Source organism: Halostella pelagica (assembly GCF_004762015.1).
Taxonomy (GTDB): domain Archaea; phylum Halobacteriota; class Halobacteria; order Halobacteriales; family Natronoarchaeaceae; genus Halostella; species Halostella pelagica.
In genome coordinates, this window is sequence record NZ_SJES01000006.1 from 1 (window position 1) to 227,914 (window position 227,914).

A 227,914-nucleotide genomic window follows, 5' to 3' on the forward strand; every position below is an offset into this window, starting at 1 on the left:
CGAACCGCTCGTACACCCCGTACAGGAACACCAGAATCGCGACCGCCGCGAGGTAGTAAAACAGGACCTCTCCGACCTCGCTGATCGTCCAGAACGTCTCGCGCGTGACCGCGCCCTCCGCCTGGGCTACGTAAGTCATGTGCAACCACCGGAGGACCGAGCGCTTAAATCTTATCACTTCGCGGGGCCTGTCGTCGATACTGGCGTTAGATAGACACAAAAAGATACACGGTACCATGCCCCAAGTAAAGATAGATTTAACAAGTAAGGCGAGATACTGGCGTTCAATGTCGTTCGTTTGCCCGAGGTGCGAAGAGGATCGTATAGAACTACAGGGCCGCTCTTTGACATGCAGCAACTGCGATTACACCCCGCCACACAGTGCCGATTGAGAAATCGTCCGGGAGCAGACGGAGCAGATCCGACAGGGAATGGAGAGAGGATTCGATCGAGCGGGTATCAAACTTCATTACGCTTTAATCATTCCGGATAAATCCGAGATTCGGAAAGCATTAGTCATCGTAGTACACTGATATGGACCATGCAGACAGGAACCAAAGCACGACTCGACCGCATCGGACGGGACGGAAAGTACGTCAATATCCCGATGGACCACGGAATTACGATCGGAGCGACACGCGGGCTTACAAATATCGAAGAGACGATCGACGCGGTCACACGCGGTGGCGCTGACAGTGTTCTCACGCAGAAAGGGCTTGCCCCCCGAGTTCATCCGAACAAAAACGGTAAAGGGTACATCATCCACCTCAACGCCTCGACAACGCGAGGACCGGACCCGAACGATAAACGGGTCACAGGAACCGTCAAAGAGGCCGTCCGCGCGGGCGCAGACGCTGTCTCGATCCACCTCAATGTCGGCAGCAATTACGAGCCCAGACAGATCGAACAGCTCGCAACGGTGACGAAGGACGCACACGAGTTCGGTCTCCCAGTGCTTGCCATGACCTACGCGCGGGGGCCGGATGTCGACGAACACGACGCCGAGAACCTGGCTCACGCGGCTCGCCTCGGGGAAGAGGTCGGTGCGGATATCGTCAAGACGGCTTACAGCGGATCCGTCGAGAGCTACGAATCCGTCACCGAGGCAGTGGGAGTGCCAGTCATTATGGCCGGTGGGAGCCCGCAATCGACCGAGGAGATGTTGAGCAACGTCCGCGGCGCGATGGACGCAGGTGCCGCAGGGGTTTCGATGGGTCGGTCCGTCTTCCAGCACTCGTCCCCCGGGGCGATGGCAACTGCGGTCGCAGATATAGTCCACGACGACGCCGGCGTAGAGTCGGCGCTCCGCTCTTCCGACCTCTGAGTGCCTCTATAGAAGGAATTCGACTATCCTTGCAGAAGTGAAAACAGATGGGAGACCGAGAAAAGCTCGGAACTGTTCGAAGAGAAATTCGGGGGATCTCAGTTTCCAATGCGACGGATTTTGTTCCTCTCTCCGGAACTACTGGGAGAATCGGGACGCTGAGGGACTGAGCCGTGGATGATGAATCAAAACCCAGTCCCGTGAGTTTCCGAACGGTGATGTAGAAACTCATATATTACGGCACTATTAGTGTAATATATGTGCCGTTCAATGAGTCATCCGGCTGTTTTTTCGGAAGATAGCGCAACGAACCGAACAAACATTCCGCAAGGAGGAAAGAGCCCCGGGAGAATAGGCTAGATAGCCTAGTAGTCAGTGTGTACAAATAGCTCAGTCCGTCGAAGAACCATATACGCTGATCTCGGTCTCGTTCCTCTCTGAGTAAAGACTATATTTGTGATATGAAGAACTAGCACCCTTTCCGTGAAAGTTCGCTCCGAGTATAATATAAGCAACATACCGAAGTAACAGGTAGCGTTATATAGACCGACTCGTAATACGTCACTATGGATGCTGTTATCATAGGTGGTGGAATAGTCGGCGTTTCGTGCGGCTATTATCTTGCAAAGCGCGGAGCGGACGTAACGATACTAGAGAAGTCAAACCTTGGATCCGGAAGCACGGACAGAGCAAACGGCGGGATACGGGCGCAGTTTTCGTCTCCGGTAAGCGCGAAGCTCTCACAGGAGAGTATCAAGGTGTGGGAAACGTTCGAAGATGAGTTCGGCGTCGACATCAGATATCGGCGACCCGGATATCTGTTTCTCGCCCGTGAAGACGCGACGGCGGAGCAGTTCCGGGAAAACGTGAAACGGCAGAACGAGGTCGGCGTGGAGAGCGAGTTCATCAGCCCGGACGAGGCGGCGGAAATCTGTCCGGCTTTGGATGCTGACGACTTCGCGGGCGCGGCGTACTCGCCAACGGACGGGTTCGCGGACCCTCATCTGGGACTACAGGGGTTCGCCACCGCTGCGAGCGATGAGGGCGTAGATATCCGAACGAAAGAAGAGGTAACGGACGTCCTGCAGGAAAACGGGAGAGTCACCGGTGTCAAGACGGAGGAGACGACGATCACGGCCGATTACGTAGTCAACGCGGCAGGCCCCTGGGCGGCCCGGATAGCGGAAATGGCAAACGTTTCACTTCCCGTTTCGCCCCGTCGGCGGCAGTTAGTTATCCTCGACCCGGAAACTTCGGTACCGGATTCAGTTCCGTTTACGATCGACGCCGATAGGAGCGTTCACTTCCGGCCGGAGCGAAACGGCAACGTCGTCGCGGGCGGACATTTCGACGAGACGGATCCCGAGATGGATCCGGACGACTTCTCACAGCGTGTCTCGCTCGACTGGTCTGCACAGGTGATCGAACAAGCGGCGGAGTGTGCGGGATATTTCGGACCGAGGTCGGAGATTCGAGATTCCTGGGCGGGGCTGTACGCTGTGACACCGGACCACCATCCGATAATCGAGGAAATCCGACCCGGGTTCGTAAACGCCGTCGGCTTTTCGGGACACGGGTTCATGCAGGCACCGGCGACGGGAAAGCTAGTAGCTGAAATCATAGTCGACGGAAAGCCGTCGATGGTCGACATCTCGATGTTGACGCTAGATCGGTTCGATGACGGATCGACGCTCGAAGAAGGAACGGTCATAGATTGAACGTAACGGACAGACGAAATGGACGGTCCTGCAGAGAAACCGTCGCGTAGTTACTTCGTGTGAGCGGTGACAGAAGCCATCATCTAATCTAGATTTTCAGTGGCAGTGGGGCGGAACGAACCATCGAACTGCCGGCAATACTGGGCGGGCCGGGAACGGTCCCGTCCGGTAGAATCGCACGGTCGTTGACTATCCGGCTCCGTGGGTCTGTGAAAACCATCGCATGAACAGGCATGCGGCTAATCGAGTGATTCACCGCCGGACGAGTTTTCGTCTCGATACCTATTCGCAGATCGTCTCTCGTCGACTACTCGTCATCTCGATCGGTCCAGAAGTCGAATCCGCGCCCGGGAGCAAAGACGTCGACCGCTACGGCGGTTTCGTCCCCGGTGTTTTCGACGCGATGACGTTCCCACGATTCCAGAAGGACAGAATCGAACCGTGAGAGCGTAACGTCGTCGTTCTCGGTGAAAATGGTGAGTTCACCCTCTAGAACGAGACAGACCTGTTCGTTTTCGTGGTCGTGCATGGGTGAGGAATGCCCCGGTGGCTTCTCAAACCACTCAAACGTGAACTGGTCGCTACCAGCAAGCGAAACTCGCCGCCATCCATCATCGGGCTCATACGTTTCGGCGTTGTCGAAGTTAACAGGCTTCATTGGTCGCGTATGTAGAATTGGCGACTAGTTATATAATATTTTGGGTCATGCGTAGAGGACTCACGTGCATTAGTGCCACCGCTCCGTAACCAGCTATCGAAACGGAGGAACAGAACACAATATCGACCCGGGCGGGTTGTTCTGAACCGCACCGGAGCAGTCCGGAACGAGTCGTTTACTCGTCAGCCAACCACGCCTCGATGCGGTCGAACGCCTCGTCGATCCGCTCGACCGAGTTCGAGTACGCGATACGGAGCCGTCCGTTGCCGTTCGATCCGAACACGGACCCGGGCACCATTGCCACGTTTTTCTCTCGGAGGAGCGACCAGACGAATTCGTTCTCGTCCTCGTACCCCTCAGGGAGCGTCGGGAACGCGTAGAACGCGCCGCTGGGGACGGGACAGTCCATCCCGGGAATCCGGTCCAGACGTTCGAGGAGACGGTCACGGCGGTCGGCAAACGCCTCCACCATCGGTTCGTGGAGGCCGCTCCCGATGGCGCGAACGGCCGCGTGTTGCGAGAGCGATGGCGCGCAAGTCGTCGTATACTGTCGGACTCGAATGATGGGATCGATAAGCTCCTCCGGCGCTCCGAGGTATCCGAGTCGCCATCCGGTCATCGAATAGGCTTTGGAAACGCCGTTAACGGAGATCGTTCTGTCGTATAGCTCGGGATGCGCGGCTAAGCTGTGGTGTTCCGAATCGTCGTAGAGGATCTTCTCGTAGATTTCGTCGGACAGGACGACGAGGTCGTTCTCGACGGCGAACTCAGCCAGGGCGTCGATCCGGTCCTCGTCGACGACGCCACCCGTCGGATTCTGCGGACTGTTAACGATTAGAAGCTCGGTTCGGTCAGAGACGTTTTCGCGGAGTTCGCTTAGGTCGGGCTGGAACCCGGTCTCGGGGTCGAGGCTATAGGAAACAGGTGTCCCACCGGCCATCCGAACACTGGGCGCATACGTCCAACTCGGGTTCGGAACGAGTACTTCGTCCCCCTGGCCGACGAACGCGAAGACGCTCACGAGGATCGCTTCTGTGGCCCCCGTCGTTACGATCACTTCCTGGTCCGGGTCGTATGCGATGTCGTTATCGCGGTCGAACTTCGCCGCGACCGTCTCTCGAAGTTCGCTGATCCCGTAGTTGGACGTGTAGTGGACGTGACCCGAGTCGAGCGCCGAAACGGCCGCATCCTTGATCGGTTTCGGGGTGTCGAAATCGGGACGGCCTATCTCGAGATGGACAACGTCTTCACCAGCAGCCTCGAGGCGGTCGCACTCTTCGAAGATCTCTCGGATGCCCGAAAACGGGATATGGTCCATTCTGTCCGCTGCAGTCTGTTGACCGAGCATAGTCGACTCTCATTTTACACATGTATAAAATTACCCCAATACGTCAGTAGACCAGTACACGATCACGTGCAGTCGGCAGGAGGGGCGCTCGTTTCTTTGTGTCTGAACACGGGGTACGGCCGTGGTTTCCGTAGAGCGGAATACTGTCAGTAGTTCCACCGAGGACGGCTTTGGCGCAAGCGTTGGTTTTCGAGGAAATGTGTACAGCAGGCCAGTTAGCTGGATCCACGGGATTCTTCCGGTACGTGGGAGCTATCGGTTAATCAGCCCACGTTACGGACGTTCTCGAACTTCGGTTCCCGAGAAGAGAATACTTGCGATTTCCAACCAAGGCCCGCTACACCGGCGATATCAGACTGTAGGGAAGGACGGCCCGAAGCGGAAGCCGATATGCGTTACACACCTATGTCCGTAAAGGAAGTGGTGAACGAGACCGCAAAGCAACGATCTGTTCGGTTATTCGGAACCGGGAGCAGAGCAAGCACGTAAACGGGTTCAACTCATGTCGTGTGGAAAGGGCTACTCTCGTTTCCGGATGTTACGCAGAGTCCGGGAGAGGTAGACGATACTGTTCAGAGAACAACTGAAAGAATACCTGAAGAGTTCAACTGTGACCGGAATAACGGGAGGGCGTAGAGGGTTATCAGGAATACGTTACGTTTATCTCGATAACGTTCGCTGCCTGAAGAACGAGTTCCGGGATCTCCTCCTCGAACCGCTCCCCTTTCATCCGTGTCGTCGGAGCTGCGACGCTTATCGCACCGAGTACCTCGTTGTTCGAACTCAGAAACGGGGCGGCAACGCACTTCAGTCCGTTCACTCTCTCCTGGCGGCAGTATGCGATGTCTTCGTCTCGTATCTTCTCTAACTCGTCGAAGAGTTTCTCTCGGTCGGTGATAGTGTTCTCAGTCGCTTGCGGGAGCCCGTGCTGGTCCAGTATTTCGTTAACCCGATCCTCGGGGAGGTGTGCGAGAATAGCCTTCCCGAGAGCGGTACGGTGTAAGTATCGTCTCTTTCCAGTGTACGTGTCCAACGTGACAGCGTTATCCCCGCGTTCTCGGTGGAGATAGACGCCTCTGCCGTGCTCTTCGACCATGAGGTTCGCCAGTTCACCCGTCTCTTTCGCTAGTTCTTTGATCTCGGGACGGGCGGTCTGATACACTTTCAGACGTCGTCGAGCGTATTCACCGATCTCGAAAAACCCGAGCCCGACGTTGTATTCGTCGTCTTCTTTCACGACGTAGTTGTGATACTGAAGGGTAGAGAGGTGGTCGTGGACGGTACTTTTCGCTAAGCCGGTATGTCTCGCGATCTCAGTTAGATTTGCACCGTCTAATTCCTTGAGTGATTCGACTATCTGAAACGAGTTTTCAGGGGTTTCAAGGATAGTTGGATCTTTTTTGCTCATGGCGATTTGATACCTCTTTGCTCCTATCGTGTAATATAGTTATGGAACAGGGGATTATTGCTGTCGGACTGTATTGTGAAACCCGCACTCCGATACGGTAGTCGCGAGTGAATGGCCGTGCGACAATGAACGAAGAGAGTTCCGGAGAAAGGAACACCCAGTCCGAGTTATTCCCAGGCGTAATATGGGGACTTAAATATGGCCACCCACTGAATAGGGGGTATGGGATCAGTTTTCGAACGCCGAACGTCACGTTGCCAAGCGGAGTTGCGCCGGCGGGAAGCAGACGCGCTGGTGATAGGACCGGGTTCGAACATGTACTATTTAACGGGGTTCGATGACGAACCGAGCGAGCGCCATCTCCTGTTTGTGCTTCCGGACGAGGGCAACCCGACGTTTATCGCTCCGGAAATGTACTATGAGCAGATAAACACCGCAAGCTGGGTAGAGGATATCCGAACCTGGGACGATACGACAGGGCCGGATTCGATCATCGACTCGACTCTCAGCCGTCACAACGTTAAGGAGGGGGACGTGCTGGTCAATGAATCGCTGTGGGCGAAGTTCCTGCTCGACCTACAGTCTAAACTCCCCGAAACGGAATTCGAACGTGCCACGCTCGTGCTGGACGACCTGCGCATGATCAAGGACGATGACGAACTGGACTCGTTGAGCTCTGCCGCATCCGCGTCAGATGAGGTGAGCAGGGAGATCCGTTCCCTAGGAGACGAGGTTATCGGGATGACCGAGTCGGCACTCGTAGAAGATATCAATCGGCGATTGACAGAGGGAGGGACCGGCCCGGCCTTTGCTACCATCGTCGGGTCGGGCCCGAACGGGGCACGCCCGCATCATCGCAGCAGCGACCGCGAGATTCGGAGCGGTGACCCGGTCGTACTCGATTTCGGAACGACTGTCGATCGCTACCCCGGCGATCAGACGAGAACTGTCGTATTCGACGGAGAGCCCCCGGACGAGTTCGAAACCGTTCACGCCACTGTCCATGCAGCGCTCGACGCGGGTGTAGACGTCGTCGAACCGGGTATCACTGCGGCTGAAGTCGATAGAACAGTTCGTAGCGTCATCGAAGAAGCCGGCTACGGGGAATGGTTCACACATCGTACCGGCCACGGCGTCGGGCTAGATGTCCACGAAGCGCCGTACATCGTCGCCGGTAATAACCGGGAACTTGAACCGGGTATGGTGTTCAGCATCGAACCGGGGATCTACTTCAACGACGAGTTCGGCGTTCGGATCGAGGACCTGGTAAGGGTGACTGAGAACGGCTGTGAACGCCTCAACGACTCGCCCCGGACCTGGAAACCGCTCTAAGCATCCGGGTCATTGCAGCCGGATAGGATAGACCGGTCGCGTCGGTCCCAGATAAATTGCATCAGTCACTCTGCATTCTGTGCCACATATATCGTTATTCGTAGTATATATAGATAATTATCATAGAACCCAAACAGAGCTATCGGATAGCACACCATTCCCACTCACGTTTAGGAGTAAAACAGCAGTACATTCTAGTACGGTGACGCTGACAGGTACTAGACGATGGACCCACGCCAGACCGAGATGCCGGAGGAACGCAGTGAAACCGCGCTCGCCGATCCGCTGGAAGACTTTCTCGACGACAAAGCGACCGCGATTCACGAGGACGGGTCGCGGTCCGGGTCGTACGCCGCCCAGCTCGAACGGGTCCTGCCCACGTGGGTCGATTGGATGGAAGAACGCGACATCAGGTACCTGGAAGACGTAGACGAACAGACCCTCGCACGGTGGACGAAGTATCTCTCACGCCGCGTCAAAGCGAACGACGGGGATTCAGACGGGGGGATCACTCGGGCGACCGCGTGGACGTACTTCAACACCGTCCGAACGTACCTCGGCTGGTGTGAGACGTGGCGAGAGATCGAAGAAAACCCCGCCGACGGCCCGAGAGTCATCGACGCGATGCCCGACCGGCCGTCGCGGTCGTCCGGGAACCAGCAGTTCTGGAGTCCGGAACAGCGACAGAGGCTCCTCCGCCATCTTGACGAGCGAGCACACGAGGCGATAGACGCAGACGGACACGACGCGCTCGCGCCGGTCCGAGACCGCGCGCTCGCGTACCTGATCGGTTACTCCGGGGTCCGAGGAGCCGAGGTACTATCGAAAAGCGACGACGACCGCGACGGGCGTAACGGTGCGACGTGGGCGGATCTGAATCTGGAAGCGGGTACCATCGAGGTGCTCGGCAAGAGCCAAAACGACGAGCAAGCACCGCTCACCGATAAGCCGCTTCCGGCGATCCGACGATGGCGACAGGTTCTCGACCCCGACGACGACTGGCCGCTGTTTCCGACGTTTCACAGCCCGAGCCTCTGGAACGAATCACGGGACGAACTGCGGAATCGGGGCCATAGCGAAGACGATATCGACGACCGTCTGGACTCGTTCGATGACCCGCTCGCCGCGATACGCGAGTTCGACTGCACGCCCCCTGCACTGTCAACGTCGGGCGGCAGACGCCTGTTCAAGCGGCTGAGCGACGCAGTGGGGGTCGACACCAGCGACGATCCGAAGGACTACCTGACGCTGCACGGCGGCCGTCGCGGCGCGGGCGAGATGTACTACCGTGAAGCCGGACACTCGGCGGCCCAGCGGGCGCTTCGCCACGCCGACCCGTCGACGACGTCGGAGATGTACTCGCACATCGAGGCGAGCGAACTCTCCGACATCGGGTCGGACGTGTTCAGCGACGAGGGGTAGCGATACGCTCGCGAGACTCCACGATATGTCCTACCGTGTAGCAACCGCTCGCTCTCCAGTATCGTCGTGTGGTGTTGCTTCCACATACTATGATATCCCTTATACTTGTTCTACAGTCGCTAATAGAGGTGGATTATAAGTAATATATCTGTCGAAAACGACCATAAATAGCTACCATTATTTTTATAGTTAGTGAATATCCTATGTTATCGTTCATATTAGGCAGTAATGGTACGGTGCAATCTGGTGCGGTCCTGTATGGTTTTACATAGCGAGCGGAGCGGGTTTCGGTCGCTCCAGATGTAAAATTCGAGATTTGCCCGACTAGCACAGCAGTAGTCTCGTTCTCCGAAAGCGACTGACTCGTACCTGAACCTATCGTTTAGTCGAGTTCGTGAAACTACACGCGATACCTTCAGTTACCCAATGCTATTAGTTCTCTCCGGTCAACAGGAAGACGAGTACTATACAGATGACGACGGACATCATTCTGGACTGCGATCCCGGTCACGATGACGCGATCGCGACGCTGCTCGCGCTGACTGCGCCCGAACTGTCGGTTCGCGCGATCACGACCGTCGCGGGGAACCAGACGCTGTCGAAGACTACGCGGAACGCAAGACAGGTGTTGACACTCGCGGACCGTACGGACGTTCCGGTTGCGAGCGGCATGGCCGAACCGATGGTACGTGACCTGATGGTCGCGGACGACGTCCACGGCGAGTCCGGCCTCGACGGGCCCGCCCTCCCCGAACCGACGGTAGACACAGTCGACGAGGACGGCGTCGACCTCATCGCGAGGACGGCCGAGCAGGCCGGGAGCGTCACGCTGGTGCCGACCGGCCCCCTCACCAACGTCGGCATGCTGCTCAAACGCCATCCTGAGGTCGAATCACACCTCGACGAGATAGTGTTGATGGGCGGAGCTGTAGGAACGGGGAACTACACGCCGGCGGCGGAGTACAACATCCTGGTCGACCCGGAGGCCGCTGACATCGTCTTTCGGTCGGACGTCCCCGTCACCATGATCGGTCTCGACGTGACGCGCGCTGCGCGGGTGCGCGCCGAGACCTTCGACCGTTTCCGGCAACTCGGCTCCGATGTCGGTGAAACCGTCGCGGAGTGGCTCGACTTCTTCCTCCGGTTCCACGAGGACCGGTTCGGCTGGGAGGGCGTTCCCATCCACGACGCGTGTGCAGTCGCAGAAGTGATGGACAGAGATGTCATCGAAACGGAGCCGATGCACGTCGCGGTGGAGACGGACGGCGAACACACAGTCGGCCGTACCGTCTGTGACCGGTACGGCGTTCTCGACGCCGAGCCGAACGCGTCCGTCGGCGTCGACATCGACCGCGAGGCGTTCGTCGACCTCCTCCTCGACTCGGTCGCGAAATACTGATAGGGTCTGTTGTAACCCCGGCACCGAACCAGGCGGTTGGCTCCGGAAAACGTGGTCTTATGTGCCTGCTAAAGCGAAATCATGTACTAGATGCTGCAACTCTCCGACGCCCTCCTCGGAACCATCCTTGCGACGGTCGCATCGCTCATGTTCGCGTTCCAGTACCTGTTCGTTCGACTGGGAACGCAGAAGGGTTCGGTCACGGACGTCGTCTTCGTGACCCTGCTCAGCAACGTCGTCTTGCTCATCCCGCCGGCGGTGCTTTTGTACGACATCTCGGCGATGTCGACCGAGGCGATAGCCGCGTTCGCCGCTGCGGGGTTGAGCGGATCGCTGTTCGCTCGCATCTTCTCGTTCAGTAGCATCCAGCGTATCGGCGCGAACCGAACGTCGCCCATCGTCTCGGCGAACGCGCTGTTCGCGACGCTCCTTGCCGTTCTCGTCCTTGGCGAATCGCTGACACCGTTCCACCTGGTCGGCGTCGTCCTGATCGTCGCGGGGATCGCCGTCATCTCCTACCAGACCGAGGAGAGCATGGCGCTCGAGGTTTCACGCCGTGACCTGGCACTGTTGATGACGCTCCCGATCCTCGCGGCAGTGTTTCTCGGCATCGAACCGATCTTCGTCTCCATCGCCCTCGCAGAGGGCGGGTCGATCCTTCCCGGATCCGCGATAGTCGTCACCACAGCCTTTGCCGGCTTCGCGGTGTACACCGGCGTCACGTCGGGGCTCCCCTCCCCCTCGATAGCCCGCGAACCGTACGCCAAGTGGTATCTCGGTGCCGGCGTTGCGACCACGCTCGGCCTCGTCGCCGCGTTCTCGGCGCTCGAAACGGCACCAGTCGTCATCGCAGTCCCACTCATTCAGACGTCACCGCTCATCGTCGTCGGGCTCTCCTCTGTCTTTCTCTCCTCGAAACTGGAGGAGGTAACCCCGCTCATCGTCGTCTCGACCGTAATGATCATCGTCGGTGCGACAGTCGTCTCTCTCTCCGGATAGCGCCGGCGTCAACGCGTTTCAAGCGTTGCGGTGTAACAGACTATTCCGTTTTCCTCGAGAGCGACGAGTCGTCGTTCTCGACCGAGACGGCTCGCTCCGCGCTCGATTGGGCACCGAAACGAGGATGTCGATCCGCGGAGGACAGATTTGTCGCGCCGCCGTCGTTCGTTCGATCGAGAGGCAGACGGAAGCGGTAGTTCGGCGGAGAAAGACGAAACGGCAGCACGCGGGCCGAGGTCCGCTAGTCGTCGCCGCTTTCGTAGTTCTCCCCGGCGCGGTCGGGGATCCGCGTGTAGCCGAAGAAGACGAGCACGACGATGACGGCCATGTAGGGGATCGCTCCGAACAGTTCCGGTGCGATGTCGAAGCCGATCTGCTGGAGGCGGACCTGCAGCGCGTCGAGTCCGGCGAACAGCGCCGCCGCCCCGAACGTTCCGATCGGGTTGTAGTTCCCCATGAGGTACGCGACGATACCGATGAAGCCGCGACCGTTGACAATGGTCTGGCCCTGCCCGATGAACTGGCCGACGGTCGAGAGCGTCATGGCCGCACCGCCGATACCCGAGAGCGCTCCCGAGATCATGATGCTCGCGTATCTGACCCGGTTTACGCTGATGCCGGCGGTGTCGAGCGCCTCCGGGTGTTCGCCGCTCGCACGGACCCACATCCCGAACGAGGTAAACTTCAGCACGTACCACGCGACCGGGACGATGATCAACATCAGATACGTGGTGGGATAGTTGGTGAACAGCAACGTACCGAGCCAGGGGATCTCCGAGAGGACCGGGATCGCTATCTGGTCGAACGTCGCCACGGTCGGACTGTTGATCTGACCCCAGTAGACGCGGCTGAAGAACGGTGCGAGGCCGAGGAACACGAACCAGATGGCCAGCCCCGCGATGATCTGGTCGGCTTTGTATCTGATGCAGATAACGCCGAACAGCAGCGCGCCGAGCGTACTCACGACGACTGCGGCCAGCAACCCGAGCCACACCGCGTTATCCGCGCCGACCGTACTCACGGTCGTCCCAGTGACGAGAACGCTCGTGAACGCGGCCGCGATCAAGAGCCCCTCGATACCGATGTTGATGACGCCGCTTTTCTCGGAGTAGAGGCCGCCGACCCCCGCGAGCGTGATCGGGACGGCAAGCGTAAGCGCGGTGTTGAAGAAGCCGACGGTGAAGAGGTCCCGGATATCGGTCCTGTACGGTGACGCGACCACGCCCAGAACCACGACTGCAGCGATCACTAGCAGGCCGATGCGCCGACGGGTTAATCGGGTGTTCTCAATCATCGTTTTCCTCCGTTACCCTCTCCTGCGCTGGAGTCGCCGAGGTCTCTCCGAGTCCGAACTTTCGCCCGATCATGCGCATGAACTCGGGCATCGCCACGAACAGGATGATGATGCCTCGCAGAACGCCGGCTAGCTGGCGCGGCACGCCGAGTTGCAGGTCGAGCGCTATCGCGCCGCTTTTGATGACGCCGAACAGCGCTGCCGCCGGAATGACACCGAGTGGGTTGTTCGCCGCCAGCACCGAGACGGTGATGCCGTCGAATCCGACCTGCGGAACGCTCGGCTGCCAGTAGCCGAGTACCATGAAGACGAACACGCCGCCCGTAAGACCGCCGATGAGTCCCGACAGGGTGAACGTCCGGACGATCACGCCTTTGGCGTCGACACCGCTGTACTTCGCCGCAGCGGGCTGTTCCCCGCTTAGACGGATGTTGTATCCCAGCGGGGAGTTTTTCAACATGTAGTGCGCGCCGAACGCGATAAGCAGCGTCGGGATGAAGATGAGCACCGAAAACGAGGACGCCTCCGGGAAGACGATACTGGGCGGGACGGCGTAGTCCGGGACCAGTGCCGTCTGGACGGCAGCCCCCTCTCGAAGGAACGACCTGACGGTCGTGAACGCGACTGCGGTCGCGATGAAGTTCAACATGATCGTCGTGATGACCTCGTTGGCGTCGTAGTAGGCAAGCAAGACGCCGGGGAGCGCACCGTACAGCGCACCGGCAACTCCCGCGGCGGCGAGACCGAGGACGAACAGCAGGATCCCGCCGATGGCGTTGGCCGGAAGTATATCGGCCGTGTACTGCACGAGTGCCGCACCCGCCAGGCCGCCGACGACGAACTGGCCCTGCGTCCCGATGTTGAAGATGCCGGCCTGGAATGTCACGGCGACCGCTACGCCGGCCAGGATCAACAGCGTGGTCTCCCGGAGCGTCAAGCCGATGCTGTACGGCGAACCGATCGCGCCGTTCAACATCACCCGATACACCTCGATGGGGTTGTAACAGAACTCGATCCCGCCGAACACGAGAAACGGCGAGCCACACGTCGCGAACGCACCCGACGCGAGAAGCAGGATCGCACCGACGACGAGCGCCAGAGCGAGCGAGGCGAAGCTGATGAGGATTCGCTCTCTAGCCGACGCGTCGACGAGACGGCCGAGGATCCGTTTCGCTCTGTCGGGGAGTTTCGGTCCGGCGTCGCTCATTCGCTCTCACCGTCGATACCCGCTGTCTGTGACGTTCCCTCTCCGCGATCGGAGTTCGGGGAAACGTCCGTTAGTTCCTGTCCAGCCATCAGTAGTCCCAGTTCGCGTTCGGTCACGGTTTCGGGGTCGACCGTGTCGATGATCTCCCCTTCGTACATCACTGCGATCCGGTCCGAGAGCTGCTGGAGTTCGTCCAGTTTCGAGGAGATGAGCAGCACGGCCCTGTCGTCGCGTCTGACGGAGAGCAGTTGCTCGTGAATGAACTCGATGCTCCCGACGTCGAGCCCCCGCGTCGGGTTACTCGCGATGACCAGTTTCGGGTCCCGCTCGAGCTCCCGGCCGACGAGCAGCTTCTGTTGATTTCCGCCGGAAAGCGACTTCGCGGGCGCTCCCGTGCCTGAGGTCCGAACGTCGTACTCCTCGATTATCTTCTCGGCCAGTTCGTCGTCCCGCATCCGGCGTCCGATCGGGAAGGTGTGTTGTTCGCCCAGGATGACGTTCTCGCCGTGGTCGAAGTTCATCACGAGCCCCTGTTCCTGCCGGTCCGGCGGGATGTACGCGAGTCCGGCGTCGTTCAGTCGCTTGCGGTCCCAGTCGGTGACGTCCTCGCCGTCGAACGTAACCGATCCGCCGTCGGCGTCGAGCAGACCTGCGATCGCGTCCGACAACTCCGACTGTCCGTTCCCGTCGACGCCGGCGATGCCGAGCGTTTCGCCCTCTCGGACGGTCAGGTCGACGCCCTCGACCAGCGTCGTGTCGTCGTTTGCCACCTGAAGGTCGTCCACGGTGAGCAGTACGTCACCTTTCGGATGCGGCTCGCGGTTCAGTTCGAGCAGAACCTCGTCCCCGACCATCAGCTCCGCGAGGTGATTGTTCGTCGCCTCCTCGACCGGGAGAGTCGTGACGTTTCGACCCTCACGCAACACCGTGATGTCGTCGGCGACAGTCATCGCCTCGTCGAGTTTGTGCGTGATGAAGATGATAGTTTTGCCTTGGTCGATCAGCTCCTCGAACACCTCAAACAGCGACTCGATCTCGTCGGGCGTGAGCACGGCCGTCGGCTCGTCGAGGATGAGAATGTCCGCGCCCCGATACAGCGCCTTCAGGATCTCCACGCGCTGTCTGACGCCGACGCTCACATCCTCGACGACGGCGTCGGGGTCTATGTCGAACCCGTACCGCTCGCTGATCTCCCGTACCTCTCGTCTGGCGGTCTTCATGTCGACGCCGATCCCGAAGGAGTCTGTCGGTTCGGAGCCGAGAACGATGTTCTCGGTTACCGTCATCGGGCCGACCAGTTTGAAGTGCTGGTGGATCATCCCGATGCCCTCGTCGATCGCGTCCTGTGGGGAGTCGAAACGTTTCTCTTCGCCGTTGATCCGGATCGTTCCGCTATCGGGCTGATACAGCCCGTACAGAACGTTCATCAACGTGGATTTTCCCGCGCCGTTTTCCCCGAGAATGACGTGGATATCGCCGTCACCGACGCTCAGACTGACATCGTCGTTGGCGACGACCCCAGGGAAGGTCTTTCGTATGTCCGTTAGTTCGACTGAGTGACTCATATGTCCACGGTTTTTTGGAACATTTGATAATGATATTTAAATAGTCTTCGAGTCTCAGTTTCTCATTCCTGACTGGACAGTTCGTATCAGTCCACCGTTTCCGGAGGTGATATCTCGCCATCGATGATCTGTTGGCGAGCGGTGTCGACCATCTCTCTGGCCGAATCGGGGACGGCGTCGCCGATCGAGTCCCCGTACACGAGTTCGTGAGCGTCGTCATCGAGGCCCAACTGCACGTTCGAGGACCCGTCCCACTCGTCGTTCACGATGTTTTCGATGGTCGTGTACACGGCCGAGTCCATTCGCTTGAGCATGCTCGCAACGATGACGTCGGAGTAGTCACTCGCCGTCACGGATTGGTCAGTGTCGACCCCCAACGCGGGCCGTCCAGCCTCCTGAGCGGCTTCGAACATCCCGATTCCAGTCCCGCCCGCGGCGTGGTACACGATGTCGGCGCCTTCGTTGTACATCGACTGTGCGATCGACTGGCCCTGGTCCGGCGCGTTGAATGCACCCGCGTACGCGGACCGGAACTCGATGCTGTCGTCAACATCCTTGACGCCGGCGCGGTAGCCGGCCTCGAAGCGCTCGATGACCGGGTTACGGTTGCCACCGACGAATCCGACGACGCCCTCGCCGGGCGCAGATGCGGTCTCCGACTCGAACCCTTCAGTGGCGATGTGGCCCGCCAGCGTTCCGGCGAGATAGGACCCCTCGTGTTCCGTGAACGAGATGTTGGAAACGTTGTCCCGGTCCTGTACCGCGGCGTCGATCAGCGTCCAGTTCTGGTCCGAGAAGTCGCTGGACACGTTCTTGATCGGCGTGACCTGGTCGAACGTGAGTCCGATAATGAGGTCGTAGTCGGGGTCTTGCGAGGCGGCGAACTGGTTGTGGAAATCCTGATACTCCGAGTTACTACTCGGTTCACCTTGCGAGTAGTTGATATCGAGTTCCTCCTCGGCCTGCTTTAGCCCCACCTGAGCGTTGTCGCTGAATCCCTGGTCACCGAGTCCCGCGACCGGGTACACGATCGCGATATTGACCGAATCGTCGGAGCCGCTGTCGTTCCCGCCGAGGCAGCCAGCAATGCTAACGACTGAACCCGCTCCGAGAGCTTTTACGTACGCCCTTCGTCCTAGGCTAGTCTGTGGCATAGGTCAACGAAACGCCTACGTTATTTATAATTAAGGGTCGGAACCGGCCATATCTTTATACTGGCTCGGAGGTAATCATCAACCGTATGACAGCTGAGTACGATCCGGGGATGATAGAGGTCGAGATAGAGGACGCGCTCCCGTCACCCCTGTTTCTTGACCCGAACAAACGCGAAGTACAGTACGAGCGCCGCCAGTGCAGAGACGAGGGCAGGGACGTTTCGCAACACGAAGAGCGGTTCGACGCTCTCCTCGACGCGGACGTGGTCACGCAGGAGGAACTACACCAACTCCTCGATGCGAGCCGCGAACTCCCCGTCCGGCCGGATTTCCCGTACCACGAACCGTCTTCGCTCGACGGGATCCGCGATGCCCGCCCGGAGGGGCCGCGACAGATCGAGGGGGGATTCGAGGTCCTCGACGACCCGTACGACGTGATCTACGGCGGCTGGCTGGGTGCGGTGGCCGGCTGCTTTCTGGGCAAACCGGTACAGGGGTGGTCCCGCGACAAGATCCACACGTACCTGAAAGCGAGCAACCAGTTCCCCCTCAGCGGCTACATGCGCTCGGACGACGAACTCGCCGAGGAGTACGACATCTACAACACGGTCGAGTCGTCGGACGCGGAGGGAAGCATGTTCGTCAACGACGTGCCCCACATGCCCGTCGACGACGATATCGACTACGTCGCCGTCGGGCTGGGTATCCTCGACGAGTACGGGGTCGACTTCGAGCCGGTCGACGTGGCGAACTACTGGCTCCAGAACCTCCCGGTGTTCAACACGTACACCGCCGAGCGGGTCGCTTACCGAAACCTGCTGAACCTCGTGCTGCCCCCGGAATCCGCGACACTCCGGAACCCGTACCGCGAGCACGTCGGCGCGCTGATCCGCGCGGACATGTGGGGGTTCGTCGCCCTAGGAGACCCCGAGCAGGCCGCGGAGTACGCGTGGCAGGACGCCTCTGTCAGCCACGTCAAAAACGGCATCTACGGGGAGATGTTCGCGGCCGCGATGATGGCCGCCGCGCCCTTCGAGTCGGACCCCCGACGGCTGCTTGAGATCGGGCTGTCCGAGATCCCCGCCGAGTGCCGGCTGGCGGAGGCTGTTTCGGACGTGGTCGAGTGGCGGGAGAACGGCCTCGACTACGAGGAGGCCGTGGAGCGGGTCCACGAGCGGTGGGACGAATCGAACCAGTTCGACTGGGTCCACACGATCAGTAACGTGGAGGTACTCGCCATCGGACTCCTCTGGGGAGAAGGCGACTTCGGCGAGTCGCTCTGTCTGGCCGTCCAGGCCGGGTTCGACACCGATTCGCACGCGGCGACTCTCGGGTCGATCCTCGGGCTACTCCACGGTGCCGAGGCGCTCCCGAACGACTGGACAGACCCGCTCGACGACACAGTGGAGACGTCGCTCGTCTCCTACCAGCGACAGCCTATCTCGGACCTCGCCGCCGAGACGCTCTCTCTCGTTCGCGAGACGGGCGAATAGCGAACCACTCTCAGGAATTGGTGGACCTGTGTCCCGGCGTTCGCCGACCCCGCGTCGACGAACTACCGAACTGACGTACAACAGCTCCTATCACCCTTCGAGGAGTCCGTCGATGGCCTCCTCGAACACGCTTCTGAACCGCTCCGTGTCGGCCGCGACCGCGACCTCAGCGTTCGGGGCGTTGTCGGTCACCCTCCGTTCGTCGCAGACGACCGCTCCCCGGCAGAGCCCGCTGGTAGTCTCGACGTCGAGGTAGTATGACCCGAAGGTCAGGACTGCCGGATCGATCAGGTGGGCCACGACTGCCGCGTCGTGGATCGCAGGGTCCATCCCCCCGCCGAGTCTCTTGATCTCGTCGGGGTAGTCGAGCCACGGACCGACAATGTCGTACGGTTCATCGAGTCCGGAGTACTCGTCTATCATCTCCCCCGAAACGGTCGCGTCGTGGGTCGCGTCCAAGCCGGCCATGAACGGCCGCCCGGATTGGATCACTCGACTTGCGGCGACCGGGTCGTTGTGGAAGTTCGCCTCGGCCATCGGCGTCTTGTTCCCCGCGACCGTCGCAGCGCCGCCCATCAGATAGATGCCGTCGACCATGTCGGGGAGCGACGGCTCTAGCTGGAGCGCCATTGCGAGGTTCGTCATCGGGCCGACCGCGACGATTGTGATGTCGTCGCCGTGCTCGCGGGCCTGCCGAACGATCAATTCCGCGCCGTGGGCCTCGACCGGTTCCGTCGACGGCTCCGACAGATCGCCGCGGATCCCGTTCTCGCCGTGGATCCACTCCGCCGTGTCGTACGTCCCTTCCATCGGCTCGCTCGCCCCGCGCGCGACCGGAACGTCGGTCCGGTCGAACCGTTCGAGTATGGCGAGTGCGTTCCGCGTGGTGTTGTCGACGGTGGAGTTACCGCCGACGGTGCTCATGCTCGCGACCTCGATCGACGGGTGGCCGAGCGCCATCGCGATCATTACGGCGTCGTCGCTCCCGGGGTCTACGTCGAGATGTACTCGTGTTACCATGTGACTACGATCCTCTGGGCAAGGGTTATAATTATACCGTATGGCGGCGGCCGCGCCACCGGTCAGTCCAGAAACGACTCGACATCGGCCAGCGTAGGTGAACCGGAGTGGGCACCGGTCTCGGTACAGTTGAGCGCCGCAACGGCGCTGGCGAACCGGCCGGCGTCCTCGATCCCGACGCCGTCGAGCACCCAGGCGTGGATAAGCCCCGCGGTGAACGCGTCGCCGGCACCCGTCGTGTCCGTCACGGAGACCTCGAACACCGGTATCTCCCGGACTGCGTCCCCTTCGAACAGGTAGACGCCGTCGGACCCGCACGTGACCGCCCCCGCATCGAAGCCCCGCGCGCGGAGTTGAGCACAGCAGTCACGCGGCCCGGCGTCCGTTCGGAGATACGACCGCACCGAGGTGAGGTTGGCGACGAACCGGTCGATATCGGGCGCGAGGCCGTCGAGCGCCGCCCGGGTGAGACCGCGGTCGGTCAGGTCGGTGAACTCGCCCGCGAGGTCGTAGACGAGCGGAGTGTCGACGGCAGCGAGCGTCTCGACCACGTCAAGCGGTGCGTAGGCGGACGTGAACGTGGCGTTCGCGTCAGCGACGGTCTCCACGTCGGCCTCGGTGAGCGAGAGTTCGAGGGCGGACTCCCCACCGCCGATGATCGCCCGCTGGCCTTCCGGGTCCGTGAGGACGAGGCAGTACGACGTCCGACCGCCCGAGAGGCGATGAACCGTCACGTGGTCGATCGGCGACGAGTCGAGGCGGTCGAGGACGTCGTCCCCGTCCTCGTCGTCTGCGACGCAGGAGACGAGCCCGGTCTCGTGCCCGAACCGGGCGAGGATCGTCGCGACGTTCGTCGCCACGCCGCCGAGTCGCCGCTCGTAGTTCCGGACGAACGCCCCCTCGTCCGGACCCGGGAGGTTCGTCAGGTGGTAGGTGTGGTCGATGAGCGTGTTCCCCACGGCGACGACGCTGGAGTCGGTCACGGCGACTCGCCGGCCGTTCGGGCGGCCTGCGCGAACTCGCGAACCTTCTCCGGATCCTTCTGTCGTTCGCTCCGCGAGGTGTGAGTGTACGAGTCGACGCCCGCCGGGTCAACCGCCCGGACCGCGTCGGCGACGTTCTCCGGCGAGAGCCCCCCGGCGAGGATCGTCAGGGTCTCGGTCTCCTCGACTATCTCTCGGCTTATCGACCAGTCGTGGGTCTCGCCGGACGCACCGATCCCCTCGACGGCGTCCGTGGCCGTGTCGAGGAGGAACCAGTCGCAGACGGGGTCGAGACGCGTCGCCACGTCGACTGACTCGTCGTCGACGACGTCGAGCGCGCGCATCACGTCCATCGACGCCGGGATCGCCTCCCGAACCTCGCGTACCTCGTTGACCGTCAGGGCGTCGACGTCCGGGCAGAGATGCAGTATGTCCGGTCGGACGTCCTCGGCGTAGGAGCGTATCTCGTCGATGTCCGTCTCGACGGTAAGCGCGACCGTGGACATTTCGTCGGGGGCCTCCTCGAAGAGCGTCCGTGCGTGGTCGTTTGAGATGGACGCAGGGAGGTCCTGGTCGCCAGCGGCGACACCGATGTGGTCGACGCCGGCGTCGGCACAGGCTCGCACGTCGTCGACGGACGTCAGTGAATAGATCTGAACTATCACGAAAACAGGATTCGAAGGCCACTACAATAAGCTTCACGGGGTCCGCTACCGGCCCTCACGGGACTGCGGGCGAACCCGCCGTCCGCTCACTCGTACGTGTGAACGTCGCCGGTCGTGTTCTCCTCGATGTACTCCCAGTCGTACTCCACGCCGAGGCCCGGTCCGTCCGGCACGGCGACAGTGCCGTCGTCGGCGACGGCGCCCATCATATCCGAGTAGCCCCCCTCGTAGACGGGCGGTTGGGTGTTCTGGCAGTGCGGGTGGACCAGCGCCATCTCGTAGTAGTTGGAGTTGCGACACGCCGCGATGCAGTGGCGCTGGGCGGGGCCGGGCGCGTGGAACTCCACGTCCAGGCCGTACGCCTCGGCCATGTGGGCGACCTTCATCGCCCCGGTGATGCCCGCGTCGTACTCTGGATCCGCTCGCAGGAAGTCCGTGGCGTCGTTGGCCGCGAAGTCGGATTTGATCTCGAGGCCCCGGATGTGCTCGGTCTGGAGGATCGGCGTGTCGAGTTTCCGGGCGAGTTTCCGGTGGGCGTGCTGAGAGATACCGCCGTCGCGGAACGGGTCCTCGTACCAGAAGAAGTCCTGCTCGTCCACTGCGCGGCCGAGTTCGAGCGCGTCGGCGAACGTCTCCAGTTCGCAGGCCGGGTCGTGCATCAGGTCCATCTCGTCGCCGACTCGCTCGCCGACGGCGCGGACGGCCTCGACTTCCCGGGAGAGGTCCCGGGACTCGTCACCGCCGCCCCAGCCGTGGATCTTGAACCCGCTGAACCCCTCGTCGCGACACTCCTCGGCGAAGTCGGCGAACGCCTCGGGGGAGTCCAGTCCGCCGGCGTCGTCGCCGTGATACGTCGAGGCATAGGCGGGGATACGCTCGCGGTACGTGCCCAGCAGTTCGTGGATCGGCGCGTCGTAGTACTTCCCGGCGAAGTCCCAGAGCGCGATGTCGATGGGACCGATCCCCATCCGGTCGTACTTGCGGAGTGCGCGCTTGATCTCGGACCAGTGTTTCTCGCGCTTGAGGGGGTCTTTCCCGATCAGGTACTTCGCGATGATGTTGTACTGGGCCGCGGCCGGCGAGTTCCCGCCGACGTACTCGCCAGTGATCCCCTCATCGGTGTGGATCTTCACGCCGAACAGTTTCCGATAGGTCGTCTCACCCGGCTCGTACACGAGGTTGAACCCGTGTTCGTCGGTGCCGACGTCCTCCAGCGGATATTCGAACTCGCGGCTCACTATCTTCGTAATCGTCGGTGCCATGCTGTAGCTTTCCGAGGTCCGGCTAATAAAACTGTCCACCCCGGACGGGACCCGACTTCGGCGTGTTTTACTCCCCGCCCAACGCGCCTATCCGTCGGATACCGGGCGTCGAAAGCCGGAACGAACAGCCGACGTGGGGCGGTTCGATGACTCGTGGGTACTCGTGAGACGCCGCGTGTTCGTGCAGTACCTTCGGGTCCGCGCCGACGCCCTGCCACATGTCGTGATGGGAAGGGACGAGCCTATCGAGCCCGAGCTGGTTGGCGGCCTCGATCACCTGGTTCTCGTCCATGTACCAGCGGGTCCGCTCGCCGCGTCCGAGTTCGGGTTTGTATATCTCCCCGACGGAGCCGAACGCGAGCGCGCCGACGTCGAGGTCGAACTCCGCTCCGACCGCCTCGAACGCCTCGGCGGGCCGGCTGTCGCCGCCGTGGAAGAACGTGCCTGCGTCGTGTTCGACGACGTAGCTCACCGGTTCTATCGCGTCGGGGTCGTTCGCGCCCCGAACGTGGACGGTGAAGTCGCCGACCTCGAAGTCGTCGCCCGCCGCGATCTCGTTGCGCCGCTCGTCGGGCACTTCCAGGTCGCCGTCGTAATCCGGCGACTCGTAGGACGCGGCCGGCGCGTGGAGATCCGCGCTGAGGTCGTTCACCAGCGGACTGTACGACGGCGGATGCATGTGGTCGATGTGTTCGTGCGTGACGAGGACGGCCTCGCAGTCCGTCGCGTCCGCCGGGGAGAGCGGCACCGGGATCATCCGGATGATGTTCGGCGGGTCGCCCGCCCCGAAGTACGGGTCGATGTACAGCGTCGTCGACTGCGACCGGAGGACGAACCCGTTGCAGCCGAGATACCAGACAATCACTCCGTCGCCGGGGTCGGCCCCCTCGATCTCTTCCCGGACGAACCAGTCGCCCCAGGTCGAACGTATCATATCTCGGACGTTCGTCGGCACGGACCAAAAACGTTGGTACAAGGGGCAGGCCGAACCGGCCGTCGTCGTGGCCAATTACCGGACGTACCCCGGAATACTCAGTCCAGTTCGACCGTGGTTCCAGTCTCCGACGCCTCGTACACCGCCTTGATCGCCTCGATGTCGACCAGTCCGTGGTCGCCGTCCGGATACGGCTCCTCGCCGGCCAGCAGGCAGTGCGAGAAGTACTCGAACTCCTCTTCCATCTGGTCTATCCCCTCGAAATCCACGTCGAACGTCGTCCCGCTGCGCGAGACGGTGAGCGCCCGGTCATCCCACGGGTAGAAGGCGGGTTCGACGCGGACTCGTCCCTCCGTCCCGATAACCGAGATGTGACTCGCCATGTAGGCGTTCTGGCTGGCCGTACAGACGGCGTACACGTGGTTCGGGAAATCGAGCTGGAACGCGCCGTGCTCGTCCGGTACGTCATCGAACTCCTCCTGCACCGACGCGACCGTGCCGCGTACTCTCACGGGGTCCTCGTCGAGCAGGAACCGGCTGGTGTTCAGCGGGTACAGGCCGATGTCCATGACCGCACACCCGCCCGATAGCTCGCCGTCGAGTCGCCACTGGTCGGGGTCGGGAACCAGTTCGAGTATCGGCTCGGTCATGTTACCGTTGACGAAGACGGGGTCGCCGATCAGCCCCTCGTCGATGAATTTTTTCGCGCGCCGGACCGCGGGTTCGGTGTGCATCCGGTAGGCGATCATCAGCGTCGCGTCGTGCTCGTCGCAGACCTCGACCATCCGCTCGGCACGCTCTATCGTCGCCTCCATCGGCTTCTCACAAAGGATCGCTTTGTCGAGTTCCGCGGCCGTCTCGACGAAGGGGAGGTGGAGCGCGTTCGGCGTAACGACGTAGATGGCGTCGTAAGCGTCGCTCGCCGCGTCCTCGTGGAACTCGTCGTAGGTGATCGAACGTTCGACAGTCGGAGATTCCTCGGCGGCCTCCGAGACCTTCTCGCGGTCGCCGCTGACCAGCACGGTCGTCTCACAGAGGTCCGCGTTCGCAACGGCGGGCATCGCCTGCTCCCGTGTCCACCAGCCGACCCCGATCATGGCAAAGCGGATAGGGTCGTCCGTCTCGGTGATCTCCTGCCAGTCCCGCCGCTCGAAGTCGTCGGCAAGCGCTTCTATCTCCATGCAGTGATCCTCTCACCCGGACGTAATATGCGTTGCGTTGGCAGGGGCGACGACGACCGAAGCGTTCGGGTCAGGCCGTCTGCTGTTCGCTCTCTTCCACGCCCGACCGGCCGCTCACCATCCGCGAGACGACCTCGTCGCGAGTAACCGACTCGGCGTCCAACACGCCGGCGTCGTGGCCCTGATGGAGCACCTTGATCCGGTCAGCGACACGCTGGAGGTACTCCAGGTTGTGCGAGATGAGCAACACGGAGATTCCCCGGTCGCGCATCTGCTCGATGAGTTCCAGCACCCGGTCTGCGCCCTCAACTGAGAGCGCACTCGTCGGCTCGTCCATGATGACGATGTCAGGATCCGAAAGCAACATTCGGGAAACCGCGACGAGCTGACGCTGACCCCCGGAGAGGCCGCCGACCGTCTGGTCCGGGGAGACTTCGATGTTCAGGTCGCCGAGCAGTTGGCCGGCGCGCTCACGCATCGCCGATTTGTTCAGCAGGCCGAACACGCGGTCCGGGCCGACCATCTCCTCGCGGCCGAGAAACACGTTCTGAGCGACGGTGAGGTTCGGCGCGAGTGCGAGGTCCTGAAACGTCGTTTCGATCCCGTATGCCTTCGCGGCCCGGGGGCTATCGATGGTAACGTCCTCCTCGCGGATCCGGATCGAGCCACTCGTCGGCTCGTGAGCCCCGGCGAGACATTTGATTAGCGTCGACTTGCCCGCGCCGTTATCGCCGACGAGACCGAGAACTTCCCCTTCCCGTAGCGTCAGGTCGACGCCGTCGAGTGCGATGATCTCGCCGAACTGCTTGCGGATGTCCTGCATCTCCACGACAGTACCTTGGGCAGACATGAGTGTTCGGTTCGCTTGAACCGAGTAAACAGTTACGGTCGTACGGTCGCTGATGTCGTGATCCGAATATATATGAACGATTGGTAAGCATATCCGACTATGGCAACCGAGTCTACGGCGACGCCTAACTCGATATCCGACTATCTCTCGATCCGAATGCTCGGACAGTACGGGCCGATCCTCGGCTTGATCGGCCTGTATCTGTTTTTCGCGTTCAACACACAGAACTTCCTCTCGTACCCGAATCAACTGAACCTACTCCGGCAGGTATCGATCATCGGGATCCTCGCCATCGGCAGCACGTTCGTGATCCTCTGTGCAGAGATCGACCTGAGTATTGCCGAAATGATGGAGTTCACCGGCCTGCTCATCGCCTCGCTGGCGACCGGCGGACTGCTGTCCAGCGCGGTCCCGATCCCGGTTGCGATCCTCGCCGGGCTGGGCGCGGCCATCGTTCTCGGCGGCCTTTCCGGGTACGTTACGAGTCGATTCGGCGTCCCCTCGTTCATGACGACGTTAGCGATGCTGTTCCTGGCGGACGGGTTCGGCCAGATAGTCTCCTCGAACCGGCCGATCATCGGCTTGCCGGACGCACTGCTCTGGCTGGGGAGCGGTGACACCTTCGGCTTCCCAAACATCGTCATCACCTTCTTCGTCCTGCTCGCGCTGTCCCAAGTTATCCTCTCGTACACCCGTTTCGGGCTCTACCTCTATGCGGTTGGGGGCGACGCGGACGCCGCCGAACTGATGGGGATCGACGTGAAATTCGTTCGGATGGGCGTTCTCGTCCTGTCGGCCGTGTTCACCGTCATCGCGGGGATCGTGATGATGGGCCGCATCGGCAGTGCGACACCGAACATGGGGTCGAACCTGCTGTTGCCACCGATCGCCGCAGTCATTCTCGGTGGCACTGACCTATTCGGTGGCAAGGGTAACATGATCGGCACGCTCATCGGGGTCCTCATCCTCGGGTCGCTGTCGAACGGACTCAACCTCATGGGTATCGATCCCGCCGGCCAGCTCGTCGCACAGGGTATCGTCCTCATGATCGCAGTTCTCGCCAACGTCGCGGGCGACCGGTAAACACGCCCCGGCGAGATTCCTGAATCCGGGCGCAGCTGTTGGATCTACCGGTAGGATTATAAAATATCGTCGGTAATCCCATTATGTATGCAATCAGAGACCAGCAGACGGACTGTCTTGAGAGGAGCCGCAGCGGCCGGTGTCGTCGGCGTTGCGGGCTGTCTCAACCTCGGCAGCGGCGACAGCGACGCTGAAAACGAGACGGCGCTTTCGGTGCCGTCGCTCGAGTTAACGTTCTTCGCCCGAATGGAAAACGCGTTCAACAATATCACGGACGAGCGCGACGAACTCGGCGGTTCGTTCTACGCCGCCGGGAACTCACAGGAACAACAGGTTTCGGACCTCGAAACGCCGATCTCACAGGGAGTCGACTTCATACTGGTCGCTCCGATCACCTCCGAGGGGATCAGTCCGGTCGTCCAGCAGGCAAACGACGCGGACATCCCGGTCGTTACCATCGACCGGAACATCTCCGAGGGTGACATCGCAACCTACGTCGCCTCGGACAACGTCGCCCTGGGACGCCGTTCGATGGAACTGTGTCACGGGTTCATGAGCGACCTCTCGGACAAGGACGAGTACAACGTCGTCGAACTGCAGGGAACGCAGGGAGCGAGCACCACGAACGACCGAGCCAAGGGCGGTTCCGAGGCGATCGAGTCGGCGAACGACCTCAACCTTCTGGACAGTCAGGGTGCCGGCTTCTCCACCGAGGAAGCTGTGAGCGTAATGGAGGACTTCATCACAAGCTACGGCGACGACATCGACGGCGTCTACGCACACAACGACCTGATGGCGCTCGGTGCGCATCAGGCCGTCGACAACGCCGACGTCGGTGACATCGCGATCACCGGGATCGACGGTAGCGAGGCGTGGGTTGATGAAGTGCAAAACGTCGATCATTACGGCACGCTCGCGCAGTTGCCGGAAGAAATGGTTCGTCAGGGCGTCGACTACGGCCTGCAGGCCGTCGACGGCGATGACCTCGACGACTACTACCAGATCGAGGGGCTGGAAGTCACGTCCGAAAACGCCGGCGAGTATCTCGACGACTACTTCTGACCGCGGGTCACGTTCTCTCGGTCGCGTACGTTCCGTTCGAAAAACTCCGGCGGACCGACGCGCTCAGTAGTTGTCGTACACCGTCTTGCTGATGGTGTAGAAATCCAGACCTGCGTCGCCCTGCTCGCGGTAGGTTTCGCTGGAAGACGCTTTCATCCCGCCGAACGGGACGTGCAGTTCCAGTCCGGTCGTCTTCTCGTTGACCTTCACGACACCCGATTCGGCCTCCTCGACGAAGCGGTTTGCCTCGGTGTGGTCGTCAGTGACGATGCTGGCCGAGAGACCGAAGTCGACGCCGTTGGCCACGTCGAGCGCCTCCTCGTAGCCGCTCACGGGAATGACCGAAAGCACCGGACCGAAGATCTCCTCCTGGGCGATCCGGAAGTCCGGTTCGACGTCGGAGAAGACGGCCGGTTCGACGAAGTACCCGTCGCCCTCTATCGCGTTACCACCAGTCTCCAGAGTGGCACCCTCGTCCTGGCCCACCTCGACGTATTCGGCCGTGCTCTCCAGTTCGGACTCACTCACGTGAGGACCCATGTCCGGGTCGTCGAGGCCGTGTCCCGGTTCGATCGCCGCCGCGCGGTCGACGACCGCGTCGACGAACTCGTCGTACACCTCCTCGTAGACGATGGCCCGGGAGCAGGCGGTACAGGCCTGACCGGTCACGCCGAACGCTCCCGCCGCCACGATATCGGCGGCTTCCTCGACGTCAGCGGAGTCGGAGACGACCGTCGGGTTCTTGCCGCCCATCTCTAGCTGGACGCGCTTGCCGTCGTCCGTCGCGGTGTCGTAGACGCCGTTCCCGACTTGCGTGCTGCCGGTGAAGGAGATGGCGTCCACGTCGGGATGGCTGGCGATAGTACCACCGACTTCACTGCCGGGGCCGGTAACGACGTTGAGAGCGCCGTCCGGGAGTCCAGCTTCGTCAAGTGCTTTGGCCATCTCGTGGACGACACCGGGCGCGAGCGACGCGGGCTTGATGGCTGCGGCGTTGCCGGCCGCCAGCGCGGGCGCGATCTTCCAGGCAGGGATGGCAATGGGGTAGTTCCACGGCGTGATCAGGCCGGCGACGCCCACCGGCTCGTTTTTCGTGTAGAGGTTCGTGTTTCTGGAACTGGACCCCTTGACCGTGCCGCCCAGGTCGCTCGCCTTCGCGCCGTAGTAATCGAAGATGTCGATGGCGCGCTGAACCTCGCCGCCGGCTTCGCTGCGGGTCTTACCCTCCTCGCGTACGAGGAGTTCTGTCAGTTCCTCCTTCCGCTCGGCGAGCAACGCGCCGGTCCGCGAGAGGATCCGGCCGCGTTCGGGGCCGGGGGTCGCCCCCCACTCGTCGCTGGCAGCGACGGCCGCCTCAACGGCCGCCGCGGCGTCCTCCGCGTCCGACTGCGGATAAGTTGCGACGGTCTCGTCGGGGTTCGCTGGGTCCCGCGTTTCGAATGTTTCGCCGCTGTTCGAGGCCGTCCACTCGCCGTCGACGTAGTTCGAGTACTCTGTCGCCATACCCAGCGTTTGTGTCCGTTCGCCCATAACGCTTTACCCTCGTATCCGTCCTGACGGCGACGGGAGATTTATCACAAACGAGGCACTCAGTCCAGCCATGCGATACTATCGTCTTGCCAGCGGTAACGACATCAGTCTGCTTGCCGCCGACGGTGACGCCACGTATGACCTCACGGCGGTCAAACCCCGTCTCGATGGGTTCACCGACCTCGCGGCGGCCGCAAACGTCGCCGGCACAGGCGTCGACGCGCTCGCGTCCGACCTCACCTCCGACGCTCCCGTCGTCGACGTTCACCCGGACGAGACAGCGCTTCCGCTGGTTCCCGACGAGGTGTGGGCCGCAGGCGTCACCTACGAGATCAGCGAGGAGGCCCGCGAGACCGAGAGCGGCATGCCGGAGATGTATCTCGACGCCTACGAGGCCGAACGCCCCGAGATATTCTTCAAGGCGACACCGAGTCGGACTGTCGGCCCCGGCGAGGCGATCGGCGTCCGCGGTGACTCCTCGTGGAACGTCCCCGAACCGGAACTCGGGATCGTCCTGTACGACGGGGAGGTCGTCGGCTACACGGTCGGCAACGACGTGAGCAGTCGCGAGATCGAGGGCGAAAACCCGCTGCATCTCCCGCAAGCCAAGGTGTACGACCGCTGTTGTGCGCTCGGACCCTGCATCGCCTCCGCCGAAGCGATCGGCGACCCGCACGACCTGACCATCTCAATGTCCATCGTCCGCGATGGCGAGACGCTGTACGACGACGAGACCTCGACCGGGAAGATGGCACGGACCTGCGAGGAACTCGTCGACTACTGGCGCGCACACAACGCGGTTCCAGAGACCGGCGTCCTGCTTACCGGGACGTCGCTCGTCCCGGAAGAAGGGTTCACTCTCATGCCTGACGACGAGGTCACAATCACTATCGAGGGCGTCGGGGAACTGTTCAATCCCGTTATCGAAGTCTGAAACGCCGTTCTGCCGGCAATAACTCCGTACGACGAGTCGGGGAACGTCAGTTCGCCCATAGTGAACGCAGCTTCGCGTAGCCGAACGCCGTTACACGAATCGGGAAATTACGAGTAGGTAAGGTTCAGTTTGACGACGTTCGCCGCGCTCTCTAACAGTTCAGGAAGTTTCGATTCCAGACGTTCGCCTTTCATCCGGCTCTTGGGACCGGAGACACTGATCGCGGCGATCGGTCGCCCATCGTCACCCAGAATGGGCACCGCGACACAGCAGAGACCGGCGATCCGCTCCTCCCGGTCGAACGCGACGCCTCGTTCACGAATTTCGTCGAGTTGATCCTTTAGTTCGGCCGGATCGGTCGTCGTCCGTTCAGTCTCGGTCGGCATTCCGTGCCTGTTCAGAACCTCGTCGACCCGCGATTCCGAGCTGTGTGCGAGGACTGCCTTTCCGAGCGCGGTGCTGTGCAGATAGACGCGGTTCCCCGTACTCGCCGCGACGTTGACTGCCTTGTCGCCGCGGACCCGACAGAGGTAGACGCCCTGTCCGTGTTCCTCGACGAGAAGGTTGACGAGTTCGCCGGTTTCGTCGGCGAGAGACTCCAGTTCGGGACGCGCAGTCTCGTAGAGGTCGTCGCGTTGACGGGCGTACCGGCCGAGATCGAGAAAGCGCAGACCGACGTAGTACTCGGACCCCTGTTTCACGACGTACTCCTCCTGTTCGAGCGTTTCGAGGTGGTTGTAAACGCTGCTTTTCGGCAGGTCGAGTTCGTTCGCGACGGCGGTGACGCCCGCCCCGTCAAGGCGACGGAGCGTTTCCAGAACTTCGAACGCCGTCTCGACGGACCGGACCGGGTTGGACGCTTGCTTTCCCATACATAGTACAATGTTGTTTTCCATAAGTATCTATCCGTTCAGCTGTGGCGAACGTGCTGATCGGCTAAGGTCGACATTGCACGACTCAGTATCAGTATTTTCGGTTGCTGGCAGATTACGGGGCAGCGATAGTCGATCCATAGTCATCGCCGGCCGATGCAATCGGTAGTGAACCGACCGGCGTTCGTCGGTGGTGAACAGACTGCGGCGATACCTATTACAGTCATATCAGTGTAAAACCTTCCCGCTTCTCACACCTATGTAATAATTACAATAATAATCTACGACGATCCGATCTTCTGTATACCACGTCTAATAGGCGATTATTGAGGTGTTCATCCGGTCGTCAGCGGCTTTGGTAATTCTCAATATATACCATATTATGATAACATTCCTGTCGAGTATTCCTACCATCTCAGGGGAGAGGTAGTGACCTGCTTCGCGTATAAAATGGGTTTTCGGCAAATCTTCGGACAGAGTAGGATTTCACCACTTCACACGTTTTCGGCCAATATAGCCCATTAATCATCCATACAAACGATGGCCCAGGATCGTCGTCCATTCCGTTTCGCCGTGAGTCGGGTCGGTCCCAGAACCATCGGAGCAATCCCATTGTGACCGAAGACACCCCCTGCAACGGACTAGCGTTGTCCCAGGAGTATTTTACAGATTATACAATATTACTTCGTAGTGATCCTGCACTCTCTACAGCGATCTCTTCGTACATCGCCGTGGGAACTTCGCCACAAATATAATTATTTTGTTAATTATACTGCACAGATCTCTGATGACACTGTCCAACCGGAGGTAGAACAAGCGGAACGAGATCATCACGCAGGTGCGAGTGAACACTGGACATTGTCGAGTACCGGTAGACTCATTACGATATTCTCGGTTGCCCCATGAAGAGACCGATGGAAGACTCAGACGACCTCCTCTGCCTATTCAGCGCGCGGGTCGACAACCGACAGGGCTCTGCGGTGATCGAGATCCCGCGACAAGAGATCACAGTCGGTGCTGCACAAGACGGAGAGGTATACCGTGTAGCACTCTTGCCAAGTGACTCGGCAGACGGAGGGTCCGAAAAGGAGACGAGTAGCGGGCGATCTCTTCGGGAGAGTGACCCCAAAGAGAGGCGAACCGACCCAGACCTCCCTGTCGAGGAAGGCGACCAACGCACAGTTACCATCGAAGATATCGGTGAACAGGGAGACGGGATCGCTCGCGTGAAACGGGGCTACGTTGTCATCGTCCCCGATACAGAGGTTGGGGAACGCGTTGTCGCGGAGATCACGGACGTGACGCCGAACGTCGCCTTCGGACGGGTTTCCGAGCGAAAGGACTACTACGAATAACGCGCCACGAACTCTCTCGGGCGGAAAGCATCGAAAACCGCCGTTTCAAAGCCGTATTCTCGGAGAGCTTAGAAAGAGCACTCGAAGAACGTCGCCTCATCAATGGTTCGGGGGACTCAACTCCTCCGTCATCGGAATCGGCAAGATTGGTCTGTCACACCCACCATAATAACGCAGGGGCCAGTTCGTCTGTCTATGAGCGACGATCCCGACAACCGTTCGTTCGCGACCGACTCGTTACACGCCGGCCAGGAGCCGGACCCGGCCACCGGGGCACGGGCTCCGCCGCTCTATCAAACCACGTCGTACGTGTTCGACGACGCCGACGATGCGGCGGCCCAGTTCGCACTCGAAGAACCGGGATACATCTACTCGCGGCTGATGAACCCGACTCTCGAAACGCTGCAGGAGCGACTTGCCGCACTCGAAGGAGGTGTCGGGGCAGCCGTCACCGCCTCGGGGATGGCGTCACTCGACCTCACCACCTTCCTGCTCGCGGAGGCCGGGGACAATATCGTCACCTCATCCTCGCTGTACGGTGGGACCTACACCTACTTCACGCACTCCGTCGAACGGCGCGGGATTTCCACCCGGTTCGTCGACACGCTAAGCTACGACGAGTACGAGGAGGCTATCGACGAGGACACTGCGTACGTCCACGTCGAAACCATCGGGAACCCGGCGCTCGACACGCCGGACATCCAGCGGATCGCCGATATCGCCCACGACAACGGTGTTCCCCTGCTCGTCGACAACACGTTTGCGACGCCCTATCTCTGCCGTCCGCTCGAACACGGGGCCGACCTCGTGTGGAACTCGACGACGAAATGGCTCCACGGCTCCGGGACGACTATCGGCGGGGTAGTCGTCGACGGCGGGTCCTTCCCGTGGGACGAACACGCCGAGAAGTACTCCGAAATCGCTCAAGACAACCCGGCGTACCACGGCGTCAACTTCTCGGAGACGTTCGGTGAAGCGGCGTTTACCTACGCCGCCATCGCCCGCGGACTGCGCGACCTCGGTAATCAGCAGGCCCCCTTCGACGCGTGGCAGACCCTTCAGGGACTTGAAACGCTTCCGCTTCGGATGGAGCGCCACTCCGAAAACGCGATGGCGGTCGCCGAGTTCCTCGAGGCCCACGAGGACGTGTCGTGGGTGAACTACCCTGGCCTCGAATCCCACGCGACCCACGAGAACGCCAGCGAGTACCTCGACGGCGGCTACGGCGGGATGATAACGTTCGGATTAGCCGGTGGGTATGACGCCGCCCGGAAAACCGTCGAATCGACGGAACTCGCGAGTATGCTCGCGAACGTCGGTGACGCAAAGACGCTGATCATCCATCCGGCCAGTACGACCCACCAGCAACTCAGCGACGCTGAAAAGGATGCCTCCGGCGTGACTGACGACCTCGTTCGCCTCTCAGTCGGAATCGAGGACCCCGGCCGTATCATCGCCGATCTGGAAGCGGCTATCGACGCAGCGACCTGAAGGAAAGTTCGATTCCTGCCCGATTCTTTGGTGTTCTAACTCAAGCCGTGTCCGCGAACCCATAAACTGGAAGTATGATACATAACTTGGTGAAGTACTTGCGAAACCCATGAAGTCCTCGTGGAACCCGGGCCAGGTGCAGCCCACTATTGGTCAATACTCAGGATGAGGAGCCAACACGGGAACGTGGCCCGCGATACGGACGAGGCAGTGGTCATCAACAGGTCGCGCCAGACGCTGAATCCCCACGTCCGTCGTAGAGTGGACGGATCGGCACACAGCCTTTCGTGACCAGACAGTCACCGGCGGGCGGCCCTGAGTACGGCTGGGGTGCCGGTTCCAGCCCATCGTCGTCCTGACGCTGCGACGGAGTCCCTATCACTACGCATTTCCGGGTCGCTCGTGAACGCGAAGGTATGCGCGACGAGTCCGACGACAGCGTTCAGGTGTGGTTGGTCGAACGAACGTACTCCGACGACGAACAGAACATGATCATCCTCACCTACGCAACCACCGACGGCGAGCGGTACTTCCGCAAGGAACGAGCGCTCACCAGTTTCGGCGACGTGCGCGAAACGACCGCCGCCGTCGACGCCGACCTCGACAATCTCGGCTCGGTCAACGACCCGGACCTGCAGGAACAGTACGCCGCCGAAGCTCAACGGATGGCCGACATCCACGACCCCGACGACGTTATCTGACCACCTGCGGCGGGTCATACGAGCAGTCCCATCCTGTTTAGCAAGTTCCACCAAACGGCGAAGGCGTGCAACGACGTTTCGACAGTCACTGGCTTACGTGATTGAAACTATTGCTAAACGAGGATATTCATCGTTTTGTCTCTTTGAATACGTTAGCCAACATTCTGGTTTCCCTGCCGAACCGTCTGAAATCGGAAGCCAGATCGGTGAAGTGCAGCCAGTAGATTCTATGCGTGAGCGACGAAAAACACTGCGTCTTCGACATCGTGTTTCTCCTGGATCTCTCTCGGAGAAATTTCGCGTTGATGCTTTCGTAGCCGTCGTAAAGAGCCTTAGATATGGGAACTCGTTCGTTACGGGATCGACGGCGTCGTACAGGTAGAACTGCTGGCTGTTAGTTCAGATCACGGCCTCATCGAGCGCAACGTGTTCGGACTGGCGTCGCTGGCGGGGTGTATATCGACCTTCTGCACCAGGTCGTGGACCCTTCTTGGGACCGTTCTGAATCAGATATTCCGGATTCTAAGATTGTATCTTTAATTTATAATACAGGCATTCTGAGACGAATGCTAAGCGCTATCAGCCGGAGATATAACCAACCACATATTCTACAGGTATAAATAACCACATATGTGATAAGTTATACCCTTTTCTGCAATCCGGAACGCCCGTGGCCGACCCGTCGTTGTCACAATCCGCGGGACAGGAACCATGCGACGGCGATAGCCGACAGTGAACCAAAGAGGTTCGCCGCAGCGTACCCGACAGATAAGAGGCGGTCGTCGTCCCAGAGTCGGACAACATCGACCGAAAACGAGGAGAAGGTCGTGAAGGAACCGCAGGCTCCGGTTCCGACGAGCAGAAACGCCTCGTTTCCGAACTCCTGAAAGACTGTCAGACCGAGAACGAAACTCCCGAGGACGTTCACGGTGAACGTTCCCAGCGGAAACGCTTCGCTCGGGACGGCCCGACTGACGAAGTGACGCAGTAGCGCTCCGAGGACGCCGCCGGCGGCGACCAGATACGTCGGATCTATCACGCGTCACACTCACCCGTGCGGCCCGCCGCTGACGGGTCGGGCGTGATGTGCAGTGCCGTCGAGCGGCCTACCAAGACGGCGGTGAATCCGACTGCGTAGCTGGCGACGACATAGCCGACGCCGATCACCGGTTCCGACTGCGCTGTTTCGAGAGCGAACGTGCTGTACGTGGTAAACGAGGAGAGAAACCCGGTCCCAAGGAGCAGTTTCGCCCGTTCGGCGATTAGGTCCGTGCGCTGGGACCCGTACACGAGCAGACCGAGCGAGAAACAGCCGAGAACGTTCGCCACGAACGTCCCGCCGAGTCCCGATACGGCCGTCCCGACGAGATACCGCGCGTTCGCGCCCAGCGCCCCGCCGATCGCTACGAGAATGACGAGAGCAACTGTGCCGGGCGAGTCCGGTCGTGACATGTCTATTCTGAATAGGCAGGTAGTATTGCGTATATACGGTAGGCACTTAAAAGAACAGTAGTCACGCCGGTGGCAAACGAGTTCGTTCGTTGTGTCACAGTGCGGAAATGCGGCCGGCGACGAAAGTTCTCGATACTGTCAGTACTGTCTCACGGACGGTTACGTTCCGAGGAGGCAGTGTTCGACCGTGGACGACCGACGGGTTAAGGTGACTTGGGACCCTTTGAATCCAACACGATGATGCTTCCAACACACGCCCTGGCGGGCATGCTACTCGCGCTGCCGTACGCACTCGCCGTGCCTGAGTTCGCCGGGGTCGCACTCGTGGCGGGATTTCTCGGCGGCGTCGTTCCGGACCTCGATATGTACATCGGACATCGGAAGACGCTCCACTATCCGGTGTACTACAGCGTACTCGCAGTCGCGGCAGTTCCGGTCACTGTTTTGCACCCCTCGGCCGAACCGATAGCCGCCCTGTTTTTCCTGATCGGCGCTGCCGTCCACAGCGTCGCGGATATCTTCGGTGGCGGGCTAGAGCTACGTCCGTGGGAAGCGACTTCGAATCGGGCCGTATTCGACCACCGCCGCAGTCGATGGATCGCGCCCCGTCACTGGGTTCGGTACGACGGAGCACCCGAGGACCTCCTCTTGTCTGTGGCGCTCGCCGGCCCATTGCTGATCGCTCTCGGCGGCGTTCCACGGTTGTTGGCGATCGGATCCCTGGCGGTCGCCGCCGTCTACTCCGTCGTGCGACGTGCTCTCCCCGCGATTGCCGACCGACTGGTTGGCCTCCTTCTCGACTTCGACTCCGCGAAGCGTATCGTCGCGCTCGTTCCTGCGCGTTATCTTGATGGTTCAGGAGAACAGCTATCCTCGAATACGGTGGACGAATAACGGTTTCGAGCGTCCGTCTCGCTCCCAGATTGGTCTTTCGTTGCCACGTTCCCGCCCGTCGGAGAACCGTAATCGCCACGTACTAGCCTCGTGTACGGGCAGTGTGGACGAATGGAAGAACTAGCCGCGGCCGGCGTAGTGCTGTTCCAAGCCGGTATCGTTGTGATTCTACTCGAAGCGATTCGTCGGCGGAACGCCGCCGCCGTCGTGAACGCGCTCGTTTCGTTCGGAGCCACGCTACTTCCAGCGGTCGTGGAGTTCGTCGTTCAGTTCCTCGTCACCCAGAAAGTCAGTTTCGGACCGGAGTTACCTCTGTGGATCGCGGCGGCCGGCTGTTTGCACTCGTTCGGAATGCTGGGTCCGTACGATTCGATCCCGTGGTGGGACTCTCTCACCCATACGGTTTCGGCGGCGCTTATTGCAGCGCTTCTCTACGACAGTCTGATCGTCGTGGCCGGAAGTGGGGGCGGTTTCGGTCTCCCGTTCGGGCTGATAGCGGTGCTGACGGTTCTCTTTACGTTTGCCGGCGGGGTGTTCTGGGAGTTGATCGAACTCGTCGCGCGTGACATCGGTGACCGGTATAACGTCGAACCAGTTCTCGTACACTACGGGTGGCGTGATACCGCGATTGACCTCGTATTCGACATCTTAGGAGCACTATTAGTCGTCGCTCTGGACGTTCGAGTCTTCGTTCCGGTCGCCGAGCAGTTCCCGCGAGTAACTAGATCGCTGGTACTGGGAAGCGGCGTCGTAATCGCCGTGGGTTCCGTACTGATGGCGCTGACCGTTTCGTATGGACGCAGACACTGACCGTTCGAACGCAGAGTACTGAACGTTCGGGCGCGGGACTGACCGTTCGAACGCGAACTACTGAATGGGCGAGCGCGGGACTGACCACCGGTCAGCGTCAACGTAGTTCGAACTGACTCGACGACGACGGAACTCATGGCAGTCGGCACCGATCGTCGGGCGAAAGGCGAGACTCAGGGCGAGTCCCGACCGACAAGATGTCCCCCGGTTAGTCTCATTGTCCGGGAATAACGGCCTTGTTTTAAGAGAAGCTGGATCGAATGGTTACGTAACACATGTACGACACCATTCTCGTTCCGACCGACGGGAGCGAACACGCGGTTCGGGCGTGCGAACACGGACTGGCACTCTCACGCCGGTTTGACGCGACAGTCCATCTGCTCAACGTGATCGACGTTACGGCGGCAGGCGGAATGTTCGATGCGGGAGGAGTCAGTCGTGAGTTCGTCGAACGACTCGAAGAGGAAGGGACGAACGCGATCGAGACAGTCGAGGCTGTCGCAGAAGAGACGGACGACATCCGAACGGACATCATCGAGGGAAAACCGTCCGAGGCGATACTCGAATACGTCGACGAGAACGGGATCGATCTTCTTTCGATGGGGACACACGGTCGGTCGGGTATTAACCGTTACATCACGGGTAGTGTAACTGAACGCGTCGTTCGTCTCTCAGACGTTCCCGTACTGACCGTTCGTGCGACCGAACAGAACACACCCGCGGGCAGTTACGACGAAATACTCGTTCCGACAGACGGGAGCGAACCCGCGACTGCGGCGATCGACCACGGGATCGCGATCGCACAGGAAGCGGGCGCACGCATCCACGCAGTTAACGTCGTAGACGTGAGTTCGCTCGCAGCCAACCCGAACGTTACCCCACCAACCGACCTGCTAGACCAGTTCCGGTCACAGGGTGAATCAGCGACGGAAGCGATCGCGACACGCGCCAGAGAGGCCGGCCTCGACGCAGTTACCAGCGTTCGAGAAGGGATCCCGTCGAGCGATCTGCTCCAGTATGCACGCGAGAACGAGATCGATCTGATAGCAATGGGAACGCACGGTCGAACAGGTCTCGAACGATATGTTCTCGGTAGTACGACCGAACGGATCGTCAGAGAGTCGGAGACTCCTGTACTCTCAGTTTCCCCACAACAGTCCAAAGACTGACACAGCTTCCGAACTTCCCGGCAAACAGAACCGCACGTACAGATCGGTCGGCACGGGTGAGGATTCGAAAGAGACAGACAGCAGGGACAGAAGAAAAACTACCCCCTCGTTAGACACGCGGATCGGACACGGCGGACTAGCCGCTGAACTGTCGCTCGAACCGAGTGACAGCCTCGTCAGTACCGGCGATGATGACTTCGTCATCGGCCTCGAACGCGAACGTCGACGGATCGAACTCGGTGACCGTGTCTCCGTCTCTGATTACCGCGACGACAGTACAACCGGTTACCGTTCGGACCGCCTCATCCACGAGCGTGCTTCCCGCTAGTTTACCGGCAGGGAGGCGCACGACGCTGACCTGCTTGTCGAACGCCAGCACCTCCTCGTCTTCGAACACCGTCGAGGCAAGCATACGTCCGCTGACCGTGGCTAACGATTGCACGTAGTCCGCGCCCGCTCGATACAGTTTCTTCACGTCCGCTTCCTCGTTTGCCCGGACGACGATGTGGAGGTCCGGGTTCAGCTCTCGCGCGATGAGCGTCGCGAAAACCGCGGTCGTGTCGTCTGCGACCGTGAGGATCAGTGCCGATATGTCCTTGATACCCGCCGCTTCTAACACGTCCGGATCGCGGGCATCACCGACAGTATCGACGCGTTCCTCGTCTTCTATATCGAGGACGGAAATCCTGGTGGTAGACCCCACTAAGGCCTCGTAGGCGGCCCGCCCGGAGTCACCGAACCCGGCGATGACGACGTGTTGTGGGGAAAACTCCCGGACGGTCGAGGACGTCGCCTCCTGCAGGTCGGCTATCTGGTCGGACTTACCTGCTACGAGGAGTCTCGTTCTGGCCACCAGTTCGTCGTCCGGGTCGACGGGCGTCTCGAAGTCGCCGTTGAACCACGCGCCGATCACGTTCACGCCGAAGCGGTTCCGGAGTTTCGCCTCCGCGAACGTCCGATGACAGAGGTCGCTGTCTTCCACGACTGTGAGTTCGACAAGTTCGAGATCATCGCTGATCTCGACACCGTCCTCGATATCCGTCGTGACAGCAGTGGGGGCTTGCTCTGCCAGACTCTCGCCGAGTAACTGCCGTGGAGAGAGGGCCTCGCTCGCGCCGGCCGCTCGATGGTACTGGGCGAGTTCTGCGTCTTGTACGAGCGTTATCACGCGCACGTCGGGGTAGGCGTCGCGGACCGCGAGAGCGATACTCGCGTTCGTATCGTCGGCGGCGTCGGCGACGACGGCTATCGCCGAAGCCGTCCGTGCGTTCGCTAGCGTTTCTGTCGACTCCGGCTCTCCGTGAATGACGTTATACCCCGCTTCGTGGAGGTCGCGTGCCGCGTCCTGATCGGATTCGATGAGAACGTACTCGCGTCCCCGAGCGTCTAGCTCCGCGATGAAGGCGTCGGTTCTGGGGGTGTGGTCGCAGATGATGACGTGTCCCCGAGCATCCGAGACTGCCGTGGGAGCCGTCGGAGTAAGCGCGTCCCGGAGCCACGGGACGGCGAACACGTCCACGGCGGTGAGGATCAGCCCGATACCGGCGAGTTGCATCGTGATCGCGAGGACGTTCATCTGCGGCGTTTGCCACGGCGCGTCTTCGCCATACCCGGTTGTGGTAAAGCTCTGGATGACCACTTCGAGAGAGCGGTACAGCGGTTGCGGACGGTTCTCCCAGACCGCCATACCTGTGTTGTACGCCCCGGTGAAAACCAGAGTCGTTACGAGGACTAATGCCAGGTAGAAGCCGGTCCGGCGGGAGCGCAGTGACATACGGGAGGGTGTTTTTTGTCTGTATTTATACTGTCGGCTGTAACCGTTTGCGCGTGAGTCGTTGGAGCAGTCCAGCGAACGCGGACGACAATGCAGCGAAGAACATCAGGATTCGGTACGTCCACCGAGGCCAACAGTCGTCTCCGCGGACGGGCAACAGTCAACGTGCCCTGAAATCTAGAACGGTGACGCCAAGTCGTCGATGACGGACAGAGAATAGTGGATGAAATAGAGTTCAGCGGTCTGGGCCGGTTCGTACCCCGGAGTACGGCGTTCGGGTCCGCGCCGAACAGTTTCGAGCGCTACCCGAGAACGTATCTGAGAGCGGGGAAGCGTTCGGTGAGCGTCTGTCCACCGATGTCGTAGTTCTCAATCCAGGCGTCTACGCCGAGGATGCGACCGGCTCCGAAGGCCGCGACGGCGAGGAACACGAGCATGTACGCGAAGTCGCCGTTGATGACGCCGTGAGCGATATCCCAGTTCCCGAAGTAGAACATGAGCATCATGAGCGCGCCGAAAAACGCGGCGAGGCGGACCATCGCTCCGACGAGCAGGCCGAGGCCGATGAGCAGTTCGCCCCACGGGACCGCGACGTTCGCGAACTCCACGAACCACGGGGTCGATCCCATCCAGGCGAACACGTCAGCCAGCGGGTTCCCGTTAGTCGCCGCGACGTGTGTGAGGTAGCCGCCCGCACTGAACGGTTCGGCAGCCGTGATCTTCGTGAATCCGGAGGACGCGAACGCCCAGCCCATCATTAGACGGAGCGAGAGTACGAACCACGCGGAGAGGCTGTGGGCGCGACCGCTGACGGTGTAACCGCCGATGGTGCTTTCGAACGTGTTGCGGGTTTCTGGCGAGAGAGTGGATGTAGTCATGGTGACGGAAGGAAACTTCCTATTTCTATATACGCAGAGCGAGTATATATATCTATTTAGGTAATTATTAGCACGGTTTTCTATAAGTTATTAGAATAATATGAGAGGAACCGGTCAGCGTTACGACTAACCAGCAAACGGAGCAAGAGTAGGCGATCAGACCCGCCGCCTGAACCAAGGGAAGCCAATACCGATAGTCGGTACAGTCACCGCGTCAGCACCGCGTTCTCAGTGTTTCATGGAGTCGCAACTCGTTGGGGCGAGAGCGGGATCCGACAAGAGTTCGGTCCAAACGGGTTGCACGTACCGGAAATAGTTCGTACGCGGCCCGTTATGGACAAACAGTCAAATCTCGGAACCGACGTAGCAGATCGCGGTTATGGCCAGAGACCGCGGGCTTCCTTCGCTGCGCCGATCCGGTTCAGCGCGACGATGTAAGCCGCGTCCCGCCAACTCGTGTCGCTCGCCTCGACCTCCGCTTTGACGTTGTCCCACGCCGACATAATCTCCGATTCGAGTTCGTTTTGGACCCGTTCTTTCGACCACTTGCGGCGGTTGATGTCCTGTAGCCACTCGAAGTACGACACGGTCACACCGCCCGCGTTAGCCAGGATGTCGGGGACGACCGGGATATCGCGTTCGTCGAGGATGGAATCCGCACCGGAGGTCGTCGGACCGTTTGCCCCCTCGACGACGATGTCGGCCTTGATATCGTCGGCGTTGTCGATCGTGATCACGTTCCCGATCGCGGCGGGAATGAGGACGTCGACGTCGAGTTCCAGGAGTTCCTCGTTCGTTACCGTGTTCGGGGCCTCTTGACTCATGACACCTTCCGGTTCCTCCTTGTGCGACGGAACCGACTGAGTATCGAGACCGCTGGTATCGTAAATTCCGCCGTTAACGTCGCTAACAGCGACGACATCTGCGCCCCACTCGTCAAGGAGGCGGGCGGCGTTCGCTCCGACGCTGCCGTACCCCTGAATTGCGACGGTGGTGTCCCGGATGTCATTGTCGTAGTAGTCGATAGCCTCGCGAGCGATGATGGCGACGCTTCGGCCGGGTGCCTCCTCGCGGCCGTAGCTCCCGCCGATGACCGGCGGCTTACCGGTTACGACCCCGGGGATGGTTTCGCCTTCCTGCATACTGTAGGCGTCCATGAACCAGGCCATCGTCTTCGCGTCTGTCCCCATGTCCGGTGCGGGGATGTCCTGGTTCGGACCGACCTCGTCGCGGATCTCCTCGGCGAACCGGCGGGTGAGTCGCTCCTTTTCGTCCGTACTGAGCTCTTTCGGGTTGACGATAATCCCACCCTTCGCTCCGCCGTACGGGATGTCCATGACGGCGCACTTCCACGTCATCCACATCGCAAGTCCGACGCACTCCTGTGACGATACGTCAGGGTGGTATCTGAGCCCTCCCTTGTAGGGGCCTCTGACGTCGTCATGCTGTGCTCGATAGCCGGTAAATACCTCGACGCTACCGTCGTCGCGCTTGAGCGGCACGGCGACTTCGACGACCCGGGTCGGGTGTTTGAGACGTTCGATAACGCCAGGATCGACGTCTACGTGCGTGGCCGCCTCGCGGAGCTGTCGGCGGGCCGTCTCTAGAGCGGATTCGTGTTCCGGTTCGTCGTCTGATTCAGAGTCTGTAACTGTGTTAGCGGGCATGTATCGTGTTCGTTGTTATTCGAACGGTGTACCGCGGTTTCGCATCGTATCTCCGCACTCAGGACAGTCAGTGGGGTGGTTCGTCTCCGTGGCCATGTGCCCACAGCCCAAGCATTCGTACGTCGATTCTGCCTCAGGGTCGGACTCCACGTCTCGGTCCATAGTAACAGCTCTACCTTATTGGTATCGGATTAAAGATGAGGGAGTTGAATAGTAAACCCCGGTGCGGCGTTCGGAGGGTTACTATTCAACCGTAATGTACTGTTGCTGGCGATCGAACAGCGCAGCGAAGAACTTCTGCTCGATTCGGCGAATGTGGTCGTAGAAGGCGGTGTGTGAGATGTCGAGTGTCGTCGCGATGTCCCGGCCGGACACGTTTCGCTGCATGTCGAAGTAGCCGCTATGATACGCGACCTGAGCTATCTCTTCTTGGCGCTCTGTCATCAGCGACCCGAGTTCCTGTTGAGGTTCAGACGGACGCGTCTGTTTCTGCTGTGACGTCAGTTCTACATCCGTGAACTGACCGGAGAGCATCTCGTCGACGGTCCGGATCGTCGCAGAATCGGGGACTTCGACGACGAGACGAACTCCTGTCGGCGATGCTTCGAGCGTCCTGCGCGTCGCGCCGTGAGTCGCAAGCGACGACGTGACAAACGGATCGCGTACTTTGAGGCTCACGAGACCGCCGTTTTCCGTCTCCCGTATCACCTCACCGGCAGTGACATCGACGAGCGACGTGGCTTCGGAGACGACCGTCGCGGCCGACGCGTTCTCTACAGCGACGAAGATGAGCGTCGTCTCGTCCGCCTGTGTGACCTCACTTTTCACCTCGAGAGTACAATCGAGCGATTTGGCGAGACGGAAGAGAACGAAGGATGGATCGCGGATCCCATACGCCAGTCTGAAAACGGAGTCGCTGCGGAGCGCCTCTTTGCGCTGGATCCCGTTTATTGCGGCGCCGATAGTGCTACCGAGTTCACTGAACACCGTTCGAATCGTCTCGCTGAAGGAGTTCGGGTCGTTGTGGTAAACCGTAAGCGTCCCGAAGAGTACGTCGTCGTAGACCAGCGGGATCGAGAGAATGGAGTTGAAGTTCCGCGAGACAGCCTCCTTACACCACGTCGCCTCGTGGAGTTGATTGGCCACGTTATCCATAACCGTCAGAGACCGGTCCTGCATGGTCTGGAGGGATGGCTCGGAGAGGGTCTGGTCGTCCATCGTCGAGAGGGAGACACTATCCAGATACCCCTGATTGTCGCCAGCCCACTCGCGCGGATGGAGTCGGCGGTTGCGCGCGGCACTCTCACCGATCCAGGCGAATGCGAAGCGGTCACTGGCGGAGAGGCGCTCACAGACAGTGGTTTCGATCTCCTCTCTGGTTTCAGCGTGAACCATCGCCTGGTCGATCTCTCGGATAATCTCGTTTATCTGGTTTATCTCGGACAGTTGACGGTTCTGCTGTTGCAGTCTCTCGTCGCGTTCTCGGAGTTCCGACTCCCGGTCGAGACGGTCAAACGCGGCCTCCGTCGTCGCCGCGAGTAACTCGGCGATTTCCTTGTTTACACCGTCGAACGGCCCGTCGACCGTCGCTGCCAGCAACACGCCATGTTTCCCCAACGACATCGCAGCGAAGTCGTCTATGTTCGTAAACAGGGGTTGCAGATCGTCCGATACGTCGGTCTCGTCGGGCTGTATCACCCGCTCTTCGACGAAGGCCCTGTTGATAGATGTCCGCTGGTCGAGACTCACCTCGGGCAACGAACCGAGCATCTTCCGAAGCGGATCCGAAACTGCCATCGGATAGAGCGTGTTCTCCGCTCCATCGAAGTGATACAGTGCGATCCCGCCGTTTGGGAGCGCGGTAGTCGCATCCGCGGTGACCCTGTTTGCGACCTCAGCCTTGGTCTCCGCATACAACAGGTTTCGGCTCGTCTGTTGAAGTTGTGTCAGCGCCCGCTCCCGTTGTTTCCGCTTGGTTATGTCTCGACAGCTGTAAAGTCTGGTTCCGCCCTGGATAGACACTTCTCGGACGTTAACGAGCAGCGTGTGCTCCGTGCCGCTCTTATCAGTCGCCGTACACTCGATGTTGGTGAGAACGCCTTCGGATTCGAGGCGGTCGGGGTCAATCAGTTCCTCACCGAGGAGTGCGTCGATAGTCCCGAATTCGTGTATCTCCTCGGCGGCGTAACCGAAAATGAAGTGAACGTTCGGGCACACGTACGTGAACTCCCCTTCGTCGTCCGTAACGAGGACCGTGTCGGTCATGTTGTTCAGGGTGACGCGATGGAGTTCCTCCGACGCGCGAAGTTCGGCTTCGAGGCGTTCCCGTTCGGTCAGCATCTCACCCTGAACGAGTAGCCTGTCGCCTCCGTCACCCGCGGCCGGTTGGATGCGAAACCTGAGTCTGACTTCGTTGTCGACGCTGGCCGTACCGTTCGACGGTGAAAGAACGCCTTCAAATTCGGTGTAGGATCCGTCAGCAGCACCGCGGAGAGCCTTCTGAACCGTCCGCCGTTGGGGCTTCCCGTCCTTCCACGGAAGGGCCCATATCCGCTTGCCAGTGACCGTTTTTTCGGACGCGTTCAAAAGGGTGGCCGCCGCTTCGTTGAGCGACAGTATGGTCCCGTCCGTCGCTAGGACTGCGACGAACTGGTCCGGGTTGTCGAAGACACCGCGGAACTGAGCCGCTTGCTGTCTGTCGCGGCTGTACTTGCGCTCCCGTGAAAGAACGGTGCGGAGTCCGTCAACCCCGGTTGGGCCCGCATCGTCAGCGTATAACGGCACCACCCAGGTCACGTGTTCGGACTCGGTTCCCGAGTTCGGAGGCATATCATCCGTTAGAGGTGCCAGAACGAACGCAGATGCGGCGTTTTGCACGATAGATTCCGCAGAGAACCGAATCCCTGTCGTCCCTTCCAGGTTGTAGGCGCTGACGACACAGTCGACCGGGTCGTCCGAAACCAGCGTCTTCCTGGCCTGTTCCGCAGTCGTGACGGCTGTCACTCGGATTCCGTTCAGTCGGGCGGTAGCCGGTCCGGCCTTGTCCTGCCATTCGTCCGGACCGACGAGCAGAATACGATAGTCAGGGTGAGATCCGCACGTATCCCCGTTCGGTACCATACGGTCATCTGAGTACCTTGGCGGCGAAAAGTCTGACTCATACGAGAGATACGTTGTCGATCTAGTGCTCGGGTTTTCGAACGCGGTTGTAGAACATTTATATTAATACATAAGATGCCGGATCTATGCATGGTCGATGCCATTCTCTCCAAACGGCGCGTCGATCCGGAAAAAGTGGACCAGCTTCGCGATTACTTCGACTCGCTTGATGACAGACAGGAACTGTTCGAGCGTGGCCTGGACTTAGAGGAGGTCTACACGGAAGCCGCGTTCCTCCAGGATGACGGCGAGGGGCCCGTCCTCTACTACTACATAGAACAGAGCGACGATTTCCCGCCCGAGTTGGACCGAGAGGATATCGACGATCAGGACCTGTTAGAGCTGAGCGCGGAACACGAGGCGGTACTGAACGAGGTCTGTCTGGAACCGGCCCGCAACGGAGACGAGGAGCGAAACCGATTCGAGACGCTGTTTTTCGCCTCGACGATTGACCGCCGGGCGTGATCTAAGCTCGCGCTCTGAGCCGTCCCACCACAATGATATATCGAGAACGCGATCGAAGGTGTGCCGCCGGTCGGAGGTGTTCCGATGACTGGAGGACGCTGTTTCGAGGATTACCACTGCTCGTGATGCGACTTATCTTCTCCGACCGAGGTTTTCGGAAGCCACGTCCAACATCTGCGCCGTCGGGAGAGTCCAGCCAAAGTTTACCGCAGCCAACCGTACTCCGACCGTAACGGCAGCACATACCATCGCAGCGGCGCTCGCGGACGCATCGATAGCGACCAGTGTCCAATAGGTACTTCCACCGAGCACTGCACAGCTCGCGTAGAAGTCGTCAAACAGGATAAAGGGAGACCGGTCCAGCAGGATGTCGGCGAACGCGCCCCCACCGACTGCGTTTATCGTCGCGATGGCGACGACACCGAAACCCGAGACACCGGCGTCGGTCGCTACGATGGCACCAGCCGTGGTGAACGCAGCGAGCCCGATCGCATCGGATATCAACGTTCCCGCGTGGTCGTCCGGCGAGTCGAACACGACACTTAGACCGACTGCCAGGCCCACGCCCAGCATCCCGAGACTGATCTCGCCTAACGACCTGAGGGCCAACGGAATCCGGTTCACGAGGACGTCCCGCGTCGCCCCGCCAGCAAACGCCGTTACGAGTCCAACGACGGTCACGCCGAACAGGTCGAACTCCTCGCGTATCGCCTTGGACGCACCTACCAACGCGAACGCGACCAGTCCGACCGTGTTCATCACGGCGAACGGGTCAAGCAGCAACCCTTTGACGAAGTCCAGAACCACTGGTTTCCCTCAAGGCAGCGAGTGTATTGAGCGCTACGCATTTATCGTCGACGGGTAGGAGCGCTGAGCATTTGCTGCCGATAGGATGGCACAAACCGAGCGTACAGATAACGACGGTATCGTCAGATATCGGGGCCGACGTGAACAAGACTTATGGCTAACTAACTGGTTAGTCAACGTATGAGCCAGTCAGCTTCAGAAAAACGTCCGTGGCTCGCGGCACTGCTCGCAGCGCTCGCCACAGGGCTCGGCCATATATATCTCCAACGATGGCGGCGTGCGCTGGGATGGCTCGCTGTCCTGTTCGGCGTCACTACCCTCTTCGTCGACCCGGCGGCATTAGACGCGCTTGCGAACGGTAACGCGGTCGATCCCCTAGCGGTCGCACCGACCCTCGTCGTGGGCGGAATGAGCGTCCTCGACGCGTATTTCCTCGCTCACGCCCAGAACGCGCTCGATAGGTTGACACCCACCGAAGATGGAGAACTGACGCACTGTCCTCACTGCGGGAAGGAACTCGATAGCGACATCGAGTTCTGTCACTGGTGTACGACAGAACTAGGCGAGCGAGACGGAGCATCCCCGACGAGAGCAGATGATCAGTAGTAGCAAAACGCGCTGGAACTGATAGCAGCTATCTTCGGAGGAACCTACTAAACCGGTGCGGACGGACGTATCCCCGGAAGTTCGGAGGAACTCCGGATACGTCGCTTCGTCCCGTCAGCACGGACTATCCATCTTCGCGCAACAGTACGGCGGTAAGGTACTCGTCGGCGCTCTCTCTCGCCGTTGCGAGTACATCAGTGTCGTCGAGTACGACCGTGCGGGTTCGAGCGCCGTCGACGATAGTCATAAGCGTCCGGGCGGTGTGTTCTGCGTCGACATCGTTGAACACGCCCTCCTCGATCCCCTGGTCGATCACCGTTTTGAGCATGTACCGAATGTACTCGTCGTTCTGTTCGAATCGCTCGCTGAACGTATCCTTGTACGGGGCCTGACTCCGCATTTCGAGCATCGCGATCAGAAGGTTCTGATGGTCCTCGGGGTCGACGAGGAGTTTGTCCAGTAGGAGAGCCAATCGCTGCTTCGGATCGGTCGTTTCGACCTCGTGAACCGCGTCCCTGAACTGACCGAGGAGAAAGTCCAGAAACGCCGCCAGCAGGTCCTCTTTCGTGTCGTAGTGGTAGTGAACTGCGGCGGTCGTTTTCCCGTACTCCTCGGCGATCCGCTTGATCGTGAGATCAGCGTACCCGTACTCGCGAAGTGCCCGGTATGTAGCGCGCATTATCTCCTCGTCCGGGTTAGAGACTGGTCGTTCCGGCGGATCGGCCATTACGTAATGGGACTATCGTACGGTAGATAACGGTTTTGAACTGCATCCGATAGCCGGCCACCGGACCGATTGCTCAGTTTGTCGCCTCGGGGGAACCGCTACGAGCCCCAGTTAAGACTACGGTCGTTCCAAAGGCTTTTGACTGACTGGTTAGTAAGTGGTCGTACTAACTGAGATGGACGAGGAACCACGAACCGAGATACTGAACGCGACATACCGCGCACTTTGCGAGCGTGGCTACGCCGATCTCACACTACAGGACATCGCCACCGAAGCGGAGAGGAGTAAAGCCTCGATACACTACCACTACGACACGAAAGAGGAACTGTTCACCGCGTTTCTCGATCACCTCTACGACAGATACATGGCCCAGATCGAGACCGTGTCCGGTGAAACCGCTCGCGAGCAACTCCGTTCACTGTTCGATACGCTGCTCGCGGACGGTGACGCTGTTCCGGGAACGGAATTTCGCACCGCGATGCTAGAGGTGAAGGCTCAGGCACCCTACAACGAGGGTGTTCAGGCCAAGCTTATCCAGTTCGACGAAGCCCTGCTCGGTCGGATTCAGGATATCTTGGCGGACGGGATAGAAACGGGTGAATTCGACGACAGCATCGAACACGAACTCGTCGCGGAGTTCCTCACGACGGCGATCACTGGAGCCCGGACGAGAGGAGTCGCAGTCGACTGTTCGGTCGAGAGACTCGACGAGATGATGATCGAGTACGTCGAGACGCATCTGATCGGCGAAACGACAGCGGAGGTACCGTACTGATGGGTGTCCGCAGTCGGATCGGGTCGCTATTCAAAGGTCGTGAAGAGTTCGACCTCACGTCCGGCGGCATCGGAAAGCCGCTCTTTTTCCTGTCGATGCCGATCGTCGTCACGAACCTCTTTCAGACCGCGTACAACCTCGCGGACACGTTCTGGCTCGGTCAGTACAACACCGACGCGCTGGCGGCGATCAGTTTCGCGTTCCCGATGGTGTTTCTGCTCATCTCGCTCGGAATGGGGATTTCGGTCGCTGGAAGCGTCCTCGTCGCACAGTATACGGGCGCTGGCGATGAACGAGAGGCCGAGTACGCCGCGTCACAGACCGTGACGTTCGCCATCATCGCGTCGATACTCCTCGGTGGAGTCGGGTACTTCCTCGTCGAGGAGTTCCTCGAAGTTATGGGCGCCTCTGAGGACGTGCTGCCGATGGCGTCGAGCTACATGGAAGTCATCTCGCTGGGCCTGCTGTTCATGTTCGGGTTTTTCGTGTTCGTCGCGCTCATGCGGGGCTACGGCGACACGATAACCCCCATGCTCGTCATGTTCGGCTCGGTGGTCCTCAACATCATCATCGACCCGTTCCTGATCTTCGGGTGGACCGTCGTCGAGAACGCGCCGATCGTCGGGACGGTTTCGTTCCCCGAACTCGGTATCGAAGGAGCGGCGATCGCGACGGTGTTTTCGCGCGGCCTCGCGCTGGTCGTCGGACTGGCGATCATGTTCCGCGGGACGCGTGGCGTCCAGATCCACCTTCGGGATATGGTGCCCGATCTCTCGTACCTCCGCCGTCTCGTTCGGATCGGCCTTCCCGCGTCTGTAGAAGGGACAGGACGGGCGTTGTCGATGAATCTCCTGTTGTTCATCGTCGCGCTCTTTCCGGATCCGGTCGTCGCCGCGTACGGGATCGGCACGCGCGTCTTCTCGGTTATCTTCCTCCCCGCGATCGCAGTCGCCCGCGGCGTCGAGACGATGACAGGGCAGAACATGGGTGCGGGCAAGCCAGACCGCGCCGAACAGGCAGCGGCGCTTGCGGCGAAAACCCTCTTCGGCATCCTCACGGTCGCGGGGATCGTCGTCTGGTTCGCCGCGGCCCCTATCGCCGACGTGTTTACGACTAACTCCGAGGTGGTCGATATCTCTGCGGAGTTCCTGCGGTACGTCGCGCTGTCGTTCGGATTCATCGGGATCATGCGCGCCTACACGGGAAGCTTCCGCGGTGCCGGGAAGACCCTCACAGCGGCGGCGATTTCCGTGCTGATGCTCGGAGTGATACGGTTCCCGATCGCGTGGGTTTCAGCCGGCGTCATCGGCGAGACGGGTATCTGGCTCTCGTTCGCGATATCGAACGTGGCCGGCGCGGTGATCGCTTACGCGTGGTATCAGCGCGGGACGTGGCGGGAGAACGACCTCACGGAAGCGGGTTCGGACGTAGCCGTCGACGACCCTGGTGGTGAGCCAACAGCAACAGACGACTGACAACAATGACTTACGAACGCTCTCTCACTGAGCTGCGAGCCGAAATCGACAGCCATCTCGAAAGTGTGCTGAAACCCGCGGACAAAGGCCGATTAACAGCGGCCCGGGAGACGGTCGACGAGTACGACGACCGGAAGTACGGTCAGCTACTGATGCTTTCGTTCGAATCGATAGCGACTCCCGCTTCCCGAGATCCCGGGACAGTCCTCCCGGCGGCAACGGCGGTCGAACTACTCCGGGGGTACTGTCGGTTGCGGAGCGAACTGTTGATCCAATTCGACGACGGGATAGCTCACTCGTTGACGCGGGAGCCGATGTCCGCGTTACTTTCCGGTGACTACCTGTACACGTCGGCGTACTCGGCGCTTAGTGAGATCAACAACGCCCACCTCGGAGCGTGTTTCGAGACGCTTACCGCCGTTCAGGAGTCGGTCATCGGCGCATTCAGTACTAACTACTCATCAACCCCGACAGCCCCTGACTGCCGTTCGTTTCTCGACGACACGGCGGGCGTTCTCGGTGAAGGTGCGGCCGTTATCGGAGCGACGCTCGCCGGGGTCGATAGTACCCACCGGCAGCACTTCGCGACGGTCGGGCGTGGATTCGCTACGGGACATCAGATACAATTAACGTTCGGTTCGGGAGGGAGAGACGTTCTTGCCGTGTTCCAGGGTTCCGAGGAAAGGGAACTTCGCCAGCACGCTGAAAAGCGACTGGACGAGGCCAAGAAATCGCTTCGACATCTTTCATCCGTATACGACACGAGTTTCCTGCGAACCTTCGTCGAAGGAACTGTATCGGGGTCGGTTCATGGCGTCTCCGATTGACGGGAAGCGTCCACGGCAGCGATGGATTTCGCACAATCTCCATTTTTAACTCACTGGTCCGAGAGTTTATAATAGATTACGGCAATACGAACGTATGAACCGTCGAATCACGGAAATCTTCGTGAGTACGACGGTGCTTTTTGTTTCTTGCTATCTTCTCTGGCCGCCGAACAACGTCTACTGGGTGTCTATCGGAGAGCAGATCGGGGATAGCCTGACGATAGCTCTCGTCCTGCTAGTTGCGGGCGGGGTCGGTGTCGGGATAGCTATAGCGAGTCAAATATCGCTTTCAAATTTGGGAATCGGTGGGGGATTGGCGTATGTGCTTGGGATGTTCCTCATCAATAGGACGATGTCGCCGAACAGCCCAGTACATCTGTATCTGTACGGTGTTCTGTTACTCTGTATCCTGCTCGGAGCGGCCGCCGTGGAATTCGCCTATCGAACGGACAACGGGTTACTCGAACGAATTCATTGACGTCGAACGTATCAACTACTAATTGGTGTGGTTCAGATGTGCGCCGAATCACGGTATCCGAACGTTCTACAGTGAGCCACGGCTCCGTCGAAGAGGTATGGATCACGACCCTGTACGAGGGAACCGATCATTGTCCCAGGAACTACGTCCTTGTGCGAGAGAACCGACCAAATGGTCAGTCCGAGTTCTACTGCTCGTCAAGCGCCTGAAGAACGATATCGGTCCCTCGCATGAGGCGATGTTCTAGATAGCTTCCTTCGCTTTTCCCGCCACCGGTGTGTCTGGACTCCGTAACCCCGAGAAACGACTGCTCTTTGAGAAGACGATACACGCGGTCCTGGCTGAGCGGATCGCTTCCCTCGTTTGCGGCGATGTCGCGGTACACGCTGTATATCTCGCCGGTCGCGAACGCGTCGCTCTGATGGTTCTCGGTGAGTTGAGCCAACGAGCGGAGTAGATACTTGACGTGAGGCGTAGACCCCGACACGAGTTCCTGGAACCGCTGTACCTCCGCTTTCTGCTGGCCACGCTCGACGTGGTCTTCGGTAACGTAATCGTCGTTCTCCCGCTCGGCGAGTTCGCCTGCTTTCTGCAGGATGTTGATCGCCTTTCGAGCGTCCCCGTGTTCGCGTGCGGCCAGCGCTGCGACCTTCGGAATCACGGCGTCGGCGAGGACCCCCTCCTGAAACGCGTCGCGGCGGTTTTCGAGGATAGTTCGGAGTTGGCCGGCGTCGTAGGGCTGAAAGATGATGTCCTCGTCCTGCAAACTCGAATCGATACGCTCGCTCAGGCGGTCACGGAATTCGATCTTGTTACTGATCGAAATGACACCCAGATAACAGTCCGTCTTTCCGGTCTCCTCGGCTCGCGATAGTTGCATGAGGACGTCTTGGTCCCGAAGGATGTCGATCTCGTCGAGAAGAATGATGCAGGTATCGCGTGATTCGAGGAGGTCCCAGAGGTACCGGTAGTACTCGTTCGCGCCGATACCCTGTTGGGGAATATCGGGAGTATCGTCGTTTTCAGCCGCGAGTTGAGTCGTGATCTCGCGTGCGACTCGCGTTTCGGTGTCCGCATCCGAACAGTCGACGTAGACGTGGGAGAACGCGACGTCGTTTTGAACGGCGGTCCGGCTGGCCCGCTGTGTGACGTGCCGGGCGACGAGGCTCTTTCCGGTCCCGGTTTTTCCGTATATAACGACGTTCGACGGTGGGCCGCCGTCCGTCGCCGGGCCGAGCGCCTGCCCGACGCTCTGTAGCTCCTGGTCGCGGCCGACGATCCGGTCCCGGTCGGGAACGTGACCGACCCGGAGAAGTTCACGGCGGGCGAAGATATCACCCGTCGCGAACAGGTCATCGCCGTTGTATTCGGTGAGTTCACGATCCGTCATAGCTGACCCGTCACGGCGGTGAAGTATAAAACCCCGGTGCCTCGTACCGAGTGAAAACGGCTATCCTACCGTTTTGCGTCGCTATACCCGGAGAGTAGTATAAGAACCACTTCATACGCACACCCCCGACAACGAGTGAAAACGGGGAGAGTCGCCACCGGGCAACTCATGATGCAAGCACGATTATTATATAAAGGGTAGGACTCTAGAGCCGATATAATCGAAACATGCCGTACTGAGGCTTCTACTGACACTGTATGTATGTATGTATTGCTTGTACACCTAGATATATAATAACGCGTAGCAAGCGTTAGCGGCGTGGTTCGTCTTGCCGGTTTTGATCGTTTAAGTGTACCCACATAGCTGTCTCTATTATATTTGCTCTAGCTATCTGTGTCGTGATCACTCTTGTTGGCTTTGCCCTGTTTGTTTATTTTTCCGTAATCACTCTGATCGTCTGATCCACCGATGTACCTATTTGCGTTTTCACTCGTTACCTGGGGTGTGTGTGCTCGTTCTCTTCACTCGTTGTCTGGGGTGTGTAACCGGCGTAATTTACCGTTTGAAGCGAATACACGCACGGTTTTCACTCGTTGTCTGGGGTGTTGTCATCCAGTTTTTCACTCGTTATCTGGGGTGTGGGGTAACGCCCGTTCACTCGTTGCCTGGGGTGTCTGGAAGCGAGAGAACCGTTCGTTCACCGTAACTGCATCTCCTCAGCGCGCTCAACCGCGAGGTCAGTTATTTCGTCGATGCTACTATCGGACCGGTCCGCGAGGACGCGGAGCATCATCCCGAGTTGAACCGCGGCCGTTTCCCGCAACTCCGCTGCCTCTTCCGTGTCGTTCCCAAAGTAGTACTCGTGTTGCCCGTCCTCGTGGATGAGACCGGTGTAGACGGAGCGAAGGTCGTCGTCACCGACTGCCGCTGCTGCCTCTTCTCTGAGTTCGTCGAATCGGGGATTTGCCATCGGGCGATGTATAGAGTCCGCCGTGCCTGTACTCTTCGGATCCGAGACCTGACCGACGCAGTTCCTGCCGATTAGTCAATTCCATACTACCCTCGTGGTTCCGAATGTGGTGAGAGTAGCGAAACGATCACAGAAACGTGACCTCATATTTCGGGACACTCAGTATACCCGGTACGGTAAGCTTTAACTCTTGAACTGCTTTGGAAGAGTGATAATGGGTAAATCGGGAACGGACGGCCGCTCACCAGTCGTGCGTATTTCGTCAGACGTGCCGTGGGGCCGTGAACCCGGAGTGCTAACCGCTGCTCGCGACGCTGCTGACACTGTTGCAGTCGTCCGGACCGGGCCGACTGGAATCACCGAACTCGAACCGCTCGTCCTCGTAACCGCGGGTGGTCGGACCTGGTTTTACGCCGACCCGGACCCGTCGACGGTACGGTCTATCGTCGCCGATGCGGAGTCCGGTGAACTGGCGACAGGAGGCGTTGACGGAGATGCCCACGGTCAGGACATCCCTGCCGACGGACCAGACCACCTTGGCGATGGGCCCGGTATCCTCCCCGACGGTGCGGACGGCGTCGTCGAGCACGACCGGGACGTATCGACGCTACCCGTCCCGACTGATGGCCTGCTGAGCGTCGGCCGGAGACGAATTCTCGGACCGTGTGGCTGGGCAGACCCTCTCGATCCGAGCGACCACGATTTCGTTTCGACGAGTCGAGGCGCGGGCGTCGCCGCCGATATCGGCTTACTCGGCCGCGGTCGGGGCGACGCTACCGAGGACGAAGCTGTCACCGACGCGTGGGAGCGAGTGCGGGAAACTGACGGCGATCCCGTCCTCGTCGTTAACGCGAACGACGCGGATAGACGGACGCGAGCGGACCGCACGCTACTTGCCGGAGCGCCGCTGTCGGTTCTCGACGGCGTCGCGGCCGTCGCCGAGTACGTCGGTGCCGACGACGCGGTAATCTACGTTCCCGAGTCGGACACCGGTCTCCAGCGGCATCTTGAGCGCGCGATCGAGGCAGCTGACACCGAACTGTCCGTGGTCCCACAACTCGTCGCCGGCCCTGACGAGTATCGCGCCGGCGGACCGACCGCCGCGTTGGAAGCGATGGAAGGGGCCGACCGGATCGAACCCCGAATTCAGCCACCGTCACCTGCGGAGTACGGGCTGTACGGTCGTCCGACGGTGGTTCACACGCCGAGAACGTTCGCGCAGGTGCAGTACGCGATCCGGGACCCGGACGCGTTCGATCCGGCGGCGGCCGACCCCGGCACGCGACTCGTGACCGTGACTGGTGACGTGACAGATCGGGCGACTGTGGAGTTGGATTCCACCGGAAGCATGGGCGCGGTTCGCGAGGCCGTTCGGATGACTGGACCGTTCAAGATGGCGTGCGTCGGTGGCGTTCTCGGGGGCATTACCCGAGACCTCGACGTGGCACCGACCGCGCAGTCGCTTGCCGCCGCCGGCCTCGGAACGGACGGGGTCGTCGAACTGTTGTCCGACGAGCGCTGTACCGTCGCGACTGCGGGTGAACGCGCCCGCTTCGCGGCCGCGGAAAACAGCGGTCGGTGCGTTCCGGGTCGGGAAGGCACTCAACAGCTCACCGAACTCCTGCGCGAGGTGTACCGGGGGTCGTTCGAGACGGCCAAGATACGCGAACTCGGCCGCGTCATGCAGCGGACGAGCAACTGCAAGACCGGTGCCCACGCACCGCGACCCGTCGTCACGGCGATCGACCAGTTCGAACCCGAGTTCAAGGCCCACGCGAACGGCCGCTGTCCGAGCGGTACCTGTACGGAGAAACTATGAGTACTGACGATTCCACGAGTTCCGACGAACCACTTCCGGGCGTCCCGGACCTCGAAGACCCACAGCACAACACGCCAGTCACGGCGCAGTTCGAAACCGGCACGGCGAACGACCCCGACGTCGGAACCGACGGCTCCGGCCCGACGACAGTCACGGTGAACGGTGACCTGGTCACGGTACCGGTCGGATCGACAGTTATCGACGCCATGCAGGCCGTCGACGACGAGACCGTACGCGTCGATCCGGGCGCTGACGGCGTCGAGGACGACGCCGATGTCCCCGCGCTCTGTCACTACGACCGGGAGGGGGACGGAAGCGACGAGATCGGCCCCCGAAGCGAGTGTCGCACTTGCATGGTCGAGACGGAGGAGTACGGGCTCGTTCCGTCCTGTTCGTTCCCGGCCGAGGACGGTCTGACGGTCGAGACGGATACGCCCGACGCCGAGGAGAGTCGAAGCGTCAACCTCGACCTCGTCCTCTCGAATCACAACCTTCGATGCACGACCTGTAACGGAAACGGCCGATGTGAGCTTCAGGACGCGGCCATTAGCGAGGGTGTCGACCACCCCCGTTACGGGGTGTTCGACGACCGCGATGAGTACGAGCCAATAGACGACACGTCGTCGTTCATCCAGATAGACCGCAACAAGTGCATCCTCTGTAACCGGTGCGTCGAGGGCTGTAACGACGTGCAGGTCGAGGGCGTACTCCGTATCGAAGGGCAGGGCGAGGACACCCGGATCGGGTTCCAGTCCGACGCCGAAACGATGGGGGATTCGACGTGTGTCTCCTGTGGACACTGCGCTACCGTCTGTCCGACCGGGGCGCTGACGGAGAAAGGGATGGGAGAGACGACGACGCTTCCGCTGCCCGGGTTCACCCAGCGAAACTCCGTCGGGACGGTGATCGAGGCGGACGACGTCGAGACGCTCGACGACACGACCGCACCCAACCGCAGTGGCGGGCCGGACACGGGCGTTACCCGCTCCAGCATCGAAACGAAAACCGGGCTGGCTCGGTTCGTGGCGCGAAGCAAGCGCGGTCTGATCGACCTCGCCGAGGACTACGGCCGGAAGGCGTTGCTGTTCGGCGAACACACCGCAGAGAACGTCGCCGCGAGCGCGATCCCGGAAGGCCGCCTGTTCGACATCGCGACGGCGGTCGGCGATTACAGAAAGCGCGGCCTCGACACCGAGGAGACGACCTGCGGGTTCTGTGCGGTCGGCTGTCGCTTCGAGATGGTCGGCAAGGACGGTGAGAGCCTTGGCGTTCGGCCCGTCGACGACCCCAATTCGGCTCCGGCGAACAACTTCTCGACCTGTGTGAAAGGAAAGTTCGGTCACGAGTTCGCCAACAGCGAGGGTCGGCTCACCGAACCGCTCGTCCGCAACGAGGACGGCGAATTCGAGAGCGTCGGGTGGGATGAGGCGCTCGACTACGTTGCAGCCGAACTACGTGATATCCAGGACGAGCACGGAATCGACGCGCTCGGCTGTCTCGCGTCCTCGAAAGGAAGCAACGAGGAGGCCTACCTCGTCCAGAAGTTCGCCCGTCAGGTGTTGGGGACGAAAAACATCGACAACTGCGCACGGCTCTGTCACTCGTCGACGGTCGCGGCACTGCAACAGACGCTCGGCTACGGCGCGATGACGAATCGGATCAACGAGGACATCGGCGAGGCCGACGCCTATCTAATCACCGGCTCTAACACTACGGAATCCCATCCGGTACTCGCGACCCGGATCAAACAGAACGTCCGCGACGGGGCCGATCTAGTGGTGTTCGACCCGCGGAAGGTCGGAATCGCCGAGCACGCGGACCAGTTCACGCGGACGACACCAGGGTACGACGTGACCTGGATCAACGGCCTCATCCGGTACATCATTAAACAGGACCTCCACGACGAGGCGTTCATCGAGCGGAACACGACCGGATTCGAACGCGTCAGGGAGAAAGTCCAGTCGTACACCCCCGAGATGGTGGAGGAGATGGCCGGTATCCCGCCAGAGGAACTGAAATCGGCGGCCGAGACGCTGGCCGAAGCCGACAGCGTCGTCTTCGGATGGGCGATGGGGATGACTCAACAGAGCAACGGGACCCAGAACCTCCTCGCGCTCACGGACCTGGCGCTCACGCTCGGGCAGGTCGGGAAACCCGGTGCGGGACTCTCCCCGTTCCGCGGGCAGAACAACGTACAGGGCGGCGGCGGAGACATGGGAACGTTGCCGGGCAGTCTCCCGGGATACCAGGACCCCGCCGACGACGAGGTCGGCGAGAAATTCGCGGCCGAGTGGGGCGAACGGCCGCCGGAAGAACCGGGGCTGAAGGTCCCGGAGATGCTCTCCGAAGCCGACGATGGGAACCTGCGCGGACTGTACGTCGTCGGCGAGAACCCGGCGCTCTCGGAACCTGACCTCCAGCACGCCGAGGAGGCGCTGCAGGAACTCGATTTCCTCGTCGTCCAGGATATCTTCATGACAGAGACGGCGGACCACGCCGACGTGGTCCTCCCTGCGGCGACGTCGCCGGAGAAAGAGGGGACGTTCACGAACACTGAGCGGCGAATCCAGCGGGTCAGCGGCGTGGCCGACCCGCCGGGAGACGCTCGACAGGACTGGGAGATCACGCAGGCGCTGGCAAACCGGATGGGATACGGCTGGGACTACGACCACCCGCGGGAGATCATGGACGAGATAAGCGACCTCGCCCCGATATACGGCGGCGTCAGCTACGACCGGCTCGAATCGGGGGACCAACACGGTCTTCAGTGGCCCTGCTGGGACGAAGACCACGCCGGGACGCCGTATCTCTACGATTATGATGACGGGGAGTTCAACTTCGACGACGGGCTGGCACGCTTCGTCCCCGCTGACAGCGGTCATCCCGGCGAGGTTCCCGACGAGGAGTACCCGCTCACGCTCACGACTGGCCGGGTGCTGTATCACTGGCACACCGGTCAGATAACCCGTCGCGTCGAGGGACTGATGAGCCACGTCGGCGAGAGTTTCGTCGAAGTCCATCCGGACACGGCCGCCGATCTCGGCGTTTCGGACGGCGAATACGTTCGCGTCGGCTCCCGCCGCGGTGAGATAATCGTCAAAGCGCAGGTGACAGACCGCGTCGGTCCAGGAACGCTGTTCATTCCGATGCACTTCGCGGCCGGGGCGGTGAACACGCTCACACAAGAGACGTTCGACCCGCAGGCGGGTATCCCCGAATTCAAGGTATCGAGCGTTCGCGCCGAGCCGATCGGGCCGGAAACCGACGAAACTGTGCTCCAAAGCCCTGACGCAGGGAAGGGGAGCAACGAAGTTACCGGGGACGACTAACGATACCGTGACGGTCCCGCGGGAAAGCGAAACCGCCGTCGGATCCGGGAGACAAGTGAACAGCTAACGGGTATCTCGACCCCGCCGTTTCGTACAGGATCTGACAGCCATAAAATCCCAAGCCGAAGAAGAAACCAAATACGATGGTAGATCCGACGACACTCCTCGCCGTTGTGATGACGCTCGGTGCCGCGTTGGCTATCGCCTCCCAGAACCTGTTCATCAGGATGGGAACCGACGAGGGAAACGCGAACGAGGCGGTCGTCGTCGTCATCGGCGTGAACGTGGTCGTTCTCCTTCCGCTCGTCGGCGTCGCGTACTATCCGGAGTACGGCCTCACGTACGTTTCCGGGATCTGGTTTATGGCCGCCGGACTCGTCGGAACGTTGCTCGGGCGACTGCTAACGTACACGAGTATCAACCGCATCGGAGCGAGTCGGACGACGCCTATCGTGGCGGCGTGGGCTCTCACGTCGACGGTATTCGGGATCCTGCTGCTCGACGAACAGTTGACCGTGTTGCATCTCGCGGGTATTCTGCTGGTGATGGGCGGCATTATCGCCATCGCGTGGGAAACAAATAACGAGAACCCGGACGACCTGGCGAAGTCGGAACTCCTGATAGGGCTGGTGATCCCGCTGGGAGCGGCGTTCGCGTACGGATTAGAACCGGTCTTCGCCAAATTCGCGTTCGAGGAAGGGACGCCCGCACCCGTCGGGCTCGTCGTCAAAACGAGCGCGGCGATCCTGGGATTCACGCTCTATCTCCGGTCGCGAAACAGTTTGCCGGACCGGTCGATGCTCCGCAACGGCGGTATGCGGTGGTTCCTGCTTGCAGGAATCGCAAATACACTGTTCCTCCTAGGGTACTACGGCGCACTAGAGATCGCACCAGTAAGTATCGTCACGCCGATCGTCATCACGAACACGCTGTGGGTCGTGTTGCTGTCTGCCGTTTTCATGCCCGACCGACTCGAACGGGTAACGTGGAAGCTCGTCGCCGCGTCGGTCGCTGTCATCGCCGGCGTCCTGATAATCACCGTCAACGGGTAGCGTGTCAGTCCGTCTGATTGCGGAGACCACAGGAGGTTGGTTGGAACAGCTAACGTGAAACCTGGCTACCGATGCTAATCTAAAGCGATCGCGTTGGCTCGCCGTCCCCGTTTTCCGGGTCATCGTGAGCGTGGTCCCCGCAGACGTATCCCCGTTCGACTGCTTTGGAAAACGGCGTCTGGACGTGGCATTCGGGACAGGACAGATTCACGTTTACGGCGATGCCGGGTTCTCCGGAGTCGGCGATCTCACCTTTCGACGAGAGCGACCGAACCGCCTCGACGGCTTTCTCCTCTACCTGCTCGCTGGCTATTTCGACGCTCTTGCGTTCCCAGTCCGAGTCCGCCGTTTCCATCTCTTTGGTACCGTCCAGACAGTCGTTGAGGTGGTGTCGCATCGTACTCCACGAGATCATGTCCGCCGTCACCTCGTCGGCGTCGATCCCCGTTGTGCGGAGGTCGTCCTCCAACTCCTGTCTCGTGAGTTCGTCTTTCGACTGTAACACGTCGTATTCGCTCTCTAACTTGACGCCCGTCGTCTGCCGGTTGTGTTCGTCGTACACCCGCTTGAGTAGGCGTTTGTTGAACCACTCAGTGAGTGAGCGATACCCCTCGGCTGGCCGCCCGTCCTCGCCCGTCCAGCGCTGGAGGAGATACTCGTCGATATCTCCGTACCCGGCCTGCGAGATGTCGAGATCGTGTTTCTGTACGACCGTGTCGATTTTACAGCTCATTGTCCTTGATAGAGTACTACTGCGTCGGATTCTGTGCCCGGATGAACGCCTCTACTGACAAAAAGGTTGTCGGACGGGAGGCGTTAAAGTATTCACTACTAATTCAATTTTGAGCGCTTCAGCTCCGGTAATATTCCCAGTTCGCTTTCCGGTCCCGGGGAAATATAATATTTTATATCTCTCTAAATACCTGGTTATACGGCTATAGATGCTGTATATTCCGCATCACGGTGACCACGATTGGGGTTTTGATATGTAAGATAATAATAACAGTAAACCTTAACGAGTAGCGACCGAATACCCTGTATGGAATGGACCGTCGAGTCCGAAAATATAGCCGGCATACGGAGCGGGTCCGCGGATATCCGCCCCGGGAGAAACGTCGTTCAGGGTGCGAACTGGCAGGGGAAATCTAGTTTTTTGAAGGCTATCGAGACTTCGATGGGGACCGAGACGCCGCTAACCGAAGGTGAGACCTCCGGACGTGTCGATCTAGAAACGCCGGAGGGGGAGTACTCCGTCGAACTCGAACGTCGCAACGACACCGTTGTCCGTAACGGGGAGCCGTTCCTTGACGACGAGTACGACCGGATCCGCGCTGACCTGTACGCGTTTCTCGACGAGGACAATGCGATCCGCCAGGTCGTCCGTCGGGGCGATAATCTGGAGGAGCTACTCGCGAAGCCGCTGGATTTCGAGAACATCGAAGCCGAAATCGCCGACAGGAAAGCCGAACGGTCCAGCATCGAACGGGAACTCGAACAGGCACAAGAGGCCGCCCGCCGACTCCCCAGTCTCCAGGAAGACGTGACACAACTCGCGAACGAACTTGACAACCTCGAAGCGACTCGCGATGAACTGGACCAGACGGACGAACGGGACGAGGATTCTGACCGAGAGCAACTGAGCAAACTCCAGGCGGAACTGTCTCAGACGGAACAGCGGAAAGAGCAACTGTCCGATTCCGTAACGCGAATACAGAACAAGCTAGAGGAGGTCCGTGAGGAGTACGAATCGCTCTCAGTTCCCGACGAGGACGTAACCGCCGAACTCGCCGAGGCCCGCGAGAAGCAGCAATCGATTCAGGGCGATGTCGATCTTCTCCAGTCGGTCTATTCGGTGAACAAACGGGTACTCGAGGAGGACCGGGGCGACCTCCTGACGAACGTCGACCACGGCCTCCTCGAAGACCAGTTCAACTGCTGGGTCTGTGGCGGGGAGACCTCCGAGGACGAACTCCGTGACAACCTAAACGATCTGAGCGAGCGAATCTCCGAGTTGAAGGCGGAGGCCGCCGAATACGACGAACGCGCGGAGGAACTCGAACGCAAACAGGACGAGATCCGAGAAGCCGGTCGCCGTCGCGACGACCTCGAACGGCAGATCGACGACCTCGAAACGAAACTCGCCGACCGCCGCGAGAGCCTCGAATCGGCGACCGAGCGTCTCGAAAGCCTCGACGAGCGAATAGCGGACCTGAACGACTCCGTTTCCGAGCACAGCGACGAACTCACGGAGATCAAAAGCGAGATAAAGCACACGGAGACGCAACTGGACGAGAAACGCGAGGAGTTAGAGCGGGCCGAACGGCAGGCAGAACGGCGATCCGTCCTCGAAACGGAGTACGAAGAACTCGAAGCGGAGATCGAATCGCTCCGGAACCGGAAAGAGGAGATCAAGCGGCGGACACGCGACGCGTTCGACGACGCTATCGCCGACCTGCTCGACCGGTTCGATACGAGTTTCGAGACGGCGCGACTGACCAGCACCTTCGACCTCGTCGTCGCCAGAAACGGTCGCGAAGCGAGCATCGACGCGTTGAGCGAAGGGGAACTGGAACTGCTCGGGATCGTCGCTGCGCTCGCCGGCCACGAGGCGTTCGAAGTCGCCGACGACGTCCCGGTCATGCTGTTAGACCAACTCGGCGGTCTCACGGAGGAGAATCTGGCGACCCTCGTGGACTACCTCGACGATAGGGTGGACATCCTCGTGTTCACCGCGTACCCGGAACACAGTTCGTTCGACGGGAACGTGATAGACCCTGACGAGTGGAACGTCATCACCAAAGACACGGAAGTCGCTCCCTGACCCTGATTCGGCGCGAATCGCCGCTGTATCCGGCTGACGCTCTTCGGAGACCCGCTCTCGACTGACATATCCCTGTTAGCACACGATAAGACTTTATTTGGCGACTTGGAAACACATACCACCGTGTATGTCCGACGAATACGTCACCTCCGAAACCAATCTGCCCCCGGACCCCGAGCAGGAGGAGATCAGCATTCAGATTACCGACAGGGAGACGAAAGAGATCTTTAGCACGCGAGCCAGGGTTAGCCGGGACCGAGAGGACCTCGCGGATCCCGACCCGCTGATAGTGGTGAAAGGTCCCCACGAGAACACGGAGGAACAGTGGTTTATCGATATCCTCGAAACCGACATCGAGTCCGAGAGCGTCGACAGGAACGTACTCGAGTCGGTCATGGAGGAAACGGAGAGCGACCCGACCGTCATCAACACGCGGTCTGAGGAGGTGAAGACGTTACTTCGGTATCTCGTCGAGACCGGGCAGTACAGTTCGGTTTCTCAGGCGAGTCGGACTATCATGTTCGAGTATCTTTCGGACGCACACCCCGATCTGGTGGACGAGTACGTCGACCTGAAGGTCAAACGCGAACAGCGCGAACTCACTGGAAGCGACGGCGACGGATCATGACGGTCGATAGCTTCCGTGAGTACCTGCAGAAACTCGAAGCGGAGGACCAGTTAACTCGTATCGAAGAGCCGGTGTCGTGGAACCTGGAAGCGAGCGCGATCACGATGCTGGCGAACGAACACGACGACAAGATCCCCCTGTTCGAGTCGAACGAAACGGAGAGCGCGCAGTTGGCCGGCGACCCGTACCGAGGGTCCCAGCGCCGCCCCTGGGACCGCATCGCGCTCGGGATGGGGATGCCTCCGGACGTGTCCCGGCGGGAGTTCTACGAGATGACCATCGATAGGCTACAGGACCCCCGGGACCCCGAATCAGTCTCCACCTCGGACGCACCGTGTAAGGAGGTGGTCAACACGGACGACGTGGACCTGCTCGACTACCCGTGGCCGTACATTCATTCGGGCGACGGCGGTCGGTACTCGAATCTCCACACGCTCGTCGCGCCGGACCCGGACTCCGACTGGGTGGACTGGTCGTACCACCGGACGATGATCCACGACAGCGAAACTGCGAGCGTGCTGTTGCTGGCCGGCGAGCAGACGCCGAACCTCTACTACTACAAGTACGAGCGCCGCGACGAACCGATGCCGGTCGCTATCGTCGTCGGGGCCGAACCCGCCGTCCAGTTCAGTTCCGTCATGTGGATCCCAACGGGTCGAAGCGAGGTTGAGTTCGCTGGCGGTCTCAAGGGGTCCCCCATCGAACTCGTCCCCTGCGAAACGAACGACCTGATGGTACCCGCGACCGCGGAGATGGTCATCGAGGGGGAGATCGTTCCGAACGCGCGACGCGACGAGGGGCCGTTCGGCGACTACTTCGGATACATGCACGGACCGCGACGGTCCATGCCCGCGCTCGAGGTCACGGCGATCACCCATCAGAAACGCCCGATCGTTCCGTTCTGTGTCGAGGGGACGGGCGTCGGTTACACCGAGAACTCGACGAGTTCCATGGAGATCGGGTGCGTGGGCCCCGACGCGACGCTCGGTCTCCGGGCGGGCGGGTTCGATATCGACCTCTGCGTGCCGTGGCAGTCGACGCCGCGGACGGTGTACGTCATCTCGACGAACTCGACGTCCCCGGGCTATCTCCACGAACTGGCGAACTTCATCTTCACGACGTGGGGGATGCTCCACGTCGACTTCTTCGTCTTCGTCGACGCGGATGTCGACCCCCTCGACCAGCGCGCGGTCCTTGAATCGCTCGCGTTGCACGCAGACCCGGACGAGGACTTCCACCAGTTCGGCGTCGAGACGATGCCGAAGGTCCCGCTGAACATCTACCAGACGCCGAGCGAGAAAGGCAACGTTCAGACGGGGACGTCGAAAGCGAAGACGGCGAAGGCGTACATCGACGCCACCAGAGGCGAGGACGAAGCCCCTGACCCGACGGTCGAGGACGTCGATACGCGGTACTGGGCGCAGACGTTACTCACTGACGCCGGCGCGAACGCCGACCACCTGCAGTTCATCGACCCGGGGGAGACGGGACGATGACATCTCTAAGAGAACACCTCGACGCCCTCCGCGCCGCAGACGACCTCCTGACGGTAGACGAACGTGTCCACTGGGACGAGGAAGGCGCGATAGTCGCAACCGAAGCGCTCCGGCACAACTGCGAAGCGATCCACTTCGGATCGACCTCGGGTGAGGTGGACTTCGCAAGCGGCGTCTACGCCGGCCCGGACCAGATTTCGAGCCGTCACCATCGACCCTGGCGGCGGATCGCCGCGTCGATCGGGCTGGGTCGGGAGTGCGAATACGCCGACCTTCTCGACGTGCTCTCGGACAGGGAGATGCGGCCGATAGAGGACGCGGTGTTCGTGGATCCCGCCGCGACCGTCGAGGACGACGTGGACCTCTACTCGCTCGGGCTTCCGACGGTCGCCGACGAGGGCAGACAGCTACTCACCCTCGGACTCGTCGCCGTCGAACGCGATGGAACCACCTCGTGGGCACCGGTTCGCGGCTACGTCCACCGGAGTTCTCGGCTTCGCATCTCGGTCCCCCGTCGGTTCGTCGACTGGTGCGACGGGGAGCGTCCGGCGAGCGTCGTCCTCGGTGTCCCCGGTGCGTCCCTGCTCGCGGCGCTCCAGGGGTGGACACAGGACGGGGGGCTTATCAAAGTCCCTCAGCGGGCGTGCGGCCTCGACGATATTCCGCTGTCGAGAGTCGGCGACCGGGTCGTTCCCGCAAGCGCCGAGGTCAGGGTCGACGGGACGATACGACCGATCGACGAGTCGTTCGAGGGGTCGTCGGCGATCTGGGAGATTGGTTGCGAGACGGCAACGGCCGTCTTCGACGCCGACTCGCTCGCCCTGCGTGAGGACCCAGTCGTCCCCTTCACTCCGCTCGGTGCGCCGCTGACGGACGACATTCACCTGACGAGTCTGGTCGAGGCGGCGGCGCTGTTCCGCCGGGTGAACCGGTACTGGGGGGTTTCGCCGGTGTCGTGGATCCAGCTTCCGGTCGAGGGCCGTCTCGGGCTGTGTCTCGTGTCGAGCGAGATACTCTACTCCGGGTTCGACTGGCAGTTGGCGAACGCGCTCTTCTCGTTCTCCGAGTTCTTCGACAAGGTGCTGGTACTGGACGAATACGCGGAGCCGACCGACCTCGCCAGAGCGCTGGACGACATGTGGGTGAAGGCCCATCCCGGCAACGACTGGATATTCAGCGACCCGAACGCGCCCGCCGCGAGCGCTCCGATGTACCGCCGAGACGGGGAGACGGGATCGCGGCTGTACATCAGCGCGACCTGGGACCCCCGATGGGACGAGGATTACATCGCGCCGCGGGTGACTTTCGAGTCGTCGTTCCCGGAGAACATCCGCGAGTCGGCGCTCGACCGCTGGAACGACCTCGGATTCGACGAGGAGATACGATGACCGCCGTCGAACGGATCCCGCTCGGCGCGGGGTCGCCCGAGGGGGTTAACAGCGCGTACGCCCTCCCCGACGAGGGGGTCGTAATCGATCCCGGTTCTCCGACGGAAACGACGTGGAATGCCCTTCGAACGGGCCTCGACGAGGCCGGACTTCCGGTTCGCGAGGTCGAACACGTCCTCGTGTCTCACTGGCACATGGACCACGCTGGCCTGGCGTGTCGGCTCGCGGAGGCAGCGGGCGCGACAGTTCACATGCACGCCGAGGACGCGCCGCTCGTCGGAGAGTACGCCGCCGCCCGCGACCGACGCCTGAACCGTGACGCCGAGACGCTCCGGCGGTGGGGCGTCCCCGACCCGGTGTGCGCAGCGCTCGTCGAATCCGACCGACCTTCGCCTGTTCCGGACGAGTACGCAGTTCGCGCTCACGCTGACGGCGACCTCGTCGCCGGCGTTGCCTTCGTCCACACGCCCGGCCACACGGGCGGCCACGCGTCGTTCGTGTACGAAGGGACGCTGTTTCTCGGCGACCTGTTGCTCCCGACGTACACGCCGAACGTCGGCGGCAGCGATACGCGGATGGACGACCCGCTCGCCGACTACCTGCAGTCGATAGACCGCGTGAACGCGGAGTTCGACCGCGGCGAACCGGGCCACGGGACCACGGTGGACATCGAGGCCACGGTGGCGTCGGTGTGGGAGCATCACCGCGACCGCGCGGCGAAGGCCTTTCGCGCAGTCGCCGACGCGGGCGAGGCGACGCCGTGGGCTGTGGCTCGCGACCTCTTCGGCGAGATGGACGGGATCCACGCGAAGTTCGGTGCCGGTGAGGCGGCCGCCCACCTCCGGCGACTCGCCGCGCTCGGCGTCGTAGAGCGCCGCGACGGTGACCCGATCCGGTACGCTCCCCGCCTCGACGATTACCCGTCCGGCGTGAACTTGACGCCGTAACGGGGCACCCCTTCCTGCGTGTATATCCGCCGGATCGTGGCCCGGACGGTGTCGCCCACGTCCACCGACTCGGGGTCCGCGTCGGTGATCTGCGCCGGGAGCGTCACGGCTCCGTCTTCGGCGTCCAGCGCGATGATAGCGACGGCGAAGGCTCCGTCACGCTGCTGGAGCGTCGCGAACTCCGGCGGCGCGCCGCCCTGGCCGATCACGGTTAGCGCCCGGACCGTCCCGGTCCGCGGCGCTTCGAACTGCTCGAACTCCACCCGCGAATGACACGCCTGGCATGCTCCCTCGGGCGGGAACGTGACGCCGCCGCACTTCGGGCATTCCCCCGCGACGAGCCGGTACCGCTGGTCGAGCGACCGACGCCACGTCGGAATGCTCACGTGCGCGCCGCCGCCGGTGACCTCGCCCTCCACCACGTACCCCCGCTCCCGGAGATACGCCGTGTAGTCGATAGGGTCACCGCCGTCGACGGCGTCGATCCCGGTAACGGGAAGTCCTCCTTCGAACGCGACCGCGGCCGCGGTGCCGCTGCCGAAGAAGGCTGCGACGGTCAGTTCCGACCCGTCCGCCTCGGAGAGCGCCGAAAGCAGGCCGATCGGAACGGTCGCGGCACCGGCGTCACCGACCCGGTCCACGACTGTTCCGGCCGCAACGGCTTCGTTGGAAAGCGCCGCGTCCCCTGCGGCGCGGTAGGGGAACTTCCCGTCGCGCTGGTGGACCGCAGCGCCGGTCGCCGATTCAGCGTCCACGTCGAGCGCGGAGACGGCCTCCGTGACGCCCTCGCGCACGACGTTCCGTTCGTACGTCGTGATCCCGAGCGATTCGACGTTCTCCTCGCCGCGCTCGCGGAAGCGGACGCCGGGCGTGTCGTCGCTGTGCCACGCAATATCTTGGACCGCGACCACGGGATCGTCGTCGATCACGAACGCGGCCGCGCCCGCTCCGAGGGGGTGATCCGCATCGGCTGGATCCCCCTCCGGACAGTCGCTGACGACGACGAGCGCCGGGCCGTCGGCGTCGAGCGCTCGCCCGAGCGCCTCCGCGCCGGCCGCGGCGTGCTGGGTGGCGGTCGAACTCGCGACGTCGGCCGGCAGGTCGAGCGCCCGGACAAGCCGCGGGACGAACTCGCCCTCTTCGAGCGGCGGCGTCGTCGTGGCGGCGGCCACGAGGTTCAGAGAGCCGCGGTCGACCGGCCCCCCGTCCAGGGCTCGTTCCGCCGCAGCGATAGCCATCGTCAGTGCGTCCTCGTCTGCGGCGGGGACCGCCTTCCGTTCGATCCCGGACGCGTGGGCTGTTCCCCACGCTTCCTGCGTCTCCTCAGTCGAGAGCCGGAACCGGGGGAGGTAGACCCCGGCGGCGGTGATCCCTCTCATGCTGCCTCCTCCCGTTCGAGGATGTGAACCGTGACGCCGCCCCCGCTCCCGCCGACGTTGTGAGCGAGCCCGTACCGCGGGTCGTCGACCTGAACGTGGGCCTCGCCGCGTAACTGCTCGAACGCCTCGACGATCTGGCCGGTCCCCGTCGCGCCGATCGGGTGTCCTTTCGATTTCAGGCCGCCGCTCGTGTTCGTCGGCAGTTCGCCGTCGGGGTCCGTGACCCCTTCACGGAGGAGTCGCCCCGCTTCGCCGCGGTCGCAAAAGCCGAGGTCCTCGTATGCGAGCAGTTCAGCGATAGCGAAACAGTCGTGGACCTCCGCGAAGTCCAGGTCCTCCGGGCCGATACCGGCTGCCTCGTACGCGTCCTCGCCGGCGCGGACGCTCGCGGGGATACTCGTCAGCGACTCCCGCTGGAAGAGGCCGACCTTGCCGCTGGACGCGCCCGTTCCGGCGACCCGGACCGGCGCGTCGTCGTACTCCTTTGCGACGTCTTCGCTGGCGACGACCACGGCGCTCGCGCCGTCAGTCGTCGGACAGCAGTGATAGAGGTTGAGCGGGTCCGCGACCGGCGGCGCGGAGACGGCGTCGTCGAGCGAGCACTCGAAGCCGAGGTGGGCCTTCGGGTTCTGCGCGCCGTTGCCGTGGTTTTTCACCGCGACGCGGCTCAGGTCCTCGACGGTCGTGTCGTACTGCTCCATGTGTGCGCTCGCCATCTGGGCGTACACTCCGGCGAACGTCGTGCCGCTGGTCCGTTCCCATTCGGTCTGGCCGCTGACGCCCAACCACCAGCGCGTGTGGTCGGAACTCGCGTCGGTCATCACCTCGTACCCGCCCGCGAGGGCGACGTCGACCATGCCTGACCGAACGGCGGTGACCGCCTGCCGGAAGGCGTAGCCGCTCGCGGCACAGGCGTTCTCGACCCGCGTCGTGGGAATGCCGTGGAGGCCGACGTGTTCGGTCACCGCCGGCCCGGAGAGGCCCAACTGACGGCCGCCGACGCCGAGCGTTCCCAGGTACGCCTCCTCTATCATGTCCGGGGAGAAGTCCCCCTCGACGCTGTCGAGTGCGGAATCGAACGCCTCGTCGAACAGCGTCAGGTACGTCTCCTCTGGGAAGGAGCCGAACGGAGATTGGCCGGCTCCCATCACATATGCGTCTCGCATGCGTCGGTGTAATCACCGGCGAAACTAAAGGTTGTAGGTACCGCCGCCTGGACGGGATGGAGCGCTGGGGTTTCGCGCTCTTTTCGGAACCGGATGCCGTACACTTTTGTTGTCTCAAACAGTACCCTCGCGTGTATGAGTTACTCCGGTCCGACGACCCTGTATATCGACGGAGAGTGGACCGCCGCGGAGAGCGGCGAGACGTTCGTCACCGAGGATCCGGCCACGGAAGAGCCGTACGCCGATGTCGCGGAGGCGGCCGAAGCGGACGTGGACCGCGCCGTCGCAGCGGCGTACGAGGCCGCCGACCGCGACGGGGAGTGGCGGTCGCTCGGACCTCGCGAGCGCGGCCAGCATCTGCACGCGATGGCCGACGCCATCGAGGAACGAAAGGACGAGATCGTAAACGTCGAGTCCCACGACAACGGAAAGACGCCGTTCGAGGCGTCGCTCGACATCGACATGGTCATCGAAACGTTCAGGTACTACGCCGGCTGGACCGACAAGATCCAGGGCGACGAGGTCCCCGTTCCCGGCGACCGACTAAACTACACCGTTCGCGAGCCGGTCGGCGTTACCGGACACGTGATCCCGTGGAACTACCCGTTCCAGCTCGCGGGCCGGAGCCTCGCGCCGGCGCTCGCCTGTGGTAACACGGCGGTGCTGAAACCCTCCAGTACGACGCCGCTTTCGGCGCTGTACTACGCCGTGGCCGCGGAGGAGGCGGGTCTCCCCGAGGGCGTCTTGAACGTCGTCCCCGGCCGCGGCAGCACTGCCGGAAACCGACTCGCCGAACACCCGGACGTCGACCACGTCGCCTTCACCGGCAGCACGGGCGTTGGCAAGGGCGTCATGGAGCGCGCATCGGAGAACGTCACTGGCGTCACGCTCGAACTCGGCGGGAAGGGGCCGAACGTCATCTTCCCTGACGCCGACCTCGACGCGGCGGCCGCCGGCTGTCACTACGGCATCTTCATGAATGCCGGCCAGATGTGCTGGGCCGGGTCGCGTCTGGTCGTTCACGAGTCGGTCCACGACGAGGTCGTCGACCGCGTCGTCCAGCGAGCGGAGTCGACGCCGCTGGGAAGCGGCATCGACGACGACGGCCAGATGGGGCCGACCGTGAGCGAGAGCCAGCAACAGGAGGTCCTCGACTACATCGAGACCGGGAAGGAGGAGGGAGCGACCGTCGCCACCGGCGGCGGCGTCCCCGAGGACAAGGACGCCGGATACTTCGTCGAGCCGACGGTGTTTACGGACGTGACGAACGACATGACTATCGCGCAGGAGGAGATATTCGGACCCGTACTCTCGGTGATCAGTTTCTCCGACCGGGAGGAGGCGATCGAGATCGCCAACGACTCCCCGTACGGACTGATGGCCGGCGTGTGGACCTCCGACCTCAAAACGGCCCACACGGTCGCCGAGTATCTGGACTACGGCATGGTCAGCGTCAACGAATATCCCGTCACGCAGCCTCAGACTCCCTTCGGCGGCTTCAAGGAGAGCGGCTACGGCCGCGAGCAGGGGACCGAGGCGCTCCACGAGTACACCCAGACGAAGAACGTGAACGTCAACCTGGAGTAACGTCTCGGAGCCGCCTCTCGCCTCGCGTCGGTAACGTTACTGGGGGTAAGTTCGTCAGCGTTTCCGCCCCCTGAGAACTTTTATGGTATCGTGCCCCGCGAGTAGCAGTGTATGAGTCTCATCGAGAGCGCGCTCTCCGACGAGCACCGCGAGTTCCGTGACCGGGCTGCGACCTTCGCGTCCGAAGTCGTCGAACCGAACGCCGAAGACATCGAACGAACTGACGAGTTCCCCCGAGACGTTGTCGAGAAAGCGGGTGACAGGGAGCTGCTCGGGATCCTACTGCCCGAGGAGTACGGCGGCGAGGGCTCCGACTTCCTCTCGTACTGTTTGGCGGTCGAGCAGATCGCACAGGCCTCCGGTGCCGTCGCGGAGACGATTCAGGGCCACACGTTCGCCGCGCTCCCTATCGCGAACTTCGGCAGCGAGGAACAGAAAGAGCGGTATCTTGAGCCCATGGCGCGGGGTGAGATGACCGGCGCGATGCTGCTGACCGAACCTGGTGCCGGTAGTTCCCCGAGCGAACTCGTGACCGTCGCCGATGCGGACGACGACGGCTACCTGCTAAACGGCGAGAAGTCCTTCGGCACGAACGCCGGCGTCGCGGACGTTCATCTCGTCGTGGCACGCAGGCGGCCCGCCCCGGAGGACAGTCACGGCGTGAGCGTGTTCCTGATGCCCGGCATCGACGAACGGGAGGGGTTCACTTTCGACCGGACGGAGTTCATGGGCATGCGCGGCCACGTGACCGGGGACTCGACGCTCGACGACGTCCGCGTCGACGAGTCGGCGCTGCTCGGCGATGTCGGACACGGGTTCCGCATCGCGATGGGAACCATCGACATGGCCCGGACTGGACTGGGGGCCATCGGGACGGGGTTAGCGACCGCCGCGTTCGACGACGCGATCGACTACGCGGGCGACCGCGAGCAGGGCGGGCAACCGGTCGGCGAGTATCAGGCCGTCCAGGTACTCGTCGCCGAAATGGACGCCCAGCTAGACGGCGCGCGCCATCTCGTCTACGACTCCGCGAAGGCTATCGCCGACGGAAACGGGGACACCCGGAAGTCGAGCAAGGCAAAGTACGTCGCGAGCGACGCCGCGGAGTTCGTCACCCGGAACGCGATGCAGGTCCACGGCGGCAAGGGGTACAGCAAGGATCTGCCGCTCGAACGGTACTACAGGGACGCGAAGATACTGAGTATCATCGGCGGAACGACCGAGATACAGAAAACAACAGCCGCGTCGGAAGCGCTGAACCTCTAGTCGTCGTCCGGAGCGCCGGGTTCCTTGTCGCCGAGTTCGACGGCCTTGAAGTCCGGCTGGTGGTCGCCGAGGTACGCGTCGACGCCTTCCTTTGCAACGTCCGACCCGAGCAGTCGGTTCTGGAGCTCGCGCTCGTGAGCGAGCGCGTCCGACAGCGGCATTTCGAGCCCCTCGTTGACGGCCAGTTTGTTGTTCCCGACGGCCAGGTGCGATTTTTCGGTGATCTGCCGTGCGAACTCGAACGCCTCGTCCTCGACCTCGTCCGGCGGGTGAACCTCGTCGAAGATCCCGCGCTCGACGGCTTCCTCGGGCGTGACAGTCTCGCCCGTGATCATCATTTCGAGGGCGGTCGAGCGGTCGATGTACCGCGGGAGCAACTGCGTCCCGGCCTCGCCGGCAATGAGTCCGAGGTGTATCTCCGGCATACCGACGTTGTAGTCGTCGTCGTTGCCCGCGTATCGGAAGTCACAGGCTAGCGCCAGTTCGAGGCCGCCGCCCATGCAGTGGCCGTCGATCATCGCGATGAAGATGGTGTCTGTCGTGCGCATCTTCATGATGACCTCCTTGCTCGTCTGGCTGGCGTAGCCGACCTGCTTGCCGGACTCGTCCTGTAGCGCCTGGATGTCGAAGCCGGTCGAGAAGAACTTCTCGTTCGCGCTGCCGAACAGGCAGGCGCGAACCTCCTCGTCGAAGCGAACGGTCTCGACGGCCCGCTGGAGTTCCAGGAGCACGTCGATGTTGTGCGCGTTCGCCGGCGGTCGGTTGAGACGGATGGTTCCTACGTTGTCCTCCAGCTCTGTCTGGAAATATTCCAGATCAAGCTCACTAAACGATTGCATACACACAGTGCAATACCATCCGTCTATAAGTAATTTTCCCTCAGGATATGTGCTGAGGTCCATAGAAAGACAGTTTTAGCGGCGCTATCCGCCGATTCCGGGACCCCCGGAGCGCCACCGTTTCGCTACTCGTCCGGCTGCTTCCCTTCCCACTTGATCCGCTCGAAGACCGTGTGACAGCCGTTGCAGTAGTACTGCGATTTGGACACTTCGCTCCCGAATGCGGACTCCTGCTCAGCGTCCTGTGAACCGCAGTGCGGACACTCGACCGTCGGCTCTCCCGAGTCAGTCACGGTGTCACCTCGCGAACATCGCGTTCTCTTCGCCGGTGAGCTGACGGATGTCCTCATCGCTGATGCCGCCCGACCCGACTCGACGGCGGGTTTCGTCCCAGTCGTCCGGGTCGGGGACCGTCCAGTCGACGCCGTCGAGCGACACCGGCGTGTCGTCGAACAGTTCCCGGTAATGGTCGGCGAACGAGTCTCTGATAGACGCTATCGACGTGTCGGTGAACCCGGCGTCAAGCAGCGGGTCGGCGTCGTCGTCGTACGTAGACGGGCCGATAAACGCCATCGTCTGCGGAAGCGTCTCTTCGAGCGTCTCCTGGATCCTGCTGGGGTACTCCTCCGCCAGCGTCTCCAGTCTGGCGTCGTGATACTCCAGATGGAAGTACTCTTCCTCCCCGATCTTCGTGATCATCCCGTCCATGTCGTCCCGGTCGATCGCATCGAGGAGATACCACGCGGCCCGGTCAGCGGGCGCTATCGTCGCCACGTACTCGGGCCACTCGCCGTCTATCACGTCGAGCGCGGAGACGTTGTTGAACTCCGTCGGATCGCGGTCGCCCTGGAGCCAGTCGTCGTCCCGTCCCTGTTGCTGGAGCATGCGGAACAACTGTCGGACGTGGCCGACTTCCTCCTGGGCGGCGCTGGACCCGCCGATGTCGTCCTCCAGCGACGGCCCGGCCAGGCTCCACTGGGCGTTCCGGTGGCCGAGGACGAGCTTCGTGTCCGCGATCGCCTGAACGTACTCGACTGCCTCAACTGGCCAGTCACTCATCGGTGGTCACCGTGGTTCTGGGGGTTCCGTGTTCGACCTCGAGGAGGTCTCCCTGTCTGACGACCGCCATGTAGTCCCAGTCCTCTTCGTCGAACGTGTTGTGTGCGTACATCTTGGCCAGCCTTCCGTTTTTCGCGCTGACGTTGCCGACGTGTTTCGTGTCGTCGCCCTGGTTCTTGCGGGCGAACACTTCGTATTTCTCAGTGTCGCTCATAGTCCGATCCCGGATTCTCGCATTTTCTCGCGAACTTCGTCTGTGAGCATGTCTTTCGACCACACGGGGTCCCAGACGACCTCGACGTCGACGGACTCGACGCCTTCGATGACCCGGAGACAGCTCCGGACGTCGTTCTGAATCATGTCGTACGCCGGGCACCCCATGCAGGGGTACGTCATCTCGACGTCGACGTGTCCGTCCGTCTCCTCGACGTCGTAGACCATCGCCATCTCGACGAGGCTGACGGGGATGTGCGGGTCGGGGATCTCGTCGACCGCGTCCCACAGGCGCTCCTCGAACGGGGTCGAGTCCGTCCGACGGTTCTCGATGAATTCGCTGGTTCGTGGCGGTCCGGCCGAACTGTCGACGTTTCGGTTTGTCGTTGCCATCGTATCAGATACCGACATCGACTTTTCCGGACTGGATGAGGTTCACGTACTTCTCGTTGGCGGGGCCGCGGTCCCGCCAGCGGTCGAGCACGTCCGACCATGAAATGTGCTCGTTCATCCGCCAGTCCTTGTTCTCAGCGTCGAAAGCGATCGGCAGGTCGTATTCGAGGACGTACTCGTCGGCCTCCTCGTCGTGGTGGGCCGGCACGTCTAGGTCGAGTTCGTCCATCAGCGGAAGCGTCCGCGAGAGCCAGTCCTGTCTGAGTTCGTCGTTGGATTTGCCCTTGATGCGGTAGTCCAACTGGTCGGTGTTGCGCTTCTTGTCGTCGGGCATACCGAACCATTCGACGCCGATGGGGAACATCCAGTCGACGGCTTCCTGTAGCTTGTCTTTGGTTTTGTCGTTCTTGTTCGCCAGCCGGCGCATCCACGTCTCGCCGTGGCGCAGGTGGAACTGCTCTTCCTTCTCGACTTTCGTGAGCGCGCGCTTCCACGGCGCGTACGACGTGTTCTCGTAGATATCGCCGAGCAGGACCATCCCCGCACGGTCGAAGATCCCGTGGGCGGTCACGAGTTCGGCGAAGTTCTCGATGTGCTGGTCGAACCCGTACGTGTTTCGGAACTCGTACGGTTCGCGCCCGTAGATGAGTTCCTCGCGGTCCTCGCCGAGGTCTTCGAGCAGGCGGTACGCGATGTGGCCGTGACCGAGTTCGTCCTGAATGACGCTCACGCAAGAGGTACGTGCGTCGAGCGACGGCGCGTTCAGCGACTGGTCGTAGTACGCCGGCGCGCTCATCAGTTCGGTGTCTCCGGACACCAGCAGGATCTGCTTGAGCGCCTCCTTGTAGCCCTCCGTCATCTCCTCCTCGGACTCGATCATCTTCCCGTTTTGCACCTGTTCTTTCAACTGTTTCTCTGTGGGCATGGTTCGAACAGTATCGACTTACCGGGCCAGGTTTATAATTGTTTTCTGTATACGTTGCGCGTATCGGCTCTGACGCCCGGATCCTCGTAAGGGTCTGAATCGAGTAGTCCACAACGTGCGGGGCGACCGGTACCCAATTCAACGGCGAACGTGCCCTCGACCATAGTCGACACGCACCCACGAACGTAGGAGATGAACTCTCGTGCGGCCGGTCTTCGCTGTTTGATCCCTCGGGGGATATCAGATCCGTTCGACAGGATCTTTTTTGTCAATCGGGTTCGTTCGGTATCACATGACGTACGACGTTCGACAGGCGACGTTGGACGACGGAGAGGAACTGCTCGACCTTTGGCACGGATTCACCGACCACCTCTCCAAGTACGACGACAGATACCGTCACAAAGAGGACGCCGACGACCGCTGGTTGCAGTATTTCGAGAACCAACTCGTCGATTCGAAGTACGGAATGGTCGTCGTCGCGGAAGACGAGGAGACCGGAGAACTCATCGGCGCTCTCGAGGGGCGCGTGATGGGGGACCATCCGATATTCCGACTCGAAGACCACGGGTACATCAACGGGCACTACGTCGAACCCGAGCATCAGGGGAAAGGCGTCGGAAAAGCGTTGCTCGACGAGGCCCACGACTGGTTCGCCGGCAGCCCCCACGAGGTCGACTTCTACCGGATCGACGTGATGGAGGGCGACGATGATGCCGCGCAGGTGTACGAGGAGTTCGGCTTCGAACCCGTCGAGCACGTGTACGAAAAATCAACCGAGGAACGGTAGTTCACATGGTCGAGACGCACACCGTCGAACTCGTCGACAGAGACGTGACGCTCGAAGTCCCGGAGAACCAGTCGATCCTCGAAGCCGCGGAGGAAGCAGGTATCGACCTCCCCTATCAGTGCCGTATGGGTATCTGCGGAGTCTGTTGTGCGATGCGGGAGTCCGACTGTGACGTCGAACAGACCGAGGGCATGTTCCTCTCGGACAGCGAGAAGGAGGAAGGGTACGTCCTGACCTGCATCGCAAGGCCCCTGTCCGACATGAAGATCGAGACGGACGAGAGTCCCTAAGGAGTCAGAGTTTCCTCCCTTGCCGTCGTAGCGTCGGAGTTCTCCTGTCCCGCTCTTGGTCAGCTACCGCTCCGTAGTATCGGGCGTATACGGATTCCGTATACGCTCTCAAAACACACCCTATAGGTTGTTGTCTTAGCCGCTCGACTGGGATCACTTCTGAATGTACGACAACTCTCGGCCGTGACTCCCGCTGACGTAGTTATCTTGACGAACGCGTTCAGTTCCCGGGACCTGGTTATTTTTTGTGACCGGCATCTCTCAGGGGTCTGGTGAAGTAGAGGCGAAAAACACACCCTAAGTGTGTGTTATCCCACCGGCCCGGTACGACGTGTTTTCGCTGCCCGGGGAATCACTCGCGTATACGAACGGCGAATACGACTTCGAATACGGCGCAAAATAACACGGACTAAGGGTGTGTTTGTTTGCAGGATTGTGCCTGTACCGTCAGATCAGACACGTACGCGCAACCGTGAAGACGAGGTCCTGCCATATTCCAGACTACTACCGTATACGAACACCGTATACATGCGATAGGCAACACGTGGATCTTCCTCATTCGGCACTGTCGCATTGGTATCATTGGAGAAGTTGCTACCGACGGTACGACTGCGGAAGGAGTAGCGAACTGTCATACGGCAGCGAAGAAGGCCGCGCTACGACTGCTCTTGATCCCGGAGTTCGGTCCGACGGATCTTCCCCGTCTCGGTCCGGGGGAGTTCGCTCACGAACTCCACCTCGCGCGGGTACTTGTACGGTGCAAGGGAGTTTTTCACGTGGTTCTGTATTTCCTCGACCAGAGCGTCGTTAGCCGGTTGGTCCTCTGTTAGCACGACGAACGCCTTCACTATCTCGCCGCGTTCCTCGTCCGGGCTCCCGATGACGGCTACTTCCGATACGGACTCTTGCTCCTGAATGACTGCCTCTACCTCGGGCCCGGGGATGTTGTATCCGCTCGAAATGATGAGGTCGTCGTTCCGGGACTTGTACTCCAGGCGACCGTCCGCTCGCTGGACGAATATGTCTCCCGGATACGACCAGCCGTCCTTCACGGCGTCCGCCTGTTTGTCCGGCCGGCCCCAGTACTCGATCCCGGTCGGACCGCGGACCGCCAGTAGTCCCGGTTCGCCGCGCTCACACTCCTCTCCGGTGTCGGGGTCGACGATCTTGCACTCGTATCCCGGGACGGGGAACCCGGTCGCGCTGGGGTCTATCTCCTCGTCGTGGCGATGACTGATGAAGATGTGTAGCATCTCCGTCGTCCCGATCCCGTCGAGTAGCTCGACCCCGTACTCGTCTCGGAACGATTCGAACGTCGTCGGCGTCAGCGGCTCGCCGGCGCTCACGCCGACCCGTAGCGAGGACACGTCGTACGTCTCGGGCCCGTCCGGATACTCCGAGAGCATCTGGTTGAACGCCGTCGGGATCGAACAGAGCACCGTGATACCGTGGTTCTCGACGGCTTCGAGCAGGTCGCCCGGGTCCGCGTCCTCAACGATACTCGTGCTCCCGCCGAACCGTAACGGGAACGTGACGAGATCCCCGTACCCATACGCGAACGGTAGCGGCGGATTACCGCCAAAAACGTCGTCTTCCGAGGGTTCCAGACAGTACCGAGCGTAGGTGTCGGCGGATGCGAGGATCTGTCGATGGGTGTGGATCGCGCCTTTCGGCCGCCCCGTCGTCCCGCTGGTGTAAAGCATCAGCGCGGGGTCGTCGCGCTTAGTCTCGCGGCTCTCGAGGTCGGTGCTCGCCGAGTCCAGCAGGTCGTCGTAACTGTGCCGGTCGTGTTCGACGCCGTTTCGCTCGGCGACGATCACGTTTTCGACCGTCTCCAGGTCGGACATCGCGTTTTCGACCTCGTCGAGCAGGTCGTCGTAGACGATGATCGCACGCGCTTCGGCGTTGTTGATGATGTACCGTAGCTCCTTCGCGCGGAGGAGCTTCATCGACGGAAGCGCAACGCCACCGATCTTCTGGATGGCGAGACAGCTGACGATAGCCTCCGGGCGGTTCGGGAACCGAACGGCGACGCGGTCACCCGCTTCGATCCCCATATCGAGGAGCGCGTTCCCCATCCGGTTCACTCGTTCCTGTAGTTCCGCGTAGGTGATCTCTTCGTCCTCGAAGTGGATCGCCACGTTGTCCCCGCGTCCGTCCTGTACGTGTGTGTCCACGAGTTCGTCGACGACGTTGATCCGCTTTGGGTAGTGGGCCTCGGGGACGGCGTGAATATAGTCCGGCTTCGCTGATTCGTCTGGTAAGTTCTCCGCTGGCTCTCTTAGCGCCATGATAACTATTCGATCATAGGATCAGACCAAATACCTAACGGTTGTTGTACGGAAATCCAACACGAAACCGAAATTCTATCTGTGATCTTTCGATGTGCTCGCTGCACCGTTACTCGGCGGATCCGGTCGTTTCCTCGAACAGATCCTCGTGCAACTGGCGAACGTCTGCGACGACAGCGCGGTCCTCGTCGAGCCTGTACGTGGCTGCGTCGTCGAGTTCGTCCGTTTCAACGACGATCCCCGAAGACCGGAGTTCGTCGAGGTGGTCGGCGACCCTATCGTCGTCGACGCCGGAGATCCGTGCGATCTCGCTCACGCTGAAGTCGGTCGTCGGAATCTCCGACTCGGTCAACAGCGCGCTTACGATCCGGGTTTTCGGGTGGTCTCCGAACACCGCCGTCAGTGGGAGGTCGTCGGCGAATGCTTCGGGGCTGTCGATATCGTCGGTACCTGGCATACACGGGAGAACGTGCTGCCAGTTCTTAACATCGGGGTGTTCACCGACCCTGGTCGCCGTCATCTACGTCCAGAAGCCGTCAGGGTCGAACGTTCGGATCAGTTCTAGCTCCTCTCCCGTCGGTTTCGAGGTTGTGGTCACTGTCCCTTCGCCCACGTCCGACGCCGTGTTCACGTCCCACGGGAAGTCGGCAAGCACGTCGTCGGCGTCGACGCCGGGGTGCGTGCTACGGAGATAGAGTTCGCCGTCGTGGAATCCGAAGGTGGCTTTGGAGGTGACGAGAGCGCTGGGACCGCCGCCTGGGGCGGGATGGTTCTCTCGGCCGCTTCCGTCGCTCGCATGTCCCGGACTGGTGACGTAGTTGACCTCCTCCACGAACCGCCGCGGTTCGTGCGGCATCAGCAGAACAGTCCTGTCGGCCATACACGCGATGTCGCAGGCACCGCCGCTACCGGGGAGTCGAACCTCGCGGTCACCCGCTCGAACCCGCGTGGTGTTGAGGTTTCCATACCGGTCTACCTCGGCCCCGCCGAGGAAGCCGACATCGACGTCGCCCCGCTGGAGGCGACTCATGATGTCGATCATCCCGGTCGTCGACACGGCGCGGTTCAGGTTCGGGAGGTCACACATCGTGTGAATGAACCCGTCGGCCGGGGCGTCTCTGACGACCCCGCTCTCGTAGACGGCCACCGAATCGGGCGCGTGTGTGCTGACGGCGACCTGGAACGCGATAAGTGGGAGTCGCATACCGACGAAGGCCGTGTCACCGTTGTCTATCTCGGCGGCCGCGGCACTGACCATCAGTTCTCGGTCGGTGTACTCCTCACTGGCCATACTGCACCTCCGCGGCGACGGTGGGTTCGGTGATCGACAGGTCGGCGTCGACTAACTCCATGTACTCGTCACGGTTCTCGACGCCGTACACCCACTCGTCTGCCCACTCGTCGAACGCTTCCTGCGTGTCTGTCTGACTGTGATAGTCGAGGTAGTACTCGTTGTCGCGGTTGTAGTGGCCCGTCAACGGGGACGGGTGCGCCCCGAAGGGGCACTCGACGACGGCGGTGACCTGTTCGCGGGTGATAGCAGTCCTGCTCGGGTCGCTCTTGATCGTCTCGGAGTCTACGACTTCCTCGGTCGTCACGAGGACGTTCTCCGCGGCACCGACGGCGGGGTCCGTGATTCCGGTGTTGCCCCACATGTGGACGTCGCCCTCGGTGCTCGCACGCTGTGCGTGGACCACGGTCCAGTCTGGATTTACCGCCGGCACCTGTACGACCTCGTCGCCGGTAAACGGGTCCTCGGCGCGGGCGAACAGATCGCTCTCCTTGAAGATATCGCTCCCGAGTAGCGATCTGGTCGGCAGATACGGGACGCCCATCGCACCGGCTTTGAGCGCGAGCGCGATACTGAAATTAGAGTGATTCTCGACGCGTATCCGGTCGTTTTCGACTGCCTCGCGGAACCGGTAGCCGGTGCCGGCGCTCACGTTACCGACCCACGCCGCCCGGATACCCGAAACCGCGCCGCCGCCGACCAACTGGTCGAACAGGAGGTCGCTGATGGGGCCGATCATCGTGAGGTCGTCCGTTCCCTGCCGCAGCAGTTCGTGGCCGACCGCGAAAGGTATCGCATGTTCGAGCGCGAGACCGGCAGCCACGGAACTGCCGGACTCTATCTCCGACACTGCCTCTTCCAACGTAGGTAACGGGTTTGCTGCCATGCACTGATCCGTCTACGATATTCCCTTATAAATCCACGCGGCGTTCCGGCTCTGACTCCGGAGAAAAGAACTCCTCATGGTCGAAAATTATAAATGCATGATCGACTACGACTTGTGTATGACTCCCAAGAGGAGCACTACCAAGCGTGGACAGCGAGACGCATCACAGTCGTCGACAACTACGTCGCGACGACGATTCCTGCTCAGTAGCGGCGTCGCGGGAACGGCCGCCGCTCTGGGGGGTTGTCTCGGTGGGATCACCGGCAGCGACGACGGGACGTTGACGGTCGGGTACGTGCTCCCCTTTTCGGGGACGTACTCGTTGCTCGGAGAGAGTATCGTCAACGGCTTCGAACTCTTTCTCGACCAGAACGACGGTCAGATAGCCGGCCGCGAGGTCGAAACGGTACAGAGCGACACGGAGGCCGACACCGACCGCGGCGTCTCGGTGACCCGTCAGATGCTAGTCGACGAGGGTGCGGACGTCCTCGTCGGTCCGGTGTCGAGCGCTGTCGCGATAGCGATGATGCAGACGGTCGAGAACGAGGCCAGCGCGATCTGGCTCAACGCCAACGCCGGCGACTACCGCGTCGTCAAGGAGGGCTGTCTGAAGTATCACTTCCGAACGTCGTTCAACGACTGGCAGACCAGTGCCCCGCTCGCGCCGTGGGTGTACGACAACGTCGCCGACAACGTCGTTCTCGCCTACGCCGACTACGCGTTCGGCCAGAACTCGAAGAACTTCTTCGCGGAGGCGTTCGAAGAGGCCGGCGGCGAAGTCGTCGGCGAGGTCGGCGTACCGCTCGGCAGCGACGACTACTCGCCGTACCTCGGTGAGATCGAGGACAGCGGTGCTGACGCCGTGTTCTCGTTTTTCGCCGGTAGCGACGCGGTCAACTACGTCTCCCAGTTCAGCGACTTCGGTCTCGACGACAAGATGACACAGACGGGGAGCGGGTTCCTCCTCTCTGAAGACACGCTCCCCGCGCAAGGGGAAGCGGCACTCGGGAAGTACTCTATCCTGCACTACACGCCGACGAAGCAAAACGACCGGAACCAGGAGTTCGTCGAGAACTACATGAGCGAACACGACTCTCGGCCGAACGTGTACGCAGTTCAGGGGTACGACTCGGCGCAGGCCTTCAACGCCGCTGTCGACGACGTCGACGGGACGGACCCGGACGACCTTGCCGACTCGCTCAGCGGCATGGAGATAGACAGCCCGCGCGGGAGTTTCCAGTTCCACCCTGAAACGAACGACCCGATCCAGGACATGGATATCCGCCAAGTCGTCGAGAGCGACGGGGAAGTCCCCGTCGAGAACGAGGTCGTCGAAACCCTCGAACGGCCCGAGCTCCCGACCTGGGGTTGCAGCCTGTAAGATGACCACCGACCCGAACAACCAGCGCCACACTACTGGAGGTGAGACGCAGTGGTAGACGCGACGACGCTGATCCGGGCCACCTTGCTCGGCCTTCAGCTTGGAATGACGCTCGCGCTCGTCGCCGCAGGTCTCACGCTCATCTTCGGGATGTTAGACGTGATCAACTTCGCCCATGGCGCGCTGTACATGCTGGGGGCGTACTTCGGGGTCACCGTCGCAACTGAACTGGGGAGTTTCTGGTTGGCGCTCGTCATCGCGCCTCTCCTCGTCGCTGTCGTCGGTGGCGCGATAGAGATTCTGTCGCTTCGACCGCTGTACGGACGCAACCCGCTGTATCACATCCTGCTCACGTTCGGAATCGCTATCATGACGCAGGGGCTCGTCGTCGAGATCTGGGGCGCTCAGTCGCTCAGGATCCAGGTTCCCGATGCGCTCTCGGGCACGCTGACGTACGGGTCGCTCAGCTATCCCGTCTACTGGATGTTCGTCCTGGCGGTGAGCACCGTTCTCATCGGAGCGATCTGGCTCGCGATCAGCAGGAGCGACATCGGTATCATCATCCGCGCGAGCGCTCACGACACGGAGATGGTCGACGCGCTCGGCTTCGACGTATCGAGGGTGTTCACGGGCGTCGTCGTGTTCGGCGCCGCGCTCGCGGGCGTCGCAGGTGTCCTCCTCGGTGCGTCGCGGTCAGTGAACCCCGGCATGGGGTTCGGCGTGATCATCCAGGCGTTCGTCATCGTCGTTATCGGCGGTCTCGGGAGCTTCCGCGGGGCCGTGTTCAGCGCGTTACTGATCGGGCTCGTCACTGCCTACGGCGCCCTGATCGCGCCGTCGCTGACCGACCTGTTCATGTTCGCGCTGATGGCAGTCGTCCTGATAATCAAACCGAGCGGTCTCTTCGGCGCAACGGAGGCAGCATAGATGCGCGAGATCGTTGCCATGTTCGACCCGCGACGCACGTCCGTCGGGGACAGCCAGATCCTCACGAGCAGGGGGCGACTCGCCGTGTTCGGCCTCATCGTCTTGCTCGGGGTTCTGGGCCCGGTCGTCGCCATCGTCGAACCGTACTGGCTGTACATCCTCGTGCAGGTACTCGTGTTCGCGCTGCTTGCGCTGTCGCTGGACTTCGTGTTCGGCTACGCCGGATTGCTGTCGTTCGGCCACGCGGCCATGTTCGGCGCCGGCGGGTACTCGGCGGCGTTGCTGATAACGGAGGTTACGCCGAACGCACTCGTCGTTTTGCCGGTGGCGATGCTCACTGGCGTCGCGGTCGCGGCCGTGATCGGTTGGTTCAGCGTTCGTTCTCGGGGAATTTACTTCGCAATGCTGACGCTGGCGTTCGCACAGATGTTCTACGTAGCGGCGTTCGCTGACCTCCCCGCGACCCTTCTCGGCGTCGAATCGATCACCGGGGGCGACAACGGGATCTACGGCATCGCACTGTACGAACTGATCGGAATCGACCTGAGCGACCGGATCAACTACTACTTCCTGACACTGCTTCTGGTCGCGCTGTCGCTCGCGTTCCTCGTTCGTCTGGCGAACTCGCCGTTCGGGCGCGTTCTCCAGGGGATCCGCGAGAACGAGGAGCGGGTGGCGTTCATCGGGTACGACGTCCGCCGGTACAAGGTCGTCGGGTTCGCCATCAGCGGCGGATTCGCCGGCCTCGCCGGTGGGCTGTACGTTCCGTTCCAGAGCCTCGCTCACCCTCAGTTCCTCCACTGGACCGTCAGCGGCGAACTCGTCGTGATGCTGTTGCTCGGCGGGATGGGGACGCTCTGGGGGCCGATGCTGGGAGCCGCGTCGGTCATCATCCTGGAGGAGATGCTCGGCGGGATAGCGGCCTGGGAGGTCATCCTCGGCGGCATCTTCGTCGTGGTCGTCATCTTCGCTCCGCGGGGACTAGCGGGGATACTCATCTCTCTTAAAGAGGACCCGCGGAACGCCCTGACGAACGCGAAAAACGCGATCGAAAACTACGTCCGCAAAGTCCGAGGGAAATCATGAACCGCACCAAGCCCGAGACGCCCGACAGCGAAACGACGGACGAGACGCTACTTCGAACGGACGACGTGACGAAGAAGTTCGGTCAACTGACTGCCATCAACGACGTCTCGATGTCGATCCCGGAGGGCGAGATCACGTCGATCATCGGCCCGAACGGTGCGGGGAAGACGACCCTGTTCAACCTGTTCACCGGCAAGTACGAGCCGACCAGCGGTCAGATACGGTTCCGGGACGAGCGAATCGACGGCATGGCACCGCACGATATCGTCGACAAAGGGGTCGTCAGATCATTTCAGATAACAAACTTTTTCGACGACCTGACTACGAGAGAGAACGTTCGACTCGCCACACAAGCCCGGTATTCCGGATTCGGTGCGTCCGATTTCCTCCGGCATTACACGAGCCTCGACGGTGCGGTCGACGACGCGGAGGCCGTACTGGAGCGCGTTCACCTTCTCGATGTCGCCGACAGGCAGGCATCGAACCTTTCGTACGGCCAGCGACGGCATCTGGAGATCGGGATCGCGCTCGCCGCCGGTCCGGATCTGCTGTTGATGGACGAGCCAACGGCGGGGATGAGCCCGGAGGAGACCCTGGATACGGTCGAACTGATCGAGGAGATCGCGTCGGACACGACGCTGGTTCTCATCGAACACGACATGGATATCGTCATGGACATATCAGAATTCATAGTAGTAATGAACGAGGGAGAACTCATCGCGCGAGGAGACCCCGCGGAGATCCGAACGGACGACCGCGTGCAGCGAGCGTATCTGGGTGGTGAGTGAGATGGCAGAGGAACTGCTCTCCGTCTCGTCGATCAACACTCACTACGGGCAGAGTCACGTCCTCTTCGACGTCTCGCTCTCGGTCGACCGCGGCGGGATCGTCGCGCTGGTCGGCCGCAACGGGGCCGGCAAGACAACGACGCTACGGAGCATCATGTGTCTCACCCCGGTGTCCTCGGGGACGATAACGATGAACGGCGAGGAGATCCAGGGGCTCCAACCGCACGCCGTCCGCAAGCGGGGTATCTCCTGGGTGCCAGAAGGGAGACGCGTGTTCGGCGATCTGACAGTCGAAGAGAATCTCAGACTCGCGGCACACACCGGCGAAGGCGACAAACGCGCCGGGTTCGAGGAGATATACGACCGCTTCCCGCGACTCGACGAACGTCGAACGCAGAAAGCGGGGACGATGAGCGGCGGTGAACAGCAGATGCTCGCCATCGCGCGTGGACTGCTCGGCCCGGAGACCGACCTCCTCCTGCTCGACGAACCGAGCGAGGGTCTCGCACCCCAGATAGTCGAGGACGTAAAGGATATCATCCGGGACCTCAACGACGACGGGGTTACGATACTCCTCGTCGAACAGAACGCCGAGATGGCGCTCGACCTGGCCGACCTCGCCTACGTGCTTGAAACCGGCGAGGTCGTCCACGACGCGCCGGCCTCGGAGTTGCTGAGCGACCGGTCCGCGATGGAGACGTATCTGGGGGTGAAATGAACGTGATCCGCAATATCAGCGAACCGTACGGTGGTGACGCGAATGCAACGACCGTTTGAGACGGACCGCCCCGATATAGCCGAGTCGGCGTTCGTCTCCGAGATGTCGTATCTCGTCGGCGATGTCACGGTCGAACCGCGGGCGAGCGTCTGGCCGTTCGTCTGCATGCGGGGGGATTACGGCCCCATCACGGTCGGCGAGGAGACGAACGTGCAAGACTTCACGATGCTTCACGAGGCGACGGTCGGGTCGGGCGTAACCATCGGCCACAACGTCGTCGTCGACCGGGCGACCGTCGGGGACGACGTCCTCCTCGGCATGTCGAGTACCGTCCTTCCCGACGCGTCAGTCGGCGACGACTGCATCGTCGCGGCGGGGACCGTCGTCCGGGAGGACCAGGAGATACCGGACGGCCACATCGCGTACGGATCGCCGCCGGAACTGAAACCGATAACCGACGAACAGCGCGACCAGATCCGCTGGTACGGAGAGGAGTATCTCCAGCTAGCGGAACGGTATCGCACGGCGGAAGCGCCGCTCGGCCGCAGTGAGGGTGGGAGCCACCAATGACCCGTGTCGAACGGGTCCACGACCAGGCACGGATCGAGTACGTCGCGAACGGCGACGTCGCGCGCCTCGTGATGGAACGGAACGAGGAACCGATCAACGTGTTCACGCCGCCGCAGGTGGAGGCGATGGCGGAGACTGTCGAGGGAGTAGACGGAAGCGTCGACTGTCTCGTTCTCTGCGGCGAACCGGAGTTCTCGGCCGGGGCCGACCTCCGGTCTATCGGCGACGCGCCGTCGGAGATGCGGTCGGTGAAGATCGACGCCATCGCCGCCGCGTCGAACCGGTTCATTCGCACGCTACGTCGGTTCCCCGGGCCGGTCATCGCCGCGGTCACGGGCGTCGCGGCGGGCGGCGGACTGGGGTTCACGCTCGCGTGCGACCTCGTCGCCATGCACAGCCACGCCGTTCTCGACACCGCGTACGCGAGGATCGGGCTCACGCCGGACAACGCGACGCCGTTTTTCCTCGCGAAAACCGTGGGGCCGTACAAGGCCCGGGAACTCATCTTCGAACCCGAACCGATCACGGCGGCCGAGGCCGCCGAACTTGGGCTCGCCAACCGCCGGATCGACGGCCCTGAAGACGAGTTCATCGACGCGGTAACGGAGTGGGCGGCGGAGTTGGCTGACGGCCCGACGTCGGTGTACGAGGAGACGAAGGAACTGATCGACTCGACGTTCCAGGGGCGTCTGGACGAGCATCTCGAAGAGGAACGGGACACGATAAAGCGGATCAGCAACTCCGAGGTGTTCGAAGAGGGACTCGACGCGTTCCTCGAGAAACGAGACCCGGACTGGAGCTAACATGACAGGAAACGAGTTCGACACGCTGGACGTATCGGTCGACGACGACGGGGTCGCGACGGTTCACCTCGCGAACCCCCCGGTGAACGCGATCAGTCAGCAAGTCAGACACGAACTCGCGGACGCGGTCGACGTGCTTCGCGAGGACCATGTCCGCGTCGGTATCGTCACCGGCGACGCCGACGTGTTCTCGGTCGGCGCGGACGTGGGGCTGTTCGAGGAGGCGCGGGAGTGGACGACTGCTGAATTCCGGTCGAACTCGCGCGTCCTCGGCCGCGCGTTCGACGGGATCGAGACGATGGAGAAGCCGGTAATGGCCGCGATAAGCGGCACCTGCGTCGGCGGGGGACTTGAACTCGCGCTGGCCTGCGACGTGCGTATCGCCTCCCCCGATGCGAAACTCGGCTTCCCCGAGCACAACATCGGTCTCATCCCCGGACTCGGCGGATGCTCGCGTTTCGTCCATCTCGTCGGCCCCGGAAGGGCCAAGGACATGATCTTCTCGGGCGAACTGGTCGACGGCGACCGAGCCCGCGAGATCGGGCTGGTCGAACGGGTCGCGGACGCGCCCGAGGCGGCCGCCCGGGAGTACGCCTCGGACCTGCTCGGGCAACCGCCGCAGGCGCTTGGACTGGCGAAGCGCGCGGTCAACAGCGCCCGCGACACGGACACGCAGACGGCCGGACTTGTCGAATCCCTCGCCCAGAGCACGCTCTTGAAAACGGCGGACCACGCCGAGGGCGTGAGCGCCTTCCGCGACGACCGCGACCCCGAGTTCACCGGGGAGTGATAGGGACTGTTGTAGTCTGTTCGGTCTTTTCGCCGGCACGGGCCAACAAATACCGGTACACGGGTACGAGAGTCCCTATGAACCGTTTCAGCCCGACCGCCCGAGAATGGTAAGACGCTTCTGCTAGTGTGATGACGGTTCCCGCATGAACGGCGACGACGACGGAAGGACCTATTTCGACGACATCGAAGCGGGTACCGTCGTATCGTGCGGGTCGACGACCGTTTCGGAGGACGATATCGTCGAGTTCGCCGAGCAGTTCGACCCGCTCGACATCCACACCGACCCGGAAGCGGCCGCTGAGAGCCAGCACGGGGGGATCATCGCCAGCGGCTACCACACGTTGTCGCTGTCCGTCCGCCTGCTCGTCGACGAGATCCGGAGCGAGCGGGCCGTCGTCGGCGGTCTGGGGATCGACGACGTCCGGTGGCACGAACCGGTCCGCCCCGGCGACACGCTGACCGTCGAAAACGAGGTTCTGGACACGCGAGTGTCCGAGAGCAACCCGGAGACGGGGATCGTTCACGAGGCGATCACGGTGACGAATCAGGACGGCGTGACCGTCCTGTCGCTGGAAAACCGCGAACTCGTCGAACGGTCAGGCCCCGACTGACCGTTATTTCCCCTTCCACTCGGGGTCGCGGTCCTCGAAGAACGCGTCGATGCCTTCGTTTTTGTCTTCGGTCGCGAACAACTGGGCGAACAGTTCCGCCTCGTACTCGATGCCGTCGTCCAGGTCCATCTTCGAGCTGGCCTGAACGGCGGTTTTGGCGATTTCCAGAGCGACGGGGCTCTTCTCGGCCATCGATTCGGCGAGGTCGTACACCTGCTCGTCCAGGTCGTCGTCCGGGTGGACCTCGTCGACGAGGCCGATGTCGGCGGCCTCCTCGGCGTCGATCAGTTCGCCGGAGAGGATCAGCCGCATAGCCTGCCCCTCGCCGACGAGGCGGGGGAGCCGTTGGGTTCCGCCGCCGCCCGGGATGATGCCGAGGTTGATCTCGGGCTGTCCGAGTTTCGCGCTCTCCGCGGCGATCCGCACGTCGCACGCCTGTGCGAGCTCGCAGCCGCCGCCGAGCGTGTGCCCGTTGAGCCGTGCGATGATCGGCTTCGAGAGGTTCGCCACGTGCTCGTAGATCCGCGGCCGCCTGCCCTGCTCACGCTGTTCGATGGAGTCCCGTTCGCGCAGTTCCGTCACGTCCGCGCCGGCGACGAACGCGCCGCCCTCCTCGTCCCCGGTGAGGACAACGACCTTGACGGAGTCGTCGTCTTCGACCGCCGACAGCACGGCTTCGAGTTCCTCGCGCAACTGGGTGTTGAGGGCGTTTCGCGCGTCCGGCCGGGACAGCGTCACGGTTGCCACCCGGTCGACGTGGGCTCCGACGGTCGCCGACACCGTCTCGAAGTCGGCGGCCGCATCTTCGACGTCCGCCATCAGTCGTCACCCCACTCGCCGCTGACGCCGACTATCTCGCCGTCTTCCCAGACGTAGAACCCCTCGCCGGTCTTCTTGCCGAGTTTCCCGGCGCGGACCTTCTGCTTGAGCAACTGCGGCGGTCGGAACCGCTCGCCGAGTTCTTCACGGAGGTATTCGAGGATGTCAAGACGGACGTCAAGCCCGACTACGTCGCCGAGTTCGATCGGCCCCATCGGGTGATTGTAGCCGAGTTCCATCGCGGCGTCGAGGTCGCGCGGTCCGGCGACGCCCTCCTCCAGCATCCGTACCGCTTCGACGCCGAGTGTCACGCCGAGCCGAGAGGACGCGAACCCGGCTGAGTCCCGAACTGTCACCGGCTCCTTTTCGATGGTCTCGACGAACTCCGTCGCGGCGTCGACCGTCGCCTCGTCGGTCTGTTCGGCGAGAACGATCTCGACCAGCCCCATGATGTGGACCGGATTGAAAAAGTGAAGCCCGATCGCTCTCCCGGGACGGTCGAGGGTGCTGGCTATCTCCGTCACCGACATTGAGGAGGTGTTCGACGCGATTACGGCGTCCTCCGGGGCGTGTGACGCGACATCGTCGAACGTCTGTTGCTTGAGGTCCATGTCCTCCGGCACCGCTTCGACGACCAGGTCCGCGTCTGCGACCGCCGCTTCCAGGTCGGTCGTCGTCTCGATCCGGTCGAGGGCGTCCTCTTTCTCCGCGGCGGAGAGCTTTTCACGGTCGACGCCGCCCTGCAGGTTCGACTCGATCGACTCCATCCCGTCGGAGAGGATCGATTCGTCGATGTCGCGCATCGTGACGTCGTACCCGCCCGTCGCTGACACCTGTGCGATCCCGTGGCCCATCGTCCCCGCTCCGAGTACGGTAACACGCATCGTTTTCCCAGTGAACAACCACTCACATTAAGATTCCTCTCCGGGCGTCGCCGTCGTCGGAACGCGGTTTCGCCAAACAGTGCGTCTCCGCTCTCAGTTCTGGCTCTGTGCCCCGCAGACTAGTACGGGTCTGTCGGCGCTGAGGACGACGTCCTGGGTAACGCTCCCGAACAGCGCTTTCCCGGTCGGGGAGCGCTTGCGACCGCCGATACAGATCTGTTCTACGTCCAGGTCCTCTGCCTGTTCAAGGATCTGCGTCGCCGGGTCGCCGCTCGTCTCGACGGCCTGTACGTTGATGTCCAGCGATTCGAGCCGTTCCATCGCTTCCCGGACGGCCTCCACTTGATGGACCGACGCCCCCGACGGGTTGTCGGTGAACACGTGTAGCAGATACACCGTCACGTCGTCCGATAGGGCGGCGATATCTTCGACCGCATCCATCTGTGCGTGCATCTGATCCACTTCGTCCAGCGCTGCCAGTAGTTTAAACATACCGTTGTTTTCGGTTACTAGCCCAATAATTGTTCCCCTGTTCTTCGAGGTGGACGTTTCGGATCGGTACGGGACAGCTTCGGCGAACATGTTCCCCACAGCGCCCTTACGCGTTGGCTTAGAAGTTCAGGTATGAGCGCTCGTCAGGCGGATTCGAAAACCGTCTGTAACGTCTGGGACAACTCCGACTGCGAGGGGACGCCGCTCTGTCCACCCCGCTGTCCACGGTTCACCGACAGCGAGGGCGTTCCGCTGCTGATACGCCCGTACCGCGACGAGGACCGGGAGTCGCTCGTCACCATGTACGACGAGATAGACTCCTACAGTCGCACGATGGGACTGCCGCCTACGACGGTTCCCCAGATCGAGGACTGGCTGGATAAACTCGCCGACGACGGGTGGAACCTCGTCGCAGTCGACGACGAGGTCGTCGGCCACGTCGGTGTGGCCCCGGCGGACGCGACCGACCCGAAGTTCGTCATCTTCGTCCACTCGGAGCATCAGGACAGAGGGATCGGGACCGAACTGGTCAAACACGTCATCGCCTACGCCGAGGACCGCGGTCACGACGCGGTGACGCTCGAAGTTTCGAAGGGGAACCGGCGCGCGATTTCGGTGTACGAGAACGTTGGGTTCTGCGTCGAGGAGCGGTTACGGTCGGACCTCGAGATGGAACTGTCGTTGGCGGACCCCGTCGCGGAACGCGTCCAGCGTCCCCCAGCGTTCCGAAGCGACGATATCTGACCCTCTCCGGACTGTTTCAGCCCTTTCGTTCTCACCGAGGATTTCATCCAGTCTGCGGGATCGTCCTCGACCGGACGACTGACCGTCACTCTAGTGGTAAATCGAGTTCGCCCGTACAGCTGTCAATATTCACCGGATCCATCCCGTGACATATCTCCACGGCGGTGGTTTGCCTACCCAATGATTTTTCATTAGGACCGGAGATGTACAACCGAGGATGATCTACAACCAGGTGGAAACGGCCCCGCGATCGGAACTGCGGGAGCTACAGGACCGGAGACTGCAGGAGACCGTCGAGAACGCGTACGAAAACGTCTCCTTTTACAGGGACGCCCTCGACGAGTCGGGTGTCGACCCCGACGACATCAGCGGCGTCGAAGACGTGTCGAAACTGCCGTTTACGACGAAAGAAGATTTCCGGGACGAGTATCCGAACGGCTTGTTCGCTGTCGACGACTCGGAGGTTCGGCGACTCCACGCCTCGTCGGGCACTACGGGGAAACCGAAGATCGTCGCGTACACCGACAGCGACCTCGATGTGTGGAGCGAAGTCGTCGCACGGAGCCTGGCAGCGGCGGGCGTCGAACCCGGGGATCTAGTCCAGAACGCGTACGGGTACGGCCTGTTCACGGGCGGCCTCGGTCTGCACCAGGGGATCGAGGAACTCGGCGCAACTGTGCTCCCGATCGGCGCTGGCGGTACGCAACGCCAGATCGAGATGATGCAGGACCTCGAAAGCGACGTGATAACGTGTACACCGTCGTACGCCCTATATCTGGAGGAGACCGCCGAGGAGATGGGCGTCGACGTCGGCGACCTCCCGCTATCGACGATAATGTTCGGGGCCGAACCGTGTACCGACCCGATGCGGGAGGCGATCGAGAGCCGTCTCGACGTGGACGGTATCGATCTGTATGGTCTGTCCGAGATCATCGGCCCGGGAGTCTCCTGTGAGTGCAACGAGGCTCAGGAAGGACTGCACGTCTTCGAGGACCACTTCTACCCCGAAGTGGTCGATCCATCGACGGGCGAACCGCTCCCCGAAGGCGAGGAGGGCGAACTCGTGTTGACGACGCTGAGCAAGGATGCGCTCCCGGTGTTGCGGTACCGGACCGGCGATCTGACGACGCTCTCGTACGACGAGTGCGAGTGCGGGCGGACGACGGTTCGGATGGACAACGTGACGGGACGCACCGACGACCTGCTGATCGTCAGGGGGGCGAACCTCTACCCCAGCGAGATAGAGGACGTCGTCCTGAAGTTCGACGGCGTCGAGCCACAGTACCGCATCGACCTCTACGAGGAGAACAATCTCGACCGGATCGAGATCACCGTCGAACTCAGCGAGGATTTCGACGGGGATGTCGACCAGTTGCGTGGCGAAATCCAGGAACGACTCAAGAACGTTCTCGTGTTCACCCCTGATTCGCTCGAACTCGTCGAGTACGGTGACATCGAGCGTACCGAAGTCGGCAAGGTCCAACGCGTCTACGACCACCGCTGACATCACGGGTTGCCGTGGGGTTCCTCGTTCGGTCGACTGCTACTGAGACTGTCGGCTGTAATTCCTTGCAGAATATCGGCTCCGGGGTCCGATTCTCTGTCCGCAGTTACAGTTGACAGTATGACTTACTCCCCGTCCGACGAACCGGGCTTGTACACTCTGCCGCGGAACGTGGCGATCGGGTCGTCGCCGGGACCGGAGACTTCGACCCTGTACTCGGCCGTTCGGCGGCCGTTGTACGTCTCTGTCGCCGTCGCGTCTAACGTCGTTCCCGTCTCGGTCATGTCGAGATATGAGATGTTCGTTTCCAGCGCGAACGCCGTCTCGCCGTGACTGTTCGACGCCGCGGCGAAGGCCGCGTCCGCTAACGAGTAGATCGCGCCCCCGTGAACGGTTCCGTGGAAGTTGAGATGGTTCTCGCCGACGGTCAGTTCGGTCCGTGCGTGGCCCGAGTCCATTTCGACGAGTTCGATCCCGAGCGTTTCACAGTACGGATCGCTCTCAGCGCGTGCTCTCATCGATTCGGGGTCGTCCGACATACACTGCCTCGTGGTCACACGGGGTGAAATAGGTACTGCTTGGGGAGATCTGTCCACGGGGCGTAGGCTCGGAACTCGTCGGATCGAGACCGATTCCTCTTTGGATTGGCCCGGTACGCATCTGCCCGTATATAAAGCCCGTTCATGTAGGGGTGAAACCCTATGGTTCATCCGTCCGTCCATAAGAGTAGACAATGAACATAGACGAAGTGAAAGAACGCGCCGGTCCGCGGGAGTTCAACCCCGGGGACGACCTGCCGGAGGAGTACCGCAAGGCGGCGACCCGCATGATCCAGTTCCACGCCAACAGCGAGATCATGGGGGCGTACCTGGAGCGACCGTTCATCCGCCAGTCGCCGAGTATAGACCGGAAGCTCGCGTTCAGCGCCAAGGTGCAAGACGAGATCGGCCACGGCCAGTTCCTCTACCGGGCCGCCGAATCGCTCGGCATCAAAACCCGCGAAGAGATGCTGGACGAACTGGCGAACGGGAAGGGGAAGTTCCTCAACTGCTTCCACTACCCGATGGAGAACTGGGCGGAGATCCCCATGATCGCCTTCTTCGTCGACGGCGCGGCCATGCGCCGTCAGGCGACGCTGAAACGCACCAGCTGGGAACCGTACGCCCACGCCATGGACAAGATCTGCTTCGAGGAAGGGTTCCACGTCAAACACGGCGAGTCGATCATGCGCGAACTTGCGACCGGCTCGAAGAAAGAACAGGAGATGCTTCAGGACGCCTTCGACGAGTGGTGGCCCCGCATCATCCAGTTCTTCGGCCCGTCGGACGACAAATCCACCCACCACGACTTCGCCGCTGAAGTCGGGCTGAAGACGATGACCAACGACGAGCTCCGCAACGCCTTCCTCAACCAGTACCTGCCGAAGGCGCGCAAGTACAACCTGGAGATCCCGGACGAGCCGCGTATCCGCGAAAACGACGACGGGACGTTCGAGATCGAAGAGGACGACCTCGACTGGGACGAGTTCTTCACCATCGCGAAAAACGACTACGAACCGGGCGTCGGTCAGATCGAGGGACGTGCCAACGCACAGGAGGCCGTCGAGTGGGTTCGTGACGCGATCGAGGGAGACGACCAGCCGACGGCGGGCCACACGCCGACCGCAGCCGACTAACAACCATGATCTGGGAAGTATTCCGACAGAAGAAGACGGGCGAGTACCACACGCACTGCGGAAACGTCCACGCACCGGACCGCGAGATGGCGAAGCTGTTCGCGCAGATCCAGCACGGTCGCCGGAAACCGACCAACAGCCTGTGGGTCGTTCCGCAGGAGGAGGTCGGCGAAGTGGACGCTGAGGAAACGAGCTTCGGCGGGACGACCGACAAGTCCTACCGCTGGTCGACCGCCTACAACATCGAGCCGCCCGCCAAGGAAGTCGAGGAATCGGCGAACGAGCAGGCGGAGGCCGAACGCCAGCGGGGGGATAGCTAATGTCTTCGACTGCCGCCGCGCCGGTCGAGGACCTGGACGACGACCAGCGGGAAGCGGTGCAGCACCTGCTCTATCGCCTCGCCGACGACGAGTTCGTCGCCGCCGAGCGATACACGGAGTGGCAGGTCCGCGCGCCCACGCTGGAGTCGGACCTCGCCCTGTCGAACATTGCGCAGGACGAACTCGGTCACGCGAGGCTGTGGTACGACCTGCTACAGGACTTCGGCTACGACGAACCGGACCTCCTGTTCGAGCGCGATCCGGAGACGTTCCGCCACAGCACGATGACGGAACTGCCGTTCGAGGAGGGCGACTGGAGCGACGCTATCGTTCGGACGTACCTCTACGATGTCGCTGAAGACCTCCGACTGTCGGCGCTCGAAGACTCGTCGTACGGGCCGATCCGCGACCGCGTCGGGAAGATCCAGAGCGAGGAGGACTATCACCTCGAACACGCGGAGAGCTGGCTCGATCGGCTTGCCTCCGACGACGACGGTCAGCGTCGCCTTCAGGAGGCCGTCGACCGGCTGTTCCCGTACGCGCTGACTCTCTTCGAGCCGACGGACCCGGATGTCGAAGCCCGGATCGTCGACAACGAGTACCGCACCGAACCGCTCGACGAACTCGGCGAGGAGTGGCTCTCGAACGTCGTTCCGAAACTCGAAAGCTACGGGCTCGACGTTCCCATCTCCGAGGACGGGACGATCACCAGCGCCGACCTCCCCCCCGAGATCGGTCGAGACGGCAACCACACGGACGACTGGGAGACCCTCTACGATGATTTCACCCAGACGTACCGCGACCTCGGCCGGACGGAGGCGACCACGCTCATGGAGGACCCGAGCTGAGATGAGTAGCGAGTTACCCTCCGACCCGGACGCTGACGCGACGCCGTGTCAGTACACGGAGTATCGCGAGGGTGGTGACGTCGAGGACCTTCCGGCGACGGGCGAGGACGCGGACGGGCTCGAAGCCGCCGTGTGGGACGTCCTCTACGAGATAGAGGACCCCGAGATGCCGATCAGCATCGTGGACCTGGGACTGATCTACGGCGTCGATGCGACGGACGCCACCGACGGTGACGGCTCGGACGTAACGATCGCGATGACGCTGACGTACACCGGCTGCCCGGCCCGGGAGATGCTGCTCTCGCAGGTCACCGACGAAGTCGCCGCGGTCGACGGCGTCGCGGACGCCTCGGTCCAGCTCGTCTGGAGTCCCGAGTGGACTCTCGAAATGGTCACGGAACAGGGCGAAGAGGACCTCAAGGAGTTCGGACTGAGCATATGAGCTGGGGAAACGACCCCTCCGTCCAGACCGACGGCGAGCACGAGCCCGCAGAGTGCCCGTACTGCGGGTCAGAGAACACCGAGCGGGACCATCCGAAGGGCCCGTCGCTGTGCCGGTCGATGCATTTCTGTAACGACTGCGAGCAGCCCTTCGAGAAGATGGCGTAGGCCGGTCGGCATCTTGCTGTTTCGGCCTCGTCGGTCCCGGCTGTCAGGGTAGCGTTTTTTATCGTCGCTGTGAACCGTTTCGGTATGAGTGACGTGCCGCAGATGCGCATGGACCACGTCGGCATCGCCGTCGAATCGATCGAAGACGGTGAGCGGTTGCTGTTCGCGCTCGGCTGTGAGAAGATCCACGAAGAGGAAAGCGATGACGGCCGATTCACGTGGGCGACGTACGTGCTCGGGGGCGCATCCCGTCTCGAACTCGTCGCCCCGAAACCCGGAACCGAGTCGTTTCTGACGGCGTTTCTCGAAGAGAAGGGGCCGGGACTGCACCACATCACACTGGAGGTGGCTGATATCGACGCCGCTGTCCGCGGACTAGAGGCACAGGGGCACCAGATCGTGGACAGGGCGGCGTTCGACCACTGGGCGGAGGCGTTTATCTCTCCCAGTAACCCGACGGGAGCGCTCATCCAGCTAATGGAGTATTTCGACGGGTACGCCGAGCACAGACCGGCGGGCGAGAGGCTCTTCGTGGACGGGAAACCGCTCGCCGGTGGCGGCGAGCCAGGTGAAACGGACGGCTCGGTCAGTCCCGACTTTTGATGAGGAACTTCATGTCGCCCTCGAAGACGACGGTGTCTTCCTGATTCGTCATCGTGGAGTCTATCACCACGAGGCCGGAGTCGTCGCGGCTGGAGATCTCGCGGGCGTCTTCGACTTCCATCTCCAGCGAGACGGTGTCGTCGACGAACACCGGGTTCGGAATGTCCATGTAATTCATGCCGAGGAACGCGAGCACTGTCCGTTCGAGGAAGCCGCAGCGGTAGACCAGACCCGTCGCGAGCGAGAACGTCATCGGACCGTGAGCGACGCGTTCGCCGAAGTTTCCGTCCTCGGCGTACTCCTTGTTGGTGTGGAGTTCCGTCCAGTCCCCCGTGACCATCGAGTGCGTTACGAAGTCCGTTTCGGTGACCGTTCTCCCGACGCTCTGGAACGTCTGGCCCACCTCGAAGTCCTCGAAGTGGTGTGGTTCGTAGCTGTATGTCACGTATGAAACTCACTATCGTTGCACATATAATTTACTCTGTTACGTCCCGAACACGGGAACTGACTGCGGTTTACAGGCCTCGAACCTGGCGAAGAGAGATCACTTAAACCGTTCGCTCGCAGTTACCGCAGCAAAACACCCCTAACATGTGGTCCATTTAAGTATTCGCGGTCCTCTCGAACAGACAGGATGATCGAGGAGTGCTTGATGGTCGAGTTCCGCATCGAGGGCGACGAATGCCCGCTCGCCGAAGCGAGTCGGGCCACGGATACGGTCATCACCGCGAGGCCTCCGCAACTCCGCGCGGACGGCAACGTTCTCCTCCAGTTCAGCGCGGACCCGAACGACCAGCTTTCGGAGCGACTCGACGGTGACGACAGGATCCGCTATCTCCATCGCTCCCGAACGGAGACCTGCGACAACTTCCGCTGTCTCTCCAAGGACCCCTGTATCGTCCACGAGTTGATCAGCGCAGGGCTCCTGGTCGAATCGATACGATACCAGCCCGAGGGGGCGCTGCTCATCGGTGTCGTCGTCGGCTACGACGTTCTCAACGGCGTCATGGAAACCGCGGGCGAGACGGTGGGCGTCAGCCTCGAACGCGTCTACCCGCTCCGTACTGACGACGAGCCAGTTGCCAAACGGTGGGACCTCACACCCGCCCAGATCGAGAGCATTCAACGCGCCGTCGAGATGGGGTATTTCACCGTTCCGCGGGAGGCGGACGCGGGCGACGTGGCAGACGCGATCGGGATCAGCAAATCCGCGTTCCTCGAACGTCTCCGCCGGGCTCAGGCCTCCCTGTTCGAGGACCTCTTTACGTAGCCTACGTCACACGTGACTTACTCCGAGGGGAATATCTTCCCCGGATTCAGTATCCCGTTCGGGTCGAAGGCCGTCTTGATGCGTCGCATGAGGTCGACCGTCCCGTCGGTGTACTCCTCGGGGAGGTACTTCTGTTTCCCCATTCCGACGCCGTGTTCGCCGGTCGACGTTCCGCCCAGTTCGATGGCGTGGCGGACGATCTGTTCGTCGACCCGCTCGCCGAGTTCACGGTGTTCGTCGTCCTCCTCTCTGACCATGACGGTGTAGTGAATGTTCCCGTCGCCGGCATGGCCGAAACTGGGGATTTCGAGGTCGTGTTCCGTCTCTAGCTCCGAGATATAATCGATCAGGTCGGCGTACTTGCTAATGGGCACAGTTACGTCCCCCGAAGTGAGCATCTCCAGGTCCGGGTCGTAGTGTTTCAGCGCCGACGCCATCTCTTCCCGGACTTCCCACAGTTCGTCCATCTCCTCACCGGACTCCGTGATCTCGACCTCGGACACGTCGTACTCGTCCAAGATAGACCGGAAGAACGCGACCTCGTCCTCGATGTTGTGGTTCTTGTGGAACTCGACGAACGCCATCGGCGCGACTGGCATGTCGGCGTCGAGATACCGGTTCGCCATTGCCGCGCTCAACTCGTCGATAAGTTCGATCTTCGCGACGTCAACCCCCCACTGAACCGCGTCCGAGATGGCCGCTGACGCCTCCGTCCTGTTCTCGAATACGACCCGGCCGCCCCATATCTGTTCGGGGAGGCCGGCGAGTTCGAGCGTCGCCTCGGTCACGACGGCGAGGGTGCCCTCGCTCCCCACGAGGAGGTCCATCAGGTTGTAGCCCGCGGAGGTCTTGGCCGCCGTACTCCCCGTCTCGATCACCGTTCCGTCGGCGAGGACGGCCTCGAGTCGGAGCACCCAATCGTGGATCTCGCCGTATTTGACCGTCTGCATCCCGCTCGCGTCGTTGGCGATCATCCCACCGATCGTAGATATCTTTCCGGACGACGGAAGCGGCGGGAAAAACAGCCCGTGGTCTCCGGCGAGTTCGTCGATCTCAGACCCGAGCAAGCCGGGTTGGACGTCGATCTGGAAGTCTTCCGGCCTGATGTCGAGGATCCGGTCCATCTTCGTCATGTTGAGGCTGATTCCCCCTTCGACCGGGACCGCGTGACCCTCCAGACTCGTCCCCGCGGCGTACGGTGTCACGGGCACGCTCCGCTCGTTCGCCGCCGCCAACACGCTCGATACGTCCTCGACCGATTCGGGCCACACGACGACGTCGGGCAGGCTCTCTCCCCCGTCCAGCGTTCCCCAGTCACTGCTGTGGTCCTCGCGACTCTGTCGATGCGTGGAGATCTGGTCGTCCTCCAGCGTCGTGTCGTACAGGAAGTCGAACCCCATGTGGTTCTCTAGCACTGTTCGACCCTATTTATTTCGTTCGGTCAGGACAGCCGCGTGATTCGACGGAGACGGCGCTCGAACGGGCGGAAAATCCGGGAACGACTGCGAGTACGAAACGACACAGCGGGAAAAAACAGCGGGATCAGTCCTGCGGTTCGTCGAGGGTCGCGCCGACGCCCAGGTGTTTTTCCTGCACTTCCCGGTCGCCTTCGAGGGCAGCCGTATCGCCTTCGAAGACGATCTGGCCCCTGTCTATCACGTAGTGGCGGTCGGCCGTCTCCATGGCCGCGTGGACGTTCTGCTCGACGAGCAGGATCGTAACACCCTCATCGCGGATCCTGTCTATCACGTCGAGAACGTCCCGGACGATCTGCGGCGCGAGGCCCTCGCTCGGTTCGTCGAGAAGGAGTAGTTCTGTCTCTCCCACCAGCGCACGGGCGATGACGAGCATCTGTTGTTCCCCGCCGCTCAGGTGCGAGGCCGACTGTGACTGCCGTTCGCGGAGTCGCGGGAACACGTCGTACACCTCGTCGATAGTGTAGATCCCCTCGCCACCGGACCGCAGGTCGCCCATGCGGAGGTTCTCGTCGACCGTCAGGTCTGGAAACGCCTGGCGGTCCTCGGGAACGTACTGGATGCCGCGCTGAACCCGCTCGTGGTCCGGGAGGTGCGTCACGTCCTCGCCGTCGAAGGTGACGGTCCCGCGGGTCGGTTCGAGGACGCCGACGATGCTTCGTAGCGTCGTCGTCTTGCCGGCCCCGTTGCGTCCGACGAGCGAGACCACCTCGCCCGGACTGACCTCCATCGAGACGCCGCGGAGGATGTGGCTCTCGCCGTAGGAGGCGTGTACGCCCTCCAGCGAGAGTAACGGGTCGGTCACGAGAACACCCCTCCCAGGTAGGCCTCCTGTACGGTTTCGTCGTCCTGTATCGCCTCCGGCGGCCCCTCAGCGATGACCCCGCCGTCTTGCAAAACGGTGATGCGGTCGGAGACGTTCATCACTATCTCGAGGTCGTGTTCGATGAGCAGTACCGTGAAGTCCCGGTCGGCGGCGAGTCGTTGTACCATCTGCATCGTAGAGTTCGTGTCTTCGGACCCCATTCCCGCGGTCGGTTCGTCGAGCAACAGCAGTTTTGGGTCGTTCGCGACCGCGAGCCCTATCTCTAGCTTGCGCCGGTCGCCGTAGGCGAAGTCGGACGCGCGCTGGTGCGGGCGGTCGTCCAGTCCGATGTCCGCCAACACGTCCATCGCTTTCCCGTGGACTTCCGAGAGGCCGTCCGCGTCACGTAGCATCGAACTCCGTCGGGAGTCGTCGACCTGCGCGGCGACCTGTACGTTCTCGAGGGCAGTGAGTCCGCCGAACACGTCTGTGATCTGGAAAGAGCGGGACATCCCCCGCTGAGCGATCTTGTGAGACGCCATACCCGTGATGTCCGTTCCGTCGAACCGGATCCGCCCGTCGGTCGGCGGTTGCATCCCGGTTATCAGGTCGAACAGCGTCGACTTTCCGGCGCCGTTCGGACCGATGATCGACCGTATCTCCCCGGCCGAGACGGAGAGTTCGACGTCGTCGACCGCGACGAGGTTGCCGTACTTCTTCGTCAGGTTCTCGGTTTCGAGGATCGTCACTCGTTCTCACCCTCTTTGGCCGCGGTCTGTTCGTAGTCCGCGATGTCGATCTCGTCCGAATCACCGAAGAGACGGCTCCGAGCGTCGCCGGTCGACTTCGAGATCACGCGCGGGAGACTGGCGATCCCACGCGGTGCGAACATGACGATGAGGACCAGAAACAGTCCGAGGAGGAACCGCCACCCCGGAATGTACGCCGAGAGTCCTTCGCTGATGCCGATGAACACGGCCGCGCCGATCATCGGCCCGAACAGGGTCCCCATACCGCCGAGCATCATGGCGATAACGGCGTCGCCCGAGACGACCCAGTGCAGGGTTTCGGGACTGACGAACCACTGGTAGCCTGCGAAGAGCGACCCCGCGATACCGCCGATGGTCCCCGAGAGGGCAAACGCCCGACGCTTGAACTTGTTCGTGTCGTACCCAAGTGAGGCGGTCCGTCGCTCGCTCTCGCGGATGGCCTTGACGACGCGACCGAACGGCGAGTCGAGGATCCGGACCGAGAGCGCGTACGTCCCGACGAGGATGGCGAGCGTGAGGTAGTAGAACACGACCGTGTCGCCGAGGTTGATGCCGAACATCTGCGGAATCGGCATGATCAACCCGTTAGCGCCGCCAGTGACCTCGCTCCAGGTTACGCCGATCTGGTGGAACAGTTCGGCGAACGCAAGCGTGATCATGGCAAAGTACACTCCCGTCAGCCGGATAGAGAGCGCGCCGATACCCCAGGCGATGACGCCGCAGGTGACCGCCGCAAGCAGTAGCGCAACCGGGAACAGGTCAGTGTAGTGGATCGTGGTGAGCACGGTCACGTACGCGCCGACGCCCCAGAACGCCGCGTGGCCGAACGACAGCAGTCCCATGTATCCCATCACGATGTCGAGGCTGAGCGCCAGCAGCGCCCAGACGAAAATGAGCGAGAGCAGGCCGACGTAGTACGACGACCAGACGATGCCGATGCCGAGCGGAACGAGCATGAGCACGGCGATAGCTGCCAGGCCCGTCTTCGACGTAACCCGGACGGGCGGGATAACCTCGTCGAACGAGACTTTCGTGGACGCCTGGCGCACCTTGTACTCGCCGAGCAGTCCCTGCGGGCGAACGAGCAGTACGGCGATCATCAGGAGGTAGACGGAGAACCCAGTCAGTTCCGGCACGAGGAGGTTCCCGAGCGATTCCACGAGTCCGATCAGTATCGCGGCGACGACTGAGCCGCGGAAGCTACCCAGTCCGCCGACGACGACGGTGATGAACGCGACGATGAGGATCGAGTCACCCATCGACGGCGAGACGCTGAGAAACGGTGCGGCGAGAACGCCGGCGGCCCCCGCAAGTGCCGCTCCGAGGGCGAACACGAGCGTGAAGTAGTTCGACACGTCGATCCCGAGCAGTCGGACGGTCCCCGGGTTCTGTGCCCCGGCGCGGACGATAAGTCCGAAGTCAGTGAACTTGAACAGGCCCCAGACGAGCAGCGCGACGCCGACGCCCGCGGCGATGAGAAAGAGCTTGTATATCGGATAACTGATCGATAGCATACTCATTTCCATCGTGGCCGTGCCCGCGAGGATAGCGGGCGTCGAGAACTGTTGGGGCTGAGGGCCCCAGACGTATTTGACTCCCTCCGTGATCATCAGCATCGCGCCGAACGTCAGAATGATGTGATAGAGCGGGTCACGGTCGTATATGTGGTGTAGCGTGAGACGCTCCATCACCGCTCCGACGACGCCGACCAGTATCGGCGCGATAAGCAACGCGAGCCAGAAACTCCCCGTGACGCCAATCACCGAGAGCCCGAGGTACGCGCCGAGCATGTACAGCGCGCCGTGAGCGAAGTTGATGATGTCCGTCATTCCGAAGATCACGGACAGCCCGGCGGCTATGAGGAGATACAACACCCCGAGGGTGAGTCCGTTCAGCAACTCCGTGACGAACAGGCTTGGACTGATCATGTACCTGTTCAGAAGTTACAACCGGTTTCCTCGCATGGGAGCATCGTATCTTCTGCGGAGACGGTCCGCATAACATCGATAGAGGGCCAGTCGTGCTGGTCGGGTTCGACTATCTCGCCCACGTTGTACGGGCGGACCGCCTGGTGGTCACAGTCCCGGAACTGCGTCGGGCCCATCGGGGAGGTAAAATCGATCGACGGCAACTCGTCGATCACGTCGTCTGGATCGGCGGAGTCCACCGAGTCGACGGCGTGGGCGTACATGAACATGTGCGTCCACGAGACGTGCGCGAAGTTGTCCGGGGGCTGGTCCCAGCGGTCCGTGTAAAGGTCGACGAACTCTTCGTTCTCCGGAGAGTCGTACCCTTCGAAGTACCGGACGGCCGAGTACGTCCCGACCGAGGCCTCCGGGGCGGCCCTGCGGATGAACTGGAACGAGTTCACTGGACTGACGATCGTCATCTCGTCTTTGAGTCCGTGGCTGTTGGCTTGCTTGAGGAACTGCACGGCGTCCCCGCCGTTGAGTCCGGTGACTACCCAGTCTGCGTCCGAATCGGACATCTGGCTGATGTAGGTGGAGAAGTCGGTCGCGCCCAGTTCGCTCGTCGTCTCCCCTTCGATGTTCACGTTGCCGTTTGCGGACTTCGCCTGTGATTTCCACGCCGAGGCGACGCTGTTCCCCCAGAGGTAGTCCGCGTTGTGTACCCAGATGTCAGTTCCGAAGTTCTCGACCGCCCAACTCGCCGCTGCGGTCGCCGTCTGGCTCGCTCGGGTCTCGTAGCGGAACGTGTTCCGCGTACAGGAGTCCATCGTGATCTCGTCCGCCGCGATGTCCGGGAAAAACGGCACGTTCCGCTGCTCGGTGTACGATTGAACCGCGGACCCCGCCGCGCTCGAGATAGTGCCACAGACGACATCGACGTTCTCGTTCTCTACGTACCGTCGGGCGATCTGCCGAGCGGTCTGGGGGTCGGCCTGCGTGTCCTCGTGCAGGCCTTCTATCTCGATGTCGATATCGTCGCTGTCGTTCAACTGTTCTATCGCCAGTTTCGCACCCTGTTCCTGATATTCGGCGAGACCGCTGTACGGGCCCGTGTGGGGGTACAGCCATCCCACGGTGACGGTGTCCCCGTCACTGCCCTCGTTTGTGAGACAACCCGTGACTCCCACGAGACCCGTCGTCCCGGCCGCGGCGGTAGCTTTCAGAACGTCGCGTCGTCGCGGAGACGATCCGCACTCTGTATTCCTCTTTTCAGCCATGCTAAAGGTAGTGTGTTCCCTCCACAAATATAGCTTTGGGTGAGAATAACACCCCACCCCGAAAGTTACCGTCTTCGGTCAGCTATCCGGTCGACTTCGGGAGAAATAATTTGGACCGGATGGGCGCTTCGACGCTCGAACAGCGAGTTCATCTGGTCGGCACAGGAGGTTCCGCTGGCGAGGAGGAGACGCCCGTCGGCTTCCGGGGACGTGAACTGGTCGCGGAGGTCCGCTCCGACGGCCACGCTCAGGTCGTAATACTCCGTCTTGTAGCCGAAACTACCGGCCATCCCGCAACACTCCACGTCGGACGTGATCACGTCGTAGCCGACCGCCTCCAGCACTGCGACCGTCTGCGCTTCCAGTCCGAGTGTCCGCTGCTGGCAGTGACTGTGATACGCGACGCCGTCTCGGGCCGCTTCGGACGGCGTCTCGTCCGCGTTCGGCCCGGCCAGGTCGTCGGCGTCGGCTCCGTTCTCCAGTAAACCGTAGACGTACTCCATGACCTCGTAACTGTTTTCGGCCACCCGTTCGGCCGCCGTCTCGGGAAGCAGGCGGTCGTACTCCCCCCGGAACATCGCCAGGTCGCTCGGTTCGATAACGACGATATCTCTGCCGGACTCGATCACCGGACCAAGCGACTCGTACACCGCCTTTGCTTGCTCCGTTGCGGTCTCTATCATGCCCTGCGAGAGCGGTGCCCGTCCGCTTCCGCAGGCGTCAGGTACGGTGACATCGACACCGAGCGCCTCCAGAGTCCGGACTGCCGCCTTGCCCCGCTCGACGTCCACGTAGTTCGTGTACACGTCCGGATAGAGCGCGACCGTCCGCTCGGTGTCGTCGGGGGCCGCCGCATCGCGCTGGTGAAACCAGTCTCGGAACGTCTCGCGTCGAAACCGCGGGAGGTCCCGACGGCGGTCGACGCCGGCGACCCGTTCGAGCGCGATCCGGACCGGCGTCGAATCGGCGACCGCGTTCGACAGCGGCGCGGTCCGGCTTCCCCACGCCGCGAGTCGCTCGAAGTTACCGAACAGCCGCTTTCCGAGGTCGAGTCCTGCGGACTCGTCGTCGGGAGACAGCCCCTCGACAAGGTGGTCGAACGTCGAGGCGTCGGCACCGCGGTTCAGCCGGTCCCGGACTACCGTGTTGATCCAGGGGATGTCGATCTTCACGGGACAGGCCTCGACGCACCGTGAACAGCCGGTACAGAGGTCGTTGAACTCTGCCGCGCTGTCCATGCCGTGGACGCCGGCCTCCCAGCCGGTGGCAATTCCGCCGCTGTAGGTCTCCCCGCCGAACGCGTGGCCGCCGACCTGCTGGAAGTTCGCGCAGGTGTTCGCACAGGCCCCGCAACGCACGCAGTACAGCGTTTCGCGCAGTTCGTCGTCTTCTCGCATCTCGGTCCGGCCGTTGTCGAGCAGAACCAGATGGAACTCCCGGTCGTCCGGACCCCCGAAGCCGGGCGCATCGGGATCGTCGAAGTCGATAGCCGGCGTGTCGACCGGTGGGGTCAGAAGCGAGAGGTAGGCCGTGATGTCCTGGCCGGCACCCGCCGGGCCAATGAGATTCAGAAACGGCGGGAGGTCCGCCAGACTCGGCAGTAGCTTCTCGACGCCCGCGACCGCGACGTGTGTCTCCGGCGTCACCGCGCACTTCCGGGCGTTGCCCTCGTTCGTCACGAGCGCTATCGTTCCGGTGTCGGCGGTGACGAAGTTCGCGCCGGTCAGACCGATGTCGGCCTCCGCGATCCGCTCCTCGAGGTAGTCGCTGGCGAACGCCGTTAGTTCCTCGGCGGTCCGAAGCGGTTCGTCCAGGTCGAAATGTCGTTCGAACAGGTCGGCTATCTCCGAACGGGACTTGTGTATCGCCGGCGCGGCGATGTGGCTCGGCGACTCGTCCGCGATCTGCAGGACGAACTCCGCCAGGTCGGTTTCGTAAGTGTCCACTCCGGCGCGTTCGAGGTGTTCGTTGACGTCGATCTCCTCGGTAGTCATCGATTTGCTCTTGACCGCCGTGCCGGCGTCGTTCCCGCGAGCCACTTCGCGGAGATACTCGTTGGCGTCGGCCGCGTCCTCGGCGAGGTAGACGGATCCGCCGTTGCTCTCGACTGTCTCCCGTACCTGCTCGATCAGTTCGGGGAGGCGTTCGATGGCGTCTTCCTTGATCCGGCGGGCTTCCGACCGGTACGCCTCCGTGTCGTCCATCTCGGCGTAGCGGCGGTAGCGACCCTCGTTGAACGGGGTGACGTTGGCCTGGACCTGTTCGCCTTCCGTGCGGAGGAGTTCGCTGATGCGGTCCGCCGTCCTCCGGGAGTCCTCGCTCATCGGTCCTCCAGAACGATCACGCGGACTGATTCGGGACCGTGTGCGCCGTACACGACTGAGCCCATATCCGCGGTCCCGCTCGGCCCGGTCGCAAAGACGGCGCTCGTGAGGCCGTCGGCGATACCCTCCGAGAGTTCTCCGACGGCTTCCGCGAGCGAGTCCACGATGTCGCTCGCGGCGAGGACGCCGACGTGGATATCCGGGTAGAGGCTGACCTGTTCGGCTCCGTCGACGCCGGAGGGGATCACCACCGATCCGTACTCGGCAACAGCGGGACCGACCGGCGTCACGCCCGTTCGAGCGACCGAGAGGGCGGACGGTGACGGGTCGGTCTCGACTGGTTGGTCGGTTAACGACAGGTCCCGGAACGGGAGCGAAACCCCCACAGCCGGCCGTTCGAGACACCGTTCGAGCGCCTCGTCGAACCCGTCCGACGACACTCGGTCGACCGCGGCCGGGAGGTCGGCCAGCGACTGTTCGAACGTGTCAATAGTCGTCATGCTCTTACTGCTATCCTCGCCCGCTAGGTTGTAACGTTTTCCCCGGGAGGAGGTATCGCCTCCGATAGTATCGGATATATTAAACAACTGTCAAGCTTTATATCCCTTCTCGACAAGGCGTCAGTAGCGCATGAACGAGGATCCGCGGCCAGCGCCAGCGAGACCGATCTCCGCCGATGCGGAAACGGTCTCGCAGGACGACGTAGACGTGGACACGTACAGAATACTCGAACCGGACGGTTCCTACGACGCCGAACGGTTGCCCGACCTCGACGACGAAACGTTCCGAGAACTCTATCGGTGGATGGTTCTCCAGCGGGTGTTCGACAACCGGGCGACGAAACTCCAGAGACGAGGCAAACTCGGCACGTACGCCTCCGGCCGGGGACAGGAAGCCAGCATCATCGGGAGCGCGTTCGCCCTTTCCGACCAGGACAGGATCTTTCCGTACGGACGGGAGGCCGGCACGCTCCTAATACACGGTCTCTCGATGCGGGACCTCCTGCTGTACTGGCGCGGACTGGAGGACGCGTCCCGAATGGACGGCGCGAACTCGTTCGGCGTCGCCATCTCCATCGGGTCGCACGTCCCGGTCGTCACGGGGACTGCATGGGGAATGAAACTCGATGACGCCGACTCCGTCGCGTTCGCCAACCTCGGTGACGGTGCAACGTCTACCGGGGCCTTTCACGAGGGGATCAATTTCGCTGGCGTACTCGACGCGCCCGCCGTGTTTTTCACGCAGAACAACCAGTACGCCATCTCGCTCCCGTTCGAGGAGCAGACCGCCGCCGATACAGTAGCCCAGAAGGCGCTCGGATACGGGATCGACGGTATCCGTGTCGACGGCAACGACGTTCTCGCGGTGTACAACGCAGTTTTGACTGCACGCGAGAACGCGATGGATGGCACGCCGACGCTAGTTGAGGCCGTCACCTATCGCCGGGCCGCCCACACGACGAGCGACGACCCCTCGCGCTATCGCGAGCGGTCCGAAGTCGAGGAGTGGGAGAAACAGGACCCGCTAGAGCGCTACCGCGAGTTCCTTCAGTCGGAGGGACTGTTCGAGGCGATAGACGAGGAGGCGGTTCGCGAGGAGATAGACGAGATGTTCGACGACGCCGTCGCGGCCGCCGACGAGTTCGCCGAGCGGGACGTCCGGGAGATATTCGAGCATCTCCACGAGGAGATGCCTCCGGAACTCCGTCGACAGCTATCTGAGTACGAGGAACTGCTGGACGAACGACCGGACATGTACGAGCACATCGAGCAGCGCCCCAAGGGGTGAACCATGCAGGCAACGATAATCGAAGCGATAAACGACGCTTTGCACGAGGAGATGGCCACCGACGACCGCACGCTTGTGTTCGGTCAGGACGTAGCGGAGTCCGGCGGTGTTTTCCGCGCGACCGAGGGCCTCCAGGAGACGTTCGGCGGGGACCGCGTTCTCGACACGCCGCTTTCCGAGATCGCTATCGTCGGCGCGGCGATCGGTCTCGCGACGTACGGATACCGGCCGGTCGCCGAGATCCAGTTCTCAGGGTTCCTTCCACCGGCGTTCGACCAGCTAGTCACTAACGCGAGTCGGATACGCTGGCGGACCCGCGGTGAGCTCACGGCACCGATGACCGTTCGTACCCCCTACGGTGCGGGCGTCCGTGCGCTCGAACACCACTCCGAGAGCCTCGAAGCCGTGTACAGCCACATCCCCGGACTGAAGGTGGCCGTTCCGAGCACCCCACACGACGCGAAAGGGATGCTGATCAGCGCCATCCGCGACCCCGACCCCGTGCTGTTCATGGAACCGAAACACGTCTACCGGTCGTTCCGCGAGGAAGTTCCCGATGGGACGTACACCGAACCGCTGGGCGAGGCCGCAGTCAGGCGGGAGGGCGAAGATGTCACCGTGATCGCCTGGGGTGCGATGATGCACAAGACGCGGGAGGCCGTCGACAATCTCGACGGGATCGACGTCGAACTGATCGACCTCCGTTCGATCTCACCGCTCGACCGGGAGACGGTGGTCCGGTCGGTGAAAAAGACCGGTCGGTGCGTCGTCGTCCATGAGGCCCCGAAAAGCGGCGGGTTCGCCGGAGAACTCATCGCCACGATAAACGACGAGGCGTTGATGTTCCTCGAAGCGCCGGTCGAACGGGTGACCGGGTTCGACGTTCCGGTTCCACTGTTGGCTATGGAGGACTTCTACATCCCCCAGCCCCCCCGTATCGAGGAAGCTATCACGGAAACCGTCAACTACTGACGGCACTCTCCCACCGACGACACGTCTACTCTTCGCGCTCGCTTGCCTAGTGGGTCAGCCTGGCCTTCTCGAAATTCGGGTCTCCGTGACCTCTGGTACCAATTCGCATTACCTTTCACCTGTATCGTACGGTCGTTTACTATCATCGAAAAGTATATCTCCGTATTCAGCATAAATAACTATCATGGATACGGATTCGAAAACTATCGGAGCTGTCGAACGCTCGTTCGACATCGTCGAAGTCATCCAGCGCCGCGGACCTATCGGCGTCTCCGAGGTCGCAGACGTGGTTTCGTTGCCGAAAAGTACCGTCTACACGCATCTGAACACGCTCACCTCGGCAGGATATCTGATCAAGGAAGACGGGTTGTACAGACTGAGTTGTCAGTACCTCCAGCTCGGAGCGACAGTACAGTACAGTATTGACCTGTATCGGCAGGGGAAAGAGGAGGTAGACGAACTCGCGGCCGAGGTGGAGGAACGGACGAACCTCGTCATCGAGGAGAACGGCCTGGGGACGTGCGTGTACGCGACGAACTCTAGCAATTCGACGCAGGCGTACATGAACCTCGGTGAACAGCGTCCGATGCACGCCACGGCCACCGGGAAAGCCATTCTGGCTCATCTCCCCGTCGACAGAGTCGACGATATCGTCGAGCGCCACGGTCTGGAGGGGTTTACGGAACAGACGATCACCTCCCGTGACGGTCTGGAAGAGGAGTTAGCCAAGATCCGCGACGCCGGTATCTCGTTCGACAACGAGGAAAGCGTCGACGGCCTGTGTTGTATCGCCACTCCCGTTATCGTCGACGATCACCCCCTCGGTTCTATCAGCGTCTCCGGCCCATGTAGCCAGTTCAAACGACCTGATCGCCGAGATGAGCTCTGTGAGGCCCTGCGTAATGCGGCGAACGTCATTCAACTCGACTTTATGCTCACCTGAGCCGGGGGCCTTCGTTCGATCCGGACTGACAGTTTATCCGTCTCACGGGCCGTTCTTTGCTCCGGTGATCGGAATTTCGCTCCGGATTTTCGCCTCGTCGTTACAGATGTAGTATTGTAATCGCGCTCCGTCGCACGCTGCTTGCTTTCAGCCACATTTGTCCCCTTCTGGAGAACGTCCGTTCGATAGTGTCGGACATAAACGAGGATACGCCCTGTCAACTGGGCGACCGCCGAGCGATCCCCACCCACAACACTGCGGCCACTGCTGTCAACGCCGCCAGGCCGAGAAACCCGACATCGAACAACTCCCTATCGGCAAACAGTCCGATAACTGTAGACCCCGTGGCACCGATGCCGAACAGGACCGTTCGCAGAAACCCCCAGACGGCCCCTTGCACATCCTCCGGGAGTTCCGCTACGATAAACGCGCTCGCCAGGGGCAAAACCGCATTCCGGACGCTCAAACTCGGAACGAGCAGAGCAAGCGCGATGAGAGCATTCGTAAACGGCAGCAACAGAAGCGTCACCGTCGACAGCGCGATCAACGAGAGGACGGTCTCGTGCTTTCCGTACTGGTCTGCAACATGGCCCGAGATAGGTTGAATGACCGCACTGGCCACGAACAACAGCCCGAACAGCAGGGCTGCGATCCCCTGGTCGAGATCTTTGACTTCGACGAGATAGGTCGGTAGAAAGGAGACGAGCGCCTGATAGGTGAAGATGAAAAGCACCATGACACTGCTGCCTAACAGCACCGACCGCTCAGTCAACGCGCTGAGAGTCCGACGCGCAGTTTCCACCGCCGAGAGGGTTCCGGTGTCTCCTGACGACTCTCTGGACGGGACAACCCACCACAGGAGAGCGCCAACCAAGAGAAGTAGCGGAAGCAGCCACACGACGGCCGGTCGCCACCCCAAGCGGTTCGCGATTGTCGCCCCGATGTAGGGGAGCAACGCAGCACCGATGCTTCCGGCGGCGAAGATAATGCTGTACGCGGTGTTATCTGCGTCCGGAAACGTGCGTGAGACGAGTATGTCACGGGGCGTCCCGAACAGTCCAGCGCCGAGACCGAAGAGAGAACAGGCGGCGAGAAAGCCCACAAAAACCGGGGAGAGGTAAAACACGCCGTAACTGAGTGCGGCAATGATAGCTCCTCCAGCGAGAAGCCTCCGCTCTCCGATTCGGTCGGCCATGATCCCGGACGGAAACTGCAGTCCTGCGTACATCAGCCACAGCAGCGTCATCGCGAACCCCACGCTGGCGTTGTTGATCGCGAAGTCGACTTTGATCTGCGGGATCAACGCCGGAAAGAGGATGCGGGAGCCGCTGATGATCAGCCACCCTATCGCCACGATGAGAAGTGTCCAGCCGCGTCCATCTCCCCGCAATCCCTGGACCGCATTCCGTATCGTGCTCATCAGTATATGAACTGCTAATTTTCATCCCGGTCTTCTTCTCACTGCAGTCGTAAGTTCGCCGGCACGACTGCGTGTCGACAGCACAGAAAACACTGGCTCTTGATATGAATCTTTTCCCGTTTCGCCGGTCAGTGGGTCGGGAACTCTTTCACCCCCAGTCCGGGTTTACGCGCCGGCACTGGAACACCGGACAGGCCGATACCGTCCGTCGCTATTCCGTGTCTAGATCGTACCCCCATTCCCGGAGAACCTCGGCGACGAGTTCCGGGTTCCGCTGTGCAACTACCATAGACGCTTCCCGGTAGTCCGACTTGTATACGGTTTCGTCGAGGCGGTCCTGTAGCGTCTCCTGTAACTCAGTTTCCGCCTCTATGATCTCCTCTCGGAGGAAATACGGGACCTGTTCCCGACCTTCGTTGACCTTGTTTCTGCGTATTTTGTACGGGAGCGAGTCCATCGTCGGCCGCTGGTCCTCCGGTTCCGCCCCGGTATCGGTTTCTGTTGACGTTTCAGGGGCCGTTTCCTCCGGCGTTTCGTCCGGTTCTTGGGCGGCCGTTTCGGACTTGTCGATGCTCTCTGTCTCGGTCGACTTCGCATCGTTGGACCCGTCTGAATCGTCTTCGGATTCGTCGAGTCCAGCGTCGCGAGAGCCGGACTTGAGCCCCATTACGCTGTCACCTCCGGTTGCTCGACGCCCGCCTCCCGTTCGAGATATCGAGCGAGGTCGTCGAACTGTTCCAGCGTCTCCATCTCGTACTCGCGTTTGCGGTCGCGGTGGTTCTCGACGTACCCGTACGGGCTACACTGCTCTTTCCAGCACCCCTCCATGAGCGAACCGCGTTCCCCGATCACGACGGGAACGGGGAACCCGCTCTCACGGAGGGCATCCAGGATCTCTCGCTGGTCGCGAGTATCCTTGTAGCCGATCGGAACGACGGACAGGACGCCAACGTCCACTCCGATGTTGCTTTCGAGTCCGTCGACGAGGTCGTCTAACCCTTCGATAGATTCCTGTCCTTTCGCGGTCGCTTCAAATGGGATGACGACGTTCCGAACCGCGACGAGTGCGTTGTAGAGGATCGGACCCGCCTTCCCCGCTGAATCGACGATAACTACATCGTATTCGTCGCGGACGTTTGCGTCGCTGAGTACCCGGTGTAGCTGATGGTACATGCTGTACGACTCGCCGAGTTTTTCCGCCTGGTTCTTCTCGTTCAGGAGGAACTCGTGGACGTCTTCGAGCATGTTGTGAGACGGGATCAGGTCAATACCCTCCCCCACTTCGTGAGTGAGGTCGTGGAAGTCCCCCTTCGGTCGTCCAACTAGATGCCGAACGAGATTGTCTACCTCCGGGTCGCCCCGGTCGTACTCCGGTCCGAACAGATACGTGAGGCTTCCGTTTTGCGTATCCATATCGATCGCAAGAACGTCGTGGCCCGCCCGCGCATGACTCGCTGCGAGTGTCGCAGCAGTCGTCGTTTTCCCGACGCCTCCGGCCTCCGACACCGGCGTGTAGGTTAACATATGAGTGGAAGTTGTAGGCCGGGAATATAAATCTAGGTCAGACGTTATAGGTTAATTGTTGGAATATGGTGTATAGCTAGATAGTATAGCTATAAGACTAAACTATAGTATTGAATATAACCGCAGTCCTGCGGCGGGTGTTTTCAGTTCGTGTCCGTACCGGGCCTGATGTATAAGTCATACCTATAGCTGATATCTATACCTCTCACGTACGACTTGAACACGTCTCTGGAGCAGGGCTCACAGTAGTTGTTCATCCAACGGACGGGTTTAAGCTATAGCTATGACGTATAGTTATGGATTATAGAGAAAATGACTCGGTGTACTCCGGACTATCACTCCGACGCTACGGATAATCGCCGACTGGAGGCAACTATCTCATTCACCTATATGATATACCTATACGATACAGCTATACCTATCAACTATACTATTACGTCATATTTCCACCTGATGACACAATAGGGCCGACTTGGGGCTATTCCTCGCCTCAAGCAGTAGTCTTGCGTGTCAGATCCAGGATTGGGTCATATCCTGTAGGTATTTCTCATATCTATATCTAATACCTATATGTTCCAGCTATAGTAACTGGTTCCGGCTGCCGATGCGTCGTTTCACGGTCACACCGCTGGTCTCTTTTTGATGACACGGACGCTTGATATCGTGACACTACTCACGTAGGGTCCTAATTAAAACCCCTAACACCTCACCGCTACATAATGTCCAAACCGACAGCTGACAGGAGAACGGTGCTTGGGATACTCGCATCAACTGGAGCCACGGCTGGCCTCGCTGGCTGTTTGAGTGACGGAGGGACCGGCGACGACGAAGACAACGATGAGAACGGCAGCAACCCGCAGGGGACGGGATTCGAGACGCTATGGGAAAAAGAGCTACCCCCTGAATCGGTAGAGCCGACGACGTATCGCACTGCTATCGGTTCTGGATTTTTGGCCGTCGCCGTGGAAGATACCCTGTACGGGATCGACACCGAGAACGAAAGCGTCGAGTGGGAGGCCTCAGAAACCGGCGACATCGACAGGCTTGCCGTGACAGACACTCACGTTTTCGTCCACCACGCCGCTCGAACCGGTCCGGGAACGGTGTACCCGATCGAGCGGGCGAACGGCGAAAAAGACGGGCAGAGCCAGGGCGGAACAGGCTCGTTGCCTATGCTGGCTCTCGCCGACTACGTCATCACTCCCCATCAGTACCACAGTTTAGAAGATGGTCTCTACGCCATGGGTTCTGACGGCTCCCGACACGGTAGCCTCATAGAACAGGAAGGAGTGAACTGGGTCGCCGGTGAGGGCAACTACGCCGTGGTCGGCCGTAGAGCTACCAACGGGTCCGCCGAGATACTGGGATACGATCTAGACCTCGAAACCGGGCCTGAGCAGATATGGTCGATATCTGACCTTGACCTCCACACAACCGGCGTCGTCGGCGGGACGCTGGTAGCGCCGAATGGGGACGCGTTCACGCTCATCGACATCGAGACGGGCGACCGCACCGACGTTTCAGTCGACGCCGATATCGGCAACAGCGGACAGGTCGTCACGGCCGAAGGTAAGGCGTTCTACACCGCCTATGGTGTGGAAACCCTCTACGCGATCGACCCCGGCGCAGAAGAAGTGGCGTGGACTGTCGAGGAAGACATGAGCGACTACAGTCAGATGGCGTCGACGGGAGACGCCATCGTCTTGCGGCGTGCCGGTAACTTCCGCGCGGTCGACCCGGCGTCCAGCGAGACACTCGCCGAAGGAGGGGACCCGCCGGCTGAGGCGGTGACCTTCGAGGCTCACGGCGGAGCAGTGTACTCGTGCGAGGCAACGATTACGGCTCATGACGCTGACTTTTCGGCATGAACTCCCGACAGAGCGGGTTCCGGGCAGTACGGGTTGTGGTGCGAGTACAGAGACGCGACAGCGCGACCGACTGACACTTCGGTGACTGAAGATGGCCAAAGAAATACCGATACTGACGGGACTGATGGCCCGACTAGTAAAACTGATCGCGGGGACGGCGTTTCTCCTCGTCGGCGGGGTGATGGTCCTCTCCGGACTCGGGGATATGGGAGTCGTGGACAACGTTCTTCTGGCGGCGGCCGGCGCTCTCGTGGCGTCCGTCGGGGTGTATGCGTACTACCTGGCGTACACGGACGATACGATCTATCTTAGACTCGGCTCGAAACACCGTTGACATCCGGTCCGGACTACAGAGCGACTCTCCTTTTGTGCCCGCCGCTGAACCCCCGAACGGCCGATCCCGGGATCTCTACGTCTTCGAAAATGAGGAACAGTCTGACGGAGCGCAGTCGGGTAGTCGACGCCGATTGGTGTAGAACGGATCTGATCAGGCGTCCTCGAAAAGAGCGCACACCTCGGCACGTTCGACGAGGAGACGCTCCGTTTCTATCGGACAGCCTGGCAGTTCAACGGCATCGGGCCAATAGTTAACTGGTACCGCGGAGCGCGCCGTTCGGACAGCCCACCGCGCGAAACCGTTTCTCAGCCGACGCTGGTCTGCTGGGGGGAGGACGATATCGCGCTCGTTCCGGAAATGGCGCAAGCGAGCGTCGACTACTGCGAGAACGGCCGGTTAGAGTCGTTCCCGAACGCGTCACACTGGGTTCACATGGACTGCGAGGAAGTGACCGGGATGCTGATCGACCATCTCTCTGAAGCCGTCAACTGAGAGCCTGCGGTGGCTAGCCCACGTCGAATAGACGTTCAGTGGGCGCACTCGAACGACATCTCACTCCGGTTTGTCGTCGGCAGTCGCATCCTCGAAAGCGTCCGCGACTGCGACGACTGCCCTGACCTGTCGCAAGAGCAGACCAGAGTCGACAAAGATGTCGTCCATTTCGTGTGTCACTGTCGACGGATCACCGGACAGGCTCATTTCCATTGCGCTTTCGGCGACACTGCCAAGTAGTGAGTCTCCCATATCTGGGACTGCGTCAGTGAGCGTGCTTACTGCGTCACCGACGAGTAGTCTATCGACCGTGTGGACCTCACGGAGAGTGTCTTCCACGGGTTCTGAGAGGACGCTTCGGACGAGATCTGCGGACCCGGCGGACGTGACGAATCCGCCGTCGACAGGTTCACTCATGACCGACGTGGTGCCGAAATCGATCCGCTCTGCGTCCGCTTGCCCCTCGTTTCGGGTGATAATGGCACCTTCATCGGCCGGTTGGTCGAGGTCTGTCTCGACTACCATGTACGAGGTGGTGTTCGTCCCACCTTCGGTGCTAGTACCGGACTTGCGCGTCTTTATTCGGACCCGGACGGGCCGTCCGTTGATTGTGCCTGTGAGATCCGGTTTTCCGATCGGTAGAACGGACCCGCCGTCCGGCGTGAGCCCAGCCTTTCGACCCATTGCTTTCCACGACCGATGCTGAAAATGCATGACAACTAGCACCCCCGCGATCCCTGCTCCGGCCGCCCCGCCGAAGATGACCATCGGTTCCGTCGGTAGCTGCGACGGGGCGATGACCGGTTCTGTCTGACCGGTAAACACGAGGACAGCCGTTCCGATCACTATCAGGATCCACCCTATCTTTGTCAGGGAATACAGTGCCTGTTTCCTTGTCACGATTCCCCGACCTCGTTGGATCCGCACCGCTCAAACGGAGCGGGAGTAGTATACGAATTCATACGGTTTCCTGTCAGACTAACGTTAAAGTTCTAGTCCCTACTCACGTAGTGTCTCAGAGAGGCGGACGAAATGCTTCGTGATACGCTGTGACTACCGGTGCGTAATCTGTCTCCGACTCCGTTACTATCCCCTCGGGGATCCGGCGTCTTTCGGCGCCGGAGGATGTCAATCGTCATCTATCAGAGCTGAGAGGATAGTCCGCTCGGCTTTCCGAATGTGTCCATGCAGCGTCGCGGACGAGATATCTAACGACTCGGCTATCTCCTCGGCTGTACTTTCGCGCGGCCAGTCGAAGTATCCGGACCGGTAGGCGACCCGGACGGACTCTCGCTGCCGGTCGGTGAGGTCATCCAGTACTCCGCCGGGTCGGCCGACCGTCGTAATCTCCCGGTCGCGTTCGCGGTGGGCCAACAGTTCGGCGTCCGAGTACACGCTCAACATCTGGTCGACGATGTCACGTATCTCCCCGTCGTCCGGGGCCTCGACGACCAACCGTATACTGGTGCTGTCCGCGGAAGCGGCCTGAACTGTTGCTCCGACTCCGGTCACGGTGTGGAGAAACGACGATTCCGCTACGACCAGTTCGATGCGGCCGTCACCGCCCTCGTCTCCGATGACTTTAGCGCGTTCGACTCGCTCGTCGTTCGCCATCGTTTCAGCGACGGTGACGGGATATCCACCGGTGACAGAGAGATAGAGGATCCACCGCCCCGCCGAGGGAACGTACCCGTCTAACTCGAGTTCGCAATCACACTTCGACGCGGCCTGGACGAACACTGTGTCCGAGTCTTCGACGCGAAACTCCAGTTCGACGACCGCGTCAGCGAACAGCAGTTCCCGGCTCTTTGCAGCACTGATGACGGACCCGACTGTCCGACCGAGAACGTCGAAACCCGCCTGTTCGCGCTCGCTAAAGGCATCTTCTCGGGTCGCGTAGACGACCATCACACCGTATACAGTCTCCCCGTCTCGAAGCGGTACTGCAATGACCGATTCGAACCCGCGTTCGCGTGCCGCGTCCCGCCAGTGTTCGAACGAGGAGTCGTCGACGTTGGCTACCGTCACCTCGTTGCTACGCAGTGCGCGTCCAACCGGCCCCTGACCGGTTTCGCTCTTGGTGTCTGTAATCGTCACTTCGTCGAGATACCCTCTGTCGTCACCGGCGGTAACCCGTGGAACGATGCGGTTTCCGTCAAACTCCCGCTCGCCGACCCAAACGAACCGGTACAGATCGGACGCCGCTAACTGTTCGCAGACGGTTCGTTCGACGGTTTCTCTGGTCGCCGTCTGGATGAGTTCCCGTGTGGTTTCCAGGAGGAGTTCGTTGATCCTGTCAAGCGTCTCCAGTTCGTCGCGCTGGCGTTCCAGAGTCCGCTCACGCCGATTACGCTCGGTGACATCTCTGATAACCCCGACGGTGCCCGGAAACTCACCGTCAGCAGGTTCCGCTCGCAGTCGATAGTACGACTCTAACTCCAGCCGGTCGCCGTCGGGTGTCTCAGTCACTGCCTCCACTGTGCCGGTGCTGAGGTCCCCGCTAACGACCCGCTCTCGCATGTCCGCGGCTATGTCCAGTTGGTCCGCGTCCACGAACAGCGTTCGAGGGTCCGTCCCCAACAACTCGTTTTCGGGGCGTCCGAACATCTCGCACATCTCGTCGTTGACGAACGAGAACTGGAGATTCTCGTCCAGTGCATAGACGCCGTCTCCGACTGCCTCGACGATCGACTGGTAGCGGTCCGAACCGTCGTTCCGTTCGGCGGGGATGGCACTACGTTCGGACACTGCCCAGACCAGATTCCCCGTCTCGGTCGCTGACAGCGCTATCTCGACCGGCGTTCCGCCGGCACCCCGGTCACCCGTTCGGGCCTTGCCTTCCCATCGACCCTTAGTCCGGGCTTTACTGACGGCGGTTCGTTCGAGGCGGTCCGATTCGTTCCTATCGAACAGTGTTTGCCACGGTCTGCCGGTGAGCGAATCCGCATCCGTCCCGACTATCGACGCCAGTTCTTCGGTGACGTAGGCGAACTCCTCGTCGACCTGGATCGCGACGCCACCGGGCATCGATTCGGCCAGCTCGCGCCATCCGTTGACCGGGGGAGTCGCCTCGTCCATAGCAAACAAACCGATTGTGAGAGTATAAAAACTTTCACTAAACCGAAAGAACAGATCGGCTGCCCCCGGGTCACCCCTTGTCTTTCTCGATGTCTGTACTCCGGGGAATTCCGTCAGTAGAACTGTCTGTCGGTCGTTCTTCCGAAGGATAGAGGAACCTCTTTCGACTCCGACAGTGGCCACATAGCGAGGTATCAGGGCTCTTCAAAGAGTCCCGAGATACTTGACCGTCCGCACCACACTTCTACGCTGTGGGAGAAACGCAGTAGACGGAGACCCCGTCCCGGGCACGAGGCCACCGGCGGGAGCGCGACAAATATCAGTCCAAGGACAGGAACGAATTTCAGCAAACATATAATTTGGGCCGTACGAACGTATCGGTATGACTAGTTCGTTTCTCGGAACGTGCTTCGACGTTTCCCTCTATTCGCCTGGCGTGGTGGACTGCTGGTTTCCCCGGCGTGGCCGGGATGACCGGTCTCTGTCCGCCCCGGGTATCGATACCTCTGACCGTAGTTTCGGCGACAGCGTGATGGAGAACGAACGTCGTGACACGTCTCGTCAACTCCGTTGGACCGGCGATACGCTGCTCCAGCGGCGCAGACACAAACAGCAGACATCATAACTATGTCGAACCAGTCTCGCCTCTCAAAGTCGTCTGTCGTCTTCAGATACTATCTCTATCAGGCGACCGCCCGTCCCGGCTTTCACTATCCCGTGTACACCCTCTTTTTGCTCTGGAACGGGCTCAGCTTCGCCCAGATCGGACTCATCGCCACCATCCAATCTATCGTCGTCGTCACCTCCGAGATACCGACGGGGTACGTCGGCGACCGCATCGGTCGGCGGAACAGCCTCGTCGTCGGAGCGTTCCTGATGCTCATCTCGAACGCGAGCTATCTGGTCGCAACCGATTTCATCGGATTCACGTTCACCTTCGTGATGCTCTCGTTCGGCGGGACCTTCGTTTCCGGAAGCGGGAACGCGTGGCTCTACGACACCCTCAAGGAACACGACATCGAGGACGAGTTCACGCGGATCAAAGGGCGAAGTCGGGCCATCGCTCAGTGGGTGAGCGCCGGGAGCCTCGTCGCCGGCGGCTTCCTCTACTCGATGAACCGGTTCTATCCGTTCTACGCAGGCCTCGTGGTAGCGCTTCTCAGTTTGGTGATGGTGTTTCGCCTCCCGCAGAACCGCGCGTACGACGCCGAGGAGAGCACGGAGTCGGAAACGATGACCATCGTCGACGCCATCCCCGTGATCCGCGACCAACTCACCGCGCCGAGTCTGCGGTCGTTCATCGTTTACCTGGCGCTGTTCAGCGGCGCGATCCTGACGATGGACATGTGGATACAGCCCATCGCACAGAGTAGCCTCGAAGCCAGTTTCGGCCCGACGCTCGAGGGATGGGGACTCTCCGAACCGGCGATAATCGGCCTGCTGTACGCCGCCTTTACCGTTGTCTCGGCCGTCATGAGCGACTACGCCGGCGATATCGAGGATCTCCTTGGCGTCAGTCGAGCCATGTTTCTCATCCCCGTCTCCATCGCCATCATGTACGTGTTCGCGGAGTTCGTCCCGCTCCTCGCGTTCCCGATGTTCTTCATGATGAAAGGCGGAAATTCGGTCGTCTCTCCGATCTATCAGCGCTACATCAACGACCAGGTGCAGTCGGTCGGACGCGCCACGCTGCTCTCGTCCGTTGCGATGTTGCGGTCTATCGCGGGCATCCCGTTCCGCGTCGGGAGCGGCATCCTCGCGACGTGGTACTCGACCTCCGGCGCAGTCGCTATCCTCGGAGCGGTGTTCATCGTGGGCGCGGTCCTCATATTCACGTTTGCACCCCCCGTAAGCGCCGAGTACAGTTCGACGTCGACGGCAACCGCGTCCGACTGAACCTCGGACGAATACGGGTTGGTAGCGCAAGAATCGCGTCTGCAGACGATGGCGAAAACGGGCGGGAGAACCTACTCGACCGTACCGATCAGTACGAACGTTTCCGGCCGGACGGCGTCGTGTTCGAGACGAAACCCGCTGTCGCGGAGTGCGGTGCTCGCCGCCTCGGCCGTGAACCGTTCGTCGAGCGGCGGCCCGTGGTCGCCGGTGCCAGTGGCCGCCCAGTCGACGATGACGAGTCGGCCCTCCGTATCGAGTGTCCGGCGGATCTCGGCGAGCGCATCGGCGCTCGCGAACTCGTGGTACGTCATCGTGGAGAACGCGATGTCGACAGTGCCCGCGTCGAACGGGAGGTCGGCCACCTCGCTCGTCACCAGTTCGACGTTCTGCGGGACGCCTTTCTCTCTGTAGTAGTCGTGCATCTCCTCCTGAACGTCGATAGCGTACACGTCGCCCGCGTGAGTAGCGACCACGTCAGTGTAGAACCCCGTTCCGCTGCCGAGGTCAGCGACGGTGTCTCCCGACGAGATATCGAGCGCCCAGAGCAGTTCTTCGGCCGAGAGGAATCGGTACCGTTGCTCGGGTCGTTCCAACTTGTCCGCGCGCGACGCATCGAACGTGTGGTGGCCCATGAGTACTCATCCATCCCGGACGGGGTGAACGTTACGGGAACTCCCCGCCCGGATGGATTCCACAAAAATTGTCACTGTCGGATGTCCGTCAGTCCCGGTGTACGGACTCGCTGGACCGGCCGGCGGACCATGCACAAACAGGGACAGTCGACAGTATAACTAACCGTCGGCTCGCAGTCACTAGCAATGACTCCGACAGAACTCCGAGAGGATATTCCGGCGCTACGAGAGGACGTCTATCTGAACTTCGGGGCCCACGGCCCCAGTCCACAGTACGTCGTCGACGCGGCTGACGAGTTCACCCGGACACACGAGTACGACGCAGTCGAGAACGACCCGTACGAGACGGCCTCTCAAGCGTTCGAACGGACGCGAGAGACGGTGGCGTCGTTCGTCGGTGCCGACCCCGACGAGATCGCGTTCACCGAGAGTACGACTGACGGCATCAACGCGATCGCGAACGCCATAGACTGGCAGCCCGGCGATGTCGTCGTACGCACCGACCTGGAGCATCCCGCCGGAATACTCCCCTGGCAGCGCCTCGAACGGGAGGGAGTCGAGGTGCGTGTCGTCGAAACTGCGGACGGCCGTATCGACCGGGATGCGTTTGCAGACGCCGTCGAAGACGCGACTCTCGTCTGTTTCAGCGCGATCACCTGGACTCACGGAACCGAACTTCCGGTGGCGGACCTCGTCGACATCGCGCACGACGCCGGTGCGTTCGCACTCGTCGACGCAGTCCAGGTTCCGGGTCAGACGGCCATGGATGTCAAATCGTGGGGCGCTGACGCCGTCGCGGCTGCCGGCCACAAGTGGCTCCTGAGCCTCTGGGGCGGCGGGTTCCTCTACGTCGACCGCGATGCCGCCGAGGAACTCCAGCCGCGGTCGGTCGGCCACCGGAGCGTGCAGGCGTCGACTGCGGACTCCTTCGAGTTCGCGGCGGGGGCTCGTCGCTTTGAGGTCGGGACGACGAACCCGGCGTCGCACGTCGCGCTCCGGGAGGCGATCCACGTGATCGACGAGGTGGGCGTCGACAGTATCGAAGACCGAATCACGCGACTCTCCGGCCGCCTCGCCGACGGCGTTCCGGACGAGCGACTCCACAGCCCTGCGACGCCGGAGTCCGGGCTGGTGACGATCGACGTCGCCGACCCGGACGCGACGGTCGAACGTCTCGCGTCCGACGGTATCGTCGTTCGATCGGTCCCGGTGCCGGACGCGATCCGGGCTTCGGTCCACGCGGTCAATACGGAGGCTGATGTCGACCGCTTACTCGACGGACTCGAACAGGAGTGGTCTCACTGATGCCGTTGCGACCACACTGACTGCCGGGGGATCCGCATGACGGATGACGAAGCCAAGCGCGTATGGCTCGTCCGATTCGACCGGGTGCCGGAGCGGTCCGCCAGCGGTGTCGAGGTCGTTTCAGCGAACTGAGCCGGCTGCGCCGTCACTGCTTTTCGACGAGGTTGTATCGTGATTGTGTAATCCATGCACAAATCTTTTAACCGCGTATCGACTACCTATCGGTGATACCAATGCCCGATTCGATGTCCGAGCAACTCCAGCAGGATATGGAGTGTGAGGGGCTTCTCGAGTGCTTCCACGGCCTTAAACAACTCGACCGGGAGTGCTTTCAGGCGCTGGTGAACGCCGAGGAACCGCTCACGGTAGACGAGATCGCCGAGGGCGTTGACCGCGAGCGATCGACAGCGTACCGCGCCATTCAGCGCCTCCTCCAGAACGGATTCATCCAGAAAGAACAGGTCAACTACGAGCAGGGTGGGTACTACCACGTCTACTCGCCGACCGACCCGTCGAAGATATCCGACGACATGCAGCGAATGCTCAACGACTGGTACGCGAAGATGGGCCAACTCATCCAGGAGTTCGAGACCAAATACGAGCAAAACGACGCGTCGACGCCGTCGGTCGAGAGCTGATAGGCACTGCTGTACGTCATTCGGTATTTAGCCGACCCGTGTCGGCAAACACCGGGACACAGTTACAACAATCCCTGTGAGAGTTCGTCTGCGACCGGCGTTTCCTTGCTTCGCCTCAGCGCCGATGTCGACTCACCAGTGTCGCAACAACACGACCAGGAAGCCGACTCTCGAACGGTAGAGTCCACTCTACGCAGTCTTGTGTGCTTTCCCGAAGTCTACACTCTCTAGTCGTGGGGACTGTACTGACGACCCGTTCCCGAGGAGCGCTCTCGGAGCGTGCCTCGTCGAAGCTATTCAGTTCGGCGGCGGGCAGTCGCCGCTGTAAACTCGTTTCCGGGCCGTACTGCGACCACCAGCCGTTGGAAGTCAGACCGCGTGCCCTCACAAGTATTGATTGTCCTCGGGAACGGACGTTCGAACAATGTTCGACAACGTCCTCGTACCGACGGACGGAAGCGACTGTGCGGAGGTCGCGGTCGGGTACGCAAACGACCTGGCGACGCGCTACGGAGCGACCGTCCACGCGCTCTCCGTCGCCGACTCCCGTCTGATCGAGACGGGCCCCCATTCCGACCGCCTCCGAGAGCGGTGTGAGGAAACCGCCGGCGAAGTGTGTGATTACCTCTCTACGGAGGGTCTTCAGGTAGAGAAGGCTGTCCGAACCGATCTCCCTCACAGAGCTATCCTGGAGTACGTTGCGGACCACGACATCGACCTCGTCGTGATGGGTACACACGGTCGGACCGGCGTCGAGCGGTACCTGATCGGGAGCGTCACGGAGAAGATCGTTCGTCTCTCCGATGTTCCGGTTCTAACGGTCCGGGAAGCGGACGGTGACGACGCCCGGTACCCGTACGATGACGTTCTGGTGCCGACGGACGGAAGCGAGGCCGCCGCGGCAGCGGTCGACCCGGCCGTCGATATCGCACACAGGTACGGCGCTCGTCTACACGCTCTCTCCGTCGTCGACCAGATGGCGATGGGCGTTGATGTCCGGTCCGAAGCCGTCATGGAGGCCCTCGAAGACTCTGCCCGGTCAGCACTCGATGCTGTCGAAGAACGGGCGATCGGGTCATCGGTTTCAGCGGTCGAAACTACCGTCGAGTACGGGAACCCGTTCCGGGAGATCCGGTCGTACGTGACGGAACACGACATCGACCTCGTCGTGATGGGTACGCACGGTCGAGACAGCATCGAGCGGTATCTGCTCGGCAGCGTCACCGAGAAACTCGTCCGAACGTCTTCGGCACCCGTCATGACCGTCCGGATGCCGGACTCCGCAGAGTCGTAACGGGTCGCCTCCGGCAGGACGGCGAGTCTCCACGAGGACTGCGGCGAGCGGACTCACCGGGCAGGCTCCTCTGCCGCGGGCAGCGTGAACGAAAACGCCGTTCCCTCGCTGCGTTCCGTGTCGACCCAGATATCCCCGTCGTGGCGCTCGACGATCCGCTTGCACAGCGCGAGACCGATGCCAGTTCCGGCGTGTTCTTTGCGACTGTGGAGGCGCTGGAACACTTCGAAGATACGCTCTTCGTCGTCGGGATCGATACCGATCCCCTCGTCGCTGACGGAGAGGCGCCACTTCGAACCGTCCCGCTCGGCATCGACGTGTACGCGCGGCGGCCCGTCACCGCTGTACTCGATGGCGTTTTCCAACAGGTTCTGAAACACCTGGCGTAACTGACCGGGGTCCCCCTCAACGCGGGGGAGCGATCCGCCCGTGATCTCGGCGTCGCTTTCCTCGATCTGTATCTGGAGATCGTCGCGAACGTCCGACAGGACTTCCTCCAGTTCGACGGACTCGAACGGATCTCCCTTTGTTTCGACCCGCGAGTATTTGAGTAAGCCGTCGATCATCTCTCGCATCCGCTCGGCACCGTCGACAGCGAACCCGATGAACTCCCGCGCGTCTCCGTCCAGTTCGTCGGCGTAGCGGTTTTCGAGAAGTTGCAGGTAACTCGTGACCATCCGTAACGGCTCCTGGAGGTCGTGAGAAGCGGCGTACGCGAACTGCTCTAGTCGCTCGTTGGACTCCTCCAGTTTGCGTTCGTACTCCCGGCGCTCGGTGATGTTCTGGGACATTCCCAGAGCGGCGAAGACGTCGCCGTCGTCGTCCCGGATCGGCACGACCTGGAACTGGTACACTCGATCGCCGAGTCCGGTCTCGAACGAGCCCGACTCGCCGTCGAGCGCGGCCTCGTAGCGCGGGGCGAGTTCGTCGGCCAACTTCGGCGGCAGCGCCTCCCGAACCGGTTTTCCCTCTATCTCTTCAACTGTGACGCCGGTCACGTCGTCGGGATTGCCGCCGACGGTCTGGTACCGGAGGCTATCGTTGACGAGGGTGACGGCACCGTTCGGGAAATACTCGATGAGTGTTCTGTAACGCCGTTCGGACTCCTCTAGCTGGCGCTCTCGCCTCTTTCGCTCCGTGATGTCTCGGTCAGAGACGATCAGCGACACTACGTCACCGCTCTCGTTAGTGACCGGTCTGAATACGCCGTTGAGGGTGTACTGCTCTCCGTCCGGGCGTGTGAGGTCAGCTTCGAACTCGACGTACTCGCCCGTCGCTGCGCGCTCGGTCCACTCTCTGACCTTGTGCTGGATACCGTCTCCCTCTCCCCACCAGGGCGTCTCCCAGAACGCCTGGCCGGTCACATCGTCCAGAGTGGCGTCGACGTACTCCATTGCCGTCTGGTTGATGTCGAGTACCGTCCCGTCGGGTTCTAGCAAGCCGACGAGGATGTTCGGGTCCTGGAAGATCGCTTCGTATCGGCGCTCTTTCCGACGGAGTTCCTGTTGACGGTCTTTGCGTTCGGTGACGTCACGGAAGTAGACCGAGAGGCCCGTCTCAGACGGATAGGCGTTGATTTCGTACCACGCGTCAAGCGGTTCGGGATAGTGAAACTCGAACGAGGTCGGTTCCTGTGTCTCCATCGCTCGCTCGTACTCGTCTCGGAGTCTGGTGTTGTCGACCCAGTCGAACACCTCCCAGATGTGCTTTCCCACCAGTCCCTGGTCCCGAAAATCGAGCCATTCTTCGGCTTGATCGTTGACGTGAGTGAACTGCCAGTCGTCGTCGAGCGCATAGAAGGCGTCAGTGATCCGTCCGAAGACCTCACTCAACTCCGTTTCGAGCGCCGTCTTTCGCTGTTCGAGCTGTTTTTCACGCTTTTTCAGTTCGGTAATGTCCTCGCCGGCGATCACGATCCGTTGGATGGTCTCGTCCGACCCGAAGAGCGGAGCCGCGTTCGCGCGGAAATGCTTCCGTTCTCCGTCCGGTGGTTCGACGATAATCTCCTCGTTAAACACCGGCTCTCCGGTCGCCAGAACGCGCGCAGACAGCGTCTCGTTCGGAGCTAGCTGTTCGCCGTCCTCGCCGTAGATCTCCCACTCTCCGGTATCGACGGGGTCTTCGGTGAACTCCTGTTCGGAGAGGCCGAACGCCTCCTGAGCTCGCCGGTTTGCTATCACCGTTTCCCGGTCGGTGTTCTGTACCGCGATCGCGCTGGGCGCAGTACGCAACAGTTGCTCCGTCTGGTCGTATTCGCGTCGGAGTCGCTGTTCGCGCTCTTTCCGGTCGGTCACGTCGTCGACGGAAACCACGACTCTCTCGCCTTCGTACCGCCCGTCCGTTATCGGAGCGGCGTTGAGCGAGAGCCACCGGCGTCCGGCGCCGGGGTAGTCGATCTGACACTCGTACTCGAAGACGGGCTCCCCTGTTTCCAGAACTCGCGTCCACGGTAATTCGTCGCTCGGAATCAGCTCTCCGTCCGCGTCGTAGATGTCCCACGATTCGAAACTGGAGTTCTCGATCTCCGACTCTTCGACGCCGATCCGGTCGAGCATTCGCTGGTTCCCTCGAACGAATTCGCCGTTGGACGTGACAGAGCAGATACTAACCGGGACGGTTTCGAGGATCTGCTCGGTGAGATCGCGTTCCTGGCGAAGTCGCTGCTCGTACTCCCGCTGTTCGGTCAAGTCGCGGGTCACCTTCGTGTACCCCTGAAGCGACCCGTCGTCGTCTCGAATGGCGGTGATGACATCGTTCGCCCAGAACCGTGACCCGTCCTTACGGACACGCCACCCTTCGGTTTCGACACGGCCGTTTGCCGCCGCGGCTTCGATGTTCTCTTCGGGCACTCCGTCGTCAATATCGGCGTCAGTGTAGAAGGTCGAAACGTGTTCCCCAACGATCTCGTCTTCGTCGTACCCTTTGATCCGCTCGGCCCCTTCGTTCCAGTCGACGACGACGCCGTCGGAATCGAGCATGTAGATGGCGTACTCCCTGACGGCGCTTACGAACGCTCCGAACTCTTCTAACTCCGATTGTCGGCTCACAGACCCCGGAGATTCAGACAGCCACCAGACCCGAGTTTCCCCCGCTATCTGTTTCGTCTCTAGCTCGTCGGTTTCGGCGAGTTCTGCTAAAATTTGTCGTGCGGTCTGACGAGAGCATTCTAACTTCTCGGCGGTTTCAGCGGCAGTTATAGGCGTAGACGGTGGACTCATCCGGACGAAAATATCCCGAACGTCTCCCTGTGTTATATCCGGAGTAGAACCTGGGGATCCCATGGAGCCAAGTAACGAAATGAATCCATAAACGTCTGACGCCGGGGGGTAACACGGTCGGTGTACGCTGAAAACAGGCGATAGACGGCATCCCCCGAAACTACCTACTGTGGTATTCGATCCGTTCGACCGTGTCCATTCTATCCGGTCCGGGTGGGATACTGGACTTTCAGGGCGACTATCGGGAACCCGTTGTCCACACTACTCGGAGACGACGGCGTCCGTGTATTCCTCCTCGGAGAGGTACTGTCGCTCCCATTTCTGTCGGTCCTCGATCTCCCGCCGGCCACGGTTCGTCAACTGGTACTCGTTCGTCCGCCGGTCTTTTTCACTCTTGTTTACCAGTCCTTTCTCCACTATCGTGTCGAGATTCGGATACAGTCGTCCGTGATGAACCTCTTTTTCGTAGTAATCTTCCATCTCCTCTTTGATAGCGAGTCCGTGCGGTTGGTCCAGTCCTGCGACCGTGTACAGCAGATCGCGTTGGAACCCGGTTAGATCGTACATAGTATTTGCACTCCGATATTATGATATCAACATGTCCGTACTTAATTACTTGGGATAAAAACGCTATCTCACTGCCGCTGGGCGGTTCGGACCCGGCGGGGGTTCGAACGTTCATCTAATTGAAACTGCAGTACGGAGTATACCGCAAAGATTGGGTCTACTATCTATGGTGTTTCACGTTGAGGAACACCTATGGAAACGGAGAAAGTGACTATCGACCTTCGAAACTCCGAGATACAGGACTTCGAACTCGAACGGGAGAGCGAAGGGGCGCGACAGGTCCGGTTCTTGGTAAAAGGGGTCGTCCGAGAGATAGACGAGCAGAAGATCGAAGACGCCCTGCTCTCTAACGTGACCAAGCCTATCTCGGTTTCACTGGTAATCGAGCGACCGGAAGACAGGTAGATGTCCGCCTGTTAGCAGCGGAAATCACTGGGTTCGGCGACCCGAATCACCGTTCTCGGAGTTACGGCGACTGTCCGGGGGACGGAAGCGATCCTCAACACGGTGACTCGGCGTATTGCATCAGGTAAGTCTCGTTCCGATACTCGACGAACGTGTCCTTTCCGTAGCCGATCTTCTCTCTGACTGTGCCTATCGACGCCATTGCTTCGTTCTGATCTCGGCTAGCCGGGCATCGGGATGGTTCTTCCGCCACTCTCGACAGTTTCCTCCGTGCCTGCTTCGCATTCATCACTAGCCTCCGAGAGAACGTTACGGATGTGCCGAGAGTCGGTTAATCGTTCCTCTTTGGGTTTCACCACCGACGCGGACGGCGTATCGGGAATTAGGGTATTCAAAAATACCCTATTTTGAATTACCCAACGATTATATCGAGGCGGAGTGACGTGAGGGACAATGACCGAATTCATCGACAGGGAGGCGGAACTCGAAGCGCTCCGATCGCGGTACGACGGGGACGAGCCGTCACTGATCGCGGTCTGGGGACGGCGGCGGGTCGGAAAGACGGAACTGGTCGAACAGTCGATCCGCGGGCGCGACGACGTTGTCCACTATCAGGCGACGGAGACGACCAGACAGGTGCAACTCGACGACTTCGTCGACGAGGCCAGAGATGTCTTTCCGGGCGTCGAGCGGATTCGCCGCGAGTGGGAGGACCTCCTCGGATATCTCGGGGAACGAGACGCCGTGGTCGTACTGGACGAGTTCCCGTTTCTGATCGAAGGCGACGAAAGTTTACCCTCGGTCGTGCAGCGACTGTGGGACCACGAGTTCGACGATACAGCCGTCACGCTGGTCGTGATCGGCTCCTCGATCAGCATGATGAAAGAGACAGTGATGTCGGGTGGAAGCCCGCTCCACGGTCGGTTCGATATGCGACTCCAGTTGCAGGAGTTAGGGTTCGACGCCGCGATGGAGTTTTTCCCCGCTTACGACCCGGAAGAACGGGTGCTTGCGTGGGGTGTGTTCGGCGGGACGCCGCACTACCTGCAGGCGGTCGACGACGACCAACCACTGCGACACACCATTCACGACGCCGTTCTGTCCAGACGGGGATTCCTCCACGACGAACCCGAGTACGTCCTTCGAACCGAGTTAGAGGAACCCAACCGGTATTTCGCGATATTGAAGGCGATCGCCGCCGGCAAGGAGTCGTCCAACGAGATCGCACAGGCCGCCGGCGTGGACTCCGACCAGATCAGCAATTATCTGAAGAACCTGCAGGACCTGGAGATCGTCCGTCGCGCGGTGCCCGTGACGGAGAATCCGGCGAAATCCCGTCGCGGACAGTACAAACTGAAAGACGCGCTGTTTAGGTTCTGGTTTCGGTTCGTCTACGGGCAGGGCGACAAGTACGACCGCGCGGGTGACGACGCCTACGATGAACTGATCGCGCCGCAACTCCCCGACTTCGTCAGTCCGAAGTTCGAGGAACTGTGCCGGACTGCGACGTATGACCTGTACGACGAATACACGTTCGACCGCGTCGGACGTTGGTGGTATCAGGAACGAGAGGTCGACGTGGTCGGTCTCACCACGGACTCGACGATGGTCGTCGGCGAGTGCAAATTCACGGGCAGTCCAATGGGGTACGACGTGTTGAGTGACCTAGAGAACGATGTCGAGGCGATCCGCTGGTCGCCGCGCGGAAACGACATCGACCACGAGTACTGTCTGTTCTCGCGGAGCGGGTTCCGCCAGAGCCTGCTGGAGGCGGCCGCTGACAGGGATGATCTCCAACTATTCTCGATCGAGGACGTGTTAGAGTTGTTCTGAGAACCCGCCCCGAAAACTGCGGCCGATCGTTGCGTAGCGGTTGTCTCATCGGGGAGGTGTCTGTGATGGCCACATTGGAGAGCGTTCACGACCAACTCCCGGTTCGTTCTGGCGGGTACGTCTTGCTACTGAGTATCGGTGACCGGCTACTCGTCTCATTTGACCGGGAGATATAAGTACTAAAACGATTCATATCCAGAGAGTAGCGGCATATGACCCACTGGCTCGACCTTTGGCCGGTTTTTGATCCCCACCCGCGCCCCGCCGCGCAATAGGTCGGATAGCAGCAGCACCCGGGTCGCTTCACTACGTGTTCCGTAGTCGCAACTCCTTCAGTAGAACACACGCACGCATATGCCGACACCTACCGAGTTCCTGGTCCTCTGTGGTCAGGACGACGCTGGAGACGCAATCGGTCTGCAGTCCGCTCCGACTCCAGTTGACGTACAGCCAGCGGTAACCACGTTCGACCACCCGATTGTCGCGTTCGACGGGAGACGGAGTGGCCGGACTCCTACACCGACCGGCGGGACGAGCGCCCGACCAGACATTCACAGGGGTCACGAGGATGAGTGACCACGTCGAGTCAGCGCAGGCGGAGGACAGAAGCTATCCGTCGCTCCGGAAAAACCGGGATTTCCTGCGGCTCCTGTTCGGGCGACTGGTGACGAACGCCGGCGATAGTCTCTACGCCGTCGCAGCGATGTGGCTAGTGTACGACCTTACAGGATCGACTGTGTACACCGGCATTGCCGAGTCGCTGTTGCTCCTCCCGCTCGTGTTGCAGTTCCTCTCTGGGCCTCTCGTCGATCGGTGGCCCGTCATTCGCGCGCTCGTGTCGATACAGATCGTTCAGGCGATTGCGATCCTCTCTCTTCCCGTTGCGGCGTACACGGGACACCTTACGGTGGAACTTCTCCTGGTTACGATTCCGCCGCTCGCTCTGTTGAACCAGTTCGTCTATCCGGCACAGAGTGCAGTGCTCCCCCGGATCGTCTCCGACGACCAGTTGACACGTGCCAATTCAGCGTTCTCGTTCACCCTCAACGGGTTAGATATGCTGTTCGAGGCAGTCGGTGGGCTACTCATCGCCTTCATCGGGGCAGCATCGATCTTCGTGCTGGATTCGGTTACGTTCGTTGTTGCGGCGCTTTTGTTCGTCGGCGTCCGGGTTCCACCGACCGAAAACCAGGTCGAAGACGCCGGCGAAATCGACGTGTCCGGATATCTCTCCGACATGGCCGATGGCTTCAGATGTCTGCGCGGGACGGTGTTCGTCGAAATGACGCTCGCGACGATGGTCGTGAACTTCGGAACCGGGATGACGCTTGCAGTCCTGCCGAGTTTTGCGGACATTCGGGGCGGACCGGCCCTGTTCGGAGCGATGCTCGGAGCGCTTGGCGTCGGACGGGCACTGGGCGCCGCTATCGCGTCGAGACTGGAGGCCGTGAAGTTCGGTCACGTAAAGGTCATCGGCTCTGCCGCCGGTTGCCTCCTGTGGCTCGGAGCGGTGTACGCTCCGTGGCCGTCTCTTGCCGTGGGACTGTTCGCCCTCGCCTGGCTCCCTGCCGGGATATCTGCCGTGATGGGGGGAACGCTCGAACAGACGGTCACACCGGACCATCTGCTTGGTCGTGTCGCTTCACTCACCGGTAGCGCATCGACGCTCACGTTACCGATAGGTGCCTTGCTTGGCGGTGTGGTAGGTAGCGTGATCGGGACGCTGAACACGATGGCGGTAGCCGGGTTGCTGCTCGGGTTCGTGAGCCTCTTCTATGCAGCACGGCCGCGGTTACGTCGCCTTCCAGCGATGAACGATATCGACCCGGAAGAATTCGACATCAGTGTCGATTCCCCGACGGAATCAGAAAGTCACGACTGAGAGTAGGGGACGCAACGGCTACCGTATCGGGTGTCCCGCTAGTCCAACGATCTGGGAACACCCGATACCCCTATACTCCCATAGTCACAAGACAAAGCTAACTGATAGAGTACCCGTCTCCGAATCGAGACGAATTGGAGAACGCGATATCCGAATGACTGAGGAATTCATCGACCCAAACCGGCTCTCGCTTATCCCGTCACGGTCGAACGCGACTCGGACAGCAACCGACATGGTTCAGGGTCCCTCAACGGATGACTCCGGTCCGCCCGTTTCAGTAGTCCTCCAATCGCTCGAAGACAGTAAATGCAGAGCGATACTCACGACATTGACCGAGCCGAAATCCGCAACCACACTTTGCAACGAATGCGGGTTGCCGAGTTCGACAGTGTATCGCAAACTTGAGCGACTCCGTGAGGCCGCTCTCGTCAAAGAGTACACTGAAGTCCGCCGTGACGGACCGAACGCCACGTTGTACGAACGGGATTTCACGGATATCTCGATCAGCATCGACGACGACGAATTCACCGTCTCCGTCGAACGACCGGACGAGGATGCAGAGGACCGTATGGCGACGTTCTGGTCCGAGATGAAGAAAGAATCATGACTGACAGTATTATCATCCTACTCGGAATCGTCAAAATCGCCGCGTTAGTCCTCGGGGGTGTCGTCTCCCTATTAGCGTATCGAGCCTATCAACGAACGCAGATCGAGGGACTCCAGTACTTCGCAGTAGGTCTCATGGTCATCACTATCGGGACGTTTCTGGTCGGGATTCTCCACCACATCTTCGGCATTCCGAGTGTCCAAGGAATGCTCTTCGAGAGCCTCATCGCTTGTGGCGGCTTCCTCGTCATGATATACGGGCTCTACGGACAGTAGCCGCTGCTACTCGTTCGGTCAGAACTGCTCAGATAGCATCCCATACAGCCCACCTACGTCGTCTGTTTCATTCAGAGTGGCCTGTTCAGTTGTCTAGTTACGAAACCGCTTCCAGCGGTCAGCCGAACTTTGCGGTTGTCCCACGTTGTGGGAGGCCTCCATCGTTCCTTATGAGGCACGCACGGAGAGTGTGACAATGAGCGAGTCCAATTCACCTGTCTGTCAGCCCACCTCGACGTCACAGATCACCCGAATACGAAGCGGTGTCGGTGAGCAATGAAACGGAATTTCCCGTCCCGATACGCGGACGCGCTCATCTCGCGGAGCAAACCCATTATCGTCCTGTTGCTCGTCCTCACGGCGATCGTCGGCGCTGGCGCGGTGGTCGGCACCAGTGAAGACGGCGCAGGCGGTCAGGCAGGCATCGACTCCGAGGAACAGCTCGCACTCGAGGAGATCGAATCGACGTACGAAACGGACGATGCGGTGGTTACACAGATAGTCGTCAAAGCGGAAGGTGGAGATGTCCTCTCCCGCGAGTCACTTCTGCAGAGTCTCCGACTTCAGCAGGGGATACGGGAGACCGAAGCCATCAACACGACGCTCCGAACGGAGGCGGGGCTTCGCGGCCTTGAGAATATCGTGGCGACGAGGGCATACTTCGACGCCCAAACGACGGAGAACGGGTCACACGACACAGCTACCACCAGTCAGAACGAACAGCCACCAGCGCCGACACTCGATCAGCAGATCGAGGCGCTTGAGTCGCGCTCAGACGAGGAGGTTGATTCACTACTCGCGCGAGTACTCGATTCGAATTCGACCCCTCCTGACCGTGACCCGACTGCGTTCCTGCCGTCGGACTACGAACCCGGCGCAACGAGCGCCGACGCGAGACTGACACTCGTCTTCCAATCTAACGAACGCGGCGGTGCTAGCGAAACCCAGGAGGCGTACGATGCGCAAGTGGCTATCGCCTCCCTGGTAGACGAACGCTTCGACGACGCGTTCGTCTTCGGACAGGGTATCATCGACGAGGCGTCCTCACAGGCTATCGGCGATAGCTTCCTCATCATCACCCCCGTTGCTCTCGTCCTCCTGCTTGCCGTCCTCAGTATCGCGTATCGCGACGTGGTCGACGTGCTTATCAGTCTGTTCGGGATCGGCGTGGTGATGGTGTGGCTCCAGGGTATCCAGGGCTGGCTCGGGATCCCGTCCAGTTCGATACTCATCGCCGTCCCGTTCCTGCTCATCGGACTGAGTATCGACTACTCGCTCCACGTCGTCATGCGCTACCGCGAGGCGCGAACAGGAGAACTCGACACCGATACCGAGTCCGATGGCCGACGGAACCCGGCCACTGCAATGCGGGTAGGAATCGCCGGTGTTGTCGTTGCGTTGGCCGCTGCTGCGTTCTCGACCGGCATTGGATTCTTCTCGAACTACGCCAGCCCACTCGGATCGATACAGGACTTCGCGCTCCTGAGCGCGGCCGGTATCGTCGCGATGTTCGTCGTCTTCGTAGCACTCGTTCCAGCCGTCAAACTCGAAGTCGAACGACTCCTCGCTCGACTCGGGCGTGACCGCCAGCAGCCGGCGTTCGGGGTCGGCTCAGGGCCGATTCGCCGTGTGCTCTCGGGTACTGCGGCCCTCTCACGACGGGCACCGATCGCCGTTCTCGTCGTCTCACTGGTGGTGGCTTCTGCAGGTGCCTACGGTGCGACTGGCCTGGATACGGAGTTTAACCAGGCGGACTTCCTGCCGGAGGACGCTCCAGAGTGGATGGAGTCGCTTCCGGAACCGTTCGCGCCAGCCGAGTACGACGTCCGAGAGAACCTCGGGTACCTGAGCGACAACTTCCGTCAGCGCGGGCCGGGATCGGAGACCCAGATACTGATCCGCGGGAACGTGACCGCGCCGGCACTGCTCACTGCGACCGACGATACCTCGCAGTATACAAGCCGGGATGGAACGATCGCCACGCACTCGGACGGCACGGCCGCCGTCGAGAGTCCGGCCACTGTCCTCCGGTCTGTCGCGGCCGAGAATCAGACCGTCGCCAACGCGATTAACGCGCGAGACTTGGATGGTGATGGCCTCCCGGACAAAGACGTCGCGCAAGTCTACGATCTAGTGTACTCCGCCGCTCCCGGTCAGGCGTCAACAGTCCTCTATCGCACTGAGAACGGGTCGTATGCGACAGCCAGGTTGATCGTCGGTATTCAGACCGACGCGGCCGCCCAATCGATTGCCAGCGACGTGCGGCAGGTCGCGACAGGTATCGAAGCGAACGCACCGGTGACAACTGTTGCGACAGGTGGGCCAGTCGTTACCGCTGTCGTCCAAAGTGCCCTGTTCGAGACGCTCGTCGAAGGGTTTGCCGTGACGCTGGGTGTCATCTTGACATTCCTTCTTGGCCTATACTGGTGGCGGTACCGAGCGCCGGGGCTCGCGGTCGTGGTACTTGTCCCCGTCCTCCTCGCGCTCGCGTGGTTGCTCGGCACCATGGCGCTACTCGACATCCCGTTCAACAGCGAAACCGTCGTCATCACCAGTTTGGCGATCGGACTCGGCGTCGACTACAGCATCCACCTCGGGGAACGATTTGTCGACGAGCGGAAGCGCCGAGCGTCGCTTGACGAGTCGCTTGTCGCTGCAGTTACTGGGACTGGCGGTGCGCTGCTCGGGAGTGCAGCGACGACGGCAGCGGGATTTGGCGTCCTCGCACTCGCACTCTCCCCCCCGCTTCACCGATTCGGCCTCGTGACTGGGTTGAGTATCATCTTTGCCTTCGTTAGCTGTGTCACGGTGTTACCATCTCTACTCGTAGTTCGAGACCGATACCTCCGCTGAAAATAGTCTCGATAGAGGCACAACAGTACCGGTGTTTCTTCGGCTATGTACAGTCTGAAGGCGTTTTCGTGTCCCCTGCCCACAAATCGGTTCGGCTACAGCCGGGGATCTCTGGGTACTCAAACGATGGCACACGTTTGCAAAAAGGTCGCGTTCGGAAGTCTGTTTAAATACCACTTGCTTTGCAGTGACAGCATCCATGATACTCCCGTGATACGGCTGCAATAAAAACATTCACACAACTAGGGATCGAGTAAAAGGGCGGGAAATTCTACTAAACCTCTGTGACGTTCAACTGACGCTCTGTACTGGTTGATTCGGGAATCCCACTACGGGGTTTCAAGCCGAGCGTTCGCTCGACCCTACAGTTTAAAAAAGGGGAGCCGGCAATTCCCGTATCACGGAACGAACGCATGAATGCAGAAAGATCGACGGCGTGTTTTGGAAATTATAGTAGCGCTTGCAACTGTTTACACAGCCGATCGTACGCAGTTGTGCGACCGAGTGTGTGATGACTTACAAGCGCTACTATCGCTATCGTGTTGGGCCATCTTGCGGCCGTCTACGATACGAGATTTCCTATCGCAGTGCTAATTCGGTGGTCCGTCTCGGAGGTTACAGCGGGCCGTATCAGTAACCCAACTGTTCACGGACGAGGACGACGGTCGTCCGTCCCTCTTCGAGTTCCTGCCGGAAGATCAGCTGTTTGGCGATAGCGCTCTCGATGCCGTAGGCGTCCTTTGCGCGCTCGTTCTCCAGCGGATAGGCGACCGATTCGAGCCGGTCCAGTGCAGCGTTTAGGTCGTCAACGATCTTATTCACGCCGCTGACGATGACGACGTTGCTAGCAGCAAAGGGATAGGCACCGATACGGCTCCCCGAGCGGTCGGCTGCAACCAGTTCACCGGTCCGTGCGATCGCGTTGATACCTCCGAGGAAGTAATCGGCCGTCTGGGACTCACGGCGAGCGGTCTGTCGCTCGTCGTCGTCGTCGATGCTCCAGATCTGGTCCGGGAGGCTCTCCCATTCGTGGTCCCCCTCGCTCAGGTACTCGATGAACCCGACCTCCTCTAGAGTCGTCGAGTGGCCGTTCATGACGGAGGCAGCCGGCGGAATGTGCGACTGGATGGTTTCGAGGGCGGCCTCGGGGCTATCGACGACAACGACTTCGAAACCGTTGGCCTCAAGATTCGCTACCGTCTCGTCGATGGTGTCGTCGTCGGGAAGGTCGTTGAGCGATGCGTCGATTTCGGTCTCGTCTACGTAATCTGATTTCTGAGACATGGTGATTGGGGAACGGTTGTGTGCACCCATTGGTAGGGGTACGGGACGCATAAACGCTCGCTGACGCCGGTGTAATGAAGTAACACTGATGTTACCGACCGAGTCGACAAAACGGTGTTCGCGTGGGTCGACGGCCGACCGCTTCGAGCATACTGTGGTACGCATTCGGATGAATCGCCTCGGTTCGGTCGAACGAGACAACCGTACGCATGGCTATCGCGTCCAACGGCCCCCGACGAAACGTAAGCGCGTGACCTCGTGGCCGACGACACCGTGATTAGGGGGTGTTGGGGACGTCGCGGTCACTGATGTCCTGCCACTGGATGAAGAGGTTATCCGGCGATTTCAATGAACTCGAAGAGGAGGCCGGGGATGGCAACGAGGAGGAGTCCCCCAACGATGAGAATAACTGGTATAATGAGGGAGAGGTCGGTGAACAGCCAGACACTGACTCCGCCGAGAATGGCGAGTACACCGATAATTCGGAGCACCCAGGTCATTACTCCTTCGAGTCCAAACTCTCCGAGGAGGTCCAAGACATCGAGTAGTTCGTCCATATATTTACGTAGATACGTCTGGTTATTAAAACATAATGTTCTTGGTACACGGGCGGTGCTATCCCTTTCGAGGGAATCAAATCCCGACGATCCCACTCGCCTCGCCAAGTGATATCGAGGACGTCATTAGGGTCTCACTAGCTCATACATAAGCCTCGAACTCCTCGCCGAACAGCAGAAAATACCCGGTCCCGACGACACCGATCCCGGCTGCAATGGTGAACGCGATTTCTGGGCTCACGAACTCCCACAGATAGCCACCGAGTGCAGCACTCGGGATAACAATCGTGTTTCGCAGGAGGTAGTACGTTCCCGTGACGCGCCCGCCAGCCCCCTGCTCAGCGGGGCCGACGATCAGCGCCTTGTGAGAGGGGAGCCCTGCGAACCGAAGCCCCGAGAACGCGAAGATGAGTACCATCGCCCCCTGGAGCGGTAGCACTGAACTGAGGACTTCTGGTCCGCCGATAAGGACAACAGGGAACAGCGCGTAAACGGCGAATCCCAACGCGACCACAGGCTTGAGACCGATCCGCTCGGCGACTTTCGCCGCTGGTGCCATCGAGATGAGGGCGATCAACATCTCGATGCCAAGCAGGTAGCCGAAGAACGCCTCCGGAGAGAGATCGATCGCATACGAGAAGCCAGCCAGCGAGACAGTCGTCTCGAAGCCTACTCGGTAAAACTGTGTGATCACCAGCACGAAGAAGACGTACACCATCCCGTTGGCGAACCGGACGAGCGTGTCGCCGACCAACAGCGGTCGGAGCGGGTCGGGCATATTCCGCAGATCGCGGCGGATCTGGTCGATCCCCTCGAAGGAATCACCAATTGAGTCCTCACCGGCGTCGTAGAGGACGTGTTGAGCGACCGTCCCGATGATCCCGAAGACGACGGCGACCGCGAGGACGTACTGGAAGCTCACCGAGAAGTCTGGATGCAAGCCGATGAGGACGGCAGCAAGTACCGGCCCGATGAGAAACGCCGTCCGGCGGAACGTCTCGGTGCTCGCGAAGCCAGCGGCCAACCGCGAAGGGTCGGTCGCCTGCTTGACGACTGCGAACGTCGCCCCGAGTCCGAACGACTTCCACCCCTGCGCGAGCAACAGGCCGACGAAGATCCAGATCCAGGATGGGATCGTCACGCCTGCAACAGTGATCACCCCGAGGGACGGCGCGACCAACCAAACTCCGAACCCGAGTGTCGAAATCAATCCGAACAGGGTCAGTGCATAGCGCGAGCCGATCCGGTCCGAGATAGCGCCGCCCGGATACGGGAACACGGCCGAGATAATGTTACCGACAGTCCCGAAAAGGCCGACGACGAACCCTGAGGCTCCGAGCGCGACCATATACTCAGGAAGGAACCGGCTGGTCATCTGGAAACCGAGACTGAACGCAAACATCGCCAGCGATAGTACCAGTACGTCCCGCTCTAGCGCGAAGAACTGCCGGAATGCGTCTAACGGTCCCGATTCATCCGTCTCAACCGTGACTTGGTCCTGACTCATGGTCGAAGTAGTGGTGAACTCAGTCGTCTGATCTCGCTTCTGTACTTGATTAGTTGTGCTTGACTCATAGGTCGTGGGAGCACAATGCCATGTCGACCCCGCCGAGAATCAGATATGCGGCATGAGTCCCGCGGGATGGGCAGGCGAGAACCGCGATTGGGATATCGACGATCCGGACGGAAAGTCGGCTGCTGAGGTCGGCCGAATCCGCGACGAGACCGAACGTCACGTGAACGACCTGTTCGATGAAGTTGACCCCTGGCGCTGAACACGCGAGTCATCACGTATTTCGAAGTCTCCGTTTAGTCGAATCGGTTAACTGCGAGCGGGTGTCCGTGTCCAATCGACTGCGTTCCTTCGTAGCTGTTCATGCGAGACCACTATAGTAGTCTCTGAAACGATTCACACGCAGATCGCATCGCTGCCATGCGATCTGGTGTACAATGACTTTCAGTGGCTACTATAGCAGAAGGAGCACTCCGAACACGATGACATCCGGCAGTACTCGTTGTTTCTGACCAACACCGGCAGCGCATTTCTCACTGAATACGGACATCGGTAGGAGATCGAGAGCGGCTACAGGCCGATCAAGCGGTTTATTTTCGGAACAGGTACTACAACTCCGCCGTTTACGTCGGGGAAGATGTCACGACTGCGACGACCTCGAAGAATCTCGGGCTGCGGTTCTTTTACTTCACGTGTCTTCTCTACTCGATTTGACGTGCTTTCGATCTACCCGTGCAGGTCGAAGTAACTGGTGAGTACGAGCGTACCGATTGTGACGGCCGATAATACGCTCACGCTGCTAGAAGGAGACGGGAGTAGGTAGAAGGATACTCAGTCCGGGTGTGCGCCGAGGTTCAAACTGGCAACACTGTAACTGTCTCGAAAATTCTCCGAAATAGTTGATAACGGACAAGAATGGCGGTCGAGAGCCGGTTTGAAGCAGTTTCCGATCACGGATTCGGACTAAATCATCCAGTACAACCCCGCTAAACCCACTGTAATCCCTACCGGCGATGGTTTGTATTCTATATCGCACTATGAGATTTATGCTTTCTCCTAAACGAGATAATTCCTGCGCCCTCTTGCGGTTTCGGTCGAAAATGAGCGGCAACTACTCCACTCACGTTTAGCCCAGAAAACAGCAGTAGAATTCCGTGGGGCGACGCTGTCGGGGAAGCCGCCAAGCGCAAACTCAGCTGAAATGACGTTACTCCCGGGCCAGCGCCGGGGACACGCCATTCGACACTTCGGGCCCCGCTCAGCGACTTAGCCATTGAATTGATCGAACCGGAAGTCGCTCGACACACTTGTCAGTCCGAATATATCCTGGGTGCTGACCAAACTGTATCGTCGGCGGAGTGTTGCCTAATCTGTAGCCGTTGGTGAGCTAAACCCATGGTGAGGCTCTCTTGACACCGCTTTGTTCGATGTCACCTCTCCTGCAAGCACCACTACACGTACGAGTCTCGCAGGACGAAGCGATGTCTACATGACCCGAATCGATCAAATGCCGTTCGTTCGTCGGTGACGTTGGGACTCGGAGGCTACTCCCGTTCCACGGCAGTCATATGGTATTAACGGGGCCTCCCGATACCCGTGCTCGACGGCCTTCCTCCAACGAATCGGTAGTATCAGCGGTCCGTTCCCCGGCTTCGGTCTCCGCAGTGAACTCGAACTCTAGTTGTCCGTCGAGGACGTATGTTCGGTCAGTTAGCCCCGGTTCCGTGAGACCGACGGTATTCTCAACGACGAGTTGGCGGGCTGATTCCGGCCATTGGGTGACTGAGAGGTCGATGAATGCGGTCTCATCGGCAAGTTCACCGAACCGGTGGACTTTGACGACCGCAGCCATCCCGTCCCGGAACAGTGACACGGTTGGGTGGGGGCTATGGTCACCCATGAACGGCCCTCGGAGAGAAACCTGCGGTGGGGTCTCGCCACCGTCCGGTGCCATGAACCGTTGTGTGAACCACTGCAGTTTGGTGTCCTCACGGTGCGAAATCGTCGTGCGGAGAGTGCTCGGCAAAGGTGCAAACCTGGGGTCGACACCCACGGTGGCGAGATCCACGTCGTTTCCGCGAAATTCGAGATACTTCGCGTTATCCCGAGGATTGTCGTCGGCCTTTACCGTCGGGTCCGTGTATTCGGTTCGCGATTCGGTGGAGCTACACCCCGCAGCGATGGTGGAGGCGGCGGTCAGGGCGGACGCGAGGAATGCGCGGCGGCGCATACCTGTCGGTTCGTTGGCAGCAGCAAGAACTTTCTGGAACTGGCACCGTACCCTGAATCCGGGCTCTCTTTAACGCAGTCAGCGCCCGACGGTGTGGTGACTACACGTTCTGTACCAGGGTTTCAACAGAGCCCACGGGGAGTAAACTCATAACTCATCTGACCAGTGGCGAACCCCCCGGACAACGAGTGAACGTTATGCTAATATCCGGAGTTAGATACTCGCTTTCGGTGTTTCAGTACTTGTATCGGAGGAGATCAGCTTAACGACGAGAAACTGCGTCGAGAACTGTTCTGCGTGCCCCAATTGCGTAATCCACGCTTCAATACTGTAGCCAAAAGTACTGTCTCCTTCTACGGCTGGGGACTCTCCGTAAACCAAATGTTGCTATATGCAATCAACAGCTCCTGGAGTTCACTAGTTTCACGGACAATTAGATTCGCCGAACTGACCGTTCAGTGTCTGTGCATACGTATTAAACGACAAGTTGGCATGACCCTATGGTCGATTTGAGTCGATAAGTGTCGCGTCGAGCAACGTCACACCAGCCTGTTCGAAATGTAACGAGAGAGGGAACGGATATCCATCGGCAGCACAAGCGGTCTTCACGATACCACCGCTACTCGAAGTCACCGTGAACTCGGTACACGAAATTCCGTTGACAGTCGTTTCGCCCATCACTTCGACCGTTTCCGAGTCATAATCTAATCCGTTGTCAGAGGCATCGACGGTGAAGGTTTGTCCAGATTCAAACTCTTCTGCTTCGGCGTAGAACTGTGTTTCCCGCATATTTCTGAAGAATGACGACTGTGGTATCACCTTATTCATCTCCCTGTAAATACGTCCGGAGTCGGCAGAGACGTCTGTTATCTCTTGTCCTTCGTCAGTGGGATACGTCCGCGAGATCGTCAAATTGTCCCCGTCGACAGAGAGGACTTCCCAACCCTGTTCACCGGACTGGCCACTGAACTCCGCGTCGTAGGTGTACGATTCTCCCTCGGAGAACTCGTATGCTGCCTCGGCCAGTTTCACCATCGACTCCGTCTCGGTTGTCTGGTCGCCGCCGTCAGTTTCGGTTGACGTATCGGCGGTATTTCGTTCCGTTGTCTGGTCGTCGCCGTCATTCTCACCCGATATGTTGTCACCGTTTCCATCCGTTGTCTCGTCGCTGTCACCGGAGCAACCAGCGAGAGATACTGCGCTAACTGTTGCAATTCCGACTTTCACTTGCGTCAAAACTGTTCGCCGTTCCATATCACGTAAATGTCGTCATAACTTATTAAACCCCACCAATAATATTATAATTTTGACTATTTAATTAGATGTTTTTGTGGTCGGTGACCGTTTCTACCGGTTTTCATGGGTTCTGTACTGACCGAACAATAGAGTAGCTGACCATCCTTTGAGTTAAGAACCATTCTGGACTAATGAAATGAGCGGAAGCTAGTGAACTCGTCAACAGCTCTCGGCTTTCACTTCGCTTCCTCGTCGCTGGCAGCAGGGTCAGGAGGACTACTATCAGAGTTCGATCTATACAGGTTGACCCCGAGTCCGGCCGCGAATGCGAGAATCCCGGCTCCAACTATCCACAGCAGGTTGGGGTGAGCGAATCCGAGGTGGGCTGGTACTACCATAGGTCGAAGACGGAGAGAAGATCTGATAATTCCTTCTATATTCGAAAGGCATCTACGGAACCTCCGGGTATCAGCGAGATGTACAATACTGGTCCGGTGAGGCTGTTCGAGAAGAGGCATCGTTGACCGGCGACTGCGGACATCGGACGAAAACGGCTGTCTATGTGCGAGTTTCTGCGTGAACATCCACGTAATCGGGGATGGAAGCCCACCGAAGCGGCGAACGATACATATCTTATATCCGTTGTACGTCGATCAAATCGCCGTACTGCTGATGTCCTTACTCGATAGACGACGGGAGGTTGTCAGCGAGACGCTTCATCTCCTGGGTCCGCCAGTCGTTGAACACTGGGCAGGTCTGCTCGGATTCCGTCGCCAGTTCGGAAACGAGCGACTGACGGAGGTCGTGGTCACAGCCGGCCGAGAACTTCTGCCGATGTGGGCAGAAGCCGCAACATTCAGGGAATGCAGTCTCTCCAGTAGCCATATCTATCTTTGACGTATGCTGCTACAAAAACGTTTTGTCAGTCATCTGTTCTCTGTCCATTATTAGCGAAAGCATTTTAATCACCCGCGTTCAGGAACGCGGTATCGAGATGTCCTATCGGCAGTATTACCCGATCGTAGCGGGTGTTTTGTGGGGAACGGCGTACCCGTCGCTCCAGGTGCTGCTGGGTCCGTTCACACCAGCGGAGGTCGTCCTCTTTCGGGTCGTTCTGGGAACGCTATTCCTCGGCGGGGTTTTGGCCGTGATCTACGGCCGCGAACCGTTCATAGTCGAGAGGGCACATCTCCTACCGCTCACGGTTCTCGGATGGACGAGCGTCGCGTTGTTCTATCTCTTGCAGACCGTCGCGGTTCAGCACTCTACACCGGTGAACGTCTCGTTCATAATTTCGACGTATCCGATTTTCGTCTCTGTCGTTGCCCCACTTCTCCTGGCAACTCGCCTTCGCCTCGCCGACGGTATCGGGTTGACTCTCGCACTCACCGGCGTCTACGTTATCGTTGGCAACGGACGTATCATCGACCTCTTCAGTTCGCCGACTTTCGTCGGTGACCTACTCGCACTCGCCGGGTCGCTGTCGTTCATGAGTTATCTGTTGTTGACTCGATACTGGAACGGGCGCTTTGACCTCGACTATCTTTCCGTGACTTTCTTCGCTCACTTCCTCTCGATCCCGCCGCTGGTCGTATTCTTCCTCACGAGCGAGGAATTCGTTCGGCCGACTCCGAGTCTGTCGTCCGTACTCGTACTGTGTTATCTGGCTATCGTCGTGACTGGCGGGGGGTTACTGCTTCTCAACGCAGGTCTCGAACAGGCAACTGCGCCCGTTGCCGCGCTCCGCTTGCTCGTGATCCCGCTCGTCTCGACGCTCCTGTCCGTCGCCCTCCTCGACGAAGTGTTGACCGTTCCGAAGATGCTGGGCGGTGCCGCTATCGGCGTTGGTATCGTCTTACAGTCCGTCTTAACTGACGGCTGAGCCACAGCGTCTGTGTTTCGACGCTAGGATTCGTCGGGGACTGCGACCACGGGCATATCCGCGTGCAACAGGATGGACTGCGTCGTACTGCCGAGTAGAGCCTTCCCGACTGGTGATCGTTTTCGCGACCCGACGACGACGTAGGAGACGTCCCTCGACTGGGCCGCTTCGAGAATCGCGGACGCGGGCGTTCCGACACGACCAGCGACTGTGACATCGTCCACGCGTTCGAGCGCGTCTCCCACGAGCCGATTAGCCACCTGTTTCGCGTCGTGGGTGGCGTCGTCGCGGAAGTAGTCGTCCGCGTTCTCTGCACGCCGCTCGTAGGACTCTTCTGTGATGACGTGGAGTGCGACCAGCTCCTCGTCGTGAGTATCCGCCAGATCCTTCGCGACGGTGATTACTCGATCCGCTCCTTCCGTGTCGTTTACAGCTACGAGTACTGCCATCGTTGGTAGTAGTACGAATATACGGAGAAAAGTGTTTGTGTCGACCGAACGCGCGAGCCGTGGTGAAACACCGTATCTCTCCGGACGGTTCACGTCGAGGTGGCCAACAGAACGACGCCGGCGACGACGGTCGCAGTCCCGACGAACACTCGCTTGCTGAACACTTCGTCGCTCCGAACGAATAGCCCCGTCAACAGCAGGACGAACAGGGGTGATGCGTTGAAGATCGGTGTTACGATCGTAACCTTCCCGAGGCTGATCGCCGCATACAGCGATGCGAGGCCGATACTGGAGACGACGCCGGCGGCACCGAAGGTCACCAGTTCCTGACGGGGTGCGGTGAGCGTACGCAACCGACCGGTCAGGGCCAGTCCGACTACCACGATTACGAAGGACGTGGTCAGATTCACCGCGGCTCCGATAGTCGGTGCGGCAACGAGACCGGTACCGAGCTTTCGGAAGATCTGGACTGTACCGTACGTCACCGCCCCGAAAACGGGGTAGAGGAGGTCGATGCGACGGATCTGGAAGTCACTGTCTCCCTTGACAGTGGCGAGTAAAACGCCACCGACGACGGCGAGCAGTACCCCGCTGTAGCCAGCGAACGACAGACGTTCACCCAGCAAAACGATGGCGAGGACGACGGAGACAAGCGGGTTCATGTTGCTGATCGGCGAGACGAGGTTCACACCGACCCGCTGGATGCCGACGTAGTTGGCGAGGCGGCCGAGCGCGGGGGCGAACACCCCTGCGAGGATGAACCATCTCCAGGCCCAGAGGTCGACGATGACCTCGTACTGGATGGCACTCAGTATCCAGAGGACGACGACGTTGACGGCCATCGTCACGACGAGTGCGACCAGCGGGCTGGAATTTTTCACGCCGACCCTCACCAGAACCGTCGAGACAGCGAAGGCGAACGCAGTGAGAAGCGCAAGGAAGATGGGGAGGAGCGTCTCCATCCGTCATCAGGTCCCGACGCGCAGCGTAGCGCTCAGTCCACGGAGCTTCTCGATAGCGGAAATCGCCGCGAGATAGCTCGTTTTCGGGTTCGTCGGGGAGGGCACGTTCCGAACGGTCGTCTCGATGGAACCCATCTCGCCGGTCGCCTCTATCTGGTGGACGTTGTTCTCCTCCGCCGGGTCAGCGACGATCTGCACCGTGGTTTCGTCCGGACCGATCCCCGCCAAACTTAGCGCCATTGCGACGTTGATGTTCGAGGGGAACGCCGACGCCGCTTCGGTTGCCGGCCCCTCGAAGACCGTCGTTGCCGTCTCGAAGTCCTGAACGTCGATGTCGTTCTCAAGGAGGTACGGTGCGCCTTCCAGCCCTGCCGGATTCTTCGTCGTCGTGAGTGAGACCGCCTCGAGGTCGCCGGTCAGAGAAGCGGCCTTCACCGCGTCGAGACCCGCGATGGCTCCGGACGGGACGTGAACGATCCGGTCCTGTTCGTCGGCAGCGCGGAGGATCTGACGCCGAAGGTCGGCGTCTGCGAGCGCGCCGGCACTTAACAGCAGTACGTCACATCCCGCTTCGAGGCTCGGGACGGTAACGTCTGCAACTGCGGATTGACCGGCGGCCTCGACGACGAGATTGACGTCACGGGAAAGCACCGTGATTTCATCGACAGCCGTCGGCTGGTCTCGTTTCTCGAACGAGTCGACGACGGCCTGGCGTTTCTCCGGGTTCCGGTCGTAGATACGCGCGAGGTCAGCGTCTATTGTCCCGTTGGCGAATGCACGAGCGATTTCTTGACCGATGGTTCCACACCCGATAAGACCGACTGTGAACGTCATATCGGGATAGTCGAAACACGGGGCCAAAAATCATTGGGGAGCGGCGAAGTTCCCGTCCCGTTCCCACCCAGAGTGGCAGAACCCGTCTATCGCCGCGGCTTTCCCGAGTTCCCCTAGAGCCCGTCCGCGACGAACTCGGCTGCGCGTCCGGCAACGGACGTGATTCCATGAACGGACCGTCCCAGATCGGCGCGGATGATGGTTCCCGTCATCGGCCGCGAGTTCTCCGGCGACGCGAGCAGAACGTATGCGCCTGTGTAGTCTCCGGGCGTCGGGACGAAGTCGAGTGGATGGTTGGAGCTGTCGAACTCCTCGGGTGCTACGATCGCTTGCTCGCCGCCCATCGCATCGGTCGCGCTGAGGTCCGTTGGAACGTAGCCGGGAGCGACGGCGTTGACGCGGACCGTCGGTGCGAGTTCGAACGCGAGCTGTTTGACGATCCCTGCGATGGCGTGTTTCGACGGGACGTAGAGGATGCCGCCGCCGTCGGGATGGAAACTCGCCTGTGATGCGGTAAACACCATCTGGCCGTCGGTCTTCGCGAGCTCTGGAAGCGCTGCACGCGCCCCTAGGATGTAGCCGAGCACGTTGACTTCGAAGAGTTCGCCGAAGCTCTCCTCGACTTCGTCGGCGTCCAGTTCGGGGAGCGAGACGTTGTCGTCGAAAACGCCGGCGTTCCCGACGAAGACGTCGAGACGACCGAACGCGTCGACAGCCGCCGTAACAGCACGCTCGTTGTCTTCGAGTGAGGTCACGTCCCCGTGGACGGTCACTACGTCGTCGCGCTCCGCTTCGAGGGCATCGAGACCGTCTTCGTCCACGTCGAGGGCCGCCACTTTGGCGCCTTCGTCGAGGAACCGATCAACGACGGCACGTCCAAGCCCGGATCCTCCGCCGGTTATCAGTACTACTTGTTCGTCGAGCCAGGTCATTACACACCACAATGGGTGACCCCATGCATAAGTCTATTCGGGTACAGGTGACCGTCCGGGACAATCGGTTTATAATGGGGTAGAACAGGGACTACTGGCCCAGAGGTGTTTGCTGCCATCGCGCTGCGGCCGTTTCTCGTCGGTCAGGGGAGGTGATCGAGGTTGTAGAGGTTGCTGATGTCCACAGGTTCGTCTATCCACCCGATTTCGGCGGTGAGATCGTTGATCCGCTTCAGACTCTCCGTCATCGGTTGCACGCTGTGTTCGTAACTGGGGAGATCGAGGTACGTATCCTTTGGCGTCTTGACGAAGCCGGCGTCGTGGATCGCCGTTTTGGCCTCCTCTTTGTTTTCGCTGTAGTAGTCGACTGCAGTCGAGTAGTCCTCGAGGAACTTCTCGAGAGCGTCGGTGTTCTCGTTGATGAACTTGTCCGAGAACCAGAGTTCCATCAGGTCGTGTTCCCATCCGGTCGTATCGATGACGTTGAATATTCCCTTCAGGTCGTGTTTCCCCTTCGCCATCCGCTCGAAGACGGGCGGGAACATCGCGGTGTCGACCTGGCCATCGCTTACCGCTTCACCCATCGTCGGGAACGGGGTCTTCACCAGTTCCACGTCTTCTCCGGGTTCGAGGCCGACCTTCCGCACTGCCGCCTGTGCCCACAGGTCACACCACGACTTGAACGCACAGATGCCGATCTTCTTCCCTTCGAGCGATTCCTTGTTGAGGCCGTTCATATCCGAATCGGGCCGAACGAGGAACTTCTCGTGGAACGCGTCGCGCCGCTCCTGAGCGATGTTCGAAACGACACTCAACGGGAGCTCGTTGGCCGTCGAGAATATCGCGGTGACCGCTGCTGACGTACCCGCTTGCAGTTCACCCGCCTGGAACGCCTGGAGCCGCTGGTTGTTCGCTGGGAAGGCTTTGAACTCGGCTTCGTACGCGTCGCCCCAGTGGTCGAGGATATCCGATTTCGCGTCCATGAGCCACAGCGGCTCCTCGGACGCGATACCGTGACCCAGGGTGATCGACGGCGTGGATGATTCGTTCCCGGTGATGCTGCTGAGACAGCCGGTCAGGCCACCGACAGCCATTGCGCTACCGGTTGCTTTCAATACGCTCCGCCTGTCTGCATGAGTATCTCCCTCAAGCATGAATGAATCAATTACGACAGGGGCGTATAAAGATGTTGGTGAAATCCGGGACCATCGAAGGCGGAATTAAAAAATGACGAATGGTTCACTCGCCAACAGTGGGGAAAAATCCGTTGCGCCGTCGAATCTCACACAGTCGGTCGTAACTCCGTGACGCTATTCATCGTTTCGGATGCCGACATATTCGGGGGCTCTATTGGACTGCATCACTCCGCCGGTGGCTCCATCAACTCGACGTAATTGCCGTCCGGGTCGCGCATGTACGTTATCTGTGCCCCGTTCCCGACGGTTTTCGGTTCATTGACGAACTCAGCCTCGGACTGCAGATCCTCGTAGAGCGCCCAGACGTCGTCGACTTCGAGGCAAACGTGCCCAACGCCGACATCGTGACCGTCCGCAGAATCGTGTACGTTGTCGTTGGCCGGCGCATCGTAGGCGATCAACTCGATCGAGAACCCTCCGGCATCGAGGAACGTGATGTCCCCTTCGACACCGTCGACGCCGACGATGTCACTTTGCACCTCACTGACCGGGAACTCGCGGTCGACCTCCAGACCGAGCAGATCGCGATAGAACGCGAGTGCGTCGTCCATATCTGATACGTTCAGCCCGTAGTGTGTGGCAGTAGCAACCATCAGTCCACGCGGAAGGACTTCCTCTCTATACATAAACATTGTGGGGTGAGGATTCACTCGGGGTCCAGTCCCGACCGACGCTTTGACGTCGATAAAACCGATCCATCCGTCCGTTACGCGACGTGCGAGAGATACTGACTGAGGACAAAATTTAAGCGCAAGCGGGTCACTCTGTCAAAACACGATGTCACAAGGAGCTGACGAACCAGATTCGAGTATGGAATCCGGTTTCAACCGGGTTCAGCGGATTCTGGATGACATGGGCGACTCCCTCGACGTGGGCGAAGTCCCCATGGAGATCCTGAATAACGACGCCGTGTACGAGGAGGAACTGGACCGGATCTTCGGACAGACTTGGGTTTACATCGGTCACGAATCCGAAGTCCCCGAACCCGGTGATTACAGGCAACGGACGATCGGCGAGGACCCGTTTATCTTCGTCCGGGACGAGGACGGCGAGTTCCGCGTCCTGTTCAATAGCTGTCGGCACCGCGGAGCGAACGTCTGTCGCGCCGAAAAAGGCAACACCTCTCACTTCCGGTGTCCGTACCACGGGTGGACGTACGACAACTCCGGCGACCTCGTGGGCGTACCGCAGAAATCTGCGGGCTTCGACCATCTCGATGCGGACGACCACGGGCTCCACCAGGCCCCCCACGTCGACGATTACAAGGGCCTCGTGTTCGCGTGTATCGCACCCGAAGCCCCGCCGCTCGAAGAGCACCTCGGCGGCGCGACGTGGTTCCTGGACATGTACTTCGATCTCATCGATATGGAGGTGATTGGGGACCCCCACCGATGGGAAGTGGAGAACGACTGGAAGACCCCGACCGAGAACTTCTACGGCGACAACTATCACATCCCGATGGGGCATAAGTCGGCTATCGAAGCCGGCGTCGGGAGCGATACGGCGACGGGCGAGAAGGAAAGCGAACTGTACGGCATCGCGGATTGCGACGGCCACGCGTTCAGTTTCTACCAGATCGAGTCCGACGAACCGAGCTACTGGGGACACCCGCCGGAAGTCGTCGAGACGTTCAATCACGACGCTCTCACCGAGGAACAACACGAGGTCGCTCGCAAGTCGGGCGTGACGCTCGGAACGATGTTCCCGAACCTCTCGTTCATCTTCCTCGGCGGCCGGGACGACCCCGAAAAGGAGTCCGTCGGGACGTTCCTACTGCGGAAGTGGGAGCCGAGGGGTGCCGGGAAGATGGAAGTCGTGAACTGGATCTTCGCCCCGAAGCACGCCTCGGACGAGTACAAAGAGCGCGCCTACGAGGTCGGGATGTCGAGTTTCAGCCCGGCCGGTAACTTCGAGGTCGACGACGTCGGCATCTGGTACGGCATCGACGATGCCGCGGGCAGCGTCTTCGCCCGGAAAAACGACGTTCACACGAAGTTCACGATGGGTTCGGGCGACAACGCCGCAGCGACCGTCGTCGACGATTGGGTCGGCCCCGGGACCGCTTACCGCGAAGGTGGCATGACCGACGAGAACCAACTGGACTTCTACCGGACCTGGTACGAGACCATGACGGACAACGGAGGGACGTAGATGCAGGGAGAGACGACTTCGAGCCACGAACTCCGACACGAATGCGAAGCGTTCCTCTATCACACGGCGGAGCTGCTGGACAACCGGCAACTGTCCGACTGGCACGACCTCGTGACCGAGGACATCGATTACCGGGTCCCGATCCGAACCACGCGCGAACGGTCGAGTGACACGGAGTTCAGCGACTCCTCGTTCCACATGAAAGAAGACTGGGGGACGCTGAAGGTTCGAACCGAACGGATGAGCAGCGATTTCGCATGGTCCGAAGACCCGCCGTCTCGAACCCGCCGGAACGTGAGTAACGTCCGTATCGTCGATGACGACGGCACGGAGGTCGAACTCAAGAACAACCTCCTCATCTTCCGCCAGCAGGGGGATGAGACGGAAGCAGACCTGCTTTCGATGGAGCGGCACGATACGCTCCGACGAACCGACGACGGGTTCAAAATCGCCGAACGACTCGTGTTGCTCGACCACACGATCATCCCGACGAACACCCTCTCGATAATCCTATGACCCCGGAGAACGCGGACGACTCGACTCTCTCATTGCGGTCGGACGACTCCGTGGTCTCCGTCCGGCGTGAACTCACGGCGACCGGCGAGCGGTTGTCCCTCGAATCTGACGACGGCGCGACCAGACTGGACGCCCTCGCGCTCGAGAGCCTCACCTGGCAGGACGACGAGTTCTTCTCCGAACTGACCGGGTGTGAACACACGCCCGGCCGGAATCCGGTCCGAACCGACGAAGCTCTGCAGGTCGGCAACGAGTACACGACGATTCAACTGGCCGTGGTCGAGACCGACGACGGTCCCCGACTCGAAGTTAGCTCTCACAAGCTCGGATATTCGTGCCGCCTGGGCGTCGCCGAACTCGTCGCGTTGAGCCAGGCGGAGATGGACCTGTTCTCCGAACTTCTGGAAACGCCGCTCGGCCCGGTCGACGACCACGACGACGACCCGCTGTTTCACTAGAGACGAGCGACTCGTTTCACTGGGCGACTCTTTTATTCGGCTCCTCGCGCACGTTCGATGAACTCGGCTGTGATCTCGGCGACAGTCTCCTCGCTCCCAGTGAAGAAGTGGTCCGCAGCGATGGGCTCGACTTCCACGAGGGGACTCGCTGTCGCCGTCTCCGCTATCTCCTCTGCCTCGGCCGGGGTGACGTTTCGGTCCGACGAATGGGGGACGAGCAGAATCGGGATCTCGATATCGGGCGTCCAGTCTATCGTCGCGCACTTGCTCTCCGGCGACCGGTACGAGAGGAACGATTCCGCAGTCATCGGGATGTACTCGATGCCGTCACCCACTGGACGCGGCAACGCAACGATCTCGTTTTCCCGTCCGGCGTCCACCAGTTCTCGCGCCTCGTCGACGAAGTCCTCGTACGCCGCGTCCGGGTCATCGGACACCGCTTCGAAGTAACTCCGCGTCGACCGCTCTCGGATGTCGGCGAACGGAGCGGCGAGTACGACTGCGTCGACATCCGGGTCGTTACGCTTCCCCTGGAAGTACGCCGCTTCCGTCGCGCCGAGGCTTCGGCCCCAGATGACGATTTCGCTCGCGCCCTGTTCAGTCGCCCAGTCGACGGCTCCAGCGATATCACGGTCGATCTCCGCGAAATCCGATTTCTCGTACCCTTTCCCGCTGTTTCGCTTGTTGATCGACACGCACCTGATGCCGGCGCGGGCGAGGGGGTACGCGACCGGGGAGATGCCTGCACCGAGCGCGAACCCACGGAGACCGTGCAGGAAAACGACGCAGGTCTCTTCGCCGTTGAAAGTCGTCTCCCCGCTCGTCATTTCGAAGCCGTCGAACTGGCGTCCGTCGTCCGCTTCGTAATTGATCGCGCGCAAGTCTATGTCGGACGGAGTCGGTTCCATTACTGGCATGGCAACACGTAGTTCGACTCTGTGCTGGGGTAAAGATTCTTGCGCAATTTGCAACCGGATCTACCTGATGTTGCTGGACACGTCCCCTACCAGATCTTCCGGGACACGTACTCCGCCGTCGGGTCGATATGCACGTCGAGTACGACGTGCTCATCTGCACCGAGCGCCGTTTCGAGCGCGGGACGAACCTCTTCGGGGTCCTCGACCGTCACTCCTCGAACGCCGAACGACTCGGCCATCGCTGCGATATCCGCCTGGGGGATATCAGTCGCGATCTCGGCGTGGTCGTCGGACCGCTGGTAGTTCCAGATCATGCCGTACTTGGCGTCGTTCATGACGATAGTGACCGCATCGGTGTCCGTGGAGACTGCCGTCGCCAACTCCATGTTGCACATCAGGAAGCCACCGTCGCCGATCAGATTCACCACCTGGCGGTCAGGGGCAACGAGTTTCGCGGCGTTCCCCGCCGGCACCGGGAACCCCATCGAGTCGTAGAGTCGCGAATGCTGGAACGAGTTCGTCGCGCGGTACTCGAACGCGTCGTTCGGCCAGGCGCCACCTGCAGCACCTGCGTCTCCGGTCACGATGACGTCGTCGTCCGCAACCGCCCGCAACTCGGCCATAATGACGAGCGGGTGGATCGGCGTCTGGTCCCGGACTGCCTCTAAGTAGTCATCCAGTTCCTCGCTGACTCTCGTTTTCTCGGCCCGGACCGCGTCCCGGTACGAGGGGTCAGTGTTGCCCGCCGTCTCGTCGAGGACGTCTGCGGCTGCACCGAGCACAGTTTCGAGGTCGCCGTTTACGAACGCGGCCGCGTTCGACTGGGGGAACTCGACGTTGCCGGAGTCGAAGTAGACGATATCGACGTCTCTCCGCGTCCGGTCGTCGAGCACCGCCGCTTCGTGGGAACTCGGTCGCACTCCCACCGAGAGGACGGCATCCGCGTCAGCGAGGGCCGTGACTGCCGCGGGATGGTCGGACATCCCGACCGTACCGGCGAACGCCTCGTGGTCGTTCGGGAACGAGTCGGGGTAGTGCCGCGGGCAGACGACCGGGCAGTCAAGCGCGTCGGCGACCGCGACTAGTTCCTCGGTTGCGAACGCACGCAGGACGCCTTTTCCGGGATAGAGAACACGCTTCTCCGCCTGTTCGATAGGTTCGAGCGCATCGACGACCGCGTCAGCCGCGGGCGGCGTCTCGGAGATATGCGTCCAGTCGAACGCCGACTCCGGAATATCGACGGATTCGGTGAGGATCTCTTCGTCGATACCGACGAAGACCGGTCCGGGGCGACCGGTCGTTGCGATGTCGAACGCCCGGTTCAGTGCTTCCGGGACGCGCTCGGGGTCGTGGACCTGCGTGCTCCACTTGGTTGCCGGCTCGAACGCTTTCCTGAGGAAATGTTGGTCGTCGACGCCGTGAAGGGACTCCGTCGGGGCGTCTTCGGGTAGTACTGCACTGATGAAGACCATCGGTGAGGCGGCCGTATAGGCCTGAGCGACACCGGTCAGCGCATTTGTACCTCCGGGGCCTGCAACCGTGATCGCGACGCCGGGCTCTCCCGTGAGCCGACCTCTGGTGTCGGCCATAACGGCTGCGTTGTACTCGTGACGTGCGGATATCACATCTACGTCACGTTCGTGAAGGCCGTCGGCGATGTCGACGGTCTGGTTGCCGAGTAGTACGTACGTCTCCGAAATGTCGTTCTCCGCGAGCACACGGGCTACGGAGTCTCCTCCTTTTGTCATCACTCACTACTCGTTCAGGTGCGAGGATAAAACTTACTCTCAGATAGAGTTTCTCGGGTAATATGACGGCGGAACAATTACCGGAATCAACAGATACACTTTTTGTGCTTGTCGTCACTCTTGATAGCACGAATGATGAATGGACTCGACCGTACAGACAACCGTGGTGTGTACACTGGAAAATTCCATGAGTACTGAATCAACGACCGAGGGCGGATTCGGCTCCGTCGAGAACGTGGCACGATCGGCTGGGGGGATGCTCGTCCGTAGTTCCCCGGTGCTCGCCCTACTGGCCATCTGGCAAGTAACCGGGCTTCTCGGGGCGTTACCGCCGTACCTACCCGCTCCGACAACGATCCTCAGTAACCTGATCGAGATGATGGAAGAGGGGACGCTGGTGAAAAACGCCTGGGCCACGCTCCAGCTCGTCTACACCGGCTTCTTCGGTGGCGCTGCACTCGGCATCGCCCTCGGCGTCGTCACCGGCCGAACCCCAATTTTCGGCCGGCTCTTCGACCCGCTCGTCTCAGCAACCTACCCGATCCCAAAAATCGCGCTCTACCCGATATTCGTGATCATCTTCGGTATCGGCTTCATGTCGAAGGCCATCGTCGTGTTCCTGGCGGCGTTCTACCCGGTGTACATCCACACGTTCGACGGCGTGCGAGGGGTGCCCGAGTTACACGTCTGGTCGGCCCAGAACTTCAACGCGTCCCGATTCCAGATACTCTCGGAAGTCGTCATCCCGGACAGCCTCCCGCAGATCCTCTCCGGACTCCGCGTGGGGCTCGCGCTCTCGTTCATCGTGGTGTTCTCCGCGGAACTCATCCAGTCGGAGTTGGGTCTCGGACAGATGGCGCTCCAGGCGAGACAGTTCAGTAACTTCGAGCTCATGTTCAGCGCCATCACGATGATTGCGCTGTTCGGCGTCATCCACGACCGCCTGCTGCTATTGATCCGGGGTCGACTGCTTCAGTGGCAGGGGGGTGATGACGCATGAGCGTCGGATCCAGTACCCGGAACTGGTTCAACAGCCTGAACGAATGGGCCGAAGACACGACAGCGCCGATCGGATACGTCTCGCTGTTAGCGCTGTTGGTCGCCTGGGAGCTGGCAGCGACGTTCATGAATCCGGCCTACGGACCGCCGCTCATCCCGCACGTGGAAGTTGTCGTCCTCGAACTGTACTCCATGCTCGTCACGGAGGGCACGGCGTACTCGGACATCTTCGCGACCCTGTACCGGGTGCTGGTCGGGTTCTCTGCCGCACTCGTCGTCGGCATTCCGCTGGGCCTGTGGATGGGCTCTGACGAACGCGTCGAATTCGTGCTGGACCCGCTAATCAGCACCCTCTACCCGATTCCCCGTATCGCGTTCTATCCGCTGTTGCTCTCTATTATGGGGCTTGGTCACGCACCGAAACTCGTGATCATCTTCATCGAATCGCTCATCCCCATCCTCCTCGGCGCGTACTACGGTGTTCAGGGAGTGAACAAACTCCACATCTGGTCCGGCAAAAACTTCGGAGCGTCACGCCTACAGATCTTCCGGAACATCGTTCTCCCTGCGAGTCTCCCGTACATCTTCTCGGGCGTACGAATGGCGATGCCGATCGCGCTCATCGTCACTGTCGTCACCGAACTCGTCGCTTCCAGTGAGGGTATCGGATACATCATCATCCGCGCTCAGGGCTCGTTCGCGTACGAGACAGTGTTCGCTGGCGTCGTTCTCATCTCCTTGATCGGCATCCTCTTCGACCAGGCTCTCGCACGGCTCAGAGAACGGGTCCTCTTCTGGGCCGGTGACGTTAGCATCGAGATGTAATCGCTCTCAGGCGCAAGCCACTGGCGGTCTTCCTTTCTTCTTCTTTCTTCTGGTCCACAGACCGAACGATACCTATCCGCGCTGCCATCGTTTTGCGCCGTGAATACACTTCTCCGGACGGCACTGACGACATTTCAAGACTGATCCATTCGTGACAGGACTCCTGCCGTCTCACCGAGACAGCGAGACGCTACATGCTCTCTGTGCAATGAGAACTCAGTTCACCCACTCCGTAGCGGCAGTTGCGAAAAAAGGAGTTCACACTTCGGGTCGTAGAGAGACTTCGCTTCGGCCGAATTCGGCGTCGTTAGACGACGTCTTCGACGACGTCACCTTCGTCGACTACCTTCGTCCCGTCGACGAAGACGGAACAGTTCTTCTGTGCTATGTCGTAGTGACACGGCGCGTATCGGTCGACGTGCGTGTTCGGGCCAGTGCTCCACAGCATGTTCCCCGACCAGACGCGGCCCTCGCTCGCGCTGACACCGGTTTCGTCGGGCTTCCGGTCGTGGATGGCCATGTTGTAGAACTCGCCGTTGGGGTTCAGTCCCCATCCGAAGTGGCTCGTCGCGAACACGTCGGGATTGTCGAAGCTCTCCATGTGGCCGCGCATCAGTTCAGCGTCCCCACCTTCGCCGTTGATATCGACGATATAATTGTCCTCGACGACGCATTCGACAGCAGAGTCGACGTAGTCCGCAAACGGCACTACGTTGTAGTCGCCGGGGGCGATCACGATCTTCCCTTCGACGTTGGAGGGGTAGTTCGAGACCATGTTCTGGCCCCACACGTCCCATTTGCCGGGCGTGTCGACGAAGCCATAGGAATCGAACGCGGTATCGGACTCGACTTCCATCGTGAGGTCGGTCCCGTACTCCGACGTGATCCGCATTTCGTCGCTGTTGGCGAGGAGTTCGCTGTGTTTCTGTACTCGCTCTTTGACTTCCTGTGCCTCCTCTTCGGTCCACGGCATGAGACGACGCAGATAGAACGGTTCTCGTGCGCCGACACGGAGGATCCGGGTACCGGCGTCGCGGATTTCACCGCGCTCGGGGACGTGAATGAACCCTTCGAGCGTGAAGTCGAACACCATATCCGCGTTCTTGCACGCTTCGACGGGTCCCTCCGGAAGACGGAGCGTCCCGCCCTGTCCTTCCGAGATCTCCGGGCCAACCGAGTTCCGGCCGTATTCGGGGAGTTTCACTTCGAACACGTCGGCACCGAGGTCTTCGGCCGCGGCGAAACTGGCCCCGATGTATTCGCGTCGACTCTTCGCGTCTGTGACGAGCGCGACAGTCTCCGATTCGTTCACCTGACAATGCTCCATCTGTCTCCGGAACAGAGGTACTAGTAGGCCTGCTTCTTCCATGCGCATTGGCATAGACAGAGAGCGCGCTAAAAGTTGTTACGGAACGTATCATCTCGTCTATGTATATGCCCCAGAATACAAGTGCTGACTGTTGCGATCGGTCAAATACTGTTCCAACGATTTACTCTCGTCGTGGTCGAGCATTCACTCTCACGTGCGCGGCCCGGACCAAAACGGAAGTCAGGACCACAAGATAAATATTGGTGGAAGTAAACCTGAGAATCGTATGGTCGTTGAGAACATGGGTTTAGACCACGTTGCCATTAAAGTACGAGACATCGAGGAGTCCGTTGCGTTCTACCGAAACGTCCTCAACATGGAGGTTTCGGACCGCATCGGAGACCGCGTTGCGTTCCTCAGGACGCCGAACGTCGCGGCGGAGTCTCAGCATCACGAAATGAACATCACGCAGATGTCGGACGCCGAACTCGAAGCGCTGGAGGAGCGAGGGGAACGCGACCTCGACCTTCACGACTTCGCCGAGGATCTCCCCGAAGACGGGCCGCCGATGCTGCCGACCACCGGTCCGATCTACCACATCGCGTTCGAGGTCCCTGACTTCGAAGCGCTCGAAGCGGCCAAAGACGGTCTGCAAGAGCAAGACCACCCCGTCTACCGCGGGACGGGTCGACACGGACCCGGGAACAACTTTTACCTGTACTTCCCGGACCCCGATGGATACCCCATCGAACTGACCGCGAACATGGAGGACGCTCCCGAAGAGGGCGGCCGCCCTGCTCGCCGTTGGCCAACCGAACCCGAAACCTGGAACGTCTGGCACGACTCAGAAGAGCTCAAAGAAGAGTAACCGCGCTGAGTCCATCCAACTGAATTGCCGCTTGTTTTCGGCCGAACTGCACCGTGAGCTAACCGTAATTTAAACAGTCACTTCGTCTTCGATCATGTCCCAGATCTGCTGGCGGAGGTCCGTGAACGTCTCGGACTCTCTGACCTCAGGGGCCCGGGGTCGGTCGAAATGCTCGCCCACGTCGATAACCGCTTCCACGCTGCTGGGCCGTGAACCGAGGACGACCACCTTGTCCGAGAGGTAGAGCGCCTCGTCGATGCTGTGCGTGACGAAAACGCAAGTCTGGCCGGTTTGACTCCAGATGTCGAGCAGTTCGTGCTGCATTTTCTCACGCGTCTGTGCATCGAGCGCACCGAACGGTTCGTCCATCAACAGGACGGCCGGGTTAACCGCCAGAACGCGTGCCATCGCGGCTCGCTGTTTCATGCCGCCCGAAAGCGAGTTCGGATAGGCGTCCTGGAATCCGTCCAGCCCGATCATCTCGATGTACTCTTCGGCTGTTCGATCTCGCTCGTCTTCGTCGACCCCGAGTACCTTCATGCCCCACGTGATGTTTTCCTTGATCGTCATCCAGGGGAACAGCACGCTCTCTTGGAACACCATTCCGCGGGAAGGGTCGGGTTCCGTAACTTGTTCCCCGTTTACTGTGATCGTGCCAGACGTGGGTTCGATAAAGCCACCCAGCATGAACAGGAGCGTGCTTTTGCCGCAGCCTGAGGGCCCCAACACGCTCACGAAGTCCCCCTCTTCGACAGTAAGGGACACGTCACCTACTGCCACGACATCTTCATTGTACACCTTTCGCGCCGAGTCAGTCTCGATCATCCTCTGTCACGGTCAATGGAATACTAGTATTTAGTCCTCATGGACACTCAGATCCGAGCGTCAGTTGGGGCAGTCGTTGTGGCTTTCCGTCAGCGTTCCTGCCGTAGTGGTATAAGCGGGTGTCTGGACGTAACGGCGGTACTCGACTGTATCGCCTATTCTTCAGAAGACCGCGTTTAGCCTCGCCCGCCCATGCTAATTCATAACGTACCACGTGTTTAGTAATACAAAACAATAAAGGTGGGTAAATACGATCTGTTACTATGGCAGACCACACCGATACACCCGTAAAATCGATCGGGCGGATGGCAACGTTACTGCAGACTCTCCAACAGTTCGACGGGGCGGGTGTCACCGAATTGGCCAACGAACTCGATGTGACCAAGAGTACGGTTTACAACCACCTCACTTCGTTAGAACAGCACGGATACGTCGTTCATGAAGGAGACGACTATTACGTGGGGTTGGGTTTCCTTGACCACGGCGAATACGCGCGCCAGCGTCAGATCGGATATCAACTGATTCGGCAGAAAACCCGAGAAGTGGCCGAAGAAACCGGAGAACTGTGCCAGTATATGGTCGAAGAACACGGGCTCGGTGTCTTCCTCATTCGTGAGTCCGGTAGACAAGCAGTGGAGACCCGAACGCGTATCGGGAACCGGGTTCATCTCAACCACGTGACTGCTGGTAAGGCGTTCCTCGCGTACGCTCCGGACGAGCGGGTGGCAGAAATCGTCGACAAGCACGGTTTACCCGGCAAGACTGAGAACACGATAACGTCCACGGAGGCTCTCGAAACTGAGCTTCAAGCGATCCGTGACAGGGGTTACGCAGTCGACAAGGACGAACATCTCAAAGGGTTGTACGCTATCGGCGTTCCAATACAGTACGAAAGCGGGCAACCCCTTGGGGCGATGAGCGTTGCCGGACCGGCAAACCGTATCAACGATGAACAACGTGCAGAAGAGATCGCTCAGCTACTCCTAGAGAAGGCCAATGAGCTACAACTGACAATCAAACACTCTCAGTCGTAACCTGTCGGCGTTTCGTGATGCCAAACGATCTTCGTCGATAATTATATTTCTTCTCTGCCGTATTCAAGTCCGAAACCCGTAACGTTGCACCAAAGCTATTCCCTATAGACTAGTACTGCAGGTCCCTACTCTGCTTCTATCAGGCTATACGTGCGCTCATCTATTCGGTTTTCCCTCGTACTTCGATCTGTCACGACATATCGACTTTCAATTAAATAATTCACAATACATCGCACAATCGTTTGGTATTAGAAAACAGCACTCCTTCGAGCGTGGGCGTACCAGTTCCAGATAATTCAGGTTTCCCGGCGCATGTTGAGGGAGAAACACTGGAGACAGTCCTACTGCTGTAAAGCGAAACTGTCGAGCGGTCAACGTGGCACGAACCAGTAACTCAACTGTCTCTCTGGTCTGCTCATTGCTTTACGAATATACCGCTGTAATAGTTCTACACAGTCCTAATGGAGTATTACATTCTTCCGTTATCGGGGGCGTACCCGTTTTCTTACAGTGATATTGTTGTAATTGGTGGCCATCTCGGTCGGTGTTTCCACTGAGAGAGCATTACAACCATACGGCTGTAAGGGAAAATTCTCTGAGTACGCTCCCGGACGGTATCAACTGTACACCAAGATCCGAATGAATCTGATCCGTACTCAAACGTCGAACAGGCTCAGCAGTACCAACCGTAATAACAGATTCTAATGTATTATGTAAATATTATCCTTACTCGTTGTTCTGCTGACGGCTCCGACCTATATTCTTCGTTTATCGCTGTTGATAGGATATGGGTTTCAACAATAGATGGAACTCCAGCCCAACTGAAGTAAGTAAAAACCGTTCGATACACTGGATTAGTTAATCACCGCTCTTTAAGCTACCTTCGTACAGTCTCATGATTCGAGTGTGAACTCCCTCTGTCTAGTGTGATGAACCGGATATACAAATAACAGAATATCTATAATAAAGGGTACCCATATTATGATTTATATTCTTACTAGGTGGCTGTACTGGCTATTTGAATTAACATACATTACATTCGGCGAACTAGTTGTCTATCGGTAAACCACACTGTCGCGTCACTTCCGGGTTACCTTCGACGGTCAGTTCACTGCACGCTGTAGATACGTACTGTCCTCGTTCAGTAAACTGAGAGGCCTGTCCCGTACCGGCCAGTAAACGGCTGTCAGCGGCTTTTGTTGGGCAAAACCATTTCCCCCATCTCGTTGCATGTCAGGGTGAAAGCCTGCAGATTCCACACCTGTTCAGCCATGCGTCTGAGACGGAGAAGCGGCTGACATCGTACTTCACGATGTGTTCGTCATCACGGTCGTCCACAGGAACGGGCTTTGCGAGCGTGGACAATACTCACCGAGGAGGGCCGACGCTGCCTCGCCTCTCGGCGTCCGTTCCGGCCAGGGGATTCGAGACGGTGCCGTGACCCTTTATCTTCGGCCGAGTGCTGAAGTCACCGTAGCCGTAGTCGACGATCCTGTTGCGGTTCAGGCAGTGTTTCGTGAACCGAGGTCTGGTGAGGTCGAATAGCTCGAAGCGGTCGTCGAGTTCCGGAAACCGCGCCTGATATCTGTCGACTGCTTCCCTGACCTGTTCCCAGAACGTCCGTTCGTCGTAGTCGTGATGGCGAGCCAGCAGGTCCGAAACGTACCGAAACACGCCGACAAACAGCGTCCCGAAGATGTGCTGGCACAGCGGTTCCGGCGCGACCTGGTGTAGTATATGGTGTTTGTACCGTTCGTCCTCGCGAAGGTCGGTCGGAAGTACGTCGTCCAGTTCGGGGAGTTCCCGGTCCGTGATCGCGACCTCGTCGACGAAGTCCTTTACTGCGATGCGAGACGGGACTCCGTCTTCGAGGACTAACACGACGTTCGTACCGTGTGGCATGAACACAGTTCCGTACTTGTAGAGAAAATGCAGTAGCGGTTCCAGCAGAACTTCGAACAACTCGTCGAGCCACGCCTCCAGCGTCACCCCCGAGCGGTCGGCTAACGTCGTGACCACCGGCGTCCCGTCGAAGTCCTCGTGCAGGAGCGCCGCGAGTGTGAGCGGTCGCTCCCCGTCGTCGATCAGCGAGTGAACGCTCTCCCGCCAGACACAACCCAGCAGTTCGTGAAACTGATACGGTGCCTCCTCGAACTGTGAGAACTTGGGGTGTTCGTAGTTGACGCTCGCTACCTCGCCGGGCAGGATCAGGCGGCGTTCGTCCCGCAGGAACGAGTCGCCGTCCCGCACGGACTTGATGAACTCGGTAACGCGGGGAGCGGCCTCCGCCTGCTCACCGAGTATCCCGCGATACACGTTCGTGTTCAACACTCGAATGGGGAGTTTGACGTGACGCTTTTCCGGCGCTGAAACGTTCGAAAACGTCCGTATCGACTGCTGTGGCAAGTATTCATCGGACCCCTCGCCGAGCGGTACGATAGCGTCGGTGGCGATGTCGTCTGCGAACAACTGGACGATGCTATCCGACCACTGCCAGTCGTGGACCGGCAGGAAGTAGTAGTTCGCAGGATCGAGTCCGTCCTCGGTCAACGTCGCCCGGAATTCGTCGGCCATGGATCCGAGTTCGTCGTCGATGAGCCCAGCGTGATCGAGGCCGTCGACCCCGGTGAACGTCGCTCGGTCTCGGCTCGCGGCGATCCACGAGAGGCGCTGGCGCTGTTTGGACTCGGGCGCGTATTTGAGATAGTCGTCATACCCGAAGCCGACGCGCCCCTTGTTGTACGTGAACCACGGGTGGCCCTCCATTTCGCCCTCGATTTCGGCGTACGGCAGGTCCAGCAGTGTGTTCTCTGTCCGATCGGCCTTCCTCGCTCGGATGTGCGCGTCCGCTACCAGTGTGTTGTTGTACTCCCGGACGAGGTGTGCCGCCGTGGGTGGATCGATCCCGATGTAGTCGCGCGCGTCGAGGATGAAAGAGAGGGGATCGGTCGCCGACTGCCACTCGCTCCCGTGTTCCCTGCGCTCTATCGAGCCGGGCCTGATCCGATAGCTGTCGAGCGGGCGCTCCTGTGCGTCGAAGCGATACTCGACCCCGTCGGTCAGAGAGAGCGTGTATCGCGTCCACGTCTCGTCGCCGTCTCCGTTGCTTCCGGTGTTTCTGGAGGCGGGCTCTCGAATGGTCGCCATCGGTGCGGGCGTGATGATCTCTTCGTACATGAACTCAGCGAGGACCTTACGGAACAGCTCTCGGTTGACTGTTGTCCAGATGTCCTCTCGGAGAGTCGATTCGAGCGCCTCGACGCCGTTCATAGCTGTTCCTCCCTGCTTAGGGGGTCTCGGTTCCGCCTCTGTCTGATCGATGGGTCGGCCCGTCTACGCATACTTTTAGGCCAGCCTAAAAATTTATAAACGTTTCCGTTCATTTGTCGGACCTACAGGTTGGGCTATCGGCTGCCGATATCCTCCCACGCCAATGGTTCTGTTCGGGTGCCGACCCACGCTCCGTTAATTTTTAGGTTTACCTAAAATAACTGGTGGTACGGAATCATCGATGCCAAAGGAACAAACGGTGGTCGAACGATGTCGAGACGGCAACTGTGATCTCGTGCGGCTGTTGTTCGCGACCCAGAGCGGGGCCGTACGGACCCATGCAGTCGACGCGTCGAAGGTCCGGTCGGCCGTCGCGGACGGCGTGATGCTCTCACAACTCGTCCAGACGTACAACTCTCTCGGGGTCCGAGACAAGAACGGCCGGTTCGACGCCGCCGGCGAGGTCAGGCTCTGTCCAGACCCGGAGACGTTCCGGGCGCTGCCCTACGCAGAGCGTACCGGTGCGATGCTCTGTGACATCGAAACGGTCGACGGGGAGCCGTGGGCTGTCGACCCGCGGTCTTCGTTGCAGTCGTTCGTGGACGATCTACGGGACGCGGGACTCGCTCTCGAGGTGGCTTTCGAAAGCGAGTTCCATCTCTTCGAGAGCGCCGACGACGGGTCCGTTAGCAGGGTCGACGAGCGCGGAGCATACGTCACTGAGAGCACGCGGGAGACCCACGAGACGATCCTGGCAATGACGGACGCGCTGAAGGCCCAGGACATCCTGGTGGAGAAGTACTACCCGGAGTACGCGGCCGGGAAACACGAGATCGTAACCGGCCACGCTCCGGGCGTACAGGCGGCCGACGAGCACGTCCTCTTCCGGGAGACGGTCAACAGCGTCGCACACGACCACGGGTACAACGCGACGTTTCTGCCGAAGCCGTTCGAACACTCGACGAACGGGTGTCACATCCACCTGTCGCTGTGGGACGACACGAACCGGTTCTACGACGCCGATCGCGGCGGGGTGAGTCAGACGGGTCGACAGTTCATCGGGGGCGTTTTAGCGCATGCAGACGCGCTCGTCGCGCTGACCGCGCCGACAGCGAACTCATACACCCGACTACGCCCGCAACTCGGCGCGACGGCGTTTCGCTGCTGGGGACGGGGGAACCGCGAAGCCCTGGTTCGAGTGCCGGCGGTCGGACAGTCCGACCCGGCGGCCGCGACCCGGATCGAGTTCCGGGCGGCTGACTGCACGGCTAACCCGTACCTCGCTCTGCTGGGTCTCCTGGCCGCGGGCTACGACGGCATCGAACGCGGACTTGACGTGCCCGAGTCCGTCTCCGTCGACCCGGCGACGCTCACGGCGGCAGAGCGCGACGCACACGACGTGACACGGCTCCCCCGGACGCTGGGCGAGGCACTCGACGCGTTCGAGGACGACCCAGTCATGCGTGAGACGCTGGGTGCGACACTGTTCGAGACCTATCTCGACGTCAAACGGAGCCACTGGGAGCAGTTCACCGATAGCGCGGTCTCCTGGGAGCGGGAGCGACTCCGGAGTGTCTACTAATGGCGACGCGGCGACTCGGCGTGTTCGGGCTCCCTCACGCCGTCGTAGCGGTCCTCGTCAGCACGTTTTTCCTGGGGTTCGGCGGCGGTGTCGTCTTCCCGATACTCCCGAACCTCGGGGCGGTCGTCGGTATCGCTCCGGTCGTCGTCGGCGTGATCTTGAGCGCGAACCGCATCGTCAGGCTGCTGGCGAACGCCCCGGTCGGGGCCGTCGTCGATCGCGTCGGGACGCGAACGCCGTTCGTCGCCGGCGTGATCCTCGAAACGGTGGCGACCGCGGGCTATCTGCTCGCTTTGCGCAGTTCCATGCCTGCCGTGTGGTTCCTCGGCGCGCGTGTACTGTGGGGCCTCGGGAGCGCCTTCGTGCTCGCGACCGCATACACGATCGCGGCTGACGTCTGCGATCCTGAGTCAAGGGGCCGGACGATGAGTATCGTCCGCGGCGGCACGTCGTTGGGGTTTCCCGCGGGGATGTCTCTGGGCGGGATAGTCGGCGAGGTGTACGGAGCCAGCGCCGCGTTCGCCGTCGCGACCGGTCTCTCCGTGCTGGCCTGTCTCGTCACCTACGTCGCGATCCCCGAGACCCACGCGGTAGACGGCACCGGCGGCGTTGCCCTCCGTAACATCGATCTCAGTTCGCCAGCGCTGATCACCGGCGGGGCGAACTTCGCCCTGCTTTTCACTTACAACGGCGTCGTGTTCGCGACGCTCGTGTCGTTCCTCGACACCGTGGAGGCAGGTGGTGTCGCGGTCGGTGCACAGGGTACCTCCGGCGTACTCATCGGTGCTAGCGTCCTCACAGGCTCAATCTTCTCGGTGGCTGGCGGAAAAGCGAGCGACATCATGGGTCGCCGCGTTCCCGTGATCCTCACCTGTTTCGTCTGCCTGTCGGCCGGAATGGTACTGCTGGCGATCGGGACGACGTTCCCGATACTCCTCGCGTCTGTCCTGCTTTTGGGTGCCGGGCAAGGCGGCGTGGGCGGTCCGCTCGTCTCGCTGCTTGGCGACCTAACCGCGAGCGCCGAAATGGGGAGTGCGACGGGGACGTACAATGCGCTGGGAGATCTGGGCGCGACGGTCGGGTTGCTCGTGTCGCTCCCGCTCGGGAACACGATCGGGTTCCCGTCGCTGTATCGGCTCACGGCACTCGTCCCCATCTCCGCCGCCGTGGTGGTCATAGGCTGTCTCTACACTACCTACGACGAAATCCCGAGCGTAACCAGCGGCTGAGGGCACCCACCTTCCGTTTCCGGGACCACGAGACAGCGGGGTCGACTCAGAACTACCCGAGATATTTTTGGCTGGCCTAACCCAACACGCTTTTCAAGTTTTAGGCCAACCTAAAAAATGTGCTACTGACACAGATTCGTTACGGACGCATCAGCGATACAGCGGAGGGTGAGCAATGAGAACCGAACAGTCAAACGCCCGACTGCGTGAGAGTCAGAGCAACCGCGAATCAAGCGCCCGAACGTATCCTCGGTCGTTACCGTTCGCGATCTCTCGCGCGCGGGGCCTGGAAATCGTGGACGCTGACGGAAACGAGTATCTCGACTGCCTTGCCGGTGCGGGCACGCTCGCTCTCGGGCACAACCACCCGAAGGTGACGCGCGAACTTGAGCGACTCCTCGCGGAGGAGCGGCCGCTTCACACCCTCGACATCACGACGCCCGAGAAGGAGGCGTTCGTGGACACGCTGTTCGAGAGCCTGCCCGAGGAATTCACCGAAAGTGCGAAGGTCCAGTTCTGTTCTCCGGCGGGTACCGACGCCGTGGAAGCGGCGCTCAAACTCGTCAAAACCGCTACCGGGAACCGCTCCGTCCTCGGGTTCCAGGGCGGCTATCACGGGATGACCAGCGGATCTCTCAGTCTCATGGGCGATACGGACGCGAAAGAAGCGGTCCCGGGACTGATGAGTGACGTCCATCATCTCCCGTATCCGGACCGCTACCGGCACCCGTTCGGGCCCGACGGCGACCACGAGTCGATTAGCCACTTCGTTGATCGAGTGATCAACGATGGCGAGAGCGGCGTCACCGATCCGGCAGGGATGATCCTCGAACTCGTTCAGGGCGAGGGCGGCGTCAATCCCGCGCCGGACGACTGGGTCCGGGAGGTGAGACGGCTCACCCGCGAGGCGGATGTCCCGTTGATCGTCGATGAGATCCAGACCGGTATGGGGAGGACCGGCGAGACGTGGGCGTTCGAACGCGCCGACATCGTTCCGGACGTTATCACCTGCTCGAAGGCCGTCGGGGGCGGGCTTCCGCTCGCAGTCGTCGTCTACGACGAATCCCTCGACGAGTGGGAACCCGGTGCTCACGCCGGGACGTTCCGCGGCCATCAACTCGCGATGGCGGCCGGCCGCGTTACGATGCGTCACATCATGGAGGAAAACCTCGACGAGCACGCGGCCGAGATGGGCGCGCGACTCAGGCGGCCCCTCGAAACGCTGGCCGACCGGTTTGACGCCGTCGGCGACGTCCGGGGCCGAGGGCTGATGCTCGGAGTCGAGTTCGTTGATCCCGAGGCCGTCGTCGACGGCGAGGTTCCCCCGCCCGACGGCGACCTCGCATCGGCCGTGTCGTCGGCCTGTTTCGACCGCGGCCTGATCATCGAGACAGGGGGGCGCGATTCCGCGGTCGCGCGGTTCCTGCCGCCGCTTGTCATCTCCGCCCGGCAGATCGACGAGATCGCGGCTCGTTTCACCGAAGCTGTCGAATCGACGGTGTCGAACCGGAGGGCGGTTTCGGAATGAAGTCTCGGAAGTCGCTCGACGGAGACGGCGGGCATCCGGACGGGCGAACACTCGCGGACGGGCTCTTCCTCGGCAGTCCGACGGGGAACAGGAAGTATCTCGACGCGATGCAGTGGACGACCGACGCGGTTGCAGACGCCGTCGGCGACACTGACCGTCCGTACTCAGGTCGTCAGTACGAGGCGCTCCGTTCGAGTCTGGACTGCGACACGATACCCGACTCGGGGTCCCCGTTACTTGAGGTTCTCGAAGAGGTCGCCGAGGAGGTTCTTGAAAACTCCGTTTATCCGAACGACGAGGCCTGTGTGGCGCATCTCCAGTGCCCGCCGATGATCCCTGGACTGGTCGCAGAGGCGATGCTCACGGCGATCAATCAGTCGATGGACTCCTTCGACCAGGCCCCGGCCGCGACGGTGGTCGAAGAGCGGTTGATCGACGACCTCACAGCCCTGTTCGACCTCGGAAAGGACGCTGACGGGGTCGTCACGACCGGTGGCACGCAGTCGAACTATCAGGGCCTGTTGCTCGCCCGCGACCGGTACGTCGCCGACCGTCTCGACCGTTCGGTTCGGGAGTGCGGGCTCCCCCCCGAGGCGGCCGACATGCGCGTGCTCTGTTCCGACCAGGCCCACTTCACCGCGGCCCAGGCGGCAGCGGAGCTCGGACTGGGGGAGGACGCTGTGGTCACCGTCCCGAGCGACGACGAGTACAGGATGGACACTCGGTCGCTGCGATCGGCGATACAGCGCCTGGAATCCGACGGGAAACGTCCGTTCGCCCTGTTTTGCACCGCTGGGACGACGGACTTCGGAAGCATCGACCCGCTCGCGGAACTCGCGGACATCGCCGCCGAACACGACCTCTGGTACCACGTTGACGCGGCTTACGGCGGTGCGGTCGCCGTCAGCGACGACCATCGGGAGTCGATCGCCGGCATCGAACAGGCCGACTCGCTTGCCGTCGACTTCCACAAACTGTTCTTCCAACCGATCTCCTGCGGCGCGTTCCTGCTTGGGGACGGCGGCGACTTCGACCTGATGACACGCAACGCGGCGTACCTCAATCCGGAGGACGACGACGTTCCTCACCGCGTCGAGAAGTCCGTCCTGACGACGCGACGCTTCGACGCGCTCAAACCGTACGTCGCCTTCCGTACGCTCGGCCGCAAGGGAATGGCGGCACTCGTCGACCGAACCCTGGAAACCGCGGACCGGGCGGCCGAGATGGTCCGCGCCGCTCCCGCCTACGAACTCGCTTGCGACCCGACGCTTAACGTGGTCACGTTCAGATACAAACCCGAACGGCAACATCCTGATCTGTCCGCGGAGGAGTGGTCCGACCGCGTGAACGCCGAGATCCGCGAATCAATGTTCGACGCGGGCGAGGCTGTCGTCGCACGGACCGCGGTCGACGGGCGGACGCATCTCAAGCTCACGTTGTTGAATCCACGCACGACGGAAGCGGATGTCCGGAAACTCCTCAAGGAGGGGAAGCAGCTAGCCGCGGCCGTCGAGGCCGGCGAGTCGGAACGAGCGGATTCGTCGACGGACAGCACGCGAGTCGATGATGCCTCGGTTCGGGGGGTGGACCAATGACGACCGTGAGTGCGGGCTGTTCGACGCCCGACGAGCACGCGGAGTCGGCCACATTCCACGCGTTCCTCAACTGTTATCTCAGGGAGACCGGCGACGGCGAGATAGTCTCTGCGGCCGAGACGGCGGTCGACGCCGACGGTCGCGTCGTCCGGATCCCCTTCGAACGGCAGTGGACGACGGCGTACGTCCCGCTTCGGTACGAGTCAGCCACGGGGCGGCATCTGTTCAACCTCCCAGGGTACACCCACTGCGGCGACGGGGGCGTCGTGGAGATAGACGCCGGGACGCTCGCCGCACTCGCGCGCCGCGAACTCGCGCTGTCGGCGACCGGTATGCCCGTCTCGGCCGGGACGGACCTCTTCCGTCGCGTCCTGGCGTCTCGCGCGGCGATCGAACGGTTCGTCCGACAACGCGACGACACCGACGGACTGTACGGCACCGAGACGACGTTCCGCGACGCCGAACAGTCGCTACTGTACGGTCATCTCCTCCATCCGACGCCGAAGAGTCGCGAAGGCGTGACCCCGCACGACGCGCCGACGTACGCTCCGGAGCTCCGCGGCGAGTTCCAACTGCGGTACTTCGCGGCGGAGCCGGACGTGGTTTCGGACTGGTCGGCCCGTGACGGTACTGCGGCCGAGTGGGTTTCGGAGACGCTGGCAGGGGACTGTCCAGCGGACGCCGCAGCGGCTATCGACGACGGTAAGGTTCTCGTTCCGACCCATCCGTGGCAGGCCGACTATCTGAGCTCACAGGACCACGTCGCTGCGGCGCTGGCGCGAGGCGACCTGACCGACCTCGGCGCGTTCGGCCCGACGTTCTATCCGACATCGTCCGTCCGCACGCTGTGGAGCCCGGACGCCCCGTTCATGGTCAAGGGGTCGCTCGCCGTCGAAATCACGAACGCCGAGCGGACGAACAAGCGCCCGGAGCTAGCCCGCGGCGTCGCCGTCTCGGAGTTGCTCGGGACGGAGTTCGGGGACCGATTGCGCGGGGAGTTCCCTCGGTTCAGCATCGTAGAGGATCCGGCCGCACTGACTGTGGACATCGGTGACGGTCCGGAGTCCGGGTTCGAGACGGTCCTCCGCGAGAACCCCTTCCGCGGCGCGGACGCCGAGAACGTCTCGCCGGTCGTCGCGCTCTGTCAGGACGGGGTCGACGGTCCGTCCCGACTCGCCCGCGTCGTCCGGAATCTCGCACAGCAGAGAGACCGCCCCGAGAACGAGGTCGCCCGCGAGTGGTTCCGCGAGTACCTCGCCGTCACGCTCCGGCCGGTTCTGTGGACGTACTTCGAACTCGGCGTCGGCGTCGAGGCCCACCAGCAGAACACGCTCGTGGGACTCGACGACCATGGCTGGCCCGCCGAGGGGTACTACCGCGACAACCAGGGCTACTACTTCCCGGAGTCGCGCTACGAGGCCGTCGACGAGTGGCTCCCCGGTGTCGGCGAGCGGGCGGACACGATCTGTCCCGATCCCGTCGCCGACGAGCGACTCCGGTACTACACCGTCTGTAACAACGCCTTCGGGGTCGTAAACGCGCTGGGCGTTGCCGGGCTCGTCGACGAGTCGGCGCTCCTCGCCGATCTCCGGTCGGAACTCGAAGCGCTTCGGGAGTTCGAACCGCCCGCCTCGGAGTTCGTCTCTGCTCTCCTGACAGACGAGCGAATCCCCTGTAAGGGGAACCTTCTGACCCGTTTCGAGGGGTTAGACGAACTGGAGGGATCGCTCGAGAACCAGTCCGTCTACGTCGAGATCGAGAACCCGATAGTGACCAGAACATGACTGACGCGCTCAGCATCGTCGCCGACGACTGCTCGTACAGACGCCGCGTCGAGAGCATCGACCGGACAGTCTCGTTCCGGCCCGTCGAGATTGGCCGGGACCTAGAACGGCTACACGCGTGGCTCGGAAGCGACCACGTGCAGCCATACTGGGAACTCGCCGCTCCGCTCCCGGTGTTTCGGCGGACGCTCGTAGAGAAGTTGGCGGACGAGCACATGACCCCCTACGTCGGCCGCCTCGACGGCGTCCCGATGAGTTACTGGGAACGCTACTGGCCGGCAGACGACCCGCTCGCGGACCAGTACGAGGCCAGTGAAAGCGACCAGGGGACCCACTTGCTGATCGGCCCGGACGAGTATCTCGGGAACGGCTATGCCAGCGCTCTCCTCCGGGGGATCGTCGATATGGCGTTCCGTCACGACGAGACCGACCGCGTCGTCGCGGAGCCTGACGTGCGTAACGACGCTGCGCTCGCGACCTTCCAGTCGGCCGGCTTCGAGCGCCGCGACACGTTCTACTTCCCCGCCGAGGGGAAGGAGGCGGCGCTGATGGTGTGCGAGCGCGACCGATTCGAGCGGGCGTACGCGCCCGGACGGACTACCGACGCGACCGAGGTGACCAACTCGTGACGGACGACGCTGACGAGTTCCCGACCGGCGAACGGGACGCGACAGACGCCGCCGCGGGACGGAACCCCGAACCCGAGTCGGTCCACGACGTTGTCGGGATCGGTCTCGGGCCGTTTAATCTCGGATTCGGTGCGCTCGTAGACGGTAGCGACGATATCGACCTCGACGCTGTCGTGCTCGAACAGCGGTCCGAGTTCTCTTGGCACGAGGGGATGCTCATCGAAGGAACGACGCTGGAAGTCCCGTTCCTCGCGGACGTTGTGACCCTCGCGGATCCGACCAACCCCTACAGTTACCTGAACTACCTTCGCGAGACGGACCGGATCTACGAGTTCTACTTCTACGAGACGTTCCAGATCCCTCGCCGGGAGTACGACGAGTACTGCCGGTGGGTGGCCGAACGGCTCGATATCACCCGCTTCTCGCGCCGCGTGGTCTCTGTCGAACCCGTCGACCACCCGACTGCGAACTTCCGAGTGACCGCGGTCCGTCCCGGCGACAGCGACGAACAAGCGAGCGACGCGACGGCCGGAACCGACGGCGGGGATCGGTTCACGTATCTCGCGCGGGACCTGGTCGTCGGTGTCGGCTCCAGACCTTACGTCCCCGAGGAGTTTCGGGACTTCCCGGACGACGAGGTGTTCCACACCGCCAGCTACCGGTTCAACCGGGAGGCTGTACTGGCGGCCGATTCAATCGCGGTGGTCGGATCCGGGCAGAGCGCGGCCGAGGTGTTTCAGGACCTGCTCGAACGCCAGCCCGAGGCGGACTACCGCCTCAACTGGGTGACGCGCTCGGACGGGTTCTTCCCGATGGAGTACTCCAAGCTGGGGCTCCAGCACTTCACGCCGGAGTACGTCGACTACGTGTACGACCTTCCACAGCCTGTCCGCGACGATCTGCTCCCGGAGCAGGACCTGCTGTACAGGGGGATCGATCCCGATACGAGCGACGCGATCTACGACACGCTGTACGAGCACTCGATCGGAACTACCGACCCCGACGTGAGCCTGATCGCCATGACCGAAGTTGAAGGAATCGAACGGATCGACGGCGGCCGGTATCGGCTCGACTGCCGGCAGTGGCAGGAGGAGACCGTCTTCAGTTTCGAGTCGTCCGCCGTCGTTCTCGGGACGGGGTATCACCGGCCGACACCGGCCTTTCTCTCGGGTATCGAAGACGACATCGAACGCGACGACCGCGGCCGACTGGAGATAACCCGGGAGTACGCGCTCGACACAGATCTCGACGGGGACGTGTTCGTCCAGAACGCCGAGATCCACACCCACGGGGTCGGAACGCCCGACCTCGGCCTCGGCACGCACCGAAACGCCGTCCTCCTGAACCAGATACTGGAGGACTCGCCGTATCCGGTCGACGAAGACACGGTTTATCAGGACTTCTCGCCGGCGGCGTTCGTTCGAGACGCACCTGGCGGAGCGGTGGCGGAGTCGGGTCGTCCCGAGCGTCCGACCCCGGACGACTGACACGACTGCGGGGTCTCCGGACCCTGTGTCTCTGACTGGGTGTAAAAGACAGTCCCCGGTTCGGCGTCAGAGCGTGTGCCGGACCGCTTCGTACGGTTCTTCGAGGTACTCGACCTGCGAGTCCGAGAGCGAGATATCCACGGCCTCGACGGCCTCCTCTAAGTGCTCGACGCTGGTGATGCCGACGACCGGCGCGTCGACGACGTCTTTCTCCAGTAGCCACGCGAGCGCGATCTGTGCCATCGTCACGCCCTTCTCGGCCGCCACCTCCTCGACCCGTTCGTTGATTTCGCGGCCGTTGCCCTCAAGGTACGGGTACAGGTCCGTGTAATCGTTGCGCTTCCCTCTCGCGGTGTCGTCCAACGCCTCGTGCGGTCGCGCGAGATAGCCCTTCGCCAGCGGGCTCCACGGCAGTACTCCCACGCCGTTCTCGCGACAGTAAGGGAGCATCTCCCGCTCCTCTTCCCGATACAGCAGGTTGTAATGGTTCTGCATCGAGACGAACGGTTGAAGCCTGCGGTCATCGCTCACCCGACGGGCTTCTGCGAGTTGGTAGGCAAGCGTCGTGCTAGCGCCGACGTACCGGACGGACCCGCGACGGACGGCGTCGTCAAGCGTTCGGAGCGTCTCCTCGACCGGCGTCTCGTCGTCCCAGCGGTGGGTCTGGTACAGGTCGATAGTGTCGACGCCGAGCCGGTCCAAACTGTGTTCGAGTTCCTGTTCGATGGCTTTTCGAGAGAGCCCGCAGGCGTTCGGGTTCGACTCGTCCATCTCGCCGAACACTTTCGTCGCGAGCACGAGGCTATCGCGGTTGTAGCCGCTGATCGCCTCGCCCAATATCTCCTCGCTCCGGCCGTCAGAGTAGACGTTCGCAGTGTCGAAGAAGTTGATCCCGAGATCGATCGCCCTGTCGATGAGCGCCTGGCTATCGTCAGCGTCGAGCATCCACTCCTTGCCGTCGCCGAACCCGAGACACCCAAGACAGATCCGGCTCACGGAAAGCCCGGTGTCTCCGAGCGAGGTGTACTCCATATTAGATATCTCCGCTTCGAATATCCGCGATGCGTTGCCGGTCGTAGAGCTGTTCGTCCCGCGAAAACTCGTCGGGGAACAGTTGCTTCGCAGCGCGCTCGGTCTTCGAGAGATTGATGATCGGCCCTTGATACATCCCTCCGGCCGGATACACATCGCCGTTCTGGACCGCGGTGAGTCGACTGGCCGCGCTGTGATCCTCCAAAAACGTGTGGAACGTGTCCTGGAAGTCCGAACGCGTCCAGTGTTTGTCGGTGTAGAACATCAGTATCTCAGGATCGTACTCTAACAGCGGCTCGTAATCGATCGTGCCGCGATCGGAGGTAAAGCTCGGTATATCTGTATCGTCGAGCGCGTCGCTTATACCGAGATCGTGCCAGTGCTTGTACGCGGTTCTGTCGCCGAGCCGATACAGATAGAACTTCTCGGGTTCCCTGGAGGCCGGAGAGAGGAGCGCGATCTCTGGTCGTTCGCTCTCCGGCGGGAGCCGCTGTTGAACCCGGTCGAGAAATTCGCTATGGAGGTCTTCGAGCGCCTCATATCGATCCGTTCGCTGGAATACCTCTGCGACCTTCTCGGTGGCTTCGTACAGGTCGTAATACGGATAGTCCTCGTGCCAGGGATAGGTAGAGAAGCTCGTATTGCCGCAGAACGGAGCGACCTGCTCGCTCACCTTTTCGACGTCGGATTCCTCCCAGTTCGGGATGAGGTTGATCATGTAGTTCGGATCGATGAAGTGGACCCCGGCGTCTAGCTCTATGAAGAGTTCGTTGTCGACCCCGTCTTGCCAGAGAGAAACCATGTCGTCCTTGCTCGTCGAAAGTCCCGGGATATCATCGTAGTGCCAGGTTCGGTACTCGTCCGTGAGAACGACAGCACTGGGCTTGTCCATCCCGAGAGCAACGCCCATGTCGGCCCAACTCGCGTTCTCAGCGACCCACGTCTCAGGAACCGAGTTGAACGTCACTTCACCGGTCGGCTCTATCGTGACAGAATACGACGAGTCGTCGTCCGCCTCTGCTGATTGGGAGCTACCGGTGCTTGTACACCCGGCGAGCAAACCGCCGCCGACGGCTGTTCCTGTGTATTTGAGGCAGTCTCGCCGCGTCGGTGTCGTCGATCCTATGGAATCTCGACCCATGATTTTTAGGCTGGCCTAAATATACAAAATTGTTTTGATTTAGGCAGGCCAAAAGATTCCTCCGGCAGTAAAGAAAGCAACGGTGTGAGGTCGGTAACGTCGCGCTCCATCACGTACTGCGTCCTGTTTAGAGATCGAAAGAACGGGGGTTTCAACGTCGGTGTCCGCCTGGCTCACGCCGACGCTCACCGTCGCCGTTAGCTGGGACCGAAAGCAGGCGAGTCAGTACGTCAGTTCCCACCGCTCCTCGTCCGCTTCCTCTACCTGCTCGCTAATTCCGTCTGCCAGTCGATATTCGGTCCCAGTCCGAACGACCGCATCCGCCCGCTCCAGGTGTTCCAAATGCGCGTACGACTCCCCGGGGCCGTGCAGAATGTGGATCCCCTCTAAGTCACCGAACAGGTCGTCGCTCACCGTCCAGGTGTCGCACGGACCCTTCCGCCGGAGCGCGTCGAGCACGTTCCACGCGCGTTCCTCGTGGTGGTGTATGATCGACTCGGCGCGGGCAGTCGGGTCGTCGATAGGGTCGCGGTGACCCGGCCACGCGCGGTCGTAGTCGGCGTCGGCGATGTGCCGGAGCGCGCGAAGGTATTTCTCCAGCGGACGCTCGACCCGGACGTCCGCGCCTCCGACGTTCGGCGTGTACTGGGGCAGGAGAGCGTCGCCGGAGAACACTTCGAGCCGACCATCCCGTTCCGTTTCGAAGATACAGAGACCGTCGGCGTGGCCGGACGTGTGGACGACGCGGAGTTCGTATCCGTCGAACGAGAACGTATCGCCGTCCTCGAACGTCGTTACCTCCGGGGCCACGTCGCCGGGACCCGAACCAGCCATCCGCTCGCGGAGGGCGCGCTGTTTGTCGTCGGGCATTCCCCACTGATCGAAGTACGCGTTCTGGTCGTCGTGCATTGCCGACCAGGCGTCCTCGTCGCCCTCGACAAGTGGGGCGTCGCGGGCGTGGACGTACACGTCTGCGCCGCTTTCGGCCTGGATCGGACCAGCCAGGCCCGTGTGGTCGCCGTGCCAGTGGGTGAGAAAGATGCGGTCGACATCGGCGAACCCGACACCGTGGTCGGCGAGCGCGCTCTCTAACTGTTCCCGAGTCGTCGCCGCCCCGTCGCCGGTATCGACCAGCACCGTTTCAGGGCCGTCCACAAAGAGGTAGGCGTTGTTATCCCCCTCGAAAGCGGCATTGGTCAGCGAGATCCGTTCCATACGCGTTCCTGCCGAGGCGACGAAGAAACGCTTTCGATCAGTGTCGTTTGTCGCGAACTCACCGCTAGCCGTCTGCTACCTGTTCTCGATGAAACTTCGAAGTCGTTGATCCGCCCAGTGGCGACGGGTTCGACACTTACAATATTGTCATGCCAGTAGTTTCGATAATGGATCCGAACAGGGGAGTACCCCGACGCGGGCTTGTCTGGCGATTCATTCAGGCCTGCATCGTCGCGGCAGCGTTTCTATTCGTCACTGACACGGTTGCCGCGAGTAATGCTGCATCCGGCCTCTCAGACGCGTCGCGCGAGTCGATGCGCGTTCCGCAGTGGCTGTATCTCAGCACTGGGGGTGCCGTGATCGGTGCCTCTGCGCTGCTGGCTAGTTTCGTCACGGATCGGGGCTTCATTCGAGAGATTCACGACTGGCAGCGAAACCGATCACTACCCGACAGCGTCCGGCGGAGTGCCGTAGCCGCGGTGCGCGCTCTCGGAGTCGTTGGTCTTGTTGTCGTCGTTTACACCGGCGTTACCGGGCCGCAGATCCCCACGGTCAGTTTCGCTATTTTGGTCACGTTCGTCGGCGTCCGGGCCGGGTTGACGATGGTCTCGTATCTCGTTGGGAACGTCTGGCGTGTGCTAAACCCGTGGCGCACGCTCACCGAGTATCTCCCCGCTGGCTACGTTTCGTACCCGTCCCGCGTGGGGCGGTGGCCGGCGGTGTTCGGGCTTTTCGTGCTCGTGTGGATCGAACTCGTCACAGCCATCACGACGCGCCCGGCGGTACTCGCGAGTGTTGTCGTCGGCTATTCGATCATCACCATCACCGGTGCAGTTCTGTTCACGCCCGACACGTGGTTCCATAACGCCGACCCCGTCTCTGTGCTGTTCCGATTCTACGGATCCGTGTCCCCCGTCACGCGAGACAGTACCGGTGTCTCGGTTGCACTTCCGGGGAGCGGCCTCGTCGAATCGGAACCAGTCGATGGATTCGCCGATGTCGCCTTCGTAATCGCACTCATCTGGGAACTCACTTTCAGCGGCTTCGTCACAACAACGGCCGGCGCGCAGTTCGTCGAGAGCGTCGTCGGGTTCGGTGTTCCACCGCTGCTGGTGTACGGTAGCCTCCTTCTCGGCGGCTACGGGGTGTTTGCCGGCGCATACTGGATAGGTGCGAAACTGACTCGACGAACGATCGCGACGTACGTAACACCGCAGTCGCTCGCACTCCGCTTCGCCCCGCCGTTGCTCGCGATCGCCGCGGGCTATCATCTCGCCCACTACGCCGGGTTCTTCGTCTCGATGAGTCCCTCGTTGACCACCGCTTTAACCGCGCCGTTCTCACCGCCGGCGAATCCGCTCGTGTTGACGCTCCCCGACTGGTTCGGCGGACTCGACATCGCGTTTATCCTCCTCGGTCATCTACTTGCGATCTTCGTCGCACACGTGACCGCATACGACCTCTTCCCCAGCCGGTTACAGGCGATCCGCAGTCAGTACCCCTTCGTGGCTGTCATGATCGGCTACACGGTCCTCAGCCTCTGGATAGTTTCTCTTCCGTCCGCGACGCCGCCGTACCTCGGTTGATCGGTACCGTGGACGATTTCAATGCAGGAGTCGACAGAGCGCAGACGCTATGTAGTAACAACTGAAACGATTTACACACCGATCCCGCAGCAGTCGTGCGATCGGGTGCGCAATGACTGTCAGTGGCTACTATAACTGTATCTCCATCGGCGGCATATCGAGAAACGCAGTTTCGTACCCGTCGTGGCGTGAGACCTGCGGCGGCGCATCGACTGTGATCGTAAGCGTATCGCCCGGCCCGGTCTCATCGACAGCGGTGCCGTAATGATAGCCGAGTTCCGGGTCCAACGCGTTCCCTAACGGCCCTTCGTACACCGTCTCGCCGTTTCGAGTAAGCGCCGCGGACACCGACATCAACGGAAGCGTGATACGATTGTACGGCGTCCGGGGTGAGACGGCCAAGTACGACTGTCTTTCACCGCCGAAGCGTGCGGCATCCTCCAGTACGGAGACGACGAACACGGCGTCTCCGGACGTTGCTTCGCCGAGTATTCGGCCGGGTAAGTCCGCTTTCGCTGGCGCAGTTGCCACGGGCATCTCGTCCATCGCGGGTTCGACAGCGCCCCGTTGTCCGCGTCGGTCCTCTAGCCGATCGATGTCGAGACCGTACGCTTCGTCCGTGTCGAACTCGAAGGGGATCTCTGCCGTTTGTAACTCCGAAAACCTCCCGCTGAAGGCTCCTGTCCGGTTTGTTTGCATCGGACTCACGCGGAGTGTGGCCGTGTACTCCCCTTCGCTGGGAAGCGCAACGTTATCACCGTAATGAAAGCCCATCGACTGGGAGAGCATCGGCCACGGTGCCCGTTCGGACACGACTCCGTCGTCGTTTCGGATCTCCAGCGACATATCGATCGGCAGGACCGTCTCAGTCTCTACGTCCCAGACGGAGGCCATGAGATGGAGCGAATCGTCCGATTCGACGACGACCTTATTACGATTCCCTTGGGTGACCGTCCAGAACCGGTGCGGAAAGGAGTACATCAGCGCGAACTTGTAGCCGTTGACTTCAGTCATCCCGTACGTTCCCATCCCCTCGACGATCGCGGGATAGTACACAGCGTCGGGGCGGTCGTCGACGAGCGGTGGGTCTCGCCAGGCTGACTCCGTCTCGAAGCCGAAACTACTGAGACAACCGGCAAGGGTACCGCCGCTAACGAGAGCGGCAGTTCGTGTGAGAAAACGGCGTCGCTTCATTACGTACTGGTTGCTTTCCGTGGGGAATTACGCTTCTGGTTCGATACCCGAAACTCACAACCCCTGGCCGAGTGGCGGACACCGGAGGCGGTGCAGATCTGTCGAGTCCGCTGCCGACTCGCCTGTGATTGTTTCGTTTCCCGGGGCTCGATGTGGGACGCTCTCGGCCGACCGAAAAACTACGCCCCCGGAGCGCGCTTCTGTGCTCACTTCTATCGGTAAAAATATGTTGGAATATACTGTATTGTAGCACATGAAGAAAACGCACTCGATGCTGCTCGGGCTTCACATCACGATCATCGGTGGATTTCTACTCATAGAGGACGTACTGGTTCAACTGTCGTTCGGTGGAGCGAGAGCGTCGACACCATACACCTTACTGTACGGGGGATTGCTCGTGACTCTCGCATCGCTAGCTTGGTACGCTCTCTCCGACGGTACCGCGGATCTGTAACTGTTCGTCTGTACTGCGCGAAACGCGAGCTATCGTCGTCAGTGAAAGTCGTTGCACGCTCGGTCGCCTGCCATCGGGCGATCAAAGTATGAACTGTTACACTAGCTACGACACCAATAGAGACTGATTCAGAGGACCGATCTGAAACGTAATCGAAACGCACAGTACCGACGGCCGATATCGCGACCCTATGGGACTTCTCGCTGAGTATGAAATCACCTGCGAAGGCCTTCCGTTCGTCGAGGTCGCGGCGATAGCTTCGGAGTCGACACTCGAACTGGAGTTTCATCCCAGCGAGGACTGGTACGCGGCCTTCATCGTACAGGTCGTCGACGGGGATCGCGAGACGGTCGAACGGGCTTTCGAGTCGGTTCCGTTCGTCGAGGAGTACGTGCAGGTCAAGCGGGCGGACGAGACGCCGTGGTACCGGGTCCGACCGGCCCACGGAATGGAGGCCCAACTCGGCGGATACGTCGACGACGTCTCCGAACTGCAAGCGTTGGCGGCCGCGGACATGGACCTCGAACGCATCCGTGTCACGCCGAAGGGGTGGATCCAGAGCGGGTGGTTCGCCGACCGAGAGACGATCGAGGAGTTCCGGTCGTTCTGGGGGCGAAACGGCGGGTTTACGTTGCGTCGACTTACCCCCGACGGCGGGTCCGGACCCGCGGGGAAAGGACTCACCGACTGCCAGCGGGAGGCACTGGTGACCGCTCACGAGATGGGGTATTTCGACATCCCGCGGAGGGCGTCACTCGAAGATGTCGCCGGCGAACTCGATATCTCCGCGTCGTCGCTCTCCGAACGACTTCGACGCGCACAATCTACTCTCGTGGAGGCGACCGTCACCACTACGATCCGTCCGTAACTTGCTGGTGTGGGCCGAACCGGTCCCGGTCTCTTCTGTCCGATCGCCGCCCGAAGTAAAGGAAATATCCGGCTGTCTGCTACACTGGCGGTCCTGCGACCGCTGGCAGGATCGCCCGTATTCACGTGGTCTCGTAAGGGCCTCATATAAACGGCCTCACTCGTCCGAGAAGGGCCTACACGGTCCCGGTTCGAAACACTGGTGTATGACGAAAGGACAGACTCGATCCCAACAGAAAGGGACAGACCGTTCCGCGGAAACTGACCTCGCGATCGATGCGCAGAACGTACGGATCACCTACGAGGACGGGACCGAAGCCGTTCGTGGCGTCTCTCTCCGGGTCGAGAAGGGGGAGTTCTTCGGCTTTCTCGGCCCGAACGGGGCCGGAAAGACGACCACCATCAAGACTCTCGTGACGCTCCTGCACCCGACCCGGGGGTCGGTTCGAATCAACGGATACGATACGGCCGCGAGTCCGCAGGCGGTGCGCGAGTCCATCGGCTACATGGCCCAGGAGACGAGCATCGACAGGGAACTGACCCCCAGAGAGAACCTCCGGTTGACCTGTAAACTGTACGGGGTTCCCGAGAGCGAGCGCGAGGACAGGATCGAGGAACTGCTCGACCTCGTCGACCTGCAGGACGTGGCGGACACGCGGTCGGAGACGTTTTCCGGCGGGATGAAAAAGCGGCTTGACGCCGCGACCGTGCTGGTACATCGCCCGCCGGTGGTCTTTCTGGACGAGCCGACAACTGGGCTCGACCCGGAGGCGCGGATCCGGCTCTGGGACTACTTCGAACGGATCAACGACCAGGGGACGACGGTATTCCTCACGACGCAGTATCTGGAGGAAGCGGACCATCTCTGCGAGCGCCTGTCTCTGCTTCAGGACGGACAGGTCATCGCGACCGGCGCTCCGGAGACGCTCAAATCCGAAATCGGTGCGGCCATCTTCGAGGTCACGCTCGCGGACCCGACCGAACAGCAGACGGAATGTGCAGTGCAGGCGGTTCAGCGCATCGACGCGCTCGAAGGAGCGTTGATCGAGACGACGGATGACGGGCTCAGCGTCAGGGCCGAGCGCGCTCGCGAGGCGACGAGCGAACTCTTCGTCGCGCTCGACGACGCCGGCGTCTCGGTCAGTGGGTTCGACATCCGTTCGCCCACGCTCGACGACGTTTTCCTTGCACTGACAGGCGAGGATTCGACTGCCGCCGCCGACGAAGCGACGAACGAAGGAATGGCATCGGTCTCCGCGCAGGGTGTGACGAAATGAGCGGTCAGTTCGACGGGGACGGCGCGGTCGTGAGCGAACCCACACAGAAGGCTCCGGGGCGTAGCGCCACAGCGGACGTACGTGTCAGCTTCAGGCGGTGGCTCGTCAAGAACGTTCGGAACCCCTACGTAGTGTTCACGTCGCTCGTCCAGCCCGTGATCTTCTTCGTCCTGTTCGTCGAAGTCTTCGGCGCTGTGTCCGGGGATGCGCTCTCACAGGCGTTCGACAGCAACATTAGCTACGTCACGTACCTGTCACCGGCCATAATCATCATGTCAACGCTCTCCTCGGCCGCTACCTCCGGGATCGGCCTCGTCGACGACATGGAGGAGGGGATGTTCGAGAAAGTCCTCGTCTCTCCGATGAACCGGTCCGCCATGTTTCTCGGGAAACTGCTGTCCGAGGTGGCCCGGATAGTCGTCCAGACGATGATCATCCTCCTCTTGGGGTATCTCCTGTTGACCCTCAAAACGGGATCGTCGCCCGGTCAGTACGTCCGGACGGGTATCCCTGGAATCTTGGGTATCGTTCTCATCACGGTGCTTTTCGGCGGCGCGTTCATGGCGTACTCGAACATCGTCGCACTGGTGTCTCGCGACCAGGAAGCGACTATCATGTTCTCGAACCTCCTCACCTTCCCACTGATGTTCGTGTCGAGCGCGTTCCTTCCGCTCGATGTACTCCCCGGGTGGATCAACGCTATCGCCACAGTCAACCCGATCACGTACGGCGTCGACAGCGTCCGCGCCATCATGCTCGGCCGGGACGTGATGACTGTCCTGGACGTGACTGCCTTCGGCGGGCTCTGGAGCACGGTCATACCCGGGATTACCGTCCTCACCGGGTTCAACCTCATCCTGGGTACCGTCGCCGTCCGACTCCTGCGGCGCGCTGCAAGGGCCGAGGTCCAGTAGGTCAGGAGACTCACGTCACCGACCGGTCGTTTTCGGCACTCGCTCGCCGACGAGCCGACAGCAGTCGCTGTAGAGTGCACTCGGGAGGACCGGCGACAGGCCGCAACGTCTGTACAGGATGATATCGGTCGGTCAACTAGAGCGTTTCAGGGGCGTGAAACGTTCCTACACGACCCCGACCGGTGAACGACTACGAGGTGACGGCGAACGCTGTCCCTACCCTCACCGCCGCTGCGCGTGCGGATCAGCCGTCAGTCGCTCCGGCGTCTTTGTCCGACGGTTCTCTGGAGGGACTGACTTGCGTGGCGGAGACAAACCAGCTACATCGAGGTACAGCGTGACGGATATCCTCGAACTCGGCCCCTCACAGTGCCGTGAAACCCCCGTCGACGGGGTAGGCATTGCCGGTGATAAACGACGCCTCGTCCGAGCAGAGCCACACGATGGCGTTGGCCACTTCCTCGGGAGTCCCCATTCGACCGAGCGGTTGCATCCCGACGAACTGTTCGATCGCTTCGGGGTCGTCCTCACCTGCTCGGTCGACCATCGGCGTGTCGATAACACCCGGACAGACGGCGTTTACGCGTACGCCGGCGTCGGCATACTGCGTAGCGGCTACGCGAGTCAGGCCGACCACGCCGTGTTTGCTGGCGACGTATGGCGCCCCGCCAGCGGCGACGAGTCCAGCTATCGATGACGTGTTCACGATTACTCCCCCGCCGTCTACCTTCAGTTCCGGGAGTTCGTACTTCATGCTGAGCCAGACGCCCTTCATGTTGACATCGATCAGTCTGTCCCAGGCATCGACGGACACGTCGGCCAGGGGTTCGGTCTCTCCCTCGATGCCCGCGTTGTTGACGGCGATGTCTAATCCCCCGTAGGTGTCGACTGCCTCCTGGACCATCGCCTCGACGGCCGCCGGGTCGCTCACGTCGGTTTCGACGAAGGTAGCAGTTCCACCGTCCCCATTGATCAGGTCCACCGTCTCGTTCCCGCCGTCAGTATCAACGTCAGTGACGACAACGTTTGCCCCTTCTGCTGCAAACCGTTTTGCGGTCTCGCGTCCGATTCCGGACGCGGCCCCGGTGACGATAGCCGTCTCGCCGTCGAAATCTACTGCCATACTTGCATTTGTCCGCGCTATATAATGAGGGTAGTAGACGGTTCCCATCCGCAGAGAATAGTCCGGGGGTTAGATAACTAGCGGTCAGCGGACCCGATTTCCGTGAATTACCGGTCCCTCCACATCTACGCCCCATCGTCGAGATGGTCGGATACTCGGCGGGCCGTGTCGTTCAGTAACGCAATGTCGTCGGTGAACACTTCGATGGCGACGGTACCGTCGAAGTCGTCGAAGTGATCGGACGCGAACCCGTAGTCCACTTCGCCAGCCCCAACCGGGATGTGCGTGTCTCCGCGACTTCGAACGTCGTGGACGTGGAGATGTGAGACGAGATCTGCGTACTCCCCGAGAAAGCGTTCGACGCCGTCGTTTCCGTCCTCCATGTATGCGTGGCCGACGTCGAAACAGACCGATGTCCCGGTGTCACGGGCAATTTCCCCGAGAACGGAGAGTGGCAGGCCGCGTGCTTGGTGTCCGACGTTCTCGACGACGACCTCGACGCCGGCGTCGTCGCCGGCACTCGCGATCGAAGACAGTTGCGACGCGAAGGCCGGTCGCTGGTCGGTGTCGTGAGGGTCACGCATTGTCCCGTGCAGAACCGCCTTCTGTGCGTCGACCCCACCCGCCCATTCAAGTAACTCCGCGAGGTAGTCGACGATCGCGTCGTTGAGTTGCGGCACGGCCGTCGCGACGACCTGATCGAACGGGAGGTGAACGCACAGTTCCGCGTCGGTCGCAGCCAACCCGTCGCGGAGTTGCCCGTCATCTCTCTCTTCAGGAATGTAGGCGGACTCCCCTATAGAGAGTTCAGCGAACGCGAAACCGTCGGCCGTCGATGTCAGCCGCTCCAGCGAACCGCCCACAGTGAGACCGATATCCATACCGCCACTACCACCCCCGGCGACCTTATCTGTGGTGCAACTCGCTCTACGCGGCCTCATTCCGGGGCGTCTCCGGGGAATCGTCGGCTCGGGACGGTTGCGTTCCCGGCTGGTCGTAGATGCGTGTTGCCTGACGACCTCTTTGACCAACACGAGAAATACCGTCTCCACGAGGATTATTATTCCTAGCTGTCCCAGTCGGTGATCCCGACCGGCACAACCCCGAAGTACTCGTTGAGTGGCGTGTAGAGGTCCGCCATCTGAAGGGCAAGTGATGCCATCACAGCAGCGGCGAGCAACGGGTTCGGTAGTGCGGGCGTCCCCCGCGCCCATCGAACTACGTACAACTTGAAGACGACGAATCCGAGAGATAGACGGACGGCCGTGAGTCCGATAGGTGAGAGAAGAGAGATATCATCGGAGGTGGCAGATAAGTCAGTGACCGACAACTCGTCACTGGTTGCGATCTACTCCGATTTGGCGTCTCCTTCGAAACCGGGCGGGAGTTCAGAGTGTTTGATACCGTCCTGTCGGTCGATCTGTAACCGGTATAGCCCGGTGTTTTCTGATTCGCTTGCCCGCTCGAACAGTTCCGGTCGCCACTTCATCTCTGCGGCGTCGAGTACGGCGTCGCGTTCGCTCTCGACAACTTCGCTGATTGAACCGGTTAGGAGGACGCTCTGCCACTTGAACGCCGAGTCCGCCCGGTAGACGAGAAACCGAACAGTGTCCGCGCGTCTACTCAGAGATTCCTTCCGACTGTTCGATCCCAGGACGTAGAGAAAATACAGGCTATCTTCTCCGTCATACCAGTACGACATCGGCCGCATACTGGGTGCTTCCTTCGCTGGGAAGCAGAGTACTCCCACACTCTGGCTCGTCAGAAACCCCCCTATCTCATCGTCGTCCATATGTACCATGCCGTACTCCGCTAACTCGTTGGTCGTCATACGTAAACCGACGACCGTGACTTTCGTAAATCGATCGCCGGTTCCCAGTGACGGAGAAATCCCCTTCCTTGCTTTGAAGGGCTAATAGCGTGTGATACGGACGGTCAAAACCGACTGGCGTATCCCCTTGAGTGAGCCAGCGCTCCGTTTACCGTTGTTCCCTCGATCCGAGAATCGATGGTCGGTTTAACACTGGTGTGGAGCGTACTCCGAAATGATCGATATGTACGATACCATTCTCGTCCCGACCGATGGGAGCGAACCCGCAGAGAACGCGGCTGAGGGGGCGATCGCGCTCGCACGTCGGTTCGACGCGTCTATCCATGCTGTCCACGTCCTCGATCTCGGTGACCTCCCGACCGATGTCAGGGCCAATACAACTGGGGAATTGGCTCGACCCGGTGAGGCGGCGCTAACTGAGATCACAGACTTAGCTAACGACGCCGACGTAGCAGTGACCACTAGTACGATCGAAACGACCGAGGCGGTTCACGAAGAGATCGTTGACTACGCCGTCGACCACGGTGTCGACCTGGTCGTGATGGGGACCCGCGGTCGCGCCGGACTCGACCGGCTCATCCTCGGAAGTACCACCGCACGGACGCTACGAACCTCGCCAGTGCCCGTACTTACTGTCCACGGTGGCGACTCTTTCCCTCCCGACATCGAATCGGTACTCGTCCCAACAGACGGAAGCGCCACGGCTGATGCGGCTGCCGACCACGCTATCGACCTCACCGCGGTCACGGATGAGACGCTGCACGTCGTTCACGTCGTCGATCTCACGTCCTCCTGGGGCGGTGATGTCGACAGTCCCGCGGTTTTCGAGGCGTTGGAGGAAGCAGGTAAGCGAGCCGTCGACGATGTAGTTGACCGCGCCGACGAGGCGGGCTTACAGTCAGTCGAGGCCTCGGTGCTCAGCGGGACGCCAGCCCGCTCCATCTTGAACTACGCCGACGAGCGCGATATTGACCTCGTCGTGATGGGGACCCACGGCCGAACCGGTCTCGGCAGATATCTGATCGGGAGCGTCACCGAACGCGTCGTTCGTATCACGGAGAAGCCAGTGCTAACCGTTTCGGCTCACTCGGCAGGCCAGTTAGGTCAACAGTGAACGGACTCCTCTAAACTCGGTAGAGACGGCGACGCGAAGCGTCGGCCCGCACTGTCATCGGAACCAGAGCGTAAAACTATGCCCGCGAGGATGCCTGTAGCGGCAGAGCAGACGAAGCCAGTTCTCAGTTCGGCACCGATCCGCGGCCACCGGGTTCGGTAACCGGTGGCAGTTCGCGTGGGGATATCAGGCAAGACTCTCTCGGGAACCGACGTACTGACAACGTCCAGTCAACTCCGACCCTCTCAGCTCGTACCATCTCGTCTCGTACTCGGAGAGAGGGTCGTTAAACACCTCAAGAGCAGCCTCTTCGCCGACAGCGGAGAACAGCGTTGCCGCCTCATCGAGGTCAGAGTTCGCCACCCGTTGGATCGGACCCCTCATGACAACGCTTTTCCATTGGTTCTTGGTCTTCCATTCGTACACTGTCAGGCTTGCGACTTTCGTTTCGGCGACGAACTCGCGCTTCATACTGTCATTGTCCATGATAAACCGGAAGAAGCAACGGTTTGTTTCACCGTCGTATGCGAACGCGATAGGGATCGTGTACGCCTTGCCGTCCGCTGCGAAACCTAACACCCCTAAACCCTGGTCCTCCAGGAACCCTTTTATCTCTTCGGCGGACAGTTCTTCACCGATGGATTGTGACATGGTAACGCGTACAACAGCGCTGGCAAAAAATCACTGTGTCGCTTGGGACTCCAACGGCCCACTGTACTCTGTAGGCTCCGACTCGAAAGGGGTTGAGTGACTCACCCGACTGTGCACGTAGGGACGGCGGGTTTTCCGGGGCCACCGCTGAAGCGGCCTGAAACCCAACGATGGGTCCTGTAAACCGGCTTCCAGTGGCCGTTCCGAATATAGACGGGAGTTGCAACTGACACGATAATGTATATACGTTTTCAGGTGAAGAGTGGAGCATGGATCGCGATTACAGCGACGAGTTCTCCTCCTGTCGGCGATGATCGGGTTCTATCGTCGATACCTGATCGTATTGATCCGATTTCTTCCGTTCGCAGTGACCTTCCTCCGTGACCGCCGTCGTTTCCTGCTGTTCGGTCCTCCCCGCAAGGTCGACTCGGACGTTCACCGCCGGCGGGCCGAAAGGCTCCGCGACGCGATGCTCGACCTCGGGCCGGCGTTTGTCAAGGTCGGACAGGTTCTCTCGACGCGGCCGGATATCGTCTCGCCGACGTACGCCGAGGTGCTCGGGAGCTTACAAAACGAAGTGCCTGAGGACGCGGGCGGCGACCCCCGCGCGGTCGTCGAGGAGGAACTCCGTGACGAAATCGACCTGTCGACGCTGAACCCCGTCGCTGGCGGCTCGCTTGCGTTCGTCTACACCGTCAGGTACGACGGAGAGCGGGTCGCGCTGAAGGTCCGTCGCCCCGGGTTACAATCCGTGATAGAGCGTGACCTCCGAATCATACGGAGACTGATCCCGTTCGTAAGCGTCTTCGCGGCGGAGCGTCACCGGTACTCGATCGAAAACGCCGCTGACGATTTCGAGGAGATCATCTTCGACGAGTTGGATTTCGACCGAGAGCGGGAGATGATGGTCGAGATCAGGGAGAACCTGTCCGACGACGGGGTGTACGTTCCGAACGTGTACCCGGAACTGTCGTCGGAGCGGATACTTGCAATGGAGTACGTTACCGGTCGCGATATCGCCGATGAGGACGCGTTCGAGGGCGTTGACGTCACTCCGTCGGAGATGGCTGTTCGGATCGCGACGGTCTATCTGAAGATGGGACTCGTCGATGGAGTGTTTCATGCCGACCCACATCCGGGGAATCTGGCTATCACGGACGGCGGCCGACTCGTGATCTACGATTTCGGGATGAGCGAGCGGCTACCGCCGCCCGTACAGGACGATATCGTGAACCTCTATCGGGCGCTCGTCCGTCGGGACGCCGACAGTCTGGTAGATTCGCTGATCGCTCTCGACATCCTCGACCCGACGGTCGACCGTGCCGAGGTCCGCCAGGTCCTCGAACTCATGATCCGGAACTTGGAGGGTCGCTCGGAGATCACGTGGCGACTTATCGTGACCGAACTCACGTCGATGCTCCACGATTTCCCGTTTCGGATCCCACCGGACGTAATGTTGCTCATCAGAGTGGGGACAGTCGGAGAAGGTGTTTGCCGTCAGCTGGACCCGGAGTTCGACTTCCTCGCGGTCATCCGTTCGTTCCTCGTCGAACAGGGACTCCTCCAGGACGAAATCGAGACACTTCTCGACGATATGCAGGCGGATCTCAGGTCATCGTTACCAGCGGCAGTGGGGCTCCCAGCACGGGTAGATCGGCTACTAAACCAACTCGACCGTGGTGAAGTTGTGGTTCGAACTGAGGCCGTCGGACGACAGCAAAATGACGATAGCGGCCTCGGGTTAGCGATCCTGGCCGGATCCCTGCTTGTGGCTTCGTCGATCCTGGCGTTTCACGACCAGCCCTACGAGGTTGGAAGCTTCGCGCTCGCCGTCGGATTCGCGCTCGTCTACCTCTTGCGCTGAGAACCGGGGGAAGGGTTCACTGGAGAGCAGTCTCGCGGGCCCGCTCGTGGACCAGTTTTCGCTCGATCGCGGTGAGCCGCTGCGACACTGCCGACGGCGTGATGTCGAGTTCATCTGCGAGGTCATCCAGCGTGGCTCCCCGTGGCCGGTCGTAGTACCCCGACTCGGTCGCGAGCAAGAGCACCTCGCGTTGCTTCGGTGTCAGCGTGACGCCGTCGGTCACTGCGTCGTCCTCTTCGTCGTGGGACAGTATCCGTTCGAGCGACACCGATGCACCGGTTTTCCTGAGTTCGTCTACAATCGAGCGCAGCACCCCGCGACCGGGAATGACGAGCGAGAACAGCAACCGACCGTCCCTGACCGCTTCGAGGTCGGAGATGCAGTCGCGTTCGTCGAAGACCGCACAGGGACAGGTTTCGGTTACCGGTGTCCGCTGATAGTCGTGTACCTCAGCGTCGTCGACTGCGACCTGACACATTCCGTCGTCCCTGCAGCTAGCGCGGGTCATCGACTGCCGTACCTCGTCGATGTCTCGCCCGCTGAGTGGGCACCCCGTAGCGGTGTCGGCGTCGATAGCCAGTCGCACATCGAGTGGACCGATGTCCGCTCCGGCCTCGCTTTCCTCGGAGATATGACTCATGACATGTGGAAGTTGGACTCCGTCTTACAATATAGACGGCCCTGATTCTTCGATCGTGAGAATGGGAGGCGGCAGCGCGTTCACGGGAAGGGAGTCGGTACAGTCCGAGGCCACAGTCGGTCACTGGCTGGAACGAGTACGACAGAACCATCGGTTGTCGATGAAAAACCGCGGCCGAACTGGGTTGTCCGGCGTTAGTCGCCCGGGAGTTCGACGGAGGACCGCGTTCGGTTTCGACTCCGTTATCAGGACTCCTCGTCGGGGGCCTCCCTTCTCAGAACACGGGAATCCCCGACGGCCTATTGGTGACGGTCACTGTAGGTGGATATGTAGGACCATGTACGAACGTATCCTGCTGCCGACGGACGGGAGCGAGGGAAGTCAACGGGCGATCGACCACGCGGTAGCGATCGCCGACGAGACCGGCGCGACGATCCACGCAGTGAACGTGGTCGATACGTCCGAGTACCAAACGCTCGATGGACCGATCATGGAATCGATCGAGGCTCGCGGCCACAAAGCTCTGGAGGCCGTGGAAGAGGTCGGATCGCGGGCTACTGTCGCCGTCGAGACAACCATCCGGCACGGCATCCCACACACTGAGATCCTGGCGGCTGCGAGCGATCTCGATGTGGACGTGATCGTCATGGGGACGAACGGTCGCACCGGCCTGGACCGCGTTCTCCTCGGGAGCGTCGCCGAACGCGTTGTTCGGGAGGCGATAGTGCCCGTGACAACGGTTCGAGCGATCGAGGCGGAAACCGTGGTCGACTCACCTGAGGGGGCGATCGACCACGCCACGGCGGCGCTGGAGGACGCTGGCAACAGTCCGACCGAGACGCTGGAGGAGCCCTACCGTGGAACGAACTCTTGGATCGTTCCGATGCGCGCCGAAAGCGGCGAGTTCAGGGTTCACGTTGACGCCGAGACCGGGAAAACACGGATCGCAGGGGATGGCAGGTGAAGAGAGTTACCGGTAGCGGTCCAACCCTGGCATCCTGAAGTTCGTGTTCAGTGGCGGAATGGCCGTCAGGGTGCATTCCTCGTGTTACCACGCTGAGAGCAGAGACACCAGCAGTACCCCATGCCAGACTGCTGCGGTAGTCGCGACCCGCGGGTCGACGGTGGAATCGGTGGATTGCGAAATATTCCGTCCCACAGGAACAGCGTTGCCACCAACGCCCCACTTTCGAGACCGTAGTGCAACTGGACGACCGGGTGGAACCCAACCATCGTGCCCGCTACCAGTGCCACGAGCATAATGTCGAGGATCCGGTCGTAGTATCCCATCTCGTCTCTATGTACGCACTCGCCGAAAAAGGACCTCTAGAGGGTTCTTGGACTCTCGGATTCGAACGGCAACTGATATCTCCCGACCGCTAGATCCGTTCGACTTGCAGTTTCGACTGTGACGCCTTGGCGGAGTCGGACCCAAGCGTACCGACAAAGGCGAGACCGGTGTCCAGCGGCACGATTCTCCGGCTACTGTCCTACCGTGAGGATACACTCGACGGTCACACCGTCCCGCAGCGTCACCCTCACGCCGTCGACCGTCCGTCGGTACCACGCTGGGCCCGACGCGTCAGCGAGCCCTCGCGCCACTTCCTCGATCAGCCCCGCATCTTCTAGTGTCTCCACCTTCCTGTACGCCGTTGATAGCGGGATGTCACATTCCGCGGCCAGCATAGACACCGTCTTCGGGTCAGTGGCGCTTCGGAATAGGCTCACGGCGTCGTCGTCGTTGATCAGACCGACGATCGCCTCCGGATCGAACCCTTTAGGAGTACCATTGTCACTGTCCGGGACCCGACTCTGCGGTGAGATGCTCCCCGCCATGGGTGTCGTTTATCCCCGACGCTACAACCGTGGTTCGGTACAATATGTAGGCCTATTTGTAGGGTCCGCGCCAATGTCCAGAGACGGATAATATTCTCCGCTCTCTTCCGGATGACTAACGCGAAGTCGTCGGAACCGACCGCCGCCGGATGACTGGTTATCACGGCAGGCCCCAATCGGAGGGACTCGGTACCCTGCACTACTGTGTCCCGTGGACGAAGCCCGGGCGCGAGACGGACGGCCGCGTCACCGTCTAAGTCGGCGGAGTGGAGCGGCTTGTGATGACAGATTGGATTCAGGCACGAGCCAGTGGATAGCTGCCCGCTTATCCCGTTGACGTCACTCGGACATAACGTGTGACGGCGTACTCCAGGCCGCGATGCCGGCCAGTAGAAGTGAGATGACGAGCCAGAGGAGAAGACTGATCGCACTCATGAGAGGTGACGCAGGTCGGACTACCGTCGCCGCGACTGGGGAAACCACGTACGCCATCACTAACCCGCGGTACGCGCTTACTGGACTCAACGCCAGGTACCAGGGAAGGATGTTTCCGCCGATGACGCCACCCGCGACCCCGAACACGATCACCAAGTCGATCCCGATTGCCACGACTACGACAACCATCAGTGCTGCAACTATACCTCGCCGCGCAGACCGAACCAGTGTGGACAGCAGGACCATTAGCGCGAGTATCACTGCGGCGAAGACGGCAGTCAGCACGACAAACCGGAAGTAGTAGACCGGCGAGTCGATCCCCGTGTACTCCGCCAGTACATCCGCGGGCGGACTCGCGAACGACACCGTCAGAGCAGCGACAAGCAGCGATACTGTCACTACGAGGAGCGTCCAGGCCAACCGACCGCAGTATACGCCCGCGATGTAGGTTCCCGGGCCAAGTGGATAGGTCTGCAAGATACTCGTCTCTCCTCGCTCCCGGTCAGCGAGCACTGACCGGTAGCCGACCGCCGCTGTTAATGCTGGGATGAGCAGCTCCACCGGCGTGAGAAGCGTCAGCGTCAGCGGCACATATCCGCTGGTGTCGCTAAAGACCCCGATACCGACCGTTATCGCGAAAAAGCCGAGTGCGAGGAGCCAGATTGACCGTGTCCGCCGCAGCGTCGCGAGTTCGCGTTCAAAAACAGCCACGAAGCGGTCCGTATCTATCATGCTCAGTCCCCTCCCGTTCCGGTCTGTACCGTCGGGGTGGTCCCGACCATCGCCAAGAACGCCTCAGCCAACGATTCCGTGTTCGTCCGGGCAGTCAGTTCGGCTGGAGAACCACTGTCGATCACGGTTCCTCTGTTCAGCACGACGACGTTGTCCGCGTTTGCTGCGTAACTCAGGTCGTGTGTCGTCAGTAAAACAGCCGTATCGTCGTCGGCCTGGCCCGCGGCGATATCGAAGATCTGTTTCGTCATCCGCGGATCGAGGCCGCTCGTCGGTTCGTCCAAGATAACCAACGACGGGTCGCCGAGAACACTCTGTGCGAGCCCGAGCAGGCGGCGCATTCCCCCGGACAGTGCGTCGACGCGGCGGTCCGGCACGTCTGAGAGACCGACTCGTTCCATAGCGGCATCGATGTCGACGGGCGTGAAAAGCAAGTCGGCGTAGAACTGTAGCGTTTCCTCGACAGTGAACACAGGTCGGAATCGCGGGGACTGCGGGAGATAGCCGATCGGACGGTCGCTTGAGGCGTCAAGCGCGACCTCGCCACTGTCTGGCCGGCGCAGTCCGGTAACGATGTCTGTGAGCGTTGTCTTCCCCGACCCGTTCGGCCCGATTATGGCAGTCACTGTCTCTCGAGGGATCTCAAAGGACACGTCGTCGAGAGCGTTCACATCGCCGAACGAGAGGCTCACGTCGTTGACCGCTAACAGCGTGTCAGACCGCGTGGTCGTTTCCTGATTCGTGTCGCTCATTCAGACTCTAGTGAAGGGCCACTCGATCCTAAGCGTGGCGTTCCTGCACAGTTACAGCGGCGGTAACGGAGCGTATTTACCGACAGCTACCGTATTCGTGGCTGATGAACTCGCGGTCTCTCTCCGTCGCGTTCGTCGTGCTTGTCGTCCTCGGAGCGATCCCGTTCTGGCTCACTCCCGACACCCGGACTGCCACGGTCCCCTTCGAACAGACTAAAGAGACAGGGTTACCGGATCACGTGGTTCGCGAGGCCGACTCATCCGACCTGATACTTCCGAAGGCGGAGGTGTACTACTCGCAGTACCGCTACGTCGTCGGCTACTACGGCGTCACGTCGCTCGTTGCCGCACTGCAGACACAGCAGACCGAGGCGTTCGGTCCGCCATCGCGGGTGTACGTCTCCGACTTTTCGGGGATCGATCTTACACTGTCCGATACTGGCCACCTCCGAGCGCCGCAGACCGCTCCGACGAAATGGGTCGACGCTCGGGACGCGTATTTCGTCGTCGGGAGTAACGCCACGATCCCCACGCGCGACACCACTATCGTCCCGTTCTCCGACCGAGCAGACGCCGTTTCATTCACCGAGCGCTACGGCGGCGAAGTGCAACAGTGGGGCGGTGCCCAACAAGCCTCTATCGGCCGACTCGGACGGTCATCATCGGAGTGGCACCAGGTCGTCGGTCAGCGACAGGACCGAGCGAACGCGACGGTCGAAACCGCAGAACGCCTCCGAAACCGCCCCGTCTCCACCGTCGTTGGACGCGATGCGTCAACGCTCACTGACGCGGTCGAGCAGGCACCGGCGAACACAACCATCCATGTGCCGGCGGGCACGTACCGTGTCGACGATCTGCGGATCGAGAAGCCGCTCACGATCCGCGGAGTCGGTAGGAACGCAACCCGGATCGTCGGCGATGGCAACGGGAGCGTGATCACGGCTGACGCACCGCAGACGGCCATCACTGATCTGATGATAACCGGCGTCGGGGAGAACCGGAGCGGCAGAGACCGCTCTGTCAACGTTCCCGTCAACGACAGTGCGTGGAACTACGATATCTGGAAAGTACATGGCTACGGTGACGCCGCCGTCGTGTTCGATACGGCAGGTGAATCACTCGTCTCGTCGGTTCGCATTAACACGACATCGAACGGCATCATATCGCGCAGTAGCCCAAACGTTTCAGTCACGAACCTCACGTTGTATGGAACCAAGGAGTGGGACGACGGATTCATCGGCGTCGTCGCGCTGGGCGGCCGAGCCGTTGTCCAAGACTCGTCGTTCCACGGCGGCAAGGTCGGCGTCTACGCGCACGAATCTAACGGTGTTGTGGTCCGGAACGCGTCGATGGAGGGAATGATGATCGGAGTGTTCGACTTCTACGGCATCCGAACTATGGTGACGAACTCGACGATAGAGGACACGTGGAACGCGGTCTACGTCGAACACCGGTCGTACGGGTCCGTCATCGCTGGGAACCACCTCCGAAACAGTCGCAACGGCGTACTCGTTGCGGGACAGGCGAACTACATTGCAGAAAACGTGCTGGTACACAATCGCAATGGGATGACGGTCCGAGGAGAGTTCTCGCGGTACGAGCACAACGTGATAGCCTACAACGTCCGCGGCGTTCGCACTATGTCGTTTTTCCCGACGAACCGGGTGACCGAAAACGACATTCTCGCCAACGGACGTCCGGTAGAAATAGACGAGTTCAACGTCCAGCACGTCTGGAGTGGAAACTACTGGAGAGGTGCACCCGGCCTCGACGCCGACGGTGATGGCCGACTCTCGCGGTCCTATCGAGCGACGGGTGCGGTCGACAGTCGTATCACAGACGTTCCCGGAACGCCAACACTCGCCGAATCCCCCGCCGTTACGTTTCTCAGAGAGTTACAGGAGATCGTTCCAGGGCTACGATCTGGCGGAGTTGTCGACGACCAACCCCGTTCACGTCCGGCAAGCCCCGATGTAGTCCGCCGCGTCACCGAGACGTACGACGGGGTCGGCCAGCATTCAGATCCGGACCCGTGGGACTTCAGTGATTGAAAGACACTGATATCCACTCCTCCCTGAATCGCGGCGCTTTCTCTTCGACTTTTCCTCCTCGACTGCCGTGCGTTCATCGAGGACTTGATGCGCGTCTTTGGGATTGCTGACTGTACTCTGCTGTCCGAATCATACCAGTAAAAGTCCGTGTCGGCTTCACCTCGGAGTCAAGCACCGAGGCACTCGCCTTGCTTATCTGTAGACGGCTAGAACTCACGAACAATTCGCTGTAGAAGATCGGTTTCTTTATTACACCGTTGTATGTATTGAACGGCATCCCCCGACCCGATTTTCCCGTCAACAACGGGTGAGTACCAGATGAACCCCGAGCGACCAAATCACTCCACTCCGCCTTCAGCGTCCAAGAAGGCAACTCGAAATCCGCCAACGAAGCGAGCAGCATTCGTCGGTGTTGCTGTAGGGCTATGTATCGGCCTGAGTTCGCATTTTCTGTTACTGGATTACTCTGTAGTATCCATTACCATCTGTCTCCTGTACTCAATCGGGGTCACGCTCATGATCGACTATCTAAGCATCCTCCGACAGACCCCCTACGATGGCGGGAGTTGGTGGACGATTGCCTTCGGTGCAACCATCGGACTCGTTCTGATGGTTGTACAGTTGGTGTACCGCCCGATGGTTACGGATAAGATGGCAGTAAAGCGAGTCCTCCCCGAGGGAGTGAGGGCCGTTCCGTTTAACCTCATTCTTATCTTGTGGCTTCTCGTATTCGGTGTCGCGTTAGTTTCACTGACATACGGGATCGGAATGGCAGTAACGGACATGTCGGAAGGCTAATCCTCTCTGTCAGCCTCTCGCTGGCTGGTTCGGCCCTGCGTCATCCTTCCAAGCAGCCTTCTTTCTGCCGTGGTGAATCTCTGGTGAGTCCCAGTTAGAGGGGTTCACAGAGCAGTTCAATGGTAGTGATGGCGCACATGAGGTCGATTTCTCCGAACTGTTAACCGGCCCAGCGCTCGCTCGGCGGAGTAATCGGCCCAAAGTATGGAACTCACAGCGCCTAGAAGATCCAGGGGTGGAACCCGTCGGTTCGAGTTATTGAACATCTTCCAGATCAAGAGCTAGATACTGCGATCGACGAGGCTCAGCAGGCGGGCGGAGCGGACTGTACAAGAACACTATCCGTAGGCCCGACCTCTCCGAAGAAAGACGGTCCAGCGAGCGACGAACGGCACGCGATCCAACGGCTATCTCTGTGCCCCGACGGACCCTCAGGAGTGACGAGGCGACCTCAGAAATGGAGCCCAATTGGACGGAGACTCACACGGTGAACGCACGACTTTTACAAGCAGAAACAAAGGGTAACGTATGGTGTTGGACCTGATATTTGGGTTTGTGCTGCTCGTTGCCGCAGCTTACATCGGCACGACAATGGCGTTGAGAGGCTTTTTCGGGCGAGAATACTATGACCCGAGGACTGGCGAGTTTACGTCAACTGCTGATGAGAAAACAGATCCAGACACGGAAACCGATCGTTTATGATCCTCTTGTCTCCATCGGTGCCCCTGCGTCCATAGCGGATCAGTGATACTGTCGAACGCGCCAATTGTCCAGCCCTGCGTCCACGGACAGAGAATTACCCGATTGTGGTTGCGGAGGGCTCAAAGATTTACGGAAAAGAACGATCACACAGCTAAGACAAGTGTACTGGATCTGATACTCAACACCGATCCCCGTTCTGTTTCATACGATGACAGACGAATTGGGGCCGCTACTCGAACTACTCGACTTGAAAGACGAGCGTAGAACCGGTTGGGAACTGCGGGATATTGAAGACCCGGAATCAGTGGCTGCCCACACCTGGGGAATGGCGACTCTCTGTCTGGTGTATGCTGACCGCGTCGAGGTCGACCGAGACAGGGCCGTGACCATGGCACTCATCCACGATCTCGCAGAGGTCCGAACAGGAGATATCGCGACGCGTGCGGAGGACATCACTGCCCCGGTACGTTCCGTCGTGTCGTTTCAATAACGGTGCGAAACGGTTCCCTGGGAGGAATCCTCTCGGATCTCGTCCCAATCCGTGATCCCCGTTACCGTCTCGTTCGCTAGATCAACCTTAACTGAATACTTGAGTCCCTCGTGTTTAGGCTCACTGGGTTGTCGGACCCGCACGACGGCCCGGTCCGCAACGTACTCCGCGTCTCGTTCGACGACAACAGACCTGTTCTCGTTTTCCTGAGAGACGGCAACGAAATCATACTCACCGTCGTCCTTACTTTCGTTTAGATCGACTGAAACAACAGACATCGAGTCCGCATCGATCTTGTGGATCGGATCAACACCGAGGTCGTATTCGCCTAGCGAATCGAGGTGCTGTTGAACCGTTTGGTTGCTCCGCGCGATCTGGCGGGCGCGCTCGCGTTCCGTGGCCGTCAGTGACTGTTCGGCCTCCGTCCGTACCTGATACTGGTTGGAGCCGGTCTGGTCAATTCGGACCTCCTTTACGTTCGACATATTGTCGATCAGAGTGACGTTGTCTCCGCTCTTCGAAAACGTGATGTTCTCGTTAGTAACGACGAAGCTCGGATCGTCCCCGTGATTTGTCAGAGAAGAACCCATTCCGAGCGAAGTGCCAACTCCAGCTAACGCGACCCCGAGGAGGGCCAGAGCGCTAAGTACGATAAGGCGTGAGCGGATCTCACTTGTCATGTGTATCGTATGGTTGAAAGACCTCATCAAGACTGGGATGAAACACGTTCCAAACAGCTTCCAAACGCGTTTCACGGGTGTTTCAGGGGTTCTACTGCACGTATAACACCAACCATTAAATTCCCGTGGTAGGAACCAGACGATATGAATTACCGTCCCCTCCGGAATATTCACCTCCTCGCGGCGGTGACCTTTGTCACCGCCATCCTCGTCCTCGCCATACAGTTAATCACACCGTCACCAGTGATGGTCTCGCTTGGCGAAAGCGGGACACAAACGACAAGCGTCGGGCAGTATTTCACGTACAATGACGTGGCCGTCGTCGTCGTCGCCTCCCTCCTCTGTGGTGCGAGCGGGACGTATCTCGTTCTCCACGACCGTGCCCAACGACTTGTGAACCACGAGGCTACCGGGCAGCAGAACGTGCGGCCTCAGCCGGAAGCGAATGGAGGCGTTGAAACGAGCGATGGCGGAGTCGACACGTATCCCGAAGAGACAGGCCTCCCGCGCGAACAATGGGAGGAAACGGCTGAACGACTCCAGAACAACCAAGAGACGATCTACACGGAGCTCATAGAGGCTGACGGGGAACTCGCGCAACGAAAACTCGTCGAGGAGACCGATCTCTCGAAAGCAACCGTCAGTCGCACACTCGATAAACTCGAAAACCGCGGGCTCGTCGAGCGCAAACGGAACGGTATGGGGAATACGATCCAACTCAAGTGAGAAAATATTCACTGAAACGGGCGTAAAACGCGTTTTCAACGGGTTTCAGCCGCGTTTCCAATCAAGACCTATGAGGTCTTTCAGACAACATAGAAGCGAGGCGAGTCGGGGTGATACTGGCATTGGTCCCGCTGACAGAATGCGGATTCCGGTCCTCCCATCCCGGTTCGCCACGAAACGGATTAGATATCGAAACCATGCGACACAAAGTACTCACACTCGCGGTCGTGACGCTGCTCGCCTTCGGGGCGAGCGGTGTCTCCGCCGCGTCGATCGATTCAAACCCGTCGGTGGCTCCCTCTCAGTCGCCCGCGGACGACGCATCGCCCGCTAACTATACAGTAGAAGTCGTCGACCCCCACGATAGGCTAAGCGAGCAAGATGTCGAGAATGCGCGGCAGCTCGCGTGGGCAAACGAGACGGTCAACAGTGCCATCGAAAATGGTGGATCGGCTCACTTCCACGTGGAGGCCGTTGGAGATGAAATACAGGTCTACGTTGCGCCGAATCGTACGGCCGCACCGCGAGTCCAGGCCGTGGTTGATCTCGGCTCGGAATCGGTCGACAAGGTCGAAGAACTGAATACCGTCCTCATGGCTGACGAGGTGGAGACAGATCAACTGACCACCCTTAACGTATCGAACGGTGACGCTGGTGAGACCCGTACAGTGAAAGCAGCATCCGGGGCCGAAACGATCACCGCGGACGAGGTTTCTGTCTGCGAGGATTTCAACGTGGCAGTCGAGAGTGACGGTGCGGTATCGATACCGCTAGAAACGGCCGATTCGAGCGATGAGCACAACATCTCGGAGTTCATGGATTGTGGCGACGCGGCGTATCCGTTGCTTGAGCTAGAAACCCTCTATGAGAACGACTGAAGCAAAGAATAGCCAGTAAATTACGTCCGCAGCCACGGAAACGGGATCGTTTCCCGGTTCCGATCCCTCGATATTTAGTAGAAACCCGGGTTGAACAGGGTAGAGAGGCCGCAAGCGAACCTGTATAGTCGAAATCGTCAGTGGGTTTCAATAATAGCCGATCATATGTATTCACATGGAGTATCTCGAGACCAAAGATGTACGGATCCCGAAACTGGGCCTCGGGACATGGAAAAACACCGGGGAAACGTGTACTCGTACCGTTCAAACCGCCCTCGAGATGGGCTATCGTCACGTTGATACAGCCCAGATGTACGGGAACGAAAGTGCGGTCGGTGAGGGTATCGCTGCCGCGAATCTCTCCCGTGAAGACCTTTTCTTGACGACTAAGCTATCGCGTTCGAATCTCAGACGGGACGACGTCCACGCGTCAGTTCGTGATAGTCTCGATAAACTCGGCGTCGAGTACGTCGATCTGCTCCTGATCCACTGGCCCCATCCCCGGGTCCCAGTCGCGGAGACGCTCGATGCGATGAACGAACTGTACGAGAAAGGGGTAGTCAAGAACCTTGGCGTTAGCAATTTCACTCGCTCCCAGTTCCAACAGGCTATGCAGGTGTCGGATGTACCACTCATAACCAATCAGGTACTTTACCACCCGTATTCAGCCAGATCACAGCTTCGGGATTTCTGTACTGATACCGACACCGTACTCACGGCTTATAGTCCACTCGCAAGAGGTGACGTCCTCTCGGATCGGTTGCTCAAAGAGATAGGAAAACGCTACGAGAAAACGGCTGCGCAGGTCGCTATCCGATGGCTGATTCAACAGGACGGAGTTATCGCGATTCCGAAAGCGACCAGTCGAGACCATCTGGCCGACAATCTCGCCGTTTTCGATTTCTCGCTTTCTGACGGGGAGATGGCGGAAATCGAGGACCTCACTGGGAGCTTCAGGATTCGCCTTCGCAATCAGTTGCCGTCACTCGTGCGTCGGATCCCATTCTGAAACGTGGACCCTATAGTAGTCACTGACAGCCAACGCACAATACTGCCATACGGGGATTGCTCGCCTGCTGTCCCTGTTTCAGAAACTGAAACTATGCGGTTTCGTTTATTACCCCAGTACCAGAACTATCAGGCATGAAAGCAATCGATGCGGCGGAGGTATCGAAGCGATACGGCTCCACGACGGCGCTCGACCGCGTTGACCTCGCGGTGGAGGAAGGAGAGACATTCGGCTTCCTCGGCCCCAACGGCGCGGGGAAATCGACGTTCATCAACATTTTGCTCGACTTCGCAAAGCCGAGCGACGGCCGCGTCGGGATCTTCGGCAACGACTGTCAGACGGAGGGTGTCGCCGCCCGCGAGCGCATTGGCGTACTTCCGGAGGGCTACTCGACCATCGACCGGTTGACCGGCCGCCAGCACATCGAGTACGCCATCCGTTCGAAGAACGCCCACGACACGAACCCGCTCGACGTGCTCGACCGGGTCGGCATCCGTGACGCCGCCGACCGGAAGGCAAGCGGTTACTCGAAGGGAATGGCCCAGCGACTCGTCCTCGGGATGGCCCTCGTCGGCGAGCCAGACCTGCTGTTACTCGATGAGCCGAGTACCGGGCTGGACCCGAACGGGGCCGCGGAGATGCGGAAGATACTCCGCGAGGAGAACGAACGCGGCGCGACGATCTTCTTCTCCTCACACATCCTCGAACAGGTCGAGGCGGTCTGTGACCGCGTCGGAATCCTTCAAAACGGCGAACTCGTCGCCGTCGACACGATCGAGGGGCTCCGCAACTCGATGGGCGGCGGGACGAAGCTCGTCATCACGCTTGCCGAGATCGACGAGGACACGCTCCCGGACATCAGGGCACTGGAGGGGGTCGAAACCGTCGTCTCTCAGGGTGACTCCACCATCGAGGTCACCTGTACGAACGACGCGAAGATGGACATCATCGTCGAGCTCCACCAGAACGGCATCGACGTGGTGAACTTCAGGACGGAGGAGGCGTCGCTGGAGGATATGTTCATCGAGTACACCGGCTCAGCGGGCCGATGAGCTGGCCGATCATCGCCCGACGGGACTGGCGGAACACCGCCGGCCAGCGGTCCACGAAGGTGCTCCTCGGCCTGGTGGCCTGCGTGGTCCTCCTCGCAGGCTACGTCTACCCGGTGCTGACGCAAGAGCCCTACTCGACGGCTCGGTTCACCGGCTACGCCGTCGGCTGGCTTACAACGCTCGTTCCGCTCGTCGGCGTCCTCCTCGGCTACGGCGCGGTGGTCGAGGAGCGCGAAGACGGCTCGCTGCTGTTGTCGCTCTCGCTTCCCATTAGTCGCGAGGACGTTCTCGTCGGGAAGTATCTTTCCCGGAGTGGCCTGCTCGCCGCGACCCTCGTCATCTCGTTGGTTGTCGCGGGCAGCCTCGTCGTCTACCCCTACGGCGAACTGGACCCTCTTCCGTTCATTGGATTCGTCGTCCTGACCGTACTGTTCGGTGCAGTGTGGACGGGGATGGGGCTAGCAGTCTCGCTAGCCGTCTCGACGAAGCGACGTGCACTCGTCCTCGGGGTCACGATCTTCTTCCTGCTTGTCGTCGTCTGGGACACGGTAGTCGACGCTCTGGGGCTCGCACTCGAGGCTGTGGGACTCGTCAACGGCGAACTCCCTGAGCCGCTGCAGTTCGTCGTCGGCCTCGCACCGGAGCGGCTGTTCGGGCGCATAACCGACGGCTTCCTGAACCCGGCCGCCACCGTCGACGGCGCATGGTATCTGAGCGAGTGGGTTGCCCTCGTACTGTTTGCGGGTTGGCTCGTCGGGCCACTCGGGTTCGCCTATCTCCGGTTCAGGGGGGAGGATCTCTCATGACCTGGAGCGACATCGCGTACAAGGACGTCAACGACGCGGGCCGCTCGAAGACAATCTGGCTACTGTTCGGCCTGCTGCTCGTCCTCTCGGTCGGCTACGCTTACCTTCACCGCTACGTCGGCGAGGAGGCGTTCTCCCCGTTCATAACCGGCCTCTCCCGTATTGTCGGAGTCGGACTGCCTCTGCTGGCCATCCTCCTCGGCTACAAATCTATCATCCACGAGCGGTCGAGTGGGAGCCTGCTGTTGACGCTGTCGCTCCCGCACGACCGCCGAGACCTGGCGGTCGGGACTTTCGTCGGCCGAAGCCTGGTCCTACTTGTGCCGACGCTCGTCGCGCTCGTCGTCGCTGGCGCTGCGGGTGCAGCGTTCTACGGAACGGACGGCCTCGCGACCTACCCGTGGTTCCTGTTTGCGACCGCACTGTACGGCCTCTCGTTCGTCGGTATCGCCGTCGGACTGTCGATGTCGACGACCGTCGACCGGTGGGTAACATTCGGCGCGCTTGGCGGCTACCTCCTCCTCGTGACGTTCTGGGAGGCGTTCCACTCGGTTACGCTGCTCCTGCTGCACCGCTTCGACTTTACCGTCCTGACGGACCTCCCTGACTGGGCGCTTCTGTTCCGTCTCGTCGAGCCCTGGCAGGCGTACAACCGGCTGCTCCGGTTCGGCGTCGACACCTCCCTCGCGAGTCGGTACGTCGGGGATGGGGTGCCAGTCTACGTCGACTGGTGGATGGGCATCGTGTTGCTGGTCGCCTGGACCTGCGTGCCGCTGGCGCTCGGCTTCTACCGGTTCAGCCGGAGCGACCTGTAGGTTCTCGGTCGTCGCGACAGGCCCTCGCACTGAATTCTTCCAAGGTGGAGAAAGATGCGGAATATGATACAAACAAGTCCATCTCAAAACCGCTCTCGCTCTGTCTGGATATCTGCGATGTACTCCCAACAGCGAGGTGGACGTGGGTCCTTCCGTCTCCTCGTTTCGGTCCTCAAGTGACCACCGTTTTTTCCAGCCTATTCATCGTGTCTAGAGACTAAGTCATACGCCGTTTTGCACTGTCGTTTTCGACAAACATATTCGAAGATCACCTTATGAGGGTCCGATCCAAGATGTCTCTATGGGTACGGAACCACGTGACTCGGTTTATTTCGAAGATATCGAGGAGGGCTCGACGCAGTACTGTGGGTCAGTTCAGCTTTCCAGGACTGATATCGTTGAGTTCGCCTCCGAGTACGATCCGCTCCCGATTCATACCGCCCCGGAAGCCGCTGCCGAAAGTTACTTCGACGGGATCATCGCGAGCGGACATCATACCCTGTCAGTTACCGTTCGAAAACTCGTCGAGGAGGTTCGACGACCGCGAGCAGTGATCGCCGGACTCGGTCTGGACAACGTCCGGTGGCACCAGCCAGTCCGCCCCGGAGACACGGTTTCGGTAGAGACGACTGTTGTCGACACGGAACCGTCCGACAGCAATCCCGAAGCGGGCGTCCTTCGCGAAGAGATCACAGTGACGAACCAGTGCCATGAGATGGTGCTTTCGCTGGACTGTACTCAACTGATCGAACGGCGTACGTCGGAGCAACACGATCCGCAGGTTTCGTGTAATGGATGGGACAACACCGACTGTGAGGGGACTCCCTACTGTCCCCCTCGCTGCCCACGGTTCGAGGACGAGGAAGGGCGTCAGCTTCTGGTCCGACCGTACAGGTCTGACGACCGGCAGGCACTGCTGAAACTGTACGACAGCGTTGATGAACACGACCCGGAGGTGAACCTTCCGGTATCGGCTGTAACTCGAACCGAAACGTGGATCGATCGGACCACTACTGAGGGATGGAATCTCGTCGTACTTGACGGCGACCAGGTCATTGGACACGCCGCTGTGACCCCTGCTAACTCGGCCGACCCGAACGTACTGATATTCGTCGGGAGGGAGGACCGAGACTGCGGTATCGGTTCGGAACTCATCAGACAAGTGATCGCGCATGCTGACGACACTAACCACCGGACGCTCAGGGCCAACCTGTCTGAACTAAACGAGAGAGCGGTCACGATCTGTCGAGACAACGGGTTCGATCTCGTCGAAAACCGGCTGTCTGAACTACGGATGGCGCTGGATTTACAGGAGCCGATCGTCGAACAGCTTCAGGAGCCTCCGGCGGCGCGTAATTGAACTCGGATTTCTCTGTATACGACAGTTGCTGTGTACCAAGTGTCGGAGCCCAAACCGTGATAGCCTGTTTACTAGAATTGGTTCAGTTAGTCATTATGATGCTTCACGGCCACGGGCGTGCGAAGCGTTCTCTCTTCTTCGGCAATCACCCGAGAACTGCCTCGGGCGATAGACATATGTGATCCCGTCGCATGGTATCGGGCGGATAGACATGAAACCGTGCCAAAACTGTCAGGCGGCAATCGACGAGTACAAGCTAGACAAACAACTCGAACCCCTGCGCGAACTCACAGTCGACGACTTCAACGTCTGCGTCGACTGCGCGACCATCGTCGCTGATGCGTGCGTGGAGTGTGGCGGCGCGGTTTATGTGCCCCGGGACGTAACTGACACGCCCGATTACTGTCCGGCGTGTCGCTCCGACCACATTGCACAGACGGGGCAAGATCCCGGGTGGACTCTCGACGTTAGATCCGCCTGAACGGCACGCGTCCGTTCACACCTCGGGTTTCACCGTTTTCTTTGCCGTCGCTGCCAGCGAAACAGTAGCCAGTATCGGTTCCCTTACTGATTTGTTCCCCCGTGTCGACAGCGCCAGTTCGGTGACAGTAGAGCGCGCTAGTCCAGTACAGACACGCCGACAGCATCGCTTTCGGGAGTCAAATTCGGGTCGTAGGGACTCGCTTTGTATCCGAAGGCGTAGATAATCTGTTGTACTGTATACCTCTCGTATACATCAGAATTTAATAATACTAATATATTAGTAGTTATGCCGTCTCGCGACGGATATCGGACGGTTCTATTTCAACACCGGGATGGTGCCCGACGGAACGGTTCACAGCGGACCGGACTCTCCGATTGAGGAATGTCGACCTGGTCAAGAAGACCTTCTGTTCGAATGGCTCGAATACACTTAAGTCGGTGACCGTACACCGACACAGTATGACCGCGGATTCGGGGCCGAGCCGTCCCGTCACAACCTTGGAAAAAGCAGTTGAAATAGTCGAATTACTGAAAGGAGAAGACGAGTTAGAGCTTCGCGATATGACGACGGAACTGCCGTACGCGAAGAGTACTATTCACCGGCATCTAGAGACGTTGATAGACACGGGGTACGTACTGCGGACAGAGCGGGGGTATCGCCTGAGTTTGAAGACGCTCGATGTCGGCATACAAACCCGCAGAAACCACGCGCTGTACTCCGTAGCCAAAGAAAGAGTGGACACACTCGCGAAAGAGACCGGAGAAAAAGTCTGGTGTGTCATCGAGGAAAACGGGATGGCAGTTCCGATCTACGGCCATTCCGGGGAGAACACGGTCCAGTCGAACGTCTCTGTCGGAGAACACGTTCCGATGCATCAGATGGCGGCCGGAAAAGCTATTCTCGCGTATCTACCTGACGAGCGAGTCGAAAGTATAATCGAACAGCACAGTTTAGCGAAAGTGACAGAGAACACTATTTCAGACCCGGAAACGCTGTACGAAGAACTTTCTAGAATACGAGAGAAAGAGGTGGCGTTCAACCGCGAGGAATCCGGCTATCGATTACACGGCGCCGGCACGGCGGTACGGAACGAGGAAGACGTAGCTATCGGAGCGATCAGTGTGTCTGGCCCCGCACGGCGTCTACAGGGTGAACTGTTTTCCGAGGAACTCCCCCGCCAACTACTCGAAATCGCCAGCGACATCGAAATCGACCTCCTGTACTCGTAACACACGTCTCGTTCGAAGTATTCGCACGACGCGCTCTGGCGTATATTTTACAGGTATAGCTGCGTAAATGCTGGAGAACGATATCCCCTGTTTTCGGCCCGTGAGCGACTCACCGTGTGTTCGACAAACGGAATTCGATATGTTCGAACACAGTGCATGAATTCGGATCAGCTCCGACGGCGGTTGCCCGGACAAGGGATCCTGATACCCTCGTTCGAAGGTCTCACGGTAGGCCGGTTTACAGACTCTTGCAGCCACCGATTCCCCATCGGGGGGAGGAAAACGAGCCGAAAAGTGGGTAGCTTACGCGTCCTCGAAGTCGTGCTGGCGTATCGTCTGCGCCAGCAGTTCAATACCTTCTCTGAGGGTGTCGTCATCGACGTACGTGTAGTTGATACGAATAGTGTTGTACTGGGGGTCGGTCGCGTAGAACGCGTGTCCCGGAATGTACGCGACACCGTTGTCGACCGCCTCCGCGAGAAGCGCCTCGGTGTCGAACCGGTCTGGGAGGGTCAACCAGAGGAACATCCCGCCGCCGGGACGCGTCCAGTCGACGTACTCGGGCATGGTATCCGCGAGGCTTCTGAGAGCGATATCGCGTTTTTCGACGTACAGGTCGGATATCCGTTCGATCTGCTCGTCGATGACGCCCGACTGGAGGTAGTCCGCCGCGGCGTACTGAGAGAAACTACTCGTGTGCAGGTCGTTTGGCTGTTTCAGTAGTTCGAGCGTCTCGATGATCTCTTCGGGGGCCACGATCCAGCCGACCCGGAACCCCGGCGCGAGAACCTTGGAGAACGTACCCAGATAGATAGTCCGTTCACGGTCGATACTGCTTATCGGATCCGGCGGAGCCGTTTCGAAGCTGAGTTCGGAGTAGGGGTTGTCCTCGACGATGAGGAAGTCGTGTTCGTGGGCCAGTTCGACCAGTCGCTCCCGGCGCGACTCGCTCATCGTGATGCCAGTCGGATTCTGATACGTCGGGACGGTGTAGACGAACGCAGGCGACTCATCCTCTACGACGGCTTCGAGACGGTCGATGTCTAACCCGTCTTCGTCGATGGGGACGTTCGAATATTCCGTGCGGTTCAGGCTTTCGAACGCTGATAGTGCGGCCGCGTACGTCGGTGCACCGGCGACGACGGTGTCACCGTCTTCGAGGAGGGCTCGCGAAAGTAGATAGAGCCCCTGTTGCGAGCCGCTTGTAATCATCACTTCCCCGGCTCGAGCGTCCACGTTGAACTTCGATCCGAGTCGATGCGCGATCTGCTCACGTAGTCTCTCGACGCCCTGTGTCACCCCGTACTGCAGCATCTCGTCCCCCCGTTCCTCCAGACTCCCCTGTATGAGTTCCGACATGTCTTCCAGAGGGAAGCTCTCCGGGTTCGGCCATCCGGCAGCCAACGGGATGGCGTCTTCGCCGTCGATCATATCTACGACTTTCCGGATCCCGACTGGTTCGAGCTCCCGTGCGCGCCCCGCCAAGTGTCGTTCGTACATTTCTGTGACGCACTTCTCCCGCCACTGATAAAAACCTTGTTCAGCCGAGTCAGTCGTGAATACGAACGTCGACCAGCGACGGGCCGGACGCGTCGAAAGCGGACTGAAGGGCCGCCTCGATCTCGTCGGGGTCGATAACCGTTCGGCTATTCACGCTCTGGCTCTCGGCCATCGACGGGATGTCGACCGTGAGGTCCATGTCGATCCCCATCTCGTCGAAGTCGTAGTCGGGTTCGCTTCCGCCGAGCATGTCGGTGGTATTGTTCTTGAGGACGGTGTAACTCTGGTTGTTCGGTACCACGACGGTGAGGTCGACGCCGTATCTGGCGGCGGTGTACAGGGCGTGCGGGTAGTAGAGGTACGACCCGTCACCGACGAGTCCGACGACGTCTCGGGGGTCCGGGCGCAGGCTCTCGGCTAACGCGGCCCCGACCGCGGACGGCAAGCCGTAACCGAGTCCCCCGCCCTTGGTCGAAAGGAACTGCTCCGGTTTCAGGGGCCACCGGTCCAGAAGGACGTACTTCGTCGTGATGCTCTCGTCGACGATGAACGCGTCCGGAGCGACGGAACGGAGTGTGTCGACGAACTCGGACTTCGAAGCCGTCTCGAACTCCGACCGGGGTTCGTCAGCCACATCTCCGGGTTCGTCGGCGTACCCCCGAACCTGATCGACTCGCTCTTTCCGTGTTTTCTCGTCGATTCGGTCCGAAGCGGCGTCCGCGATCTCGTCCAAGATCGACCCAGGGTCGCCGACGATCGCGGCGTCCGCCCGGGTGTTCTTCCCCACCTGCCAGGGGTCGTCGGAGACGTGGATACAGGTGGCGTCGTCGGGGACCAGCGGCGTTTCGTACGCCGTTATGGTCGTGTTCGTCGAGCAACCGACGAAGAGGAGCGTGTCCGTGTCCATGTGCTCGCGAGCGACGGACTCCTTCGGCGGGAGAAACGAATGCCACTGTTCGTGGTCGCCCGGGAAACTGACTTCCGAGCCCAGAATCTCACCGTGGACTCTCAGGCCCGCCGCCTCCGCGGCTTCGACCGCGCTGTTGATCGCGTCCCGCCCCGAGCGCGCGATGCCGTCTCCAGCTATCATGACTGGTTCCGTGGCGTCGGCTAACAGGTCTGCGGCGCGTTCGACCTGTACCTGTTCACCTCTCCCACCGCCGGGAATCACGCCAAGCGGGGCCACGTCCTCGGTAGTCTGTTCACGCAGAACGTCCAGCGGGAGACCGAGAAAAACCGGTCCGGTCGGGGGGGTAAGCGCCGTCCGTACCGCTCTTCGGAGCATGTCCGGCAGTGCATCGACGTGGTTCACCATCGCGCTCCATTTCGTGAACTGCTGGGTCATCTCCACGAGGTCGCCGCTCAGCAGTGGTTCTTCGTGCTGGAAGTCCCTCCGCTGAATGCCCGCGGTGACCACGAGCGGCGCACCCGTGTAGCTAGCGCCGTGAATATTCCCGAGTCCGTGTGCCAGCCCGGGTGCGGCGTGTAGGTTGACGACGCCCACCGGGTTCACGTCCTCGTCGTGGTGAGAGTGATACTGACGCGTCTTCGCGTATCCGGACGCCGCTCCGACCGCGATGTCCTCGTGAAGCGCCATCACGTACTCGCACTCGTCGCTGTCCGCGACGGCATCGATGAGGGGTAACTCCGTCGTCCCGGGGTTCCCGAACACGTACGGGATCGAGTACGATTCTAACGCGTTAGCGAAGAGAGTCGCCCCTGTCGATCGGTCTGGTGAACTCATCGTTGTCGACAACGTTAGACGCGGAGGGCATATATCTGTGGGTCGGAGACAGTCTCACGTGGCCGTCGACCCCGTCGGAGCCTCTTCGACTACGCCTCGGGAGCACAGGACACGACAGACGAGATACACCGATATCTCGGACATCACTCGTAGCTTCAGTCTCGACGCTCGTTCGGGATAGTCCGACCGAACTTACGCGTCATATTTAATACGGATGCCCGAATGAACACGTCATATGGCAACAAGCCCCCTTGTAGAGCTGAATAGCGTCCGCAAGGAGTTCGATTCCCTCGTCGCCGTCGATGGGGTCGACCTCCAGATACAGTCCGGCGAGTTCTTCTCTCTTCTCGGCCCCTCCGGCTGCGGGAAGACGACTTGTCTCCGGATGATCAGCGGGTTCGAACGCCCGACTGAAGGGGAGGTGCTGTTCGAGGGCACCGACGTGACGGACGTTCCGCCAAACAGGCGAGACACCAACATGGTGTTCCAGCACCTCTCGCTGTTCCCGCACATGACGGTCGGAGAGAACATACAGTACGGTCTGAAGAAATCTGGCGTCCCGGACGAAGAATGCGCCGAGCGCGTTTCGACGTATCTCGACCTCGTCGACCTCCCCGGATCCGAGGACAGAGATCCCACGGCGCTCTCGGGCGGACAGCAACAGCGCGTGGCGCTCGCTCGCTCGCTAGTGAACAAGCCGAGCGTGTTGTTGCTGGACGAGCCGCTTTCCGGACTGGACCGGAAGCTTCGGCAACACATGCAGATCGAACTGGCGAAGATCCAGCGAGAGGTTGAGGGGTCGTTCTTCTATGTCACCCACGACCAGGAGGTCGCCATGACGCTGTCAGATAGACTCGCCATCATGCGCGAGGGGGAGATAGAACAGGTCGGCACCCCGGAAGACGTGTATCACAACCCGGCCAGCCCGTTCGTTGCCGACTTCATCGGCGACACGAACTTGCTTGCCGGCGAAGCAACAGACGTGGCGGAAGGGACTCGGATCGAACTTGAGGGGGCGGGCGGTCCCGTCTGGACGACGACGAGATCGGACGTTGAGGGGGACGTAACCCTGTCGGTACGGCCCGAAAGCGTTCGTCTCGACGCAGGAGAGAGGGGTCTTTTCGAGGCGGAGGTCGTCGACCGGTTTTTCCAGGGTGACCACGTCGAGTATATGGTGTCTCCCACGACCGATCCGACCTTCGAACTAGACGTGACTGCATACGATACGGAAGAGACCTACGAGGAGGGCAAGACGGTCTCCGTCTCGATTGACGAGAGCGGCGTCACGATTTTCGAGTGACGGATCTGATCTGTGTCTCAGTCTTCCGTCTCACGCGAATGAGTTCGGATTTACCAGTAATAATCACCCCTTCCGACAACATATGACAGATTTATTAAGAAAGCTATTTAATGTTGATTATCTATGTCAGAAGATGTCATGCCAAAAGATCTCAGTGCGAGTCGCACGACTAGGCGGACGTTCTTGAAATCCACCGGCGTCGCAGGGGCAATCGGCGTCACCGGCGTCTCGGGATGTCTACAGAACCTCGGCGGGACCGGCAACGCCACTATCAACGTCTTGGGCTGGGCTACCTTCGAGAACGTCTGGGACAAGATCGAGGAGAAGGTCGACGCAGACCTCGAACTCTCGACGGTGACCAGCACTGAACCGATGTTCACGCAGTGGAACTCCGGGCAGAACACGGAGTTCGACGTGACGATGCCGAACAACAACTACATGCCCAAGTTCATCGACGCGGACCTCGTTGCTCCCCTGCAAGAAGACGTGGTCACGAACTGGGACAACATCTACGACCGCTACAAGGAACTGGCGGAAACCCAGGCTGGAAAAGACGGCACGATTTACGGTGTTCCCCAGCGGTTCGGTTGGGACACCTATGCGTACGATAGTCGGGAGGTCCCGGACCACGAGGAGGACCTCTCGATGATGTTCAACGAGGAATACTCGGGGTCGATCGGGTCGTTCACGCAGCATACGAAAGCGATAGGCCACGCGGCGCTGGCACTGGGGTATCAGGACGCGTTCGAGGGACGGCGCGTTACGCTCTCCGACGAACAGCTGAACAACGTCAAGGAAAAACTGATAGACCAGAGCGACCACGTCGCGGCCTACTACGCGGCACCGTCGCAGATCAAAGAGATGTTCACTGGCGGAGACATTCACCTGGGACACTCGTACCGTTTCGTCACTGCCCAACTCAAGATGGAGGGGAACGACTGGATCGAGATGGCAGTGCCGAAACAGGGTGCGTTGACGTGGTTCGAGGCCGCCGTCGTCTCGAAGGAGTCCGACAACAAAGAGAAGGCCTGGGAAGTGGTGGACGCGATAATCGATCCGGAGGTAGTCGGCGAGTGGTTGGCCGAGTCCGGGTTCGCGAGCACCAATTCCCAAACCGCGGCCTCCCTCGAGGGCGACAAGGGACAGTACATCGACGTCGACCCGTCGCGCGTCGAGTCGATGATCCCGTACAAGGAAATCGAAAACGAAGACGCGTGGGTTTCGGCATGGGAGGAAGTTCGAACGTAACCCACCCGGTTCTTGTTTCACACAACAATGGCAACAAAAGGCTCAGACGAACGGGTCCGCGAGCGGGTACGGAAGTCCCTCAGTTCCTCACGGTCACAGATCAGTCTCACTATCGGGCCGGCAACAGCGTGGCTGTTGCTGTTTGTCCTCCTCCCGATGCTGTTTCTGGTCGCCGTCAGCTTCACGACCACTGACCAATACTTCAACATCATCTGGGAGCCCACTCTGGCCAACTACGAGGACCTGCTGTTCCGGAACGGACTGGCGTTCTGGGAGGCACCGTTCGTCAAGTCGCTGTACCTCTCGTACGCGATCGCCGGGGCGACGACCGTTACGACGTTGATCGTCTCGTTCCCCGTCGCATACCTCCTTGCACGCCGGAGCGGTCCGTTCGTCAAGGTCACGCTGTTCATGTTGCTCGTTCCGTTCTTCTCGGTGTTCATCGTGCGGATGTACGCCTGGCTGAAGATATTCGGAAACAACGGAGCCGCGAACAACGTCCTGTTGAATCTCGGGATCGTAAGCGCGCCGTTAGGCGTCTTCGACTACGGCCTGATACCTACGATCGTCGCCCTGACGCACGCTTTCGTCCCGTACATGCTCCTCACGCTGTACGCGAGCCTGGACGGCGTCGACTTCTCGCTGGTGGAAGCGGCCCGAGACCTCGGTGCGGGCCGAATGACGGCGTTCAAAGACGTGGTGGTTCCGCTCATCAGTTCGGGAGTGATCACGGGCAGTATCTTCGTGTTCGTCCCCGCACTCGGGGCGTACCTCGCACCGCAGTTCCTCGCTCGCGGGCAGTTCCTGATGATCGGCCAGATGATCGTCGAGCGGGTGTACACCGGCTACAGCATCGGATACGGTAGCACGATGGCCATGTTCATCGCGATCGCAGTCGTGATCACGATCGCCATCCTCTACCGCATAAGCGGCCTCAACGAGTTTGTCCAACAATGACAGGGGATTCGACGGCGGAAACTGTCGGTCGGGGTCGGAACGCGCGGGAAAGAACGTCGGCTGTAGGAACTCGCATTCGCGAGTTCGTTACCGAGCGCGATTTCGTCGCAGACGGGCTCTACCTGTATACGGTGTTGCTCGTTCTGTTTCTCTGGGTCCCGCTCGTGATAATCGTCTTCCTCTCGTTCGCCGAGAACCCGACCGCGGTCTTCCCCTTCGAGGGATTCACTCTGAAGCATTTCGGGGCGACAGCGGTGAACGAGAAACTCATCCGGTCGACGTTTACGAGCGTCCAACTTGCGGCAGTCTCGGCGTCGGTTGCGACGGTGCTTGGAGTTCTCGCGAGCTTCGGCGTCGTTCGGTACGAGTTCCGCTTCAAGAACCTGTTCGTGACGGCTGGTCTGCTTCCGATGATAGTCCCAGGAGTCGTCTTCGGAACGTCCTTTTTCATTTTCTTCAACACGCTCCTGAGCGATAGCACGGGATTTCTCCCGTTGGTGGTCGCTCACAGCGCCTACGGCTTCCCGTTCGTCCTGCTCGCGGTCCTGACCCGGCTCTACGCGTTCGACGAATCGCTCGAAGAGTGTGCACGGGACCTCGGTGCGACGGTTCCCGAGACGTTCCGCGACATCACCTTCCCGATAATCCGGCCGGCCGTCGCAGCAGGGTTCCTGTTCGCGTTCATCCGCTCGTTCGAGGACTACACCCGGGCGCTGTTCATCTCCGGACAACTCGACGTCCTCACGATAGAGATGTTCTCGCTGATCAACCAAGGCGGGACGATCGCGATGAACGTCGTGTCGACGATCATCCTAGTTCTGGTCACGGTCGTACTCGCCGTCGCGATGAAACTCGGTGACGTCGTCGATCACGTGACCTGAACTGCCTCGTCGGCCGCACTTTGCGCACACAAAGGATAATAAACGTCCGCGGTCGATGGATGATCCAACACCCATGTCAGTTTTCGACCGATTCGTCCATCCGCGCTTGGCCGCGATAGCGCTCGCGGGCGGCGGGTGGTGGACGATAGGGATACTCGCCTGGTTGGTCGGACCGTCATCGCTCAGGGGCACCGCGATGATCGTTCATCTCTTCGGGTTCGCCACACTCGCCCTCGCCGGCGGCATCTTCGGGGTCCTGTGGTGGACGAACTACGTCCGGGGGAAACTGCGGGCCCGGTAACCGACGCGTCTACCGGACCCGTCTCTCGGAGCCGAACACCTGTTTTTCCTCCGTTCAGCACCCCAAGAACCAAGGGTCAGACCAGTGTACGCATTCACGTCAACCGCGTTCACGGTAGACAGACCCAACCATGCAACCTGACGGCCCAACAGACCGCGATGTGACGGCTGATGACCCGGCGATCCCTCACTGGCACGTCCCGGGTTCGGAAGGCCTTACGCTCGTCGACGGTGACGGCGCGACCGTAACAGACGGGGACGGGACGACCTATCTCGACTTCGTCTCGCAGTTGTACTGTGCGAACGCAGGGTACAGCAACGACGCCATCACCGAGGGCATGTACGAACAACTTCACAGTCTTCCGTACGCCGCCCCGAAACACAGCACCGACAGTCGGTCCGAACTCGCTCGCCAACTCGTCGAGGTCAGTCCCGACGACCACACCGACGTGCTCTTTTCCGTGTCTGGGAGCGAGGCGGTCGAACTCGCCGTCCACGTCGCTCGCGAGCATCAGGACGCTCCAAAGGTCCTGTCGCGGTACAGGGCGTACCACGGTTCGACGTACGGTGCCGGGAGCCTGACGACTGACCCGCTCACGCGGAACACCTTAGAGCAGTACGCTTCGACGTCAGGGGCCGTCCGCTTTCTACCGCCGCTCACACACCGGTCACCGTTCAACGCCGATTCGCCCGAGGAACTAGCGGAGTTGGCGACCGATCATCTCGAGTTCGTCATCCGAAACGAAGGTCCGGATTCGATCGCAGCGATAATTACGGAACCAGTCGCCGGGACGAGCGGTGCCTACACTGCTCCGCCTGGGTACTTTGAGCGCGTCCGAGAGATCTGTGACACCTACGACTGCCTGCTCGTCGTCGACGAGGTGTTGACCGGGTTCGGACGCTGCGGCGAGTGGTTCGGATATCAGACGGAGAACGTGGAGCCGGATATCGTCACCTTCGCGAAGGGTGTGACCGGCGGGTACGCCCCGCTGGCCGGCGTACTGTTACGCGAGGACATCGCAGAGAGCATCCGCACTAACGGGTTCGACATCGGCCAGACCTGGGGCGGTCACCCCGTTAGCTGCGCCGCTGGCGTGGCGGCGATGGAGGAGTACCGGAGCGGACTACTGGAAACCGTCCGGGAACTCGCGCCGACGCTCGAACGCCGTCTCACCGAGTTAGCGGAGACTCATCCCGTCGTCGGGGACGTACGTGGCCGCGGCTTCCTCTGGGCGGTAGAGTTCGACACGCCCGGCACTGAGAAGCCCGTTTTCGACCACCGAGTCGAGGACGGAGTCGACCCGATATTCGACGTTCTCGGAACCGCCGCCGCTGACCACGGCGTCCTGTTCGGTCCTGGGCGACCGACGTTCAACCTGATGGTCGCCCCGCCGTTTTGTATCGGCGAGAAGGACATCCACACCGCAGTTGACGCGCTCGACAGGACCATCTCGTCCGTGTTCGGCTGATTTCTCGTCTCCCTCCTGACATCCCGTACTCCGTGGGTTGAGACGGGGGTTCCGTCGCCGTGGTTATTTTCGGTACGTGACTGATCTCGGTTCGCTGCGCCGAACTGCCTCTCGAAGAGATTCAGGATACCGACCCCCCGAGTACGGATCGAAAACACCCCAAAGTTTTTACGATACTGACTGGTGCTCCTAATCATGGTACGAGCCATCGACTTGCACAACCACTACTATCCCGAAAACTATCTCGAAACCCTCGATGCCTCAGACAGCGCTTACTCCATCGCCACTGACGAGGCCGGGAGAGATGTCATCGTCTCGGACGGGTCACGTGTCGTCACGCTCACGCCCCCGATGACGGATCTAAACGTCCGTCTCGACGACATGGCCGACGCCGGTATCGATCACCAGATGCTGAGTGTCAGCATCCCCAACGTCGATTTCCTCGACGGGGACGCCGCACTCGAACTAGCCCGGACCTCCAACGACGCGTACGCCCGCATTCAGAGCGACTACGACGAGTTCTCGGGGCTCGCGTGTGTCCCCCTGCGGACGCCAGAGTTAGCTGTGGAAGAAGCCCGGCGGGCTATCAACGATTTAGGCCTTAAAGGCATCAACATCGGTTCGAACGTCAACGACACGCCGCTTTCCCACGACCGATATCGTCCCTTTTTCGAGGCTGTCGACGAGTTGGATGTTCCCCTCTACATTCATCCGATGCCGCCGGCGAACGTCGACTCGATGCAGGAGTATCGACTCGCACCGCTGGTCGGGTTCGAAAACGACCTCACGATGGCGATCACTCGCCTGGTTTTCGACGGGGTTCTCGAAGAGTACGACCTGGACATCCACATGTCTCATCTGGGCGGCAGCGTTCCATTCCTCTTCGAACGGCTGAACAACGGCTATCGAGCGTATCCCGAGTGCCGGGAGAACATCCCCGAGAAGCCCGAACAGTATCTCCGGGACATCTATTACGACACGGTATCGTTTCACCAGCCGGCACTGCAGTGTACTATCGATTCAGTCGGTGCCGACCAGCTCCTGCTCGGCTCCGATTACCCACACGTGATCGGTGACGTACACCGAGCCAAGACGGACATCGAGAATCTCGGACTCTCGGACGAGGACCAACGCAAAATCATGCACGAAAACGCGACTGAGCTCTATGATCTATAACGGCTCGTACCGCTGATAGTGATCGTCGGCGTGCCCAGTATAGAGAATAGAGGCAAACGTGACTAGCGGTAACCTGTCAAACACGTTGTCGTAAGCCGTCCCGACACTTCTTTGTCCCACTGGCGACCGCCTTCTGCAGTATCGACCATGTCACGAGCGGACGACGTGTGAGTGAGATGGGGTAAAAGTACGGTATCGGGCACGGGCCAGGTGATCAGTTCGATCAGTTCTCGTCGACGCAGATATTCCGTTCGAATGCTTCGAACACACCGATACCAGCCTGGATTACAGACGTAGTGATGTAATGTTGCTGCACGCACGCTCGTCCGGTTTATTTGGGTCGTGCTACCGAACCTTATCTCCACCTCGCACCAGAGATAGTTGACCGATGTGCCTCACACCGAGGGCAGTTGGCCGATGGGAATACATTCGAACGCGTCAACACCGACGCTGACGCTGCGACGTTATATTTGATGATGTCAAACATCTATTTCGGGCAGATGTCTCCCACTCGCAGTGCGCGTATTTCCGCAGAGAGAGTAGCTCCTGATCGCACTTTGTACGACTCGATACGTGTCGGTCGTATCCAGTAATTTGATGGTTGAGCTATACAGTAGCATTATCCATGGTGTCGATAGAAGTTCTGGGTATCGCCCAGGATGCCGGAGTGCCGCACATAGGGTGTCAGTGTCCGAACTGCGAGACTGCTCGCAAGGACCCAGAGCGAGTCCGATACTCGAGCGCGATCCGCCTTGAGGACGACGGTCACTATCTGTTCGATGCGACACCGGATATTCGGTTTCAACTGTCTGAGACTCCGGACAGCGTGTTCCTGACGCACGCGCATCTGGGGCATCTCCCGGGACTACTATTTCTCGGGCGGGAGTCGGCCAACGCGGACGAAATACCCGTCTACTGTACCGAGGGCCTCGCAGACGTTATCCGCGAGAACGTGCCGCTCCGTCTCCTCGTCGACGAGGGGAATATCGACCTCCGGTTGATCGACGACGGGTCCGGCGTTTTGCTCGGCGAAGCGTCGGTAATGGCCGTCCCGGTCGAACACCGCGAGACGGTTCCGACCGGAACGTTAGCGTACAGGATCGACGGACCGGACCGGTCGCTTCTCTACATGAGCGACATCGATCAGTTGACCTCTGACGCCTTGGACCTGATCCGGAACGTCGACATCGCGCTCGTCGACGGAACGTTCTGGAGTCGCGACGAACTCGACCGAGTGGAGACCGTTCCTCACCCGACCGTGAAATCGTCGCTAGACGCGCTCGCAGCGGTAGACACGGAAATCCTGTTCACGCACCTAAACCACACCAATCCGCTCCTCGATCCGGAGTCAGACGCACGGAAGCAACTGGAAGAAGCAGGGTTCAGCGTTGCCAAAGAAGGGAAAACGTTCGATCTGTGATGCCGGGTCGATAACGGGTTCCGAGACCGCCGATGCAGTGAGCAACCCCTACATGACCCGTTCGTCCTCACCGGGTTCGTGCTCCCGGGTGTGTTTGACCATTCTGTAGAGTCCCCACACGAAGGGAACCACGGTAATCGTTAGTACTCCGACCGCCGTCAGTATCACCTGTGTAGTGCTTGCTGCCATTGTGATCACCCGAGTACGTCCCACGCATACGCTGCGAGGATTCCGGCCGGATAGATGTACTTCCCCCAGTAGAAGAACCAGTCACCGAGTTCGGTTCCCGGTCCTTCGTTGATCTGTTCGAGCGCTTGGCGGCCGTCGTAAGCCCAGAACAGGCCAAGCGGGGCGAGCAGTGCTGCAAGCGGCCCCGTGTAGAGCACGATCGTGGTGAGAGTGTCGAAGAGTTCCGACGACATCGCGGTCGGGATCGCCACGACGGCCACTATCAGTACCAAGATCGGCGTGACCACTTTGCGTGGCAGTCCGAAGTGGTATTTGAGGGAGTCGACGGGAACTTCGAGGATCGACAACCCGGTCGAGATCGCCGCGAGTGCCGCCGCGAGGAAAAACCCGGTCACGATCAGCGTCGATCCGGGAAGCTGTTGTGCGATCGCCGGAAGCGAAATGAACAGGAGTCCGGGACCGGAAGCGTTCGGTTCGACGCCGACAGCGAGTGCGGCGGGGAAGATGGCAAAGCCGGACAGTAGCGCGATAGTCGCGTTCCCGAACGTAGTCGTGATGGCTGCCGAGACCGTATCCGCCTTCTCACTGAGGTAGCTCCCATAGACGATCATCGGCGCACCGGCCAGGCTGGCCGTGAAGAAGGCCTGTGCCATCGCGTTCAACACGACTCTCGTCGTTAGCTTGCTGAAATCAGGGACCAGATAGAACCTGAGGCCCTCGAGACTTCCCGGTAACAGGACACTCCGTATGCCCAGTAACACCAGGAGTATGAACAGCAAGCCGATCATCAACTTCGTCGCTGGTTCGATACCTTTCTCGATACCGAAGTAGACGATAGACCCGATGATCGCCAGGGCGAGCACGGCGAAGACAGCCGATTGTAGCCCCGAATTCACCGTTCCGAAGAACGCACCGGGTTCAGCCCAGAACTGTTCGTTTGCCGGCGCGCCGATGTAACGGAGCGTCCAGCCCGCGATGCTCGCGTAAAAGATGAGTACGACGAGCGGACGGAACCCCGGAATCAGTCCGATGTACTTGCCGAACGGCATCCCGAGTTCTTCGTACGCGCCCGCGGGGCCCTGCTGGGCGATCCGGCCGGTGTTGAATTCGATCACGAGCCCAGTCCACACGAAACTGAACGTGAAGATGAAGTAGGGGATCAGGAAAGCCGCCCCGCCGTTCTGACCGACCAACATCGGGAACAACCAGATGTTCCCGAGGCCGACGGCCGATCCGATCGCGCCTGCGACGAGTCCGAGTTCCGATGACCACCGTTCTCTTACATTTGACATGGTATCACCTAGTGTGACATGTGCTATGATTAACCCTCTGTATAAAAATCTATCATATAATTTCGATCAACACAGGGTGTGTGTTTACCAATACCATCGGTGAATTCGCGCTGACTCCGTCCCCGTAGTCTACAGGGATTTGGGACGTGATGACTGGATAGAGTCACGTCTCACTGGGTGGCAACTGACGGTGGACCAACTGGTCTCACCGAGCGGACTATTCTACCGTATTTGATAATGCCAAATATTATGGTTGGCCACCTGGTAATAGTAGCCATGTCTCCAGGTGGGCGCAGAATCAAAGCACTCGAAACGGCGTTCGAAATACTAGCAGTGCTGAAAGAGAACGGGCAGATGAGCCTCGCCGAGTTGAGTGAACAGGTAGACGTGACGAAAGGCACCGCTCACACCCACCTGATGACGTTACAGCAAAACGATCTGGTCGAGCAGGCGGGTGAACGGTATCGGCTGGGAACCGGGTTCATAACTTACGGTGCCCACGTCAAGAACCGGCAGTTGGTCTTCCAAGCCGGGAAAGACCCTGTGCGGCAACTCGCGCTCAAAACGGGCGAGATATGCGAGATCGCGACAGAATACGACGGCAAGTGCGTCCTGCTCCATCGGTTCTACGGCGAGAACACGATCAACAGAGAGTACCAGCAAACGAGTTTCGAACAGCACAGATATCTTCACTACGGTGCGACCGGCAAATCGATGCTCGCACAGATGTCCCCTGAACGGGTGGACCGGATAGTGGACCGGTACGGGCTACCGGCTCAAACGAACAAGACGATCACCGATAGAGGGACGCTGTTCGACGAACTCGAACGCATACGCGAACGGGGGTATGCGTACAACGACGAGGAAGAGATCCACGGTATCCGAGCAGTCGGCACACCGATCCTCAGTACGGACGGGGATTGTTTAGGTGCGATCTGTGTCGCCGGACCGGGAGGCCGTATCGACGACGAACAGTTCACCGAGGCGTTCCCGAACCTCGTCGCGGAAGCGCGGAGCCTGATCGAAGCCAACGTCCAGACGAACGACTTCGACGTGTTCACCAATTGAAACCCCGGCCCAGGTATTTGATTCTGTCAAACAGTCGTTTCTGGTTCCAACGAGTCAGTCCCACACCTTCCGCGTATGAAGGGACAGTAAGACGGCAACCCCGCCGTATTCCGGCGTCCCATGGGTCGATATTCACGGCAACGGAGCCGAAGTTTACGTCGAAGAAATAACACCGTGTTCGCTGATAGGTACTGTCTGGCGGCCGACTACCCGTTGAGAGTTAGGTATCACCCAACCGATCGACCGTCAGTAGCATCCGGCCGATCGACCGATGGTGATATCAGAGGAGCGGTATACCGTACCGAGACTTGCTGCAATGTATTCCTTTATACAGGCTGCACCACTGTGACCGAACATGAACTCACCCGAGGAACCGACCCGAAACCGAGCCCTACTACAGGTCTGGCACTCGGATTGCTGGGGTATCACCGCCGCAGCGGAAACAGACGCTGAGATGCTCATGCACCGTGTTCATCGCATTTCTGATGGAACTGCAAAAGGACACTTCACCGTGTTCGATACGGAGTCCAACGAAATAGAGGCCTTCATTGACGCGGTGAGACGGTCGGAGTTCACTGAAACAGTGACTATCCTGCCGAGCCAGCAGTTGGAGTACGAGTCGCTTTTTGGCGTGCCGTCTACCGATATCATCGTCGACTACGACACCGGTCACAGCGTCGGGGACGCACTGATTTCGGAAGGGTTCATCAATCATAGTCCCGTCCACGTGCAGGAAACCGGAGAGCGATGGCCGGTGTTCATCCGAGAGGATCGAGAGGAAATGAGTGCCCGTCTCGACCGGATCCGAGAGCGGGTTGACGCGGAGATCGATGTGAACCAGATCATCTCCGGTGACCAGCACCTCAGCCACGAACCGCTTCCGATCCAGTACAACCTCTCGCCGAAGCAAAAGGAGGTGATCAACTTCGCACGACAACAGGGGTACTACGAGTGGCCCCGGGACACTACCGTTCGAGAGATGTGTGCGGAGTTCGGCGTCTCCAAAACGACGTTTCTGGAGCACCTCCGGAAGGCGGAATCCAAGATAATGGACCCCTGAGCCGGTGAGTCCGGCGTAAAACGGCGTTACTGTTCTCTCTCGAATCGCACCGCCTCAGTCCCGTTTGCAGTTTCGGGACCCTGCGCGAACACCTGCTCGACGCTCCGCGGAAGTCCGCGACGCTCGTCGACGAGTCCCAATGCGACGTAGTATGCGCTGAGTTCCGGGAACGAGTGTAACTCTCCGGTGAGCGTGAACTCGATCGTCGTTTCCGCTTCGAGAGACGGTATCGGGACGAACTCGGTTTCGGAACCCTCCCTCCGCTCCTCCCGGTCGTTCAGTATGCGCACCTGCAGGTCCCCCTCCGACGCAACGTCTGCCTGGGTCCGGAGATACACTTTTGCGCTGAGGGAATCAGGGGTCGACTGATTCGAAACGGCGTGGTCAGCGACCAGTATCACGAGTCGACTCGTGAAGGAACCGGTGTGCAGATGCAGTGCCTCCTCCGCGAAGTCGAGGGCACGCTCGTTTCGACCGGCTAAATGGTTTGTCCAAGCACTCAGCACCTTCGACGCGACTGCATCGTCAGTCGTCGAGGCCTGCTCGCCGGCAGACCGGAAATGTTCGAGTGCATCATCGAACCGGGACTCGGAGAGGAGAGCAACCCCGTGTTCGACAGCACTCTGTACGTCACTAGAGAACCCCAACTCGTCCGGTTTACCCGGATCACGTCCCTGAATTACCTGATAGAGCCACACCTCACGCTGATCGAACTCGACCGAAACCGCGTGCTCGACGATGAGACGCACATCGTCTTGCGCTAATGCTTGATAGATGTCACGGACTCCCGAGTCGATCACCCCTTCGACGCTTTCCTGATCTGTGTCGTCGCGGAGCTCGCGGAGAGCCGCTTCGAACTGATCCCGCTGATCCGAATGTAGGGCGTTCCGGTAGGCTTCGGTGACGATGGCCCGTGAGTCCTCGTCGGAGAGGACGGTCCGCTCTTCGGTTACCACGTCAGCTACCGCGTTCGCGAGAACGGTCCCGACCGAGTCGCTGGTAGGATACTTAGTGCTCATCGGCAGTAACTACTGTAGACAGTTGCTGGTCACGTTTCAATTCTTCGTCGTGGAGATGACAGTTGACGCTCCGATGATCGCTAACGTCGGACTCGCTCGGAACCGTGCTTTCACAGATACTGGAGTACGACCGGTCGAGGATTTCGACCGGGTCGTCGTCGGAGAAGACTGCAGAGAGTGCACGGTCTAGGTCGTCCGCGACCTCCGGGGGGATCTGAACCCGGTCGGCCCCCTCGACGTTCGCACGGATCACGTACTCTTCGAGAACGTCCTCTTTTACGTCTTCCTCCGAAACGGGGCTCTCAGTCTGTGACTCTAACTTCGATCGGATCGCGTTGAGGTTTACCTCTCCGGTCTCTAACGAGGCCTTGAGTCGAAGGATACGCCGCCAGAGCTCCTGGTCGTGCGCCCAGTCGTCCGGCGGAATGACTTTCGGACACCGCGGATGGAACCGACAGCCCGACGGCGGGTCTATCGGAGTCGGGACGTCCCCCTCCAGCGTGATGTTGTCCCGCTCGACGGTCGGGTCGGGGATCGGGATACTCGAAACGAGTACCTCCGAATAGGGATGTTTCGGATCCTCGAACAGCGTCGCTGTCTCCGCTCGCTCGACTATCTCCCCCAGATACATGACCGCGACGCGGTCGCAGATCTGACGGACGATAGAGAGGTTGTGCGAGATAAACAGCATCGTGAGGCCCATCTCCTCCTGTAGTTCGTTGAGGAGATTCAGGATCTGCATCTGGACGCTCACGTCGAGCGCCGACACCGGTTCGTCAGCGACGATGACCTGTGGTTCGACCGCGAGAGCACGCGCGATCGAGATCCGCTGGCGCTGTCCGCCGCTGAACTCGTGCGGATATCTGTCGAGGTGCTCGCTATCCAGGCCGACTCGTTCTATCAGTTCCCGCGCGCGCTGATCGCGGTCCTCGCTCGACTCGCCGATACCGTGAACCTTCATCGGCTCGACGACCGTTTCGCGAACCGTGTACCGGGGGTTCAGCGAGGAGAACGGGTCCTGGAACACCATCTGTGCCTCGCTGCGGAACGAGCGAAGTTCGCGCTCGCTGAACTCCGTGACGTCCGTCTCGCGATATCGAATGCTGCCGTCGGTGGGCTCAGTGAGCCTCAACACCGACCGAGCGAGAGTGCTTTTCCCGCAGCCGCTCTCCCCGACCAAGCCGAGAGTTTCGCCTTCCTGGATCGTGAGGTCGACCCCGTCGACTGCGCGGACGGTCTTTACCTCCTGGTCGGGTCGGAGCCGGGTTAGCAGGCCCTGGTTCTCGTAAAAGTGTTTCTGCAGGTCGTCCACCTTGAGTATTGGTTCGTCAGTCATTCGGGATCCTCCCAGAGACAGGCGCTGTAGTGATCGGTTTCGACCTCCTGCAACCGCGGATCGGTCGCCTGACACTCCTCGGTAGCGTACTGGCACCGCGGGGCGAAATTACAGCCGTCCGGAGGGTCTGCGAGGTC

At 60.6% G+C, this 227,914-nt stretch carries 211 protein-coding genes and 4 pseudogenes (1 of these 215 cut by a window edge); 116 read left to right on the forward strand and 99 right to left on the reverse strand.

What is annotated here, in order from left to right:
- Window positions 1–541 precede the first annotated feature (541 nt).
- Complete coding sequence (locus tag EYW42_RS13915) at window positions 542–1,324, forward strand: 2-amino-3,7-dideoxy-D-threo-hept-6-ulosonate synthase (RefSeq protein ID WP_135535902.1); 783 nt, start codon at window positions 542–544, stop codon at window positions 1,322–1,324.
- Window positions 1,325–1,890: 566 nt separating this feature from the next.
- On the forward strand, window positions 1,891–3,042 hold the full coding sequence (locus tag EYW42_RS13920; protein ID WP_135535903.1) for an NAD(P)/FAD-dependent oxidoreductase: 1,152 nt from the start codon (window positions 1,891–1,893) through the stop codon (window positions 3,040–3,042).
- 307 nt (window positions 3,043–3,349) lie between these two features.
- On the opposite strand, the gene EYW42_RS20365 is transcribed toward EYW42_RS13920, so the two are convergent.
- From EYW42_RS20365 to EYW42_RS13935, 3 genes are all read right to left on the reverse strand, one after another.
- Entirely contained in the window at window positions 3,350–3,700 is a 351-nt protein-coding gene (locus EYW42_RS20365; protein WP_135535904.1) for a cupin domain-containing protein, read from the reverse strand.
- A gap of 175 nt (window positions 3,701–3,875) precedes the next feature.
- Window positions 3,876–5,048 (reverse strand): pyridoxal phosphate-dependent aminotransferase, encoded by a 1,173-nt coding sequence (locus tag EYW42_RS13930; protein ID WP_237561339.1) that lies wholly within the window; start codon window positions 5,046–5,048, stop codon window positions 3,876–3,878.
- Window positions 5,049–5,691: 643 nt separating this feature from the next.
- On the reverse strand, window positions 5,692–6,456 hold the full coding sequence (locus tag EYW42_RS13935; protein WP_135535905.1) for an IclR family transcriptional regulator: 765 nt from the start codon (window positions 6,454–6,456) through the stop codon (window positions 5,692–5,694).
- 222 nt (window positions 6,457–6,678) lie between these two features.
- On the opposite strand from EYW42_RS13935, the gene EYW42_RS13940 reads away from it, so the two are divergent.
- The 4 genes from EYW42_RS13940 (at window position 6,679) to EYW42_RS13955 (ending at window position 11,608) form a co-directional block, all read left to right on the forward strand.
- Complete coding sequence (locus tag EYW42_RS13940) at window positions 6,679–7,788, forward strand: M24 family metallopeptidase (RefSeq protein ID WP_135535906.1); 1,110 nt, start codon at window positions 6,679–6,681, stop codon at window positions 7,786–7,788.
- 225 nt (window positions 7,789–8,013) lie between these two features.
- The gene (locus EYW42_RS13945; RefSeq protein WP_135535907.1) at window positions 8,014–9,210 is read left to right on the forward strand and encodes a tyrosine-type recombinase/integrase; all 1,197 of its coding nucleotides are present in this window, start codon (window positions 8,014–8,016) and stop codon (window positions 9,208–9,210) included.
- Between the two features lie 472 nt (window positions 9,211–9,682).
- Complete coding sequence (locus tag EYW42_RS13950; RefSeq protein WP_135535908.1) at window positions 9,683–10,609, forward strand: nucleoside hydrolase; 927 nt, start codon at window positions 9,683–9,685, stop codon at window positions 10,607–10,609.
- Window positions 10,610–10,699: 90 nt separating this feature from the next.
- Window positions 10,700–11,608: an EamA family transporter gene (locus EYW42_RS13955; RefSeq protein WP_135535909.1), complete on the forward strand. Its 909-nt coding sequence runs from the start codon at window positions 10,700–10,702 to the stop codon at window positions 11,606–11,608.
- Window positions 11,609–11,849: 241 nt separating this feature from the next.
- On the opposite strand, the gene EYW42_RS13960 is transcribed toward EYW42_RS13955, so the two are convergent.
- The 4 genes from EYW42_RS13960 to EYW42_RS13975 all read right to left on the reverse strand — a co-directional run bounded on the left by EYW42_RS13960 (window position 11,850) and on the right by EYW42_RS13975 (window position 16,828).
- Entirely contained in the window at window positions 11,850–12,902 is a 1,053-nt protein-coding gene (locus EYW42_RS13960) for an ABC transporter permease (protein WP_135535910.1), read from the reverse strand.
- A complete protein-coding gene (locus EYW42_RS13965; protein ID WP_135535911.1) occupies window positions 12,895–14,109 on the reverse strand; it encodes an ABC transporter permease in 1,215 nt (404 codons plus the stop codon). The genes EYW42_RS13960 and EYW42_RS13965 overlap by 8 nt, the downstream gene beginning before the upstream one ends.
- Window positions 14,106–15,674, reverse strand: coding sequence for an ABC transporter ATP-binding protein (locus tag EYW42_RS13970; protein ID WP_135535912.1), 1,569 nt, complete (start codon window positions 15,672–15,674; stop codon window positions 14,106–14,108). The genes EYW42_RS13965 and EYW42_RS13970 overlap by 4 nt, the downstream gene beginning before the upstream one ends.
- Before the next feature lie 86 nt (window positions 15,675–15,760).
- A complete protein-coding gene (locus EYW42_RS13975) occupies window positions 15,761–16,828 on the reverse strand; it encodes a BMP family lipoprotein (RefSeq protein WP_135535913.1) in 1,068 nt (355 codons plus the stop codon).
- Between the two features lie 86 nt (window positions 16,829–16,914).
- On the opposite strand from EYW42_RS13975, the gene EYW42_RS13980 reads away from it, so the two are divergent.
- Complete coding sequence (locus EYW42_RS13980) at window positions 16,915–18,321, forward strand: ADP-ribosylglycohydrolase family protein (protein WP_135535914.1); 1,407 nt, start codon at window positions 16,915–16,917, stop codon at window positions 18,319–18,321.
- 90 nt (window positions 18,322–18,411) lie between these two features.
- Here the strand turns inward: EYW42_RS13980 and EYW42_RS13985 are convergent, their stop codons facing one another.
- The 7 genes from EYW42_RS13985 to EYW42_RS14015 form a co-directional block, all read right to left on the reverse strand.
- Window positions 18,412–19,341, reverse strand: coding sequence for a nucleoside hydrolase (locus EYW42_RS13985; protein ID WP_135535915.1), 930 nt, complete (start codon window positions 19,339–19,341; stop codon window positions 18,412–18,414).
- A gap of 62 nt (window positions 19,342–19,403) precedes the next feature.
- Window positions 19,404–20,324, reverse strand: a complete 921-nt coding sequence (locus EYW42_RS13990; RefSeq protein ID WP_135535916.1) for a carbohydrate kinase family protein — start codon at window positions 20,322–20,324, stop codon at window positions 19,404–19,406.
- Window positions 20,321–20,989, reverse strand: coding sequence for a phosphoribosylanthranilate isomerase (locus EYW42_RS13995; protein ID WP_135535917.1), 669 nt, complete (start codon window positions 20,987–20,989; stop codon window positions 20,321–20,323). Before EYW42_RS13995 ends, EYW42_RS13990 begins: the two co-directional genes overlap by 4 nt.
- Before the next feature lie 86 nt (window positions 20,990–21,075).
- Window positions 21,076–22,251 (reverse strand): mandelate racemase family protein, encoded by a 1,176-nt coding sequence (locus EYW42_RS14000; protein WP_135535918.1) that lies wholly within the window; start codon window positions 22,249–22,251, stop codon window positions 21,076–21,078.
- A gap of 67 nt (window positions 22,252–22,318) precedes the next feature.
- Window positions 22,319–23,185: an MBL fold metallo-hydrolase gene (locus EYW42_RS14005; protein ID WP_135535919.1), complete on the reverse strand. Its 867-nt coding sequence runs from the start codon at window positions 23,183–23,185 to the stop codon at window positions 22,319–22,321.
- A 98-nt stretch (window positions 23,186–23,283) separates the two neighbouring features.
- On the reverse strand, window positions 23,284–24,366 hold the full coding sequence (gene gfo6, locus EYW42_RS14010) for a D-xylose 1-dehydrogenase Gfo6 (RefSeq protein WP_135535920.1): 1,083 nt from the start codon (window positions 24,364–24,366) through the stop codon (window positions 23,284–23,286).
- 70 nt (window positions 24,367–24,436) lie between these two features.
- The gene (locus EYW42_RS14015; RefSeq protein WP_135535921.1) at window positions 24,437–25,216 is read right to left on the reverse strand and encodes an ATP-binding cassette domain-containing protein; all 780 of its coding nucleotides are present in this window, start codon (window positions 25,214–25,216) and stop codon (window positions 24,437–24,439) included.
- Between the two features lie 99 nt (window positions 25,217–25,315).
- Between EYW42_RS14015 and EYW42_RS14020 the strand changes: the two genes are divergently transcribed.
- Together EYW42_RS14020 and EYW42_RS14025 are read left to right on the forward strand one after the other, a co-directional pair.
- On the forward strand, window positions 25,316–26,299 hold the full coding sequence (locus EYW42_RS14020; RefSeq protein ID WP_135535922.1) for an ABC transporter permease: 984 nt from the start codon (window positions 25,316–25,318) through the stop codon (window positions 26,297–26,299).
- A gap of 87 nt (window positions 26,300–26,386) precedes the next feature.
- Complete coding sequence (locus EYW42_RS14025; protein ID WP_135535923.1) at window positions 26,387–27,361, forward strand: substrate-binding domain-containing protein; 975 nt, start codon at window positions 26,387–26,389, stop codon at window positions 27,359–27,361.
- A gap of 63 nt (window positions 27,362–27,424) precedes the next feature.
- On the opposite strand, the gene xacF is transcribed toward EYW42_RS14025, so the two are convergent.
- Window positions 27,425–28,864: a 2,5-dioxovalerate dehydrogenase gene (gene xacF / locus EYW42_RS14030; protein WP_135535924.1), complete on the reverse strand. Its 1,440-nt coding sequence runs from the start codon at window positions 28,862–28,864 to the stop codon at window positions 27,425–27,427.
- Window positions 28,865–28,961: 97 nt separating this feature from the next.
- Between xacF and EYW42_RS14035 the strand changes: the two genes are divergently transcribed.
- Entirely contained in the window at window positions 28,962–29,825 is an 864-nt protein-coding gene (locus tag EYW42_RS14035; RefSeq protein ID WP_135535925.1) for a fumarylacetoacetate hydrolase family protein, read from the forward strand.
- Between the two features lie 107 nt (window positions 29,826–29,932).
- On the opposite strand, the gene EYW42_RS14040 is transcribed toward EYW42_RS14035, so the two are convergent.
- Window positions 29,933–30,697: an IclR family transcriptional regulator gene (locus EYW42_RS14040; RefSeq protein ID WP_135535926.1), complete on the reverse strand. Its 765-nt coding sequence runs from the start codon at window positions 30,695–30,697 to the stop codon at window positions 29,933–29,935.
- A gap of 914 nt (window positions 30,698–31,611) precedes the next feature.
- Between EYW42_RS14040 and EYW42_RS14045 the strand changes: the two genes are divergently transcribed.
- The 3 genes from EYW42_RS14045 to EYW42_RS14055 all read left to right on the forward strand — a co-directional run bounded on the left by EYW42_RS14045 (window position 31,612) and on the right by EYW42_RS14055 (window position 34,244).
- The gene (locus tag EYW42_RS14045) at window positions 31,612–32,052 is read left to right on the forward strand and encodes a TRAM domain-containing protein (protein WP_135535927.1); all 441 of its coding nucleotides are present in this window, start codon (window positions 31,612–31,614) and stop codon (window positions 32,050–32,052) included.
- A gap of 195 nt (window positions 32,053–32,247) precedes the next feature.
- Window positions 32,248–33,543, forward strand: coding sequence for an O-acetylhomoserine aminocarboxypropyltransferase/cysteine synthase family protein (locus EYW42_RS14050; RefSeq protein ID WP_135535928.1), 1,296 nt, complete (start codon window positions 32,248–32,250; stop codon window positions 33,541–33,543).
- 416 nt (window positions 33,544–33,959) lie between these two features.
- Window positions 33,960–34,244 (forward strand): hypothetical protein, encoded by a 285-nt coding sequence (locus tag EYW42_RS14055; protein WP_135535929.1) that lies wholly within the window; start codon window positions 33,960–33,962, stop codon window positions 34,242–34,244.
- 14 nt (window positions 34,245–34,258) lie between these two features.
- Here EYW42_RS14055 and EYW42_RS20560 read toward each other — a convergent pair.
- The 3 genes and pseudogenes from EYW42_RS20560 to EYW42_RS14065 form a co-directional block, all read right to left on the reverse strand.
- Window positions 34,259–34,735: pseudogene (locus EYW42_RS20560) on the reverse strand (IS6 family transposase); the annotation flags it as partial.
- Between the two features lie 197 nt (window positions 34,736–34,932).
- Window positions 34,933–35,283, reverse strand: a complete 351-nt coding sequence (gene crcB / locus EYW42_RS14060) for a fluoride efflux transporter CrcB (RefSeq protein WP_135535930.1) — start codon at window positions 35,281–35,283, stop codon at window positions 34,933–34,935.
- A complete protein-coding gene (locus tag EYW42_RS14065) occupies window positions 35,280–35,696 on the reverse strand; it encodes a fluoride efflux transporter FluC (RefSeq protein WP_135535931.1) in 417 nt (138 codons plus the stop codon). Before EYW42_RS14065 ends, crcB begins: the two co-directional genes overlap by 4 nt.
- A gap of 237 nt (window positions 35,697–35,933) precedes the next feature.
- Between EYW42_RS14065 and EYW42_RS14070 the strand changes: the two genes are divergently transcribed.
- The 3 genes from EYW42_RS14070 (at window position 35,934) to EYW42_RS14080 (ending at window position 38,569) form a co-directional block, all read left to right on the forward strand.
- Window positions 35,934–36,590, forward strand: coding sequence for a metal-dependent hydrolase (locus EYW42_RS14070; RefSeq protein ID WP_135535932.1), 657 nt, complete (start codon window positions 35,934–35,936; stop codon window positions 36,588–36,590).
- A 111-nt stretch (window positions 36,591–36,701) separates the two neighbouring features.
- Complete coding sequence (locus tag EYW42_RS14075) at window positions 36,702–37,400, forward strand: hypothetical protein (RefSeq protein ID WP_135535933.1); 699 nt, start codon at window positions 36,702–36,704, stop codon at window positions 37,398–37,400.
- A gap of 275 nt (window positions 37,401–37,675) precedes the next feature.
- Window positions 37,676–38,569 carry a universal stress protein gene (locus tag EYW42_RS14080; protein ID WP_135535934.1) on the forward strand — a complete coding sequence of 298 codons (894 nt, stop codon included), beginning with the start codon at window positions 37,676–37,678 and terminating at the stop codon, window positions 38,567–38,569.
- A 136-nt stretch (window positions 38,570–38,705) separates the two neighbouring features.
- Here the strand turns inward: EYW42_RS14080 and EYW42_RS14085 are convergent, their stop codons facing one another.
- The 5 genes from EYW42_RS14085 to EYW42_RS14110 all read right to left on the reverse strand — a co-directional run bounded on the left by EYW42_RS14085 (window position 38,706) and on the right by EYW42_RS14110 (window position 46,008).
- Window positions 38,706–40,343, reverse strand: coding sequence for a potassium channel family protein (locus EYW42_RS14085; RefSeq protein ID WP_135535935.1), 1,638 nt, complete (start codon window positions 40,341–40,343; stop codon window positions 38,706–38,708).
- Between the two features lie 302 nt (window positions 40,344–40,645).
- Window positions 40,646–41,221, reverse strand: a complete 576-nt coding sequence (locus tag EYW42_RS14095; protein WP_135535936.1) for a DoxX family membrane protein — start codon at window positions 41,219–41,221, stop codon at window positions 40,646–40,648.
- A 377-nt stretch (window positions 41,222–41,598) separates the two neighbouring features.
- Entirely contained in the window at window positions 41,599–42,888 is a 1,290-nt protein-coding gene (gene gdhB, locus EYW42_RS14100) for a glutamate dehydrogenase GdhB (protein WP_135535937.1), read from the reverse strand.
- Window positions 42,889–42,903: 15 nt separating this feature from the next.
- Window positions 42,904–43,050: a rubrerythrin-like domain-containing protein gene (locus EYW42_RS20370; RefSeq protein ID WP_135535938.1), complete on the reverse strand. Its 147-nt coding sequence runs from the start codon at window positions 43,048–43,050 to the stop codon at window positions 42,904–42,906.
- Between the two features lie 81 nt (window positions 43,051–43,131).
- Window positions 43,132–46,008: a bacterio-opsin activator domain-containing protein gene (locus EYW42_RS14110; RefSeq protein ID WP_237561340.1), complete on the reverse strand. Its 2,877-nt coding sequence runs from the start codon at window positions 46,006–46,008 to the stop codon at window positions 43,132–43,134.
- Between the two features lie 129 nt (window positions 46,009–46,137).
- Between EYW42_RS14110 and EYW42_RS14115 the strand changes: the two genes are divergently transcribed.
- Window positions 46,138–46,512 carry a DUF6176 family protein gene (locus EYW42_RS14115; protein WP_135535939.1) on the forward strand — a complete coding sequence of 125 codons (375 nt, stop codon included), beginning with the start codon at window positions 46,138–46,140 and terminating at the stop codon, window positions 46,510–46,512.
- A 132-nt stretch (window positions 46,513–46,644) separates the two neighbouring features.
- Here the strand turns inward: EYW42_RS14115 and EYW42_RS14120 are convergent, their stop codons facing one another.
- Complete coding sequence (locus tag EYW42_RS14120; RefSeq protein ID WP_135536111.1) at window positions 46,645–47,271, reverse strand: trimeric intracellular cation channel family protein; 627 nt, start codon at window positions 47,269–47,271, stop codon at window positions 46,645–46,647.
- A 228-nt stretch (window positions 47,272–47,499) separates the two neighbouring features.
- Between EYW42_RS14120 and EYW42_RS14125 the strand changes: the two genes are divergently transcribed.
- Window positions 47,500–47,925, forward strand: a complete 426-nt coding sequence (locus tag EYW42_RS14125; RefSeq protein ID WP_135535940.1) for a zinc ribbon domain-containing protein — start codon at window positions 47,500–47,502, stop codon at window positions 47,923–47,925.
- Between the two features lie 124 nt (window positions 47,926–48,049).
- Here the strand turns inward: EYW42_RS14125 and EYW42_RS14130 are convergent, their stop codons facing one another.
- Window positions 48,050–48,652 carry a TetR family transcriptional regulator C-terminal domain-containing protein gene (locus tag EYW42_RS14130; protein WP_135535941.1) on the reverse strand — a complete coding sequence of 201 codons (603 nt, stop codon included), beginning with the start codon at window positions 48,650–48,652 and terminating at the stop codon, window positions 48,050–48,052.
- Window positions 48,653–48,827: 175 nt separating this feature from the next.
- On the opposite strand from EYW42_RS14130, the gene EYW42_RS14135 reads away from it, so the two are divergent.
- From EYW42_RS14135 to EYW42_RS14150, 4 genes are all read left to right on the forward strand, one after another.
- Complete coding sequence (locus EYW42_RS14135; protein WP_135536112.1) at window positions 48,828–49,427, forward strand: TetR/AcrR family transcriptional regulator; 600 nt, start codon at window positions 48,828–48,830, stop codon at window positions 49,425–49,427.
- Entirely contained in the window at window positions 49,427–50,902 is a 1,476-nt protein-coding gene (locus EYW42_RS14140; RefSeq protein WP_135535942.1) for an MATE family efflux transporter, read from the forward strand. Before EYW42_RS14135 ends, EYW42_RS14140 begins: the two co-directional genes overlap by 1 nt.
- A 5-nt stretch (window positions 50,903–50,907) precedes the next feature.
- Window positions 50,908–51,729 carry a polyprenyl synthetase gene (locus tag EYW42_RS14145; RefSeq protein WP_135535943.1) on the forward strand — a complete coding sequence of 274 codons (822 nt, stop codon included), beginning with the start codon at window positions 50,908–50,910 and terminating at the stop codon, window positions 51,727–51,729.
- A gap of 94 nt (window positions 51,730–51,823) precedes the next feature.
- On the forward strand, window positions 51,824–52,207 hold the full coding sequence (locus tag EYW42_RS14150; protein WP_135535944.1) for a hypothetical protein: 384 nt from the start codon (window positions 51,824–51,826) through the stop codon (window positions 52,205–52,207).
- A gap of 187 nt (window positions 52,208–52,394) precedes the next feature.
- Here EYW42_RS14150 and EYW42_RS14155 read toward each other — a convergent pair whose 3' ends face one another.
- Window positions 52,395–53,597: an orc1/cdc6 family replication initiation protein gene (locus EYW42_RS14155; protein WP_135535945.1), complete on the reverse strand. Its 1,203-nt coding sequence runs from the start codon at window positions 53,595–53,597 to the stop codon at window positions 52,395–52,397.
- Window positions 53,598–54,294: 697 nt separating this feature from the next.
- The gene (locus tag EYW42_RS14160; RefSeq protein WP_135535946.1) at window positions 54,295–54,567 is read right to left on the reverse strand and encodes a hypothetical protein; all 273 of its coding nucleotides are present in this window, start codon (window positions 54,565–54,567) and stop codon (window positions 54,295–54,297) included.
- Between the two features lie 292 nt (window positions 54,568–54,859).
- On the opposite strand from EYW42_RS14160, the gene EYW42_RS14165 reads away from it, so the two are divergent.
- The 3 genes from EYW42_RS14165 (at window position 54,860) to EYW42_RS14175 (ending at window position 60,767) form a co-directional block, all read left to right on the forward strand.
- Window positions 54,860–56,386, forward strand: coding sequence for an NADH-ubiquinone oxidoreductase-F iron-sulfur binding region domain-containing protein (locus EYW42_RS14165; RefSeq protein WP_375137133.1), 1,527 nt, complete (start codon window positions 54,860–54,862; stop codon window positions 56,384–56,386).
- Window positions 56,383–59,715 (forward strand): formate dehydrogenase subunit alpha, encoded by a 3,333-nt coding sequence (fdhF, locus tag EYW42_RS14170; protein ID WP_135535948.1) that lies wholly within the window; start codon window positions 56,383–56,385, stop codon window positions 59,713–59,715. The genes EYW42_RS14165 and fdhF overlap by 4 nt, the downstream gene beginning before the upstream one ends.
- A gap of 143 nt (window positions 59,716–59,858) precedes the next feature.
- Entirely contained in the window at window positions 59,859–60,767 is a 909-nt protein-coding gene (locus EYW42_RS14175) for an EamA family transporter (RefSeq protein WP_135535949.1), read from the forward strand.
- Between the two features lie 79 nt (window positions 60,768–60,846).
- On the opposite strand, the gene rdfA is transcribed toward EYW42_RS14175, so the two are convergent.
- Window positions 60,847–61,500, reverse strand: coding sequence for a rod-determining factor RdfA (gene rdfA / locus EYW42_RS14180; RefSeq protein WP_135535950.1), 654 nt, complete (start codon window positions 61,498–61,500; stop codon window positions 60,847–60,849).
- 306 nt (window positions 61,501–61,806) lie between these two features.
- Between rdfA and EYW42_RS14185 the strand changes: the two genes are divergently transcribed.
- From EYW42_RS14185 to EYW42_RS14205, 5 genes are all read left to right on the forward strand, one after another.
- Window positions 61,807–63,588 carry an archaea-specific SMC-related protein gene (locus EYW42_RS14185; protein ID WP_135535951.1) on the forward strand — a complete coding sequence of 594 codons (1,782 nt, stop codon included), beginning with the start codon at window positions 61,807–61,809 and terminating at the stop codon, window positions 63,586–63,588.
- A 127-nt stretch (window positions 63,589–63,715) separates the two neighbouring features.
- A complete protein-coding gene (locus EYW42_RS14190; RefSeq protein ID WP_135535952.1) occupies window positions 63,716–64,216 on the forward strand; it encodes a hypothetical protein in 501 nt (166 codons plus the stop codon).
- Complete coding sequence (locus EYW42_RS14195) at window positions 64,213–65,712, forward strand: UbiD family decarboxylase (RefSeq protein ID WP_135535953.1); 1,500 nt, start codon at window positions 64,213–64,215, stop codon at window positions 65,710–65,712. Before EYW42_RS14190 ends, EYW42_RS14195 begins: the two co-directional genes overlap by 4 nt.
- A complete protein-coding gene (locus tag EYW42_RS14200) occupies window positions 65,709–67,100 on the forward strand; it encodes a UbiD family decarboxylase (RefSeq protein ID WP_135535954.1) in 1,392 nt (463 codons plus the stop codon). Before EYW42_RS14195 ends, EYW42_RS14200 begins: the two co-directional genes overlap by 4 nt.
- Window positions 67,097–68,047 (forward strand): MBL fold metallo-hydrolase, encoded by a 951-nt coding sequence (locus tag EYW42_RS14205; protein WP_135535955.1) that lies wholly within the window; start codon window positions 67,097–67,099, stop codon window positions 68,045–68,047. Before EYW42_RS14200 ends, EYW42_RS14205 begins: the two co-directional genes overlap by 4 nt.
- Here EYW42_RS14205 and EYW42_RS14210 read toward each other — a convergent pair.
- A complete protein-coding gene (locus EYW42_RS14210; protein WP_135535956.1) occupies window positions 68,017–69,426 on the reverse strand; it encodes a zinc ribbon domain-containing protein in 1,410 nt (469 codons plus the stop codon). The two genes, EYW42_RS14205 and EYW42_RS14210, sit on opposite strands and share 31 nt — an antisense overlap.
- Entirely contained in the window at window positions 69,423–70,592 is a 1,170-nt protein-coding gene (locus tag EYW42_RS14215) for a thiolase domain-containing protein (RefSeq protein WP_135535957.1), read from the reverse strand. Before EYW42_RS14215 ends, EYW42_RS14210 begins: the two co-directional genes overlap by 4 nt.
- Before the next feature lie 135 nt (window positions 70,593–70,727).
- On the opposite strand from EYW42_RS14215, the gene EYW42_RS14220 reads away from it, so the two are divergent.
- Both EYW42_RS14220 and EYW42_RS14225 read left to right on the forward strand, forming a co-directional pair.
- A complete protein-coding gene (locus tag EYW42_RS14220) occupies window positions 70,728–72,179 on the forward strand; it encodes an aldehyde dehydrogenase family protein (protein ID WP_135535958.1) in 1,452 nt (483 codons plus the stop codon).
- 111 nt (window positions 72,180–72,290) lie between these two features.
- On the forward strand, window positions 72,291–73,445 hold the full coding sequence (locus tag EYW42_RS14225; protein ID WP_135535959.1) for an acyl-CoA dehydrogenase family protein: 1,155 nt from the start codon (window positions 72,291–72,293) through the stop codon (window positions 73,443–73,445).
- Here EYW42_RS14225 and EYW42_RS14230 read toward each other — a convergent pair.
- From EYW42_RS14230 to EYW42_RS14255, 6 genes are all read right to left on the reverse strand, one after another.
- Window positions 73,442–74,284 (reverse strand): enoyl-CoA hydratase/isomerase family protein, encoded by an 843-nt coding sequence (locus tag EYW42_RS14230; protein ID WP_135535960.1) that lies wholly within the window; start codon window positions 74,282–74,284, stop codon window positions 73,442–73,444. The two genes, EYW42_RS14225 and EYW42_RS14230, sit on opposite strands and share 4 nt — an antisense overlap.
- Before the next feature lie 125 nt (window positions 74,285–74,409).
- Window positions 74,410–74,577: a PaaD-like zinc ribbon domain-containing protein gene (locus EYW42_RS14235; RefSeq protein ID WP_202613909.1), complete on the reverse strand. Its 168-nt coding sequence runs from the start codon at window positions 74,575–74,577 to the stop codon at window positions 74,410–74,412.
- Between the two features lie 4 nt (window positions 74,578–74,581).
- The gene (locus EYW42_RS14240; RefSeq protein WP_135535962.1) at window positions 74,582–75,343 is read right to left on the reverse strand and encodes a Phenylacetic acid catabolic protein; all 762 of its coding nucleotides are present in this window, start codon (window positions 75,341–75,343) and stop codon (window positions 74,582–74,584) included.
- The gene (locus EYW42_RS14245) at window positions 75,336–75,557 is read right to left on the reverse strand and encodes a phenylacetic acid degradation PaaB family protein (protein WP_135535963.1); all 222 of its coding nucleotides are present in this window, start codon (window positions 75,555–75,557) and stop codon (window positions 75,336–75,338) included. The genes EYW42_RS14240 and EYW42_RS14245 overlap by 8 nt, the downstream gene beginning before the upstream one ends.
- Window positions 75,554–75,949 carry a metal-sulfur cluster assembly factor gene (locus EYW42_RS14250; RefSeq protein ID WP_135535964.1) on the reverse strand — a complete coding sequence of 132 codons (396 nt, stop codon included), beginning with the start codon at window positions 75,947–75,949 and terminating at the stop codon, window positions 75,554–75,556. Before EYW42_RS14250 ends, EYW42_RS14245 begins: the two co-directional genes overlap by 4 nt.
- Window positions 75,950–75,953: 4 nt before the next feature.
- A complete protein-coding gene (locus tag EYW42_RS14255) occupies window positions 75,954–76,874 on the reverse strand; it encodes a 1,2-phenylacetyl-CoA epoxidase subunit PaaC (protein ID WP_135535965.1) in 921 nt (306 codons plus the stop codon).
- Between the two features lie 292 nt (window positions 76,875–77,166).
- On the opposite strand from EYW42_RS14255, the gene EYW42_RS14260 reads away from it, so the two are divergent.
- Window positions 77,167–77,661, forward strand: coding sequence for a GNAT family N-acetyltransferase (locus EYW42_RS14260; protein ID WP_135535966.1), 495 nt, complete (start codon window positions 77,167–77,169; stop codon window positions 77,659–77,661).
- A 5-nt stretch (window positions 77,662–77,666) separates the two neighbouring features.
- On the forward strand, window positions 77,667–77,951 hold the full coding sequence (locus EYW42_RS14265) for a 2Fe-2S iron-sulfur cluster-binding protein (protein WP_135535967.1): 285 nt from the start codon (window positions 77,667–77,669) through the stop codon (window positions 77,949–77,951).
- Window positions 77,952–78,607: 656 nt separating this feature from the next.
- Here the strand turns inward: EYW42_RS14265 and EYW42_RS14270 are convergent.
- The 4 genes from EYW42_RS14270 to EYW42_RS14285 form a co-directional block, all read right to left on the reverse strand.
- The gene (locus EYW42_RS14270; RefSeq protein ID WP_135535968.1) at window positions 78,608–80,242 is read right to left on the reverse strand and encodes an acyl-CoA synthetase; all 1,635 of its coding nucleotides are present in this window, start codon (window positions 80,240–80,242) and stop codon (window positions 78,608–78,610) included.
- 109 nt (window positions 80,243–80,351) lie between these two features.
- Window positions 80,352–80,699 (reverse strand): hypothetical protein, encoded by a 348-nt coding sequence (locus EYW42_RS14275; RefSeq protein WP_135535969.1) that lies wholly within the window; start codon window positions 80,697–80,699, stop codon window positions 80,352–80,354.
- A 63-nt stretch (window positions 80,700–80,762) separates the two neighbouring features.
- Window positions 80,763–81,533 (reverse strand): CoA-transferase subunit beta, encoded by a 771-nt coding sequence (locus EYW42_RS14280; RefSeq protein WP_135535970.1) that lies wholly within the window; start codon window positions 81,531–81,533, stop codon window positions 80,763–80,765.
- Window positions 81,523–82,419 carry a CoA transferase subunit A gene (locus EYW42_RS14285; RefSeq protein WP_135535971.1) on the reverse strand — a complete coding sequence of 299 codons (897 nt, stop codon included), beginning with the start codon at window positions 82,417–82,419 and terminating at the stop codon, window positions 81,523–81,525. Before EYW42_RS14285 ends, EYW42_RS14280 begins: the two co-directional genes overlap by 11 nt.
- Before the next feature lie 118 nt (window positions 82,420–82,537).
- Between EYW42_RS14285 and EYW42_RS14290 the strand changes: the two genes are divergently transcribed.
- The 9 genes from EYW42_RS14290 to EYW42_RS14330 all read left to right on the forward strand — a co-directional run bounded on the left by EYW42_RS14290 (window position 82,538) and on the right by EYW42_RS14330 (window position 90,095).
- Window positions 82,538–83,800: a substrate-binding domain-containing protein gene (locus EYW42_RS14290; RefSeq protein WP_135535972.1), complete on the forward strand. Its 1,263-nt coding sequence runs from the start codon at window positions 82,538–82,540 to the stop codon at window positions 83,798–83,800.
- Window positions 83,801–83,851: 51 nt separating this feature from the next.
- Entirely contained in the window at window positions 83,852–84,727 is an 876-nt protein-coding gene (locus EYW42_RS14295) for a branched-chain amino acid ABC transporter permease (RefSeq protein WP_237561341.1), read from the forward strand.
- Complete coding sequence (locus EYW42_RS14300) at window positions 84,728–85,813, forward strand: branched-chain amino acid ABC transporter permease (RefSeq protein ID WP_135535973.1); 1,086 nt, start codon at window positions 84,728–84,730, stop codon at window positions 85,811–85,813.
- Complete coding sequence (locus EYW42_RS14305; protein WP_135535974.1) at window positions 85,810–86,601, forward strand: ABC transporter ATP-binding protein; 792 nt, start codon at window positions 85,810–85,812, stop codon at window positions 86,599–86,601. The genes EYW42_RS14300 and EYW42_RS14305 overlap by 4 nt, the downstream gene beginning before the upstream one ends.
- A gap of 1 nt (window position 86,602) precedes the next feature.
- Window positions 86,603–87,319, forward strand: a complete 717-nt coding sequence (locus EYW42_RS14310) for an ABC transporter ATP-binding protein (protein ID WP_135535975.1) — start codon at window positions 86,603–86,605, stop codon at window positions 87,317–87,319.
- A gap of 42 nt (window positions 87,320–87,361) precedes the next feature.
- A complete protein-coding gene (locus EYW42_RS14315) occupies window positions 87,362–87,889 on the forward strand; it encodes a gamma carbonic anhydrase family protein (protein ID WP_135535976.1) in 528 nt (175 codons plus the stop codon).
- Window positions 87,886–88,692: an enoyl-CoA hydratase/isomerase family protein gene (locus EYW42_RS14320; RefSeq protein WP_135535977.1), complete on the forward strand. Its 807-nt coding sequence runs from the start codon at window positions 87,886–87,888 to the stop codon at window positions 88,690–88,692. Before EYW42_RS14315 ends, EYW42_RS14320 begins: the two co-directional genes overlap by 4 nt.
- Window position 88,693: 1 nt before the next feature.
- Entirely contained in the window at window positions 88,694–89,482 is a 789-nt protein-coding gene (locus EYW42_RS14325) for an enoyl-CoA hydratase/isomerase family protein (protein WP_135535978.1), read from the forward strand.
- Window positions 89,483–89,627: 145 nt separating this feature from the next.
- Window positions 89,628–90,095, forward strand: coding sequence for a MaoC family dehydratase (locus tag EYW42_RS14330; protein ID WP_135535979.1), 468 nt, complete (start codon window positions 89,628–89,630; stop codon window positions 90,093–90,095).
- 3 nt (window positions 90,096–90,098) lie between these two features.
- Here the strand turns inward: EYW42_RS14330 and EYW42_RS14335 are convergent, their stop codons facing one another.
- The 3 genes from EYW42_RS14335 to EYW42_RS14345 all read right to left on the reverse strand — a co-directional run bounded on the left by EYW42_RS14335 (window position 90,099) and on the right by EYW42_RS14345 (window position 92,290).
- Window positions 90,099–90,914, reverse strand: a complete 816-nt coding sequence (locus EYW42_RS14335; RefSeq protein ID WP_135535980.1) for an enoyl-CoA hydratase/isomerase family protein — start codon at window positions 90,912–90,914, stop codon at window positions 90,099–90,101.
- A complete protein-coding gene (locus tag EYW42_RS14340; protein ID WP_135535981.1) occupies window positions 90,914–91,798 on the reverse strand; it encodes a 3-hydroxyacyl-CoA dehydrogenase family protein in 885 nt (294 codons plus the stop codon). Before EYW42_RS14340 ends, EYW42_RS14335 begins: the two co-directional genes overlap by 1 nt.
- Window positions 91,799–91,891: 93 nt before the next feature.
- Window positions 91,892–92,290 carry a universal stress protein gene (locus EYW42_RS14345; RefSeq protein ID WP_135535982.1) on the reverse strand — a complete coding sequence of 133 codons (399 nt, stop codon included), beginning with the start codon at window positions 92,288–92,290 and terminating at the stop codon, window positions 91,892–91,894.
- A gap of 132 nt (window positions 92,291–92,422) precedes the next feature.
- Here EYW42_RS14345 and EYW42_RS14350 point away from each other — a divergent pair, with 132 nt between their 5' ends.
- Both EYW42_RS14350 and paaK read left to right on the forward strand, forming a co-directional pair.
- Window positions 92,423–93,034 carry a GNAT family N-acetyltransferase gene (locus tag EYW42_RS14350; protein ID WP_135535983.1) on the forward strand — a complete coding sequence of 204 codons (612 nt, stop codon included), beginning with the start codon at window positions 92,423–92,425 and terminating at the stop codon, window positions 93,032–93,034.
- A 217-nt stretch (window positions 93,035–93,251) separates the two neighbouring features.
- On the forward strand, window positions 93,252–94,538 hold the full coding sequence (gene paaK, locus EYW42_RS14355; protein ID WP_135535984.1) for a phenylacetate--CoA ligase PaaK: 1,287 nt from the start codon (window positions 93,252–93,254) through the stop codon (window positions 94,536–94,538).
- Window positions 94,539–94,663: 125 nt separating this feature from the next.
- On the opposite strand, the gene EYW42_RS14360 is transcribed toward paaK, so the two are convergent.
- Window positions 94,664–95,077 (reverse strand): PaaI family thioesterase, encoded by a 414-nt coding sequence (locus EYW42_RS14360; RefSeq protein ID WP_135535985.1) that lies wholly within the window; start codon window positions 95,075–95,077, stop codon window positions 94,664–94,666.
- A gap of 194 nt (window positions 95,078–95,271) precedes the next feature.
- Between EYW42_RS14360 and paaA the strand changes: the two genes are divergently transcribed.
- The 6 genes from paaA to EYW42_RS14385 all read left to right on the forward strand — a co-directional run bounded on the left by paaA (window position 95,272) and on the right by EYW42_RS14385 (window position 98,593).
- Entirely contained in the window at window positions 95,272–96,213 is a 942-nt protein-coding gene (paaA, locus tag EYW42_RS14365; protein WP_135535986.1) for a 1,2-phenylacetyl-CoA epoxidase subunit PaaA, read from the forward strand.
- 5 nt (window positions 96,214–96,218) lie between these two features.
- Window positions 96,219–96,533, forward strand: a complete 315-nt coding sequence (gene paaB / locus EYW42_RS14370) for a 1,2-phenylacetyl-CoA epoxidase subunit PaaB (protein ID WP_135535987.1) — start codon at window positions 96,219–96,221, stop codon at window positions 96,531–96,533.
- The gene (gene paaC / locus EYW42_RS14375; protein WP_135535988.1) at window positions 96,533–97,381 is read left to right on the forward strand and encodes a 1,2-phenylacetyl-CoA epoxidase subunit PaaC; all 849 of its coding nucleotides are present in this window, start codon (window positions 96,533–96,535) and stop codon (window positions 97,379–97,381) included. Before paaB ends, paaC begins: the two co-directional genes overlap by 1 nt.
- 1 nt (window position 97,382) lies before the next feature.
- Window positions 97,383–97,823, forward strand: coding sequence for a 1,2-phenylacetyl-CoA epoxidase subunit PaaD (gene paaD, locus EYW42_RS14380; protein WP_135535989.1), 441 nt, complete (start codon window positions 97,383–97,385; stop codon window positions 97,821–97,823).
- The gene (gene paaE, locus EYW42_RS19900; RefSeq protein WP_202613910.1) at window positions 97,820–97,990 is read left to right on the forward strand and encodes a 1,2-phenylacetyl-CoA epoxidase subunit PaaE; all 171 of its coding nucleotides are present in this window, start codon (window positions 97,820–97,822) and stop codon (window positions 97,988–97,990) included. The genes paaD and paaE overlap by 4 nt, the downstream gene beginning before the upstream one ends.
- Window positions 97,991–98,074: 84 nt before the next feature.
- On the forward strand, window positions 98,075–98,593 hold the full coding sequence (locus tag EYW42_RS14385; RefSeq protein ID WP_135535990.1) for a VOC family protein: 519 nt from the start codon (window positions 98,075–98,077) through the stop codon (window positions 98,591–98,593).
- Here EYW42_RS14385 and EYW42_RS14390 read toward each other — a convergent pair.
- Entirely contained in the window at window positions 98,577–99,038 is a 462-nt protein-coding gene (locus EYW42_RS14390) for a MaoC/PaaZ C-terminal domain-containing protein (RefSeq protein WP_135535991.1), read from the reverse strand. The two genes, EYW42_RS14385 and EYW42_RS14390, sit on opposite strands and share 17 nt — an antisense overlap.
- Before the next feature lie 189 nt (window positions 99,039–99,227).
- On the opposite strand from EYW42_RS14390, the gene EYW42_RS14395 reads away from it, so the two are divergent.
- Window positions 99,228–99,863 (forward strand): helix-turn-helix domain-containing protein, encoded by a 636-nt coding sequence (locus tag EYW42_RS14395; RefSeq protein WP_135535992.1) that lies wholly within the window; start codon window positions 99,228–99,230, stop codon window positions 99,861–99,863.
- Between the two features lie 17 nt (window positions 99,864–99,880).
- Here EYW42_RS14395 and EYW42_RS14400 read toward each other — a convergent pair whose 3' ends face one another.
- The 7 genes from EYW42_RS14400 to EYW42_RS14430 all read right to left on the reverse strand — a co-directional run bounded on the left by EYW42_RS14400 (window position 99,881) and on the right by EYW42_RS14430 (window position 108,924).
- Entirely contained in the window at window positions 99,881–101,263 is a 1,383-nt protein-coding gene (locus EYW42_RS14400; protein WP_135536114.1) for an FAD-binding oxidoreductase, read from the reverse strand.
- Window positions 101,264–101,405: 142 nt separating this feature from the next.
- Entirely contained in the window at window positions 101,406–102,143 is a 738-nt protein-coding gene (locus EYW42_RS14405) for an ABC transporter ATP-binding protein (RefSeq protein ID WP_237561342.1), read from the reverse strand.
- Complete coding sequence (locus EYW42_RS14410; protein WP_135535993.1) at window positions 102,140–102,892, reverse strand: ABC transporter ATP-binding protein; 753 nt, start codon at window positions 102,890–102,892, stop codon at window positions 102,140–102,142. Before EYW42_RS14410 ends, EYW42_RS14405 begins: the two co-directional genes overlap by 4 nt.
- The gene (locus EYW42_RS14415) at window positions 102,889–104,841 is read right to left on the reverse strand and encodes an ABC transporter permease (protein WP_135535994.1); all 1,953 of its coding nucleotides are present in this window, start codon (window positions 104,839–104,841) and stop codon (window positions 102,889–102,891) included. The genes EYW42_RS14410 and EYW42_RS14415 overlap by 4 nt, the downstream gene beginning before the upstream one ends.
- An 8-nt stretch (window positions 104,842–104,849) precedes the next feature.
- Window positions 104,850–106,100, reverse strand: a complete 1,251-nt coding sequence (locus EYW42_RS14420) for an ABC transporter substrate-binding protein (RefSeq protein ID WP_135535995.1) — start codon at window positions 106,098–106,100, stop codon at window positions 104,850–104,852.
- Window positions 106,101–106,165: 65 nt separating this feature from the next.
- Complete coding sequence (locus EYW42_RS14425; protein WP_135535996.1) at window positions 106,166–108,424, reverse strand: LUD domain-containing protein; 2,259 nt, start codon at window positions 108,422–108,424, stop codon at window positions 106,166–106,168.
- A complete protein-coding gene (locus EYW42_RS14430; protein WP_135535997.1) occupies window positions 108,421–108,924 on the reverse strand; it encodes an LUD domain-containing protein in 504 nt (167 codons plus the stop codon). Before EYW42_RS14430 ends, EYW42_RS14425 begins: the two co-directional genes overlap by 4 nt.
- Before the next feature lie 130 nt (window positions 108,925–109,054).
- Between EYW42_RS14430 and EYW42_RS14435 the strand changes: the two genes are divergently transcribed.
- The 3 genes from EYW42_RS14435 to EYW42_RS14445 all read left to right on the forward strand — a co-directional run bounded on the left by EYW42_RS14435 (window position 109,055) and on the right by EYW42_RS14445 (window position 112,127).
- Window positions 109,055–110,212, forward strand: a complete 1,158-nt coding sequence (locus tag EYW42_RS14435; protein ID WP_135535998.1) for a thiamine pyrophosphate-dependent dehydrogenase E1 component subunit alpha — start codon at window positions 109,055–109,057, stop codon at window positions 110,210–110,212.
- A gap of 3 nt (window positions 110,213–110,215) precedes the next feature.
- Window positions 110,216–111,184, forward strand: coding sequence for an alpha-ketoacid dehydrogenase subunit beta (locus EYW42_RS14440; RefSeq protein ID WP_135535999.1), 969 nt, complete (start codon window positions 110,216–110,218; stop codon window positions 111,182–111,184).
- 184 nt (window positions 111,185–111,368) lie between these two features.
- A complete protein-coding gene (locus tag EYW42_RS14445) occupies window positions 111,369–112,127 on the forward strand; it encodes an IclR family transcriptional regulator (RefSeq protein ID WP_135536000.1) in 759 nt (252 codons plus the stop codon).
- A gap of 217 nt (window positions 112,128–112,344) precedes the next feature.
- Here the strand turns inward: EYW42_RS14445 and EYW42_RS14450 are convergent, their stop codons facing one another.
- The 3 genes from EYW42_RS14450 to EYW42_RS14460 all read right to left on the reverse strand — a co-directional run bounded on the left by EYW42_RS14450 (window position 112,345) and on the right by EYW42_RS14460 (window position 115,071).
- On the reverse strand, window positions 112,345–113,547 hold the full coding sequence (locus EYW42_RS14450) for an MFS transporter (RefSeq protein WP_135536001.1): 1,203 nt from the start codon (window positions 113,545–113,547) through the stop codon (window positions 112,345–112,347).
- Window positions 113,548–113,758: 211 nt separating this feature from the next.
- The gene (locus EYW42_RS19905) at window positions 113,759–114,214 is read right to left on the reverse strand and encodes a hypothetical protein (RefSeq protein ID WP_202613911.1); all 456 of its coding nucleotides are present in this window, start codon (window positions 114,212–114,214) and stop codon (window positions 113,759–113,761) included.
- Window positions 114,214–115,071 (reverse strand): ParA family protein, encoded by an 858-nt coding sequence (locus tag EYW42_RS14460; RefSeq protein ID WP_135536002.1) that lies wholly within the window; start codon window positions 115,069–115,071, stop codon window positions 114,214–114,216. The genes EYW42_RS19905 and EYW42_RS14460 overlap by 1 nt, the downstream gene beginning before the upstream one ends.
- 719 nt (window positions 115,072–115,790) lie before the next feature.
- Here EYW42_RS14460 and EYW42_RS14465 point away from each other — a divergent pair.
- From EYW42_RS14465 to EYW42_RS20565, 3 genes and pseudogenes are all read left to right on the forward strand, one after another.
- Window positions 115,791–116,939 (forward strand): outer membrane protein assembly factor BamB family protein, encoded by a 1,149-nt coding sequence (locus EYW42_RS14465; protein ID WP_135536003.1) that lies wholly within the window; start codon window positions 115,791–115,793, stop codon window positions 116,937–116,939.
- A 91-nt stretch (window positions 116,940–117,030) separates the two neighbouring features.
- Window positions 117,031–117,273, forward strand: coding sequence for a hypothetical protein (locus EYW42_RS14470; RefSeq protein WP_135536004.1), 243 nt, complete (start codon window positions 117,031–117,033; stop codon window positions 117,271–117,273).
- Between the two features lie 180 nt (window positions 117,274–117,453).
- Window positions 117,454–117,768, forward strand: a pseudogene (locus EYW42_RS20565) (alpha/beta fold hydrolase); the annotation flags it as partial.
- 60 nt (window positions 117,769–117,828) lie between these two features.
- Here the strand turns inward: EYW42_RS20565 and EYW42_RS14475 are convergent.
- Together EYW42_RS14475 and EYW42_RS14480 are read right to left on the reverse strand one after the other, a co-directional pair.
- Window positions 117,829–118,668: a hypothetical protein gene (locus tag EYW42_RS14475; RefSeq protein ID WP_135536005.1), complete on the reverse strand. Its 840-nt coding sequence runs from the start codon at window positions 118,666–118,668 to the stop codon at window positions 117,829–117,831.
- Window positions 118,669–118,896: 228 nt separating this feature from the next.
- Window positions 118,897–120,846 carry a bacterio-opsin activator domain-containing protein gene (locus EYW42_RS14480; RefSeq protein ID WP_135536006.1) on the reverse strand — a complete coding sequence of 650 codons (1,950 nt, stop codon included), beginning with the start codon at window positions 120,844–120,846 and terminating at the stop codon, window positions 118,897–118,899.
- A 627-nt stretch (window positions 120,847–121,473) separates the two neighbouring features.
- On the opposite strand from EYW42_RS14480, the gene EYW42_RS14485 reads away from it, so the two are divergent.
- Window positions 121,474–122,742, forward strand: coding sequence for an MFS transporter (locus EYW42_RS14485; RefSeq protein ID WP_135536007.1), 1,269 nt, complete (start codon window positions 121,474–121,476; stop codon window positions 122,740–122,742).
- A gap of 71 nt (window positions 122,743–122,813) precedes the next feature.
- Here EYW42_RS14485 and EYW42_RS14490 read toward each other — a convergent pair whose 3' ends face one another.
- Entirely contained in the window at window positions 122,814–123,374 is a 561-nt protein-coding gene (locus EYW42_RS14490) for a class I SAM-dependent methyltransferase (RefSeq protein WP_135536008.1), read from the reverse strand.
- A 186-nt stretch (window positions 123,375–123,560) separates the two neighbouring features.
- Between EYW42_RS14490 and EYW42_RS14495 the strand changes: the two genes are divergently transcribed.
- The 3 genes from EYW42_RS14495 to EYW42_RS14505 all read left to right on the forward strand — a co-directional run bounded on the left by EYW42_RS14495 (window position 123,561) and on the right by EYW42_RS14505 (window position 126,611).
- The gene (locus tag EYW42_RS14495; RefSeq protein WP_135536009.1) at window positions 123,561–124,679 is read left to right on the forward strand and encodes an aminotransferase class V-fold PLP-dependent enzyme; all 1,119 of its coding nucleotides are present in this window, start codon (window positions 123,561–123,563) and stop codon (window positions 124,677–124,679) included.
- A 233-nt stretch (window positions 124,680–124,912) separates the two neighbouring features.
- Complete coding sequence (locus EYW42_RS14500) at window positions 124,913–125,317, forward strand: helix-turn-helix domain-containing protein (RefSeq protein WP_135536010.1); 405 nt, start codon at window positions 124,913–124,915, stop codon at window positions 125,315–125,317.
- A gap of 424 nt (window positions 125,318–125,741) precedes the next feature.
- On the forward strand, window positions 125,742–126,611 hold the full coding sequence (locus tag EYW42_RS14505; RefSeq protein WP_135536011.1) for a universal stress protein: 870 nt from the start codon (window positions 125,742–125,744) through the stop codon (window positions 126,609–126,611).
- A 53-nt stretch (window positions 126,612–126,664) separates the two neighbouring features.
- Here the strand turns inward: EYW42_RS14505 and EYW42_RS14510 are convergent, their stop codons facing one another.
- Together EYW42_RS14510 and EYW42_RS14515 are read right to left on the reverse strand one after the other, a co-directional pair.
- A complete protein-coding gene (locus tag EYW42_RS14510) occupies window positions 126,665–129,892 on the reverse strand; it encodes a PAS domain-containing sensor histidine kinase (RefSeq protein WP_135536012.1) in 3,228 nt (1,075 codons plus the stop codon).
- A 198-nt stretch (window positions 129,893–130,090) separates the two neighbouring features.
- Entirely contained in the window at window positions 130,091–130,396 is a 306-nt protein-coding gene (locus EYW42_RS14515) for a helix-turn-helix transcriptional regulator (protein WP_135536013.1), read from the reverse strand.
- 192 nt (window positions 130,397–130,588) lie between these two features.
- On the opposite strand from EYW42_RS14515, the gene EYW42_RS14520 reads away from it, so the two are divergent.
- The 6 genes from EYW42_RS14520 to EYW42_RS14545 all read left to right on the forward strand — a co-directional run bounded on the left by EYW42_RS14520 (window position 130,589) and on the right by EYW42_RS14545 (window position 138,251).
- The gene (locus EYW42_RS14520; protein WP_135536014.1) at window positions 130,589–130,801 is read left to right on the forward strand and encodes a hypothetical protein; all 213 of its coding nucleotides are present in this window, start codon (window positions 130,589–130,591) and stop codon (window positions 130,799–130,801) included.
- 453 nt (window positions 130,802–131,254) lie between these two features.
- Entirely contained in the window at window positions 131,255–132,634 is a 1,380-nt protein-coding gene (locus EYW42_RS14525; RefSeq protein WP_135536015.1) for an ATP-binding protein, read from the forward strand.
- Window positions 132,635–133,202: 568 nt separating this feature from the next.
- Window positions 133,203–134,516 (forward strand): MFS transporter, encoded by a 1,314-nt coding sequence (locus EYW42_RS14530; RefSeq protein WP_135536016.1) that lies wholly within the window; start codon window positions 133,203–133,205, stop codon window positions 134,514–134,516.
- Window positions 134,517–134,670: 154 nt separating this feature from the next.
- Window positions 134,671–135,123, forward strand: coding sequence for a helix-turn-helix domain-containing protein (locus EYW42_RS14535; protein WP_135536017.1), 453 nt, complete (start codon window positions 134,671–134,673; stop codon window positions 135,121–135,123).
- Window positions 135,120–135,398 carry a DUF7521 family protein gene (locus EYW42_RS14540; protein WP_135536018.1) on the forward strand — a complete coding sequence of 93 codons (279 nt, stop codon included), beginning with the start codon at window positions 135,120–135,122 and terminating at the stop codon, window positions 135,396–135,398. Before EYW42_RS14535 ends, EYW42_RS14540 begins: the two co-directional genes overlap by 4 nt.
- Window positions 135,399–135,674: 276 nt before the next feature.
- Window positions 135,675–138,251 carry an efflux RND transporter permease subunit gene (locus tag EYW42_RS14545; protein ID WP_135536019.1) on the forward strand — a complete coding sequence of 859 codons (2,577 nt, stop codon included), beginning with the start codon at window positions 135,675–135,677 and terminating at the stop codon, window positions 138,249–138,251.
- Between the two features lie 630 nt (window positions 138,252–138,881).
- On the opposite strand, the gene EYW42_RS14550 is transcribed toward EYW42_RS14545, so the two are convergent.
- The 3 genes from EYW42_RS14550 to EYW42_RS14560 all read right to left on the reverse strand — a co-directional run bounded on the left by EYW42_RS14550 (window position 138,882) and on the right by EYW42_RS14560 (window position 141,599).
- On the reverse strand, window positions 138,882–139,535 hold the full coding sequence (locus EYW42_RS14550) for a lactate utilization protein (RefSeq protein WP_135536020.1): 654 nt from the start codon (window positions 139,533–139,535) through the stop codon (window positions 138,882–138,884).
- A gap of 332 nt (window positions 139,536–139,867) precedes the next feature.
- Entirely contained in the window at window positions 139,868–140,092 is a 225-nt protein-coding gene (locus tag EYW42_RS14555; RefSeq protein ID WP_135536021.1) for a hypothetical protein, read from the reverse strand.
- 142 nt (window positions 140,093–140,234) lie between these two features.
- Window positions 140,235–141,599, reverse strand: coding sequence for an MFS transporter (locus EYW42_RS14560; RefSeq protein WP_135536022.1), 1,365 nt, complete (start codon window positions 141,597–141,599; stop codon window positions 140,235–140,237).
- A 121-nt stretch (window positions 141,600–141,720) separates the two neighbouring features.
- Between EYW42_RS14560 and EYW42_RS14565 the strand changes: the two genes are divergently transcribed.
- Window positions 141,721–141,867 (forward strand): hypothetical protein, encoded by a 147-nt coding sequence (locus EYW42_RS14565; RefSeq protein WP_202613913.1) that lies wholly within the window; start codon window positions 141,721–141,723, stop codon window positions 141,865–141,867.
- A gap of 198 nt (window positions 141,868–142,065) precedes the next feature.
- Window positions 142,066–142,426: pseudogene (locus EYW42_RS20155) on the forward strand (hypothetical protein); the annotation flags it as partial.
- A 743-nt stretch (window positions 142,427–143,169) separates the two neighbouring features.
- Here EYW42_RS20155 and EYW42_RS14575 read toward each other — a convergent pair.
- The 3 genes from EYW42_RS14575 to EYW42_RS14585 form a co-directional block, all read right to left on the reverse strand.
- A complete protein-coding gene (locus tag EYW42_RS14575) occupies window positions 143,170–143,835 on the reverse strand; it encodes a hypothetical protein (RefSeq protein WP_135536023.1) in 666 nt (221 codons plus the stop codon).
- A gap of 498 nt (window positions 143,836–144,333) precedes the next feature.
- Window positions 144,334–145,089, reverse strand: a complete 756-nt coding sequence (locus tag EYW42_RS14580) for a hypothetical protein (protein ID WP_135536024.1) — start codon at window positions 145,087–145,089, stop codon at window positions 144,334–144,336.
- A 660-nt stretch (window positions 145,090–145,749) separates the two neighbouring features.
- The gene (locus EYW42_RS14585; protein WP_135536025.1) at window positions 145,750–145,956 is read right to left on the reverse strand and encodes a hypothetical protein; all 207 of its coding nucleotides are present in this window, start codon (window positions 145,954–145,956) and stop codon (window positions 145,750–145,752) included.
- 109 nt (window positions 145,957–146,065) lie between these two features.
- Here EYW42_RS14585 and EYW42_RS14590 point away from each other — a divergent pair, with 109 nt between their 5' ends.
- Window positions 146,066–146,953 (forward strand): DMT family transporter, encoded by an 888-nt coding sequence (locus EYW42_RS14590; protein WP_135536026.1) that lies wholly within the window; start codon window positions 146,066–146,068, stop codon window positions 146,951–146,953.
- A 23-nt stretch (window positions 146,954–146,976) separates the two neighbouring features.
- Here the strand turns inward: EYW42_RS14590 and EYW42_RS14595 are convergent, their stop codons facing one another.
- The 6 genes from EYW42_RS14595 to EYW42_RS14620 form a co-directional block, all read right to left on the reverse strand.
- Window positions 146,977–147,402 carry a universal stress protein gene (locus tag EYW42_RS14595; protein ID WP_135536027.1) on the reverse strand — a complete coding sequence of 142 codons (426 nt, stop codon included), beginning with the start codon at window positions 147,400–147,402 and terminating at the stop codon, window positions 146,977–146,979.
- Window positions 147,403–147,491: 89 nt separating this feature from the next.
- Window positions 147,492–148,364 (reverse strand): DMT family transporter, encoded by an 873-nt coding sequence (locus tag EYW42_RS14600; RefSeq protein WP_135536028.1) that lies wholly within the window; start codon window positions 148,362–148,364, stop codon window positions 147,492–147,494.
- 6 nt (window positions 148,365–148,370) lie between these two features.
- On the reverse strand, window positions 148,371–149,198 hold the full coding sequence (locus EYW42_RS14605) for an aspartate dehydrogenase (protein WP_135536029.1): 828 nt from the start codon (window positions 149,196–149,198) through the stop codon (window positions 148,371–148,373).
- A gap of 113 nt (window positions 149,199–149,311) precedes the next feature.
- Complete coding sequence (locus tag EYW42_RS14610) at window positions 149,312–150,130, reverse strand: SDR family NAD(P)-dependent oxidoreductase (protein WP_135536030.1); 819 nt, start codon at window positions 150,128–150,130, stop codon at window positions 149,312–149,314.
- A gap of 143 nt (window positions 150,131–150,273) precedes the next feature.
- On the reverse strand, window positions 150,274–151,284 hold the full coding sequence (locus tag EYW42_RS14615; protein WP_135536031.1) for an ABC transporter substrate-binding protein: 1,011 nt from the start codon (window positions 151,282–151,284) through the stop codon (window positions 150,274–150,276).
- A gap of 206 nt (window positions 151,285–151,490) precedes the next feature.
- On the reverse strand, window positions 151,491–151,919 hold the full coding sequence (locus EYW42_RS14620) for a VOC family protein (RefSeq protein WP_161972954.1): 429 nt from the start codon (window positions 151,917–151,919) through the stop codon (window positions 151,491–151,493).
- A 184-nt stretch (window positions 151,920–152,103) separates the two neighbouring features.
- On the opposite strand from EYW42_RS14620, the gene EYW42_RS14625 reads away from it, so the two are divergent.
- From EYW42_RS14625 to EYW42_RS14635, 3 genes are read left to right on the forward strand one after another with little or no spacing between them, the layout of a single operon-like run.
- Window positions 152,104–153,477: an aromatic ring-hydroxylating oxygenase subunit alpha gene (locus EYW42_RS14625; protein ID WP_135536033.1), complete on the forward strand. Its 1,374-nt coding sequence runs from the start codon at window positions 152,104–152,106 to the stop codon at window positions 153,475–153,477.
- Window positions 153,478–153,993 carry an aromatic-ring-hydroxylating dioxygenase subunit beta gene (locus EYW42_RS14630; RefSeq protein WP_135536034.1) on the forward strand — a complete coding sequence of 172 codons (516 nt, stop codon included), beginning with the start codon at window positions 153,478–153,480 and terminating at the stop codon, window positions 153,991–153,993. It abuts the gene before it with no gap.
- Window positions 153,990–154,451, forward strand: coding sequence for a hypothetical protein (locus EYW42_RS14635; RefSeq protein ID WP_135536035.1), 462 nt, complete (start codon window positions 153,990–153,992; stop codon window positions 154,449–154,451). Before EYW42_RS14630 ends, EYW42_RS14635 begins: the two co-directional genes overlap by 4 nt.
- A gap of 32 nt (window positions 154,452–154,483) precedes the next feature.
- Here the strand turns inward: EYW42_RS14635 and EYW42_RS14640 are convergent, their stop codons facing one another.
- Together EYW42_RS14640 and EYW42_RS14645 are read right to left on the reverse strand one after the other, a co-directional pair.
- Window positions 154,484–155,359: an alpha/beta hydrolase family protein gene (locus EYW42_RS14640; RefSeq protein ID WP_135536036.1), complete on the reverse strand. Its 876-nt coding sequence runs from the start codon at window positions 155,357–155,359 to the stop codon at window positions 154,484–154,486.
- Window positions 155,360–155,454: 95 nt separating this feature from the next.
- A complete protein-coding gene (locus EYW42_RS14645) occupies window positions 155,455–157,116 on the reverse strand; it encodes a thiamine pyrophosphate-binding protein (protein ID WP_135536037.1) in 1,662 nt (553 codons plus the stop codon).
- 187 nt (window positions 157,117–157,303) lie between these two features.
- On the opposite strand from EYW42_RS14645, the gene EYW42_RS14650 reads away from it, so the two are divergent.
- Together EYW42_RS14650 and EYW42_RS14655 are read left to right on the forward strand one after the other, a co-directional pair.
- Window positions 157,304–158,116, forward strand: coding sequence for an ABC transporter permease (locus EYW42_RS14650; protein ID WP_161972955.1), 813 nt, complete (start codon window positions 157,304–157,306; stop codon window positions 158,114–158,116).
- Complete coding sequence (locus EYW42_RS14655; protein ID WP_135536039.1) at window positions 158,113–158,940, forward strand: ABC transporter permease; 828 nt, start codon at window positions 158,113–158,115, stop codon at window positions 158,938–158,940. Before EYW42_RS14650 ends, EYW42_RS14655 begins: the two co-directional genes overlap by 4 nt.
- 307 nt (window positions 158,941–159,247) lie before the next feature.
- Here EYW42_RS14655 and EYW42_RS14660 read toward each other — a convergent pair whose 3' ends face one another.
- The gene (locus EYW42_RS14660) at window positions 159,248–160,252 is read right to left on the reverse strand and encodes a hypothetical protein (protein ID WP_202613914.1); all 1,005 of its coding nucleotides are present in this window, start codon (window positions 160,250–160,252) and stop codon (window positions 159,248–159,250) included.
- 283 nt (window positions 160,253–160,535) lie between these two features.
- Here EYW42_RS14660 and EYW42_RS14665 point away from each other — a divergent pair, with 283 nt between their 5' ends.
- On the forward strand, window positions 160,536–161,117 hold the full coding sequence (locus tag EYW42_RS14665; RefSeq protein ID WP_135536041.1) for a VOC family protein: 582 nt from the start codon (window positions 160,536–160,538) through the stop codon (window positions 161,115–161,117).
- Window positions 161,118–161,186: 69 nt separating this feature from the next.
- Here EYW42_RS14665 and EYW42_RS14670 read toward each other — a convergent pair whose 3' ends face one another.
- A complete protein-coding gene (locus EYW42_RS14670) occupies window positions 161,187–161,942 on the reverse strand; it encodes an ABC transporter ATP-binding protein (protein WP_135536042.1) in 756 nt (251 codons plus the stop codon).
- A 263-nt stretch (window positions 161,943–162,205) separates the two neighbouring features.
- Here EYW42_RS14670 and EYW42_RS14675 point away from each other — a divergent pair, with 263 nt between their 5' ends.
- The gene (locus tag EYW42_RS14675) at window positions 162,206–162,976 is read left to right on the forward strand and encodes an IclR family transcriptional regulator (protein WP_135536043.1); all 771 of its coding nucleotides are present in this window, start codon (window positions 162,206–162,208) and stop codon (window positions 162,974–162,976) included.
- Window positions 162,977–164,344: 1,368 nt separating this feature from the next.
- On the opposite strand, the gene EYW42_RS14680 is transcribed toward EYW42_RS14675, so the two are convergent.
- Complete coding sequence (locus EYW42_RS14680; protein ID WP_135536044.1) at window positions 164,345–166,246, reverse strand: IucA/IucC family protein; 1,902 nt, start codon at window positions 166,244–166,246, stop codon at window positions 164,345–164,347.
- A 241-nt stretch (window positions 166,247–166,487) separates the two neighbouring features.
- On the opposite strand from EYW42_RS14680, the gene glnA2 reads away from it, so the two are divergent.
- From glnA2 to EYW42_RS14715, 7 genes are all read left to right on the forward strand, one after another.
- Complete coding sequence (gene glnA2, locus EYW42_RS14685; protein WP_135536045.1) at window positions 166,488–167,828, forward strand: gamma-glutamylputrescine synthetase; 1,341 nt, start codon at window positions 166,488–166,490, stop codon at window positions 167,826–167,828.
- Window positions 167,828–169,057 (forward strand): MFS transporter, encoded by a 1,230-nt coding sequence (locus tag EYW42_RS14690; RefSeq protein WP_135536046.1) that lies wholly within the window; start codon window positions 167,828–167,830, stop codon window positions 169,055–169,057. The genes glnA2 and EYW42_RS14690 overlap by 1 nt, the downstream gene beginning before the upstream one ends.
- A 175-nt stretch (window positions 169,058–169,232) precedes the next feature.
- Window positions 169,233–170,585: a diaminobutyrate--2-oxoglutarate transaminase gene (locus EYW42_RS14695; protein WP_135536047.1), complete on the forward strand. Its 1,353-nt coding sequence runs from the start codon at window positions 169,233–169,235 to the stop codon at window positions 170,583–170,585.
- On the forward strand, window positions 170,582–172,180 hold the full coding sequence (locus EYW42_RS14700) for a pyridoxal phosphate-dependent decarboxylase family protein (RefSeq protein WP_237561343.1): 1,599 nt from the start codon (window positions 170,582–170,584) through the stop codon (window positions 172,178–172,180). The genes EYW42_RS14695 and EYW42_RS14700 overlap by 4 nt, the downstream gene beginning before the upstream one ends.
- Entirely contained in the window at window positions 172,177–173,964 is a 1,788-nt protein-coding gene (locus EYW42_RS14705; protein ID WP_135536048.1) for an IucA/IucC family protein, read from the forward strand. The genes EYW42_RS14700 and EYW42_RS14705 overlap by 4 nt, the downstream gene beginning before the upstream one ends.
- A complete protein-coding gene (locus tag EYW42_RS14710; RefSeq protein ID WP_135536049.1) occupies window positions 173,961–174,593 on the forward strand; it encodes a GNAT family N-acetyltransferase in 633 nt (210 codons plus the stop codon). Before EYW42_RS14705 ends, EYW42_RS14710 begins: the two co-directional genes overlap by 4 nt.
- Complete coding sequence (locus EYW42_RS14715; RefSeq protein WP_135536050.1) at window positions 174,590–176,080, forward strand: lysine N(6)-hydroxylase/L-ornithine N(5)-oxygenase family protein; 1,491 nt, start codon at window positions 174,590–174,592, stop codon at window positions 176,078–176,080. Before EYW42_RS14710 ends, EYW42_RS14715 begins: the two co-directional genes overlap by 4 nt.
- Window positions 176,081–176,146: 66 nt before the next feature.
- On the opposite strand, the gene EYW42_RS14720 is transcribed toward EYW42_RS14715, so the two are convergent.
- The 3 genes from EYW42_RS14720 to EYW42_RS14730 all read right to left on the reverse strand — a co-directional run bounded on the left by EYW42_RS14720 (window position 176,147) and on the right by EYW42_RS14730 (window position 179,468).
- On the reverse strand, window positions 176,147–177,112 hold the full coding sequence (locus EYW42_RS14720) for an aldo/keto reductase (RefSeq protein WP_135536051.1): 966 nt from the start codon (window positions 177,110–177,112) through the stop codon (window positions 176,147–176,149).
- A 1-nt stretch (window position 177,113) separates the two neighbouring features.
- Complete coding sequence (locus EYW42_RS14725) at window positions 177,114–178,253, reverse strand: ABC transporter substrate-binding protein (protein ID WP_135536052.1); 1,140 nt, start codon at window positions 178,251–178,253, stop codon at window positions 177,114–177,116.
- Window positions 178,254–178,475: 222 nt separating this feature from the next.
- The gene (locus EYW42_RS14730; RefSeq protein WP_135536053.1) at window positions 178,476–179,468 is read right to left on the reverse strand and encodes an MBL fold metallo-hydrolase; all 993 of its coding nucleotides are present in this window, start codon (window positions 179,466–179,468) and stop codon (window positions 178,476–178,478) included.
- Between the two features lie 167 nt (window positions 179,469–179,635).
- Between EYW42_RS14730 and EYW42_RS14735 the strand changes: the two genes are divergently transcribed.
- On the forward strand, window positions 179,636–181,054 hold the full coding sequence (locus EYW42_RS14735) for a hypothetical protein (protein WP_135536054.1): 1,419 nt from the start codon (window positions 179,636–179,638) through the stop codon (window positions 181,052–181,054).
- 129 nt (window positions 181,055–181,183) lie between these two features.
- On the opposite strand, the gene EYW42_RS14740 is transcribed toward EYW42_RS14735, so the two are convergent.
- Window positions 181,184–182,248 carry an iron transporter gene (locus EYW42_RS14740; RefSeq protein WP_135536055.1) on the reverse strand — a complete coding sequence of 355 codons (1,065 nt, stop codon included), beginning with the start codon at window positions 182,246–182,248 and terminating at the stop codon, window positions 181,184–181,186.
- Window positions 182,249–182,501: 253 nt separating this feature from the next.
- On the opposite strand from EYW42_RS14740, the gene EYW42_RS14745 reads away from it, so the two are divergent.
- The 4 genes from EYW42_RS14745 (at window position 182,502) to EYW42_RS14760 (ending at window position 185,760) form a co-directional block, all read left to right on the forward strand.
- Entirely contained in the window at window positions 182,502–182,702 is a 201-nt protein-coding gene (locus EYW42_RS14745; protein ID WP_135536056.1) for a hypothetical protein, read from the forward strand.
- A gap of 190 nt (window positions 182,703–182,892) precedes the next feature.
- Window positions 182,893–183,570 (forward strand): helix-turn-helix domain-containing protein, encoded by a 678-nt coding sequence (locus tag EYW42_RS14750; protein ID WP_135536057.1) that lies wholly within the window; start codon window positions 182,893–182,895, stop codon window positions 183,568–183,570.
- A gap of 205 nt (window positions 183,571–183,775) precedes the next feature.
- Window positions 183,776–184,846 carry an ATP-binding cassette domain-containing protein gene (locus tag EYW42_RS14755; protein ID WP_135536058.1) on the forward strand — a complete coding sequence of 357 codons (1,071 nt, stop codon included), beginning with the start codon at window positions 183,776–183,778 and terminating at the stop codon, window positions 184,844–184,846.
- Window positions 184,843–185,760 carry an ABC transporter permease gene (locus EYW42_RS14760; protein ID WP_135536059.1) on the forward strand — a complete coding sequence of 306 codons (918 nt, stop codon included), beginning with the start codon at window positions 184,843–184,845 and terminating at the stop codon, window positions 185,758–185,760. The genes EYW42_RS14755 and EYW42_RS14760 overlap by 4 nt, the downstream gene beginning before the upstream one ends.
- Before the next feature lie 364 nt (window positions 185,761–186,124).
- Here the strand turns inward: EYW42_RS14760 and EYW42_RS14765 are convergent, their stop codons facing one another.
- The 4 genes from EYW42_RS14765 to EYW42_RS14780 all read right to left on the reverse strand — a co-directional run bounded on the left by EYW42_RS14765 (window position 186,125) and on the right by EYW42_RS14780 (window position 188,714).
- Entirely contained in the window at window positions 186,125–186,883 is a 759-nt protein-coding gene (locus EYW42_RS14765) for an SDR family oxidoreductase (RefSeq protein WP_135536060.1), read from the reverse strand.
- Window positions 186,884–187,008: 125 nt separating this feature from the next.
- Window positions 187,009–187,764, reverse strand: a complete 756-nt coding sequence (locus EYW42_RS14770; RefSeq protein WP_135536061.1) for a TIM barrel protein — start codon at window positions 187,762–187,764, stop codon at window positions 187,009–187,011.
- 185 nt (window positions 187,765–187,949) lie between these two features.
- On the reverse strand, window positions 187,950–188,111 hold the full coding sequence (locus EYW42_RS19910; protein ID WP_202613915.1) for a hypothetical protein: 162 nt from the start codon (window positions 188,109–188,111) through the stop codon (window positions 187,950–187,952).
- 120 nt (window positions 188,112–188,231) lie between these two features.
- Window positions 188,232–188,714, reverse strand: coding sequence for a pyridoxamine 5'-phosphate oxidase family protein (locus EYW42_RS14780; RefSeq protein WP_135536063.1), 483 nt, complete (start codon window positions 188,712–188,714; stop codon window positions 188,232–188,234).
- 223 nt (window positions 188,715–188,937) lie between these two features.
- Between EYW42_RS14780 and EYW42_RS14785 the strand changes: the two genes are divergently transcribed.
- On the forward strand, window positions 188,938–189,828 hold the full coding sequence (locus EYW42_RS14785) for a universal stress protein (RefSeq protein ID WP_135536064.1): 891 nt from the start codon (window positions 188,938–188,940) through the stop codon (window positions 189,826–189,828).
- A 186-nt stretch (window positions 189,829–190,014) separates the two neighbouring features.
- On the opposite strand, the gene EYW42_RS14790 is transcribed toward EYW42_RS14785, so the two are convergent.
- Window positions 190,015–190,479 carry a pyridoxamine 5'-phosphate oxidase family protein gene (locus EYW42_RS14790; RefSeq protein WP_135536065.1) on the reverse strand — a complete coding sequence of 155 codons (465 nt, stop codon included), beginning with the start codon at window positions 190,477–190,479 and terminating at the stop codon, window positions 190,015–190,017.
- Between the two features lie 310 nt (window positions 190,480–190,789).
- Between EYW42_RS14790 and EYW42_RS14795 the strand changes: the two genes are divergently transcribed.
- Window positions 190,790–192,343, forward strand: a complete 1,554-nt coding sequence (locus EYW42_RS14795) for an ABC1 kinase family protein (protein ID WP_135536066.1) — start codon at window positions 190,790–190,792, stop codon at window positions 192,341–192,343.
- Between the two features lie 16 nt (window positions 192,344–192,359).
- Here EYW42_RS14795 and EYW42_RS14800 read toward each other — a convergent pair whose 3' ends face one another.
- Window positions 192,360–192,983, reverse strand: a complete 624-nt coding sequence (locus tag EYW42_RS14800; RefSeq protein WP_135536067.1) for a helix-turn-helix domain-containing protein — start codon at window positions 192,981–192,983, stop codon at window positions 192,360–192,362.
- 337 nt (window positions 192,984–193,320) lie between these two features.
- Here EYW42_RS14800 and EYW42_RS14805 point away from each other — a divergent pair, with 337 nt between their 5' ends.
- Entirely contained in the window at window positions 193,321–193,947 is a 627-nt protein-coding gene (locus EYW42_RS14805; RefSeq protein WP_135536068.1) for a universal stress protein, read from the forward strand.
- Window positions 193,948–194,465: 518 nt separating this feature from the next.
- Here the strand turns inward: EYW42_RS14805 and EYW42_RS14815 are convergent.
- From EYW42_RS14815 to EYW42_RS14825, 3 genes are all read right to left on the reverse strand, one after another.
- Complete coding sequence (locus EYW42_RS14815) at window positions 194,466–194,819, reverse strand: helix-turn-helix domain-containing protein (protein WP_135536069.1); 354 nt, start codon at window positions 194,817–194,819, stop codon at window positions 194,466–194,468.
- 339 nt (window positions 194,820–195,158) lie between these two features.
- Window positions 195,159–195,986, reverse strand: coding sequence for an ABC transporter permease (locus tag EYW42_RS14820; RefSeq protein ID WP_135536070.1), 828 nt, complete (start codon window positions 195,984–195,986; stop codon window positions 195,159–195,161).
- 2 nt (window positions 195,987–195,988) lie between these two features.
- The gene (locus EYW42_RS14825; RefSeq protein ID WP_135536071.1) at window positions 195,989–196,738 is read right to left on the reverse strand and encodes an ABC transporter ATP-binding protein; all 750 of its coding nucleotides are present in this window, start codon (window positions 196,736–196,738) and stop codon (window positions 195,989–195,991) included.
- Between the two features lie 104 nt (window positions 196,739–196,842).
- Between EYW42_RS14825 and EYW42_RS14830 the strand changes: the two genes are divergently transcribed.
- The 4 genes and pseudogenes from EYW42_RS14830 to EYW42_RS14840 all read left to right on the forward strand — a co-directional run.
- On the forward strand, window positions 196,843–198,789 hold the full coding sequence (locus EYW42_RS14830) for a nitrous oxide reductase accessory protein NosL (protein WP_135536072.1): 1,947 nt from the start codon (window positions 196,843–196,845) through the stop codon (window positions 198,787–198,789).
- A 318-nt stretch (window positions 198,790–199,107) separates the two neighbouring features.
- Window positions 199,108–199,587, forward strand: coding sequence for a hypothetical protein (locus EYW42_RS20160; RefSeq protein ID WP_237561345.1), 480 nt, complete (start codon window positions 199,108–199,110; stop codon window positions 199,585–199,587).
- Between the two features lie 528 nt (window positions 199,588–200,115).
- Window positions 200,116–200,289 carry a hypothetical protein gene (locus EYW42_RS19915; protein WP_168193025.1) on the forward strand — a complete coding sequence of 58 codons (174 nt, stop codon included), beginning with the start codon at window positions 200,116–200,118 and terminating at the stop codon, window positions 200,287–200,289.
- A 208-nt stretch (window positions 200,290–200,497) separates the two neighbouring features.
- Window positions 200,498–200,740, forward strand: a pseudogene (locus tag EYW42_RS14840) (HD domain-containing protein); the annotation flags it as partial.
- A gap of 32 nt (window positions 200,741–200,772) precedes the next feature.
- Here the strand turns inward: EYW42_RS14840 and EYW42_RS14845 are convergent.
- On the reverse strand, window positions 200,773–201,459 hold the full coding sequence (locus EYW42_RS14845) for a hypothetical protein (RefSeq protein WP_135536075.1): 687 nt from the start codon (window positions 201,457–201,459) through the stop codon (window positions 200,773–200,775).
- 144 nt (window positions 201,460–201,603) lie between these two features.
- Here EYW42_RS14845 and EYW42_RS14850 point away from each other — a divergent pair, with 144 nt between their 5' ends.
- The 9 genes from EYW42_RS14850 to EYW42_RS14890 all read left to right on the forward strand — a co-directional run bounded on the left by EYW42_RS14850 (window position 201,604) and on the right by EYW42_RS14890 (window position 209,818).
- Window positions 201,604–202,185 (forward strand): helix-turn-helix transcriptional regulator, encoded by a 582-nt coding sequence (locus EYW42_RS14850; protein ID WP_135536076.1) that lies wholly within the window; start codon window positions 201,604–201,606, stop codon window positions 202,183–202,185.
- A 227-nt stretch (window positions 202,186–202,412) separates the two neighbouring features.
- Complete coding sequence (locus EYW42_RS14855) at window positions 202,413–203,063, forward strand: hypothetical protein (protein ID WP_237561346.1); 651 nt, start codon at window positions 202,413–202,415, stop codon at window positions 203,061–203,063.
- Window positions 203,064–203,238: 175 nt separating this feature from the next.
- A complete protein-coding gene (locus tag EYW42_RS14860) occupies window positions 203,239–204,072 on the forward strand; it encodes an aldo/keto reductase (protein WP_135536078.1) in 834 nt (277 codons plus the stop codon).
- A gap of 134 nt (window positions 204,073–204,206) precedes the next feature.
- Window positions 204,207–205,124: an ABC transporter ATP-binding protein gene (locus EYW42_RS14865; protein WP_135536079.1), complete on the forward strand. Its 918-nt coding sequence runs from the start codon at window positions 204,207–204,209 to the stop codon at window positions 205,122–205,124.
- Window positions 205,121–205,930 carry an ABC transporter permease gene (locus EYW42_RS14870; protein WP_135536080.1) on the forward strand — a complete coding sequence of 270 codons (810 nt, stop codon included), beginning with the start codon at window positions 205,121–205,123 and terminating at the stop codon, window positions 205,928–205,930. The genes EYW42_RS14865 and EYW42_RS14870 overlap by 4 nt, the downstream gene beginning before the upstream one ends.
- Window positions 205,927–206,745 (forward strand): ABC transporter permease subunit, encoded by an 819-nt coding sequence (locus tag EYW42_RS14875; protein ID WP_135536081.1) that lies wholly within the window; start codon window positions 205,927–205,929, stop codon window positions 206,743–206,745. Before EYW42_RS14870 ends, EYW42_RS14875 begins: the two co-directional genes overlap by 4 nt.
- A 301-nt stretch (window positions 206,746–207,046) precedes the next feature.
- Window positions 207,047–208,105, forward strand: coding sequence for a GNAT family N-acetyltransferase (locus tag EYW42_RS19520; protein ID WP_161972956.1), 1,059 nt, complete (start codon window positions 207,047–207,049; stop codon window positions 208,103–208,105).
- Between the two features lie 211 nt (window positions 208,106–208,316).
- Window positions 208,317–208,586 (forward strand): DUF7571 family protein, encoded by a 270-nt coding sequence (locus tag EYW42_RS14885; RefSeq protein ID WP_135536082.1) that lies wholly within the window; start codon window positions 208,317–208,319, stop codon window positions 208,584–208,586.
- A gap of 461 nt (window positions 208,587–209,047) precedes the next feature.
- Window positions 209,048–209,818, forward strand: a complete 771-nt coding sequence (locus EYW42_RS14890; RefSeq protein WP_135536083.1) for an IclR family transcriptional regulator — start codon at window positions 209,048–209,050, stop codon at window positions 209,816–209,818.
- Window positions 209,819–210,121: 303 nt separating this feature from the next.
- Here the strand turns inward: EYW42_RS14890 and EYW42_RS14895 are convergent, their stop codons facing one another.
- Both EYW42_RS14895 and EYW42_RS14900 read right to left on the reverse strand, forming a co-directional pair.
- Entirely contained in the window at window positions 210,122–211,318 is a 1,197-nt protein-coding gene (locus EYW42_RS14895) for an aminotransferase-like domain-containing protein (RefSeq protein WP_135536084.1), read from the reverse strand.
- A gap of 49 nt (window positions 211,319–211,367) precedes the next feature.
- The gene (locus EYW42_RS14900) at window positions 211,368–213,062 is read right to left on the reverse strand and encodes a thiamine pyrophosphate-binding protein (RefSeq protein ID WP_135536085.1); all 1,695 of its coding nucleotides are present in this window, start codon (window positions 213,060–213,062) and stop codon (window positions 211,368–211,370) included.
- Window positions 213,063–213,297: 235 nt separating this feature from the next.
- Between EYW42_RS14900 and EYW42_RS14905 the strand changes: the two genes are divergently transcribed.
- The 8 genes from EYW42_RS14905 to EYW42_RS14940 all read left to right on the forward strand — a co-directional run bounded on the left by EYW42_RS14905 (window position 213,298) and on the right by EYW42_RS14940 (window position 221,813).
- The gene (locus EYW42_RS14905; protein WP_135536086.1) at window positions 213,298–214,362 is read left to right on the forward strand and encodes an ABC transporter ATP-binding protein; all 1,065 of its coding nucleotides are present in this window, start codon (window positions 213,298–213,300) and stop codon (window positions 214,360–214,362) included.
- A 138-nt stretch (window positions 214,363–214,500) separates the two neighbouring features.
- A complete protein-coding gene (locus EYW42_RS14910; RefSeq protein WP_161972957.1) occupies window positions 214,501–215,610 on the forward strand; it encodes an ABC transporter substrate-binding protein in 1,110 nt (369 codons plus the stop codon).
- A gap of 27 nt (window positions 215,611–215,637) precedes the next feature.
- The gene (locus tag EYW42_RS14915) at window positions 215,638–216,567 is read left to right on the forward strand and encodes an ABC transporter permease (RefSeq protein WP_135536087.1); all 930 of its coding nucleotides are present in this window, start codon (window positions 215,638–215,640) and stop codon (window positions 216,565–216,567) included.
- Entirely contained in the window at window positions 216,564–217,448 is an 885-nt protein-coding gene (locus tag EYW42_RS14920; RefSeq protein WP_135536088.1) for an ABC transporter permease, read from the forward strand. Before EYW42_RS14915 ends, EYW42_RS14920 begins: the two co-directional genes overlap by 4 nt.
- A gap of 73 nt (window positions 217,449–217,521) precedes the next feature.
- A complete protein-coding gene (locus EYW42_RS14925) occupies window positions 217,522–217,749 on the forward strand; it encodes a hypothetical protein (protein WP_135536089.1) in 228 nt (75 codons plus the stop codon).
- Between the two features lie 130 nt (window positions 217,750–217,879).
- The gene (locus EYW42_RS14930) at window positions 217,880–219,217 is read left to right on the forward strand and encodes an aminotransferase family protein (RefSeq protein ID WP_135536090.1); all 1,338 of its coding nucleotides are present in this window, start codon (window positions 217,880–217,882) and stop codon (window positions 219,215–219,217) included.
- A 195-nt stretch (window positions 219,218–219,412) separates the two neighbouring features.
- The gene (locus EYW42_RS14935) at window positions 219,413–220,393 is read left to right on the forward strand and encodes an amidohydrolase family protein (RefSeq protein ID WP_135536091.1); all 981 of its coding nucleotides are present in this window, start codon (window positions 219,413–219,415) and stop codon (window positions 220,391–220,393) included.
- A gap of 625 nt (window positions 220,394–221,018) precedes the next feature.
- On the forward strand, window positions 221,019–221,813 hold the full coding sequence (locus EYW42_RS14940; RefSeq protein ID WP_135536092.1) for an MBL fold metallo-hydrolase: 795 nt from the start codon (window positions 221,019–221,021) through the stop codon (window positions 221,811–221,813).
- Between the two features lie 48 nt (window positions 221,814–221,861).
- Here the strand turns inward: EYW42_RS14940 and EYW42_RS19525 are convergent, their stop codons facing one another.
- Together EYW42_RS19525 and EYW42_RS14945 are read right to left on the reverse strand one after the other, a co-directional pair.
- A complete protein-coding gene (locus EYW42_RS19525; protein ID WP_161972958.1) occupies window positions 221,862–222,002 on the reverse strand; it encodes a hypothetical protein in 141 nt (46 codons plus the stop codon).
- Window positions 222,003–222,007: 5 nt separating this feature from the next.
- Window positions 222,008–223,294: a sodium-dependent transporter gene (locus EYW42_RS14945; RefSeq protein WP_135536093.1), complete on the reverse strand. Its 1,287-nt coding sequence runs from the start codon at window positions 223,292–223,294 to the stop codon at window positions 222,008–222,010.
- 276 nt (window positions 223,295–223,570) lie between these two features.
- On the opposite strand from EYW42_RS14945, the gene EYW42_RS14950 reads away from it, so the two are divergent.
- The gene (locus tag EYW42_RS14950; RefSeq protein ID WP_161972959.1) at window positions 223,571–224,362 is read left to right on the forward strand and encodes an IclR family transcriptional regulator; all 792 of its coding nucleotides are present in this window, start codon (window positions 223,571–223,573) and stop codon (window positions 224,360–224,362) included.
- A 511-nt stretch (window positions 224,363–224,873) separates the two neighbouring features.
- Window positions 224,874–225,422, forward strand: coding sequence for a helix-turn-helix domain-containing protein (locus EYW42_RS14955; protein WP_161972960.1), 549 nt, complete (start codon window positions 224,874–224,876; stop codon window positions 225,420–225,422).
- Window positions 225,423–225,448: 26 nt separating this feature from the next.
- On the opposite strand, the gene EYW42_RS14960 is transcribed toward EYW42_RS14955, so the two are convergent.
- The 3 genes in view from EYW42_RS14960 to EYW42_RS14970 are tightly spaced (each overlapping or abutting the next) and all read right to left on the reverse strand, a layout consistent with a single transcriptional unit that may run on beyond the window.
- The gene (locus EYW42_RS14960) at window positions 225,449–226,441 is read right to left on the reverse strand and encodes a hypothetical protein (protein ID WP_135536096.1); all 993 of its coding nucleotides are present in this window, start codon (window positions 226,439–226,441) and stop codon (window positions 225,449–225,451) included.
- Entirely contained in the window at window positions 226,431–227,777 is a 1,347-nt protein-coding gene (locus EYW42_RS14965; protein WP_135536097.1) for an ABC transporter ATP-binding protein, read from the reverse strand. Before EYW42_RS14965 ends, EYW42_RS14960 begins: the two co-directional genes overlap by 11 nt.
- Window positions 227,774–227,914: the final stretch of an ABC transporter ATP-binding protein gene (locus EYW42_RS14970; RefSeq protein ID WP_135536098.1), read on the reverse strand. It continues 885 nt past the right edge of the window; only the last 141 of its 1,026 coding nucleotides appear in the window; its start codon lies off the right edge, out of view; it ends in the stop codon at window positions 227,774–227,776. Before EYW42_RS14970 ends, EYW42_RS14965 begins: the two co-directional genes overlap by 4 nt.

Excerpts from the sequence above, each read along its gene's own strand:
- EYW42_RS14535 (WP_135536017.1), top strand. The coding sequence starts at position 134,671 with ATGACTGAGGAATTCATCGACCCAAACCGGCTCTCGCTTATCCCGTCA.
- EYW42_RS14815 (WP_135536069.1), bottom strand. The coding sequence starts at position 194,819 with ATGGCGGGGAGCATCTCACCGCAGAGTCGGGTCCCGGACAGTGACAAT.
- EYW42_RS14700 (WP_237561343.1), top strand. The coding sequence starts at position 170,582 with ATGAAGTCTCGGAAGTCGCTCGACGGAGACGGCGGGCATCCGGACGGG.
- EYW42_RS14330 (WP_135535979.1), top strand. The coding sequence starts at position 89,628 with ATGAACGGCGACGACGACGGAAGGACCTATTTCGACGACATCGAAGCG.
- rdfA (WP_135535950.1), bottom strand. The coding sequence starts at position 61,500 with ATGAGCTGTAAAATCGACACGGTCGTACAGAAACACGATCTCGACATC.
- EYW42_RS13930 (WP_237561339.1), bottom strand. The coding sequence starts at position 5,048 with ATGCTCGGTCAACAGACTGCAGCGGACAGAATGGACCATATCCCGTTT.
- EYW42_RS14270 (WP_135535968.1), bottom strand. The coding sequence starts at position 80,242 with ATGGCGCTAAGAGAGCCAGCGGAGAACTTACCAGACGAATCAGCGAAG.
- EYW42_RS14745 (WP_135536056.1), top strand. The coding sequence starts at position 182,502 with ATGAAGAAAACGCACTCGATGCTGCTCGGGCTTCACATCACGATCATC.
- EYW42_RS14000 (WP_135535918.1), bottom strand. The coding sequence starts at position 22,251 with ATGGCACCGACGATTACGAAGATAGTGAGCCGCGAGTTCGAATATCCG.
- EYW42_RS14490 (WP_135536008.1), bottom strand. The coding sequence starts at position 123,374 with ATGGGCCACCACACGTTCGATGCGTCGCGCGCGGACAAGTTGGAACGA.
- EYW42_RS14565 (WP_202613913.1), top strand. The coding sequence starts at position 141,721 with ATGAGTCCCGCGGGATGGGCAGGCGAGAACCGCGATTGGGATATCGAC.
- paaD (WP_135535989.1), top strand. The coding sequence starts at position 97,383 with ATGAGTAGCGAGTTACCCTCCGACCCGGACGCTGACGCGACGCCGTGT.
- EYW42_RS14230 (WP_135535960.1), bottom strand. The coding sequence starts at position 74,284 with ATGCAATCGTTTAGTGAGCTTGATCTGGAATATTTCCAGACAGAGCTG.
- EYW42_RS14865 (WP_135536079.1), top strand. The coding sequence starts at position 204,207 with ATGAAAGCAATCGATGCGGCGGAGGTATCGAAGCGATACGGCTCCACG.
- EYW42_RS14065 (WP_135535931.1), bottom strand. The coding sequence starts at position 35,696 with ATGTCACGACCGGACTCGCCCGGCACAGTTGCTCTCGTCATTCTCGTA.
- EYW42_RS13980 (WP_135535914.1), top strand. The coding sequence starts at position 16,915 with ATGACAGCTGAGTACGATCCGGGGATGATAGAGGTCGAGATAGAGGAC.
- EYW42_RS14195 (WP_135535953.1), top strand. The coding sequence starts at position 64,213 with ATGACGGTCGATAGCTTCCGTGAGTACCTGCAGAAACTCGAAGCGGAG.
- EYW42_RS14360 (WP_135535985.1), bottom strand. The coding sequence starts at position 95,077 with ATGTCGGACGACCCCGAATCGATGAGAGCACGCGCTGAGAGCGATCCG.
- EYW42_RS14705 (WP_135536048.1), top strand. The coding sequence starts at position 172,177 with ATGACGACCGTGAGTGCGGGCTGTTCGACGCCCGACGAGCACGCGGAG.
- EYW42_RS14595 (WP_135536027.1), bottom strand. The coding sequence starts at position 147,402 with ATGGCAGTACTCGTAGCTGTAAACGACACGGAAGGAGCGGATCGAGTA.
- EYW42_RS14150 (WP_135535944.1), top strand. The coding sequence starts at position 51,824 with ATGAACCGTCGAATCACGGAAATCTTCGTGAGTACGACGGTGCTTTTT.
- EYW42_RS14790 (WP_135536065.1), bottom strand. The coding sequence starts at position 190,479 with ATGTCACAATCCATCGGTGAAGAACTGTCCGCCGAAGAGATAAAAGGG.
- EYW42_RS13960 (WP_135535910.1), bottom strand. The coding sequence starts at position 12,902 with ATGATTGAGAACACCCGATTAACCCGTCGGCGCATCGGCCTGCTAGTG.
- EYW42_RS14080 (WP_135535934.1), top strand. The coding sequence starts at position 37,676 with ATGTACGACACCATTCTCGTTCCGACCGACGGGAGCGAACACGCGGTT.
- EYW42_RS19520 (WP_161972956.1), top strand. The coding sequence starts at position 207,047 with ATGGGTACGGAACCACGTGACTCGGTTTATTTCGAAGATATCGAGGAG.
- EYW42_RS14690 (WP_135536046.1), top strand. The coding sequence starts at position 167,828 with ATGGCGACGCGGCGACTCGGCGTGTTCGGGCTCCCTCACGCCGTCGTA.
- EYW42_RS14465 (WP_135536003.1), top strand. The coding sequence starts at position 115,791 with ATGTCCAAACCGACAGCTGACAGGAGAACGGTGCTTGGGATACTCGCA.
- EYW42_RS13940 (WP_135535906.1), top strand. The coding sequence starts at position 6,679 with ATGGGATCAGTTTTCGAACGCCGAACGTCACGTTGCCAAGCGGAGTTG.
- EYW42_RS14820 (WP_135536070.1), bottom strand. The coding sequence starts at position 195,986 with ATGATAGATACGGACCGCTTCGTGGCTGTTTTTGAACGCGAACTCGCG.
- EYW42_RS14525 (WP_135536015.1), top strand. The coding sequence starts at position 131,255 with ATGACCGAATTCATCGACAGGGAGGCGGAACTCGAAGCGCTCCGATCG.
- EYW42_RS13920 (WP_135535903.1), top strand. The coding sequence starts at position 1,891 with ATGGATGCTGTTATCATAGGTGGTGGAATAGTCGGCGTTTCGTGCGGC.
- EYW42_RS14335 (WP_135535980.1), bottom strand. The coding sequence starts at position 90,914 with ATGGCGGACGTCGAAGATGCGGCCGCCGACTTCGAGACGGTGTCGGCG.
- EYW42_RS14800 (WP_135536067.1), bottom strand. The coding sequence starts at position 192,983 with ATGAGTCATATCTCCGAGGAAAGCGAGGCCGGAGCGGACATCGGTCCA.
- EYW42_RS14095 (WP_135535936.1), bottom strand. The coding sequence starts at position 41,221 with ATGACTACATCCACTCTCTCGCCAGAAACCCGCAACACGTTCGAAAGC.
- EYW42_RS14520 (WP_135536014.1), top strand. The coding sequence starts at position 130,589 with ATGGAAACGGAGAAAGTGACTATCGACCTTCGAAACTCCGAGATACAG.
- EYW42_RS14860 (WP_135536078.1), top strand. The coding sequence starts at position 203,239 with ATGGAGTATCTCGAGACCAAAGATGTACGGATCCCGAAACTGGGCCTC.
- EYW42_RS14635 (WP_135536035.1), top strand. The coding sequence starts at position 153,990 with ATGACCCCGGAGAACGCGGACGACTCGACTCTCTCATTGCGGTCGGAC.
- EYW42_RS14020 (WP_135535922.1), top strand. The coding sequence starts at position 25,316 with ATGGCAACCGAGTCTACGGCGACGCCTAACTCGATATCCGACTATCTC.
- EYW42_RS14050 (WP_135535928.1), top strand. The coding sequence starts at position 32,248 with ATGAGCGACGATCCCGACAACCGTTCGTTCGCGACCGACTCGTTACAC.
- EYW42_RS14540 (WP_135536018.1), top strand. The coding sequence starts at position 135,120 with ATGACTGACAGTATTATCATCCTACTCGGAATCGTCAAAATCGCCGCG.
- EYW42_RS14310 (WP_135535975.1), top strand. The coding sequence starts at position 86,603 with ATGGCAGAGGAACTGCTCTCCGTCTCGTCGATCAACACTCACTACGGG.
- EYW42_RS13975 (WP_135535913.1), bottom strand. The coding sequence starts at position 16,828 with ATGCCACAGACTAGCCTAGGACGAAGGGCGTACGTAAAAGCTCTCGGA.
- EYW42_RS14130 (WP_135535941.1), bottom strand. The coding sequence starts at position 48,652 with ATGGCCGATCCGCCGGAACGACCAGTCTCTAACCCGGACGAGGAGATA.
- xacF (WP_135535924.1), bottom strand. The coding sequence starts at position 28,864 with ATGGCGACAGAGTACTCGAACTACGTCGACGGCGAGTGGACGGCCTCG.
- EYW42_RS14225 (WP_135535959.1), top strand. The coding sequence starts at position 72,291 with ATGAGTCTCATCGAGAGCGCGCTCTCCGACGAGCACCGCGAGTTCCGT.
- EYW42_RS14935 (WP_135536091.1), top strand. The coding sequence starts at position 219,413 with ATGGTACGAGCCATCGACTTGCACAACCACTACTATCCCGAAAACTAT.
- EYW42_RS14215 (WP_135535957.1), bottom strand. The coding sequence starts at position 70,592 with ATGCGAGACGCATATGTGATGGGAGCCGGCCAATCTCCGTTCGGCTCC.
- EYW42_RS13935 (WP_135535905.1), bottom strand. The coding sequence starts at position 6,456 with ATGAGCAAAAAAGATCCAACTATCCTTGAAACCCCTGAAAACTCGTTT.
- EYW42_RS14665 (WP_135536041.1), top strand. The coding sequence starts at position 160,536 with ATGGTCGTTGAGAACATGGGTTTAGACCACGTTGCCATTAAAGTACGA.
- EYW42_RS14915 (WP_135536087.1), top strand. The coding sequence starts at position 215,638 with ATGGCAACAAAAGGCTCAGACGAACGGGTCCGCGAGCGGGTACGGAAG.
- EYW42_RS14245 (WP_135535963.1), bottom strand. The coding sequence starts at position 75,557 with ATGAGCGACACTGAGAAATACGAAGTGTTCGCCCGCAAGAACCAGGGC.
- EYW42_RS14185 (WP_135535951.1), top strand. The coding sequence starts at position 61,807 with ATGGAATGGACCGTCGAGTCCGAAAATATAGCCGGCATACGGAGCGGG.
- EYW42_RS14900 (WP_135536085.1), bottom strand. The coding sequence starts at position 213,062 with ATGAGTTCACCAGACCGATCGACAGGGGCGACTCTCTTCGCTAACGCG.
- EYW42_RS20370 (WP_135535938.1), bottom strand. The coding sequence starts at position 43,050 with ATGGACCGAGACGTGGAGTCCGACCCTGAGGCAGAATCGACGTACGAA.
- EYW42_RS14350 (WP_135535983.1), top strand. The coding sequence starts at position 92,423 with ATGAGCGCTCGTCAGGCGGATTCGAAAACCGTCTGTAACGTCTGGGAC.
- EYW42_RS14205 (WP_135535955.1), top strand. The coding sequence starts at position 67,097 with ATGACCGCCGTCGAACGGATCCCGCTCGGCGCGGGGTCGCCCGAGGGG.
- glnA2 (WP_135536045.1), top strand. The coding sequence starts at position 166,488 with ATGCCAAAGGAACAAACGGTGGTCGAACGATGTCGAGACGGCAACTGT.
- EYW42_RS14075 (WP_135535933.1), top strand. The coding sequence starts at position 36,702 with ATGGAAGAACTAGCCGCGGCCGGCGTAGTGCTGTTCCAAGCCGGTATC.
- EYW42_RS14250 (WP_135535964.1), bottom strand. The coding sequence starts at position 75,949 with ATGGCAACGACAAACCGAAACGTCGACAGTTCGGCCGGACCGCCACGA.
- EYW42_RS14960 (WP_135536096.1), bottom strand. The coding sequence starts at position 226,441 with ATGAGCACTAAGTATCCTACCAGCGACTCGGTCGGGACCGTTCTCGCG.
- EYW42_RS14795 (WP_135536066.1), top strand. The coding sequence starts at position 190,790 with ATGATCGGGTTCTATCGTCGATACCTGATCGTATTGATCCGATTTCTT.
- EYW42_RS19905 (WP_202613911.1), bottom strand. The coding sequence starts at position 114,214 with ATGGGGCTCAAGTCCGGCTCTCGCGACGCTGGACTCGACGAATCCGAA.
- EYW42_RS14870 (WP_135536080.1), top strand. The coding sequence starts at position 205,121 with ATGAGCTGGCCGATCATCGCCCGACGGGACTGGCGGAACACCGCCGGC.
- EYW42_RS14845 (WP_135536075.1), bottom strand. The coding sequence starts at position 201,459 with ATGACAAGTGAGATCCGCTCACGCCTTATCGTACTTAGCGCTCTGGCC.
- EYW42_RS13965 (WP_135535911.1), bottom strand. The coding sequence starts at position 14,109 with ATGAGCGACGCCGGACCGAAACTCCCCGACAGAGCGAAACGGATCCTC.
- EYW42_RS14740 (WP_135536055.1), bottom strand. The coding sequence starts at position 182,248 with ATGAAGCGACGCCGTTTTCTCACACGAACTGCCGCTCTCGTTAGCGGC.
- EYW42_RS14035 (WP_135535925.1), top strand. The coding sequence starts at position 28,962 with ATGCGATACTATCGTCTTGCCAGCGGTAACGACATCAGTCTGCTTGCC.
- fdhF (WP_135535948.1), top strand. The coding sequence starts at position 56,383 with ATGAGTACTGACGATTCCACGAGTTCCGACGAACCACTTCCGGGCGTC.
- EYW42_RS14240 (WP_135535962.1), bottom strand. The coding sequence starts at position 75,343 with ATGAGTGACTGGCCAGTTGAGGCAGTCGAGTACGTTCAGGCGATCGCG.
- EYW42_RS13950 (WP_135535908.1), top strand. The coding sequence starts at position 9,683 with ATGACGACGGACATCATTCTGGACTGCGATCCCGGTCACGATGACGCG.
- gdhB (WP_135535937.1), bottom strand. The coding sequence starts at position 42,888 with ATGCCCGCTAACACAGTTACAGACTCTGAATCAGACGACGAACCGGAA.
- EYW42_RS14640 (WP_135536036.1), bottom strand. The coding sequence starts at position 155,359 with ATGGAACCGACTCCGTCCGACATAGACTTGCGCGCGATCAATTACGAA.
- EYW42_RS14190 (WP_135535952.1), top strand. The coding sequence starts at position 63,716 with ATGTCCGACGAATACGTCACCTCCGAAACCAATCTGCCCCCGGACCCC.
- EYW42_RS14575 (WP_135536023.1), bottom strand. The coding sequence starts at position 143,835 with ATGCGCCGCCGCGCATTCCTCGCGTCCGCCCTGACCGCCGCCTCCACC.
- EYW42_RS14145 (WP_135535943.1), top strand. The coding sequence starts at position 50,908 with ATGACTTACGAACGCTCTCTCACTGAGCTGCGAGCCGAAATCGACAGC.
- EYW42_RS20365 (WP_135535904.1), bottom strand. The coding sequence starts at position 3,700 with ATGAAGCCTGTTAACTTCGACAACGCCGAAACGTATGAGCCCGATGAT.
- EYW42_RS14110 (WP_237561340.1), bottom strand. The coding sequence starts at position 46,008 with ATGGTACCGAACGGGGATACGTGCGGATCTCACCCTGACTATCGTATT.
- EYW42_RS14510 (WP_135536012.1), bottom strand. The coding sequence starts at position 129,892 with ATGGGATCCCCAGGTTCTACTCCGGATATAACACAGGGAGACGTTCGG.
- EYW42_RS14140 (WP_135535942.1), top strand. The coding sequence starts at position 49,427 with ATGGGTGTCCGCAGTCGGATCGGGTCGCTATTCAAAGGTCGTGAAGAG.
- EYW42_RS14760 (WP_135536059.1), top strand. The coding sequence starts at position 184,843 with ATGAGCGGTCAGTTCGACGGGGACGGCGCGGTCGTGAGCGAACCCACA.
- EYW42_RS14620 (WP_161972954.1), bottom strand. The coding sequence starts at position 151,919 with ATGGTTGCTACTGCCACACACTACGGGCTGAACGTATCAGATATGGAC.
- EYW42_RS14780 (WP_135536063.1), bottom strand. The coding sequence starts at position 188,714 with ATGACGACCAACGAGTTAGCGGAGTACGGCATGGTACATATGGACGAC.
- EYW42_RS14645 (WP_135536037.1), bottom strand. The coding sequence starts at position 157,116 with ATGACAAAAGGAGGAGACTCCGTAGCCCGTGTGCTCGCGGAGAACGAC.
- EYW42_RS14440 (WP_135535999.1), top strand. The coding sequence starts at position 110,216 with ATGCAGGCAACGATAATCGAAGCGATAAACGACGCTTTGCACGAGGAG.
- EYW42_RS14315 (WP_135535976.1), top strand. The coding sequence starts at position 87,362 with ATGCAACGACCGTTTGAGACGGACCGCCCCGATATAGCCGAGTCGGCG.
- EYW42_RS14115 (WP_135535939.1), top strand. The coding sequence starts at position 46,138 with ATGGTCGATGCCATTCTCTCCAAACGGCGCGTCGATCCGGAAAAAGTG.
- EYW42_RS14550 (WP_135536020.1), bottom strand. The coding sequence starts at position 139,535 with ATGTCTCAGAAATCAGATTACGTAGACGAGACCGAAATCGACGCATCG.
- EYW42_RS14670 (WP_135536042.1), bottom strand. The coding sequence starts at position 161,942 with ATGATCGAGACTGACTCGGCGCGAAAGGTGTACAATGAAGATGTCGTG.
- paaC (WP_135535988.1), top strand. The coding sequence starts at position 96,533 with ATGTCTTCGACTGCCGCCGCGCCGGTCGAGGACCTGGACGACGACCAG.
- EYW42_RS14025 (WP_135535923.1), top strand. The coding sequence starts at position 26,387 with ATGCAATCAGAGACCAGCAGACGGACTGTCTTGAGAGGAGCCGCAGCG.
- EYW42_RS20160 (WP_237561345.1), top strand. The coding sequence starts at position 199,108 with ATGAACCCCGAGCGACCAAATCACTCCACTCCGCCTTCAGCGTCCAAG.
- EYW42_RS14470 (WP_135536004.1), top strand. The coding sequence starts at position 117,031 with ATGGCCAAAGAAATACCGATACTGACGGGACTGATGGCCCGACTAGTA.
- EYW42_RS14135 (WP_135536112.1), top strand. The coding sequence starts at position 48,828 with ATGGACGAGGAACCACGAACCGAGATACTGAACGCGACATACCGCGCA.
- EYW42_RS14015 (WP_135535921.1), bottom strand. The coding sequence starts at position 25,216 with ATGTCTGCCCAAGGTACTGTCGTGGAGATGCAGGACATCCGCAAGCAG.
- EYW42_RS14965 (WP_135536097.1), bottom strand. The coding sequence starts at position 227,777 with ATGACTGACGAACCAATACTCAAGGTGGACGACCTGCAGAAACACTTT.
- EYW42_RS14545 (WP_135536019.1), top strand. The coding sequence starts at position 135,675 with ATGAAACGGAATTTCCCGTCCCGATACGCGGACGCGCTCATCTCGCGG.
- EYW42_RS14610 (WP_135536030.1), bottom strand. The coding sequence starts at position 150,130 with ATGACCTGGCTCGACGAACAAGTAGTACTGATAACCGGCGGAGGATCC.
- EYW42_RS14305 (WP_135535974.1), top strand. The coding sequence starts at position 85,810 with ATGAACCGCACCAAGCCCGAGACGCCCGACAGCGAAACGACGGACGAG.
- EYW42_RS14555 (WP_135536021.1), bottom strand. The coding sequence starts at position 140,092 with ATGGACGAACTACTCGATGTCTTGGACCTCCTCGGAGAGTTTGGACTC.
- EYW42_RS14585 (WP_135536025.1), bottom strand. The coding sequence starts at position 145,956 with ATGGCTACTGGAGAGACTGCATTCCCTGAATGTTGCGGCTTCTGCCCA.
- EYW42_RS14710 (WP_135536049.1), top strand. The coding sequence starts at position 173,961 with ATGACTGACGCGCTCAGCATCGTCGCCGACGACTGCTCGTACAGACGC.
- EYW42_RS14905 (WP_135536086.1), top strand. The coding sequence starts at position 213,298 with ATGGCAACAAGCCCCCTTGTAGAGCTGAATAGCGTCCGCAAGGAGTTC.
- EYW42_RS14500 (WP_135536010.1), top strand. The coding sequence starts at position 124,913 with ATGCCCGATTCGATGTCCGAGCAACTCCAGCAGGATATGGAGTGTGAG.
- EYW42_RS14580 (WP_135536024.1), bottom strand. The coding sequence starts at position 145,089 with ATGGAACGGCGAACAGTTTTGACGCAAGTGAAAGTCGGAATTGCAACA.
- EYW42_RS14485 (WP_135536007.1), top strand. The coding sequence starts at position 121,474 with ATGTCGAACCAGTCTCGCCTCTCAAAGTCGTCTGTCGTCTTCAGATAC.
- EYW42_RS14785 (WP_135536064.1), top strand. The coding sequence starts at position 188,938 with ATGTACGATACCATTCTCGTCCCGACCGATGGGAGCGAACCCGCAGAG.
- EYW42_RS14805 (WP_135536068.1), top strand. The coding sequence starts at position 193,321 with ATGTACGAACGTATCCTGCTGCCGACGGACGGGAGCGAGGGAAGTCAA.
- EYW42_RS14285 (WP_135535971.1), bottom strand. The coding sequence starts at position 82,419 with ATGGCAGCAAACCCGTTACCTACGTTGGAAGAGGCAGTGTCGGAGATA.
- EYW42_RS14345 (WP_135535982.1), bottom strand. The coding sequence starts at position 92,290 with ATGTTTAAACTACTGGCAGCGCTGGACGAAGTGGATCAGATGCACGCA.
- EYW42_RS13915 (WP_135535902.1), top strand. The coding sequence starts at position 542 with ATGCAGACAGGAACCAAAGCACGACTCGACCGCATCGGACGGGACGGA.
- EYW42_RS14625 (WP_135536033.1), top strand. The coding sequence starts at position 152,104 with ATGTCACAAGGAGCTGACGAACCAGATTCGAGTATGGAATCCGGTTTC.
- EYW42_RS13945 (WP_135535907.1), top strand. The coding sequence starts at position 8,014 with ATGGACCCACGCCAGACCGAGATGCCGGAGGAACGCAGTGAAACCGCG.
- EYW42_RS14895 (WP_135536084.1), bottom strand. The coding sequence starts at position 211,318 with ATGTACGAACGACACTTGGCGGGGCGCGCACGGGAGCTCGAACCAGTC.
- EYW42_RS14560 (WP_135536022.1), bottom strand. The coding sequence starts at position 141,599 with ATGAGTCAGGACCAAGTCACGGTTGAGACGGATGAATCGGGACCGTTA.
- EYW42_RS14755 (WP_135536058.1), top strand. The coding sequence starts at position 183,776 with ATGACGAAAGGACAGACTCGATCCCAACAGAAAGGGACAGACCGTTCC.
- EYW42_RS14735 (WP_135536054.1), top strand. The coding sequence starts at position 179,636 with ATGGATCCGAACAGGGGAGTACCCCGACGCGGGCTTGTCTGGCGATTC.
- EYW42_RS14435 (WP_135535998.1), top strand. The coding sequence starts at position 109,055 with ATGAACGAGGATCCGCGGCCAGCGCCAGCGAGACCGATCTCCGCCGAT.
- EYW42_RS14085 (WP_135535935.1), bottom strand. The coding sequence starts at position 40,343 with ATGTCACTGCGCTCCCGCCGGACCGGCTTCTACCTGGCATTAGTCCTC.
- EYW42_RS14480 (WP_135536006.1), bottom strand. The coding sequence starts at position 120,846 with ATGGACGAGGCGACTCCCCCGGTCAACGGATGGCGCGAGCTGGCCGAA.
- EYW42_RS14530 (WP_135536016.1), top strand. The coding sequence starts at position 133,203 with ATGAGTGACCACGTCGAGTCAGCGCAGGCGGAGGACAGAAGCTATCCG.
- EYW42_RS14445 (WP_135536000.1), top strand. The coding sequence starts at position 111,369 with ATGGATACGGATTCGAAAACTATCGGAGCTGTCGAACGCTCGTTCGAC.
- EYW42_RS14420 (WP_135535995.1), bottom strand. The coding sequence starts at position 106,100 with ATGGCTGAAAAGAGGAATACAGAGTGCGGATCGTCTCCGCGACGACGC.
- gfo6 (WP_135535920.1), bottom strand. The coding sequence starts at position 24,366 with ATGGAGATAGAAGCGCTTGCCGACGACTTCGAGCGGCGGGACTGGCAG.
- EYW42_RS14770 (WP_135536061.1), bottom strand. The coding sequence starts at position 187,764 with ATGGATATCGGTCTCACTGTGGGCGGTTCGCTGGAGCGGCTGACATCG.
- EYW42_RS14385 (WP_135535990.1), top strand. The coding sequence starts at position 98,075 with ATGAGTGACGTGCCGCAGATGCGCATGGACCACGTCGGCATCGCCGTC.
- EYW42_RS14875 (WP_135536081.1), top strand. The coding sequence starts at position 205,927 with ATGACCTGGAGCGACATCGCGTACAAGGACGTCAACGACGCGGGCCGC.
- EYW42_RS13955 (WP_135535909.1), top strand. The coding sequence starts at position 10,700 with ATGCTGCAACTCTCCGACGCCCTCCTCGGAACCATCCTTGCGACGGTC.
- paaK (WP_135535984.1), top strand. The coding sequence starts at position 93,252 with ATGATCTACAACCAGGTGGAAACGGCCCCGCGATCGGAACTGCGGGAG.
- EYW42_RS14055 (WP_135535929.1), top strand. The coding sequence starts at position 33,960 with ATGCGCGACGAGTCCGACGACAGCGTTCAGGTGTGGTTGGTCGAACGA.
- EYW42_RS14210 (WP_135535956.1), bottom strand. The coding sequence starts at position 69,426 with ATGAGAGGGATCACCGCCGCCGGGGTCTACCTCCCCCGGTTCCGGCTC.
- EYW42_RS14730 (WP_135536053.1), bottom strand. The coding sequence starts at position 179,468 with ATGGAACGGATCTCGCTGACCAATGCCGCTTTCGAGGGGGATAACAAC.
- EYW42_RS14045 (WP_135535927.1), top strand. The coding sequence starts at position 31,612 with ATGGAAGACTCAGACGACCTCCTCTGCCTATTCAGCGCGCGGGTCGAC.
- EYW42_RS14825 (WP_135536071.1), bottom strand. The coding sequence starts at position 196,738 with ATGAGCGACACGAATCAGGAAACGACCACGCGGTCTGACACGCTGTTA.
- EYW42_RS14885 (WP_135536082.1), top strand. The coding sequence starts at position 208,317 with ATGAAACCGTGCCAAAACTGTCAGGCGGCAATCGACGAGTACAAGCTA.
- EYW42_RS14940 (WP_135536092.1), top strand. The coding sequence starts at position 221,019 with ATGGTGTCGATAGAAGTTCTGGGTATCGCCCAGGATGCCGGAGTGCCG.
- EYW42_RS14320 (WP_135535977.1), top strand. The coding sequence starts at position 87,886 with ATGACCCGTGTCGAACGGGTCCACGACCAGGCACGGATCGAGTACGTC.
- EYW42_RS14175 (WP_135535949.1), top strand. The coding sequence starts at position 59,859 with ATGGTAGATCCGACGACACTCCTCGCCGTTGTGATGACGCTCGGTGCC.
- EYW42_RS14255 (WP_135535965.1), bottom strand. The coding sequence starts at position 76,874 with ATGCCCACAGAGAAACAGTTGAAAGAACAGGTGCAAAACGGGAAGATG.
- EYW42_RS14720 (WP_135536051.1), bottom strand. The coding sequence starts at position 177,112 with ATGGAGTACACCTCGCTCGGAGACACCGGGCTTTCCGTGAGCCGGATC.
- EYW42_RS14400 (WP_135536114.1), bottom strand. The coding sequence starts at position 101,263 with ATGGGGTTCGACTTCCTGTACGACACGACGCTGGAGGACGACCAGATC.
- EYW42_RS14505 (WP_135536011.1), top strand. The coding sequence starts at position 125,742 with ATGTTCGACAACGTCCTCGTACCGACGGACGGAAGCGACTGTGCGGAG.
- EYW42_RS14265 (WP_135535967.1), top strand. The coding sequence starts at position 77,667 with ATGGTCGAGACGCACACCGTCGAACTCGTCGACAGAGACGTGACGCTC.
- EYW42_RS14300 (WP_135535973.1), top strand. The coding sequence starts at position 84,728 with ATGCGCGAGATCGTTGCCATGTTCGACCCGCGACGCACGTCCGTCGGG.
- EYW42_RS14515 (WP_135536013.1), bottom strand. The coding sequence starts at position 130,396 with ATGTACGATCTAACCGGGTTCCAACGCGATCTGCTGTACACGGTCGCA.
- EYW42_RS19915 (WP_168193025.1), top strand. The coding sequence starts at position 200,116 with ATGGTGTTGGACCTGATATTTGGGTTTGTGCTGCTCGTTGCCGCAGCT.
- EYW42_RS14920 (WP_135536088.1), top strand. The coding sequence starts at position 216,564 with ATGACAGGGGATTCGACGGCGGAAACTGTCGGTCGGGGTCGGAACGCG.
- EYW42_RS14280 (WP_135535970.1), bottom strand. The coding sequence starts at position 81,533 with ATGGCCAGTGAGGAGTACACCGACCGAGAACTGATGGTCAGTGCCGCG.
- EYW42_RS14070 (WP_135535932.1), top strand. The coding sequence starts at position 35,934 with ATGATGCTTCCAACACACGCCCTGGCGGGCATGCTACTCGCGCTGCCG.
- EYW42_RS14220 (WP_135535958.1), top strand. The coding sequence starts at position 70,728 with ATGAGTTACTCCGGTCCGACGACCCTGTATATCGACGGAGAGTGGACC.
- EYW42_RS14450 (WP_135536001.1), bottom strand. The coding sequence starts at position 113,547 with ATGAGCACGATACGGAATGCGGTCCAGGGATTGCGGGGAGATGGACGC.
- paaA (WP_135535986.1), top strand. The coding sequence starts at position 95,272 with ATGAACATAGACGAAGTGAAAGAACGCGCCGGTCCGCGGGAGTTCAAC.
- EYW42_RS14650 (WP_161972955.1), top strand. The coding sequence starts at position 157,304 with ATGAGTACTGAATCAACGACCGAGGGCGGATTCGGCTCCGTCGAGAAC.
- EYW42_RS14395 (WP_135535992.1), top strand. The coding sequence starts at position 99,228 with ATGATCGAGGAGTGCTTGATGGTCGAGTTCCGCATCGAGGGCGACGAA.
- EYW42_RS14040 (WP_135535926.1), bottom strand. The coding sequence starts at position 30,697 with ATGGGAAAGCAAGCGTCCAACCCGGTCCGGTCCGTCGAGACGGCGTTC.
- EYW42_RS14325 (WP_135535978.1), top strand. The coding sequence starts at position 88,694 with ATGACAGGAAACGAGTTCGACACGCTGGACGTATCGGTCGACGACGAC.
- paaB (WP_135535987.1), top strand. The coding sequence starts at position 96,219 with ATGATCTGGGAAGTATTCCGACAGAAGAAGACGGGCGAGTACCACACG.
- EYW42_RS14260 (WP_135535966.1), top strand. The coding sequence starts at position 77,167 with ATGACGTACGACGTTCGACAGGCGACGTTGGACGACGGAGAGGAACTG.
- EYW42_RS14590 (WP_135536026.1), top strand. The coding sequence starts at position 146,066 with ATGTCCTATCGGCAGTATTACCCGATCGTAGCGGGTGTTTTGTGGGGA.
- EYW42_RS14155 (WP_135535945.1), bottom strand. The coding sequence starts at position 53,597 with ATGACGGATCGTGAACTCACCGAATACAACGGCGATGACCTGTTCGCG.
- EYW42_RS14630 (WP_135536034.1), top strand. The coding sequence starts at position 153,478 with ATGCAGGGAGAGACGACTTCGAGCCACGAACTCCGACACGAATGCGAA.
- EYW42_RS14725 (WP_135536052.1), bottom strand. The coding sequence starts at position 178,253 with ATGGGTCGAGATTCCATAGGATCGACGACACCGACGCGGCGAGACTGC.
- EYW42_RS14290 (WP_135535972.1), top strand. The coding sequence starts at position 82,538 with ATGACTCCCAAGAGGAGCACTACCAAGCGTGGACAGCGAGACGCATCA.
- EYW42_RS14605 (WP_135536029.1), bottom strand. The coding sequence starts at position 149,198 with ATGACGTTCACAGTCGGTCTTATCGGGTGTGGAACCATCGGTCAAGAA.
- EYW42_RS14120 (WP_135536111.1), bottom strand. The coding sequence starts at position 47,271 with ATGAACACGGTCGGACTGGTCGCGTTCGCGTTGGTAGGTGCGTCCAAG.
- EYW42_RS14275 (WP_135535969.1), bottom strand. The coding sequence starts at position 80,699 with ATGCCAGGTACCGACGATATCGACAGCCCCGAAGCATTCGCCGACGAC.
- EYW42_RS14925 (WP_135536089.1), top strand. The coding sequence starts at position 217,522 with ATGTCAGTTTTCGACCGATTCGTCCATCCGCGCTTGGCCGCGATAGCG.
- EYW42_RS14675 (WP_135536043.1), top strand. The coding sequence starts at position 162,206 with ATGGCAGACCACACCGATACACCCGTAAAATCGATCGGGCGGATGGCA.
- EYW42_RS13985 (WP_135535915.1), bottom strand. The coding sequence starts at position 19,341 with ATGGTAACACGAGTACATCTCGACGTAGACCCCGGGAGCGACGACGCC.
- EYW42_RS14930 (WP_135536090.1), top strand. The coding sequence starts at position 217,880 with ATGCAACCTGACGGCCCAACAGACCGCGATGTGACGGCTGATGACCCG.
- EYW42_RS14460 (WP_135536002.1), bottom strand. The coding sequence starts at position 115,071 with ATGTTAACCTACACGCCGGTGTCGGAGGCCGGAGGCGTCGGGAAAACG.
- EYW42_RS14695 (WP_135536047.1), top strand. The coding sequence starts at position 169,233 with ATGAGAACCGAACAGTCAAACGCCCGACTGCGTGAGAGTCAGAGCAAC.
- EYW42_RS19525 (WP_161972958.1), bottom strand. The coding sequence starts at position 222,002 with ATGGCAGCAAGCACTACACAGGTGATACTGACGGCGGTCGGAGTACTA.
- EYW42_RS14600 (WP_135536028.1), bottom strand. The coding sequence starts at position 148,364 with ATGGAGACGCTCCTCCCCATCTTCCTTGCGCTTCTCACTGCGTTCGCC.
- EYW42_RS14200 (WP_135535954.1), top strand. The coding sequence starts at position 65,709 with ATGACATCTCTAAGAGAACACCTCGACGCCCTCCGCGCCGCAGACGAC.
- EYW42_RS14160 (WP_135535946.1), bottom strand. The coding sequence starts at position 54,567 with ATGGCAAATCCCCGATTCGACGAACTCAGAGAAGAGGCAGCAGCGGCA.
- paaE (WP_202613910.1), top strand. The coding sequence starts at position 97,820 with ATGAGCTGGGGAAACGACCCCTCCGTCCAGACCGACGGCGAGCACGAG.
- EYW42_RS14655 (WP_135536039.1), top strand. The coding sequence starts at position 158,113 with ATGAGCGTCGGATCCAGTACCCGGAACTGGTTCAACAGCCTGAACGAA.
- EYW42_RS14340 (WP_135535981.1), bottom strand. The coding sequence starts at position 91,798 with ATGCGTGTTACCGTACTCGGAGCGGGGACGATGGGCCACGGGATCGCA.
- EYW42_RS14005 (WP_135535919.1), bottom strand. The coding sequence starts at position 23,185 with ATGATACGTTCGACCTGGGGCGACTGGTTCGTCCGGGAAGAGATCGAG.
- EYW42_RS14415 (WP_135535994.1), bottom strand. The coding sequence starts at position 104,841 with ATGATCAGTCCAAGCCTGTTCGTCACGGAGTTGCTGAACGGACTCACC.
- EYW42_RS14910 (WP_161972957.1), top strand. The coding sequence starts at position 214,501 with ATGCCAAAAGATCTCAGTGCGAGTCGCACGACTAGGCGGACGTTCTTG.
- EYW42_RS14125 (WP_135535940.1), top strand. The coding sequence starts at position 47,500 with ATGAGCCAGTCAGCTTCAGAAAAACGTCCGTGGCTCGCGGCACTGCTC.
- EYW42_RS14765 (WP_135536060.1), bottom strand. The coding sequence starts at position 186,883 with ATGGCAGTAGATTTCGACGGCGAGACGGCTATCGTCACCGGGGCCGCG.
- EYW42_RS14945 (WP_135536093.1), bottom strand. The coding sequence starts at position 223,294 with ATGTCAAATGTAAGAGAACGGTGGTCATCGGAACTCGGACTCGTCGCA.
- EYW42_RS14830 (WP_135536072.1), top strand. The coding sequence starts at position 196,843 with ATGAACTCGCGGTCTCTCTCCGTCGCGTTCGTCGTGCTTGTCGTCCTC.
- EYW42_RS14425 (WP_135535996.1), bottom strand. The coding sequence starts at position 108,424 with ATGAGCGAGGACTCCCGGAGGACGGCGGACCGCATCAGCGAACTCCTC.
- EYW42_RS14615 (WP_135536031.1), bottom strand. The coding sequence starts at position 151,284 with ATGCTTGAGGGAGATACTCATGCAGACAGGCGGAGCGTATTGAAAGCA.
- EYW42_RS14680 (WP_135536044.1), bottom strand. The coding sequence starts at position 166,246 with ATGAACGGCGTCGAGGCGCTCGAATCGACTCTCCGAGAGGACATCTGG.
- EYW42_RS14850 (WP_135536076.1), top strand. The coding sequence starts at position 201,604 with ATGAATTACCGTCCCCTCCGGAATATTCACCTCCTCGCGGCGGTGACC.
- EYW42_RS14750 (WP_135536057.1), top strand. The coding sequence starts at position 182,893 with ATGGGACTTCTCGCTGAGTATGAAATCACCTGCGAAGGCCTTCCGTTC.
- EYW42_RS14950 (WP_161972959.1), top strand. The coding sequence starts at position 223,571 with ATGTCTCCAGGTGGGCGCAGAATCAAAGCACTCGAAACGGCGTTCGAA.
- EYW42_RS14495 (WP_135536009.1), top strand. The coding sequence starts at position 123,561 with ATGACTCCGACAGAACTCCGAGAGGATATTCCGGCGCTACGAGAGGAC.
- EYW42_RS13970 (WP_135535912.1), bottom strand. The coding sequence starts at position 15,674 with ATGAGTCACTCAGTCGAACTAACGGACATACGAAAGACCTTCCCTGGG.
- EYW42_RS14430 (WP_135535997.1), bottom strand. The coding sequence starts at position 108,924 with ATGACGACTATTGACACGTTCGAACAGTCGCTGGCCGACCTCCCGGCC.
- EYW42_RS14890 (WP_135536083.1), top strand. The coding sequence starts at position 209,048 with ATGACCGCGGATTCGGGGCCGAGCCGTCCCGTCACAACCTTGGAAAAA.